Below are 230,686 nucleotides of genomic sequence, written 5' to 3'. Positions count from 1 at the left end.
AAACGCGCTCCGAGAGCCGCTCGGCGAGTTCGCCGGCGGCCTTCTTCGTGAAGGTGAGTCCGAGGACTTGACCGGGAGTGAGCTCCTCGTGATTCGCCAGTGCCCACAAGACCCTCATGGCCATCGTCTCGGTCTTGCCCGAGCCAGCGCCCGCGACGACGAGCAGCGGCCCGGGGGGCGCCTCGATGATCGCCTCCTGCTCCGCCGTGGGCACGACCTTCGGGTCCACGATCTCTTGGATCCGCTTGGCCGACAGCATGCTCTCCCCCATTTCAGTCCACCGTCTTCCTGCCCCGCTCGTCGGCGGGGCACACCTTCGTGAATGAGCAGTGCTGACAGGTCTTCCGATCCGGTTTCGCGACGAAGGAGCTGGAGCGAAGGGTCCCCGCCACGGTCTTGAGCGCGTCGAGCCAGTGCTCACGCGTCTCCTCGTCGAAGGCCTTCTGTCGGCGTTCAGCCGGCTTGTTGCCGTTGAGATACACGAGCCTCGCGCCGACGACGTCGAAGCCCAGCTCCGCGAGGGCCAGCTGGTAGAGGGCGAGCTGGGGATGGAGCTCCGCCTCGCTCACAGAGATCGCCGACCCCGACTTGAGGTCGACGATCCGCACGCCCTCGTCCACCTTCTCGATGCGGTCGATCCTGCCGCCGATCACCGCATCGCCGATCCGGACGTCGATCGGGGTCTCGGTGTCCACGTCGCCGGGAACGCCGACGAAATAGGACGCCAGGTTCTCAAGGCGCTGATGCGCTTTCTCGACGAAGGCCTGCCCCTCCCACGTCCCCGTGTCGATGTCGAGTTCGCGGAGCTCGGCCTGGAAGAGCTCTTCGAGCGCCTCCTCGTCTCCGTGGGGCGCCTTCTCGGCGATCGCGTGGATGAGCGTGCCGATCCTCTGGGCGTCGCCCGCGGGACCTTCAGCGCCGATGTCGGAGAAGAACCACTTGAGCGGGCACTTCATCGCCGATTCGAACTTCGACGGGCTCAATCGGACGACTCCCGAGGCGATCGGCTCGCTCGAGGAGAGGGGGCCCTCACCCGTCCAGGTGGCCGGGTCCGCCGAGACGACGCCCTCCCGCCACAGGAGCGCCAGGAGGAGCGCCGCCTCCTCGCATTCCGCCTCATCATCGCCGCGCGCTGCGCAACGGCGCAGATCCGCGACCTGGCCGAAGAGGCTCAGGGGCGCCGGGGCGGGAGAGAGGATCGGCGCGTCTTCGCCTTCGAGGCCCGCGCTCGCCGCAAGCTGCTCGAAGAAGACCGAGGGCGCGGCGTCCTCAGCGCTCACGGCCCCGATGTGGAGCACCCCCGTGCAGCGCGACACCGCGGCGGCGAGGAGGCGGCGCTCGTCGTTGAGCACCTCCTTGCGCGCGTTCTTCGGGTTGTCATCGAGGAAAGCCGACCCGTCCCAGGAATCCGCGATCCGCCCCGTTCCCAGCTCGGTGATGAGATCGCCTCGCAGGGTGCGGGTGCGCAGGCGCGTATTCGGCCAGACGCCGTCCTGGAGGCCGACGAGGGCGACGACCTTCCAGTGCCGGCCGATCGCCTGCGCGGGCGTGAGCACCGCGACTCCGGGCGGCCGCACGCCGACGAGGGCGATGGTGTCGATCGGCACCTGGCGGTCGAGGAGCCCGCGGGCGAACTCGGCCGCCGTTCCCGAGGGATTGCGCTGTTCCCACACATCAGCGACGCGCATGAGGGCCACGACCGCGTCGAGCTGGTCGTCGAACCACGCGGAGTCCTCATCCCCCTTCAACGCCCCTTCGCGCCAGGGTTCGGCGCGCTCGGCGAGCTCCCACATCCGCCACAGGGCCTCCTGGGGCCTCAGGGAGCCCGCCCCGCCCCGTTCCCTCCAGAGGCGGTGAGCCCGTTCGAGGGCCCCGGGCAGTGCTCCGCCCGCACGGCCCCGCCACAGCGACGGATCGTCGAGGAGGCGGCTCACGCCGATGAGGAAATCCGCCTGCTCCTCGTCGTCATCATCGCCAGCAGCGGGGGCCAGCGCGTTGAGGCCCGCCAAGAAGCGATGCAGCTCCAGGCCGTCGAGTTCGATGAGCGGCGAGGAGACGAGCAGACGCGCGCGCTGTTCCTCACGGAGGCGCTCCTCCCCGCCGATGAGTTCCAGCAGGGCGCGCGTGGTCGCGTGGGCGGCGAAGTCGAAAGCCCGCGCCCCGCCCTCGACCGGCACCCCGCCGCGGCGGAGATAGCGGGCGAACTCCTCGGCCTGGCCGGCCGAACGCACGATGACGGCCTGCTCGGTCCAGGGGATGGAATCGTGGAGGCGATGCTGCCTCAGCGCGTGGGCGATATGGGCGCCGAGCTGGGCGTTCGAGCCGCCGATATGGGCGTGGACGGCATCGGGGTCCGGCGCGCCGCACCCCCCGGCCGAACGCCTCGCGGGCGAACCCGTCTGCGAGATGCGCTCCACGATCCCGCTCACGCAGACGCGCAGACGCGGTCCCTGGCAGTGGACGTCCCCGAGGTCCATGGCCTCCGCGTCGATCGCCGCAGTCAAGCGGCCGTCCAGATGGGGCTCGCCCCCGCGATAGCCGGCGATCGCCACATCCGGGTCCGCGAAGGCGATGACGCGACTTCCGGCATTCACCAATGAGGTGAGCAATCGGATCGTCGAGGGCGTGCAATCCTGCAGATCGTCCACGACGACGAGATCGGGGGCCTCGAAGCCCCCGTCGACGCCGCGCTCAGGAGCATCGGCCTCCCAGGCATCGATGAGCTCAGCTGCGAGCGACTGGATCCTGGCCAGATCCACCCGCACGACGTCGCGGTGCTCGACCGAGAAGGACTCGCCCGAGAGGTAGGCCTCCAAGAGCGCGCCCGCCGCCACCCATTCCGGGCGGGCGAAGCGCTGCCCGGCGTCGGCGAGGGCCGCACCGTCGAAACCCACCTCACCGGCCCTGGCGAAAAGATCGCGCAACTCGTCCCGGAAGGCGGGGATCGCGCGCATCTCGGAGGGCAGTGAGTCCGGCCAGGGCGCCGGGACCCCCTCGAGGAGCTCGGCGATGAGCTCGTCCTGGAGGGCGCCCGTCACGAGTTCGACCGGGCCCAGCGGATCGTGTCGATTCAGGCGCCAGGCCGACACCACCGAGTACGCGAAGGAGGCGGGCGTCCTCACCGGGCGCACCGTTTGCGGTGCGAGGGCCTGGACGCGCGGAGTCAGGGCATCCGCCCTCACGCGGTCCGGGACGAGGAGAATCGCCCGTTCACCGCGCTCGGCCGCGTCCTCCATCACGGCGAGCGCACAGGTGGTGCGCCCCGAGCCCGGAGCACCCCTGACGACCAGGGACGCGACTCGGGCACGATCGCGCACCGCCTCCTGGGCGCGATCGAGACTCGGCACATCGGCCCACCCCGCGGGCCTGGGCCTCACCTGAACACGGATTTCGCTCATGACTCAATCCTCCCTCAGGCCGTGGGCGTTTGCGGCGCCTAGCATGAGGACCAGGACCAAACCCTCAGGAGGACACATGAACATCACGATCGGCATCCGCGGCTCCGCCCGCGAAATCTCCATCGACCTCGACACCGAGCGCGAAGAACTCGTGTCGCGCGTCAACGCGGCGGTCCAGTCCCTCTCCGTCCTCGACCTCACCGACGACAGGGGCCAGCGCTATCTCGTCCCCGCCCGCTCGATCGCCTACGTCCAGATCGGAGAGCAGATCGAGCGCCGCGTCGGATTCGCCATCGTCTGAGGGACCGCGCCCTCGCCCCGAAGGCGCCGGGCACGGCAGCGAAGCGGGGCGGGGCGGCGGGAGGCTCCGTCGCCCCGCCCCGTCCCGTCAGGCCTTGAGATTGATCTGAGCCATCCTCTCGCCGTGGCGCTTCGTCACGAAGGCCGCGATCGCGTCGGCGGTATCCGGGTCCTGAGCGAGGTCCGGGTGGGTGAACAGGGTCGCCCTCGCCAATCCGAGGACCTCACCGGCGACACGGCGCGCCCACAGCGACAGGCGGGCGGCGAGTTGCGGGTCAGCAGCGGTCACGGGCGCGAGATGCGTCCGCTCCCACTCGCCCTGCGCGAGGTCCCAGGGCGCGGCCTCGCCGTCGAAGAGCTCGTGGCGCTGGGACACCTCGAGAAGCAGATCCCCGATGATGCCGACGGTCACGTAGGTCTTCACCGTGCGCTCGAACCAGGTCGTGGGCCGCGTCCTCGCATCCAGATCGTCGTACAGACCGGAATACTGGCCCGCGGCGGCGAGGAGGTCGATGCCTCGATGAGCCGCCCACACCTCGAGCTGCTCGAAGATCTCGAAAGCGCGCGCCGACATCCGCGCGTGCTCGATGTGCGCCTCGATATCGGGCGCCTGATCGCCGTCCTTGGCGAGTCGCGTCATCACCGCGAGCGCGGAGTAGGCGAGCAGGCCGATGACTTCAACGTCCTCATGGGGAACGGGTGCGTACTCGGTGTCCATGCCCCCAGCGTAATCGCGCGGAGCGGCGTCCTCCGCGCCTTTCACGATCGGTCTTGCGGCTCGAGACCGTTCATGCACCGCCTCCTCGCCGAAATAGTGCGATCCTTGGAGGCGAGTCCACGGGAGGGGCACTGGAATGAAGCGGGACCTCGTCGAACAGGTCGTCGACGACATCACCAAGGCGATCATCGATGCCGAGTACCAGGAGGGCGAGGCGCTCCCCCCGGAGGGCGGCCTGGCCTCGCGCCTGAACGTCTCGAGGCTGACCGCCCGCGAGGCGGTGAGGATCCTCAAGGACCGCGGGATCCTCGAAGTCGTCCAGGGCCGGGGCACCTTCGTCGCACCCCGTGCGCAGTGGAACGACCTGTCGACCCTCGTCGCCTGCGCCCTGCACGACTCGTCTCCGAGGGACGTCGGCCTTCGTCTCACCGAGCTTCGCCGGATGATCGAGGTCGGCGCCGCCGGTCTGGCCGCGCGCAATCGCTCGGAGGCGGATCTCGCCGCCCTCGCGTCGCACATCGCGGCGATGGAGGCGGCCGATGAGGCCGATGACGTGTCCCGGCACATCGAGGAGGACCTGGCCTTCCACCGGCGGATCCTCCTCGCCTCCGCGAACCCCTTCATCCCCGTCGTCATGTCCCCTCTCGAGAAGGCCCTCCACGAATCGCGCGTCGTCACGGCCTCCCATCCCGAAGTGCGCAAGCGGGCGCAGAATCACCACCGCACGATCCTCGACGCGCTTCGGATCCGCGATGAAGAGGTCGCGAAGGACGCCATGCGGGCGCATATGACTCAGACGCGCCTGGATCTCGTGCAGAACACCGACTCCTAAGGTTCGCCGCTCCTGCGACGCCCTTGCCGATTCGGCGAGGGCGGAATACCCTGAGATCAAACATCAGAGGTCTGAGCAATGTTGCTCAGACGGGAGCCGGCATCACGAAGGAGTGAACATGCCCCTCATCCCCCGCACCGATCTGCTCGCAGGACTGCCCCCGGCGCCCTCCATCGCCGCCGCCGAGGTCGCCGCAGCCCAATCCGCCGCCTCGCACGCCCCCATTCACATCGTCCTCGACGACGACCCCACGGGCACCCAGTCGGTCGCCGGCCTCCCGGTGCTCACCTCCTGGCAGATCGACGACTTCACCTGGGCGCTGGGAACCGGCGCCCCGGCCGTCTACGTGATGACGAACTCGCGCTCCCTCAGCCCCGAAAACGCCGAAGGCATCACCCGCGAGGTCGTCGCCGCCGCCCTCGAATCAGCGCGGGGGCTCGGTGTCGAGATCGACTTCGTCTCACGCTCCGACTCGACCCTGCGCGGCCACTACCCCCTCGAAACGGACACGATCGCCGACGCCCTGACATCGGCGACCGGGCGCGGCGCCGACGGGATCGTCCTCGTCCCGGCCTTCCCCGAAGCCGGACGGATCACGATCCGCGGCGTCCACTACGCGGGCTCGGCCGACCACGGGTACCTCCCCGCGGCCGAGTCCGAATTCGCCGAGGACAACACCTTCGGCTACTCCCGCTCCTCACTCGCCGAATGGGTCGAAGAGAAAACCGGCGGCGCCAGACGCGCCGACGACGTCCTCCTCATCGACATCGAAACCCTGCGCACCGACCCCGACAGGACCGTCGACATCCTCCTCAGCGCGAAGAACTCGACGCCCATCGCCGTCGACGCCGTCGAGACCGCCGACATGCGCGCCCTCGCGCTCGCCCTGATCCGCGCCGAGGAGGCAGGATCGCGCTTCATCTACCGCGTCGGCCCGCCCTTCGTCCGCGAGCGCATCGGCCAAGAGCCCCACCCCCCTCTCACCCCCGCCGAGATCGAGCACTCCCGATCGGGCCGCGCCTGCACCGCCGGCGGCCTCGTCGTCGTCGGCTCCCACGTCGGCGTGACCGCCCGCCAGCTCGACCGCCTGACCCGCGGGAAGGACGTGCCCGTCCTCGTCCTCGACTCCGCCCGCATCCTCACCGGCGAGGACCCCGAGGGCTGCATCGCGGACCTCATCGACGAAGCCGTGGCCGCGCTTCAGACCGGGACCGCGATCCTGCGGACCTCCCGCGCGATGCTCTCCGGATTCGACCCCGACACGGCGCTCGCCCAAGCCCGCGCCGTCTCCGCCGCGATCGTCGCCGTCGTCCACGGCGTCATCGAACGGACGACCCCGAGATTCGTCGTCGCCAAGGGCGGCATCACATCCTCCGACGTCGCCTCGAAGGGACTGGAGATCCGCCGCGCCCGCGTCATCGGCCCCATGCTCCCCGGGATCGTCTCCCTCTGGTCCGCGATCGACGGTCCCGCGGCGGGGATCCCCTACATCGTCTTCGCCGGCAACGTCGGCACCGACGAATCCCTCGCAGAAGTCGTCACCAAGCTCGAACTGTAGGCGCCGCCGACGCGGACCCGCCCCATCCCATCCGACAGGAGAAGAACAATGCCGTTCAGAATCGCCGTCCTCGGCCTCGGCGCCATGGGCCTGCCCATGGCCGCCCACCTCGCGCAGACCTTCGAGGTCATCGGCTTCGACCCCTCCGAGGAGCGCCGCGCCCTGGCCGCCTCCCGAGGAATCGCCATCGCCGACAGCGCCCTCGCCGCCTCAGCCGAAGCCGACTTCCTCCTCGTCGCCGTCCGCAATGCGGCCCAACTCGAAGACCTCCTCTACGGCGAACAGGGCGTCATCCGGATCCTCCCCGAGGGCGCGGCCGTCATCCTCACCTCGACCGTCGGCACCGGGGCCGTTGAAGCCCTCGCCGCCCGGCTCGCGAAATCCGGCATCGGCCTCGTCGACGCCCCGATCTCAGGGGGTCCCCTCCGAGCCGGGAAGGGCGAACTCCTCGTCACCGCGGCGGCCGCCCCCTCGGTCTGGGAGCGCGCCGAACCGATCCTGCGCGCGATGGCCGGCACCCTCGTCCGCATCGGCGACGAACCGGGCAAGGGGCAGGCGATGAAGACCGTCAACCAACTGCTCTGCGGCGTCCACATCGCAGCAGCCGCAGAGGCCCTCGCCCTCGCCGGCAGACTCGGACTCGACCAGCGCACCGCACTCGACGCGCTCATGGCCGGGGCAGCCGAATCCTTCATGCTCGGCAACCGCGGCCCCAGGGCCATCGAAGCCGACGAGGGGCGCGATCCCGAAGTGCTCTCGCGCCTCGACATCTTCGTCAAAGACATGGGGATCGTGACGGAGGCCGCCAAACGCGCCGGCATCGCCATCCCCGTCGCCGCCGCCGCCGAGCAGCTGTTCATCCTCGGCAACGCGCAGGGCCGGGGCACCGATGACGATTCAACCGTGATCCGCGTCCTCAACCCCCGCTCCTGACAGACCGCAGCCACAACGACGTGACACCCACGAGGAGACGACAATGAGAATGTCAGACCTGATCGCCGACGAATCGGCGCTCGAACGAGTCTTCACAGGGGGCCGATGGCTCGAAGGCCCCTGCTGGATCCCGCGCTCCAACACCCTGCGCTTCTCCGACGTCATCGGCGACAAGGTCTGGGACTACTCCCCGGAGACCTCCGAAGCCGTCGTCCACCTGGACTCGCCCGATCACGTCAACGGACGCGCCGTCGATCTCGACGGCACCGTCATCCAATGCTCCCACGGCGGGCGCCGCCTCGAACGCGACACCGACGGCGAGATCTGCGTCATCGTCGACCGCTGGCAGGAGCACCGGTTCAACGCCCCGAATGACGTGGTCGTCTCCTCCGACGGCTCGATCTGGTTCACCGACCCCGCCTACGGGATCATCTACCCGGAGGAGGGCCACCCCGGAAGACGCGAATACGCCGACCACTGGGTCTTCCGCATCACCCCGGAAGGACGCCTCACGGTCGCGATCACCGATGTCGTCGAACCCAACGGACTCGCCTTCTCCCCCGACGAGTCCGTCCTCTACGTCGCCGACTCCGCCGCCCTCAACCGCGACGGCCTCATGGGGCGCCACCACATCCGCCGCTACCTCATCGACGATTGGCGGGCGAAGGCCGGCGAGGACTTCGCCGAAGTCTCCCCCGGAGTCCCCGACGGCATCAAAGTCGACGAGCTGGGCAACGTGTGGAGCTCCTGCCTCGACGGAATCATCATCTACTCGCCCGAGGGCGAGGAGATCGGCAGGATCCCCGTCCCCGAGAAGGTCGGGAACCTCTGCTTCGGCGGAAGCGACGGATCCGACCTCTACATCGCCGCCACTTCCTCCCTCTACATGATCCCGACCCTGACGCGCGACTGCCGCAGGGCCTCCGGACGGGCATGACCGACAGGAGATGCACACCATGACGACGCCTGCGCCCCACGACCGCTCCTCCCGCTCCTCGACCTCCGCTCGAGCCCTGTGGCTCTCGCTCATCCTCCTGACGATCCTCGCCCTGTGCGGCGGCCTCATCGCGAAATCCGCCGACTCCGGATTCGGCAGGGTCGAGGTCACACGAGTCGAGTTCATGACCGATTCGAATGAGCCGATGGTCGCGAAGATCTACCGCCCGACGTGGGTGACGGCCGAGAACCCCGCGCCCGGCCTTCTCGCGCTTCACGGCTATCAATCCGACAAGGAGGCCACCACGACATTCGGGACGATCGAACTCGCGCGCCGAGGCTTCGTCGTCCTCAGCATCGACCAGTTCGGCCACGGATACTCCACTCAGCACGGCGTCGATCCGCAGATCATGTCGGGCGCGGCGAACGGCCTGGCCTACCTCAAGTCCCTCGATATCGTCGACGCGACCCGACTCGGCGCATTCGGGCACTCCACCGTTTCGATCTACGCCCTCAAACTCGCCAAGGCCGACGAGTCCGTCGGAGCGATCGTCGCCCTGTCGGGCAACGGCGGGGATCCGGACATCCTCGACGTCCGCAACTACCTGCTCGTCCAGGGCGACAACGAGGAGATCGGCGGATACCGCGAAGCGACCTTCCCGGTCTCGTCGCTCAACACCCACCCCGCGCGGCTCGAGGCCTTCGGCCTCGCCCCCGGTGAGACGATCGAATGGAACCGCACCTACGGCGACTTCGCCGACGGCAGCGCCCGACGGGCCGAACTCGTTTCAGGCACCCACCTCGGCGTCATGACCTCCGGCGCCTCGAACACCGCCGTGGTCGACTGGTTCAACGCGGCGCTTCGGGGCGGGCAGGAGGATCCCCACTGGATCCCCGCCGACTCCCACGTCTACCAGTGGAAGGAGATCGGCGGCGCGATCGCCCTCTTCTCGCTCGTCGCCTCGCTCATCCCCCTGCTGGGCCTCCTCCTGAGGCTCCCGGCCTTCGGCTCCATGCACCGCTCCGAGGGCCCGTACGCGGGAAGCGGCCGGAAGGGACTCGCCGTGTCGGCCGTCGTGAGCATCATCACGACGATCCTCCTCTACCCCCTGTTCACCCTAAAGGGCGGCGGCGATGATCCGATCTCCGCGGCAGTCCCCTTCCTGCCGCTGCAGATGGGCAACGGGATCGCGACCTGGCTGCTCGTGACGACCCTCCTGACCCTCATCGCCTTCCTCGTGTGGAAGAAGGCCGGAGCCGGCAAGGAGCAGAGCTGGTCCGACCTCGGGGTGGTACCGGCGCAGGGCGCACGCCATGGGATCCTCCGCGCGCTCGCCCTGTCGGCGGCGCTCATCGCCTGGCCCGTCATCGTCGTGAGCCTCACGGCCTTCTTCCGGGGCCCGGAGTTCCGGGTCCTCTGGCCGATGCTCAAGACCCTGACTCCCGAACGCGCCCTCATCCTCCTCCCCTACTTCCTCGTGATCTGGGCGTTCTTCTTCGTGGTCAACGGTCTTGGCCTCAATACGATGTCGAGGATCCCGGCGCGGGACGGTCAACGGGATCTCGTCCTGTGGGCCAAGCGCTTCGGATACGCCTGGGTCTGCGCCGTCCTCGGCCTGTGCCTCCTGTGGCTCTTCCACTTCGTCCCCGGCTACATGGGCATCGGGCCCGGGATGGACGTCATCGGGCTCACGAAACTCGGGGGAAGGTGGATGATGATGCTCAACGTCATCATCCCGCAGTTCACGGTCCTCGTCGCCCTCAACGTCTGGATGCAGGTGCGCACGCGCTCCATCTGGGTGGCCTCCACCGTCGGAGCCGCGCTCTTCGCCTGGATGATGGTGGGCGGACAGGTCGGGGCCTTCTAAGGGCACCGGGGCGCCCGAAATGAGTGAGTGACGCCATACCCGCTCGGTCAGCCGTGCTCGCCCTCGTACAATGGGGACGACCACGGCTGACCGGTCGCTTCGAAGCTTTCTTCTGCGCCCGAGGCGCACCCCGGATATTGCGCGATCGGCTGCCACCCCCACCCCCGGACGATCCCGGGAGGAAAGGCAGATCGTGACGACCACGACGAACGAGGGTGCGAATGCGCCCGAAACACCCATGACCACGACCGACGCCCCCGTCGAATACTCCGCGGGCGTCGTCAGGCTCGGCAGCATCGTCCCCGTTGCCGCCGAGCCGGAAGCCACCCCCGACATCGTCGACACCGGCGATGAGGACCTCGAGCACAAGACCTTCGCCGACTTCGGCGTCACCGACCCGATCGTCGACGCCCTCGCCGACAAGGGGATCACGCACCCCTTCCCGATTCAGGCGCTCACCCTGCCGCCCGCCCTCGACCGCCATGACATCATCGGCCAGGCGAAGACCGGAACCGGCAAAACCCTCGGCTTCGGCATCCCCGTCCTCGAGGACGTCATCGCGCCCGACGAAGAGGGCTACGACGAGCTCCTCAACCCGAACAGGCCGCAGGCCCTCATCGTCCTGCCGACCCGCGAACTGTGCAAGCAGGTCGCCCAGGACCTGCGCGAAGCCGCGAAGTACCTGTCGACCCGCATCGTCGAGATCTACGGCGGCGTCGCATTCGAACCGCAGATCGAGGCCCTGGAGAAGGGCGCGGACATCGTCGTCGGCACTCCCGGCCGCCTCATCGACCTCCTCCGCAAGAGCGTCCTCCACCTCAACGGCGTCGAGACCGTCGTCCTCGACGAGGCCGACGAGATGCTCGACCTCGGCTTCCTCCCCGATGTGGAGACCCTCCTGTCGCGCGTTCCCGCGAACCGGCACACGATGCTGTTCTCCGCGACGATGCCCGGACCCGTCGTGGCGCTCGCCCGCAGATTCATGGAGCACCCGACCCACATCCGCGCCCAGGACCCCGAGGACCAGAACCAGACGGTGAACACCGTCAAGCAGGTGATCTACCGGGTTCATGCGATGAACAAGGTCGAGGTCGTCGCACGGATCCTCCAGTCGGAGGGGCGCGGGCGCTCGATCATCTTCTGCCGGACCAAGCGCACGGCGGCCCGCCTCGGCGAGGACCTCACCGATCGCGGCTTCGCGGTCGGCTCCCTGCACGGGGACCTCGGCCAGGGCGCCCGCGAGCAGGCCCTGCGCGCCTTCCGCAAGGGCAAGGTCGACGTCCTCGTCGCCACCGACGTCGCGGCCCGCGGCATCGACGTCGACGAGGTCACGCACGTCATCAACTACCAGTGCCCCGAGGACGAGAAGATCTACATCCACCGCATCGGCCGCACGGGCCGCGCGGGCAACTCCGGCACGGCCGTCACCTTTGTGGACTGGGACGACACCCCGCGCTGGTCGCTCATCTCCAAGGCCCTGGGGCTCGGCGTGCCCGAACCCCTCGAGACCTACCACACCTCGCCCCACCTCTACACCGACCTGGACATCCCCGCCGGGACGACGGGGCGCCTCCCGCGCGCCAAGCGCACCCTCGCCGGCCTGGACGCCGAGGTCCTGGAGGATCTCGGCGGCCCCCGTCCCCGCTCGGAGGGACGAGGGCGGGGCCGCGGTCTCGACAGGGGAGGCCGGGGACGCGCCCACTCGGGCGAGCGCAATCGCCGTTCCAAGGACGGGGATCGCGAGCCCCGGGCCGGCCAGCAGGGGCGCTCTGATCGCGGAACACGGGGTCGCGGTCGTGGCAATCACACCCAGCCCGCCGAGGGCGCGCCGAAGGCGGCGAAGGCCCCTCGTCAGCGGGTGCGCCGCCGCAAGGGCGGCGACAAGTCCGCGGAGTGATCGGAGTGATCACCGCCTCTTGAGGGAGGCTCACGGCGCTGCGCCGCCTCACGGGCGGACCCGTTTCCTCCTCCCTCCCGTGAACGCCCCGGCCCCGCCCTCGTCGATGAACGAGGACGGGGCCGGAGCGCGAGCGGTCCTAGCGCAAGGAGGTGCGCCGCTCGATCGAACGGATGCCGAAGAGGGCCAGAACGATCGTGAGGAGGAAGGTCATCGGGATCATCCCGAGGCCGATGTGCGGATTCTCCGCTCCGTTGTACAAGTCGGCGAGCATCGAGGACCAGCTGAAGCTCAGCGTTTCAAGATCGATCGACCCGGGCAGGAGCATTCCGAGGAAGCTGAGGGCTTGACCCACGAGGTAGAGGAGCACGAGGCCGATCGCCGGGACGGTGAAGCCCTGGCGGTTCCAGCGTCCTTCCGCCCCGATGCTCATGACTGCGGCTCCGCCGAAGACCCACTGCGCGAGCGAGAGGAGGAGGCCGGCGCCGAAGATGACGATGACGATCGTCGGAACCGTGCCCGCGATCTCGATGAGCGCGCGCAGGCTCTCGGCGAGGCCCATCCCCGCCTCACGGCTCATCAGGATGTGGGAGACGAGGAGGCCGAAGACGGCGAAGAGCTGGCCGATCAGCCCGAAGAGCATTGCGAAGAGGGTCTTCGCCCAGTACAGGTCCCGTCCGCGCGCGGGGATCGTGTGGGTGAAGTAGCCGCGGGAGCCGTACATGCTCGTCCAATAGGCCGAGGCCAGCTGGACGACGATGACGAAGGGGACCGCGATTGAGGCGATGACGAGCGTGGCCTTCAGGACTCCCGAGACGAGGGGGATCTTCAGGAGCACGCCCCCGGCGGAGACGGCGACGACGAGCAGACCGACGCCGAGGACTGCGGCGATCTTCTTCCCGTTCTCGCGGAATTCCTGGGCGAAGAGTGTGGCGAACATCAGCGGTATTCCTTCCTGAAGAGCTGGTCGAGGGACATGCCGTGCTCGTCGCGCAGGTCGTCGGCGTTTCCGGCGAGGAGCAAACGGCCCTCCTTGAGCATGATGACCTCGTCGAGGATCGGCTCGACGTCGGAGATGAGGTGGGTGGACAGGAGCATCGAGGAGTCCGGGTCGAAGTCGCGCAGGATCCCTTCGAGGATGATGTCGCGGGCCGCCGGGTCGACGCCGGAGATCGGCTCGTCGAGGACGTAGAGGCGCGCCTTGCGCGCCATGACGAGGGCGATCTGGAGCTTTTGGCCCATGCCGCGGGACATCTCCTTGAGAGTGCGGTCCTTGGGAAGGCCGAAGTAGTCGATCGTTCTGCGGGCCTTGTCGGCGTCGAAGTCGGCGAAGAAGCGCTCGTAGAGGGCGATTGCCTTCTCGATGGTGAGGGAGGTGTCGAGGAAGTCCGCGCAGGGGAGGAAGGCGATCTCCGCTTTGGTCTCCACTCCGGGGGCTCGGCCGTTGATCTCGACCCTGCCCTGCCATTCGGCCAGGACTCCGGCGAGGATCTTCATGAGCGTCGTCTTCCCACAGCCGTTCTCGCCGACGAGGCCGATGATGCGGCCCGGCGCGATGTCGAGGCTGAGTCCGTGCAGGGCCCGGGTCTTCCCGTAGGCCTTGATGAGCCCTTCGATTCTCACGAGCGGGGTCGGGGTCTGATTCATCGTGTCCGTCCTTCGATGGGAGTGTCGTTCCAGAGTGCGGTCAAGAGGGACTGGGCGTCGTCGAGTCCGAGTCCGAGGGCGCGCAGCTGCGCGAGGTGATGGAGGGTCGCTTCTCGGGCGAGCTGTGCGCGGGCCGCGCCGATGAGGCTGTCGTCGTCGGTGACGAAGCGGCCCTGGGCGCGTTCGGCGAGGGTGAGGCCTTCGCGGTCGAGCTCGCCGAGCGCCCTTTGCACCGTGTTGGGGTTGGCGCCTTCGGCGAGGGCGAGTTCGCGCACGCTCGGGATCTTCGAGGCCGGGGGCCATGCGCCCGAGGCGATGCGCGCGCGAAAGGCGGTGGCGAGTTGGAGCCAGATCGGCCGCGTGTCATCGAAATCCATCGGCGCTCCTTCCATGTGTCACTGTATTAACTCGCTAACACAGTGACACGCGGAAGGAGCTGTGTCAAGCCCTTCATACAGTTCGCCGCCTCAAGAGGCCTTCGGGCCCGATGGCGCCGCCGCATCCCCCCTCATCGAGGTCATCACTTTTCTTCGCCGAAGTCATCACCTTCTGACGGCGAAGTCATCACCTTCCCTCACCGAGGGGATGCGCCCTCCGATTCCACGACTCCTCCCGCACGCGGCCCGACCCGCCCTCGGCAACCTTGGCGAAAGCGCGCACCGCCCCGCGAGCCGAGCGCACCGGGCGGCGCAGACAAGAGGACCCCGGGTATGACGAACCGCCGGGAGCGGAGCTTCAAAAGCCCGCCCCCGGCGGCGCATTCAGATCTCCTCGACGAAGAAAAGTGATGACTTCGCCGTCAAAAGGTGATGACCTCGTTGGAGAAAGGTGATGACCTCGCCGAGAGGAGGAGGGGTCAGGCCTCGTCTGCCGGGTTGGCGATCGGCGTCGGCTCCAGCTTCCACACCTCGTCCGCGTAATCGCGGATCGTGCGGTCGGAGGAGAAGCGCCCCGACTGAGTGATGTTCACCCAGGTCCTGCGCGCCCAGGCGCGCGCGTCCGCATGATCGGCGGCCATACGGTCCTTCGCCTCGCGGTAAGCCGCGAAATCGCCGAGGACGTAGTAGACGTCGGCGGGCTCATACCCCGACTCGAGGAGCGACCAGCGCAGATCGTGGAACCAGCCCGACCCCCGGTCGTCGAGGGTGCCGTCGACGAGGGCGTCGAGGACCCGCTTGAGACCGGGGACGTTCTCGTAGTGCCAGCGCGGATCGTAGTTCTTGCGCAGCTCGGGCAGCTCATCCTCGGTGGCGCCGAAGATGTAGGCGTTCTCGGGGCCGACCGCGTCGAGGATCTCGACGTTCGCGCCGTCGAGGGTGCCGAGCGTGAGCGCGCCGTTCATCATGAACTTCATGTTCGAGGTTCCCGAGGCCTCCTTGCCGGCCGTCGAGATCTGCTCGGACACGTCGGCGGCCGGGATGATGTGCTCGGCCGGCGAGACGTTGTAGTTGTGGATGAAGACGACCTTGATGCGCCCGTCGATGTCCGCGTCGTTGTTCACGAGCTCGGCGATCGTGTTGATGAGCTTGATGACGCCCTTGGCGCGGATGTAGCCCGGGGCCGCCTTCGCGCCGAAGATGAAGACTCGCTTGGGGACGTCCAGGCCCGGGTTCTCCTTGAGGCGGAAGTACAGGTCGAGGACGTAGAAAGCGTTGAGGAGCTGGCGCTTGTACTCGTGGAGGCGCTTGATCTGGACGTCGAAGATCGCGTCCGGGTCGATGTCGATCCCCTCGCGCTCCTTCACCCAGGCGGCGAAGTCGACCTTGTTCTCGCGCTTGATCTCGGTGAGCGCGTCGAGGACCGCATCGGTCGCGGCATCCGTGAAATCGCCGAGGACGGCGAGGTCGGTGACCCATGCGTCCGAGCCGGTGACCTCGTCGAGCAGGGCCGCGAGCCGCGGGTTGCACTGCTTGAGCCATCGCCTCGGCGTCACGCCGTTCGTCTTGTTGTTGAAGCGCTCGGGCCAGATCGCGTGCCATTCCTTGAGGGTCTCGCGCTTGATGATCTCGGTGTGGAGGGCGGCGACGCCGTTGATCGAGTAGGAGGCGTAGCAGGCGATCCACGCCATGCGGACGGTGTTGCCCGACACGGGGGCCATGTAGTCGACGACTCCCTGGTCGATGCCGCGTTCGGCCATGTCGATGCGGAAGCGGCGGTCGATCTCGCGGACGATTTCGCAGATGCGCGGGAAGAGGCGATCGAAGATCGTCATCTCCCAGGTCTCGAGGGCCTCGGCGAGGACCGTGTGGTTCGTGTACGCGAAGGTCTTGGACACGACCTCCCAGGCGTCCTCCCAGCCGAGCCCGTGGACGTCCATGAGGAGGCGCATGAGCTCGGGGATCGCGAGCACCGGGTGGGTGTCGTTGAGCTGGATGGCGTTGTAGGCGGCGAAGCCGCGGAGGTCCTCGCCGTGGTGGGCGACGTAGTTGTCGACGATCGCTTGGAGGGAGGCCGAGCAGAAGAAGTACTGCTGGCGGACGCGCAGGACCTTGCCCTCGAAGGTCGTGTCGTTCGGGTAGAGGACGCGTGAGATGTCGTTCGTCCGCTCGCGGTCGACGATCGCGTCGGTGAAGCGCTGGGAGTTGAAGGCGTCGTAGTCGAACTCCTCGATGGGTTCGGCCTTCCACAGGCGCAGGGTGTTGACGTTGCGCGTGCCGTAGCCGGTGATCGGCATGTCGTAGGGGACGGCGCGCACGGTGAGGTCGGCGTAGGAGACGATCCGGGCCTCCTCCTCGCGGCGGATGACGAAGGGGTAGCCCTCCTCCATCCAGGGGTCGGGGTGCTCGGTTTGGAAGCCGTTGTTGAAGAGCTGCTTGAACAGGCCGTAGCGGTAGAGGATGCCGTAGCCGGCGACCGGCAGGTCGAGGGTCGCGCAGGAGTCGAGGAAGCATGCGGCCAGGCGCCCGAGGCCGCCGTTGCCCAGCGCCGCATCCGCTTCTTCTTCGAGGACGAGGGAGAGGTCCTGTCCGTATTCGGCGAGGGCGGAGCGGGCGTCGTCGACGAGGCCGAGGTTGGAGAGGTTGTTGAGGAGGGCGCGTCCCATGAGGAACTCGGCGGAGAAGTAGTGCTCCTGGCGGCCCTTCGCATAGGTCTCGGTCGTTTCGGACCAGCGGTCGGCGATCTGATCGACGACGGCAGCGGACAGGCCCTGCCACAGCTCCATGGTCGTCGACTTTGCGACGGGACGGCCGGAGACGGCGCGCACCTGGGTCGCGAAGGTCTCGGGGAGGTTCTGCGTCATGAGTACTCCAGTGTTGAACGTTGAAGCGGCGCGCCCGCTGAGAACGGACACTACGGGAAGGGCCGCCGACGCGTTCTGGGGCGACGCGCGTCGCCGCCTTGCGCCCGTCGGTGGACGTTCCCGTCGTGCTCACTCTACCGCGAAATCACGGAAACGTTTCCGCCCCGTTCTCATGCGGCTTTCCCAGGGCCTACAAAGGCCAGGAGCTCGCGATGAAATCGAAGATCCCTCCCATGACCAATTGGGTGGCGATCGCCGCCAGGAGCAGGCCCATGATCTTCGTGAGCAGCATGATGCCCCCGGGGCCCAAGAGCTTCGACAGCAGCATCGAGAAGCGCATCGTCGCCCACATGACGAGATGAGCGAGGACCACGGCGACGATCGCACCGACCCAGCCCCCGACCGAGGCCTTCGCCTGGGCGACCGAGACCATGACCGCGACGATCGCACCGGGCCCGGCGAGCAGCGGCGTCCCCAGGGGGACGAGGGCGACGTTCACCGACTCATCACCGGTGTCGGGCTCCTCGCTGTCGGAGCCCATGAGGAGTTCCATCGCGACGAGGAAGAGGAGGACGCCGCCGGACAGTTTGAGGGCCTCCATCGAGATCTGCAAGAGGTGGAGGATCGACTGGCCGAGCACCGCGAAGACCAGGATGACCGAGGAGGAGACGAGGGTCGCCTGGATCGCCGCCCGCTTCTGCCGGGCCGGCGTCATGCGGCCCGTCAGCGACAGGAACACGGGGATCGTTCCGAAGGGGTCGAGGATGACGATGAGCGTGGTGAAGGTCGTCGCGAAGAGCGCGACATCGAAGACGGCGCTCACGGACGGACCACCTCGATGCGGCCGCGCGCCTCGACCTCGTCGAAGACCTCCGGCGAGGTGAGGTTCTCGCCCAGTCGGTTCGGCTTGCCGGCCCCGTGATAGTCCGAGGAGCCGAAAAGAGCGAGTCCGAGCCCGCGTGCGAGGGCATCGACGGCCACCCGGTCTTCGGCGGCGTGATCGCGATGATCCCTTTCGATCCCGAAGAGCCCCGCCTCGGCCATCGCCGCGATCGTCTCCTCGGGCAGGAGGCGCTGCCTCGCCCTCGCCCTGGGATGGGCGAGAACCGGGACCCCGCCGGCCTCCAGGACGATCTCAACAGCCTCGACGGGATCGGGAGCCCAATGATGGACGTAGTAGGGCCCCGAGGGATGCAGGGCGCCGCGGAAGGCCGCCGAGCGATCCTCGAAGGCCCCCGCCTCGACGAGCGCGTCGGCGATGTGCGGCCGGCCGACGGGACCGTCCTCGGCCGCACGGCAACGGACGTCCTCCCAGGTGATCGGGAAGTCCTCCGCGAGGCGCTCGACCATCGCCTTGGCGCGCGTCCTGCGGCTCGTGCGCGACTTGTCCAGAGCGGCGACAAGGCGCGCAGAATCCGGGTCCGGCAGCAGTCCGAGCAGATGCACGGTGACGCCCTCGGCCGAGCAGCTCATCTCCACCCCGCGCACGAGGGCGACGCCCGTGTCCGCCACGGCCGCTTCCGCTTCGGCCCAGCCCTCGAAAGTGTCATGGTCGGTGAGGCCGAGGACGTCCAGGCCCGCGTCCGCGCCCGCGGCGAGGAGTTCAGCGGGGGCGTCGGTGCCGTCTGAGCATGACGAATGAGTGTGAAGGTCGATCCGGAGCATGCCTCGAGGGTATAGGCTGCCCCGATCGAGTGCCACAATGGGGCCATGACTGATTCGCCCAGCACCTCTCCCGAAGAATCCGCGCCCCAGTCGATGGCCGACAGGGGCGACACCCGTTCCAGGCGACCCGATTCGGACGCCTTCCGCGCCTTCATGGCCTCGGGCTGGGGCGAGCGCGTCACGGCGCCGGTCGAACGCTCCGGCGCCGCCGAGCATCTTCCCGCCCGTGCCGTCGCCGCGGGCGAGCCCTTCACGGGACAGCGCCTCGTCGTTCCGGCCGGCACTTTCAAGGTGCGCAACAACGACTGCGATTACCGCTTCCGCGCGCACTCGGCCTTCGCCCACCTCACGGGCCTGGGGGGCGAGCGCGAGCCCGACGCGGTGCTCGTCCTCGAACCCCGGGAGGCCGGCGGGCACGAGGCCGTCCTCTACTTCAAGCCGCGCGCCTCGCGCACCTCGAAGGAGTTCTACGCGGATTCGCGCTACGGCGAGTTCTGGGTGGGGGCGCGCCCCTCTCTGGAGGAGGTCAGCGCCCAGACGGGCCTGCGCTGCGCCCACATCGATACCCTGCGCGACGCGCTCGCCAAGGATGCGGGTCAGGTCGATCTGCGGATCGTGCGCGGAGTCGACTCGAATGTCGAGTCCATGGTCGAAGAGGTCCGCTCCCAGGCCGGCCTGCCCGTCGGCGAGGACGCCCGGCACGAGGATGAGAGATTCGAAGAGCGCCTCTCGGAGATCCGCCTGCGCAAGGATCCCTTCGAGCGCGCCGAGCTGCGCCGCGCCGTCGAGGCGACGAAGCTCGGATTCGACGACATCCTCAAGGCCCTGCCCCGGGCCGTCGGCCACCGCCGCGGGGAGCGCGTCATCGAGGGAGCGTTCGGCGCGGTCGCGCGCGAGGAGGGCAACGGCCTCGGCTACGACACGATCGCCGCTTCGGGCAATCACGCGAACACGCTCCACTGGATCGACAACGACGGCCCGGTGAACGAGGGCGACCTCGTCCTCGTCGATGCGGGCGTCGAAGTCGATTCCCTTTACACCGCCGATATCACGCGCACCCTCCCGGTCAACGGGACGTTCAGCGAGGTGCAGGCCCGCGTCTACCAGGCCGTTCTCGATGCCTGCGAGGCGGCGCTCGCCAGGGCCAACGAGCCGGGTTGCCGCTTCCAGGACGTCCATGACGCGGCCATGCGGGTCATCGCGGCCCGTTTGCGCGAATGGAGCCTGCTGCCGGTGACCGTCGAGGAGTCCCTGTCCCCCGCCGGTCAGCAGCACCGCCGTTGGATGCCTCACGGCACCTGCCACCACCTCGGCCTCGACGTGCACGACTGCGCCAAGGCCCGCCGCGAGATGTATCAGGAGGCCCTGCTCGAACCGGGGATGGCCTTCACGATCGAACCGGGATTGTACTTCCGCGCCGATGACGAGCTGATCCCCGCCGAATACCGCGGGATCGGCGTGCGCATCGAAGACGATGTCATCGTCAACGAGGACGGGAGCGTCACCAGGATCTCCGAGGACATCCCGCGCACCATCGCCGAGGTCGAGGCCTGGATCGCCGCGGCTCAGGGATGCTGAGCTCTCGTCTCATCGTCCTCATCGCGTCTTGAAGTAGGAGAAGAGGTGATCTTCGCGCGTCGCTGACCAGCCGATGGCGGCTCCCGCAAGGGATGCGACCGTTGCCGCCCAGATGATGCGGTTCGTCAGGATCAACGGCGCGGGATCATCGATCACGCCGAGCCCGGCCATGAGGATGATCGCCGCCGACTCGGACAGCAGCATCGCAGGGCCGAGCCACCACAGGGTTTCGACGAGCACGATCCCGGCCATGTCTCTTCTCGAGGCGCCCGCATGCAGGCCCGAGGCCAGTTGGAGGCGCCGCAGCCGTACGGAGGCGAAACCGAGCACCAGGCAGGCCGCAGCGACTCCGATCGGGGAGAATCGGGTGATTCTGGCGTCGAATTGATCTTTGCCCGCGAATCGCGCGCCGAGGACGGGGTTGAGCTGACCGAGTCTCGCAGTCGCTTCCTGCGAGTCCTTCGCAGGGACGAGGGCGGAGTAGACGAGACCGGTCACCAGATCGGATTGGGGCCAGGCATCGACCCAGCACTCGTCGTAGACGCTCCTCGTGTTCGAGGGCACGAGAATCATGTACCCGTATCCGGAGGCCCTCCCGTCGTCCGGATAGGGGTACACGCCGGAGACGACGAGTCCGCCCTGATCGCTCGCGATCGTGTCCCCGGGTACAGCCCCTGTCGCCTCGGCGACTTGGTCGGATATCACTGCTCCCGGCCGGAAACCGGAATCGGGGAGGAGGAGGGTGGGGAAGGAGGCGGTGACAGTCGCGACGGGGACCGGCGCCGAGGGCAGGACGGACAGGCGCAACCGTTCCTCTTCGATCGCGAGGGCGCCTGCGGCGCGGACGCCCTGGACCTCATTGAGTGCTTCGCACGCCGTCGGATCGATCTGTCCGGGTGCTTGGAGAGTGATGATGGATGCGCCTTTGGCGGTGTATTCGCGGGCCGCGAGGCTGACGGCGTGCGATTGGAGGATCTCGGCGCTCACTGCGGCCGTGACGAGGGCGAGGACTGCGATCCCCCAGACGAGCGCCCGGCTCGTCCCGCTGACCGTGTCCCGCCAGCTCTCGCTCAGGATGGACGTCCATCTCATCGGAGCCCCCATCGCCGACGGAGGCCCTGCGGCGTGCGGGGCTGAGAGGAATCGGAGGCGCTTTCGGCGCCCTCGTCGGCTGCCGGGCCTCCGTCGCCCGCTTGCGCGGCTTCCGGTCCTTCCTGGTGCGCGCGCAGGTCGATGACTCGGGTGCACATGTCCCGAGTCGCCTCGTCATGGGTGGCGATGACGACGATCGTTGAGGGGTCAGCTAGAGCGGCGATCGTCGTGTTGACGTCCTTGCGGGTGAGCAGGTCCAGTTGGGCGGTCGGTTCGTCGATGAGGAAGAGGGCGGGGCGGGAGGCCGCGGCTCGTGCGAGCATGAGACGCTGCGCTTCTCCCCCGGAGAGGCTGTGGAAGCCTTGATGGGCGAGCGGGTCCAATCCGAATCGTCGCAGCAGGTCGAATGCTTCTGCTTCGGCTTCGCAGCGGCGGGCGCCCGCAGCGAGAAGGGGGAAGGCGACGTGATCGAGGACGCTCCGACTGGGCGTCCCGTGGGGGTTTTGAAACACCCATGCGGTCCTCCCCTCCCCCTGGCGCGCGATCGTCCCTTCGGCGGGGGCCGTCCATCCGGCGATGAGACTGAGCAGCGTGCTCTTGCCGCTTCCCGAGGGGCCGACGAGGGCGTAGATCTGCCCGGGGACGAGGCGCGCGCTCAATCCTTTGAACAGCCAGGGGCCTCCGGCGAAACGATGTCCGACGGAATCGATGACTACCTGCATGATGCGGCGTTTCGGGGCGGGGCGGGCAGGGAGGCGGGTGCGGGCGCCCCGTCCGGGAACAGGATGTGGGTCTGCCCCAGTTCGGAGGAGAGGATCTTCACCGGTCTGGGGAGGCCGTTGTCGAGGACGCAGGCATCGGCCCCGTCGACCTCGTAGATCGCTGATGGGCTGACCGCGTGAACGAGGGTCGGCTCGGCGAGGCTGAGTGAGGCGTCGAGATTCGGAGCGGGCTCATCATTTTGCGCCGATAACCAGTGCTGGTACGAGGAGGTGGTTTGCAACTCGGCGAGGGCTTGCGGGTCTTCGAGGATCCCGGCTTCCTCGACGGGGAAGTCGCGTCCATCGACCGTCAGGAGTCGCTGTCCGGGCAGGAGATCGGCGGGCATGTCGACGACTCGCGCGCGCACGAGGGTGCGATCGAGTACGGCGATTTCATCGTGCTCTACGATGCCCTCCCCGGCGGATGCGGCGCAGGAGGAGGGAACGACGCTCGGCTCGGGGAGCCAGACGAAGGAGGCCCGGGGGATCAGCGCGTAGGAGGAGAACGCGGGGGTGCCGCTCAGGCCGACGAGGTCGGCGACGGAGCGCAGGGTTTGCGGACCGATACGCCCGTCGGCGTCAACGAGGTATCCGAGGCGTTGAAGCTCCGCCTGCAGGGCAGTGACGTCGTCGCCTTGATCGCCCGGACCCAGGTCGCGCCACAGGGGGATGGCGGTGGCCAGCGCGTAGAGCCTCTGGTCGCCGAGGGTCATCATATGGTCGCCGGAGGCGATCGCTTGGCCCGCCTGACACGCCGATTCGGTGATGAGGCCGTCGCTCGGAGATTTGAGGGATGCGCTCGGCCCGAGTTCGAGCGCCAGGCGAATGCTCCTTCTGTCGTCGATGGTGCGCTGGACGACGGGGGTGTCGACGACGGCAGGCGTTTCTTCGAGCCCCCGGGGGGAAACAGGTCGGAAGAGGAGCGCCCCGAGGGCGGCTCCCGCGCCGATGGCGACGACAAGGGCCGCGATTCCCAGAAGTGCTCGTGTCATTGTTTCTCCCTCCCGCATGCTGCGGGCCCGACGTCTGCGCGTCGGGCCCGCGGCATCATGCGCTTCACTGGAGGCTGAGGTGCCCGAGAGCGTCCTGCGAGCAGACATACGCGGCACGCGACTGCGACGCCGGATCACCGCTCATATACCACTCATTCATCTCCTCAACCGTGGCACCCGCCTCAAGAAGCCCCGCCCGCACCAGACAATCCCTCTCCGCACTCGGCCAATCGACATTCTCAGGATTCGCTTTCAAAGAGCGGTACCAGATCTCCGTGTCGATAAGCCCTGATTTCGTATCGCAGTCGACCTTAAGGCGAGATTCCTCCTCTTCACTGATGTCCGTCCGAGCATCGATACTGCCCGTCCCATCGGGATTCATGACGATTCCAGTGAAGCCGTTCTCCTCCAGGCATTGACGCGATCGATTTTGAGCTTCGAAATACTCCGAATCGGTAATCGTTCCGTCACGCACCGCTTCACGGAAATACTCCGACTCAGAATCCCGGTAGGCTTGAGCGAGCTCTGGGCCATAAGGGCCCGTAAACTGCGACACCACCTCTGACTGGCCAGACATCGCCGACTGACTGTACGAATCAAAGTATGTACAGGAAGACAAAAGGAGAGTCGCAGCACCTATGAAGGCGCACGAAAGAAGGCCCTCCCTCATCACAGCCTCTGATCATAGGAACTCTGCTGCCATCCGCTGAAACACTGCCAGAAACGCGATTTAGTTCCTCGGGGTTGCCAACCGGCACTTCGCCACGTGCCGTTGACCTTCTCCTTTTAATTGGACGCGCTGCATCCGTCGGCCAGGGAATAACCTCCCGAGTACAAGACCGAATGAACGCATGTGAATGCTTGGGCGCTCGTGTGAGGACTCGACGCCAGCGCCGGAACCGCAAGGAAACCGCCCGAAGCCAATGCCGCAGCGGCGAACACCCCGACAACCCTCTTCTTCATGTTCACTGTCATCGCTCCTTCGCGATAAGGGGGAAACCGGATCTCCCCCTTGAGATCCACGAGGTCCAGGCCCATGATCCAGGCTAGGCACTCCCCTTATTGCGGTCAAGGTCGCGAACGGGATCGCGGGCCAATCAAGGCGAAAGCGCCCCGAGGCGCTATGACACTGTTCCGGAACCGTCCGATTCCCGGGTTCGCTCCGACGCGTCGCTCAGCCGCACGCCGAATCGCGGCTGCTCATCGGGGCGCGAACCGTACTCGGTCGGCCCCTCCTCCTCGGGGCGCACCCGCGCGGGCCGGGGGCGCATCTGATTGCCGGGCGTCTTCTGCAGCATCTGGAAGGCCCGGTCGACGTCGGCCGAAGCCAGGACCGCGTAGCGGGAGGCGACCACCTGCGAGGAGGAGGTGAAGTCCCTGCGGCCCCCGGTCATCGCGTACAGCAGGCCCGACATCACGATCCCCGCGAGAGCACCGCCGGCCACTCCGAACATCACCCACAGGAGCGCCGATCGGCTCGGGGCGGCGAAAGACATCATGAGCCCCATGAAGGCGCCCCACAGGGCTCCCGAGGAGGCGCCGGAGAGGGCCGCCCGCCCCATCGTCAAACGGCCGGTCACGCGTTCCACGAGGTGGAGGTCCGTGCCGACGATCGTGATCGACTTGACGTCGAATTCCCGGTCGGCGAGGTAGTCGACGGCTCCCTGCGCCTCCACGTAGGTGCGGTACGAAGCGACCTCGGTGCCCGAGGGCATGACGGGCATCTGGAACTGCGGGGAGGCGGTGCGGGCAGCCATCATCTTCCTTCCATGGTCGAAACCCGAAGAGATCCTAGATGCCATCCTCCCACCCCGGGGCCTAGGCTGTCCTCGTGAGCAACGAACAGATGGGCGTCGGAACCGCAGGACGCCGCGTGTACATCGGTAGGCTCGCCGGGACCTCGGTCTTCGACCCCCTCGGCGATCAGGTCGGCCGCATCCATGACGTCGTTGTCACCTTCAGGGTCTCGGGGATCGCGAACGTCATCGGCTTCGTCGTCGAAGTCGGTCCGCGCAAGCGCGTCTTCCTGCCCCTGACCCGCATCACCTCGATCGAATCGGGGTCGGTCATCACGACCGGCCTGCTCAACATGCGGACCTTCACGCAGCGCCCCGTCGAGACCCTCGTCCTCGCCGAGCTCTTCGATCGCGTGGTCACCCTCAACGACGGCTCCGGAGAGGTCAGGATCCTCGACGTCGCCATGGAGCGGCGCCGACCGAAGGACTGGGTGATCTCCAAGCTCCACGTGCAGCGCCAGAGGACCACCTCGCTCGGCTTCATCCGGTCGGGCGAGACCCTCAACGTCTCCGTCTTCGAAGTGAGCGGCCTGCTCAAGACCGACTCCAACCAGGCCGCGACCTCGCTCCTCGCCCAGACCGAGGACATGCGCCCCGCCGACCTCGCGGACCTGCTCCACGACCTGCCGCGCGACCGCCGGATGGCGATCGCGCAGGAGCTCCCCGACGCCCGGCTGGCCGACGTCCTCGAAGAGCTGGGCGACGACGACCGGGTCGCCATCGTCTCCGCCCTGGAGGCCGGACGGGCCGCCGACGTCCTCGACGTCATGCAGCCCGATGACGCCGCCGACCTCGTCTCCGAGCTCCCCGAGGCGAAGGCGCAGGCGCTCCTGGCCCTCATGGAGCCCGAAGAGGCCGAGGACGTCCGCCGCCTCCTCACCTACGAGGAATCCACCGCCGGCTCCCTCATGACGACCGAGCCCGTGATCTTCGGCCCCGGTGCGACCGTCGCCCAGATGCTCGCATCCGTGCGCCGCGAGGACCTGCCGGTATCGCTGGCGACCGTCGCCTTCATCACCCGCCCCCCCGAGGAGACCCCCACCGGCCAGTACCTCGGGATGGTCCATCTTCAGCGGGCGCTGCGCGAACCCCCGCAGACCCTCCTCGGCACGATCCTCGACTCCGACATCGAAGCGGTGTCAGCCGAGGCCCACGTCGCCACCGTGACCCGCCTCCTCGCCACCTACAACCTCACCGTCCTTCCCGTCGTCGACGAGGACGGCCACCTGCTCGGCGCGGTCTCCGCCGACGACGTCCTCGACGAGCTCCTGCCCGAGGACTGGCGCGACTACGACGACGAGGTCGCCGACAGGATCATGGCGAGGAGCATCGATGGCTGATCGTCTCGACACGCCCCGCGAGCGCGGATTCTCGTGGTTCCGCCGTCGGACGCGCTCCTCCGACGGCTTCGGCCGCTTCGCCGAGGCGACCGCCCGTTTCATGGGCTCGCCGCGCTTCATCCTCTACATGACGATCTTCGTCGTCTCCTGGATCGCGGCGAACGTCGTCCTCCACCAGGTCGCCCGCGCATACGCCTGGGACGAGTACCCCTTCATCCTTCTCAACCTCGCCTTCTCGACGCAGGCCTCCTACTCGGCGCCCCTCATCCTCCTCGCGCAGAACCGTCAGGCCGACCGCGACCGCGTGCAGGCCGAGCAGGACCGCCAGCGCGCCGAGCGCAACCTGGCCGACACGGAGTTCCTCACGCGCGAGATCGCGAGCCTGCGCCTGTCCGTCCAGGAGATCGCCACCCGCGACTTCGTCCGCTCGGAATTGCGCGATCTCCTCGATGACCTGCGCGAGGACATCCGCGCGCAGGTCCGCGCCGAATTGGAGGAGGAGTACGCCCGGAAGGCCGACGCCGCCGCCGACCCGGATCGGACGCGGAACGGAGCCGAGGGCGACGGGGCGGGCGACGGCCCGTCCCTCCCCGCCGCACGGAGCTGAGGGCCCCGCCCTCGCGGCCTTAGCGGCCGGGCATCCGCCACCTGGCGAGCGGCGCGCCTTCACTTTCGTTCAGACGCCCCGCCGGATGCGAAGTCACGGGCGGCGCTGCGTAGAATCACAGCATGTCCGTCTCAATCGACCAGGTGATGACCGCCCTCGGCACCGTCATCGATCCCGAAATCCGCCGCCCGATCACCGACCTCGACATGGTCTCCCCCGACCTCGTCACCATCGACGGGGCGACCGTGAGCGTCCGCGTCCTCCTCACGACCGCCGGATGCCCGCTGCGCAACACGATCGCCGCCGACATCGAGAAGACCGTAGGCGCGCTCGACGGCGTCGAGGCCGTGACCGTCGAGACGGGCGTCATGGACGACGAGCAGAAGAAGGCGCTGCGCGAGAAGCTCAACGGGGGGCGCCCCGAGAAGGAGATCCCCTTCGCCCAGCCCGGCTCCCTCACCCGCGTCATCGCCGTCACCTCCGGCAAGGGCGGCGTCGGCAAGTCCTCGATGACGGCGAACCTCGCGGCCGCGATGGCCTCGTCCGGCCTCAAGGTCGGCGTCATGGACGCAGACATCTACGGCTTCTCCATCCCCCGGATGCTCGGCGTCGCCCACGACCCGCAGGTCATCGACGGCATGATCATCCCGCCGGTCGGAGCGGCCGGGGTGAAGGTCATGTCCATCGGCATGTTCGTGCCGGACGGCCAGCCCGTCATCTGGCGCGGACCCATGCTCCACAGGGCCCTCCAGCAGTTCCTCGCCGACGTGTTCTGGGGGGACCTCGACGTCCTCCTCATCGACATGCCGCCCGGGACCGGCGATGTGGCCATTTCGGTCGCGCAGCTCATCCCGAACTCGCAGATCCTCGTCGTCACCACCCCGCAGGTCGCCGCCGCGGAGGTCGCCGAGCGCGCGGGCTCCATCGCCGCGCAGACCCAGCAGCGCGTCATCGGCGTCGTCGAGAACATGTCCTTCCTGCCGCAGGCCGATGGCTCGCGCCTGGAGATCTTCGGGAACGGCGGCGGGACCTCGGTGTCCTCGCGCTTGACCGCGCAGCTCGGATACGAGGTTCCGCTCCTCGCGCAGGTTCCGCTCGACATCGCCCTTCGCGAGGGCGGGGACGCCGGTCGGCCCGTGGCGCTCGATGAGGGCCCCGCGAGCGAGGTCCTCACCTCGCTCGGCCGGACTCTCGGAGCCGGAGCGCGGGGCCTCGCGGGCCGCCCGCTCGGCGTCTCCCCCGTCACTCGCTGAGCCCCGCCCCCGCGCGACGCACGGGGGCGATACTCTGAAGGCCACTGAAAGACACCAGCATCGGAGAAGACATGGCTGACAAGGCCCAGGCCTGGGTATTCGTCGAGGATTACATCCCCGAGTCCGAGCCCGTCCGCGAGGCGCGCGCCGCCGCGGTCGAGCTCGGGGCCGACCCCGTCTCCCCCGGCACGGGCGCCGCCCTGCGGATGCTCGCCGCGGTCGCGGGGGCCAAGGCCGTCCTCGAAGTGGGGACGGGCGCGGGGGTTTCGGGCCTGTGGCTCCTCGACGGGATGCCCGCCGACGGGGTCCTCACCTCCATCGACTCCGAAGTCGAGTTCCACAAGCAGGCCCGCCGCGCCTTCACGAAGGCCCAGGTCTCGCCCCAGCGGACCCGCCTCATCGCTGGCCGCGCCCTGGACGTCCTGCCGCGCATGGCGGTGGGGGGCTACGACATGATGGTCCTGGACGCGGACGTTCAGGAGACCCCGGAGTACCTCGATCATGCGGTGCGCGTCCTGCGCCCGGGGGGCTTCATCGCCTTCGTCCACGCCCTCTGGGGCGATCAGGTCGCCGATCCGGCCCGACGTGATTCGGAGACGGTCGTCTGCCGCGAGGTCGTCCGCTTCCTGGCGGAGTCGCCCGATTTCACCCCGGCGCTGCTGCCGGTCGGCGACGGCCTCGCCGTCGCGGTCAAGCGCTGATCCCCCAAGCGGCCGAAGGCGCCCTCGACGAGCGCGGGGCGCCGTGGCTGTGCCCGCCACGGCGCCCCGCAAAGATAATCGGAAGAACCTCAGACCGCAGCGCTCAGCGCCGCCGCCAGTTCGCTTGCCTCATCGGGAGTGAGCTCGATGACGAGGCGGCCGCCCCCCTCGCTCGGGATGCGCATGACGATTCCGCGTCCCTCTTTCGTGGCCTCCAGCGGGCCGTCACCGGTCCTCGGCTTCATCGCTGCCATGTACCGCTCCTTGTCCCTTTTTCGTCTGCACGCGCGTGTCGCGCGGCAGTGACGCCCCCATTTTAGCCGGAATCGTGCCGAATCACACGACGGGCGCGGAGCTCAGCGGCCGAGGGCGAAGCGGACGGCCTCTTCGGGCTCGTCCACCAGGTGAATGAGATCGAGCTCGGCTTCATCGAGGGTGCCCTCGGCGACCATGGATCCGGCGACCCAATCGACCAGTCCGCGCCAGTAGTCGCTGCCGACGAGGACGATCGGGAAGGAGTGGATCTTCGATGTCTGGACGAGCGTGAGCGCTTCGAAGAGCTCGTCCATCGTGCCGAAGCCGCCGGGCATCGCGATGAATCCGGAGGAGTACTTGACGAACATGGTCTTACGGGCGAAGAAGTAGCGGAAGTTGATCCCGATGTTCACCCAGGGGTTCATCGACTGCTCGTGCGGGAGCTCGATGCCCAGCCCGATCGATTTGCCCCCTGCGTCCCAGGCCCCCTTGTTCGCCGCTTCCATCGCCCCGGGACCGCCACCGGTGATGACTGCGGCGCCCTCGTCGACGAGGAGCCTGCCGATTTCATAGGCGATCGTCCAGTACTTGGAGTCCTCACGGGTGCGCGCCGAGCCGAAGACGGATACGGCCGGGCCGACTTCGGACAGCGCGCCGAAGCCCTCGACGAATTCGGCCTGGATGCGCAGGACGCGCCAGGGGTCCTCGTGCAGCCAGTCGGCGGATTCCTGCGCTTCGAGGAGGCGCGTGTCCGAGGTCTCCTCGGGGATCGCGGTGCCGCGCAGGATCACGGGGCCGCGCTGGTAGGTCCTGCGGGTCGGCTGATCGGAGGTCATTCCTTCTCCTTGTCGTCGAGCCAGGCGAGGAGCGCGTCCAGGCACCTGGTCATGTCCGCCGCGGGTGCGGCTTCTTCGTCGGTATGGGCGAGCAGGGGGTCGCCGGGGCCGAAGTTCACCGCGGGGATCCCGAGATCGAAGAATCGTGCGACGTCCGTCCACCCCTGCTTGGCGACGACGCGCAGTTCCTCCCCGTGCGCCTCGGCGATGGCGCCGGCGTGGGCGATGAAGTCGCGGGCGATCGGCGAATCGGCTCCCGGCCGCGCGCCCGGGGAGCGGTCGTCGACTTCGATCCGCGCCCCTGTTCCCGCGAAGTACGAGGTGACGAGGGCGATCGCCTCGTCCGTGCTCTTGGAGGGGGCGAAGCGGTAGTTGATGACGAGCTCGACCTCGTCGGGCACGACGTTCTTCGCCTTCCCGCCCGAGACGGCGACGACGAGGAGGGACTCGCGGTAGTCGAGGCCGTCGACGTTGACTGTCGGGTTGCCGAAGGAGGCGATCCTCGAGATGACGGGCGCGGCCTTGTGGATGGCGTTGTCGCCGCGCCACGAGCGCGCGGAATGGGCCGCTTTCCCCGGGATCGTCGCGATGACCCGAACGCTTCCGTTGCAGCCGCCTTCGATGTGCGCCGAGGTCGGCTCTGCGAGGATCGCGAAGTCGGCGCCGAGGAGGCCCGGGTGATTGCGCATGAGACGGCCGAGGCCGTTGAGGCTCGCCTCGACTTCCTCATGGTCGTAGAACACCCAGGTGACATCGTGCTTGGGCGCCGTGAGGAGGAGGGCCGCGCGCAGGGCGACGGCGACGCCTCCGAGCATGTCGACCGCTCCCCTGCCGCGCACGGTGTCGATCCCGTTGACGAGGCTCCGCACGGCGGGGACGTTGCCGGCGATCGGGACGGTGTCGAGGTGACCGGCGATGAGCACGCGATGCGCTCGTGCGAGGCGGGTCCTCGCGACGATCGCATCCCCGTCGCGCAGGACTTCGAGGTGGGGGGCGCGTCGGAGGCGGGCCTCGACGGCATCGGCGATCGCCTTCTCATCTCCGGACACCGAGGGGATGTCGATGAGATCGCAGGCGAGGTCGACGACGTCGTCGGTTCGCAGTTCTCGGACCACGCGGCTCCTCTCGTTCCATCGCGCGGTTGGTCGGCGGACCGGGCGACGCCGCCAGAATACGCGTTCGGGGCCCTGCGCGCCGTTCTCACGCATCTTCCGGATCCGGCTTCCGGCTCGGAGCGCGCGCGGCGGCTATCCTTGTCCTCATGACTCTTCCTTCTCAGATTCGCGCAATGGTCGATGATTCCGTGCGGGCGCTGCGCCCCCTGCTCGACGGGATCGTCCCGGATGTCCTGCTCGTTCCCGGTTCGGGCTGGGGTTCGGCCGCGCATTCGATCGGCCGTGAAGTCCTTTCGGTTCCGGCGGCCTCGATTCCCGGTTTCGCGGACTCGCCGGTCGCCGGTCACACGGCCCGGATCCAGCTGCTCGCACTCGATCATGAGGACGGGCGCCCCTTCCACGCGCTGCTGCTGCCCCGGACGCACTTCTACGAGGAGCGCGGAGCCGATGCCGTCGCGCACGCGGTACGGGTCGCTGCGGCCCTCGGCATCGCGAGGGCCATCCTGACGAACGGATGCGGGTCGGCGAATCCGCGGATCGGGCCGGGTTCCGTGGCCCTCATCGCCGATCATGTCAATCTGACGGCCGCGACCCCCCTGCACGGGGCGAGCTTCGTCGATCTCTCCGACGCGTATTCGCCCCGTCTCAGGGGCCTCGTGAACTCGGTGGATCCGACGATCCTCGAGGCCGTGTATGCCCAGTTCCCCGGGCCCCAGTACGAGACGCCCGCGGAGGTGCGCATGGCGGTCGCGCTCGGTGCCGACCTCGTGGGCATGTCGACCGCCCTCGAGACGATCGCGGCGCGCGAGGCCGGGCTGGAGGTGCTGGGGCTGTCCCTCATCACGAACGCGGCGGCGGGTACGACGCCGGGCGAGTCCCTGTCGCACGAGGAGGTGCTCGAGCAGGGCGCATCCTCGAAGGAGCGTCTCGCCGAACTGCTCGCCCGCATCGTCCGGGTGTGGCCGAGGGACTGAGCCGGGGGCTAGTGCGCCGAGGGGACGAGGGCGAAGAGGACGCGCCTCCAATGGCCCAGGGCCGGTCTGGCCGAGTCCGCTCCGAGGAGGAACTCGTCGGGGCCGAGGGTGAACACGCGGCCCGAGGAGGGTTCGAAGACCGCGTAGCGCGCGGGCGCCCCCTCGTGGGCGAGGATGAGGACGACGTGGCGGGGGATGAGCGCGCTCAGGGCCGTCCGCGCCCCGCCCGTGTAGACGGGCACGTCCCATCCTGAGGCGAGGGCCGTGTCGATCCGGGCGCGCAGGCCCGGGCCGTTGAAGGCGATGCGGTGTCGACGGCCCGTGGCGTGGCGCGCGAGGCGCGCGAGCGCCCAGGGCGAGGTGCCCAGGGCCTGGGGCCAGGGGGTCCCAACCCTGGCCGCGAGGGCGTGGAGGTGCTTCTGCTCGGCCTCGACATCCGCGTCGGGGTCGAGGTAGTGAGGATCGGCTCCGGCGCGCGCCGCCAGGAGCGATAGGACCGCGATCCCGCAGGTCGTCGGGTCGACTTGCGCCGGGTAGGTGCGGGGAGCGGGCTCTTCGCTGGCGGGGAGCGGCGCTCGCGCGGGGTAGGGGCTGATCATCGGGCGCCCTCCTTCAACGGGTCCCCCGCCGGTGATACGCATGGGGCGGGCCGCTCACGCGGCCCGCCCGAAGACATGCGATCGGCAGGAGCGGGGTCACTCCGCCTCGACGGCGGGGGCCTCTTCGGCCTCTGCCTCGATCTCGGTGACGACGACGATGTCCCGCTCGGGGTCGAGCTCGGACTCGACGCCGGAGGGAAGGACGAGATCGGCGGCGCGGATGACGGTTCCCGCCTCGATGCCGGTCACGTCGACCTCGATCGACTCGGGGATGGCGGTCGCCGAGGCCTTGACGGTCACGGTGTGCTCTTCGACCGTGGCCTGGGTGCCGGGGACCGGCTCGCCGACGACGACGATCGCGACCTCGACGTCGACCTTCTCGCCCGCCTTGACGGCGAGGAAGTCGGCGTGGAGGAGGTTGCGGGACACGGGGTGGCGCTGGACGTCCTTGACGAGGACGAGCTGGCTCTTCCCGTCGATCTTGAGGTCGACGAGGGCGTTCTTGTTGCCGCGGACGATGAGGAAGAGGTCGTGCCCGGGGACGTCCACGTGGACCGGCTCGCCGCCGTGTCCGTAGACGACGGCGGGAACGAGGCCGGCGCGGCGGGCGCGGCGGGCAGCTCCCTTGCCGAACTCGGAACGGGTCTGCGCGTCAAGAATCGGGGTGTCGCTCATGAGATGCCTCCTGTTGTTCTGGTTCTTCCGCTTCGGCGCGATGAACCTCAAGGAGGTGGATTCCCCTTCGGCCCTGTCGATCACGGCGGATACAGATCCGCCCTCGCCGGAGCAACCCCTTGAGGGTACCCGACGAGGGCGGCCGAGTGCGAGTCAGTCGAAGAGGGATGTGACCGATCCGTCTTCGAAGACCTCCTTGATCGCGCGCGCGAGGAGCGGGGCGATCGAGAGGATCGTGAGATTCGGGAATCGCTTCTCCAGCGGGATCGGCAGCGTGTCGGTGACGACGACCTCATCGGCCCCGCATTCCGTCAGTCGGCGGACGGCCGGCTCGGAGAGGATGCCGTGGGTGGCGGCGATGATGACCTTCTGGGCTCCGGCGTCATTGAGGACCTTGACGGCCTCGGTGATGGTGCCCGCCGTGTCGATCATGTCGTCGACGAGGATGCACTGCTTGCCTGCGACATCGCCGACGACGCGGTTCGCCACCGCGACATTCGGCCGGGTCGTGTCGCGCGTCTTGTGGACGAAGGCCAGCGGGACCCCGCCGAGCTTGGAGGACCACTTCTCGGCGACGCGGATGCGGCCGGCGTCCGGGGAGACCATGACGGTGTTCGACAGGTCGAGGCGCGAGCGCACGTAGTCGACGAGGACCGGCATCGCGAAGAGGTGATCGACGGGGCCGTCGAAGAAGCCCTGCTCCTGCGAGGCGTGCAGGTCGACGCTCATGACGCGGTCGGCGCCGGCGGTCTTGTACAGGTCGGCGACCAGGCGGGCCGAGATCGGCTCGCGCCCCTGGTGCTTCTTGTCCTGACGCGCGTAGGGGTAGAAGGGCGAGACCGCGGTGATGCGCTTGGCGGAGGCGCGCTTCGCGGCGTCGATCATGATGAGCTGCTCCATGAGCCACTTGTTGATCGGCCCGGTGTGGGACTGGAGGACGAAGACGTCGGCGCCGCGGACGGACTCGTTGAAACGGACGTAGATCTCACCGCTCGCGAAGTCGTAGGCGGTCACCGGCGAGACCCCGCACCCGATCTCCTCACCGACTTGCTGGGCGAGCTCGACATGCGCCCTGCCTGAAACGAGGACGAGGCTCTTCTCCCCGCTGGTCACCAATCCGCTCATGCGGTGTTCCTCCCCTTGCCCTGAGAACCCGGCGGGTCAGTCCGATTCGGGCTGCCCGATGACGCTGAATGGTGCCACCATCGTATCGGCTGGAACGCTCGCCTCGACCACCCAGGCGCTTGCGACCCGGGCGCGATCGGCCACATGCGCCGAATCGAGCGTCGTTCCGGGACCGATCTCACACCCGTTCCCGACGGTCGTGGCGCCCCGCAGGACGCTTCCGGGCCAGATCGTCGTGTCGGCGCCGATCTCGACGTCGATGCCGATCCAGGTGGATGCCGGGTCGACGATGGACACCCCCCGGCGCATGTGGCGCTCGCAGATCCTCTTGTTGATCTCGGCTCCGAGTTCGGCGAGCTGAACGCGGTCGTTGCAGCCCTGCGCCTCCCAGGGATCGGCGAGGACGAGGGCGCCCGCCGTCCGACCGGCGGGTTCGGCGGCCGCGAGCACGTCGGTGAGGTAGACCTCACCCTGGGCGTTGTCCGTTCCGACCGACTTCAAGGTGTCGTGGAGGAAGGCCCCGTCGAAGGCGTAGACGCCCGCGTTGACCTCTGTGATGGCGCGCTCGGCCTCGTCGGCGTCCTTCTCCTCGACGATCCTGATGACGCGCCCGTCCTCGGCGCGCACGATGCGGCCGTAGCCGGTGGGGTCGGGCGCGATCGAGGTGAGGACCGTGACCGCGCGCCCCTCGGCCTCGTGGAGGTCGAGGAGGCGTTCGAGCGTGGCGGTCGAGAGCATGGGGACGTCGCCCGAGGTGACGAGGACGGGGCCGCTGATCGGGCCGTGCGCGGCGGCGAGGGCCTCGAGGGCGCACAGCACGGCCCTGCCGGTTCCGGGGATCTCATCCTGATCGGCGATGAAGGCGTCGGGCGCGACTTTCCGGATCTCCTCGACCACGAGTTCGCGTTCGTGGCGCACCACGGCGACGAGGGTCTTGGGACGGGTGCCCTGGGCGGCTCGCAGCGCGTGGCCGATCATGGACAGGCCCGCAACGGGGTGGACGACCTTGGGGACCGCCGAGAGCATTCGGGTGCCCTTGCCTGCTGCGAGGACGATGGCGGCTGCGGGGACGGTCATTGTTCGCCTTCCGTCGAGCGAGGAGGAAGGAGCGGGCGCTCCTGCTCCGCCCCCAGGACTCGAACCCGGACCAAAGGCACCAAAAACCCATGTGCTGCCGTTACACCAGGGCGGAATAGCGCTTCGATTCTGCCACAGTCAGCCCCCGTTCACCGAAAGCGCGACTTCGGGCGGCGCGAGGGCACGGCCTCGGCCGCGGGCGAGCCGCGCCGCCCCTCGCCGCGGATCGGCCCTGCGCTCGCGTGGGATAATCCGGAGCATGGGTCAGAAGCGCACACGGATGAGCGGTTTCGCGCGCCGGGAGCAGCTCGTCGAGGTCGGGCGCTCGCTTTTCGCGCTCAAGGGCTTCGACGCGACGAGCGTCGAGGAGATCGCCGCGAAGGCGAAGGTGTCCAAGCCCGTCGTCTACGAGCACTTCGGCGGCAAAGAGGGCCTGTACGCGGTGGTCGTGGACCGTGAAGTCCAGTCCCTCGTCACCTCCCTCCACTCCTCCCTGGAGTCGTCCGATCGCCCTCGGATCCTCTTGGAGAACGCCACGCTCGCCCTGCTCGAGTACATCGAATCGAATTCCGACGGCTTCCGCGTCCTCGTGCGCGATGCGCCGAAGGATCGGACGCAGGGCTCCTTCTCCTCGGTCCTCGGCGATGTCGCGTCGAGGGTCGAGCATCTCCTGGCCGAGCAGTTCGCCAAGGGCGACATCTCGCCCGCCCTCGCCCCGCTGTACGCGCAGATGCTCGTGGGCCTCATCGCCCAGGTCGGTCAATGGTGGCTCGATGAGCGCCGCATGAAGAAGGACGAAGTCGCCGCGCACGTGGTGAACCTCGTGTGGAACGGCGTGCGGCACATGCAGCCGAAGCCGACTCTGCTCGTGTGCCAGGAGCCCGGCGCGGCGAAGGAGTGACCGAAGTCTCGACATCGAGTATCTTGAATCGCGTGAGATTCGTGGATGAAGTCGCAGGCATCGTCGCCGCATGGTCGAAGGAGCGCCCGGACCTCGACTCCTCCCCCATGCTCGTCCTCTCGCGCGTCTCCCGCCTCGCCCGGCGCCTCGACCTCGAACGGCGCAAGGCCTTCGCCGATCACGGGCTCGAGCCCTGGGAGTTCGACGTCCTGTCCTCCCTGCGCAGGGCGGGCAGCGCTTCGGGCCTGACCCCCGGCGCCCTCATGGCCGAGCTCCTCGTCTCCTCCGGGACGATGACGAACCGGATCGACCGCCTCGAATCGAAGGGCCTCGTCTCGCGCTCGCCCTCGCCCCAGGACCGGCGGGTCGTTCTCGTCACCCTCACCGAGCCGGGCCGCACGCGCGTCGACGGCGCCCTCGCTTCACTCCTGGCCTGCGAGGAGGCGATCCTCGCCCCGCTCGACGAGGAGGCGCGCGACCGCCTCGCGGATCTCCTCACCCCGCTCCTCCTCCCCTTCGAGGCCCCGGTCTGCGAGAAGGGGCGCGGGAGGGCGGCGGAGTGAGCGGATCGGAGGCGCTCGAACGACTCGAGCGGATGGAGGAGCACTACCGCAGCGCCCTCGCGCGCGTCGAAGCCGCCGAGGCGGGGCTGAAGGCGATCGAGGACTTCTTCGAGGCGATGCGCCCCCTCATGGACGCCTACGGGACGACATGGCTCGCCGACCGCGAAGCCGTCGCCGAGGAGGACGCGCCGGCCCTCGCGGTCCTGGGCGAGGACGCCGTCTGGGACCTGCACACCGACCAGCACGGACTCGCCCAGGGGATGCTGCGCCTCGCCGCCGAGCATTTCTCGCCCCGCGGGGCCTGAGGCGCCGAGCGCCCCGCCGCGTCCGGACGGCGGCTCCTCGGCCCCCGCTCAGCGGGCGGCGTAGGACAGGCAGTCCGCGGTGGTGGCGCCCACGCGGATCGCCTCGGCGGTGCATTCGAGCGCGGAGTTGTGGACGCAGTCGGCCTTCTGGCAGGCGCCGACGAAGGGGGCCGCCGTCTCGAGGCCGCCCTTGACGTTGAGCGGGACGAAAGTCGTGCAGGTCTGGGCGAAACCGACGGTGATCGCGGCGGCGCCGCAGCTCTTGGTCTTGTTGTACGAGCAGCTCTCGACGGAGCAGTCCAGGACTCGGGGCATTTCAAGGGGCATCTCGATCTCTCCTCATGATCCGGGGCCTCGATCCCATTCCTTCGAGGCGGATGACCCCATTGGAGCGCGAAAAACGACAGGCGTCGAGAAAGGCTCTATTCACGCAGGTCAAGAGGCATTCAATACGAGTCTCGCCCAGACCGATTCCGCACCGGGCAAGGTGCGGAATACGCGTTTTTTCCAAGCACTTCCATCAACTAATTCATCGAGGACGCGGACTCGCCGACTGCGGGAACGCCTATTCGAGGAGCTCGGCGGCCTGAAGCCACGCGTCCTCGAGCTCGGCAATCTCGGACAGCACACGGGAATGCCGTGCCGACGCCTCCTGGAGCTCCGACACCGCGGAAGGATCCGATGCGACCTCGTGCCCGAGCGCTTCCAGGCGCGCCTCGAGACCCCCCGCTTCGCTCCGGAGCCTCTCCAGGCGCCGCTCGATCCGATCCGCCTCCTTCTTCGCGGCCCGCCGCGCGGCGGCGTCGCTCAGCGCCGGGGCCTGCGGCAGCGCTTCGGCGGGCGTCGGCTGCGGGGTCTGCGCGGCCCCGCCCTCGGACCGCAGGCGCAGGTACTGCTCGACCCCGCCGGGCAGGGCGCGGATCGTCCCGTCCCCCAGCAGCGCCACCTGGTGATCGGTCACGCGCTCGAGCAGGTAGCGGTCGTGCGAGACGACGACGAGGGTCCCGGGGAAGGAATCGAGCAGGTCCTCCATCGCGGCGAGGGTATCGGTGTCGAGGTCGTTCGTCGGCTCATCGAGGAGGAGGACGTTCGGGGAGGCCATGAGCAGGCGCATGAGCTGGAGGCGTCGGCGCTCGCCGCCCGAGATCTCCCTGATCCGCGTGTAGGCGCGCTGACGGGTGAACCCCATGCGCTCGGTCATCTGCGAAGCGGTGAGTTCCCTGCCCTCGACGATGCAGGTCTGCGCGACTGCGGCGACGGCCTCGACGACGCGCACGTCCGCGAGCGCGTCGAGTTCGTGCGTGTCCTGGGACAGGGTCGCGACCTCGACGGTCTTCCCCCGTTTGACGCGCCCGGAATCGGGGGCCAGATCGCCGCGGAGAAGATTGAGCAGGCTCGTCTTCCCGGCGCCGTTCACGCCGACGACGCCGACGCGTTCACCCGGGGCGAGCCGGAGGGTCACCGAGTCGAAGATCGTGTTGGTCGAGCCGTCCGGGCGCCCGAAGGCGAGGGTGACGTCTTCGAGATCGAGGACGTCCTTGCCCAGGCGCGCGCTCGCCGTCTTCATGAGCTCGACGGTGTCGCGCGGCGGCGGGACGTCCGCGATGAGGGCCTCGGCGGCCTCGATGTGGAACTTCGGCTTCGAGGTGCGGGCGGGCGCGCCCCGGCGCAGCCAGGCGAGCTCCTTCGTGAGGAGGTTCTTGCGCTTCACGGCCGCGACGTCAGCCTGGCGCAGGCGTTCGGCGCGGGCGAGCGTGTAGGCGGCGTAGGAGCCGTCGTAGACCTCGACGCGACCGGGGATCTGGGGCCGGTCGCCTCCGGGGTCGATGCCGGGGACGACCTCCCAGATGTGTTCGCACACCGCGTCGAGGAACCAGCGGTCGTGGGTGACCACGAGCAGCGCGCCCACGGCCCCGGGCCTGGCGAAGCGCGCATTGAGGTGCGCGGCGAGCCAGGCGACGCCCTCGACATCGAGGTGGTTCGTCGGCTCGTCGAGGCAGACGACCTCGCTGGGCGCGCACAGGACCCTCGCGAGAGCGACCCTCCGGCGCTGACCGCCGGACAGGTCCCCCACGCGGGAGGCGAGGTCGATGTCCGCCAGGAGTCCCGCGTGGATGTCGCGCACCCGGGGATCCGAAGCCCACTCGTACTCCGCCAGACCGGGGTGCACGGCCTCCACGACGGGGAGCTCCGGGTCGAAGGAGTCCTTCTGATCGAGGAGGACCACGCGCACGCCCTCGCGCTTGGTGAGCAGGCCCGACGCGGCTTCTTGAACGCCGGCGACGAGGCGCAGGAGGGTCGACTTGCCCGCACCGTTGGGCCCGAGGATCCCGACGCGCGAAGCGTCCTCGATGCCGAGCGTGACGTCTTCGAGGAGTCTGCGCGAACCCGCGAGGACGGCGAGGGACTGCGTGCCGAGAAGATGCGCCATTTAGCGGGATTCTCCTGATTCGAGCCGGGCACCCGGGACGGGTCCGAAAGTGGTGAAGGCTTCGGCGACCGAGTCGAGCCCCGCGAGGGCCGAGGCGATCGCGCGCGCCGATTCGGCATCGGCTGCGAGCGCCCCGATCGAGGGGCCCGAGCCGGAGAGCAGGACGGCGAGCGCGCCCGCCTCCTCGGCGGCCGCGATAGTCCGGCCGAGCTCGGGCCGGAGGCGCAGGGCCGTGTCCTGAAGATCGTTGGACAGGTGGGGGGCGAGTTCTGCGGCCCCGCCCGTGAAGGGCAGCGCGCGGATCCTCGAGGGGTCGGGCAGATCGCGCCACCGGCCCGCCGGGCCTCCTGCTCGATCGAGCGCGCGGAAGACCTCCGGAGTGGACAGGCCCTCATGCGCGAGTGCGATCGCCCAATGATGACGGGCCTCGACTCCGCCCCGGTCCAGGGACTCCATCTCATCGCCACGCCCGGTGCCGAGCGAGATCCCCCCGGCCAGGCACGCAGGGACATCGGCTCCGAGTGTCCGTCCGATGAGTTCGAGGCGCTTCGCATCGAGGCCGAGCCCCCACAGCGCATTGCAGGCGACGAGGGCGGCGGCGGCGTCCGCCGAGCCCCCGGCCATTCCCCCGGCCATGGGGACGCGCTTGTCGACCTCGATCTCGATGCCCGCGGCCGTCGCGGCCCAGGGGCCGGCGGCGGCGAGCTTCTGAAGGATCCGCGCCGCCCGGTAGGCCAGGTGCGTCGTCGGGTCGAGGTCGCGCATCGCCCGGGTCGTGAGCTCATCGACTGAGCCGTCGGGCCGGTGGGCCGTGGTGGTGACCCTGATCCCGGGGGCGCGGCTCGTGCGGACACGAACGGTTTCGCGCAGGTTCAGCGCTTCGAAGACGGTGACGAGCGGGTGATAGCCGTCCTCGGCGGGGGCTCCGGCGCGGAGTGCGAGATTGATCTTCCCGGGCGCGGAGGCGGTGGCCTCACGCATCGGCTTCCTCCAAACGCGCGCGCCTCGGGTCGATGCGGCGCGGCAGGAGCTCGGCGGCGCGGAGCTCGAGGACTGCGCGGCCGAGCGCGACGAATTCGTCGACGTCGAGGGTCTCCCCGCGCCGGCCCGGGTCGATGCCCGCCCGCTCGAGGAGGAGGCCCGCTCCCCCGGCCGAGCCCGCCCAGTTCTTCAGGGCGGCGCGCAGCGTCTTGCGGCGCTGGCCGAAGGCGACGTCGCAGACCTCGAAGGTCGCGCGCCGGAGCGGCTCATCGCCGCGGGGCTCGGCCGAGCGCGAGATGCGCACGAGGGCGGAGTCGACGTTCGGAACCGGCCAGAAGACGGTGCGCCCGATCGTTCCGGCCCGTTCGACCCTGCCGTACCACCCGGCCTTGACCGAGGGGACGCCGTAGGTGCGCGATCCCGGGGCCGCGGCGAGCCTGTCGGCGACTTCGGACTGGACCATGACGAGGAGATCGGTGAGCGAGGGGAAGGACTCGAGCATGGCGAGCAGGACCGGGACTGCGACGTTGTAGGGCAGGTTCGCGACGAGTTTCGTCGGCGCGGGCCAGTCGACCCCGAAGTCCTCCACCCCCCTGAGCGCCGTCGCGTCCATCGTCACCACGTGGAAGCGCTCGGCCGCTTCGGGCATGCGCGAGCGCACGGTCTCGGGCAGGGCCGCGGCCAGAGGGGGGTCGATTTCGACGGCGCGGACCCTAGCGCCGGCCTCCAGGATCGCAAGGGTGAGGGAGCCAAGTCCGGGCCCGACCTCGACGACCTCGTCGCCCGCCTCGACGCCGCCGGCCCTGACGATCCTGCGGACGGTTCCCGCGTCGTGGACGAAATTCTGACCGAGGACCTTCGTCGGCCGGATGCCGAGCGCGTCGGCGATCGCCTTGACCTCGATCGGGCCGAGGAGGCCCGAGTCCGAAGGCACGGCCCCTTCGGGCAGCTTCGGATCGAGACGGGAGGCGGGAGCGTTCTTCGAGGATCGGGTCACGAGTGAAGTCTAGTGGCTCGGGGCTCAGTACCAGCCGACGGCGTTCGAATGCCCCCAGGCCGAGCACGGCGTGCCGTAGCGGCCCGCGATGTAGCCCAGGCCCCAGGTGATCTGGGTGGCCGGGTTCGTCTGCCAGTCGGCGCCGGCGCTCGCCATCTTCGAACCGGGGAGGGCCTGCGGGATCCCGTACGCGCCCGAGGAGGCGTTCTGGGCGTACGGGTTCCAGCGGGATTCGCGGTTCCACAGGTTGACCAGGCATTGGAATTCGGCGTCCGACCATCCGCGGGCGGCGACCTGGACGTGCGCGATCTCCTGGGGGTCCTGGCCCGTGTAGGTCACGCTCATCCCCGCTTTGAGCGCTGCGCCCGCCGCTTTGATCTTGTCGGACTGCTCGCTCATCGCGTTGATGAGGGCTTCAACGTCCGCTCGCGAGGACAGGGAGCCGATCGGGGCCTTGTAGGCGGTGTAGGGGAAGCCGTTCTCGTCCGTTCCGGATTCGAGGCTCGCCTTCGGGTCGACTCCCGCGAGGAGGAGGGCCTCGGGCGTCGCCTTCTTCGTGCCCTTGGAGCGGATCTGGTCGAGGGGCTGGACGAGGGTCTCCTCGCCGGTGGTCGCCGATGAGGTGGCGACCCCGTCGACGGTCTCAGCCCACTGGGTGCGCGCGGCGAGCCCGTCGGAGCCGGGGCGGGTGATCTTCGATTCGCCTTCGAAGAGGTCGGGGCTCTCCTCCTCGATCTCGGTGAAGGGGATCGTGACCTCCCCGGATGACTCCCCGCGCACGACGCGGGAGACGCGCACCTCGAGCGATCCGCCCTCGCCCGCGGCGAGGGCGACGCGATCGATGGGATGGAGGGCCACTCCGGCCTTCTCGACGATCTCGTCGACGCTCTCCCCGCCCTCGGCCCGGGCCCGCCGCTCCAGGCCGTCCGCGAGGACGGTGACCTCGCGGGAGCGCGAGACGACGGGGAGGGCCTCGCCCCGGGCGCCGGAGCGATCGGCGGCGAGGGCGACGGAGTCGCCGAGAGCGGCGGTGTCGGCGAGGACCGCATCGGCGCTGGCAGAGGTCGACCAGACGGTCCTCTCTGCGCCGTCAACCTCCAGGGTGTAGGGGTGCGCGGTGCGCACGATGACGGTGCCCCCGTCGGGGACCCGCGAATCGAGGGCGGGCTGGACGAGGTCGTGCGCTCCGACTTCGACGCCGGTCGAGCTCAGGAGCGAGGCGACGGTGCCGCCCCACGCGGTGACCGGCATGGAGACGCCGTCGACTTCGAGGGTCGCCTCAGCGCGCGAGCTGGCGACCGCCCCCGCGGCGACGAGGACGACGGCCGCGGCGCTCGCGCACGCGCTCGTCAGAACGGCGCGGCGGCTCGGGGTGAAGGAGCGGTGCTCCTGGCGCCTCCGGCCGAGCGGATGCTCCGATCGGTGGTGATCCACTGCGGGTGCTCCTTCGGTTGGACGCGTCAACGGTACGCGATGAATGGACGCGGCGCCGAAACGTCAACGGGTCGATGTGAACAGGGGCGCTGAAGGCGGTGCGCCGGCCCGCGCATGAGGGCCGGCACACCGTTTCAGCTCATTCGGGGCGGCTCAGTACCAGCCCTTCGCGCTCCACGAGGCCAGAGCGCCGCACGGGGTTCCGTAGCGCCCTGAGATGTATCCCAGGCCCCAGGTGATCTGGGTGGCCGGGTTCGTCTGCCAGTCGGCGCCGACGCTCGCCATCTTCGAACCGGGGAGGGCCTGCGGGATCCCGTAGGCGCCCGAGGGGTTGGCGGCGCTGACGTTCCAGCCGGACTCGTGGTTCCACAGGGTGACGAGGCACTGGAATTCGGAGTCCGACCATCCGCGGGCGGTGATCATCTCCTGCGCGATGGCCTGCGCGGAGCCCGGCGAGTACGAGACGGCCGGGGCGCTCGGCGCCTCCTGCTCCTTCTTCTTGGTCCCGACGGCGACGATCTTCGCGACCGGTTCGGTCACCTTCTTCGCCATGGGCACGTTGAGCACGATCTTCCCGTCGATGCTGTGGCGGTAGTAGGTCGTCAGCGTCTGGCCGTCCTGCCCCTCCTGCAGCACCTTCGTCTCGCCCTCGTAGAGGGAATCGTCGCTGCGCTCTTCGGTGGTGAAGGGGGTCGGGGTGGCGACGTCGACGTCGCCGTGAAGGATGCGCGTCACCTTGACCGAGGTCCGCCCCGCTTCGAAGACGAAATCGACCGTATCGAGGTCCCCGAGGGACAGGCCCGCCTTCTCGAGGAGCACGTCGACGGTGTCGCCCGCCTTCGCGTCGACGGTGGTCGTCGCCCCGTCGGCGAGGATCGCGACGGGACCGTCGACGGAGATCACGGACATCTCACGGCGGAGCGTGGAGCGATCAGCGGCCATGACGGCCGAACCGGAGGCGGCGATCGAGTCGAGGACGCCGTCGATCGAATCAGCCGTCGACCACGCGGTCTTCGTCTGGCCGTCGAGGGTCACCTCGTAGGGGCTCGCCGATCTCACGACGATGGTCTGCCCGTCAGCCACGTGCGCGTCGGTCGCCGGCGCGACGAGGTCGTGCGCCCCCACCTCGACGCCCACGGAAGCGAGCGCCCCACCAACGGTCAGGAAGAATCCGTCGACGGGCCTGGACACGCCGTCGATCTCGAGAAGGACTTCGTGGTGGGCGGCGGCCACGGCGGTCCCGGCGGTCGCAGTCATCATGAGGGCGAGTGCCGAGGCTGTGGCGACGACGGTGCGTCGTGAGGGGTGAAGATTCACGCGACTCCAGACTTCGTAGGTTCCGCCTCGCATCCGCGGGGGCTCCCCTAGGGGGATCCCCGGATCCCGGCGGACTGACTCCCCTACCGTAATCAATCCGTGACCCTTCGTGCTCGATTTCGTGACGCCTATCACCGCGAATGCTAAGGCGCGCTCCGGCGATCGCGGTCCGCGCGCCCTCGTCACCAGTCGCCGTAGACGCGCCTGGAATTCTCCATGAGCTGGGCGCACGCCAGATCCTCGCGAAGATCCCAGAGCTCGGCGATCCGGCGGACGCTGTGGGCCATCGCATAGGAGGCGTTCGGGGATCCCCTGTGCGGAACGGGCGTGAGATAAGGGGCGTCCGTCTCCACGAGGACGAGTTCGCGGGGCATCTCGATGAGCGCCTCGCGCAGGTGGGCGTTCGCCGGATAGGTGATGGGGCCGGCGAAGGAGGCGTAGAAGCCGCGTTCGGCGAGTTCACGCGCGAACTGCGCGTCACCGGAGAAGCAGTGGAAGACGACGGGGACATCGATGCGGCCGGCGCGATCGAGGACCTCGAGGCAGTCGGCGTGCGCCTCGCGGTCGTGGATCTGCAGGGGCAGTCCCTTGCGCACCGCGAGGTCGATGTGAGCGGCGAAGGAGCGCTTCTGGGCCTCGCGGCCGGGTTCGGCCGTGCGGAAGTAGTCGAGCCCCGATTCGCCGACCGCGACGACCATCGGATTCTCCACCGCCTCCTCGAGGACGGCGAGCGCCTCATCGAGGGGGATGTGATGATCGCTGAGCCGGGGAGTCAGCCCGTCCGGGGAGGGGTCGACGCAGCCTTCGTGGAGGGCGGCCTCATTGGGGTGCAGGGCGAGGGCGACCCGCACGCCCTCGTACGCCGAGGCGACCCCGATCATGGGGGCGAATTCGGGGAGTTCGCAGGCGCTGGTCACCTGCCGGGAGACCCCCGCTGCGCGCGCCCTGGCGATCTGCTCGTCGAGGGGCATCGCGACGCCGTCCGCCCTCGGGATCTGGGCCGGGACGACCGGCAGGTGCGTGTGATTGTCCATGACCTCGCCGTCGAGGGGGCGGGGCGCTTCGGGCCAGGTCCGCGTCCTGCGCGCCATGTCACCGCCCCTTCCGGCCGACGCGGGGGATGGGCGCGCGCTCGGCCCGGAAGGCGTTCACCGGGTCCTCCTCCGCATATCCGAGCGCGAAGCCCGTGATGAGGCGGTAGTCCTCCGGCACGTCGAAGAAGCGGTCCCCGGGGCCCCGCCAGATGGCGAGCGTCCCGAGGGCGCAGGAGTCCACTCCCCTGGCCTTGGCCGCGAGGAAGATGTGCCCGAGGAGGATCCCCGCGTCCATCGCGGAGAAGGGCATGAGGCCCTCGTGGACGTAGAGGAGCCCGATGACGGGAGCGGAGAAGGCTTCGACGTTCCTGCGGCTCCACGCATCGCGCGCCGCCGCGTCGTCCCGCCCGATGCCGAGCTCGGCGTAGAGCGCCTTGCCGAGCCGCACCGAGCGCTCCCTGAGCTCGTCCGGGTAGCGTCGGCGCACCTCGAAGTCCCCGTCGGCGCGGGGGCCGGTCCCGGCCTCGGCGTCGAAGGCCTCGCAGTAGGCGGCGCGCAGCGCATCGGCGTCCTCGCCCGCCGCGAGTGCGAGCCGGTAGGGACGGGTGTTGGACCAGCTGGGCGAGGCGCTCGCGTCCTTCAGGATCGCGTCGAGCACCTGCGGGGCGACCGGGCGGTCCGAGAAGGCGCGCACCGAGTGCCGCTCGGCTGCGAGGCGGGAGAAGGAAGGTGCGGAATCCTCGTTCGTCATGCCTTCAGCCTACGTCGGGGCGCCGAGGGCGCGCCGCTCAGCGGTGGACGAGGGCGTTCGCGACGCGTTCGGCCTCCGCCTCTCCGCGCAGGAGGGCGACCAGGGCGATCCCGAGCTCGAGGGCGGTCCCCGCTCCGCGGCTCGTGAAGATCCGCCCGTCGAGGGCGACCGGCGTGAGAACCGTATGCGCACCGGCGTCTTCGAGGACGTTCATGAATCCGGGATTCGCCGTTGCGGTACGGCCCGCGAGGTGTCCGCGTTCGGCGAGGATCGAGGGCGCGGCGCAGATCGCGGCGATCGGCAGGCCGGCTCGGGCCCGACGGTCGATCTCGGCTCCGATGACGGGGTTCGCCGAGAGGTTCGTCGTTCCGGGCATTCCCCCGGGGAGGAAGAGGATCGCGTAGGAGGCGAGGTCGGCGTCGTCGAGGGCGAGGTCGGAGCCGATCCTCACCCCGTGCGAGGAGACGACGTCGGCGGTGCCCTCGACGGAGATGAGGTCTGCGCGAACGCCCGCGCGGAAGAGCGCGTCGACGACTGCGAGGGCTTCGACCTCCTCGAAGCCGGGGGCGAGGAGGACCCCCACGGAGGCATCGGTGGCGGGTTCGGCCGGAGCGGGCATGCGTCCTCCTTCTCGGATCGTCGGCGTCTTAGAGACTACTCGCTTCTCAGCGCTTCGACGGGGTCCTCCTTCGCGGCCTTGCGGGCCGGGAGGAGACCGGCGATGAGGGTGAGGACGACGGAGACGGCGATGAGGATCGCCCCGGCGCTCACGGGCAGCTGGGCGATGTCGGCGACCTCGAGCTTCGCTTCGACGACGACGTTCGCGATGAGGGTCAGGATGAGGGTGATGCCGACGCCGATGAGCCCTGCGAGGAGTCCGACGATGAAGGTCTCCGCGTTGAACACGCGCGAGACGTCCTTCTTCGAGGCCCCGATCGAACGGAGGATGCCGATCTCCTTCTTGCGTTCGAGGACGGAGATGAGGGTGATGATCGCGATCATGATCGAGGAGACGACGAGGGAGATCGACACGAAGGCGATGAGCATCCATTTGATGATGTCGATGATGCTGGTCACCGAGCTCATGAGGAGCCCGACCATGTCGGTGTATGCGATGACCCTCGCCTCGTCCCCGGCGGCCGTCGCGGCCTCGTTGTAGCCCTCGATGATCGCCTTGACGGCGTCCTTGTCCGCGAAGGTCGTGGGATAGATGTTGATCTGCGAGGGCGCGCCGGGATCGGCCCATCCGAGCTTCGCGAGGTTCGTGTCGTAGGTGGTCGGCGTCGTCGACATCATCGTCGACAGGAGGCGCTGGAGGTCCTCGGGATCCGTGTTCGTCCGGAAGGCATTCGCGAAAGCGGATTCGTCGATGGTGAAGGCGGAGGCGAGGGAGGAGGCGAAGCCCCCCATCGCCCGTTCCATCTGCAGTGCGATCGCGTTCTGGAGCTGAGTCATCATCTGCGACATCGCCTTCGCCATCGTCCGGGAGAGCGAATCTGAGATCATCTGCGAGATCTGAGAGGACAGGGCGGTGGAGAGCTGCGTCGCGAGGGAGCGCCCGATCGTCTCCGCGAGTTCCGCGGAGGCCCGGGAGGCGACTTCGCCCAGGGCCCGGTCCTCGCCGAGGGCGGCGGCCAGGTTCGCCGAGAGCACCTCGGTATTGACGACCTCACCGGATTCGAGGGCCTCCTTGAGGCGGGCGCTCACCTCGGGGCTCGTGATGTAGGCGGTCGCGAGCCCCATCGGGTCCGCATCGGGAGCCCCGTCGCCGTCCGTGTCGGAATGGGCGGCGTAGTAGTCGAGGAAGCCCTGGACGATTTCGGCGCTCGTGCCCGCGAGCGCTTGACCGGCAGTCGGCGAGATCGCGCCCTCGGCGAGCGCCTTCGAGACGATCGAAGCCCAGTCGATCTCGCCGAGTTCGGGGTAGCGGGCGGCGAGGGCGGCGAGATCCAGGTCGGCGGGTGCGATCGCCGACGGGTCGATCGCCGAGGAGAGGTCCATGTTCCCGAGGGAGGCCAGGTCGAGTCCTAAGATGGAGAAGCCGCCCGGATCGATGGCGTTGAGGTCGAGGCCGGACAGGTCGAGTCCGGACAGATCCATCTGGAGTGCGCTCGGGTCGACGCGGAAGGCCGCTTGCAGGGCGTTCGGGTCGATCGTGAAGAGGGAGGTCAGGTCGAAGCCGGACTTCGTCGTGTCATCGAGCTCGTCGAAGTGCTTCCCGGTGAAGACGTCGGTGAGGGGATCTGCGATCTGGGCTTTGACGATGTCCGCGGAGGCGGCGCTTCGCATGACCTCCTCGGTGAGCTCGGGGGTGTAGGCGAGCCCCTGTCCGATGATCGCCGTGTCCGATTCCTTCGCGGCGACGATGCCCGTGACGGTGAGCGTCTGCCCCTTCGCGATCTGTTCGGCCATGTAGGTCCGGTCTTCGGAGCGGTCCACCCACACCGCGTGCTCCGAGTCGTAGGTGTAGAGCGAGGGGGCCGGGACGAGGGAGAAGCGCGTGCCGAGGATCGACTCGTAGTCGTAGTTCGCGACCGCGTCATCCGTTCCGCCCTCGTTCCCCGAAGCTCCCTCCTCCGCGCGGCCGGGGCCGCCGGCTCCCGAGTAGTAGGACTCCATGAGGTCGTCGAGCTCGGCGTGCTCCTTGAAGCCGAGCGTGTACTCGAGGAGGTCGTTCATCGCCCGGTCCGAGTCGACGACGAGGACGAGGTCGTGCGCGTCCTTCGGCCAGGATCCGGCGAGCACCGTGTAGGCGTCCTCGTAGAGCTTCGCGTTCGCGGGGAGCTGGGTGAAGGCGTCCATCTGGATGTAGGAGGAGAAGGGGCTGACCTGGGAGGCCGTGGACAGGGTCGAGAAGGCCTGATCGGGGTTGAGGCGGACGATCCCCTTCGAGGTGTCCTCGCGGTACACGAGGGGCTTGGTCCCGTAGGCGTACTCGATCGCCGCGACGTGGTCGAAGATCCGTCCCCCGTCGGCGTCGAAGTAGGTCTTGAGGGAGGCGAGGTCGTTCTTCGATCGGGATTGGGCCATCGCGGCGAAGGCGGGGCGCGCCGCGATCTTCCCGGACTGGGCGCTCACCGCTCGGGCGTCCCGGGCGGCGCTTTCCATCATCGCGCTCATGTCGACGCCGGACTCGGTGATCGACAGGGGGTAGGAGGTGAGGGCGTCCTCCTCGGTCGCCGCGATGTAGGCGTTCACCCCGTTGGCGAGCGCGAGGATCGCGGCGATCCCGATGATGCCGATGGAGCCGGCGAAGGAGGTCATGAGGGTGCGCCCCTTCTTCGTGAGAAGGTTCTTCCCCGAGAGGGACAGGGCCGTCAGTGGCGACATGGAGGTCCGTTTCGCGGGCCTGCCCTCGCGACGGTCCTCCGCGCCCGGGATGAAGGGGCGGGAGTCCGAGAGGATCTTTCCGTCGGCGAGTTCGACGATGCGGGTCGCGTAGCGTTCGGCGAGTTCGGGATTGTGGGTGACCATGATGACGAGCCGGTCGCGCGCCACTTCGCGCAGGAGGTCCATGACCTGCACGGAGGTCTTCGAATCCAGGGCGCCCGTCGGTTCGTCGGCGAGGACGATCTCCGGGTCGTTGATGAGGGCGCGGGCGATCGCGACGCGCTGCATCTGCCCGCCGGACAGTTGCGAGGGGCGTTTGCCGACGTGCTCGGCCAGTCCGACCCGTTCGAGGGCGTCGAGGGCGCGGCGCTTGCGCTCCTTGGGGGAGACGCCGGACAGGGTGAGGGCGAGCTCGACGTTGCCGAGGACCGACTGGTGCGGAATGAGGTTGTAGGACTGGAAGACGAATCCGATCCGGTTGTTCCGGTAGGCGTCCCAGTCGCGATCGCGGTAGTCCTTGGTGGGGATCGAGTCGATGACGAGGTCGCCCGAGTCGAAGTGGTCGAGGCCGCCGATGATGTTGAGCATGGTCGTCTTGCCCGACCCGGACTGGCCGAGGATCGCGACGAATTCGTTGTCGCGGAAGGCGAGGTCCACGGAGTCGAGGGCGACCTGCGTGAGCGATGCGGTCGTGTACGACTTGGTGATCCCTCGCAGCTCCAGCATGGCTCCCACCCTATAAGCCCTGGGCGAAGTTCTCGCCCCTCCCCCTCCTCCCCCGAGATCATCACCTTTCTCCCCCGAGATCATCACCTTTCTCCCTCGAGATCATCACTTTTCCGCATCGAAAGCATTACCCCCGTGGGGATCCGCCGAGGACGCGGTGATCCGGGTGGCGGATGCGAGGCTGCGCTCGACCTCAGGCGGGCGCTTCCTCCCCGTCTTCGCATGAGCGGCCGCTCCGAGCCTCGTCCTTCCGGCGACGAAGCGATCGAGGGCGACGAGGAGTCCCGGCAGCACGAAGAGGATGAGGGCGGTCGCGGCGAGTGCGCCGATCGCGATGGTTCGGCAGATCTGACCGACCGTGGGGTTCTCGAAGAGGAAGCCGAGGATCCCGGTGACGAGGATCATGATGGAGCCGGATGTGGCGATCGTGTGGATCGAGCGCTTGAGCGCGCGGCCGATCGCCTCCACGGGTTCGAGCGAGCGCCTGGCCTCGCGGTACTGCGTGGTGAGGAGGATGCCGTAGTCGATGGTCGCGCCCATGAGGATGCACTGCACCATGAGCTGGGCGAGGTAGTAGTTGGCGTAGCCCTGCAGTCCGATCGTCGTGGTCGTGAGGAAGACTCCGCATTGGACGAGGAGGACGAGGAGTGCGGGGACGGACAGGGAGAAGAAGGTGAGGGCGACGACGAGGAAGATCGCCCCCACCGTGAGGAGGGAGATGAGCGTCATCTCCGTGTCGAAGGATTGACGCATCTCGTGGATGAGCACGGAGTCCCCGACGAGACGGCACCCTCCTTCGAGGCCTTCGCAGCTCGAGAAGAGTCCGGAGACGAAGCGCTCGGTCTGTTCGGATTCGACGGGGAGCGTCGTGGTGATGATGAGCCGCGAGTGCTTCGCGCCGACGAGTTGGATGAGCGCCTTGGAGATCTTCTCGCGCGCGTCTTCAACGGCGGCGCGCGATTCGGCGTCGATGAAGGGAGCGAAGCGCTGATCGGGGAGGATCCTCGAGGTGAGCGCATCGACGAGTTCGGCGATCGACAGGGTCCTTCCCGTGCCGTCCCAGGTCTTCGCGGCGTGGGCGAGATAGGCGAGTCCGATCGATGCGGCGTCGGCCTCGGAGCCGATGCGGTGGAAGAAGGAGGCGAGCTGCGCGGGTGTGAAGGCCGTCTGCTCGGCTCCCGCGTCGATGATCGCCCGCAGGCGCCTGAGGTCCGTCGCCTGTTCGGAGGTGAAACGGCCCGCGGATTCGGGCGAGGTGAGGACCGTGTCGACGAGGAATGCGATCGCCGCCTGCGGGCTCATCCGCCACGAGCTCGAATCGGAGTATTTCGCGGTGCGCAGGAGCGCGAGTTGGCGTGCGTGCAGGTCCGAGATGCCCGTGAGGGAGGCGAGGGCCGCGGGCGTGTAGGCGCGCCCGGCGACCGTGTCGTTGACGATCCTGTGGAGGCGTTCGAGTTCACCCCTCCGGCTCGCGCTCATCGGATCGTTGACGAGGATCCCGACGATTTCACGAGGGGAATGGGTGCGCTGCGCGGCGTCCTGCGTCGCCCCCACCGCGTGGGCGAGGGCGAGGATCTGCGGATCGATTCCGGCGGCCCTGGCGAAGTCCGCGAGCGGCATCGGGGTCGACTTCGCGGTGGAAGCGGCGATCGTGTGGAGCGCGCGGAGCCTGGCGCCGGTGGCCGAGTCGATACCCGCTGCCGCACTGGCCGCGGGATCCGTCAGAACGTGCTGGACCAGTGCGTCGAGGAAGGCGATCGCTTCGGCCGCAGGGGGCGCGTCCGGCCCGGATCCACTCATGGGGTGGAGCAGGGCGAGGACGGCTTCGACCTGCTCGATGGGCATTGAGAAGAGGGCTGCCAGGCCCTGGGCGTCCATCGGGGTGGTGAGCGTCTTCTGCTCGGTGAAGGGTGCGAGGGCGGCGAGGGCCGTCGCCTGTTCCGCCGTCATGCCGCCCTGGTCGGCAGGGATCGCGCTTGAGAGCGCGCGAAGGGCGCTGAGGTGGGCCGCGGGCAGGGCCGAGACCCCACTGTAGGAGCCGGATTCGGCTGCGAGGCGCGCGTACAGGAGCGCCATCTGCGCGGGATCGGTTCCCAGCAGGGCGGCCATCTGCTCCGAGCCGATCGGCGTCGTCATCGTGGCGGCGTCGGTGAAGGGGGCGAGGGAGTGGGCCTGGATCATCGCCGAGGGGGCGAGCAGCGAGGCGTAGCGCGGATCGTTGGCGAGATCGTCGAGGAGGAAGTCGACGAACTGGGCGAGGGTCATCGAGTCGGCCTGAATCGTCGGGTCGCCCACGGCGTGCTGGAGGAGGATCCCTCGCGCGTCCTCTTCGCTCATGCGCAGGACGGGGGCGAGTTCGGCGGCGTCCATCGGCGTGGTCATCGCTGTTCGGTCGAGGTAGGGCATGAGCTCGTTCAGCCGCTCGCCGAGGCCCGGGGCCATTCGCGCCGATGCCTGCCGATCGGAGTGGAGGAATGAGATGAACTCCCGGAGCGTCATCTTCTCGGTCGCTTCACCGCCGTGGGCGAGGAAGTAGATGAGGCGCAGGGCCTCTTCATCGAGGGCCATCCCTCCCCCGTCGAGTTCTTCGAGGGCGGCCGCCATGTCGGGCAGGGTGCGCTGCGCGCCGATCGTCGTCGAATGGGCGGACACGGAGCGGACGAAGGGCTCGCCCTCGATCCGTTTCGCGAGTCGGGCGATGGCGTCCTCGTCCGTGTTCGCGTAGACGAGGACGATCGGGTTCTCCGTCGGGAAGACCTCGGCGATGGGATCGTCCTTGCTCAGGGTGTAGGCGATGGGGGTGCCGGCGGCGCTCACCCACGATCCCGCGAAGATGAGGATGAAGAATGCGGTGATCGGCTTGCGGAAGCGGTATTCGAAGCGGGCCAGGGGCGACATGTCCGGCTTGAGGTAGGGCTTGCGCGTCGCCGCCAGGGCCTTGTCGGAGAGGAGGATGAGCGTCGGCAGGACCGTGAAGACGCTGAGCATCGATAAGAAGACGCCTTTGGCGAGGGCGATGCCGAGGTCGAGCCCGATCCCCAGGGACATGAAGCACAGCATGAGGAGGCCGACGACGGTCGTCATCGAGGAGGAGACGATCGAGGAGAAGGCTCCGCGCAGGGCCTTCACCATCGCTTCGGTCTTCGAGTCCTCGAGTGCGCGCTCGTGCCGGTAGCGGTTCATGAGGATGATCGAGTAGTCCATGGAGAGGACCAGTTGGAGGATCGCCCCGATCGTGAAGGTGATGTCGGCGACCGAGCCGCGGATGAGGTTGGTCCCCAGGTTGAGGACGACGGCCATCCCGATCGCCAGGAGGAAGAGGAAGGGCTCGATCCACGAGGCCGACATGATGAGGAGGATCAGCGTGAGGAGGCCGACGGCGACGCCGATGATCCAGAGGGGGAGCTCAGCGGCCTGCGAGGGGTTGTCCGAACGGATCACCGGTTGCTCGGCGCGGAAGCGCTCCTCCACGGCCCCTTGGATCGCGCGGTCCGTTTCGGAGCCGTAGGGCGCGGTCGAGCGGAGGATGAAGAGGCTGTGTTCGCCTTTGCGGAAGGCATCGGATTCGGGGTCGAAGGCGACTTCCTCCACTCCGGGGATGTCTTCCATTTCGGAGACGATGCGCTGTTCTTCGCCGGCCGACAGCCCTTCGAACATCACGCGCGTCGTCGAAAGCTGTTCGGATGCCGGGAATTCCTCGTCCATGAGGGCGAGGCCGTCGCGCATCCGGGAGTCGTTGGGCAAGAACTCCGCCATGTCGGTGATGACGCCGACGCGTGGAGCCAGGAGCCCGGCGACGAGCGTCGCGAGGACCATGAGCGCGAAGATCGCGTAGCGGGCCCTCACGAGGAATCGCGCGATCGCGGCCGCCATGTCGCCCTCCCCCGATTCCTCGTCGCCATTGATGAGTGCTCTCAGTTTATCCGGTACTCGCTCGCGCCGAGGCAGGGCGGCGAACTCGCCTCCGCGCCGCCGGAGGGCGTAGGCCCTCCCGACTCAGATGCAGGCCCTCTTGAGCGTAGCCCCTCCGACTCGGGCGTAGCCTTGGGGGGATCCGTCGCGACCCGGAGGAGGATGTCATGTGGGCGCTCGATGCGGCCCTGTCCGCCCTGTTCGCGGGGCTCACCTCGATCCTCGCCAAACTCGGCGTGAGGTCGACCGACTCCGATGTCGCGACCGCCCTGCGGACGGCGATCGTCCTCGTCCTCGCGTGGGTCGTCTCCGTCCTGTCCGGGACCGTTTCCGGGATCGGCGCGATCCCGGCCTCGGCGTGGGGCTTCCTCATCGCCTCGGGCGCGGCGACGGGCGCCTCGTGGATCTGCTACTTCCACGCCCTCGCGAAAGGACCTGTGTCGGCGGTGACGCCGATCGACAAGGCGAGCACGCCCCTGACGGTGATCCTCGCCTTCCTGCTCCTGGGCGAGTCCGCCTCGCCCCTCAAGGTCCTCGCGCTCGTCGCTTATTTCGCGGGTGCACTCCTCATGCTCCCCGCGGCGCAGCCCTCCGATCCGGGCGTGGCACCGCCCTCGGAGCCGCACGGCGGGCCCTTCAACTCCTGGCTCCTGTGGGCGATCGGCTCGGCGGTGTTCGCGGCCCTCACCTCGATCCTCGGAAAAGTTGGCGTCGAGGGCGTCCCCTCGGACCTCGCGACGGCGATCCGGACTTGCGTCGTCGTCGTGCTGGCCTTCGCTATCGTCATCGGCCGCGGCAAGTGGCGCTTCGTCCGCGCGATCGACCGCCGCGAGCTCGGCTTCCTCATCGCCTCGGGTCTGGCGACCGGCGCCTCGTGGCTCTTCTTCTACCGGGCGCTGCGGATCGGTCCGGCGCACGGCGTCGTCCCGATCGACAAGCTCTCCTTCCTCGTTTCGCTCGTCTTCGCGCGCGTCGTCCTCGGCGAGCGCCTTTCGTCGCGGGCGCGGGCGGGCCTGGTCCTCGCCGTCGCGTCGACCGTCGCCCTCGCGCTGTGAGGCCGGAGCCCGGGGGCGTCGAGTCGGCCGACGGGCTTCAGGGGCCGGTGACCTCGAGCGGGGATGCGGGTTTGTCCCCGATCGTCATCGTCTCGAATCGGGTCTGCATGAAGCGCTCGTCGTAGTGGGAGTCGATGAAGGCGTCGATCGCACTGGTCGATGCGGCCCCCGCTTCGCGAGCCTGCCACCGGTCGAGGACGAGGAGCGTCATGCAGGCGTCGACGATGATGAACAGGGCCGTGGCGACGGTGAGGGCGGCGCGCCATGTGAGGGGGATCCGTTCGACGAGCTCGAGGAGGTCCGGGAGGAGGAGGCGGATCCAGACGAGTCCGAGGAGCCCCCAGGCGAGGCAGTGGGCGAGGTCGGTGCGCCCGTCGATGTTGAGGAGCTCCTTCGAGTAGTCCCAGGCGATGATGCCGAAGGAGTACTCCATCCACCAGCTCACCGCGAATTCGAAGGCGCCGCCGATCAGCGCCGATACGAGGACGATGACGGTCTTGGGGGAGTTCCACCACCGGTTGAGGGCGATCGTCATGAGGAGCGCCCCGAATCCGTAGATCGGCGAGAACGGCCCCCACAGGAGTCCGGCCCGGCTCTCCAGCGCGCCGACCGTCAGGAGGCGCCACAGGACTTCGATGCCGAGTCCGACGATCGAGGCGACGAGGAAGACCCAGAAGAGGTTGAAGAAGTTGAGGGGGATGTAGCCCCTTCGCTTCGGGTTGCCTCCCCTTTCCCAGGGGCGCCTCAGGCGGTGCCCCCGCCGCAGCTCGTCGTCCGTCGCGGTCTCGAAGCCGATGATGAGGGCCGCTTGGAGGAGGTAGTAGAGCTGCCAGAGTTCGATGCCGTTGCGTCCGACGTCGATGAGGAGGGCGACGATGACGGCGAAGAGCGTCGCGCGGACGAGGAGTTTCACGGACCTCGTCGCGACGACGAAGTCGTAGACGATGATGGTGACGCATCCGACGGCGTCGAGGGCGAGGACGCCGATGTGGATCCAGGTCATGGGGTCGCGCACCGGGGTCTGGGCGGCTGCGATGCCGAGGGCGACGTAGACGACGAGGACGACCGAGACGAGGGCGACGAGGAGGAAGACGGTCCTCGCAGCGATGCGGCGGGCTCTGCTCCAGGAGCGGATGGCGGCGGTGCCCGGTTTCGTTCTCACGGTTCTACGGTAGCGGCCGCGCGCCGAAAAGGCTTGGGCCGTGCGGCGTTCGCGATGTAGACGCCGAGGAGGATGAGTCCCATGCCGAGGATCTGGAGGAGGGTGACGCGTTCGCCGAGGACGGCGACGCCGGCGAGGATCGCGACGACGGCGGAGACGCCGACGAAGGAGGAGGTCGCGTTGACGCCGAGCTTGGCGATCGCCGTGTTCGCCGCGAAGAAGGCGATCATCGAGCAGGCGATCCCCTGGTAGACGACGGCTGCGCCGAAGCCCGTGTCGGCGAAGGGCAGGGTGAGGATCTCGCTGAGAGTCCCCGTCCGAAGGTGCTTCACGACGAGGATCGTTCCGAAGGATGCGGCGCCGCCGGCGAGCATGACGAAGGTGATTTCAACGCCGGTGAACTCGCGGGCGCGCTCGACGTAGACCGAGTAGAGGGAGTAGGCGAGGACGGCGAGGACGAGGATCGCGTATCCGCTCGGCGAGAAGGTGAGCTGGAGGCCTGTCGCGAGGACGGCGGTGACGACTCCGATGAGGGTCGTGATGATCCCGACGACCTGGCGCTGGGAGGGGCGTTTGCCGAGGATGACGGAGGATGCGGCGATCGCGGTGACGGGGATGCAGGCGAGGAAGACCCCTGATTCGGAGGCGCTCGTCCGCGCGATCCCGAAGGTCTCGCCGATGAAGTAGAGGAAGGGGTTGAGCAGGCAGATGAGGAGGAGGGGTTTCGGGTCCTTGCCCCGGAAGCTGGTCCGCAGGAGGCCGAGGGCCCGCAGGAGGACGATCGAGGCGAATGCGAGGAGGAATCTCCAGCCGAGGAGGTCGATCTCGTCAGCCGACTTCATCGCGTTCTTCGTGAAGGTGTAGGACAGGCCGAAGAGGATTTCGCAGACGAGGGCGGCGGCGACTCCGATGAGGATCCGCTTCCTGTCGTCGTTCATCGCCCTTCCCCGTTTCCCGATCCGTTTTGGGCACGGCCTCGTCGATCGGCATCGTTGATCGTCACCGCCGCCCGTCGGCCCAGCCTATCCGGATCGCCCGCGCCCCGCCGAAAGCATCACTTTCAGCCGCCGAAAGCATCACCTTGCCCCGCCGAAAGCATCACCTTGCCCCGCCGAAAGCATCACCTTGCCCCGCCGAAAGCATTCCCTCAGCCGACGGGGAGCATGACCGCCCGGGGTACGAGGGCGGGGCCGTTCGTCGGAACGGAGTCGGGCACTCGCCGGCCAGGATCGTCAGTGCGCGCGCTCGTATGAAGGGACGCACGCCTCGACCGATGGGCGCACACTGAAACATCGCACAGAAATGGTCGCGCAAACAGCCGGGCGCGATTCGCTCGGCGACTTCGCCCCGCAGTTCGCCGCCCTCAACGACGACGTCCTCTTCGGGCAGGCCCCGCCGATCCGCCCCGAGGAGCTCGACCTCAAGACCCGCTCGATCGTCACCGTCACCGCCCTCGTCTCCAAGGGCGTCGTCAACGAGTCGCTCCGCTACCACCTCGTCACGGCGAAGGCGAATGGCGTTTCCCGCTCCGAGATCGCGAACATCCTCACCCGCCTCGCCTTCTACGCGGGGTAGCCGAACGCGTGGGGCGCCTTCCGCTTCGCGAAGGACGTCTAGGGGCCCGAGGACGAGGGCGGGCACGGGGCCCGCGCCGACTCCTGGTTCTCGCACCTGGCGATCGCCGTTCCCGGCGAGAACGCCTCGAACGAGTGGCTCGCCCCGGTCGGCGACGAGGAGTACGCGGCCCTCTGAGCCGCCGCGTCCCCTCGTCGGTCGCGCGTACGATCGTCGACTGCGGGGTTCCTCGCCCCTCGCACCGTCCCAGCCGGAAGATTCCACCCAGGCCCCGAGGAGAGACGTCGATGCATTACCTCATCCGCGAAAGACTCGAAGCGTGCGAGATCGATGAGATCCCCGGTTCCGGGTCGCCTTTTGTCGCCGTCCTCACCCCGCAGGAGTGGGCCGCCGGACAGGACGCCTACGACATGGGGATCGAGTTCGACCCGGACATCACGGCCGCCCTCGACACCCAGGCGAGCGCGAACTACGACGCGATCACGGGGACGATCTTCATCCCCGACCGGGCCGACCCCGACCTCCCGGAGACCCGTTTCGCCTTCGCGCTCGATGAGAAGGGCGTCGTCTTCATCGACGCCGATCGCAACGCCGCCGCCCTCGTCACGGCGATCGCCCAGACGAAGCGGTGGAGGAAGCCCGGGCTCGAGCGCTTCCTCGCCGACTTCCTCTCCCAGATCATCAAGGGCGATCCGCAGGTCCTGCGCGAATACGAGCGCGAGCTCGACGCGATGGAGGCTGCGATCATGGAGGACCGGGCCGGGGACGCGCCGCAGCGGATCAACCACATGCGATCCGAGCTGCGCGACCTCGACGATCACTACGACCACCTCATGGATCTCATCACCCTCTTCGAGGAGAACGAGAACGGCTTCTTCGCCGAGGAGGACATCCGCTACTTCCGGACCGTGTACTCGCGCCTGGACAAGCTCCGCGACCAGTCGTCGTCCCTGCGCGACCAGGCGCTCCAGATGCGCGACCTCTACAAGATGCACCTCGACATCGAGCAGAACCACATCATGACGGTCCTCACCGTCGTGACCGTGATCTTCGCGCCGCTCACGCTCATCGCGGGCTGGTACGGCATGAACTTCGCGGACATGCCCGAGCTCTCCTCGGCCTGGGGCTACCCCGCGGTCATCGCGTTGTCGGCGCTGGTCGCGGTCGGTTCGCTCTTCTACTTCAAGAAGCGGAAGTGGCTGTAGGCGCGACGCGCGCCGGAGCCGGAGCCCTCATCCCCTTCAATGACCCCTTACATCAGGAAGAGAGATTCACCCATGATCCTCAACGAGACATTCACCTTGAACAATGGCGTCGAGATCCCCAAGCTCGCCCTCGGCACGTGGCTCATTGACGACGCCTCGGTCGCAGGCGCGGTCCGCGCGGCGATCGGGATCGGCTACCGCCACATCGACACCGCGCAGGCCTACGGGAACGAGCGCGGCGTCGGCGAGGCGGTCCGCACGAGCGGCGTCGCACGCGAGGAGCTCTTCGTCGTCTCGAAGGTCGCCGCCGAGCACAAGACTTACGAGGAGGCCGCGGCCGGGATCGAGCGCACGCTGGCGACGACGGGCCTGGACTACCTCGACATGATGATCATCCACTCGCCCCAGCCGTGGGCGGAGGTCAATCAGTCGCAGGACCGCCACGTCGAGGGGAATATCGCGGCCTATCGCGCTCTCGAGGACGCGCTTGGGGCGGGCAGGCTCCGCGCGATCGGCGTGTCGAACTTCCTCGAGGGCGATCTGCGCTCGATCCTGGACGCCTGCGAGGTGAGGCCCGCGGTCAATCAGGTGCTGGCGCACGTGGGCAATGTCCCCTTCGATCTCGCACGTTTCTGCGCCGATGAGGGGATCCTCGTCGAGGCCTACTCCCCCATCGCGCACGGCGAGGCCGCCCGGATCGAGGGGATCGCGCAGATGGCCGCGAAGTACGGCGTGACGGTCGCCCAGCTGTGCATCCGCTACGTCCTCCAGCTCGGCATGGTCGCGCTCCCGAAGACGAGGAACCCGGATCGCATGCGCGAGAACGCGGCGCTCGACTTCGAGATCGCCGAGCAGGACATGGCGCTCCTCAACGCCGCGGGCGGGCTGCCCGACTACGGTGAGAGCTCCTTCTTCCCCGTGTACGGCGGCAAGCTCTGATCGGCGTCGAGAATCGGCGTCGCGCGATGGCGTGAATCGCGGATGGACGAGGGCGGGGCGGCGGACCGCGAGGCGCACGCCCAGAGCCCAAGGGCTCGGGGTCGGCCGCCCGCCCTCTGACGCGCCCCTCAGGCGGCGGGCGCTTGAGCGCGGCCGAAGGAGTGGTAGGTCCAGCCCGCTCCCCTGCGGCGGTGCATGAGGAACCCGGCGCCCGTCAGGGCGAGCGCAGTGCCCAGGCCCGTGTAGAAGAAGGAGACGAACCAGGCGGGGATGAGGCCGACGACGCGCAGCCCGATTCCTCCACCCATCATGACCACCATGATGAGGTACCCCTTCGCGTCGAGGAAGCGCAGCGGGCTGGCCGCCTCTCCCGCGAGAGCGCGGATCCGCGCGGCGTTCTTCTTGACGATGCGGCCGAACATCGCGTGGAAGGCCGTGAAGACCGCGAGCCCGCCGATCAGGAGGAGGGCGATGACGGGGAGCTGAGCGCCGCCGAGTTCGGCGGCCGCGCGAAGGCCGATGTTGACGACGTTGAGGCCTGCGATGATCCACACGATTCCGGCGACGACGAGCAGGTTCTCGCGCCGCACGGCGAGGATCGGCGCGCCTTCGCGGGTCCGACGGCCGGTCAGTTCGAGGACGAGGGCGAGAGCCGCGACGAGGCTTGCGGCGAGGAGCGTCACCCCTGCGTCGGACAGGCTCAGCCCCGGGATGCCGAGGAGCATCCCGATGAGGTACGGGATGAGCCAGAAGAGCCAGACGATGCGCGAGAGGGTGTGGAACTGGGCGAGACGGCGCTGATCCTTGCAGGCGAGGACGATGCTCGCCCACACCGCGTGGACCGCCATGAGGACGAGGGGGATCGCGCCGGTCGCCGCGTGGAGGCCGGAGCCGGCGCCGTCATCGGCTGAGGCGATTCGCCCCATGATCGAGGTGCCGATCGAGTCGAAGGCGAAGCCCGCCCAGAAGAAGCCGAGGTGGCGTCCGGTGAGGACTCCGGCGCGCTGTTCGCCGAAGACCCCGATCGTGTAGAGGAGGAGGGCTGTGGTGATGGCGGCGATGGCCGCCCCCAGCATGGGGGTCATGGGGTCGTTCCTTCAATGGTGAGAAGCACGGGCGGGGGATCATTCGCTCGGATGGGCGCTGTAGAGCGCGCGCTCCAGGAGGGCGAAGAGGGTGTCGAGGTCTTCCTTGTCGCGAAGCGCGGCGATGAGCCGGTCGGTGACGAAGGAGGCGAGGGCTTCGGGGTCGAGCGGACCGACGAGCACGCCGGGGGCGATCCGCGGGTCGGTGCGCAGGACCTGGACGAGTCCGTGGCGCATGTGCCCGAGTCGGGCGAGGGCGGCCTCTCGGCCGCGTTCGCGCTCGTCTCGCGGCAGTGTTTGGATCTCGGTGAGCCAGGTCGAGGCGTACTCCCCCATGAGTTCATCCATCGCCGTTTTGAAACGACGGATGAAGCGGACGAAGCCCTCGTCGGGTTCGGCGCGGCAGAAGTCCTCGACGATGCTCCGCGCGAAGAAGCGTTCGACGACGGCGAAGACGAGGTCGGCCTTCGTCGGGAAGTAGGTGTAGACCGAGCCGATGGAGATCGAGCATGCTGCGGCGAGCTTGCGGATGGACAGGGCGCTGAGCCCTTCTTCTTCCGCAATGGTGTAGGCGGCGTCGATGAGTCGGGGCTTATCGATGACCTGCTTCGGCATAGGGCCGCCTCCTGCGGAACAAATACTGAACACTGTTCAATGAACAGTGTTCAGTATTGTGCGCATCCCCTCCCTCGTCAAGCCGGACAGGCGCTCCCGCAGGCCGCTCCTCAGCCCTACCACTCCGCCCCTCAAGCAGAGCGGGCCCCTCACACTCCCCAAAAAGTGACCAACATGCGCTCGACGCATGCGCGCAGCCCCTCTTGGGCGCTTTTCGAGGAATGGCGGCGCAGGAGCCGCCCGCACCGGAGCCCGCACGCACCGAAAGCCTGCTCTCCCACTATCTTTGAAGGAGGGCGAGCACGGGGCTCGCAGCCAAAGGAGGGCCGATGATCCGCGCCGTCATCTTCGACTTCGACGGACTGCTGGTGGACTCGGAGACGCTTTTCCACCGCGTCTACGCCGAGATCCTCGCCGACTACGGGCACGCTTTCACCCGCGACGACTACTCGACCGGTTATGCGGGCAGGCCCGTTCCCGCGATCGCCCGGGCTTTCGTCGCCGATTTCGGGCTCCCAGTGTCCAGCGAGGAGGTCGCTCGGCGGATTCACGCCGACGAGGCCGTCCTCCGCGCCGAAGGCGTGCCCCTCAAGCCCGGCGCCCGCGAATTGCTGGAGCATCTCAAGACGCACGGCTATGGGATAGCAGTCGCCTCCTCGTCGCTAAGGTCCCGCGCGATGAGCATCCTCGAGCAGCACGGGCTCGCCGGCTTTTTCGCGGCGAGCGCCTTCGCCGAGGACATCTCCCGCGGCAAGCCCGACCCGGAGGTCTTCCTCCTCGCCGCGTCCCGCCTCGGCATCGATCCGAGCGAGTGCCTCGTGCTCGAGGATTCGACGATGGGGATCGAGGCGGCGGTCAAGGCGGGAATGCGGGTGATCTGCATTCCGGATATGCAGGCGCCGGACGAGGAGCACCGCGCGATGGCGACCGCCGTGGCCGACGGCCTCAATGACGTCATCGGATTCCTCTTTGGCCCCGAGGGCGCCGACAGGGCTTAGGCGAACCCCTCCCAAGAAAGGACGGGAGGCGCGCAGGCCTCAATGAGGGCCGCGATCTCCTCGATATAGCCTGCGCACCCGCAGCGAAACTCCTTGACCGGTGTGCATATTGCATATACACTCCATAATCAGATGCATCGGTCATCGGGTTCCTCGCGGCCGCGAGGAACCCTCAGGAGAACTATGGACATCATCATCTCGAACTCGTCGAACAAGCCTATCTACGAGCAGATCGCGAGCCGGATCCGCGATGCGATCCTCTCGGGCGAACTCGCGCCCGGACAGGCGCTCCCCTCGATCCGGGCGCTCGCGAACGACCTCAAGGTCAGCGTGATCACGACGAAACGAGCCTACGCCGACCTTGAAGCAGCGGGCTTCATCGACTCCGTCCAGGGCAAGGGCAGCTTCGTCACCGGCGGCAGCCTCGAACTGCAACGGGAGGAGGCCCTGCGCACCCTCGAATCAAGGCTCGCCGCGATCGTCGAGGACGGGGCCGCCCTCGGACTCGACGCCAAGGACCTCCACGAGATGATCGATCTCCTCGCCGCAGATGCACGATGAGCGCAGCGGCGAACCGAAAGGACCATCGATGAGCGACATTCTGAGGGTCACCGGCCTGAAGAAGACCTACCCCGGTTTCACCCTCGACGGCGTGAACCTGAACGTCGAAGCGGGCACGATCGCCGGATTCGTCGGGCGCAACGGCGCCGGGAAGACGACGACGATCAAAACGATCCTCGGTCTCACCTCCCCCGACGAGGGCGAGATCAGAGTCTTCGGCGAAGACCCCCGCTCAAGTGAGAATGTGCGGACTCGCCTCCTCGAAAGGATCGGAGTCGTCCTCGACACCTGCCCCTTCCCCGAGCAGCTCCGGGTACGCGCCCTCGGCCCGATCGGCCGGACGAACTACCCGCGATGGAACGACGCACTCTTCGCGCGCCACCTCGACGCCTTCAGCCTCGACCCGAAGAAGAGGATCAAGGACCTTTCGCGCGGCATGGGCATGAAGCTCCAGATCGCCTTCGCCCTGGCCCACGAACCCGACCTCCTCATCTGCGACGAGGCGACCGCCGGCCTCGACCCGATGGCCCGCGCTGAGACGATCGACATCCTCCTCGATTTCGTCGCCGAGGGCGAGCGCGCCATCCTGCTGTCCACGCACATCACGAGCGACCTCGACGCCTGCGCCGACACGGTCACCTGCATCGACGCGGGCCGCGCGGTCTTCTCTTTGACCAAGGAGGAGATCACGGGACTGGCCGGCGTCGCCATCTGCTCGAGCACCGACCTCGAGGCGCTTCGCGCCGAGTCCGCCCTCGACGATGCGGTGGCTATCGTCCCCGGCGCCTACAGCACCGAAGTCCTCGTCCGCGACCGTTTCGCATTCGCTGAGCGCTTCGGCCGGATCGCACTCGAGCCCGCAACGGTGGAGAAGTACATGCTCATGACTCTGGGAGGTCGGCGATGAAGAAAGTAATCATGACGGATCTCGCCATCACGAAGGTGCAGCTGTCGCTGACCGCCGCCGTGTGCCTCGTCCTCGGAATCTTCATGACGGCGGCGATGGATACGCCCCTCGTCATCGGCGCACCGCTGGCGATCTTCCTCCCCTACACGCTCTCATTGAGGCTCTGGGCGAATGACGACCAGAACGGGTGGGGCCTCTTCCACCTCGCAATGCCTCAAGCGCGCCGCTCACTCATCATCGGCCGCTACCTCGAAACCCTGAGCGCGATGTGCGTCTCCTTCCTGCTCGGCTCGCTCGTCTCGTGGACCTACGGCCTTGTCATCACGCCGACACTCCCGTCCGGCTCCGATCTCGACTCGGTTTTCACCATCGCCTCCCCCACCGCTCTGGGGATCTTCGTCTGCGCCGTATCGGCACTGATCGCGGGCATCTCCGTAGCACTATCCACGCCCTTGTTCGCCGCGATCGGCGCGAAGGGCGCCGCCGCCTTCGTCCCGATGCTCACGATGTTCGCACTCGCATTCCTCATCGGCGGAGGCTCCTCCTTCGCCGCGTCCTCCGGCTTCGGCGATCGCCTCAGGGCCGTGCTCCCCGCCGCGCTTGCGACACCGAGCGGACTGCTGCTGTTCCTCCTCGGGGCGTTCACCCTGTTGACGCTCGCCCTCCTCGCGCTCTCCTGCGCCATCGCCGTGAAGCTCTACGAGAGACGGGAGTTCTGACCCGGAGTCGTCCGGCGGGATGAGCGTCCGCGCAGAAGACAGCAATGCCTTCGGCCCGCCCGTCCCACCGGTGACGGGAAGGCGAGCCACGCATGAGGAAGCGCTGGCTGACTCAAACCGATACAGGCGCCTGCCGGCCGAAGACACGCATGTCTGCCGAAGCTCGGGGGTTTCGCACCGGCACCGCCACCGTCGGATGGCGGCAGGACCGACTCGCCGGGCTTCAGGGCTTGTCGCGGGCGGCGCCGCGCATGAACAGCGTCTCCTCGAGCGAGCACCATTTGTCCGCGAAACAGACCAGCCACGCCTCCCGGCACCGGGGGACGCGGGTCGGGGGGAGCGGCCACATGTGCGCGGCGATGATGTTGCGCTCCCTATCGGTGAGGAGGAAATCCTCCTCCGCGTTCTTCAACGCTCTCAGGGGATGCTTCGTCGCATGCCCCTTGATGTTGGGATCGTGCCAGTCGTAGAGATAGTAGTCGTGGAGAATGGCGCCCCGGATGAGCTCGTCTTCGCTGACCCGGATGCCCAGTTTTCGCGAACAGGCCAGAGCCCTGTCGGCGACCCTCAGGACGTGCTCAAGCGTGGAAACGCTTCCGTGCTGGATGTAACGCCCCATCTCGGCGACGCGCCCCGTCCTCGCAAGTTCATCGGCCGTTTCCCTGACTTGCAGCGCCAAACGGGTCTTCCCCGTCCCCATGAGAGCCCGTCCCGTCATTCTTCTCCTCGATCCTGAACGGCGCGACGGATGGTATCGACTTTCTCCCGTACGCCCTCCGAGCGGAATCTGCGCAGTTGCACCAGAATGCGCAACTGCCGTCCGCTCAATTGGGCGACGACGTAATCAAGTCCGCCCTGCCGTCCGATGATCTTCCTGACACCGCCGTTCAGGCGATCCGATACCGAGCGTACGGCGCCGACCGCCTGTTCGACGCGCATGCTCGCATATCCGTTCGCGGATTCATCGATTCCGACGATCTTCTCCTTGAGGTCGCTGAGAATGATGACCGTCGCCGTCGTATCGCACGCCACCAGGGCGACCGACACCAGCGCAATAACCTCGAATGCACCTGGGCTGATGCGCATCGCGGCCTCGTTGAGCAGCGGCGCGAGGACGGAGGCGATGAAGACCCCTGCGGCGCCGAACAGAAGCGATGCGGGCAGGCAGATACGACCGTTGAGGTTCGCGGGCAGGTCCGAGTAGTCCCACCACACGGCTCCGAACAGCCGCTCGAGGGCGACCGAGACGCCGTATTCGAGGACGGCGCTTCCTCCCATACTGACGAGGAAGACGGCCCAGGCGGGAAAATCCGCCATCAGTGCTCCGGGCCTGCCGAAGAGCAGGAGCCCGGCGACGACGCCGAAGCCGTATATCGGGCACAGGGGGCCGAAGAGGAATCCGCGCCGCTCCCATCGGCCGTTGCGCACGATGCTGTAGGCGGACTCGAAGAGCCATCCGGCGATCGAGGCGAGCATGAACCAGACGATGTATGCGCTCAGACTCATCGCGCCCCGCTCACTGCCATGGAACGAGTATCCTCCATCTTCGCAGTGAGGTCATCCTCAGTCGTCGGCCTACTCCCAGCCAATCGCGGCATCGCCCGTGCTGATGCGGTCAGCGAAACGGGAGAGCCGGAGATTCTTCGGCCTTCCCATCACCGAAAGCGTGCAGTCAGGCCCTGAAGATCCCATCCTTGCAAAACCCGAAGGTTCTCCATGCTCTCCCGCCCGACGACGGGCAAAGCGTCGAGCGGCGCTCATTCGAAGACGTAGATATCTATTCTCATCCGCACGTTGTCGGCTTCCAGGTCATGCCTTCGGCTTCTGCCCCGCCGCGGCGGCGGCCTTGACCGCCATCTCGAGCGCGGCGGCGCTCTTGTACTTCATGTTTGCGCCTCCTTCCCGAGAAGTCCGGAGTCCTCCATCAGGCCTTGGTGAATCCCGCGCCCCCGCCTTTCACCGTAACGACCTTCGAGCAGCCTCTGGAGTCTCCCGTAGTCGAAGTCGGGGAACTTCCTCGAAGCGTCGCCCAGGACATCCGCCACCAGCGAGAGCTCCTCATCGTCCACGACGAGGTCGAACACAGTGCGCTCGGGGCACGTCACAGGGAACCCCGATGCGAACCTCACCTCGTTGCGCGCCACCTCGCGCCTGGCAAAACTCGCCGACGGATTCCTCGTATTCATCCTCCCGGAGGCGTATATCCGATACGGCGAGAGGTGCAGGTCTCCGATCTCGAGGAGGGCGGAGGCAGTGGAGCCCCCAACGGCGATGCCGTCCCACTCCGGGACTCGCATCCTCTCGTGGGAGAACTTCGCCGGGGCGGTGAGCTTCCATATCGCCGCCAGTTCATCCGTGAAGGAGGAGCCGGACCCCACCATCCGGTAGGCGCCTCGCACGATGCGCTCGAGGCGGCCGGACTCGACCGCGTCGTGCAGGGCGTCGCGCGGGATGCCCATGCGCTTCGCCTGGGCCGTGGTGAAGACGCCTTCGGAATCGGAGAGCCGCGCGATGGCCCCTACGTGATTCGAAGCACCCATGTCGCAATTGCAGGCTTTTACCCCACAATTGCGACACCGCACCTCCAATTCAAGCGCTTTGTCTCCGCATGAGCGCACGAAGCACTACTCGACACCGCTTCCTGGCAGCAGCCGGATTCGACCTACTCCCACTCGTTGTTGGGCATCATATTTAACGGATTTTGCTTCATAAATTTGATACCTCATTTTTTTGATTATTTGATGTGTCCATATTATCCAGCCCTATACGATGGGCTGTTATCAAATTGTTATCGGTGGTGATAACGGGGGGTAGCAGGGTTGTTGTTTTCTCTGGTGGTTTACAACTACATTTTACCACGAAAGGCAGGGAAATGCAATAACCATCCTTGCTGTGGCGTATCAAGGAATCTTACTGAACATATGGCGCACCTTATCCAAACGGCTGTTTGGACGACGGGGCTGGATGATTGGCTCGCCGACAGTGGCCTGATACCCTTTCAGTTCCGTCAGGCACACACTCCGCCCGTTGGTGTAAAAGGCCAAATCAGTACGGTATGCCTGTATGCAACGGGCGGGAATCTCGCCAGTAAAGACAACTTCATCCTTTTTTATCTGGGCCGTTTCGATGGTGGCACAGTATTTCGGCGCATCATGATAAGCCCTGGAAAGGTATTCCTGGGGCGCATAGAGGGTGAAGGAGAGATAAGGTTCCAGCAACTGCGTCCCAGATTTCTTCAATGCCTGTTCCAATACAATCGGGGCCAATGAGCGGAAGTCCGCCGGCGTACTGACCGGGCTATAGTAAAGTCCGTATTCAAAGCAAATCTTACAGTCCGTTACGTTCCAGCCACACAAGCCTTGCCCCAAACCGTAACGGATACCATCCATGACAGCGTTTTGAAAACTCTGGTTCAGGTATCCCAGGGAAACCCGGCTCTCGTATTTTACACCGGAGCCAAGCGGGAGCGGTGTAACAGACAGTCCGATAGATGCCCAAAACGGGTTAGGCGGCACCTCGATATGGATGGTGTGACTGGCCACTTTGAGCGGCCGCTCTAAATAAATGACGGTGGGTTCCTTCACTGCTGTTTCAATCTTGTATTTTTCCGTCAGCAAAGCGGAAACAACCTCCAACTGCATCCGACCCAAAAAAGAAAGAATGATCTCATGGGTGGTGGAATCCACCTCGTAGTGCAAAAGCGGGTCAGTATCCGCAATTTGCGTAAGAGCGTCCAGCAACCGGTCTCTTTGCTCTGCCGTTTTTGGCGTAATCGTCGTCCGCAGCATAGGGAAGGGAACATCACTCCACATTTCACGAGGAAGTTGGGTTTTGTCCCCCAATATATCGTTTAATCTCAAGCTGTCGCTGGGAAGGATGACAATTTCGCCCTTATGGGCGGTATCTGTCCGAACAATCTCCCCTTTGGATGGAATACGCATCTCTGTGATTTTCAGCTTTTCTCTCCCGGCTAGGGCCACCGTATCCCGCAGACGCAGCGTTCCGCTGTATAGCCGCAGATAGACAAGCCTCTGGCCGCAATCTGTATACTCCACCTTAAAAACTCTACCGCACAGGGCGGCGCTCCCCTGTTCCTTGGTCGATTGGAACAGCCCTATCACCGCATCCATCAACTGTTGAATGCCAAGGCCGTTTTTGGCGCTACCATGATAGACCGGGAGCAGGGAGGCGTCTTGAACTCGCCGCTGTTCTTCTTGCGCAAGTTCTTTCTGACTGATTGATTCTCCTGCGATATACTTTGCCAATAACTCATCGTTATTTTCGATGACCGAATCCCACACCTCTGCACTAGTGTTTTCTGTCAGAGTTATTTTCGAGGACAGCGACACTGTCTGCTTGATGATAATATCAGCGGAGAGCTTATCCCGAACAGACTGATATACGCTCTCCAAATCAATGCCAACCTGGTCGATCTTGTTGATAAAGATAATGGTGGGGATGTTCAATTTCCGTAGGGCATGGAACAGAACACGGGTCTGGGCCTGCACGCCATCTTTAGCGGAGAGCACCAAGATGGCCCCGTCCAAAACAGCCAGAGAGCGGTATACCTCTGCCAAGAAATCCATGTGGCCGGGAGTATCCACAATATTGACTTTACAACTGTGCCACTGGAAAGAAGTGACTGCCGTTTGAATGGTAATTCCACGCTGCCGCTCCAAAAACATAGTGTCCGTTCTCGTTGTCCCTTTTTCGACGCTCCCCGGCTCTGAAATGGTTCCGCTGGCATACAGCAGGCTTTCTGTCAGTGTCGTCTTGCCCGCATCTACATGGGCAAGAATCCCGATATTGATAATGTTCATGTCTATCCTCCATACAAGGCCCAAAAGGGCGCAAAAATCCCCAGCGGCAAATACTTTTACCGCTGGGGATCATGACTTCGGATACATAGAAACGCATTCAGCTAACATGAGCCGTTATCCGTCACGATATTTGATAAAAAGGCAAAAGCATTCTTAAATTGGGTACAAAAACCAAGCCCCTGCAAGGGGCAATTATTTTTGTGCCCATTATCAAATTTTATTTAAGAATACCTTGCCGCATGTTGAATAGACTCCTCAAATCAGGATGACAGCAGTATAGCATAGCACACTCTAAAATGCAAGAAGTTTTTACCCGCTGTCCCAAATAAATCAGGAGGGCATTCACCGGGACACCCTCCGATTTGGGGCCTCATGCGCAAATAATTTCTGTGTCCACGATTTCCGCCGCACACGCCCGAATATTGTTAGTCCCTCTGCAACTCATACCACAGACCGTTGCCCTCGTCAAAGATGTACTTTTCCATGAAATTACCTCCATTTTTTGTGATTATCGTGCGCCTACCCTTATTTTTGACCTTGCACCCCATTTCTGCTCCTTTTCGACCTGTTCCTGCTGGTAAGCTGCCTCCAGTATCCTGTCCGCCTGTTCCGGGCCAATGGCCCGTCTGACCCGCTCATAGTCCCTGACTTGCCCTTTCAAGCCGTCCCTCTCGGCACAAACCTCATAAATCCTGGCTGACAGGGAGCCGTTCTTACTGACCTCACGATCATAGGCGCTCTGCAACCGCTCAAACTTGCTCTTGAGGTCGAAGTAGGCCCGGTAGACGGAGCGCAGCACCTTGACGATCTTCTCCCAAAGGGGCTTGGCCTTTTTCTCCCGGTAGGACTTGGCCGATTCCAGCGGCCCCGCCTCCGGCAGCGTCCGCTCCGGGTCGTCGGAGAAGTCCGCCGCCAGTTTCTCCATGCCCTTGAGCAAGGGCGCTACATCGTCCAGCTTAGCCCTGGCCTGGGCCGCTTTCTTCTCAGCTGATGCTGCCTCCTTATTCTTTTTGTCGGCCTCAACCTGGGCCAGCGCCGACACCTCTTGAAGCTGTGCAAGCCGTTCCTGCTCACGCTCCGTCTTGAACTGCGTAACAGTCAAATGTTCTTCGGAACTACCACGTTCCCCACGCTCTACATCGTCATAGCCAGCGGAGCGCATATGCTCAAAGAAATCATCTTGCAGGACACTGTACGACTTTCGTAGAACGGGTTTGCCCTTAGCTGTGCGTAACGGCTCCCCGGTAGTTTCGTCCAGAATGGGCTTGGACGCCCACTTCTTGCTCATGCTCACCTGCATGATCGTTTCCTTGACCTTGCCCACCAGGGACTTGTCCTTGCACCGCTTTGTCCAGCGTATCTCCTTCTCCACTACCGGGATATAAACCACATGGAGGTGGTAGTGGTACACGTCCTCCCCCAGCGCCTCGGACATGGCCCGGTTGCGCTCGTCAGCGTGCATGACCGCCGACAAAATATACTGCTCTCCGCCCACGATTTTGATTGCGGCTTTATAGGCTTCGGTGTAAAATTGTTTTGCGAAGTCATACCCGCCGTGATTGTAGAAGTAAGCGGAGTTTACATCAAAGACCAACTCACCGTATCGAAAGGCATCCTCCTTGATGCCACGGGTGGAGATCACGCCGTCGGCCTCCATTTGAGCAAACATCTCCCGATACCCGGCAGACGGGGTTTTGAAATGGACATTGAGCGGCGTCCGCTCCAGTACAATGTCCTGATTGACATAGGAATCCTTCTCACGCTCGTTGTGCTGCTGGGTGTTACCGATCTTGGTTTCGGTCAGCCTCATATTTCTTGCGTTGGTACGGTCAATACCGTCGCCTCTCGCCATAGGCAAAAATCCTCCTGTTTCAGATGTTGGGTTGTTGAAAGAGGACGGGGGTTCGGGGGAGGCACTTCCTGCAGGAAGTGTAATAACTCACTATGACACTTTCATCCCTTCGGTCTGCAAAGTGTCGTGGGCTCTCCGAGGGGGTGTGGGGGCTTTGCCCCCGGCAACTGCGGTTGCCTCCCCCAGCAGGGCCGCCCTTTGAAAAGGGCACCCTGCACCCCGCCTAAACTTTGCTGCTCCCCGTGACAGCCGTGACGACCGTGACGATGTTTCAGACACCGCCGCCACTCTCAAAAAAGCCGTCACAGCCGTCACGGTCGTCACGCCTGGGACGGTTCCAGCGTCAGGCTGATACTTCTCCCGGCGTGGCTCCTGCTGTTCTCATAGCGGATGTGGTAGTCTATCAGCAGCTTCCCGGCCCGGACGTTTAGCCGCATCGCCAGGGCGTTGGGCTTCATGTCGGTCTGGAGCGCCGCTACCAGCTCGGTGGCCGTACCACCCCAGGTCGGCTTCTCCGCCGTCACAAGGGCGGCTATGGCCTCCAGCACCGGGTCGGGCGGCTCTGTCCATGCCTCCGTTTCCGTACGCTCCAGCGTCCATATCAGCCGTTCCTTGTCCCTGGTAAGATAGAATCGCTGGTCTTGCTGGTCACGCCCGGCCACGTCCAGAACGGCGCTGCCGTCTGTCCGCTTCTCCTTTTGAAGAAGAAAGGCCCCGTCCGCCGCTCCCAGCAGACCGTTGGTGCCGGAGATCATATCGAATTTGTCATCTGCCTGTTGCTTTCGAGTGTGGTGTACCAGCAGGAGGCAGACGCCGCAATCATCGGCAAGGCGTTTCAGCTTACCCACCACCTCGTAATCGTTGGCGTAGCTGTACTTATCCCCACCAGCCTCCCGGATTTTCTGGAGGGTGTCAATGATAATCAGCTTGGTGTTCGGGTGTTCCCGGACGAACTTCTTTAGCTGTTCCTCCAGGCCAACGCCAAGCTGTTTGGCGTAGACCGCAAAGAGCAGATTGTCGGTGCCCTCTGTGCCGAACATTCGGTATAGCCGCCCCTGCAAGCGGCGGTGGTCGTCCTCCAACGCCAGATAGAGGACAGTCCCCTTGTGGACAGGGTAGCCCCACAGGGGGAGGCCCATGCTGACATGGTAGGCAAGCTGGGCCATCAGGAACGACTTGCCCACCTTGGGCGCTCCCGCAAAGAGGTACGTCCCAGGGTAGAGCAGACCGTCTATTACGGGCGGTCTGCTCTGGTAGATGTTCTGGTAAAGGTCGTTCATGGAAACTGTGTGGAGGTAGGCTGGGTCGTTCATGCGCCGCATATCCCGGAGCATTTCCTCTAAATCTTTCTCTTGGGGGTTGTTTTCAGCCGTTTCCTCTGCTATACTTTGGGTAGTTGTTTGAGAATTGGGCTGTTCCCCGTCTGCGCCAACAGACGGAACCGGGACAGTCCTTTTCGTTTCTCTGGAATCCATCAATCTATCAATCCTCCTTCATGCCGCCCAGCGTCACTGAGATAAGGTCAATGGTGGCGAGAAGTTCATCCCCCACGTCGCCCCCGGCCTCAATGCGCCGCAGTTCCCCCAGGACGGCGGCGAGTTGGTCACGCAGGGCCTTGTAGACCCTGGGATTGCCCTGCACCACCACGGCCCGGTCTAAGAGCCGCCGGGTGATGTAGTCCTGCTTCGTCAGGCCAGAGAGCCGCACAGCGGCGTCAATCTGCTTGTTTTCCTCCGGGGATACCCGGAAGGCCACGGTCTTGTTCCTCCAGCGGTTGTGAGTGTCCAAATTCTTAGCTGACATTACGCTCCCATCCTTTCAAAGTCCAATTTGTCTGCCATTTCCGTCTGCTTGGACGGAAACAGGTGGGCATAGCGATAGGTGATCTCGATACTCTCATGCCCCACACGGTCAGCAATCGCCACAGCGGAGAAGCCCATGTCAATCAGAAGTGAGATGTGCGAATGCCGGAGGTCGTGGATTCTGATACGCTTGACCCCTGCCGACTTCGCCCCTCTGTCCATCTCATGGTGGAGATAGCTTTTCGTGATGGTGAAAATGCGCTCCTTCTTCTTGATACCGTAGAGCATCCCCAGGTAATCCTTCATCTCGTCACAGAGGAAGTTGGGCATTTTAATGGTGCGGTTGCTTTTCTTCGTCTTTGGCGTGGTAATGACGTCCTTGCCGTGGAGCCGCTGATAGGACTTGCTGATTTTCACCGTCCCGGCCTCAAAGTCAAAGTCTGCCGGGGTCAGGGCCAGCAGTTCCCCCTCCCGAATACCACACCAGTAGAGCATTTCAAAGGCGTAGTAGGAAACGGGCTTGTCCATCATGGCATCTGCAAACTTCTGGTACTCCGCTTTCGTCCAGAACAGCATTTCCTTCCGTTCCTCTGACCCCATGTTCCCAGCCTTGGCGGCGGGATTGGAACGCAGCTCATAGAAGCGGACAGCGTGATTGAAGATGGCGCTAAGCTGGTTGTGCAGGGTTTTGAGGTAGGTAGCCGAGTAGGGCTTGCGCTTCTCGTCCCGGTAGGCCAGCAACTCGTTCTGCCATGCGATCACGTCCTTGGTGGTGATCTCGCTAATCTTCCGCTTGCCAAAGTAGGGCAGAATTTTCTTCTGGATGATGTTCTCCTTGGTCAGCCAGGTGTTCTCCTTGAGCCGGGGTTTCATATCCTTGATGTAAAGCTCGGTAAAGGCTTCAAAGGTCATATCCAGGTCGCCGGAGGTCTGCATCTGGAAACTGCGCTCCCACTCCTGGGCCTCCCGTTTGGTGGCAAAGCCACGCTTGCACTTCTGTTTGCGCTCCCCCGTCCAGTCCTGATACCGCACCATGACGTACCATGTTCCTCTTGCTTCGTCCTTAAAGACTGGCATTTAGTTCCCTTCCTTTCTGGCCCCGTAGAGCCGTTCGTTGAAATACTGGCGGTTGACCCGCCCTGCGATGGTGATGAAGCCCTTGTCCTTCAATTCTTCGTTGAGCTGCCGGATGAGTTTATAGGCGTAGGGCTTCGATACACCCAGCTCGTCCGCAACTTCTTCCGCCCGGATGAATCTGTTCTCCATATGGATTCCTCCTTTCTTTTGATTTAACGCTATTTGCTTAACGTAGTCCTACTATACTAACTCTATTCCGTTATGTCAAGACCTTCCAACGAGAAAATATAAACAAATTTATTTATTTTTCTCTTGACTGGTCTAAACATATCTGTTATACTTCAAGTGTCCCCATTACATAGATTGGAGTTGGCAGTTATGGCGATTGGTGAACGTATTCGTTTCTTCCGCAACATGAAGGGCATCACACAGAAGTATCTTGGCATGGTGGTGGGTTTCCCGGAACGCTCCGCCGATGTGCGTATGGCACAGTATGAAACCGGGAGCCGCACCCCCAAGGCCGACCTGACAAAGACCCTGGCTGACTTCTTTGATATTTCCCCTGATGCCCTGACCGTCCCTGACATAGATACCGACATCGGCCTGATGCACACCCTCTTTGCTTTGGAGGATATTCGGGGGCTGACTATTGGGGAGATTGACGGCGAGGTTTGTCTGCGTCTGGACAAATCCAAAGGCAAGACCTATGCCAATATGCTTGATATGCTGTCCGCCTGGGCGGAGCAGGCCAAGAAGCTGGAGGCCGGGGAGATCACCAGGGAGGACTATGACCGCTGGCGGTACAACTACCCCAAGTACGACACCACCCTGCGGTGGGCAAAAGTTCCCTCACAGGAATTGAGTGATTTCCTGGTGGATGCACTCAAAGATAGCCCCGATACTGATGAATAGACAGCAAAAGCCCTTACCGACGTTGCCATCGGTAAGGGCTTTCTAATATGGTTGTCCTCACTTATAAGCCGCAAAAGAACATTCTTTACCCGCAATCCACTGGGGATACAGAATGATACGGCCTATGGGGAGCGTTATCAAATCGTTATCAAAAGAGAGATATAAAACCGCAAAATCGTTGTGCCGCAACGGGTTCGGAGTTTCAAAAACTCACTCCCACTCGATCGTGGCCGGCGGCTTCGAGGTCACGTCGAGCACGACCCTGTTCACCTCGGGCACGGTGTTCGTGATCCGCGTCGAGATGCGGGCGAGCACGTCGTAGGGCAGGCGCGTCCAGTCGGCCGTCATCGCGTCCTCGGAGGACACCGGGCGCAGCACGACCGGATGCCCGTAGGTGCGGCCGTCGCCCTGAACGCCCACGGAACGCACGTCCGCGAGGAGCACCACCGGGCACTGCCAGATCTGCGCGTCCAATCCCGCGGCAGTGAGTTCTTCTCGGGCGATGAGGTCCGCGGCGCGCAGGATGTCGAGGCGCTCCTTCGTCACCTCGCCGATGATGCGGATGCCGAGGCCGGGACCCGGGAAGGGCTGACGGTTGACGAGGTAGTCGGGCAACCCGAGTTCACGGCCGACCGCGCGGACCTCGTCCTTGAAGAGGGCGCGCAGCGGCTCGACGAGCTCGAAGGTCATGTCCTCGGGAAGGCCGCCGACGTTGTGGTGGCTCTTGATGTTCGCCGCGCCCTCGCCGCCGCCGGACTCGACGACGTCCGGGTACAGGGTGCCCTGGACGAGGAACTTCACCTCGCCGCCGGCCGCCCCGACCTCCTCGACGACCTGCTTCTGGGCGGCCTCGAAGGAGCGGATGAACTCGCGGCCGATGATCTTGCGCTTCGTCTCGGGGTCGCTAACGCCCGCGAGCGCGCTGAGGAAGCGCTCGGACTCGTCGCAGGTGATGACGCGGATCCCCATGCCGCGCGCGTAGTCGCCCTCGACCTGCTCGCGCTCACCCGCGCGCAGGAGGCCGTGATCGATGAAGAAGCAGGTGAGCTGGTCGCCGACCGCCTTGTGGACGAGGGCGGCCGCGACGGAGGAGTCGACGCCGCCGGACAGGGCGCAGATGACCTGCGCATCGCCGACCTGGGCGCGGATCTTCGCGACCTGCTCGTCCACGATCGATCCGGCGTTCCAGGTCGGGGTGATCCCGGCGCCCTCGTAGAGGAAGTTCTTCAGGGCGTCCTGCCCGTAGGCGGAATGCCCGACCTCGGGGTGCCACTGCAGGCCGAAGAGGCGGCGCTCCCGGTTCTCGAAGGCGGCGACGGGGGTCTGAGAGGTCGAGGCGGTGACTTCGAATCCTGCGGGCGCGGTCTGGACGGCGTCGCCGTGGCTCATCCACACGACCTGCTCGACGGGCGTCCCCGCGAAGAGGCAGGACCCGGCGCCGATAGCGGCATCGGTGTGCCCGTACTCCCGGGTCCCGGTGCGCCCCACCGACCCGCCCAGGGCCTGGGCCATCGTCTGGAAGCCGTAGCAGATGCCCAGGACCGGGACCCCCGCGTCGAACACCGCCGGATCGATGGACGGCGCTCCGTCCTCGTACACGGAGGAGGGGCCGCCGGACAGGATGATCGCCGCCGGATCCTTCGCGAGCATGTCGGCGACGGGCATCGTGTGGGGCACGATCTCGGAATAGACGGACGCCTCGCGCACGCGACGCGCGATGAGCTGGGCGTACTGGGCGCCGAAGTCGACGACGAGGACGGGACGGAGATCAGTCGTATTCACGGCTCAATCGTACCCGCGCGCGGGGGTGCGAACCTACTGGACCCCGCTGAACCCTGCTGACCGCGTGCGCGCCCTCGCGATGAGGGACAATGGGCGCATGGCCCCGAAGGAACGCCCCTCACGCTCCGCGCCCGCATTCCTGCTCGAGCTCGGGATGCACGGCGCGAAGAAGCGCTTCCCCGACGGCCGTAAGCTCACGAAGCCCGAGCTCGCGTCCCTGCCGACGATCGCGGCGATCAACGAGGGCGTGCGCGCGGCGACGAAGAGGGCCGCCGACCTGGCGCATTCACCCGATGCAGCCTGGTTGCTCACGCAGTTCCTCAACCCGGTGCAGCTCGCGTCGAAGAAGCGCCTCGTCCTGCCCGAGAGCTCCCTCATGTTGAAGGCGATCGCCCATCTCGAAGCGCTTTACGACGCCGAGGACCCGACGATCCCCCAGTCGCGCACCCCCGATCGCCCCCTCGGGGATCTCGCCGCCGCCCTCGACGAATGGGAACGGGCCTTCGCGGCGCGGGCGGGCGACCCGAGGTGGAAGAGCGTCGAGGGCCGACCGGTGACCCGCGTCCAGCTGCGCGACTGGATGGCCGAGGTCGCCGCCCTCGCCCCCGGGATCATCCTCGAACTGCCGATCCCCGAGGAGTTCGCCCGGGCGCTCTCACTGGTCGAGCAGTGGGACGGGATCCTCGACCGCCGGGGGCACACGGGCGAGCGATTCTCCCTGAGGGAGGAGGTCGTGCGCCTGCACAATTGGCCGGGCGACCAGTGGACGAACGGCGACGACTACGCCTCGGCGCAGAAGCGCTTCCATCGCCGCCTGCGCAAGGCCCGCAAGGTCACGAAGGATCCCGTGCGCGATGCGATCATGCAGCGGGCCCTCTACCTGCGCGAGGGCCTCCTCCTCGGGCCGGTCGATCCCCTCCAATGGTTCCTCGCGGTCTGCCGTTTCCGCGCCGTGGCGCCCGAGGTGCTCGATGTCCGCCCCGAGCTCATGACCTGGCGGTTCGTGGACTGGATGCTCCGGCTCGCCGACCCGCCCGAGCGCCCGGACATCTCCGCGTCCAAGCGCCTCGCGAAGGCCGAAGATCCGCGCGAGATCCCCGAGGGGAGCCTCACCGCCGTATCGGGGCCCGATCTCATGATCGACCTCGATGAGGACGTGGTGACCGCCCTGCCCCCCGGCTGCCGCGTTCGCCGTCTCGTCGTCTCGGCGACCGGGGCGCTCGGCCCGGATTGGACGGTGTACTGGGTCGAGTCGGAGTGGGAGGATTCGCGGCCGATCCTCGACCTCGTCGAGTCCGCGAAGCTCCACCCGCGCGTCGTCTTCGTCTCCGACGGGCGGCCCGACGACCTCGCCGAACGGATCCGCCCCTTCCTCGATCGGGCCTACGAGATCCCCACGAATCCCCTCACGGCGCACAGCCACATCCCGGGCGTGCTCCCGGTCTTCCCCGAGCACCCCGACGCGGGGCTGTGACTCCCCCGTCGGCGCCCCGGGTCGCCCTCAGTCGCCGCCGCGCCACGCCTTCCACAGGCGCGCGTACTCGCCCCCGAGGGCGAGCAGCTCGTCGTGGGTCCCCAGTTCTGCGATCCGCCCATCGACCATGACGGCCACCCGATCCGCCTCGTGCGCCGTGTGGAGCCGGTGGGCGATGGCGACGACGGTCCTCCCCTGCAGGACCCGAGCCAGGGACTGCTCGACGCTGCGCGCCGATGAGGAGTCCAGCAGGGATGTCGCCTCGTCGAGGACCAGAGTCGAGGGGTTCATGAGGATGATTCGCGCCAGCGCGATCTGCTGGGCGCGGGCGGGCGGCAATTGGACGCCCCCTGCTCCGACGCGCATCTCGAGGCCGCCCTCGTTCGCCACCCAATCGGCGGCGCCGACCGCGCGCAGGGCCTCCCACAGGGCATCGTCATCCGCGTCGGCCGCCGCCAGGCGCAGGTTCTGCGCGATCGATCCGACGAAGACGTGATGCTCCTGGGTGACGAGGACGACCGTGCGGCGCAGCTCCTTCTCGGGAAGATCGACGAGGTCGACGCCGCCCGCCCGCACCGTGCCCGACGAGGGCGGGTGGATGCCCGCGATCATGCGTCCGAGAGTCGACTTGCCCGCACCCGACGGCCCCACGATCGCGAGGGTCTCGCCCTCGCGCAGAGTCAGCGACACGTCGTGGAGGACGGGCGCGCCCTCCCGGTAGGCGTAGCCCACCGAGTCGACGACGATGGCTCCGCCGCCCGTCGCCCCCTCCCTCGCCCTGCGATCCGCCTCGACGAGGTCGACGCCGAAGATTCGCTGCAGGGAGGTGTAGGCGAATTGGAGTTCATCGCTCCAGAAGGTCGCCTCCCACAAAGGGACGCGCAACTGGTAGCAGTACATGACCATCGTGGTGACGGCGCCAGCGCTCACCCAGCCCGCGGGGACGCCCACGGCGCCCAATGCGATGAGGAGGGCGATCGGGCTGAGGGTCACGATGACCATCCCGACGAACAGGAAGACCCGCATCCACGCGCCGTAGCGCTCCAGGCGCCACATCTGGGCGAGGAGGGAGTCGTACTTGGCCCACCGCGTCGGCCCCAGGCGCAGGGCGTCCACCGTTTCCGCCTGAGCGACCGTCTCCGAGGCGACGCCGGAGAACTCGGCGACGACGGCGGAGGACGCCTGATAGGAGGGGATGGTGCGCGGCACGTACCACTTCGCGACGAGCACGACGAGGGGGATCTCCGCGATGAGCACCCACACCAGGCGCGGCGAGACGATGGCGGCTGCGACGAGCGTGACGAGCACCGTCGTCACGAGGACGAGGATCGCGGACAGCCCCCTGCGGATCATCATCTGCACTCGGTCGATGTCGTGAGTCGTCCTCCCGATGAGGTCGCCGCTGCCCGCGGACTCGACCGTCGACAGGGGCAGGTGGACGACTGCGTCGACGAGGTCCTCCCGCAGGATCGCGAAGAGCCGCTCCCCCAGGGTGCGCGACTTGTAGTCGGAGAGCCACACGAGGATGAAGTTGAGCGCGACGAGGACGAGGGCTATGCCGATGCGCCCGAGCACCCACTGGCGCGTCGTCCCCGCGCCGATGGCGTCGACGATGTCCCCGACGATCCACGGCAGGCTAACGGCGCTGAGCGCGGCGAGCAGCTGCAGCCCGACGATCGCCGTCATCGGTGCGGCGTAGGAGCGGACGAGGGCGAGGAGGCGCTTCCCGGTGAGGGCGGGCGAGGCGAGGGGGAGTCTCATCGCTCCTCCTGTCTGCGCAGCAGCGCCAGCGCATGGGCGACGCCGGGGGCGCCGTCCTCCGCTACGACCCTGAGGTCGTCGGAGCTCCCCGAGGCGATGGCGCAGCCGTCGGAGTCGAGGATGATGATGCGGTCCGCATGCTCGAGGAGCAGGGGCGATTCCGTGATGAGGAGGGTCGTGCGCTTGTCGCGCGCCTCCGCCAGGCGCTCCCCGATGATGGCCTCGGTGTGGGAGTCGAGCGCCGAGGTGGGTTCGATGAGGAGGGCGATGTCGGGGTCGTGCACGAGCACTCGTGCGAGGGCGATGCGCTGACGCTGTCCGCCCGACACGTTGCGCCCCGATTCCGCGAGCAGCCCGTCCATCCCGCCGGGCAGGGAGGCGAGGACATCGGACGCCGCCGCAACCGTGAGCGCATCCAGAAGGGCGGGGTCGTCGTCTGAGGGGTCGTGGCTCACGGACAGGAGGACCTCTTCACCCGCGGGAGCGGATGCGATGACCTCCCGGTAGATGGTGTCCGACAGCGGGCGGCGGGCGGGCGGGGGCGCGTCGGCTCCGAGGAGGTTCTCGCGCAATGAGCCCGCGAACAGTTGCGGGGTCTCCTCGCTGAGCAGGATGCGTCTGCGCACCTCGTCCACGGGCAGGCTCGCAAGAGGGACGCGGAACCCGGGGCCGGACAGGATCGCGGAGGATTCGTCATCGCTGACGCGGGCGAGACGGCGCGCGACATCGCGGGCGATCTGCACGCTCGGGGCGAGCAGCGCGGTCGTGAGCCCCGGGCGCAGGACGACCCCGCTTCGGGGGTCCTCCAGCGCCGCACTCGCCCAGTCGATCGGATCGGAGTCGAGCCAGGGATGGTCTTCGCGCTGCGGTGAGGCGGAGGAACCGGCCTCGTCGCGGGTCATCGGGCGGATCGCGAGGATCGTCGAAGCGCGCTTCACCGCGACCCAGGCGCGCGTCAGGTGCTCCACCGAGTCGGAGAGGATCCACAGGGGATGGCGCAGGAAGGTCATGTACCCGTAGAAGGCGAGGAGCTGGCCGACGCTCATCGCTCCGTCGAAAACGAGCATCGCCCCCTGGGCGACGACGAGGACGGAGAACAGCATGGGCACTGCGGAGCGGGTCGCCGCCAAAAGGGCGGCAGTCGGGGCGACCTTGACCGCGGCGGCCCGCGCCCGTTGCGATTGGGCCCGGTAGGCGCTCGAATACGAGTCCTCCCCTCCGATCCCGCGCAGGATGCGCAGCCCCTGCACGGCGTCGGTGGAGATCGTCGTCAGCTCCCCCTGCTCGTCGCGCATCGCCGACTGGCGGGCTTCGAGGGGCCCTCCGAGCGCCATGAGCCCGATGACGAGGATCGGCATCCCGATGAGGACGATGAGCCCGAGCGAGAGAGATGTTCTCAGCATGAGGACCGCGACGAGGACGGTCGCCGCAGCCGAGGCCGCGAATTCGGGGATGAGGGACGTCGCCCTGCCCAATGCGGAGGCGTCGGAATCCGTCGCGGTGACGACGTCGCCCGCCGTCGAGTCGCGCTTGACGGCGCGCGGGTGCATGGATGCGTGGGAGACGATCGTCCTGGCCGAGCCGACGGACGACCCCATCCACGTGGTGATCTCCGTCATCTGCGTGAGGGCGTCCCCCGCTGCGACGAGGACGACGACGAGCAGGAACACTCCCCCGGCGATCGCCAGGTCGGCGGACACGCCCGTCGTCAGGGCGGTGTCGAGGGCGCGGCCCATCGCCCAGGGGACGAGGGCGGAGGCGACTGTGCCCAGGGTGGTCGCCGCGACCCCCAGCAGGAGGGCGGGTACGCGCCTGCGCAGGAGTTCGCGGGCGAATCGCGGAGCGACGCTGGGAAGCGGCCAGGCGGGCCCCCGCAGGGTCTTCCACGGGGCGATCCAATGCCGCGGGGCGGGACCGAGCGGGGGCAGCGCGATGCCCGCATCCGCGGCCGCGCGCGCGAGGGGGTCTCGCATGTGGGAACTGTCCTTTCTTCGCGAAGGGGGCGCCTTCACGAAGACCCATGATCGTTCATTCGCGCGCCGGCCGCGAGGGCGGATCAGTGCGCGAAGTGGCGGGTGCCCGTGAGGTACATCGTGATGCCCGCGGCCTTGGCCGCCTCGATCGATTCCTCGTCGCGGATCGAGCCGCCGGGCTGGACGACGGCCTTCACGCCGGCGTCGATGAGGACCTGGAGGCCGTCGGCGAAGGGGAAGAAGGCGTCGGATGCGGCGACTGCGCCGATCGAGCGCTGCTCCGGGGCGTCGGCGATGATGTCGTCTGCGCGGGCGCCACCGGCCGACTGGATGTCGGCTCCCGCGTCCTTCGCGGCGTCGCCGGTGGCACGGCCGCCGAGGGTGTTCGCCCTCTCCACGGCGAGCCTGCACGAATCGACCCGGTTGACCTGCCCCATTCCGACGCCGACCGAGGCCTCGTCCTTGACGAGGAGGATCGCGTTCGAGCGGACCGCTCGGACCGTCCTCCATGCGAACTCGAGGTCGGCGAGGGTCTTCGCATCGGCGGGCTCGCCGGCCACGAGGGCCCAGTTGGCCGGGTCGTCGCCGGGGGCGTCGACGTCGTCGCGCTCCTGAACGAGCAGGCCGCCCGAGATCTGCTTGAACTCGGCCTGGCCGCGCTCGGGCGGGAGCACTTCGAGGACCCTGAGGTTCTTCTTCGCCGCGAGGACCTCGAGGGCCCCGTCCTCGTAGGCGGGGGCGAGGACGACTTCGGTGAAGATCGGGACGATCTGTTCGGCGAGTTCGACCGTGACGGGCCGGTTGGTCGCGATGACGCCGCCGAAGGCGGAGACGGGATCGCAGGCGTGGGCCTTGCGGTGGGCCTCGGCGATGTCGTCGGCGACGGCGATGCCGCAGGGGTTCGCGTGCTTGATGATCGCGACGCAGGGGCGCTCGTGGTCGTAGGCTGCGCGGATCGCCGCATCCCCGTCGGTGTAGTTGTTGTAGCTCATCGCCTTGCCGTGGAGCTGGCGGGCGTTCGCGATGCCCGGCAGGGGCGCATCCTCATCGGCCTCGTCGCCCTCTTCGCAGAAGAGGAGCTCGGGGTCGAGGAGGCGGTAGACGGCCGCGTTCTGGTGCGGGTTCTCACCGTAGCGGAGGGCCCGGACGCGCTCGAAGGACTCGGCGACGACGACCGGGAAGGCCTCATCGCTCGCCTCTTCGGCCGTTTCCCCCCCGGTCCCGCTCGTGTCCTCGTCGCCGCCGAAGGCCGCGAGGAAGGCGGCGTCGGCCGCGTCGAGCCGTTCTTCGCAGGCGAGGTCGAGCTCGTCGGCGAGGTCCTCGCGCTCGAGTTCCCCGGCGAACCAGCCCGAGATCGCGAGATCGTAGAGGGCCGTGTGGACGAATGCCTCAGCGGCGAGCCCGCGGCGCTCCTCGAGGGTGAATCCCCGCCCGGACTCGGCTGCGGCGATGACATCCGCGTAGCGATCGGGCGAGGTGACGACTGCGACCGAGGGGTGGTTCTTCGCGGCGGCGCGCACCATCGAGGGGCCGCCGATGTCGATCTGCTCGACGCACTCGTCGAAGGAGGCTCCCGAGGCGACGGTCGCGGAGAAGGGGTAGAGGTTGCAGATCACCAGATCGAAGGCGGCCACGCCGAGCTCGACGAGCTGATCGCGGTGACCGGCCTTGCGCTGGTCGGCGAGGATGCCCGCGTGGATGCGCGGGTGGAGGGTCTTCACTCGCCCTTCGAGGCACTCGGGGAAGCCGGTGACGGCTTCAACGGGGGTGACCGGGATCCCGGCCTCGGCGATGCGCGAGGCGGTCGAACCGGTCGAGACGATCTCGATGCCCGCGGCCGCGAGGGCTTCGGCGAGGGGCATCAGGCCGGTCTTGTCGTAGACGGAGATCAGGGCGCGCTTGAGGGGGCGCCGATCGATGGATTCGAGATTGTCCAGGCGTACGGACATGTTTTCCTCCGATGTCGGTGTCTTCATGTCCCGGCGCCCAGGCGGGCGACGCCTCATGGGATCGTGCGGCCGCTCCCCGGTGGTGTCCCACCCTCGCCAGTCGCGGCCGCCTTGATCGTAGCGCTCTTTACGCCCAGGGCGGTAGGCGCTCCGCGATGCGCTCCGGTCAGCGCTGTCCGAATCGGACGCGGCGCCCCCGGATCGTCCAGCCTTCACGGATGAGGCAGCCGATTGATTCGACGAGCTGGACGCGTTCGGCGCTCTTGATGCGTTCGAGGAGGCTCTCCGGGGTGTCGTCGTCCTCCACCGGGACGGCGGTCTGGGCGATGATCGGGCCGGTATCGGTCCCCGCATCGACGAAGAAGAGGGTGGCGCCCGCGATCTTGACCCCGGATTCGAGGGCGTCGGCGGGGCCGCGGACTCCCGGGAATGCGGGGAGGAGCGAGTTGTGCGTGTTGAGGATCCGCCCCTCGTAGCGGGTGAGCACGGCGGGGCCGAGGAGCTTGAGGAAGCCGGCGCTCACAACGAGGTCCGGCTCGAATCCGTCCAGGGCCCCGACGAGCGCCAGGTCCCAGGCCCTCCGGTCCGGGTGGTCCTTGAGCTTCAGCACGCGCGTCGGGATTCGGTGGGCGTCGGCCCAATCGATCGCCGCGCATCGCCTGTCTGCGAGGACGCAGGCGATCCCGCCTCCCCATGCCGGTTCTTCGGCTGCGGCGACCAGGGCGCGCATGTTCGAGCCCTCGCCGGAGACGAGGACCGCGATGCCGGCATCGGGAATCGGCGCATGGACGCTCTCGGATTCATTCACCGTCATGTCGCATCCTCGTCTCAGCCTCGTCGTCTTCCTCGGGCGCGCCCGCAGTCGAAGCGCCCCGTCCTTCTGCGGCTTGGAGTGCGGGCGATTTCACGGCCGGGATCCGTCTCGTCGCCTCACCGAGGACCTCCTCGAGAGGCACGGGGATCGGCGGCACCGGGGCCTTCGCCCTGGGGGCCTGCGCTTCGGCGCCGGTCGCGTCGGCACGGACGCGGTCGGCCCCGGCTTGCTCGGCAGGGGCTCCGCCGCATGCCTCATGGTCGCCGTCGGCTGCGGGAAGGGGGTCAAGGGCCTGTGAGGAACGTGCTTCTTCGGCGAGATCGTCCTCCTTCTCGGTTTCGTCGGCATCTGCGCGATCGCCCTCGTCCCCACGCGCACCATCGTCGAGGGCGGAGGAGCGCGGCGTGACGGGGGCGAGATCGCGGGCCGTCTGTCCGGGTCCGAGCCGGGAGATCCGCCATTGGAGGCGCAGGAACTCGATGAAGCGCGGATGCACGCACACCTCTGCGAGGAGGAACACCGCGCCGATCTCGAAGAGGACGGCGAAGAAGAGGGGGAGGAGGTCCGGTCCGAGTCTGCTCATGCGCTCGATGCCCAGGTGCAGGACCGAGGTCGGGAGCCACACGACGAGGACCAGGGCGAACAGGGAGACGGCCACTCCCCCGGTGCGCACTTGGTCCGCGAGTCCCCGGCGTTTGCGGACCCGGCCGAGGACGGCGCCGCTCAGTGCGGCGACCAGGATCGGGATGAGGACCACGATCATCCCGGGAGTCGAAGTCGGAACGGCGCCGAGAACCGGGATCCCGGGAATCGGCTCCGAGGAGGTCGCTGCCGGCGAGTGGAGCGCATCGATTCCGATCCACACTCCCGGACCGGTAAGCCATGCCAGCGCCCAGGCGATCCATGTCGGGGCGTACAGCGCTTGAACGGCAACGATCAGGGCGTCCGCCGACCGAGAGCCCGTGAGGAGAAGGGCGTGGATCGCCTTCATCTCCTCGGCGTGCGCCATCAGCGTCCAGGTGAGGGCAGCGCCGGAGAGCAGGACGGTGACGAGGATGAGGATGAATCCTTGGCGAAGGCCCTCGTGCAGCCAGTCGCGCCCGCCCGCAAGGGTCTTCCACCCGCCCTTCGCATCCGCGTAGGCCCAGGCCGAGGCGATGAGGGGCACGCCGAGGGCGCCGGGATACGCCTGCCACCAGTGCGTGTACGAGCCTCCCCCGACGATGAGGAAGGCGACGGTCGAAAAAGCGGGTACCGCGAACCACAGCGCTGAGGCCGGGAAACCGCGCCCGGAGCGCAGGAGGAGGCGGAGGATGACGATGATGATGATGAGGAACAGGGTCGGCACGGCGCGGTAAGCGACCCCTGCGGCATTGAGCGGTGCGCCGAGGGAGAATCCCAAGAGGTCGGAGCCCAGGCGGAACGCCGACTCCCAGCTCGCTTTCCCCATCCAGGGATTCGATGCGACGGTCGCGTATGCGCCGACCGCCCCGCAGGCGAGCAGCGCCCAGGCGATGAACACCGCTTCCACGCCCGCAAGGACCGCGTGCGCCCAGCCGTCGGGCATGGTCAGGCGGATCGTTCGACGCGGAGCGACGTACGTGGTCGTCCTCGTGGAAGGGGCCGGGCCGGGCTGGGGACTGGGTGCAGGGCTCTCATTCATGTCGGTCCCATCCTCACGCACGAAGGGTCGGCGCCGCTCTCGCAGCGCCGACCGCCCGCGGATTGGGGCCGCGCCCGCGGGCACGGCCGAATGTGTTCAGGCGAGCCTCACCGGCTTGCCCGTCGTCGCAGACTCGGTCGCGGCTTCGGCGAGGCGGAGGGCCTCGACCGCGTCGGCGATGGTCGTCGGCGTCGGCGAAGCGGACTCGACGGCCTCGATGAACTCGGAGAGCTCGATGCGGTAGGCGTCGGCGTAGCGCTCGAGGAAGAAGTCGAGGTAGGGCTCCTGAGCGTCGGTGACCTCGCCATTGGAGAGGCGGACCGTCGTCGGGCGGACGTTCTCGGCGAAGAGGGCTCCTTCGCGGCCCGAGGCCTCGAGGCGCTGGTCGTATCCGGATGCGCAGTGGCGGTTGTTGATGATCGTCGCGACGGCACCGGAGGCGGCGCGCAGGGTGACGACCGCGGCGTCGAAGTCGCCGGTCTTCTCGATTTCCGGATCGAGATTCTGACCGGCGGCGAAGACCTCGACGATGTCGCCGAGGAAGAAGCGCGCGGTGTCGAAGTCGTGGATCGTCATGTCGCGGAAGATGCCTCCGGACACGGCGATGTACTCGACCGGCGGGGCGGCCGGATCGCGCGAGATGATCGTGAGCTGTTCGAGCTCGCCGATGCGCCCGTTGAGGACGGCTGTGCGGACGGCGGCGAAGTTCGGGTCGAAGCGACGGTTGAAGCCGAACATCACGGGGGTGGTGATGGCGTCGAGTTCGGCTTGGGCTGCGATGACGTCCTTCATGTCGAGGGCGATCGGCTTCTCGCAGAGGACGGCCTTCCCGGCCCGTGCGGCGGCGAGGAGGTGCGGGATGTGCAGGGGCGTCGGGGAGCCGATGACGACGGCGTCCACCTCGGGGTCGGTGAAGACGTCCTCGGCCTCCTTGCACGAGCGGGCGCCGTATTCCCCGGCGAGTTTCTCGGCGGCGTCGCCGAAGGGATCGCAGACGAGGGCGAGACGGGCCTTGGGGTGGGAGGCGATGGTCTTGGCGTGGACGTGACCGATGCGGCCGGCGCCGATGATCGCGATGTTGAGCATGTGTGAACTTCCTTGTTCGGGGCGTGGGAATTCAGGGACGGGGTGGAGGGGCGGGGGCTCGGGTCCCCGCCCCTGTGGGGGTCAGGGGGCGGGGGTGATGACGTCGCGGACGAGCGCGTCGAGATCCGCGTCGGATTGGAGGAAGCCGCGCAGGGTCCGCCTCGTTGCGCCGAAGGTTTCGAACTCGTCGATTGAGAGCCCGTCGGGTTCGTAGGCGCGGACGAACTCGGGAACGCGGAGGAGGGAGTCCATGATCGTCGGGTCGACCGGACGGTCGATCGTGTTCTCGACCTTGTAGTCCGAGTTGTTGATGCGCTCCTGCCACTTGAAGGGCGGGGAGACGACGAGGTCGCCGCCGATGAGCTCGGACCAGTGCATGACATTGCGGAAGGCTGCCGAGAGCACGCGCGCACGCAGGCCGCGGGCTTGGAATTCGTGGTAGGCGCGTTTGAGGGCGGCGACGCCCGACCATTCGAAGACGCCCGGGTCGATGAAGAGCTGATCGCGCTCGGCGACGATCTTCAGCCAGTCGTCGAGGCGTCCGCCCATGATCGTGACGACGGGGCCCATGGTGTCGACGGGCAGGCCGGCGGCCTCGCGGCGCTTGAGGCCGCGCTCGATGGCCTCTCCTGCTGCGATGGCCTGGGCGACGGTGAAGGAGACGGTGACGTTGATGGAGACGCCGCGGAAGGTCGCTTCTTCGATCGCTTCGATGCCGGTCTTCGTCGCCGGGATCTTCACGATGATGTTCTTCGCGAGTTGAGAGAACTCGACGGCCTGGGCGACGAGGGCCTCGGCGGAGCGGGCGAGGCGCGGGTCGGTTTGGACGGAGAGCCGGCCATTGCGCCCGTGGTGTTCGTCGAAGATGCCCTCGTAGAGCTTGGCTCCTTCGATGGAGAGTTCTCGCACGACCTGCCAGCCGATTTCGGATTCGGTGGCCTCGGGTCGTTCTTCGGCGATTTCGGCGATGCGCGGGAGCCAGCGGTCCTTCTTCTGGGTGATGCAGGTGTAGGCGATCGCGGGGTTGCAGGTTGCGCCGACTCCGCCGAAGGAGATCGACTGGCGGAGCTCATCGGGGTCTGCCGAGTCGTTCCACAGGACGGTGGGCGTGGTCCTCGAGGCCTCGAGAAGGGGCCCGGGAGTGTATTGAGTGGTCATTCGCATGCTCCTCGTTCCATTCGCCGGTCAGCTCCTTCGCTCAACCGGCCCGTGCTTCAATCTAAGGTGAAGCACTCCCTTCCTGTCAAGATTTTGTGCATACATTTTGAGAATCGATGCGAAGACTGCAATACGAGAAGACCTGCTCCGCAGCGGAGGGCCCGCCGAAGGCATCGAGCGGAGTTTCGGGAAAACGTGACAGAGGATGCCCCCGTTTGTCTCGACATGACGGCTCATAGCTTGCTATATTCGAGACGTCGGCCCAAGGAGGCCGCGCCGGTCACCTGACCGAACACGAAGCCGTGCGGAACCCCCCGAACGGTTCCGCACACGGAACCGAAAGGGGACACGCCAATGTCCGCACCCGCCATCTCTTCTCACAAGACCATCGAGGTCCCCGTCGCCAAGACGACCGACTTCCGCATGTTCATCGCGATCATGACCGTCCTCGCCCTCGTCATCGGCATCGTCGCAGCCACCGGAGCCATTACCGGCTCTCCGCTCCTCCTCATCAGCGCGGGCCTCGCCGGAACCATCGCCTCGCTCTTCGGTGTCTACACCGGCGTGACGATCGCGGCGAACAACTGACCGCACGCTCGGCGCCGAACACGCCGAGCCCCACCTGCGCTGCGCGGCCACCGACGCCCGCGCAGCTGCGCCTCTTCCGATCACCCCTCGCATCCGAGGCGATGGAGCCCTAGGATGAATTTGTGCTGACATTGTCGCCGATCTCATCCTGGATCCTACTCGCCGTCGCCGCCTTCGCGATCGGGATCTCCAAGACTGCCCTCCCGGGCGCCGCGACACTCGCCGTCGCGATCTTCGCCGCCTTCCTCCCCGCCCGCGATTCGACGGGGACGATGCTCGCCCTCCTCCTCGTCGGCGACATCCTCGCGATCCGCGCCTACTGGCGGGACGCGGACTGGACGGTCCTCAAGCGCCTCGTTCCCGGCGTCCTCATCGGGGTCAGCCTGGGCGCCCTCTTCCTCCGCTTCGCTTCGGATACGACGACGAAACGCTTCATCGGCGCGCTCCTCCTCATCCTCATCGCGACGACCCTCACCCTCATGCGCCTCCCGCATCCCCCGGCGATCCAGGGCCCGCTCGCTCGAGCGGTCTACGGCACCCTTGCAGGATTCACGACGATGGCGGCGAACGCGGGCGGCCCCGTCACCTCGATGTACTTCCTCGCCTCGCGCTTCACGGTCTCAACCTTCCTCGGGACGACGGCGTGGTTCTTCTTCATCGTCAATCTCATCAAGCTCCCGATCTCGATCGGGCTCGGGATCATCCGAAGCAACACCCTGCTCATCGACCTCATCCTCGCGCCGATCGTCATCGTTTCCTCCCTTGTCGGGCGCCGCCTCGCCCGACGCATGGACGAGAAGATCTTCGGGCCGATCGTCACCGTCCTCACGATCATCTCCTCTCTCCACCTCCTCGCCTGACCTCCGGCGCATAGCTTCCCCACCGGCGCCCCGTATCGCAGCCGAAGGCCCCGCGAAGAGAGGTGACGGGCCCTCAGCTCCGTTATCCTCGAATTCGCGGGCGCGCGTCCGCTTCGGCGGACATGTGAGGAGGGGCGATGAACCCGAACCCGCGCAGCTCCCGCAGGCCGCGGGCGACCCAGGAGGACGTCGCACGCGCCGCGGGCGTCTCCCGCGGCCTCGTCTCCCTCGCACTCAATGGCGGGGGGCGCATGTCGGAGACGACCCGTCGGCGCATCCTCGAGGAGGCCCGACGCCTCGACTACCGGACGAATACGGCCGCTGCCGAGCTCGCCTCGAGCCGCTCCCGACGCCTCGCCGTCGTCGTCCCCTACCTCGACAACCCCTTCTTCGACCTCGTCTTGCGCGCACTGAGACGCCAAGCCTCCCAGGAGGGCTACGTGCTCGTCGCGCTCGTCTCCGACCTCGCCGATCGGCTTGAGGCCTCGACGATCGACGACGTCCTCTCACTTCGACCCGAAGGCCTCATCCTTCCCGGCACCTCGATGAGCGAAGCCACCCTCGTCGATCTTGCCAGGCTCGTCCCGCTCGTCGTCATGGACCGCACCCTCGACTCCGGAGTCGTGTCCGTCGTCCGCCTCGACGAGGCCGACGCCGCACGACAGATCGTCGAACACCTCGCCGAGCAGGGACTGTCGAGCATCGCCTATTTCAGCCCGTCGACTGAGCGCTATGAGCCGCTCGCAGATGAACGTCGCGCGTCGCTCGAGCTCGCGGCAGCCCACGGAGGCATGGAGTTCGCAGCGCACGTCTGCGACGGGGATGCTCGCCACGCCCTCGAACGCGCCGCTCGCGATTTCGCCGCGCCTTTCGGAACGGTCGCCTACAACGACACCCTCGCCCTCGACGTGCATTCGGCGATCCTCGCCGAGGGCCTGAGGGCGGGCAGCGACCTCGCCCTCGTCTCCTACGACAATTCACCCCTCGCACAGCGGCGCGAATTCTCCTTTTCGAGCATCGACCAGTCGGTCGACCTCCTCGCCTCCGAATCGATCGCGGCCCTCCTCCGGCCCGAGGACGCCCCACCCGTGTCGGTGACGGTACCGGCAACCCTCGTCGTGCGCTCCTCGAGCCTCATGATCACCGCATCTGAGGAGTCGGAGCGCGGCGCGGGCGTTCCTCCAGCCCGAGTCCACCCCGTCGACTGATCTGCGACCTGGGAATTCGCGGACTCTTGACGAATCCCTTGCGGAAACCCGCACAGGCCTGATACTTTTGTACTTACAAGCTTGCTGACGCGCGTTATCAATGACGATTGCGCGCTCCGATCCCGACCGAAGGCGGCCGGTAAGGAGGAAAAAATGAGCACCAAGAAGACAATCGGAGTCGGTGTGATCTCCCTCGGCTGGATGGGCCGACTCCACGCCCGCTCCTACCGTTCCCTCTCCGAGCGCTTCCCCGAGCTCGGCGTCGAGGCCACACTCGTCGCCGCCGCTGACCCGGTCAAGGAGGCCCAGCGCGCCGCCGTCGAAGACCTCGGCTTCCAACGCGCCTACGCGGACTACCACGAGCTCCTCGCCGATCCCGAGGTCGAGGTCGTGTCGATCTGCTCGCCGAACTTCCTCCATGCGGAGATCGCCCTCGCCGCGATCGACACCGGCAAGCCCTTCTGGATCGAAAAGCCGATGGGCGTCAACGTCGAGCAGGCCCGCGCCGTCACCCTCGCCGCCGAGAAGGCCGGACTCGTTACCGCCGTCGGCTTCAACTACCGCCATACCCCCGCCATCGAATACATGCGCGAACTCGTCCGCACGGGACAGCTCGGCCGGATCACGAACATCCGCGCCTGGCTCATCGCCGACTACAACTCCTCGCCCCTCGGCCCCCTCACCTGGCGCGCCTCGCGCGAAAAGGCCGGTACCGGCGTCGTCCCCGACCTCATGAGCCACGGCGCCGACCTCGCGCAGTACATCATCGGCCGCATCGCCTCCGTCACCGCCGTCACCGACACCTTCATCACCGAACGCCCGATCCCGACGAAGATGGGCTTCGGCCACTCCGGCTTCGAGATCGGCGACGAGGTCGGCCCCGTCGAGAACGAGGACTACGTCTCGATGCTCGTCCGCTTCGACAACGGCGTCATCGGCACTCTCGAGTCCTCGCGCGTGAGCGTCGGCCCGCGCGCCGAATACGTCGTCGAGGTCTACGGCACGAAGGGCTCGGCGCGCTGGAACTTCGAGCGCCTCAACGAGCTCGAAGTCTGCATCGGCGTCGACGGCGGCCCCACCCACGGCTACACGCGCGCAATGGCGAACCCCGCCTGGGGCGAGTGGCACCGCTACCAGCCCGCCATCGGCACCTCCATGGGCTTCGATGACATGAAGTCCATCGAAGCCGCCCAGTTCATCCAGTCCGTCCTCACCGGCGAGCAGCTCGCGCCCTCGGCCGCGGACGCCTGGTGCGCCGCTGAAGTCGATGAGGCCGTCGTCGCCTCCGCCGCCGACGGTCAGTGGCACGACGTTCCCCGGGTCGAGGGCCGTACGACCTTCGACGCCTGAGTCCATTCGGGCCGCCGTCGACCGGAGCATTCCCCCGGCCGAGGACGCGCCCGCCCCACCACCACTGTCGATGCGACCAGCGTCGGTCGCGAGAATCAGAAAGGACCTCGAATGAGCTCCGGCCCTCAGCAGGTGCCCCTCAAGGGCATCACCCGCGCCCAGATGGCAGCTGCCGTCGACACGACCCCGCCCTCGGGCGCGCACCGTTCGATCTTCGCGATCGCCGCGGTCGCGACCCTCGGCTCGCTCCTCTTCGGCTACGACACGGGCGTCATCTCCGGCGCCCTCCCCTACATGTACATGCCCTTCGGGGCGCAGGGCCTCCAGCTCACGAGCCTCGAGGAAGGCGCCATCGGCGGCACCCTCCTCGTCGGCGCCGCCCTCGGAGCCCTCTTCGGCGGCCGTCTCTCCGACCGCTACGGACGCCGCCACAACATCACCCTCCTCGCGGTGATCTTCCTCATCGGCGCGCTCGGCACGGCTTTCGCCCCGAACGTGTGGGTCATGTACCCCTTCCGCCTCGTCCTCGGCTTCGCGGTCGGCGGCGCCTCCGCCACCGTCCCCGTCTATCTCGCCGAAACCGCCCCGAAGCGCATCCGCGGCTCCATCGTCGCGATCGACCAGCTCATGATCGTCACCGGCCAGCTCCTCGCCTTCACGATGAACGCGATCATCAACCAGGCTCAGGGCGGCCCGCAGATCACAATCGCCGAGGACCCGACCGGCACCTTCGCCCCGGGCACCTACTCCTACGACACGATCACGGCGCTTCAGACCTCCAAAGGCGGGTCGATGGACCCGACGCAGTTCCATGAGTTCCTCAACCAGCTCACCATCACGGTCGGCAACGGCGAGACCTGGCGGTACATGCTCGTCCTCTGCTCGATCCCTGCGATCGCCCTGTGGATCGGCATCCGCCTCATGCCCGAGTCCTCGCGCTGGTTCATCGCCAAGGAGCGCCTCTACGAAGCGATCGGCGCCCTCAAGCGCGTCCGCGATCCCGAGAAGGACGGCTCCATCGAGGACGAGCTCATGGAGATGGCGGACGCCCGCCAGCACGAACTCGAAGAGGAGTCCCAGAAGAAGGGCCTCAGCTACGTGTGGAACACCCCGTGGCTGCGCAAGCTCCTCTTCGTCGGCATCTTCCTCGCAATCGTCAACCAGACGACCGGCGTCAACACCGTCATGTACTACGCGCCGAAGGTCCTCGAGTACGCGGGCATGGGCACCTCCGCCTCGATCACCGCGCAGGTCGCGAACGGCGTCATGTCGGTCATCGGTTCCGCGATCGGCATCTGGCTCATTCTCCGCTTCCGTCGCCGTCAGATCCTCATCGCCGACGTCACCGGCGTCGGCGTCTGCCTCCTCGGCATCGCGGCAACCTTCCAGTTCGCCATCGCCCCCCACATGAATTCCGGAACGACCCCGCCCGCCTGGGCCGCGTTCCTCATCCTCGGCCTCATGGGCGTCTTCATGCTCATCGTCCAGTCCTCCAACGGCACCGTCGTCTGGACGATGATGGGCGAGATCTTCCCCTCGAACGTCCGCGGCGTCATGAACGGAACGGCGATCTTCTGCATGTGGATCACCAACGCGATCATCACCTGGACCTTCCCGACGATGATGGAGGGCCTCGGCGGCGGCCTCACCTACACGATCTACGGCGTCCTCAACCTCGTCATCGCCCTCATCCTCCTCAAGGTGATGCCCGAAACCTCCGGCCGCTCGCTCGAGGAGATCGAGCGCGACATGGAGGAGCGCTACTCCTGATCCTCCACGGGGGCGGGGCGCCCGCCTCGACGCCCCGCCCTCTCCCCCGACCCGAGGCCCCAGCCTCGTCCCTTCTCTCTCCCCCCCCGGCCGCGAGCGCGGCCTCCACCACAGATCGAAGGAGATCATCATGGCCTTCCGCCTCGACCCCGCAACCGCCATCACGGACCCGCATGGCATCAGCTGGGGCATGCACCCCATCTCGTGGCGCAACGACGACATCAAGGAGGTCGGCGCCTTCAACACCCTCGAGGATGAGCTCCTCGACCTCGCCGACCTCGGCTACGCCGGAACCGAGGTCGCCGGCTGGTACCCCTCGAAGGAGGAGACGAAGGAGCGCGCCGATGCCCGCGGCATCAAAATCGTCGCCCAGTGGTTCTCCTCCTTCATCGTCCGCGACGGCATCGAGGCCGTCATCCCCGAATTTACTGCGACCTGCGAATACCTTGAATACCTCGGCGCCACCCGCGTCGTCGTCTCCGAGCAGACCGGCTCAGTTCAGGGCATTCGCGACGTCTGTATCTTCACGAACAAGCCCGTCCTCACCGACGAGGAATGGCCCGTCCTTGCCGAGGGCCTCAACCGCCTCGGCGAGATCGCCAAGGAGCACGGTCTCGATCTCGTCTACCACCACCACCTCGGCACCGTCGTCCAGACGAAGGCCGAGACGATCACGCTCATGGAGCTCACCGATCCTGACAAGGTCTCCCTCCTCTTCGACACGGGCCATGCCTTCGTCGGCGACGGCGATGTCATGGGCCTCCTCGAAGCGACGATCGATCGCGTTGCGCACGTCCACTTCAAGGACGTCCGCCCCGAGAAGATGGAAGAGTCGAAGAAACTCGGGCGTTCCTTCCTCGATTCCTTCCTCAATGGCATGTTCACAGTTCCCGGCGACGGCATGATCGACTTCACGGAGCCCTACCGCTTCCTCATCGATCACGGCTACGACAAGTGGATCCTCGTCGAAGCCGAGCAGGATCCGGCGATCGCGAACCCGCACGCCTACGGGCTCAAGGCGCGCAACTACCTCGAGTCGACCCTCTTCACTCTCTGAGGCATCCTCCCAGGCGGCTGCCGGGCCTCGCGACGCCGACGCCGGAACGCGGGACACCCGGCTCTCCGTCCCCGAGCCCTGGTGAATGAACACTCCCCGGGAGCGGGACCGAATCCTCCGGTCCTGCCCCGGGGAGTTGATGCATCTCGGGAATGTCCGTAGGCGAGGCGGAGGGGGCTCACGCTCTCCCCATTGCCCCTCCCCTGACCGTCACGGCTCGTCCCCTCCTTCGCCGCTCCACCGCGGCTTCCCCGTGTCGACGCCCGATCGGGCGTCGACACGGCATGCGGCACATCGTCGGCCTTCACCTCTTCGACATCGGGCGCCGTCTGCCTCATCGTCACGAGCGCCGCTCCCCTCCTGTACGGCAGAACCCGCGGGACGCGCCGACTGCGCTCACGGACAGGTCCCACGCGCATTCGCTCCTTCATCCTGGCCTCCATCCCGGGCCCGCCCGAGCGGGCACGACGGGCGGCCCGCGGAGAATCCGCGAGCCGCCGCTCATGATCCCGTCGACGAGGCCCCGTCTCGTCTCGTCGGATCTTCTCGTCAGCGCCCCCATCCGGTGCGCCGACCGACTCCGAGAGGAGTCAGCTGTACTCCTTCTCGAAGCGGACCTCGAGCTCCTCGAGGGAGTCGTACTTCGTTTCGGGGACGAACTTGATGTAGAAGAGGAGCGAGGCGACGTTGATGAGGCAGAACACGAGGTACGTGCCCGCACCGCCGAGGTGCGCCATCATGATCGGGAAGACGATCGAGACGATGGCGTTCGCGATCCACAGGGCGCCGACCGCCATGCCGAGGGCGGTGCCACGGATCTTCATCGGGAAGATCTCCGAGACGAGGACCCACGTGACCGTGCCCGACTGCTTCGCGAAGACGAAGAGGCAGACGATGATGAGGACGAGGACCGGGGCGAAGGCGGGGGCGCCGACGATATCGCCCTCGGCGGTCTGGAAGGGCTCGATGAGGAAGAAGAAGACCGCGGCGAGGAGGCCGAGCGAGATGACGATCGCGCTCTCCTGGTAGATGCCGACGTGGCGCCTGGCGAAGCGGGTGACGAACCAGAGCCCGGCCGCCGAGCCGAGGAAGGAGATGCCGCCGGAGATGACGTTGAGGGAGATCGCGTCCGTCATCGGGAAGCCGGCTGCGGCGAGGACCTTCGGGGTGTAGTACATCGCGGTGTTAATGCCGGTGAGCTGATCGGCGAGGCCGAGGATGATGCCGATGACGAGGAGGTGCCTCGTCCACTTGGTCCCCCAGATCTGAGAGAGCGACCACTTCTCCTGGTTCGCCTCTTTGCGCTGGACCTCGAGCATCTCATCGACCTCATCGGCGATCGATCCGTCCTTCTCCTCATCGCGGACGCGCTTGAGGGAGCCGATGGCTTCCGGGATTCGCATATTCGCGACGTACCAGCGCGAGGACTCGGGCATGAGACGGATGCCGATCCACAGGAAGATCGCGGGGAGGGAGGCGAGGATCAGCATGTAGCGCCACGTCATGCCGTTTCCGCCGTCGACGGCGAGGGTGCCCGAGGCGACCTGGGCGGCGATGGCGTTCGTGTACTCGAGGGTTTCGCCGCCCGATTCGACGGAAGGGCCGCCGTGGTACTGGGCGAGTGCGGCGTTCATCGAGAAGGCGAGGAACTGGCCGAAGACGATCATCATCTGGTCGACGGCGACCAGGGTTCCCCGGATCCGCTTGGGCGCGGTTTCACCGAGGAAGACGGGCACCGTGGCGGAGGCGCCGCCGACGGCGAAGCCGAGGATGATGCGGAAGACGTAGAGGATCCAGATGTTGGGGCTGAGCGCGCACCCGACCGCGCCGATGAGGAAGACGATCGCAAGAAGGGTGATGTTGTGACGGCGTCCGTACTTGTCGGAGAGCTTGCCGCCGACCGAGGCGCCGATCGCGGCACCCAGGCAGAGGAGGCCGCCGATCCATCCTTCCTCGTTGGTCGTGAGGCTGAGGCCATCGGCCGCACCTGGCAGGTACATGTAGGGCAGGGCGCCCGAGATGACGCCGGTGTCGTATCCGAAGAGGAGCGAGCCAAGGGTGGCGACGACGGCGATGACCCCGAGGGAGCGCTTCGGCCCGGATGCTGGGGTCTGCGCGACGAGGGCGTCGAGCCGGTCGCGCGTGAGTTCTGACACGCCGACGGTGGGTGTGGACATGGGAGTCTCCTTGGAGGGGGCCTGCCTTCATCGGCAGGTCCGTGGGCATGGGCCGCAGGGTGAGAGGGCCGACTCCGGTGTCGGGCCCTGGTGGCGCCGCGCCCCGGCGGCTTCGGGGCGCGGCGACAGGTGGAATCAGGCGCCGAGTTCGGCGGTGAGCCGTTCGAGGGCGGCGGTGTTGTACTCATCGGCCCGCTCGTGCCATCCGAAGATGCAGACCGAGACGATGCCGTCGAATGCAAACTCGCGCAGGGTCGAGAAGACCTCGTCCCACGGGACCTCTCCCTGACCGATCGCGTTGTGCTGGTGAACCGTGACATCGGCGCCGGGCGGGTTGACGATGTAGCGGTTCCCGTCGTTGATCCGGTGGTTGAATCCGTCGGACACGTGGACTTCGCGGAGTTTGCCAGCTTCGGCAGCGGTACGGATCATGCGCCCCGCATCGCCGACGCCGTCGGAGAGGTGAAAAGTGTGCGGGCAGCAGTACTCGTATCCGATCCAGTCCTTGTCGAGGGACCGGACGAGTTCAAGGGCCCGATCATGGAGTTCGACGAAGTCGTAGGGATGGGCCTCCATGTTGAGGCGGATCCCGTATTTTTCGAAGTCGGGGATGAGCTCCTCCATCGATCGGTACCACTGCTGCTCGGAGCGGCTCGCGAAGTTGCGGTCGCCGGAGAACTCGGAGACGATGTCGCGGACTTCGAGGGCGTCGGCGAGTTCAAGGAGGCGGCGCCAGTTGCGTACTTGCGCTTGCCTTTCCGCTTCATCCGGTGATGACCAGTTGAAGACGGGGTTGAGGGTGCGGACTTTGACCCCGCTGTCCTTCTCCGCCTTCTTGAGATCTTCGATGAAGGAGCGGTCGGCTTTGGGGTAGTGGTGCCAGAGGTGGAACTCGTTGTTCGGCGAGAGTTCGACGTAGCGGAAGCCGAGTTCTCCGGCCTTTCGGAGCGTGTCCGCCGTGGACATGCTCATGTAGTACATGTTCGGATCGAGGGCGATGTCAACCATGATGATCCTCTCGGTGACGGGTGGGGCGCTTCGATGGGCGGAGCGGCGGGGCAATGCGGTCAAGACAACTTTGTCCCGACATTTGATGCGCGTTAAGCGTAGTGCCTTCCCACGGGGAGGGCAATGCCCGGGGACATATTTCGTCGACGACGCGGCACGAGGCGCTGGAAGACCCCAGTGCCGCCGGGTGCATGGGGAACGAGCCCCTCCCCCGGCGGCGCCAGGCCTCTCAGGCGTAGAAGGCAGGCTTGTCGATGAGCGAGACCGCGACCTCGCGCCCTCCGTTGTCAAGGGAGTCGAGTCCAGCATCGACGACCGCGGTCGCGGCGTAGCCATCCCACGAGCTCGATCCCGTGTGCTCATCGCGGGCGACCGCATTGATCCACGATTGGAACTCACGATTGAAGGCCGCCTGGAACCGGTCGATGTGCGACTGGCACATGGCGTTGCGATTGCCGAATCCGTCGCGGATGTGGACGGTCTCCTGATCGCCGAGGCGCACGGTCCCGGTCTCCATGACGAGCTCGCACTCGATCGAGTAGGCGAAGTGGAGGTTGACGTTGACCTCATCGTCGATGAGGACGCCAGATTCGGTCTTCGCGACGAGAACGAGCGGGTCCTGAAGGTGCGCGAAGCGATGGCTCGTCGCGCGCGGAGTGTCGACGCGGACGGACACAATCTCCTCGCCGAGCAGGTAGCGGCAGATGTCGATCTCATGGATCGCGGTGTCGTCGATCATGTTGCGAGTCGTGTAGTTCTCCGACACCGAGGGGTTGCGGTGGCGGCAGTGGACGAGCGTCGCGTAGCCGTGCTCACCGGCGTCGAGGATCTGCTTCATCTCATTGTAGCCGGTATCGAAGCGACGCATGAAACCGACGGTCACGAGCTTTTTGCCCGCCTCCTGCTCCGCCTCCATGATTCGCAGGCAATCCTCAACGGTCGTCGCGAGCGGCTTCTCGCAGAGGACGTACTTCCCGGCCTCGATGACCTTGATGACGTCCGGCGCGTGCACCTTTCCGAAGGTCGCGATGACGACGGCATCGACCTCGGGGTCGTTGATGAGCTCGTCGGAGGTGCCGTAGGCCTTCGCCCCGTAGGGCTCGGCGGCGGACTTGGCGGCCTCGAGGTTGATGTCGGCGACCGCAGTGATGACGGCGCCCGAAAGATCGTCGTGGATGCGCGTGAGGTGGGCGCGGCCCATGCCGCCGGCCCCGATGAGTCCGATACGAATGGTCATGATGTGTCCTCTTCTTCGAGTTCCCGCCCCCAGGCGGGTGCATGTGGTGGTGTGCGCCGTCGTCGGCGCGAAGGAGCCGATCAGGCGAGGCCGAGCCCGCACTCGGCGAGATAGGTACGCATGTTGATCGCGTTCTGCTTGGGGAAGGAGGGGTCGCAGGGGTAGCAGTCCTGCTCGCAGATCGCGTAGAGCGGCTTGTCGAGCGCGGCGAGCGCATCGACGAAGGCGTGCATCTCGGGGAGACCCTTGGGCGGGCAGACGGAGGCGCCCTTCGTCACGGCCTCGCCGAAGGGCCAGTCCTTCTCGTGCGCCTCGCGGGTGATGTCCTCGTCGAAGGCCTTGATGTGGACGTAGGCGATGCGGTCGGGGTACTTTTCGCAGAGCTCGATGGGATCGCCGCCGCCGTAGACGACGTGGCCGGAATCGAGGCAAAGGTTGACGTAGGTCGGGTCGGTCGCCTCGAAGATCCGGGCGATCTCCTCGGGCGTCTCGATGTGGGAGTCGCCGTGCGGGTGGAGGACCATCTTGAGCCCGTACTCGTCGAGGAGCATTTGACCGAGGGCGTTGGCGTGCTCGACGTAGAGCTTCCACGCGTCGTCGGAGAGAACGCGGTCGTCGGTCCATTCCCAGGTCTTGTCGTCGCGGTAGAGCGGGGGGAGGTGGACGAGGTACTCCGCGCCGACGGCGGCGTGGGTCTCAGCGATGGCCCGGAAGGTCTTCAGGGTCGTCTCCCAGGCCTCGGCCTTGTGGAGGATCCCCCAGCCGGTGCCGGCGACGACGCGCATGCCGAATTCATCGCACCACTTCTGGAGCTCTTTCGGGTCGGTCGGGAAGTATCCGAAGGGGCCGGTCTCGATCACCTCGAATCCGGCTTCGGCCATTTCTTCCCACGCCCGGCGCGGGTCCATCTGCTTGGGGTCGTCGGGGAACCAGACGCCCCATTGGTCCGGGCACACGCCGATCGTGAGCTTGGAGTACGTGGGGTCGAGAGTGTTGACGGCTTTGGACATCTTTGTCGCTCCTCGGTCAATCGAAGTTCCGAATCGATTCGGACATACGATGAGACTAGTCGTCCGAAACGATTCTGACAAGTCTTTGTGCGAACATTTGGGAACAATTTCCCCTCATTCTGGTTCCCGAGGATCCGACCCTCGAAACCCGGCGCGCGAGGGCGCGCCCGTCGGCCACAGCCCCCGCCCTCCCACAACGCGCGCCCGCACTGCTCCCAGCTACTCGATCGCCGTCGATCCCCTCACGACGAGGCGCGTGGGCACGGCCTCGAGAGAAGAGACGAGCAACGACCCCGCCTCCTCAGCAGAGCCTCGGGCCCCGCCCAGATCCGCACCCTTCCGGGACTCGGAGGCATCGGAGAGGACACCGGCGAGATGACGGATCGCCGTCTCAGCGATGCGATCAACGTCCTGGCGCACGGTCGTAAGGTCGACGGCGCTGAGACCGGTGATGGCAATGCCGTCGAATCCGGCTATCGCCACATCCTCGGGGACGCGGATCGCGCGCCTCCTCAGCTCGAGGAGGGCGCCGATCGCAGCATGGTCATTGAAGAAAAGGATCCCCTCGGGAAACTCCCCCTCCCCCGCAAGCTGCTCAATGGCGGCGATGCCAGCTTCCTCGCCACTACCACCCGGAAGGATACGGGCGCGAAGCCCGTGCCGGGCCATCGCCTCGACATAGGCATGGGCACGCAGATCCCGCGAGGGCGATTCCCCGCCATCGACATGGACGATGTGCCGCCTTCCCGTCGAGACGAGGTGGTCGACGAGGTCATGCATTGCCGCTTCATCGGTCGAACGGACAGCTCGAACCTCGGGCGAGGGACTCTCCCGGCACAGGTAGAGCAAGGGCAACCCGCCCACGACCGCGCGGAGCTCGCCGTAGGGGATGAGGGAGTCGACGACGATGATCGCCTCGCAGCGATCACGGACGAGGGCGCGAAGGCCTTCAACCTCGCCGTGGCGCGGGGTCGAGGCCGCGAGCGCGAGTCCAAGGCCGTGGAGTTCCGCGGCTCGATAGAGGGCGTCGATGAGCTCGGCCTGGAAGGCCTGTCCGAGGTAGTAGGAGACGCCGATCACCCCAGTCCGCGCCGCCCGAAGGAGACGCGCCCTCGGATCGGCCTCATAGCCGAGCTCCGCTGCGATCCGCACGATCTCCTCACGGGTCGCGGGGGCCACGCCCGGCGCATTGTTGAGGGCGGCCGACACGGTGGAGATCGAACGACCAGCGCTCCGGGCGACCGTTGCGATCGTCGTCTTCCGAGCAGAACGGGCCACGCCCCCTCCTTCCCACGAACGCCGAGGGCCAGTCGATTGTCCCACAGCCGCCACCTCGGCGGCATCCACCCGCTCCGAGCTGCCGCGATCTGCCACCTCCACGAAAGGTATTGACATTCGACCCCAGGTGGCGACATACTGACGCCACGCGATTAACGCGCGTTAATCGCTTGGTCGACGAAGACAACGAGGACGCAGCACATGAACGCTGAATCCCTTTCCGTTGCAGTCATCGGCGCCGGCATGGCCGGCACCACCCACGCGAACGCCTGGCGCCAAGTCGGCACCGTGTTCAACCTCGGCCTGCCGAAGGTCCGACTCGCCGCGATCGCCGACGCCTACGAGCCCTTCGCCCGCGACGCCGCCGAGCGGTACGGGTACGAGAAGGCCGTCACCGACTGGCGCGCCATCGCCGACGACCCCGACATCGACATCGTTTCGATCGTCGTCGGCAATGCCCTCCACCGCGAGATCGCTCAGGCCCTCATCGAGGCCGGCAAGCACGTCCTCTGCGAGAAGCCCCTCGCCGACACCCTTGAGTCGGCCCGGGCGATGGCCGAGGTCGAGGCCGCCCACCCCGAGCTCGTCACCTCTACGGGCTTTACCTACCGGCGTAATGCCGCGGTCGCCGAGATCGCAAGGCTCGTCGACACCGGCCACCTCGGCGAGGTCACCCACATCAACGCCCGCTACTGGTGCGACTACGGCTGCGACCCGAACACACCGATGGCGTGGCGCTACTCCGGGCCCATGGGATCGGGCGCCCTCGGCGACGTCGGCTCCCATCTCATCGACACGGCCGAAACCATCTGCGGGCGCCTCGTGACCGTCTCGGGCGGCGCGATGCTCACCGCCATCACGCAGTGCCCCGTCGCGAAGGGTCACGTCACCCGCGGCACCGCCCTTGACTTGGCGAAGGCTTCGATGGCGGAGGTGACGAACGATGACGTCGCCTCCTTCACCGGGGTCTTCGCCAATGGCGCGATCGACACCTTCTCCGCCTCGCGCATCGCCTGGGGAATGCCGAACGCGATGATGATCGACGTCCACGGCTCGAAGGGTCGCGCCGCCTGGGACCTCGCCCGCACCGTTGAGATCATCGTGGACGACGCCTCCGCCCCCAGGGGCCTGTCCGGTGCGCGTCAGGTCCTCGTCAATCCGACCTTCCCCTACTTCGAGCGCGGTTCGTCCATGGCCTTCGGCGGCGTCGGCCTCACGCAGATCGAGCAGTTCACCTACCAGGCCTACGCCTTCCTCCAAGAAGTCGCCGGCGTCCCCGAGGACGAGGCCCTCCCCCGCTGCGCGAGCTTCGCCGACGGCTACCGCGAGATCCTCATCGCCGCTGCCGTCGCAGAATCGGCCGCCACGGGCGGAGCCGCGGTCGACGTCTCCCGCTACAACGATTGATCCCCACACACCGTCAAGGAGCTCCTCATGTCCCTCACCTACGGCGCCTACACCGCCTGCCTTGCCGACCGGGATCTTCCCGATGCGCTCGACGTCCTCAAGGACGCCGACCTCTCGGGCGCTGAAGTGAACGTCGGCGGATTCATCCCCTCCCCCCATTGCCCGGTCGATTCCCTTCTCGCCTCGGCCACCGCCCGAGAGGACTACCTCGGGGTCTTCGAGGAGAAGGGGATGGCACTCACCGGCCTCAACACGTCGGGCAACCCGACCTCGCCCCTGCCCAAGGAGGGCATCAAGCACGCCCACGACCTCCGTCAGGCGATTCGCCTGGCCGGCCTCCTCGGCGTCACGGAGATCGTCGCCATGTCGGGCACTCCCGGCACCGATCCGAGCGCGAAGTACCCGACCTGGGTCGTCAATCCGTGGAACGGGATCGACATGGAGGTCCTCGACTACCAATGGGGTGTCGTCGCCCCCTTCTTCACGGAGATCGACGCCCTCGCACGTGACAATGGCGTGACGGTCTGCCTCGAACTCCACCCGCGCAACCTCGTCTTCACCGTCCCCTCCTTCGAGCGCCTCATCTCCAAGACCGGGGCGACGAACCTCCGCGTCAATATGGATCCCTCCCACCTCTTCTGGCAACAGATGGATCCGATCGCCGCCATGAAGCGCCTCGGCGGCCTCGTCGGGCACGTCCACGCAAAGGATACGAAGATCTTCCCGGGCGCCGCCTACCGAGGAGTGCTCGACACCGATTTCACACCCGTGCCCGCAGAGGCGGAGAACAAGACGCCGGTCGCCTACGACTACTGGTGCTCGTCGTGGCCCGAGGATCCCGCATGGCGCTTCGTCGCCCTCGGCCTCGGCCACGACGTCGACTACTGGACCGAGTTCCTCAGCGTCGCCCGCGAATGCAACCCGGACATGAACATCAACATCGAGCACGAGGACGCCGCCTACGGAAACGTCGAGGGCCTGACGATCGGGGCCTCAACCCTTCTCGCGGCCGCCGCCGCGCTCTCAGCCTGAGGCTCTCGCCTGAACGGGGCGGAGTTCGACGCCTTCGCGAGTGTCGAACCCCGCCCCGTTGTCAGCTCAGCGCCGTCGAGGACGCCCGCACGGCGAGGACGGGCGGCACGATGAGGTCGCGGCCCGGCATTGAGGGCCCTTCACCCTCCTCATCGCCGCCCGGCGTCCCGACTGCGCCCGCGGCGGCACCGGCTGCAGTGAGAGGCATCCGCCCCGTCCGCTCGCAGAGGAAGCGGATGGCGTCACGAGACATCCGTTCAGCGGGCTGCTCAACGGAGGTGAGGGAGAACTCGGGGAGGCGCGCGAGATAGGTGTCGTCGTAGGAGACGAGCGGCACCCGCATGCCGGAGGCGGCGATCGCAGCTGAGGCGTCGAGGGCGACGACGTCATTGTGCGCGACGACTCCGACGCGCCCCAGCGCCACTGCCGCACGGGCGATCTCATCCTCAAGGGGAACGGCGCCGAGGGGGTTCCTCGTGAGAATCTCGAAGGGGAGGCCCGAGGCTTCGGCCGCTTGAGCGAGGGCGCGCCCCCGTTCCTCCGCGTTCGGGTCGTCCTCGGGTCGCGGGGCGAGGTAGAGGAAGGCCTGGGCGCCCGCTTCGACAAGGTGGTCGACGACGGCACGCGCAGCGGCACGCTCGTCGAGGCGGACGGTGTCGACGAATCCGCCGGCACTTTGACCTCCGATGACGCAGACGGGGATCGTCTCGGCGAGGACGCGAATGCGCTCATCCGACATCGCGCTCGAGACGAGGACGACGCCCTCGACCCTCATGGAAACGAGGGTATCGATCGCCTCGGCCGCGTCCTCAGCCGCTCGTCCGACGACGATGAGGAGCCGGAATCCGGCTTCGCGGGCGGCTGCTCGCAGGGCGTCGGCGATGAAGTCGAAGAAGGGATTGCGCAGGTCCGGAAGGACCAGGCCGATGAGCCCCGTACGCCCCGAGGCGAGGGAGGAGGCAGTCCGATTCACCCTGTAGCCCAGGCGGTGCGCCGTTTCCTCGATGTGCTCGCGGGTCGCGTCCGCGACGAGGGGAGAACCCGCGAGCGCGAGTGAAACGAGCCCGCGACTCACACCCGCCTCTCGGGCGACGTCGGTCTGGGTGACCGCTCGGCGTGGTCGTGGCACGCGGATTCCCTCCTCGCTCATCGTCGCAGCGAAGCGTGAGCGGAGCCCGGGCCGCAGTCGCCGTCAGCATCGCCGTCTCGGGCTGGCGGCCCGACGGTGACGATCCTAGTGCGCATCGGCGTCCCCCTCGCACGCGTGCACGAGGACGGGAAAGGGCCCCGGGATCGTGGTGGTGATCCCGGGGCCCGCGCGCTCCGACGTCATCGGCGGAGCACGGCCGCTCCTCCGGTCACAGGCTCATGTCGACGACGGCACGCCCCTGGATCTGGCGGTTGCGGAGCATCTCGTAGCCGACGCCGGCTTCTTCGAGCGGGAAGCGGCGCGAGACGACGTCCGTGTAGTTGATGACGCCGCGAGCGGCGAGGTCGACGACGGCGGGGAGATCCTGTCGGGTACGGGCACCGTAGGATCCGAGGATCGACTGAGAGCGGCGCACCGTTCGGTTGATCTCGACCTCGGCGGTCTGGACGCCCGCGCCCAGACCGATCGGCACCATTCGCCCGCCGTCGGCGAGAACGTCGAGGGCGGTCTTCCAGGTCGCGGGAATGCCGAGCGCTTCGAAGGCGACGTCGACCCCCTTGCCCTTCGTGAGCTTGAGGACCTCTTCACGGGCGTTCTGAGTGACCGAGTTGATGACCGCGGTAGCGCCGTAGTCGAACATCGGAGCGAGCTTCTCGTCCGAAACGTCGATCGCGATGACCTGGGATGCGCCGAAGGCGGAGGCGATCTGGACGATGTTCGTTCCCACGCCTCCGGTCGCGACGACTGCGACCGTTTCGCCGAAGCGGAGGTCGGCACCGCGGCGGACCGCGCCGTAGCCCGTCATGGCTGCGCAGCCGAGGATGGCGGCGGGAACGAGGTCGATGGAATCATCGACGGGGGCGACGGCCGCGGAGGGGACGACCGCGTATTCGGCGAGGCCTCCCATCGAGTACATGTAAATCGGGTCGCCCTCGAGAGTCGCAAGGCGGGTCGTGCCATCGTAGAGGAGTCCCTTGAGGCGGTTGAGGTCGAAGAAGGGGCCGCAGAGCTCGTCATGGCCGGAGGCGCAGGCGTCGCACTGGCCGCAGGGCATGAGGAATCCGCCGGCGACGTTCTGGCCGACTGCGAGGCCGGTGTGTTCGTTGCCCGGGCCGAGCTCGACGATCGTGCCGGTGACCTCGTGGCCGAGGACGGCGGGCTTGGGGAAGGCGATCGCGCCGCCGATGACGTGCAGGTCGGAGTGACACAGGCCGCAGGCCGCGACCTTGATGAGAACCTCTCCCGCCTTCGGGCGCGGAGTACGGATAGTTTCGACCTGGAGCCCCTTCTCAGTGTCACGCAGGACCGCGGCGCGCATCGTCTCGGGAATCTGGACTGCTTCGTTGCTCGTCATCGTTCAATCTCTCTCGAGGTGGGAGGGTCGCCTCGGCGGCCCCTTCGCTCACGAGTATAGCGACTTCTCGAGTCTTTGTTAATACATTTAAGGCACAATCTTTCGCCACACAGAGTCGCCTTCTGCCACACGACCCCTGTGGTTGCGACAAATTCCGGGCCGCACATCTCGCAATCCACCTCCACGCCGCGCAGGCCTGAGAGCACCGGCAGCACAACTGCCCAATTGTCCATACATGCTGCAGGGGTGATGACGGAGGAATGGTCCCGTCAATAGGGATCCGCCTTCGAGAGACAGGGTGCCCTTCGTCATCCGCCCGAAGGCTCGAAGCCTCGCCTCGGCGCTCCCCCATCAGGGGGCGTCGAGGCGGGGCCGGAGGGGGTCTGAACAGGCTCAGAGGTAGTGGCGCTGCGGCTTCTTGTCCTCGAGGTACTGCTCATAGGCCCTCTGCGTCGACTCGAGGCGCGAGACTTGCGAGACCGCGACATCCCACCACGACGAGGCCGGCGGATTCGGACCCATGAGATCCGTTTCAATGTGGATCATCGCAGGCTCATCGGCGGCCTGCGCCTGCGCGTACGCGGCCTTGAACTCCTCGATCGTGTGGACGCGGTAGACGGTGAGACCCCAGGACTCGGCGTTCGCGGCGATATCGACGCCGCGAATCGTCTCCGTGTCCTCAAGATGCGAACCGCTGCCCCGCTGGCGGTACTTCGTGCCGAAGCGCTGGGAGCCGCGCGACTCGGAAAGGGAGCCGATCGAGGCGAAGCCGTGGTTCTGAAGGAGGACGTAGATGACCTTGACGTTCTCCTGGACGACCGTCGCGAGCTCCATCGGGAGCATTTGATACGTGCCGTCGCCGACGATCGAGACGACCTCGGACTCCGGGCGCGCGAGCTTGCAGCCCAGACCCGCGGGGATCTCGTAGCCCATGCAGGAGAAGGCGTACTCGACGTGGTACTGGATCGGCGTCTTCGCCTGCCAGAGGGCCTGAAGATCCCCCGGCATCGAGCCCGCCGCGTTGATGACGATGTCCTCATCGCCGAGGAGCTCATTGAGCGCGCCGAAGACCTCCGTCTGAGCGGGAAGGGGGCCGTGGCCGCGGTGGTAGCACTCCTCCGTGCGGGCGAACCAGGCGTCGCGCTCCTTCGCGATCTCCTCGGTGTATTCCTCGCTCACCCGGTAGCCCTCAAGGGCCTTCGTGAGAGCGACGAGTGCTTCGCGGGCATCAGCGACGACCATTTCGGCGCTCTGCTTCGCCGCGTCGAAGGGGAGGACGTTGATGTTGACGAAACGGACGTCCCTGTTCTTGAATTGCGTCTTCGAAGCGGTCGTGAAGTCGGAGTAGCGGGTGCCGATGCCGATGACGAGGTCGGCCGCATCGGCGATGTGGTTGCCCGAGTCCCCGCCCGTGGATCCGACGCCGCCGATTGCACAGGGGTGGTCGAAGTTGATCGCGCCCTTGCCCGCCTGGGTGTCGGCGACCGGGATGCCCGTCGCCGACGCGAAGGCGCGGAGTTCCTCGGAGGCCTCCGAATAGATCGCACCACCGCCCACGATGATCATTGGCCGCTTCGCCGCCTTGATGAGGGCGACGGCGCGCTCGAGGGCGGCCGGCTCGGGAAGCGGGCGGCGCACATGCCAGACGCGCTTGCGGAAGAACTCCACCGGCCAGTCGAAGGCTTCGACCTGGACGTCCTGGGGCATTGCGATGACGACCGCGCCGGTTTCGGCAGGGTCGGAAAGGACGCGCATTGCACTGAGGAGCGAAGGGATGAGCTGCTCGGGGCGGTTGATCCGGTCGAAGAAGCGCGAGACCGGTCGGAAGGCATCGTTCACCGTGAGGTCGAGCGTCGTCGGATCCTCGAGCTGCTGGAGCACCGGATCGGGGACACGGGTCGCGAACTGATCCGAGGGGAAGATGAGGACGGGGATGCGGTTCGTCGTCGCGAGGGCCGCGCCGGTCACCATATTGAGCGAGCCCGGGCCGATCGAGGCCGTCACCATGTACGTCGAGAGGCGATTCTTCACCTTCGCATAGGCGGCAGCGGCGTGGACCGCACCCTGCTCATTCCGGGGCATGATGTAGGGCATCGGGTTCTCGCCCTCGACGGGCTCGATTTCATTTTGCAGGAGGGCCTGGCCGATGCCGGCGACGTTGCCGTGGCCGAAGATGCCGAAGGCGCCCTCGATGAGACGCTGCTCGACGCCGTCTCGTTCGGAGTACTGATTGGACAGGAATCGAATCGTCGCCTGGGCGACGGTCAGGCGGATGGTGCCTGCGTAGGCTTCGTTGCTCACCTTGGCTCTTCTCTCGCGTTAAGGGGGAGGGTGGTGCGACTGCGGGGCGCGGCCACACCGTGGTCGACCGGCTCAGTGGGCCATGGGGAGGCGGGGGTCGGGTTCCTGCCCCTCCCAGGACTCGCGGATCCAGTGGTGCACGGGATCATCGGGCGCGAGCCAGACGGGGCGCTCCTCCGGTCCCGCCATGACGTTGAGGTAGTACATGTCGTAGCCGGGCGCCGCAACGCAGGGACCGTGGTACCCGTAGGGGACGAGGGCGACGTCGCCGTTGCGGATCTCGACGCAGATATCGATCGGCTTATCCGCGCTCGCCCCGTAGGTCCGGTGGAGACCGAAGCCGGGGTCGCCGACGGGCGAGGAGGCGATCTCGAAGTAGTAGATTTCCTCGAGCTCGCGCTCATCGGCCGAGTGAGACTCGTGCTTGTGCGCCGGATAGGACGACCAGTTGCCGCCGGGGGTGATGACTTCGGTGACGAGGAGGTGGGAGGTTTCCACGCCATTGTTGAGCGCGTAGTTCGTCACCTGGCGCGAGCAGTCGCCCGCACCCCGGATCCCCGTCGTCGCCATCTCGCGCGGCAGGTAGCGCACGGGGAGGTCGCTCGAGGCGACGGCTGCGGGGAGGGCGAAGCGCCCGCCCTTGTCCGAGGCGATGGTGAACGCGGTGGTGCGGGGCACATAGAGCGAGTCGGAGATTTCCGTGAAGACTCCCGTTCTTCCGGCGAGTTCGAAGGTCTCGTCCCCGAGGGCGACCGTCGCCGCGCCCTCGAGCGGGAGGACGAGGAGTTCGTATTCGGCCGACTCGAGCGTGATGGAGCCCCCCGGTGCGAGGGTGAGGATGCGGAGGCCGGAATAGGTCCAGCCGGCGTCCTCCGCGGAGATGTCGACGGAGAACTCGTCGTGGGCGGTCTGTCCGGAGCGCACGTGGATATCGAGGGTCATGAGAGCATCCCGAGGGTCGTGTCGACGGCGTCGGCGACGCTGCCGGTCGGCGGGTAGAGGAGAGAGCGGCCGATGACGAGCCCCTTGACATTCGGCAGCTCGAGGGCGCGCCGCCAGGAATCACGGGCGGCGTCGGCGTCCTTTGAGACGGCGCCCCCGAGGATGAGGGCGGGGAGGGTTGAGGCGGCCATGACGCGCTCCATGTCGGCGACGGCGGGGAGCTTGAGCCAGGTGTAGGCGCTCGTCTTGCCGAGGCCGGAGGCGATCGCCATCGACTCGATGACGGCGTCGGGGCTGAGATCGTTGACGATGAGTCCCTTGATCCACCGGGAGATGAAGGGCTCGACCATCGCCATGACCCGCTCGTCGGCAAGGCCGTTGACGGCCGTAGCGCAGGTCGAGATCGTGTCGACGGTCTTGGGGTCCTCGTAGTTGATGCGCAGGAGCATCTTGCCGCCGTCGAGCCCGGCGTCGACGACGCCGCGGACGTCGTAGCCGGTCATCCGGTCGTTCATCTCGAAGGTCGCGCCCTGGAGGCCGCCGCGGTTCATCGAGCCGTAGACGAGCTTCCCGTCGAGGGCGCCGAGAAGGGCGAGGTCTTCGATGAGGTCGGAGGTCCCGAGGAAGCCATGGACGCCGGGGCGCGAGAGCGCTTCGACGCATCGGGCGAGAAGATCCTCTCGGGAGGCCATCGCCATGGGATCGTCGCCCGCTCCCATCGCGCCGCGCGCAGGGTGGTCGCAGGCGATGATGAGGAGCTTGCCCTCCTTCGGCATCTCGCCCTTGGGACGCTCGGCGAGGGTCGTCGCAATGCGCCCGGGCTCGTAGGCGCGGATTTCGACGATTTCTTCAATGAGTGACATGTCAGAGGTCCTTCACGTTCGGCGCGACCTCGTCGCGGAAGGTGCGCATCGTTTCGAGGAGCTCGGGCTCGGTCGGCATCGCGGTCGAGCACTCGAGGCGGGTGGCGACGATACCGCCAGCCGTCGAGGCCGCGAAGATCGTCTTCTCGAGGGACCATCCGGAGAGGAGTCCGTGGCAGACGGCGCCGCCGAAGGCGTCGCCTGCGCCGAGCCCGTTGAGGGGATCGCCCGTCGGGGTGATCGGCATGACAAGACGCGTGTCGCGGGTCTTGACGAGGGTGCCCTGGAGGCCCTGCTTGACGATCGCGAGTTCGACGCCGGCCTCGAGGAGGGCGTCGGCAGCCCTGTCGGGCTCGGACTCGCCGACGGCGATGCGGCACTCCTCCCGGTTGCCGATGGCGACGTTCACCTTGGGGAGGATCGCAGAGATCCGCTCATGCGCTTCTTCCTCGCTCTTCCAGAAGTTCGCTCGGTAGTCGAGGTCGGCGATCGTGTATTGCCTGCGGTCGCGGACGTCGAGGGCGGCGTGGTGGGCTTCGCGAGAGGGCTCCTTGCTCAGGCCGGTTGCGGAGACCCAGAAGATGCGGGATTCGCGCACGGCGTCCATCGGGATGTCGTCGACGGTGAGTTCGAGGTCCGGGGCGGAGGGCTCGCGGTAGAAGTAGAGAGGGAAGTTGTTCGGCGGGAAGATCTCGCAGAAGGTGAGCGGGGTGAGGAATTCGGGCTTGGTGACGACGAAGTCGTCCCACACTCCCAGGCGGCGCATTTCGCGACGGACGAAGCGCCCGAAGGGGTCGTTCCCGACGCCGGTGATGACGGCGGAGCGGTGGTGGTATCGGGCGGCTGCGACGGCGACGTTCGTCGGGCTGCCTCCGAGGAATTTCCCGAAGGATTCGACGTCCTCCAGGCCGACTCCGATTTGGAGCGGGTAGATGTCGATTCCGCAGCGGCCGATGGTGAGGACATCGAGGGGCGGGGTGCTCGGATTCGCGGACATTGGTTTCCCTTCCACGTCGTCGGGGGTGGGTGGTGATTCAGGGTCCCGTGAGGTTCCCGATGTCACAATGATGCCCCCAACTCCGGTCCACGTCAAGAGTTTGTTCTTACAAATGAAGGAGTGTGTCTCGAGACTCGACGAGTCGCTCCCGCCTCGGCATCGAAGCTGCCAGGCGCGCGTCCAAGACCACGCCGAGCAGGGGATCCACTCGCCCCACGCTGAGGACCTCCTCGCCCATCGGCATCCGCGCGGGGCACCCGAGGATCTCACCCCTAAGGATTCCCCCGGAGAACGCTCTGGCGGGCCCCACGCCGTCGCGCAGGACCCGCCGGAAACGGAGGAGGGATCAGCCTTCGAGGAGCGAGCGTGCGAGGGCCGCGGTTTGCGAGGGCGTGCGCCCGACCTTGACGCCGACGGCCTCAAGCGCCTCCGCTTTCGCGGCGGCGGTGCCCGACGAGCCCGACACGATCGCCCCGGCGTGGCCCATCGTCTTGCCCTCCGGGGCGGTGAATCCGGCGATGTAGGCGACGACGGGCTTCGTCATATTCGCCGCGATCCACTCCGCCGCACGCTCTTCCGCATCGCCTCCGATCTCGCCGATCATCACGACGAGATCGGTGTCGGGATCGGCCTCGAAGGCGGCCAGGGCATCGATGTGGGTGGTCCCCACCACCGGGTCGCCGCCGATGCCGAGGCATGTCGTGAAGCCGATGTCGCGGAGCTCGTACATGAGCTGATACGTGAGAGTTCCGGACTTCGACACGAGGCCGATCCTTCCGGGGCCGGTGATGTCCGCCGGGGTGATGCCCGCGTTCGATTGCCCGGGGCTGATGATGCCGGGGCAGTTCGGGCCGATGAGGCGCGTCCCGGCCGCGAGCGCCCGGTCCACGATGACCGTTGAATCGGCGACCGGGATGCCCTCGGTGATGACGACGACCGTTTCGATGCCCGCGTCGATCGCTTCAAGGGCGGCACCCTTCGCGAAGGCGGGGGGCACGAAGATCACGGAGGTGTTCGCCCCGGTCGTCTCCCGGGCTTCGGCGACGGTGCCGAAGACGGGGATCTTGACGGGGCCGTCGACGATGCGCTCGGCCGCCGGACCGTATCCGCGAACCTCGAAAGCGACGCTCGACCCGGCCTTGCGGGGGTTGGTGCCGCCGACGATCGTCGTCCCGGCGTTGAGCATCCGCTGGGTGTGCTTGCGGCCCTCGGCGCCCGTCATGCCCTGGACGATGACGCGGGAGTCGGAGTTGAGGAAAATCGACATGGTGCCTGTCCTTCCGTGTCAGTCGGCCTGTGCTGCGGCGGCGAGTTCGGCCGCGCGGCGGGCCGCGTCGTCCATCGTCTCCACCATGTGAACGAGGGGGTGCGAGGCCTTGACGAGGATGTCGCGCCCCTCTTCGACCTTGTTGCCGTCGAGGCGCACGACGATCGGCTTCGTCGCGGTCTCGCCCAGCACCTCGAGCGCGCCGAGGACGCCTTCGGCCACCTCGTCGCAGGCCGTGATGCCGCCGAAGACATTGACGAAGACGGATCGGACCTGCTCGTCCCCGAGAATGATGTCGAGTCCCTTCGCCATGACTTCCGCGCTCGCGCCGCCGCCGATGTCGAGGAAGTTGGCGGGTTTCACTCCGAGGTCCTCGCCTGCCATGGCGACGACGTCGAGGGTCGACATGACGAGTCCGGCGCCGTTGCCGATGATTCCGACCTCGCCCTCGAGGCGGACGTAGTTGAGCCCGGCCTCCTTGGCGAGCGCCTCACGCGGATCCTGGGTAACGCGATCAACGAGGGCCTCGTGCTCCGGATGGCGGAAACGGGCGTTGTCGTCGAGGCTCACCTTGCCGTCGACCGCCCAGACGGTCCCATCGGTCGCAGTGACCAGGGGGTTGACCTCGACGAGGGTCGCGTCCTCGTCGCGGAAGGTCTCCCACAGGGCGATGAGGACGGGAGCGAGGGCGTCGAATCGTTCCGGGTCGAATCCCGCAGCGGCGAGAATCTCGCGGGCGACCTCGTCGTTGATGCCGCGCACCGGATCCAGGGGGACGCGGGCGAGGGCCTCGGGGCGTTCCTTCGCGAGCGTCTCGATGTCCATTCCGCCTTCTTTGGAGCACATCGCGAGGTAGCGGCGGTGTGAGCGGTCGAGGAGGATCGAGAAGTAGTACTCCTCGGCGATGTCGGCGCCCGAGGCGATGAGAAGCGTGCGGACGACGTGGCCCTTGATATCGAGGCCGAGGATCGCCTCGGCCTTCTCAGCGGCCTCATCGGGGGTGCGCGCGAGTTTGACGCCCCCCGCCTTGCCGCGCCCGCCCGTCTTCACCTGCGCCTTGACGACCAGCAGCTCGGCCCCTTCGCCGAGGAGGGTCGTCGCGGCGATGCGGGCTTCGTCAACCGTCACCGCGGTGATGCCGGGGAGGACGGGAACGCCGTGAGCGCGGAACACATCACGTGCCTGGTATTCGTACAGATCCACCTCGAGTTCCTTCCAGGGATTGACATGCGAACGCCGATCGGCTTGCTCGACGTCGAGATATCCACGGCAAGACTACATCCGCCTAGGCATTTCGTCCTAGAGATGATGGAGGAAGAAAAGCATGGAGAACGAGGAGGGCAGCGAGCGCCCCGCGATTCGCCCTCTTCCCTCAGATCTTCTCCATCGGAGCCATGCGCACGAGAAGGCGCTTCTCGGCGCGCCCGAATTGAACACGGGCGATCGTCTTCGGACCCGAGCCCTCGACTCCGAGGACGGTGCCCACGCCCAGGGTCTCGTGCTTGACGCGGTCTCCGACGGAAAGGTCCAGAGGCGGCCGATCGGCCGGAACGCGCGGGGTCTTCGCCCCCATCCGCACCGCTCCGGCTCGAATACCGCTCACCGGCTTCGCGCCGCCCGAGCGTCCGCTCCCGAAGACCGGAGCGTCTTCCTCGCCCCAGGGATCGCGGCCGCGCCCCCGATGCGAGGAGGACCACGAAGCCGCCCAGCCCGTCAGTGAACCCCGCGCCCGGTCCTGAGCGGTGACGGAACGACGGATTTCGAGGAGCTCGGGCGGAATGTCGTCCAAGAAACGCGAGGGCGGCATCTCCTGGGGCGCGCCCCAGGCCGAGCGCACGGCCGCCCGCGTGAGATAGAGCCTCTCGCGCGCCCTGGTGATCGCCACATAGGCGAGTCGGCGCTCCTCTTCGAGTTCACCGGGATCGGATAGGGAGCGCTGGTGGGGGAAGGTTCCGTCCTCCATCCCCGTGACGAAGACCGTCGGGAACTCCAATCCCTTCGCCGTGTGGACCGTCATGAGGGTGACTTGCCCGGAGCGCTGGTCTTCGGAGGGAACTTGATCGGAATCGGCGACGAGGGCGACGCGCTCGAGGAAGGCGGCGAGATCGCCTCCAGGATCGACCTGCGAGAAATCCTTCGCGACGGAGTGGAGCTCGGCGAGGTTCTCCACCCGCGAGGCGTCCTGCGGGTCCTCGGACTTGCGCAGCTCGGCCAGGTAGCCGGTACGATCGAGGATCTCCTCGAGGATGTCCGCTGGGGCTGCGGCGCCTAAGTCCCCTGCTCGCGCCACGTGGAGGAGCCCCCAGAAGTCGGCGATCGCCGACGCCGCCCGGGGAGCGAGCCCGAGCACGGGCCGAAGCGCAGCAGGCTCTCCCCCGCCGAGAGCATTACCTTCCCCCGTCGAAAGCATTACCCCTTCCCCGCCGGGCCCACGGGATCCGCCCGCCGAGGGCCGAGCCGCCCCGGGTACGGCCACCTCGGGCCATCCACCCGCTTCGGGCTCGGCCGCGGGTCGGTCATCCGCGGGCGAGGCGGGAACGGCGTCCTCCGGCGAGCCCCCGGACGGAGCCGCAGCCCCGCCCTCGTCCCCGGGCGCGGCATTCGAATCCGCTGCGCGCTCCTGCTTCGTGTCGGGCCATTCGATGCCCTCGCCCTCGCCGAGGGGACGGCCCTGGGCCTCCCACACGTCCGCGATGGCTTCTCCGAATGAGATCCCGTAGCGGTCGGCGTGCGCGACCAGGGCCTGTTCGGCCTTCGCCCCGATGCCGCGCCGGGGCACGTTGAGGATGCGGCGCAGCGCCACCGTGTCATCCGGGTTGGACACGGCCTGGAGGTAGGCCAGGGCGTCCTTGATCTCCTTGCGCTCGTAGAAGCGCGTGCCGCCGACGACCCGGTACGGGATGCCCTGGCGGACGAGGAGCTCTTCGATGGCACGGGACTGCGCGTTGGTCCGGTAGAAGACGGCGACATCGCCCCATTCGCCGCCGGCATCGTGGAGGCGGTCGATCTCGGCGACGACGAAGCGCGCCTCGTCGTGCTCGGAGTCGGCGGCGTCGAGAGTGATGAGCGCGCCGTCGCCCGAGTCGGTCCACAGGCGCTTCGGGCGGCGCCCCTCGTTCCTCGCGATGACCGCATTCGCCGCGGAGAGGATGTTCTGGGTCGAGCGGTAGTTCTGCTCGAGCAGGATCGTGCGCGCACCGGGGAAGTCGCGCTCGAACTCCTCGATGTTGCGGATCGTCGCGCCGCGGAAGGCGTAGATCGACTGGTCGGAATCGCCGACGACCGTGAGCTCGGCGGGTTCGATCCCGTCCTCGCCGTCCCCGACGAGGAGGCGGACGAGGACGTATTGGGCGTGGTTCGTGTCCTGGTACTCATCGACGAGGACGTGGCGGAAGCGCCGGTGGTAGTGCTCGGCGAGGAGTCGGTTGCCCGCGAGGAGCTCCACCGTGCGCATGATGAGGTCGTCGAAGTCGAGGGCATTCGACTCGCGCATCCGCTTCGCGTACTCGAGGTAGGTCTCGGCGACGACTTTCGAGATCGGGTCGTTCTGCGCGGTCTCGGCGTACTTCTTCGCCGAGATGAGCTCGTTCTTGAGGTCGGAGATGCGCGCGGCGACGAGCTTGGGGGTGAAGCGCTTGATATCGACGTTCGCGGCTTTGAGGATGATCTGGATGAGCCGCTGGGAGTCCTGAGCGTCGTAGATCGTGAAGGAGGAGCGCAGGCCCGCGGCCTCGTGCTCGGCGCGGAGGATCCGCACGCAGGCCGAGTGGAAGGTCGAGACCCACATCCGCGAGGCGGCGCGCCCGACGAGAGCTCCGACGCGCTCGCGCATCTCGGCGGCGGCCTTGTTCGTGAAGGTGATGGCGAGGATCTGACCGGCGCTCGCCCGTCCGGTCGCGAGCAGATGAGCGATCCGATGGGTCAGCACGCGCGTCTTGCCCGAACCCGCGCCCGCCATGATGAGGAGCGGGGCCCCCTCGTGGACGACGGCCTGGGACTGGCGTTCGTTGAGCCCGCGGACGAGCTCTTCCGGATCGAGCCCGTGGATCGCGCCCGCATTCGCGCCGCTTGCGGTCGGCGAGAAGCTCCCGTACTCGGACTCGTCCTCGATCGGCGGGATGCCCTCATAGGGGGATGGCGCCGACGCCCACGGGGCCCCATCGGTCGGGGGCTCGGGAGTCGCGGCCGTCGGATCCCAGACGGGGAGGTCCTCCGGGGCGGGGTCCCACAGGGGCGGGTCGATCGGTCCGAGGTCGGGGAGCGCGGTGAAGTCGGTCATGGCGTCACCACTCTAGTTGAGGCCGTGGGCATCTGGGGCCGCCGGACGCTGCTTCGGCGCCCCGCGGCGATGCCCCCATCGGCCCCGCGGCCGTGCTTTCGGCGAGAGCGGGCGGGGAGCCCCGCCCTCGCTACTTCTTGCGGTACAGGGACTTCGTCGCGTAGACCGGCTCGTTCGTGACCTGGATGCCGAGCGAACGGAAGATCCCCTCGTCGACGGGGCCGAGGATCGTCGAGGTGTGGACGTCGCATCCGCGCAGGTCGCCGAGGCGGTCGAGGGCGCGGCGCGCCCGTTCGTCGGTCGAGGCCGAGACCGCGAGCGCGATGAGCACCTCGTCGGTGTGCAGGCGCGGGTTGCGCGATCCAAGGTGGACGGTCTTGAGGGTCTGGATCGGTTCGATGGCTTCCGGTGAGAGGAGCTCGACCGCGTCATCGATCTCCGCGAGGGCCTTGAGGGCGTTGAGGAGCATCGCGGAAGAGCAGCCGAGCAGTTCAGAGGTCTTCCCGGTGACGATCCGGCCGTCGGCGAGTTCGATCGCGGCCGCCGGGGCCTTCGTCGCCTTCGCGATCCTCCGGACGGGCGCGACGACGGGCCGGTCGGTCTCGGCGATTCCGAGTTTCGCCATGAGCAGGGCGATCCGTTCGGACTGGATGGGCTCGGCCAGTTCCTTCTTCTCGGTGACGAGGGCCTTGAAGTACCTGCGGATCACTTCCTGCTTCGACGCCTCGGAGCAGGCCTCGTCGTCGCTGATCGACAGCCCCGCCATGTTCACGCCCATGTCGGTCGGCGACCGGTAGGGGGATTCGCCGAGGATCTCGGTGAAGAGGCGGCCCAGGACGGGGAAGATCTCGACATCGCGGTTGTAGTTCACCGTCTGGACCCCGTGGGCCGCGAGGTGGAAGGGATCGATCATGTTGACGTCGTCGAGGTCGGCGGTCGCCGCTTCGTATGCGATGTTCACCGGGTGGTCGAGGGGAAGATTCCAGATCGGGAAGGTCTCCCACTTGGCGTATCCGGACGAGAGCCCGCGCTTGTGATCGTGGTAGAGCTGGGACAGGCAGGTCGCCATCTTGCCCGAACCGGGGCCGGGCGCGGTGACGACGATGAGGTCGTGACTCGTCTCGATGTACTCGTTGCGGCCGTACCCCTGCTCGGAGACGATCCTGGCGACATCGTTCGGGTAGCCCGCGATCGGGAAGTGCCGGTAGACGGTGATGCCGAGCCGTTCGAACTTGCGCTTGACGGCCTTGGCCTCGCGGTTGTCGTCCGCCCATTGCGTGATCACGACGGAGCCGACGAAGAGCCCGTGCTCGCGGAACTCGTCGATGTGACGCAGGACCTCGTCCTCGTAGGTGGTCCCGAGGTCGGCGCGGACCTTGCGCCGCTGGAAGTCCTTGGCGTTGACGGCGACGATGATCTCGACGTCGTCGGCGAGCTCGGAGAGCATCGCGACCTTGTTGTCGGGCGTGAAGCCGGGGAGCACGCGGGAGGCGTGCATGTCGTCGATGAGCTTCCCGCCGAATTCGAGGTAGAGCTTCCCGCCGAACTGGGCCCTGCGTTCGGCGATGTGCTGCGACTGCAGTCGCACGTACTTCTCGCGGTCGAATCCGATGGTGCGCACCCTGTTCTCCGTCCCGGCGATCGTCCGACCGCCCGGGGAAATCCTAGGGCCAAAGGCCGCGCGGGGAGAATCCCCGGGCAGTCTCGGTCCTCACACGATGTGGCGCTGCATCGCCCAGCGGGTGAGCTCGTTGCGGTTCGACAGCTGGAGCTTGCGCAGCACTGCCGAGACGTGGGTCTCGACGGTCTTCACGGAGATGAAGAGCTCGTTGCCGACCTCCTTGTAGGTGTAGCCGCGGGCGATGAGGCGCATGACCTCCTGCTCCCTGGCGGACAGGAGGTCGAGTTCATCGTCGCCGATCGCGACCTGCCCGGTTCCGAAGGCGTCGAGGACGAATCCGGCGAGCCTGGGCGAGAAGGCCGCGTCTCCGGCCGCCACGCGACGGATCGCTTCGACGAGCTCGGGGGTCGTGATCGATTTCGTCACATAGCCGCGGGCGCCGGCACGAATGACCTGGACGACGTCCTCGGGTGAATCGGAGACGGACAGGGCGAGGAAGCGCAGGCCGTCGACGTCCTGGCAGGATGCCGCGACTTCCGCGCCTCCGCCGCCGTGCCCGCCGGGAAGGTGCACGTCGAGCAGCGCGACATCGGGCTTGAGTTCACGGCACGCCGCGATGGCGCCCTCGACGTCGGCCGCTTCGCCGAGGATTTCGAGATCCGCACCGGAATTCTCGAGTTCGGCGCGCACACCTGCGCGGACCATCGCGTGATCGTCGATGACGACGAGTCTGATCGGCATGTTGTCAACCCCTCTTCGGCTGGAATGGTGCTGTGCTGGGAATCCTGGGGAGGGCCAGGGCGACCTCGGTGCCCGTGGTGAGGCATCGGATGCGCGCGGTCCCGCCCGCTCGTTCCATGCGTCCGATGATCGAGTCTTTCACACCGTGCCGATCCGAGGGGATCGAAGCCGGGTCGAATCCGGATCCGGAGTCCTTGATGAAGGCTTCGACCGATTCGGGGCGGGTTTCGACGTAGACGGAGACGGGAGGGCGGCCGTGGCGGACGGCGTTCGCAGAGGCCTCGCCGAGGGCGGCGACCAGGGCGAGTTCGCCGGGCCCCGGGACGCAGTCCCCGACGGCGACGACCTCCACGGGCACGCCGTACTTCGATTCGAGGGCCCCGACGGTTTCACGGACCGCTTCGGCGAGGGAGTCCGCGGCCTGCGAGCGTCCCGTGTAGAGCCAGGATCGGAGTTCGCGCTCCTCGGACAGGGCGAGAGCGCGCACTCGGGCGGGGTCGTGCGCGGCCGAGCGGATGAGGGTCAGGGTTTGCAGGACGGAGTCGTGCAGGTGCGCGGCGATGTCGGCGCGCTCGGCGTCGCGCACCTGCTGGGCCTGGGTGTCGGACAGATCCGAGGAGGTGCGCAGCCACAGCGGGGCGAGGGCGAAGAGGACGCCTGCGACGACGACCGCTCCGATGAGGCCGCCGCGCAGGAGGATCAGCGGCGGGTCGCCGCGGCCCACGAGGACGATCGTGCCGATCGACACCATGATGATGCCGATCGCCACGATGACGAGGAAGCGGCCGGAGCGCCAGTTGTCGAGGTTCGCGCCCTGGCTCCACGCGAGGCCGATCCCGATGATGACCGTCGAGGCGGAGACGATGTCCCTGAGGTCGACGACGCCGAAGGCGGAAAGGCCCATGGCGATGAGGCCCCCGACGATGATGATGAAGCCCGCGAGGAGCAGCTGGTTCCGGGCGGTGATTCTCGACCGGTCCTGCCCCGGTACCGTTAGCGGGGCCGTCGCCCTCGAGTCGCTGACGCCGCTCGGACCGAATCGGCCCGTGTCCTTCGGCGTCATCATCCACAGCCACAGGTAGAGCAGGAGCCCCGTGCCGCCGAAGAGTGTGAGCGCGGCGAAGGCCCAGCGGACCACGTGCACGGGTACGCGCGCATGCACGGCCAAGCCCGATGCGACTCCCGCCATCCAGGGGGTCGGCATGTCGACCGAGTCGGGCGTCGCGCGCCTCAGCGCCGGGCGCGAAGCATTCGGGGTGGGGGGATTCCAGTCCCGTCCTGCACCAGTCGGCGAGGGCGGGGCCCAGAACCGGTTCTCAGGATCAGAGGGGACTGCCACGCCCCTATCATCACACCCTCGAAGCGCCCCGCGGTCCACGATCTTGATCTTTCAGGGAGGTATCAGGGCTGTTCCCCATTTCGCCGAGGCGCATTTCACGGAAGAGTAGTGGCATGGACGAGACATATCCTTCCGGTCACTACGCGTCGTCGCACCCGGGTGACGGGCCTTCCGGGCCATCCCACTCGGGCTTCTTCCACTCCCTGCGCCGCTCGGGCTGGTACCGCGCCGAGACCCGAACGGTCGGAGGAGTCTGCTCGGGCATCGCCGCGAAGACCGGGTGGGATCTCGCCCTGGTGCGCGGTCTGAGCGTCATCGCCTGCATCTTCGCTCCGCCCCTGCTCGCGGTCTACGGCTTCGCCTGGGCCCTGTTGCCGGAGCAGCGCGATGGCCGCATTCACGCCGAGGAGCTCGTCGCGGGACGACTCGATGCGGCCCAGCTCGGCGCGGGTCTCCTGATGTTCGTGGGCCTGACTTCATTCGTGCCGGTCTCGCTCAACTTCTCGGCGGGCTCTCCTCTCGCGTTCCTCGCTTCGCTCGGAACCTTCGGGGTCCTCACGCTCATCGTCATCGTCGTCATCGCGGTCCTGGTGGGTTCTTCGATCCGAACGCCCTCCGCCCGGCCCTTCGTCGGAGCCGCGCCGCAGCGCCCGGTGCCCCAGGCAGGCGCAGCCGGAGCGGGCTTCGCGCCTCCCGCACAGCCCGCGGGCGGGCCTTCCGCCCCGTTCAGCATGCCGGTCCCGCCCTCGGCGCCCTCGTCCGCGCCCCTGAGCACTGACTGGCGCAGCATGGGAGGACCGCAGGCCGGCCCGACCCAGCCGCCCGTTCAGGCTGCGCGCGTCCCCTATCCGCCGACGGGCCCGGCTGCGCATTCGACGCCCCGCACGGCTCCTTCGCCGATGCCGCCGATGCCCGCGCAGGGAAGGGTTCCTTACACGCCTTCGGCCGTCTGGACGCCGCCTCTGCCCGTGCCCGTCAATCATGTTTCGCGCCGTTCCAACCTCCTCGTCACCGGTCTCATCGTCATCATCATGGCGGGCACCTTCCTCGCGATGTACCTCATCGGCCGGGGGTTCTTCTTCACCGATTACATGCCCACCGATGTGGTGAAGGCGGGCCTCATCGGCGCGGGAGTCTGCCTTCTCACCGTCGGCCTCGCCCTCGTCATCGCCTCGGTCCGCGGCAAGGGCGCGGGCTGGTTCATCGCCTTGTCCCTCATCGGCTGCTTCCTGGCGCTGCCGACCGCTCTGGTCGGCCTGTCCGCCACCTACGATTCGAGCTCTTCCGATCACTTCTTCGTCGATGAGCCCCCCCACGACTACGACTGGACGAGCGACTCCGTCTCCGGCTCGATCCTCGGTCAGGCCCATCTCGACCTCAGCACCGCCCCCTCGGACGCGGTCAAGGACATCTACGTCGACGCTTCGGTGTACGACCTGTCGATCTCGGCCCGGGCGGATCAGCCCCTGAGGATCGTCTGCACGCGGGAGATCGACGACGTCGTCGCCGCGTACTGGAGCGGACCGGCAACGCAGGACGAGAACGCCCCCTCGCCGTCGGATTGGATCGCCCGGCTCCGCAGCTGCAGCGACGTGACCGCGAGCGCGGCGCCGAGCGTGTCGACCCAGTCGCCCACATGGAGCTCCGAGCGCGGGATCACGATTCACGTGGACACCTGGCTCACGAGCTTCGTCTACTCCGAGGACGCCCCGGCCCTCGAGTCCGATGCCGCCGTCGATTCGCACGAGGACGCGGCGCCCGATTCGAAGCAGTCGGCTGAATCCGCCCAATCCGCCGCCCCCGCGCACGCCCTCCAGCCCCTGAGCGATCCGGCTCACGATGAGAACAGGAGCCTGTGATGACCACCGATCCTCATACCGAAGACACTCGGATCCTTCCGAATCAGGCCGATGAAACGGCTCCGCTGCCGGCCCTGGCCGCCGACCGGCCGGGCGATCCCGAGCCGGGCGAGGCCGCGGCCGTCGATCCCGCCGCGCAGACCGAGGCCCTCCCCGCCGAGCAGACCGAGGCCCTCCCCGCCGAGCAGACCGAGGCCCTCCCCGCCGAGCCGGGCGAGCCGATCCTGTCCGAGCATGCCGAGGCCGCTCCGGGCGACCAGACCGAGGAGGCCACGTTTCCCCTTGACACGACTGCGTCCCTCGCCTCGGAGGCGGGGCCCGAGGCGCTTACGGCCGATCAGCCCGCTGCTCCTGTAGCGCCGAAGGTCTGGACCGCTGCGGACGCCCCCGCGCAGGGCTCCTCGGGTCGCCCGACGCACGTCCGCGTCGGCCAGCTCATCTGGGGATGCATCGTCGCCCTCCTGGGCGTCTTCTTCATCGCCCTCCCCTTCATCTCCAACGTCGATCTCCCCGCACTCTTCATCGGCCTCGTCGGCCTGCTGGGCCTGTCCTTGATCGTCGCGGCCCTCGTGGTGGGTAAGGACCCCGCACCGAACCGCGGCTCGCGCTAGTCAGGAACTCTCACCCGGGAGGACAAGGGAGGGTCCGAACCGTGACGGTTCGGACCCTCCCTTCATGACACGCATTCAGGCGCGCCGGTGCGAAAACCCCGTTCTCAGGCTCCGGTCACGTCGTCGGGAATCGAATCCGCGTAGCGCGCGAGCTCTTCTTCCACGATCGCATCGTCGAGCTTGGTGAACACCGGGGTCGGCTTGGCGATCGGAGTGCCGACGGTGATCTCGTGGCGGCCCCATGCGGGCGCGCTCGTATAGTCGCCGGTGATGATCGGGTAGCCGGACCGGCCGTCGAAGGCTTCGGGCAGGACCTCGGGATCGAGCTCTTCGACTTCCTCGATGCGCGGCATCGGCGCGATCCGGCCGGTACCGCCCATGACGCGGTCGACGTCGTTGGCCGCGTGCGGGAGGAAGGGGGAGAGCATGAGATTGAGGTCTGCGACCGCCTGGGCGAGCGTGTGGAGCACGGTCGCGAGGCGCTCTTGCTGCTCGGGGGCCTTGAGTTTGAAGGGCTCGGTGTCGGCGACGTACTTGTTCGCCTCGCCGACCAGTCGCATCGCTTCGGCGAGGGCGGCCTTCTGCCGATGGTGGCGGATGAGGCCGCCGACGGTGTCGAAGCCCGCATTGATCGCGTCGAGGAGCTCGCGGTCGATCTCTTCGAGTCCGCCCGGAGCGGGGATCTCGCCGAATTTCTTCGCGATCATCGAGGCCGTCCGATTGACGAGGTTGCCCCATCCGGCGACGAGCTCGCCGTTCGTGCGGCGGACGAATTCGGCCCAGGTGAAGTCGGAGTCGGAGGTCTCCGGGCCGGCCGCGGAGATGAAGTAGCGCAGCGCATCCGCCTGGTAGCGCTCGAGGAAGTCGCGGACGTAGATGACGATCCCGTGCGAGGAGGAGAACTTCTTGCCCTCCATCGTGAGGAACTCGCTGGAGACGACTTCGGTCGGGAGATTGAGGACGCCGAGCTCGCCGGGCGTTCCGCCGCGCGCGCCCCCGCCGTTGTAGCCGATCATCTCGGCCGGCCAGATCTGCGAGTGGAAGACGATGTTGTCCTTGCCCATGAAGTAGTAGGACAGGGACTCCGGGTCGTTCCACCACTGGCGCCATGCCTCGGGGTTGCCCGTGCGGCGCGCCCACTCGATCGACGCCGAGAGGTAGCCGATGACCGCGTCGAACCATACGTAGAGGCGCTTGCCCGGCTGGTCCTCCCAGCCGGGGACCGGGATGCCCCAGTCGATGTCGCGGGTCATCGCGCGCGGGCGGATGTCCCCGAGGAAGTTCTTCGAGAACTTGATGACGTTGGGGCGCCAGGTGCCTGACTGCTCACGGTCGTCGAGCCAGGCGGACAGGGCCTGAGCGAGCGCGGGGAGGTCGAGGAAGTAGTGGGTCGACTCGACGAACTCGGGGGTCTCGCCGTTGATCCGCGAACGCGGATCGATGAGGTCGGTCGGGTCGAGCTGGTTGCCGCAGGCATCGCACTGGTCGCCGCGGGCCCCCGGAGTCGAGCAGATCGGGCAGGTGCCCTCGATATAGCGGTCGGGCAGCGTGCGCCCCGTCGAGGGGGAGATCGCAGCCCGGGTGACCTGCTCGATCATGTAGCCGTTGTCCCGCACGGTCCGGAACATCTCCTGGACGATGCGGTAGTGGTTGCCCGCCGTCGTCCTCGTGAAGAGGTCGTAGGACAGGCCGAGCGCCACGAGGTCCTCGACGATGAGCCGGTTGTTCCGGTCGGCGAGCTCGCGCGCGCTGATGCCCTCGGAATCGGCTGCGACGAGGATCGGAGTCCCGTGCTCATCGGTGCCCGACACCATGAGGACGTCGTGGCCGGCCATGCGCATGTAGCGCGAGAAGACATCCGAGGGGACCCCGAATCCGGCGACGTGCCCGATGTGGCGAGGGCCGTTCGCGTAGGGCCATGCGACGGCGGAGAGAATGCGACTCATAGCCTCCAAGACTAGTCGCAGGGCCCGCTTCCGTCGAAAACGATGCCCTCGTCTCCCCCTGTTTCTTCCGCCTCGTCGCCCGCCCCGCGCGCCCCGCCCGCGGAAAAGGCGACCCCTGCCCTCCCCCGCCAAGAGTTCGCCCTTCCCGCATCGCGGGGATGCGCGCCCCGCCCTCGCGCCCGGCTCCGAGCGGGCGGCGAAGCGGTAGCGTAAAGGCGAAGGCAAGAGGCGAGGATGAAGGAGGAGCCCCATGTCCCGCGCACTGCTCGTCGTCGACGTGCAACCCACTTTCTGCGAGGGCGGCGCCCTGCCCGTCGAGGGCGGCAACGCCTGCGCTCAACGGATCGCCGATTTCATCGCCGAGCGTCATGGCGACTACGCCTTGATCGCCACGACGCAGGACTGGCACATCGCGCCGGGCGAGCACTTCTCGTCGGAGCCCGACTTCATCGACACTTGGCCCCCGCACGGCCTCGCCGGCACGGCGGAGGCCGAGCTCCACCCCGCGTTGGCGGGCATCGGCGCCGACGCCTCCTTCAAGAAGGGCCAGTACGCGGCCGCCTACTCGGGATTCGAGGGGCGCACCGAGGACGGTCGCACGCTGGCGTCGATTCTGGAGTCTGCGGGCATCGACGAGGTCGACGTCGTGGGTCTCGCGCAGTCCCACTGCGTATGCGAAACCGCCCTCGATGCGGCATCGCTCGGATACGCGGTCCGCGTGCTGTCCGACCTCACCGAGCCCGTGTCGCCGGAAACCGGAGCGGCCGCCTCCGAGCGCCTTGCCGCCGCGGGAGTGGACGAGGTCCCCTCCCGATGAACCGCGCCCCTTCGCCGAGGCTCACGCAGATGAGGAAGAAGACCCCTGCGACTGCGGCGATCGTCCCCCCGACTGACAGATCCGCCGCGACGGCGATCCCCAGTCCCGTCAGGCCGATGACGGCGCCGGCCAGGGGCGCTGCGATCGTATAGGCCCGCAGCGAGGGGGCGATCCCTTTGAGGCCCGCCGCCGGAGCCGCGATGAGCGCGATGGAGAGCACGGTCCCGACTGCGGGGATCACGACGACCACGGCGAGGATGATCGCGGCGTGCATGAGCCCGTCGAGCCGGCGCCGCATGCGCGCCGGGGTTGAGGAGGCGTCGAAGCAGTGCGAGAGCAGCAGGCCGCCTCGCCCCCGCATGAGCAGGAGCAGGGCGGTCAATGCGGCTCCCGCCGTTGCGACGTCGACTTCGGAGACGGTGAGAACGCTCCCGGTGAGGAAGCTGGCGACTTGCAGGGGGAGGGGTTGGAACCAGGTGGCGAGGAAGTATCCGAGGGCGAAGCCCAGGGTGAGGACGATGCCCGCGGCCGCCTGCGAGGAGATTCCGGGAAGGCGGACCAGCAGCCCCATGAGGCCCGCGAGGGGCAGGCACATGAGGAGGGCCCCCGCGAAGAGGGCCGCCGACAGTCCTGAGTGCCCCGCTCCGAATCCGGCGGCGATCACGACTCCGAGCACCGCTCCGGGGAAGACTCCGTGAGTCACGGATTCGGCGAAGAAGACGCGCCTGTTGAGGACGGCGAGCACGCCGGCGAGGCCTGAGAGGGCGCCGACGAGGAGGACTTCCAGTATCGGGAGGAGGAGGATGTGCCAGAGATTCATGCCGCATCGACCGTCCTGGGGGCCGAGGGCGCTCCGGGTGCGATCAGCGGGAAGCGCGCGAAGATCCTCGACAGGGCGAGGCACAGGGCGAATACGGCGAGGAGGGAGAGGGAGACCGCCGCCTGCGGGGAGACCGGCCGCGCAGCGGGGGCGTTCATCCATTCGATGCCGATCCATCCTCCGGCGAGGGCGACGAGTGTCGAGATCACCACCATCGCCCGGTTCGTCGTTCCGAGGAGGCGCGCGGCGGCGCCCGGGACGACGAGGTAGCCGATGACGAGGAGGACTCCGACGGCGGTGGAGGCGGACACGACGACGGCGCCCACGGCGGCATTGATGACGATGTCGACGAGGAGCGTATTGATCCCGGCGGCTCCGGCCCCGTGCCTGTCGTGGGCGACGAAGAGCTGTTCCTTCCAGGTCGCGGCCATGAGGATGAGGGCGAGGAGGCAGACGAGGAGGGCTTGAAGGAGACGGGAATCGGTGACCTCCAGGAGGCGCCCGAACATCAGCGCCTCGAGCTGTCCGGACATGTCCCCCTTCTTCAGGGAGATGATGATGCCGATCGAGAAGAACCCGGTGAGGATGACCGCAGCCCCGCCTTCGGCGAGGGATGGACGGCGGGAGGCCCAGGTCAGTGCGAGGGCCACGACGACCGCCGTGAGGGCGGCTCCGGGGATGATCCTGTCGCTCCCGCCCCAGATGGCGCCGGCGACGATCCCGGGGAAGACGGAATGGACCATCGCCTCTGCGTTGAATTCCAGTCTCCTCAGATTCACGATCGTCGCAACGGGGCCGATGACGAGGGCGAGGACGATGAGGAGGAGGAACGGGCGGAAGAGATAGGGGGCGCTCGTGGGCGTCGCGAGGCCGGGGACCTGCGAGAGGAGCAGTCTCAAGCCCTCGATGGTGTCGCTGAAGTACTGCGTCATCACGTGAGTCTCACTTCGATCGCCGCCTCGGCATCGGCTTCGATGAGGACGTCGGAGCCGATGCCGTAGGCCTGCGCGAGGTGTTCGGGCGTCAGCACTTCCTGGAGGGGGCCGAAAGCGATTTGGCGGCCCGCGAGGAGCAGGGCCCGCTCACAGGTGAGTCTGGCGAGGGAGAGGTCGTGCGTCGAGACGACGACGCCCACGCCCTCGGCCTTGACCGAGCGGATGATGCCGATGAGGGCGTCCCTGTTCGGCTGATCGAGGCCGTTGAAGGGTTCGTCGAGGAGGATGAGGCGCGGACGGGCGACGAGGGCCCGGGCCAGGAGGATCCTCTGGCGCTGGCCGCCCGAGAGGCGGCCGAATCGCATGCCCGCCCGCTCGCCCATCCCCACGCGCTCGAGGGCCGCCCGCACGCGGAGGCGATGCTCGCGCGCCGGGCGGCGGAACCATCCGAGTTCGCCGTAGAGGCCCATCGTGACGACTTCCTCGGCGGTGACCGGGAATTCGAGGTCGAGATCCGCCGATTGGGGCACGTGCCCGATCGCCCCGGCCATCACCTCGACGCTGCCGGCCAGGATTTCAGCCTCTGAGAGGATCGAGCGGAGGAAGGTGGTTTTGCCGGAGCCGTTCGGGCCGATGAGGGCGAGGGCCTCGCCCTCGTGAAGGATCCCTGAAAGGCCGGTGACGACGGGTCTTCGCGCATAGCCCAGATCTGCTGCGTCGAATCGGAGAACCGGTGGCATGGCGGTCGGCATTTCCCTTCGCTCGCCTCCTTTCAGCCGACGGAGACGGGGAGCGGGGCGAGCTGGCCGCCCCATGCGGTGACCAGGGTCGTGACGTTGTGAATGATGGATCCGACGTAGGTCGCGCCCTCGGATCCTTCGGGGCCGAGAGAATCGCCGTAGAGCGCGTCATCACCGATCACGGCGGTGACGCCCGCGGCCTTGGCGATGGCCTCGATGGACTTGGAGTTGTTGGAGTTCTCCGCGAAAAGGGCGGTCGCCCCGGATTCCTTGACCTTCTGGGCGGCTTCGGCGATGTGGGCGGCGGTCGCGTCCTGCTGTTCGCTGAAGTCCGAGAGCGCGGCGCCGATGAAGTCGAGGCCGTAGCTCGCCGAGAAGTACCCGAAGGCGTCGTGCGAGGTGAAGAGGACGCGGTGCTCGGGAGGGATGGAGGCGATCGATTGGGTCACCCACTGGTCGAGCTCTTCCAGGCGCTTGAGGTAGTCCTCGACCCTGTCCTTGAAGAGTCCGGCGTTGTCCGGGGATGCCTTGGCGAGGGCGTCCCCGATGTTCGCGACCTGGATCGCGGCGTTCTTGGGGCTGGTCCACACGTGGGGGTCGAATCGGAATTCCGCTTCGCTTTCGCCCTCCTCCGGCGGGAAGGGCCAGGGGGCCACCTCGACCTTGCGGGTCCCGCGGTCCACCGAGTAGCGCAGGTCCTTCTCCTTGGTGAGCTGGGCGTTCAGGTCGTCGACATCCGCGGCCGAGAGGACGCCGGTGGTGACGGCCATGCTTCCCGTGAAGCCGGAGGCCTCGACTGCGTCATCGAGGAAGTGCTCGAGGTCGATGCCGTTGACGAACATGATGTCCGCCTCGGCGAGCGCTTTCGTCTGAGCCGGGGTCATTTCATGCTCGTGCGCGCTCGCGTTGGGGGCGAGCAGGCAGGTGAGTCGAAGCGTCGTGGCCGCCTTCCCCTCTTCGGCTCCGGAGCGGCTCTGGGTTCCGTCAGCGGCGGTTTTGACGAGGGCGAGGCTCGCTTCCTCTGAGGAGTCGGTGGCGATCTGGGTGATGTAATCGCAGATCTGAGTGGTCGTCGCGACGACTGAGACGGTGGGGGCTTGCGAGTCCGCCGCCCCGCCGAGCGCCGGGGAGCCCGCAGCGCACGCCCCGAGAAGGGGAGTCAGGCCGAGGACGAGCGCGCCGATCACGGGGAGGCGCCGCGGTAGTGCGGGGGTTGCGGAGATCTGCATGGATGCACCCTTCTCTTGATTCAAATCCGACAATAGTTCGGCTAAGCGAAATCTTGACGAGAATGATTTTCACAGAGTTTTCGGCATACCGAAATCTTTTGAGACGAAACTCTCAGCCGAATCCGAATCGCTAACGGGGCGCAGCCCCTCCTGCAGCCCGGAAACGCAGACGCCTCAGGGCGGCGCGAAGGGCGCCTCCCCCGTCAACCCGCATTCACGCATTCCGCGAGGCGCCCCAGGCCCTACGTGCGCGTTCTCAGCCCTCCCGCGCCGCATCCCTGCGCCGCAGAGCCGCCTTGTAGAGGTCGTTCTTCCTCAAACCAGTCGCTTCGGCGACTTCCGCGGCGGCCTCCTTGAGGCGCATCCCCTCCTCGGCGAGCGCCAGCACCGCCATGACATGATCCTCGGCATTGCCTCCGCCCCGATATCCGGCGACGACGATCGTGATCTCACCGAGCACCTCGCCCGCCGTCACAGCGATGAGCGCATTGAGATCGCCGCGCAGCACCTCTTCGTGGGACTTCGTCAATTCACGGCAGACAACCGCTTCACGCGAGCCCCCGAAGGCCTCCGCCATCCTCACGAGGGTCTCATTGAGGCGCTTGGGGGACTCGAAGAAGATGAGGGTCCTCGGGTCGTCTGACAGGCTCCGCAAAGAACTGCGCGCCTCTCCTTCCTTCCGGGGCAGGAACCCCTCGAAGGCGAAACGATCCGAGGGGAGACCCGATACCGCCAGAGCAGTGACCGGCGCCGAGGGGCCCGGAAGGGCTGAGACGCGCACACCCCTTTCAACCGCCGCGCGCACGACACGGAATCCGGGATCCGAAACAGTCGGCATTCCCGCATCCGATACGAGGAGCACCCGCGCCCCGTCCTCCGCGAGGGAGACGACCCTGTTCGCGCGTTCGGCTTCATTGTGGTCGTGCAGACTCATCAGCTTGCCGTTGATGCGCACATCGAGCCGCGATGCCAGGGCCAGCAGCCGCCGCGTGTCCTCAGCGGCGATCACTTCGGCTTCGCCGAGAGCGCGGATGAAGCGCGCGGAGGCGTCGCCCGCATCACCGATCGGCGTTGCCGCCAGAAGGATCGAACCGGGCCGCTGAACTGGGGAGTCGTCGTTCACCACGCGTTCATCGTCTCACCACTGGGCCCTTTCGGAAAGCTCGAGGGCGCGGGCGAGGGTGCGGGCGCGTTCAGCGCAGAGGCGCCAGAACCGCGGAGCGCTCGACGATCGCCTTGATGAGGGCTTCGAGTTCGCCGTCCTGATGGGCGGCGGGAGCGAACCCCTCGCCGTTGAAGTCGCTGATCAATGAGACCGTCACCTGCTGCCGCACCGTGCCGGCGTCGAAGTTCGCGAGGATCTGACGCAGGTGCTCGACCGGGCGGACACCGCCGGTGTAGGAGTATCCAACGAAGCCGATGCCCTTATGCGCCAGCGTCGCGGGCACCAAGAAGTCCAAGGCGTTCTTCAAGGCCCCCGGAATCGAATGGTTGTACTCGGGGGTTACGATGATGAGGGCGTCGAACTCGCAGAGCCTGGCATTGAACGCCGCCCCCTTCGGATCCCGAGGCAGGGCGCTCGCCGGCGGAAGCGCTTCGGCGAAAAGGGGAAGATCGAAGGACGCGAGATCGATGAGCTCCGCCTCGACACCGTCGATCAGTCGCGCCTTCTCGACGACCCAACGCGCAATCGGCCCTCCCGCAGCATTGGGGCGAACGGAGCCGAGGAGGACAGCAAGACGAGTCATGAATGGAAGCACCTTTCTGTTTGAATACTCAAACAGGATAAAACCCGATGCGCAGGGGCGCACGCGCACGCATTCAAACGGGGCGCCTGCGAAGGAGCAGGAAGGGCCTCGGGCCTGTAACAGCAGCGGGGCCGCCCTGAAGGGCGGCCCCGCTGGAAGCTCAATCGATCATTCGCCGATCTTGTCGTCGACGGCGTCGCGCGCGGCGTCGATCTGCTCATCGAACTTGCCGCCCGTCACCTTCTTCGCTGCATCCTCAACCTTGTCGAGAACCGAATCGCTCTTCGCCTCATCGGAGATGACGTCCTTGACGGCATCGGTCACTTTGCCCTTGAGATCATCGAAATTCATCAGTGCGCCTTTCGTTCGTTCCATTCAGAGTAAGCATAGGCCAGAGGGCGCACTTTGTCGCTCGTCGCACGATCGGCAACGCGATCGTTGTGTTGTTGGTTGTGGTGGGGGTGGCCGATCAGGGGTGATTCGCTGCTTCTGGAATTCTTTGGGGGGGTTGAGCGCCTGAGAGGCGGGCTGGTGTTTGGGGTTGTCGGTATCTTTGAGGCTTGTTGCTTTCAGGGGAGGTGAGGTGCTGGTGTTGCCGGCGCTTGCAGCAGTCCCTCGCTCGTGTTGGCTCGCGCTCGTGTGCGTGTGTTCGCGCTCGCCCGTGTGCGTGTGTTCGCGCTCGCCCGTGTGCGTGTTTCGTGGTCCACGTTCGCCGCGCATGTGCGTGTTTCTATGCGTTCGCCCGCTTGTGTTCGCCCGTATGCGTGTTGGCGTGCCGTCGCGCTCGTGTGCGTGTGCGTGTTGGCGTGCCGTCGCGCTCGTGTTCGTGTGCGTGTGTGTTCGCTCGTGTTCGCGTGTGTGTGAAATGGGGAGGGGGGGAGGCGTGCACCGGGTGTTGGTGCTCGCCTCCCCCCACTCTTGTTGGGTGTGGTTGCGGCGGTGTCCTACTCTCCCACACCCTCCCAGGTGCAGTACCATCGGCGCTGTGGGGCTTAGCTTCCAGGTTCGGAATGGGTTCTGGGCGTTTCCCCCACGCTATGACCACCGCAAAGTCTTCAAAACCTCTCCCCTACCCCCCGGTCTTGTTGGGGGGTTGTGGGTTGAGTGTGATTCGTATAGTGGTTGCAAGCAGTGTCTTTCTTGCCCCGCCCCCCCTTTTGTTTTGGTTAGGGGGTTGGGTTGTGTTTAGTGTCGGCCCATTAGTACCAGTCGGCTCACGAGCACATTACTGTGCTTCCACCTCTGGCCTATCAACCCAGTCGTCTACTGGGGGCCTTCACACCCCCAATGGGGGTGACGGAAACCTCATCTTGGAGCAGGCTTCCCGCTTAGATGCTTTCAGCGGTTATCCCTTCCGAACGTAGCCAACCAGCCATGCACCTGGCGGTACAACTGGCACACCAGAGGTTCGTCCATCCCGGTCCTCTCGTACTAGGGACGGCCCTCCACAAGTTTCCTACGCGCACAGAGGATAGGGACCGAACTGTCTCACGACGTTCTGAACCCAGCTCGCGTACCGCTTTAATGGGCGAACAGCCCAACCCTTGGGACCAACTCCAGCCCCAGGATGCGACGAGCCGACATCGAGGTGCCAAACCATGCCGTCGATATGGACTCTTGGGCAAGATCAGCCTGTTATCCCCGGGGTACCTTTTATCCGTTGAGCGACCACGCACCCACGTGCCATGGCCGGATCACTAGTTCCTGCTTTCGCACCTGCTCGACCCGTCGGTCTCACAGTCAAGCTCCCTTGTACACTTGCACTCGCCACCTGATTACCAACCAGGCTGAGGGAACCTTTGAGCGCCTCCGTTACATTTTAGGAGGCAACCGCCCCAGTTAAACTACCCACCAGGCACTGTCCCCAACCCGGATCACGGGCCAAGGTTAGATGACCGCTTAAACCAGAATGGTATTTCAACGACGACTCCACAACCGCTGGCGCGGCCGCTTCACAGTCTCCCACCTATCCTACACAAGCCTAAGCGAACACCAATACCAAGCTATAGTAAAGGTCCCGGGGTCTTTCCGTCCTTCTGCGCGAAACGAGCATCTTTACTCGTACTGCAATTTCACCGAGTTCACGGTCGAGACAGCGGAGAAGTCGTTACGCCATTCGTGCAGGTCGGAACTTACCCGACAAGGAATTTCGCTACCTTAGGATGGTTATAGTTACCACCGCCGTTTACTGGGGCTTAAATTCAAACCTTCACCACCGAAGTGGTTGAGTCTTCCTCTTAACCTTCCAGCACCGGGCAGGCGTCAGTGCGTATACATCGTCTTACGACTTCGCACGCACCTGTGTTTTTGATAAACAGTCGCTTCTCCCTCTTCTCTGCGACCCCACACCGCCACCACCACGCAAGACAGTGGGACAGCACAAGGTCCTCCTTATCCCGAAGTTACGGAGGAATTTTGCCGAGTTCCTTAACCATGATTCACTCGAACGCCTCGGTATACTCTACCTGACCACCTGAGTCGGTTTAGGGTACGGGCGCGTTGCACCCTCACGTCGAGGCTTTTCTTGACAGCCTAGGATCACCACCAGACACCCCACAAGGGGCACCCCCATCAGTCCTCACCCACAACGCCCTCCGGATTTACCTGGAAGACGGGCCACAACCTTAGACACACACAACCATCGGTGCGCGGCAGCTACCTTCCTGCGTCACCCCTGTTAACACGCTTACCTACACACCACCAGGATCCCACGACACCACCCGAACACGCACCCGAAGGCACGCACCCAGACAGCATGATGGTTAGCACAATGGCTTCAGCATTGGGCGGTTACAACGCGGTACCAGAATATCAACTGGTTGTCCATCGACTACGCCTGTCGGCCTCGCCTTAGGACCCGACTAACCCAGGGCGGATAAACCTAGCCCTGGAACCCTTAGTCAATCGGCGGGGAGGATTCCCACCTCCCATTCGTTACTCATGCCTGCATTCTCACTCCCACACGCTCCACCCACCATCACCAGCAGGCTTCACCGCACGCAGGACGCTCCCCTACCCACCCACACACCCGCAAGAAGCTAAACTCCTCAAGGCTATAACGTGTGAGTGCCACAGCTTCGGCGGTACGCTTAAGCCCCGCTACATTGTCGGCGCGAAACCACTTGACCAGTGAGCTATTACGCACTCTTTCAAGGATGGCTGCTTCTAAGCCAACCTCCTGGTTGTCACCGCGATCTCACATCCTTTCCCACTTAGCGCACACTTAGGGGCCTTAGCTGATGATCTGGGCTGTTTCCCTCTCGACGACGAAGCTTATCCCCCGCCGTCTCACTGCCATGCTCAACCTAACGGCATTCGGAGTTTGGCTGACGTCAGTAACCCAAAGGGCCCATCAGCCATCCAGTAGCTCTACCTCCGCCAGGCAACACACAACGCTGCACCTAAATGCATTTCGGGGAGAACCAGCTATCACGGAGTTTGATTGGCCTTTCACCCCTACCCACAGTTCATCCCCCAGGTTTTCAACCCTGGTGGGTTCGGTCCTCCACAAAGTCTTACCCCTGCTTCAACCTGACCATGGGTAGATCACCCCGCTTCGGGTCCAGAACACGCGACACACGCCATAATTTCAGACTCGCTTTCGCTACGCATACCCCACACGGGTTAAGCACGCCACGTATCACTGACTCGCAGGCTCATTCTTCAAAAGGCACGCCATCACCCCACAAGGCTCTGACGGCTTACAGGCACACGGTTTCAGGTACTATTTCACTCCCCTCCCGGGGTACTTTTCACCATTCCCTCACGGTACTATCCACTATCGGTCATCAAGGAGTATTCAGGCTTACCAGGTGGTCCTGGCAGATTCACACGAGATTCCACGAGCCCCGCACTACTCGGGCACCCACCCCACCAGCATATGTCACAGTCCGCCTACACGACTCTCACGCACTACGGTCCACCATCCCAAATGGTTCGACTCCCACAACACACACCAGCCCACCCCCGGCAGAGAATGGACGAATGAGCCCCACAACACCGCACACGCAACCCCCGCCGAGTATCACACGCACACGGTTTAGCCATCCTCCGCTTTCGCTCGCCACTACTCACGGAATATCTCTTCCTACGGGTACTGAGATGTTTCACTTCCCCGCGTTCCCCCCACCACCCTATACACGTTCAGATGATGGTAACCAGGCACAACCCCAGCTAGGTTCCCCCATTCGGACACCCTCGGATCACAGTTCGCTCGCCAACTCCCCGAGGCATATCGCAGGCCGCAACGTCCTTCATCAGCTCTTGATGCCAAGGCATCCACCGAATGCCCCACACAACTAAACAAAACCACAGAACAAAAAAGATGCTCACAACCACTATACAAATCACAAACAACCCACCACACCAACCACCACACACAACCACACGCGCGCAGGCAGCCAGCAAGCCACACAACCCCACAACACAGCAGGGCCACCGGCCAACAGGTATTGACCGTGAACCCGACAGCGTGTCCATCATCTACACCCAACCCCACAACGCACCCACACCCACCACACACAACGCATGATGACCAAGCATGAGCACAAGAAACCACCACACCACACCACCCACAAGCAGCACAGCACAGCAATCCCCAACAGGGCTCCCTAGAAAGGAGGTGATCCAGCCGCACCTTCCGGTACGGCTACCTTGTTACGACTTCGTCCCAATCGCCAATCCCACCTTCGACCACTCCCCCCGGAAAACCGGTTAGGCCATGAGCTTCGGGTGTTACCAACTTTCGTGACGTGACGGGCGGTGTGTACAAGGCCCGAGAACGTATTCACCGCAGCGTTGCTGATCTGCGATTACTAGCGACTCCACCTTCACGAAGTCGAGTTGCAGACTTCGATCCGAACTGAGACCAGCTTTAAGGGATTCGCTCCGCCTCACAGCATCGCAACCCTCTGTACCAGCCATTGTAGCATGCGTGAAGCCCAAGACATAAGGGGCATGATGATTTGACGTCATCCCCACCTTCCTCCGAGTTAACCCCGGCAGTCCCCCACGAGTCCCCACCACAACGTGCTGGCAACATAGGGCAAGGGTTGCGCTCGTTGCGGGACTTAACCCAACATCTCACGACACGAGCTGACGACAACCATGCACCACCTGCACACCCCCAACCAAATGCACCCCCATCTCTGGAGGCTCTGGGTGCATGTCAAGCCTTGGTAAGGTTCTTCGCGTTGCATCGAATTAATCCGCATGCTCCGCCGCTTGTGCGGGCCCCCGTCAATTCCTTTGAGTTTTAGCCTTGCGGCCGTACTCCCCAGGCGGGGCACTTAAAGCGTTAGCTACGGCGCAGAAACCACGGGTGGCCCCCACACCTAGTGCCCAACGTTTACAGCATGGACTACCAGGGTATCTAATCCTGTTCGCTCCCCACGCTTTCGCTCCTCAGCGTCAGTAACGGCCCAGAGACCCGCCTTCGCCACCGGTGTTCCTCCTGATATCTGCGCATTCCACCGCTACACCAGGAATTCCAGTCTCCCCTACCGCACTCAAGCCAGCCCGTACCCACCGCACGCCCCCAGTTAAGCCAGAGGATTTCACGGCAGACGCAACCAACCGCCTACAAGCCCTTTACGCCCAATAATTCCGGACAACGCTCGCGCCCTACGTATTACCGCGGCTGCTGGCACGTAGTTAGCCGGCGCTTCTTTACCCACTACCCTCACCACAACCCAAAGCTGCGGCTTGACCATGAGCGAAAGAGGTTCACAACCCGAAGGCCTCCATCCCTCACGCGGCGTCGCTGCATCAGACTTCCGTCCATTGTGCAAAATTCCCCACTGCTGCCTCCCGTAGGAGTCTGGGCCGTATCTCAGTCCCAATGTGACCGGTCACCCTCTCAGGCCGGTTACCCGTCAAAGCCTTGGTAAGCCATCACCCCACCAACAAGCTGATAGGCCGCGAGCCCATCCCCCACCAGAAAAAACCTTTCCACACACCACCATGCGACAATGTGTGAATATCCAGTATTAGCAGCCGTTTCCGACCGTTATCCCAAAGAAGAGGGCAGGTTACTCACGTGTTACTCACCCGTTCGCCACTCACCAACCCCAAGGAAAACCCCAAGGCCGTGCGTTCGACTTGCATGTGTTAAGCACGCCGCCAGCGTTCGTCCTGAGCCAGGATCAAACTCTCCGAACAAAACAAAGTCCAGAAAAACCCACCACACAACCACCACCACAACAAACAACAACAACAGCAGCAGCAGCCACACGGCAAGCAATCCCAACCAAAAAACAACTCAAAAACAAAAAACAGGCATAAACAACAAACACACTATCGAGTTCACAAACAACACCCACACACCCCCAAGGCAACCCCAAGCACACACCCAGAACCACCCAAAGGAAGAGGCCACCACCACAACCACAAAGCCGCAGCGACAAGAGAAAACACTACCCACCCCCACACAAACCGTCAAACCCACACACCGTGACCCCACACACATAAGGACCCGCGTCCCCTCGAGAAGCCCATCGGACGCGGATCTCGCCCACGCGGATCCCTCGGCGCGGCAGGGCGCGTGCGCATCCCGGAGCCGCAGCCCACCCAGAACCCCGGTTCCGATGAAGGCAGCGGGCTGAGGAGAGGCCTTGCCGCGATCGCTCCGGGCGGCCGTCTCGACCTCGACCCGCTAATGCATGAGCGCGCGACCCCGACGGGACGAAGACCCCTCGAGCCGCGAGCCTTCGGGGCGATCACCGCGAGCTCCCGCGCTCCGCAGCGGATGGAGCCATATGAACGCACGGGCTCCGGTGAGGGCGAAGGCCGTTCCCCGAGGCGCCGAGACGGATCCGGGAACTACGAGCGCACGTTCCAAGCGCCCTGGGAACGCCGGGTCGGGATCAGGAGCGATCAGTCGCCCCAGGGGATCAAGGACCTCAAGGCTGAGGATCGCGATCTTCGCCGGCGAAGGAGCGCCCCTGCGCGCAACGCCCGTGTCATCCGGGCACGGGCGGGCCGCCATTCGAAGACGCCGCAGAGTTCGTCAGCGGGCCTCCGACAGGCCTCGGACGTAGCGGTCCATGACCTATTGGAATCCGCCGGCACTCAGACCACCTCGCCTGTTCTCCGGACGCCCAGATCTGCGGCGGCACGGCCGAGAAGGGGCCCGGCGAGTGCTGGAGACCCGCCTGAAAAAGGGTCCGGATGGGAGCCGCGGAGCTTCGAGACGACGAGACCCGAAAGATGCGCGGCATGACGAATCGCCTCGGAGCCGCCGTAGAGCAGCGGACCAGTCATCTCGTCCGGTTCGCAGCGGGACGACTGTTGAAAGCCGCGAGCAGGTGGCCGCCATCGTGCCGGGTCGCCGAGGGCGTGCGCCGAATTGATCGAGCCCGCACCCTTCGGCGGACGCGGCCCGGGCGCGCGCCGTCGCGCGTGTGTTCGCGCTTCTGTGCGCTTGCGCCCGTGTGCGTGTTTCGTGGTCCACGTTCGCCGCGCATGTGCGTGTTTCTATGCGTTCGCCCGCTTGTGTTCGCCCGTATGCGTGTTGGCGTGCCGTCGCGCTCGTGTGCGTGTGCGTGTTGGCGTGCCGTCGCGCTCGTGTTCGTGTGCGTGTGTGTTCGCTCGTGTTCGCGTGTGTGTGAAATGGGGAGGGGGGGAGGCGTGCACCGGGTGTTGGTGCTCGCCTCCCCCCACTCTTGTTGGGTGTGGTTGCGGCGGTGTCCTACTCTCCCACACCCTCCCAGGTGCAGTACCATCGGCGCTGTGGGGCTTAGCTTCCAGGTTCGGAATGGGTTCTGGGCGTTTCCCCCACGCTATGACCACCGCAAAGTCTTCAAAACCTCTCCCCTACCCCCCGGTCTTGTTGGGGGGTTGTGGGTTGAGTGTGATTCGTATAGTGGTTGCAAGCAGTGTCTTTCTTGCCCCGCCCCCCCTTTTGTTTTGGTTAGGGGGTTGGGTTGTGTTTAGTGTCGGCCCATTAGTACCAGTCGGCTCACGAGCACATTACTGTGCTTCCACCTCTGGCCTATCAACCCAGTCGTCTACTGGGGGCCTTCACACCCCCAATGGGGGTGACGGAAACCTCATCTTGGAGCAGGCTTCCCGCTTAGATGCTTTCAGCGGTTATCCCTTCCGAACGTAGCCAACCAGCCATGCACCTGGCGGTACAACTGGCACACCAGAGGTTCGTCCATCCCGGTCCTCTCGTACTAGGGACGGCCCTCCACAAGTTTCCTACGCGCACAGAGGATAGGGACCGAACTGTCTCACGACGTTCTGAACCCAGCTCGCGTACCGCTTTAATGGGCGAACAGCCCAACCCTTGGGACCAACTCCAGCCCCAGGATGCGACGAGCCGACATCGAGGTGCCAAACCATGCCGTCGATATGGACTCTTGGGCAAGATCAGCCTGTTATCCCCGGGGTACCTTTTATCCGTTGAGCGACCACGCACCCACGTGCCATGGCCGGATCACTAGTTCCTGCTTTCGCACCTGCTCGACCCGTCGGTCTCACAGTCAAGCTCCCTTGTACACTTGCACTCGCCACCTGATTACCAACCAGGCTGAGGGAACCTTTGAGCGCCTCCGTTACATTTTAGGAGGCAACCGCCCCAGTTAAACTACCCACCAGGCACTGTCCCCAACCCGGATCACGGGCCAAGGTTAGATGACCGCTTAAACCAGAATGGTATTTCAACGACGACTCCACAACCGCTGGCGCGGCCGCTTCACAGTCTCCCACCTATCCTACACAAGCCTAAGCGAACACCAATACCAAGCTATAGTAAAGGTCCCGGGGTCTTTCCGTCCTTCTGCGCGAAACGAGCATCTTTACTCGTACTGCAATTTCACCGAGTTCACGGTCGAGACAGCGGAGAAGTCGTTACGCCATTCGTGCAGGTCGGAACTTACCCGACAAGGAATTTCGCTACCTTAGGATGGTTATAGTTACCACCGCCGTTTACTGGGGCTTAAATTCAAACCTTCACCACCGAAGTGGTTGAGTCTTCCTCTTAACCTTCCAGCACCGGGCAGGCGTCAGTGCGTATACATCGTCTTACGACTTCGCACGCACCTGTGTTTTTGATAAACAGTCGCTTCTCCCTCTTCTCTGCGACCCCACACCGCCACCACCACGCAAGACAGTGGGACAGCACAAGGTCCTCCTTATCCCGAAGTTACGGAGGAATTTTGCCGAGTTCCTTAACCATGATTCACTCGAACGCCTCGGTATACTCTACCTGACCACCTGAGTCGGTTTAGGGTACGGGCGCGTTGCACCCTCACGTCGAGGCTTTTCTTGACAGCCTAGGATCACCACCAGACACCCCACAAGGGGCACCCCCATCAGTCCTCACCCACAACGCCCTCCGGATTTACCTGGAAGACGGGCCACAACCTTAGACACACACAACCATCGGTGCGCGGCAGCTACCTTCCTGCGTCACCCCTGTTAACACGCTTACCTACACACCACCAGGATCCCACGACACCACCCGAACACGCACCCGAAGGCACGCACCCAGACAGCATGATGGTTAGCACAATGGCTTCAGCATTGGGCGGTTACAACGCGGTACCAGAATATCAACTGGTTGTCCATCGACTACGCCTGTCGGCCTCGCCTTAGGACCCGACTAACCCAGGGCGGATAAACCTAGCCCTGGAACCCTTAGTCAATCGGCGGGGAGGATTCCCACCTCCCATTCGTTACTCATGCCTGCATTCTCACTCCCACACGCTCCACCCACCATCACCAGCAGGCTTCACCGCACGCAGGACGCTCCCCTACCCACCCACACACCCGCAAGAAGCTAAACTCCTCAAGGCTATAACGTGTGAGTGCCACAGCTTCGGCGGTACGCTTAAGCCCCGCTACATTGTCGGCGCGAAACCACTTGACCAGTGAGCTATTACGCACTCTTTCAAGGATGGCTGCTTCTAAGCCAACCTCCTGGTTGTCACCGCGATCTCACATCCTTTCCCACTTAGCGCACACTTAGGGGCCTTAGCTGATGATCTGGGCTGTTTCCCTCTCGACGACGAAGCTTATCCCCCGCCGTCTCACTGCCATGCTCAACCTAACGGCATTCGGAGTTTGGCTGACGTCAGTAACCCAAAGGGCCCATCAGCCATCCAGTAGCTCTACCTCCGCCAGGCAACACACAACGCTGCACCTAAATGCATTTCGGGGAGAACCAGCTATCACGGAGTTTGATTGGCCTTTCACCCCTACCCACAGTTCATCCCCCAGGTTTTCAACCCTGGTGGGTTCGGTCCTCCACAAAGTCTTACCCCTGCTTCAACCTGACCATGGGTAGATCACCCCGCTTCGGGTCCAGAACACGCGACACACGCCATAATTTCAGACTCGCTTTCGCTACGCATACCCCACACGGGTTAAGCACGCCACGTATCACTGACTCGCAGGCTCATTCTTCAAAAGGCACGCCATCACCCCACAAGGCTCTGACGGCTTACAGGCACACGGTTTCAGGTACTATTTCACTCCCCTCCCGGGGTACTTTTCACCATTCCCTCACGGTACTATCCACTATCGGTCATCAAGGAGTATTCAGGCTTACCAGGTGGTCCTGGCAGATTCACACGAGATTCCACGAGCCCCGCACTACTCGGGCACCCACCCCACCAGCATATGTCACAGTCCGCCTACACGACTCTCACGCACTACGGTCCACCATCCCAAATGGTTCGACTCCCACAACACACACCAGCCCACCCCCGGCAGAGAATGGACGAATGAGCCCCACAACACCGCACACGCAACCCCCGCCGAGTATCACACGCACACGGTTTAGCCATCCTCCGCTTTCGCTCGCCACTACTCACGGAATATCTCTTCCTACGGGTACTGAGATGTTTCACTTCCCCGCGTTCCCCCCACCACCCTATACACGTTCAGATGATGGTAACCAGGCACAACCCCAGCTAGGTTCCCCCATTCGGACACCCTCGGATCACAGTTCGCTCGCCAACTCCCCGAGGCATATCGCAGGCCGCAACGTCCTTCATCAGCTCTTGATGCCAAGGCATCCACCGAATGCCCCACACAACTAAACAAAACCACAGAACAAAAAAGATGCTCACAACCACTATACAAATCACAAACAACCCACCACACCAACCACCACACACAACCACACGCGCGCAGGCAGCCAGCAAGCCACACAACCCCACAACACAGCAGGGCCACCGGCCAACAGGTATTGACCGTGAACCCGACAGCGTGTCCATCATCTACACCCAACCCCACAACGCACCCACACCCACCACACACAACGCATGATGACCAAGCATGAGCACAAGAAACCACCACACCACACCACCCACAAGCAGCACAGCACAGCAATCCCCAACAGGGCTCCCTAGAAAGGAGGTGATCCAGCCGCACCTTCCGGTACGGCTACCTTGTTACGACTTCGTCCCAATCGCCAATCCCACCTTCGACCACTCCCCCCGGAAAACCGGTTAGGCCATGAGCTTCGGGTGTTACCAACTTTCGTGACGTGACGGGCGGTGTGTACAAGGCCCGAGAACGTATTCACCGCAGCGTTGCTGATCTGCGATTACTAGCGACTCCACCTTCACGAAGTCGAGTTGCAGACTTCGATCCGAACTGAGACCAGCTTTAAGGGATTCGCTCCGCCTCACAGCATCGCAACCCTCTGTACCAGCCATTGTAGCATGCGTGAAGCCCAAGACATAAGGGGCATGATGATTTGACGTCATCCCCACCTTCCTCCGAGTTAACCCCGGCAGTCCCCCACGAGTCCCCACCACAACGTGCTGGCAACATAGGGCAAGGGTTGCGCTCGTTGCGGGACTTAACCCAACATCTCACGACACGAGCTGACGACAACCATGCACCACCTGCACACCCCCAACCAAATGCACCCCCATCTCTGGAGGCTCTGGGTGCATGTCAAGCCTTGGTAAGGTTCTTCGCGTTGCATCGAATTAATCCGCATGCTCCGCCGCTTGTGCGGGCCCCCGTCAATTCCTTTGAGTTTTAGCCTTGCGGCCGTACTCCCCAGGCGGGGCACTTAAAGCGTTAGCTACGGCGCAGAAACCACGGGTGGCCCCCACACCTAGTGCCCAACGTTTACAGCATGGACTACCAGGGTATCTAATCCTGTTCGCTCCCCACGCTTTCGCTCCTCAGCGTCAGTAACGGCCCAGAGACCCGCCTTCGCCACCGGTGTTCCTCCTGATATCTGCGCATTCCACCGCTACACCAGGAATTCCAGTCTCCCCTACCGCACTCAAGCCAGCCCGTACCCACCGCACGCCCCCAGTTAAGCCAGAGGATTTCACGGCAGACGCAACCAACCGCCTACAAGCCCTTTACGCCCAATAATTCCGGACAACGCTCGCGCCCTACGTATTACCGCGGCTGCTGGCACGTAGTTAGCCGGCGCTTCTTTACCCACTACCCTCACCACAACCCAAAGCTGCGGCTTGACCATGAGCGAAAGAGGTTCACAACCCGAAGGCCTCCATCCCTCACGCGGCGTCGCTGCATCAGACTTCCGTCCATTGTGCAAAATTCCCCACTGCTGCCTCCCGTAGGAGTCTGGGCCGTATCTCAGTCCCAATGTGACCGGTCACCCTCTCAGGCCGGTTACCCGTCAAAGCCTTGGTAAGCCATCACCCCACCAACAAGCTGATAGGCCGCGAGCCCATCCCCCACCAGAAAAAACCTTTCCACACACCACCATGCGACAATGTGTGAATATCCAGTATTAGCAGCCGTTTCCGACCGTTATCCCAAAGAAGAGGGCAGGTTACTCACGTGTTACTCACCCGTTCGCCACTCACCAACCCCAAGGAAAACCCCAAGGCCGTGCGTTCGACTTGCATGTGTTAAGCACGCCGCCAGCGTTCGTCCTGAGCCAGGATCAAACTCTCCGAACAAAACAAAGTCCAGAAAAACCCACCACACAACCACCACCACAACAAACAACAACAACAGCAGCAGCAGCCACACGGCAAGCAATCCCAACCAAAAAACAACTCAAAAACAAAAAACAGGCATAAACAACAAACACACTATCGAGTTCACAAACAACACCCACACACCCCCAAGGCAACCCCAAGCACACACCCAGAACCACCCAAAGGAAGAGGCCACCACCACAACCACAAAGCCGCAGCGACAAGAGAAAACACTACCCACCCCCACACAAACCGTCAAATCGCCCCCGCCTCCCCTCCCGAGCGCGCGACGACGAGGTTTTCCTTGGAATTACGCGGAACACCGACGCAGCTCAGGCCTTATTCGAGGCGCTTGTGATCTATTCGTGTTTCGCAGTGCACAGAATCAGCCGCTCCCGGTGGAGCGGTGCACGGCTTTGAGGGACGACGCCCGCCTTCAGGCAGTGGCGCAGCACCCGAGGGGATGGGGCCTGCTGCGATGAAGAATGCGCACGACGGAGACGAGCGCGTCCCTGAGCGCCGTGGTGACCGTGCGGGCATCTCGCTGCGATGAAGAAGCGCGCGACGGGGACGAGCACACTGGGGGTCAGCGCCGGCCCCTCGGCTTGCCTGAACGCGCAGCCAGACGGGGACGAGCGCACTGGGGGTCATCACTCACGGCAGCTGGGGCATCACTCACGGCATGGCGCCGGGCCTTCAGAATGCGGGCCCCATCACCCCGAAGCGCAAGGAGCCTAGCCGAACCGCAAGGAGCGCCAACCGAAGCCCGAGGAGCGTCAACCGAAGCCCGAGGAGCGTCAACCGAAGCCCGAGGAGCGTCAACCGAAGCGGGGGGGGCGCGGCGTTCACACGCCGCGCCCCCCGCGAGAGCCCCCTACTTCCTCCCTCCGGTCAGCCAGGAGAAGAATCCGGACCCCGCTGATGCAGCGCTCTTCTCCTCCTCCGTGTGCCCCGGACACCATTGCCCGGCGGGCACGCCGGCCTTGACCGAGTCGATGTGCTGGCCGCATCCGGCCCAGGTGGTCTTTCCGCAGACCTTGCAGCTCACTGGTCGGCACATTGCATTTCCTCCTTGTTCTTCCGGTCCGCCCCTGCGGATCGGAATCGATGACCTTCGATTTACGGGTTTCACATGCGAAGCGATCGGACCGCGCCTCATCCGCGCTCGTCCGAGGCCGATTCCCGTTCAGAGCCCTTGTCCGCTCAAGGCCTGAACCCCGGGCGGAACGGAGCGTCCGAGAACGCGGAAGGGAGCGGACGGGAGAGGTGAGGGGACGGTACGGGAAGACGGGGGCGGCGGGAGCCGTCAGTACTCGAGCGTTCCGGGGTGGCGCTTCGCCCAGGCTTTGAGCGTGTTCATCCCGCCCGAGAGCGAGGTCGAGACGAACCCGGCCTCGGCGAGCACCCGGTGCGCGAGGTAGGAGCGCACTCCGGCGGCGCAGTGGACCAGGACGGGCCTTCCGCCTGCGGCTTCTCGCACTTCGTCCAGGCGGTCGCGCAGTTCGGTGTGGGCGATTCCGAGGGCCCCCGGAACCCGAGGTCCGCGCTCGATCTCATCGGGTCGGCGGACGTCGAGGACGAGATGAGTCCGCCGCATCTCCTCGAGCTGCCACGGGTAGCAGAGCTCGAGCAGACCGGAGTTCAGATTCTCCGCGACCATGCCGACCATGTTGACGGGATCCTTCGGCGCTCCGAAGGGAGGCGAATAGGCGAGGTCGATGTCGACGAGGTCCTCCGCCTTGAGGCCGGCTCGGATCGCGGTGGCGAGGACGTCGATCCGACGGTCGACGCCGTCCCTGCCCACACCCTGCGCGCCGAGGATCGCCCCGTCTTCACCGACGTGGACGATGAGTGCCATCATCTGCGCACCCGGGAAGTAGGCGACGTGCTGATTGTGGTGGGCGTGGATCGTCCGGAAGGGCACCCCCGCTTGCGAGAGTTCACGGGAATTCGCCCCCGTCATGGCGACTTGGAGGCGTCCGACCCGGACGATCGCGGTGCCGAGAGGCGCGGCGATCGCCTTGGTCCCCGCATCACGGGGAGACGCTGCGCCCTCGGCGCCGATGACCGAGACGATGTCGTCGGCGATCCGCCTGCCCGCACGGCTGGCGGGCCCTGCGAGAGGGATCGGACGCAGGGCCCCGGTCGTCGCGCTGCGGGAGAGGACCGCATCGCCGGCGGCCCAGATCCTCGGATCGCAGGTGCGCCCGTGCTCGTCGACGACGATCGCCCCTCGCTGGAGTTCGAGTCCGGCCGCTTCAGCCAGTTCGGAGCGGGGGCGGGTGCCGACTGCGACGAGGACGAGATCGGCTTCGAGGGGCTCGAGTCCCTCGATGAGGACGCGCGCGCCCTGCCCGACTTCTTCGATTCCGGTGACTCGGGCGGATTCGATCACTCTGAGCCCGAGCCCTTCGAGTTCGTCGAGGACGAGGGCGGAGAGCTCTTCTTCGACGGGGGGAAGGACGTGGTCCGTCCCCTCGACGAGGGCGACCTCCATTCCGGCGAGCGCGAGGGCTTCAGCCGCTTCGAGTCCGATGAAGCCCGCGCCGATGACGACGGCCCGCCCGCCGTTCTTCGCGATTCCCGCCACTTCGACGGCATCGGGGATCGACCGCAGCGTCCGCACCTGAGGAAGGCCGATTCCGGGAATGGGCAGCTCGACGCCCCGCGCGCCGGGCGCGAGGAGGAGGGCGTCGTATGAGAGCTCCTCCTCCCCCGCCGAGGATCGGACTCGCACGGTCCTGCGCTCCCGGTCGATGGACAGCGCCTCATGGCCGACCCGGATATCGAGGTTGAGGGAAGCCCCGATCGAGGCGGGGGTCTGGACCCGGAGCGAGCGCTCTTGCTCGATCTCCCCGGAGACGAAGTAGGGGAGGCCGCAGGAGGCGATGGAGATGTCGTCGCCCTTCTCCAGGACGATGATGCGCGCCTTCTCATCGAGGCGGCGCAGCCTGGCGGCGCAACTCATCCCCGCTGCGACGCCGCCGATGACGACGATGGTGTTCATGAGTCCTTCGACTCCTTCAAGTCGGTGACAATCTTGAGAAGACCATACCCCCGGGGGTATTCTTCCAGCAAGGGCTCGCGCAGAGGATCCCACGCACCGCCACCAGGAGACGACCACACCGCGAAGGAGCATCAGCAGTGAACACCGAGTCCCCCCTCCCCCAGGACGACGAGGCCGAACGCGAAGCCGCGAGGCGCAAAGTCCTCAACCGGCTCAAGCGCGCACGCGGCCAACTCGACGCGGTCATCCGCGCCATCGAAGAGGAGAAGGAGTGCCGCGACATCGTCACCCAGCTCGCGGCCGTCAACTCCGCCCTCCAACGCGCGGGCTTCTCCATCATCTCCGGCGCCATGCGCGACTGCCTCAACGACGACGGCACCCGCGAGAAGGTGGGCGAGCTCGAAAGGCTCTTCCTCTCACTCGCCTGACCCCGGTCCCGGATGGCATCGCCCTCGTCAATGAAGAAATGACCAAAGGCAAGAGCGCCTATGGTCATCGAAATGGAAAAACGTGACCCACCCTTGACCATTCCGGTACAGTAAGCGGGTCATCGTCGCCACACTTCCGGCGACCCCCATCTTCAGTCAAGAGATCGATCATGTCTTCTGAACCGAAAACGTTGAGCGACATCATCAACGGCTACCTCACGCTCGTCTCCGACGCGCTCTACACCTACATCCTCGTGATCCTGCTCATCGGCGCAGGACTCTACTTCTTCATCCGTTCACGCGCCCTGCCGCTGCGGATGTTTAGCGAAGCCGTCCGCGTCGTCACCGAACCGCCCCACGAGAAGGACGAGGTCTCCTCCTTCCGCGCCCTCATGGTCTCGACCGCCTCGCGCGTCGGCATCGGCAACATCGCGGGCGTCGGAACCGCCATCGCACTGGGCGGCGCAGGAGCGGTCTTCTGGATGTGGGTCATCGCCACCCTCGGCGGCGCCTCCGCCTTCGTCGAATCGACCCTCGCCCAGATCTACAAGAAGCGCGGGCACGGCAAGGACGACCACTCCATCGGCGGCCCGGCCTACTACATCCAGATCGCCCTCAAACAGCGCTGGCTCGCAGTCGTATTCGCCATCGCCCTCATCCTCACCTACATGGGCGGCTTCAACATGCTCGCCTCCTTCAACGTCGTCGACGCCTTCACCCAGTACTCCTGGTTCCACGCCTCGTGGACCCCCTACGCCCTCGGCGCTGTTCTCGCCATCGCGATGGCGATCTCCATCTTCGGCGGAACGCGCCGCCTCACCAACGTCGCGGGCGTCCTCGTTCCGATCATGGCCGTCATCTACCTGATCGCGGGCATCATCGTCATCATCTTCAACTACCAGAACATCCCGGCGATGTTCAGCCAGATCTTCAAGTCCGCCTTCGACTTCCAGGCGATCTTCGGCGGCTTCGCGGGCTCTGCGATGATGCACGGCATCAAGCGCGGCCTCTACTCCAACGAAGCCGGTGTCGGTTCCGCGCCGAACGCCGCAGCCACCGCCTCCGTCTCGCACCCGGTCAAGCAGGGCCTCGTCCAGATGCTCTCCGTGTTCATCGACACGATGGTCATCTGCACGATCACCGCCTTCGTCATCCTCTCCTCCGGCGTCCAGGGCAGTGAGGAGCTCAAGGGCGCTCCCCTCGTCGCGCAGTCGATGGCGACGGCCCTCGGCGGATTCGCCGTGCCCTTCACCTCCTTCGCCCTGCTCCTCTTCGGATTCACGACGATCATCGGCAACTTCTACTACGCGGAGGTCAACCTCCGATTCCTCGCCGGCGACCGCCAGATCCCGATCTGGGCGCTCCAGATCTTCCGAACCGTCGCCTCGCTCCTCGTCTTCGCGGGCGCCCTCCTCGAGTTCGCCCTCGCCTGGAACATCGGCGACATCCTCATGGGCCTCATGGCGTTCATCAACCTGCCCGTCATCCTCATCCTCGGCAAGAAGGCCTTCGACGCCGCCAACGACTACGCCAAGCAGCGTCGCGAAGGCAAGGACCCGGTCTTCCACTCGGCGGACATCGGCATCGCCGAGAAGCTCGACTACTGGCAGTGAGCCCCCACTGCGGGCGATGACAAGGGCATTCGCCCTGAAGCCCTCAACGGCCCCCTCCTCGTCGATGACGAGGACGGGGCCGTTTCACGAGGAGCAATACGATCGCCCTCGTCGAAGACGATCGCGACGAAACACCCTCCTCGAGTAGCATCGAAACCCGCCCTCACGCCGCCCACCCGGAGACAAACGCCCGTGCCGCACACGTCCCCCTCCTCGAAACCGCGTCGATACCTCGGCCGGCTGCCGCTCCTCTTCGGCGGTCTCAGCCTCGATCTGTGGCTCTACCTGCGCTACATCGCGCTCTCCAAATCGATCGCGCTGCTCATCCTCCTCCCCGCGTACCGGATCGCCCTCACCTTCCTGCTCGCGAGGAGCGGACGGGCCGCATTCACCTCCGGGGATGCGCGCGGCTTCCTGCTGAGCGCCCAGGGCTTCGCGGCGATCCTCCTGTCCCTCCTCCTGGCGGCCCTCCTCCTCGTTCTCGACGTCGTCGCCTACGTCGTCGCCGCTCAGGCCCGCCTCGAAGGAAGACCCGTTCCGAACGCGCGGACCCTCCTGCTCGCGGCCCTCAGGGCCTTCCCCCGCCTCCTCCACCCGAGCGCCCTGCTCCTCATCCCCTACATCCTCGTCATCGCGCCGCTCGTGCGGATCGGACCGCGAATCGAAGCACTCGACTGGCTCGAAGTCCCCGCCTTCGTCACCGAGGCGATCGCCGGCAACCGCCTCCATTCCGCCCTCTACGGAGCCGCCCTCATCACGATCGGCCTTCTCGCCTTCCTCCTCATCGCGACGATCCCCGCGATGCTCATGAAGAACCTCACCCCCGGCCGCGCGATGCTCGCCTCGATCCGCTTCGTCAGCGCCGACTGGAAAGGACTCCTCCTCGACGCCCTCCTCCTCGGCGCCCCCTTCCTTCTCGGCTCCCTGCTCCTCATCGGCCTGGCAACGGGAGGGACGAGCATGCTCGCCTCCCTCTTCCCCGCTTCCGCCTCCTTCGAGCGCTTCTCCCTGCTCTTCCTCGGCGGCCTCTTCACGGGCCTGCCGCTCCTCCTGCTCCTCATCGCAGTCCCCCTGCAGCTCCGCGTGGTCGTCCGGCGCTTCGCCCGCCGCGAAGCCCCTGAGCTCGCCCCTCGCGCCACGACGACGCCGCATCCGGACGGGGGCCGCGCTCTGAGGCGCCTCCTCGCACTCGGCTTCTCCGCCCTCGTCCTCCTCATCGCCTCCTGCGCGCTCCTCGCATCCGGGGCGCTCAGCGCCGAGGCGAAGGGCGCGAGCGGCAGCGAGGAGATGCAGATCGTCGCACACCGCGCGGGCGGCGACCTCGACGCGGAGAACTCTCTCGCCGGCCTCGAAGGAGCGATTCGCGAAGGCGTGGCCTGGGCGGAGATCGACGTCCAGCGCACCCGCGACGGCCACTACGTCATCAACCATGACAACACCTTCTCGCGCGTCGCGGGACGCCCCTCTTCGGCGCAGGAGATAAGCCTGGAGGAGATCCGGTCGCTCTCGATCGCCAACGCCTTCACCCCCGGCTCCCCCTCGCGCCCCGTCGCCTCCCTGGAGGAGATGCTCGACGCCGCGAAGGACCGCATCGGGCTGTTCATCGAGCTCAAGGGCTCCACCGCGGATCGCCGCATGGCCGAGGACGTCGCCGAGATGATCCGGGTTCGCGGGATGAAGGATCAGGTCGTCCTCCTCTCGCTCGACCTCGACCTCATCCGCGTCATCGAGGCGGCCCTGCCCGAACTCGCGACCGGCTACCTCTACTTCTTCTCCTTCGGCGACCCCGCGGGCATCCCCTCCGACCACCTCGTGATGGAAGAAGGGGTCTTCTCCGAATCCCTCGTCGACTCGGCGCACGCCGCCGGCAAGAAGGTCTTCGTCTGGACCGTCAACTCCGAGGACTCGATGCGCCGCTTCGCCGCCTCATCCGCCGACGGGGTCATCACCGACCACCCGGTCCAGATGTCGAGGGTCCTCGCCGAACGGGCCCTCTCCTCCGAACTCGAACTCCTCGCCGAAGCCTTCTTCTTGAGATAGCGCGCTTTCCCGCCCGCCCGGCGAAGCCCTCGGCCCCGCCCTCGCTCGACGAGGACGGGGCCGCAAGCGCCCGAAGGCTCAGACTGAAGGCTCAGACGATGACGCTCACTTCGCCGTCGCGAGCAGCGCCTCCTCGCTCGCCTTGGTCCACAAGCCGTTCTCCAGCTTCGCCGCGACCTCGGGGAACTTCTCGGCGAGCTCGGACACCGGCGTCAGACCGAGATCGTGGAGCTTCGGGAAGACCATGATCTTGCCGCCCGAGGTCCGATCCATCACCGCGTTGATCGCATCGCCGAACCCGGCCATGCCGGTGACCGCCCACAGCGAGATCGTCGTGTCGATGATCCCCGCCTCGATCTTGCGCAGGACCGTGCGCATATCGGACACATCCGAGCCGGAGGTGCCGAGCATGAAGATCCTGCGTTCGATGATGCCCTGGAGGTCGAAATCGCCGAAGGTCCCCGCCGGGATGCCGGCGAAGGCGTTGAGGATCGCGCCCTCGGCGCACATGTCGACCGCCTGGGACACGAGCGGCGGCACGGGCACCAGGCAGGTGACGTAGGTGTAGCCGTACTCGAGGGGGCTCGTCGAGGTGTTGAGGATCTCCAGCGGAACGCCGTTCTTCTCAGCGGTCGGGCCGACGACCTTCTTGAGGTTCTCGAGGCGCTCATCCGACAGGTCCGTGCCGACCACGCTGAGCCCGGGCACGCCCGAGGTGACGGCGCGCATCGTGTGCATGACGCCCATCGGGCCCGCGGCGCCGATGAAGGCGCACTTGTCGTTCTCGCGCAGATCGCCGTTGGCGGGGATCCACGCGTAGCCCTCCGCCGGGTCCGACCCGGTCGTGCCGCAGAAGCGGATGAAGTCGTAGTGGACGCGGCCGATGTCCAAGGACACCTTCCGGGAGATCGTCCCACCGTTCAGGACGACGCACATCACCGAGCGGGTCCCGAGCAGCAGCGACGCCTTCTCGATGACCTCGGGATCGGCGGTGAAGGCGACGATGTCGTCGAAGGTCCGGCCCTCGAGGGCGTCGAGCGCCGCCACGGAGGCCTCGACGCGCTCCACCGAGGCGGGGGCGCGCTCGGCCGTCAGCGAATCGACGGAGCCCTCGCCCACGACCAGGAGCGCGCCCCCGTCGGCGATGTGATCGCGTTCGGCCCACGCGTAGGAGCCCTCGACCGTCGCCCAGGGCTCGATGAGGCCGACGGCCGCCGCCGAGGGGCCATCGCTGACGTGGATGAGGAACTCCTCGCCCTCGGGCGATACGACGCAGCGCTCGTCGACGACGACGAACTCCTCGAGGGCGCCGTCGAAGTTGTACCCGAAGGCCCCGTTCGACTTCGCGGTCCGCAGGTGCTTCCAGTCCGCCTGGACGAGGACGCGGTCGCCGACCTTGAAGTGCGTGACCTTCTCACCGACCTCGACGACGCGGGCGACCGGCTCGTGCCCGGGGGTCGTCGGCTGGGTTCCGGGGCGATAGCCGGGGATCTCAGCGAGGGCCTCGAGATCGATGCCCGCGATCACCTCCGACTTGCGCGGGTGCGAATCGAACTGGTGGAGGAGCTTCGTATCGGAGAAGCAGATGCCGCAGGCCTCGACCTCGAGCATCATCTGATGCGGGCCGACCGGATCGATCGGCTTGCGATCGTTGACGATGAACTCGTCCTTGCCGACGATCTGGATTGCGTACTGCGATTCGGGATAGGTGGGCATGTCGCGTCCTTCGCTTGGAGGTGGGGGCGGTATCGCCTGTGGGGTGCGCGCCGCCCGATGGCCGGTCGGCGCTCGAGCGTCAGTTGAGCATGACCTGGCCGCCGGTCACCGGCAGGGCCTGGCCGGTCTCATAGGCCTGTTCGACGAGGTAGAAGATCGCGCGGAGCACGTCGAGTCCGTTCGCACCGCGGCGCATCGGGACCTTCGAGACATAGGCCTCCTTCACCTCTTCGACGGTCGTCGCGCCGGGGACCTTGCCCGACTCGAGGTACTGGACGAAGAGGCCCTTGACCGGGTCGGACCACAGCGGCCCGTCGTAGAAGTTGCCCGGGCAGATCGCGTTCACCTTCACGCCGTGCTCGACGAGCTCGAGGGCGAAGGACTGGACGAGGCCGATGCCCCCGAACTTCGAGCCCGCGTAGGCGGCGTTCTTGTTCGAGCCGACGAGTCCGGACTTCGAGTTGATCTGGATGATGTCGGTGAGCCATCCGCCCGAAGTCTCGTACTGACGGGCCAGGAGGCCGCCGAGGTGTTTCGTCACGAGGAAGAAGGCGACGTAGTTGATGTCGGTCGACAGGCGGAAGGCGGCGGTGTCCTGCTCGAGGACGGAGCCGGCGCGGACGATGCCCGCGTTCGAGACGACGAGGTCGAGACCGCCCGTCACGCGCTCGATCTCTTCGACCATCGCCGAAACCGAGTCCTCGTCGGCCACGTTGACGGCGATCGGGTGGGCGAGTTCACCGAGTTCGGCGGCCTTCGCGCTCGCGCCCTCGGCGTTGAGGTCGGCGATGTAGACGAAGCAGCCCTGGTCGACCAGGCCCTTGGCGATCTCTGCGCCGAAGCCCTGCGCCCCGCCGGTGACGAGGGCGACACGGCCGGTGATGGCCCGGTCGGAAACGGCCTGGCCGGTGACCTCATAGGTCTCGCCTCCGACGGAGACGACGACGGGCAGATCGGTCCCGGCCAGGGAGGCGGGGTCGATGGCGCGCGGATCGTCGCCGAGGTCGAGGGCCGCGGGAGCCTGCGTGGCGCGGACGATCACCGGGCGGGCAAGCGCACCCAGGAAGAGTCCCCTGACGAGGGGCGCATGAGTCATGATGTGTCCTTCCGTGGCGGGCCGACAGCGATGATCGGCCGGAGTACTGTGCGTGACCGCTCAGGCCCTGGGGGCCGTTGCGGCGAGTTCTGCGGGGTCGGCGCCATCGGCGATCGCGCGGCCCAGGGGGGCGTAGTCCGCGATGCGCTCGGCCAGGCGTTCGGGGCTCATGCGCCCCGAGCCGAGCAGATGGAGCCCGGGGTCGATGGAGCTCAGGGCCTCGTGGGCGACCATCGCCCACGTCGCCTCGTTGAGGTCGGCGAACTCGGGGGCGCGCAGTTCAGGGCAGTTGAACTGCTGGCGGGGCTGGTTGATGTCGACGCCGGAGATCTCGAGCATGCCGTGCTTGAGCGCGAGCTCGTGGATGCGCGCGAGCTGGGCGGCAGTGTTGCGCGGCGGCATGTAGGTGACGGCGCGCAGACCGAGCTCCTCCAGCTTCTCGAAGAGCTCGTCGAGGAACTCGTCCTCGAACTTCTCGGCCTTCTTGTCGCCCGTGGGCGAGGCCGACACGTCGCCGAGGTAGGCGTAAGTGGCGATCGCGCCGATCGAATCGGCGAAGGCGACGACCTCGGCGGCCGTCGGGAGCTCGTCGCCGGGCTGGATGTAGATCCGATCGAGGTATTCGGCCTTGAGCAGGCCGAGGAGGTCGAACATGAGATGCGGGTTGTCGGCGTCGCCGAGGGCGCCGACCAGGGTGGGGGGAATCGAAACCCCCATCTTCTCCAGGCCCCCGATCAGGGAGGGGCCGCGGCCGAAGCCCTTGATGAGCGAGGTCGCCATCGCGGCGAGCAGATGGCGCTCGGTGATGCCGCCCCCGTTGTCGTACTGGGAGATGCCGACCATGTCGGCCTGCGGGTCGAAGGGATCGAGGCCGAGCCCTTCGAGGATCCCGTTCGCGGCGGCGGCCATCTTCAGGGTCCGTTCGAGGCGTGCGGCGCGCTTCGGCGCGAGCCACTCGGCGACCTTCTCGCGCGCGGGGGCGGGAACGCCCTGCACGGTCATGTAGGCGACGCCCTCGGAGTCCGGATTGTTGAGCTTGCGGGTCGCGAAGGGGCCGTCCGGGTCGAAGAAGGCCCGGATCTCGAAGCCGGTGACCGACCCCATGCCGAGGGCGCGGCAGGCGGCGGTCATCTCGGCCGCGGCTCCGATGGAATCGTGGTCCACCGAGCCGACGACGCGCAGCCCTGCGCGACGGGCGCGCAGCGCGGCCTCCGTCGGCGTGTAGGGGCTGAAGGAGTAGCACGTGTGAATGTGGTTGTTCGATTCGGCGACCCAATCGGGGAAGGCCTCGCCTCGGATCGCGGCCTTCAGGGCTTCGAGGCGCTCTGCCTGGGTCAGGCGCGCGTCATTGGTGGCGTCCATCGGTTCCTCGTGAGCGTGGGGGTTGACGTGTGCGCGGAGCGAGCCCGGTCCTGGGCGACGAGGGCGGGTCCGCGCGGGGAAGTGGGACGAGGGCGGGGCCCGGCGGGCAGGTCGAGCCCGCCCGCCGGGAGGCCTCACAGACCGAGGCGGTTACGACGGGCGATCTCGCCCTCGGTCTGGTTGGTGGAGGGCACGTGCCCCGGGAGCGGGACGATGCGCTCGTGGATCGCATCGATGATCCACTCGGGCTGGGGGAAGAAGTAGGACTCCAACTCGGGGCCCGGGGTGATGCCGTTGCGCGAGCCGACGATCGCGATCGGCGCGTCGAGGGCGTCGAAGGCGAGGGTCTGGACGTTGCCGGCGACCGTGTGGAGGAAGTTGCCGCGCTCGACCGCATCCGAGGTCAGGAGCAGTCGGCCGGTCTTCTTCACCGAGGCGATGAGCTTGTCGTAGTTGAGCGGGGCGACGAAGCGCAGGTCGATGACCTCGGCGCTCATGCCGTACTTCTCCTGGAGGATGTCGGCGGCCTCGAGGGCCCGGTAGATCGTGGCGCCGTAGCCCGCGATCGTGATGTCGGTGCCTTCGCGGCGGATCGCCGGCTCGCCCTCGGGGGTCTCGTAGTAGCCCTCGGGAACGCCGCCGGGCTCGAACTCCTCGCCCTTGTCGTAGAGGAGCTGGGACTCGAAGAAGACGACCGGGTCGGTGCCGCGCAGGGCGAGGTTGAGCATGCCCTTCGCATCGGTCGGCGTGGTCGGGAAGTAGACCTTGAGGCCGGGGATGTGGGCGGTGAGGGCCGACCAGTCCTGGGAGTGCTGGGCGCCGTACTTGTTGCCGACGGAGACGCGCAGGACGAGCGGCATCTTGAGCAGGCCGGCGGACATCGACTGCCACTTGGCCATCTGGTTGAAGACCTCGTCGCCGCTTCGGCCGAGGAAGTCGCAGTACATGAGCTCGACGACCGCGCGGCCGCCGGCCATCGCGTAGCCCACGCCGGCGCCGACGATCGAGGCCTCGGCGATCGGCGAGTTGAAGAGGCGGCGGTACGGCAGGGCCTCGGTGAGGCCGCGGTAGACGGCGAATGCGCCGCCCCAGTCGCGGTTCTCCTCGCCCCAGGCCGCCATCGTCGGGTCCTCCTTGAAGCGGTGGAGCATCGCTTCGAAAAGGCCGTCGCGGAACTGGTACATCCTCATCTTCGAGACCGGCTTGCCGTTCTCATCGAAGGCGGTGCGGACCTTCTTCTCGAGGGCCTTGACGCGCGGGTTGTCGGCGAGGTCGATCTCGGCCTCGCCCTCGGCCATCTTCTCCGTGGGGGTGTTGGAGAACATCACGGTGTCGATGTAGCCGTCGGCGACTCGCGGGCAGTTCTCCTCATCGATCGCCAGCTTGAGGACCTTGACGAGCTTCTCGGTGAGGGCCGCGCTGTAGTCGTCGATGTCGGACTGCGTGGTCAGGCCGTTGGAGATGAGGAGCTCGGAGTACTCCTTGATGCAGTCGACGTTCTCCCAGAGCTCGACCTCTTCCTTCGTGCGGTACGAGGACGCGTCCGAGGGCGAGTGGCCCGAGAAGCGGTAGGTGATGGTGTCCATGAGGACGGGGCCGCGGCCCTCCTCGAGGATCTTCTTCTTGCGGGAGACCGCATCGGCGACGGCGAGGGGGTTGATGCCGTCGACGCGCTCGGCGTGCATGGCCTCGGGGTTGAGGGCCGCGCCGACGCGGGCGAGGATGTCGTAGCCCATGGTCTCGCCGAAGGTCTGGCCGCCCATGCCGTAGAAGTTGTTGAAGAAGTTGAACAGGATCGGCGGGTTGCCGCCGTCCTCCTCGCGCCACAGCGTGCGGAACTGGTCCATGGCGGCGAAGTTCATGGCCTCCCAGACCGGGCCGCAGGCGAGCGCGGCGTCGCCGACGTTGGAGACGACGATGCCGGGCTTGCGGTTGATCCGCTTGAAGAGGGCCGCGCCGTTGGCGACCGGGGCGGAGCCGCCGACGATCGCATTGTTCGGGTAGGACCCGAAGGGCAGGAAGAAGGTGTGCATCGAACCGCCGAGGCCGCGGTTGAAGCCCGCCTTGCGGGCGAAGATCTCGGCGAGGGCGCCGAAGAGGATGAAGTTCTCGGTGAGCTCGGCGGTGTCCGCGTAGTCGATCTTCTCGGCGAAGGAGAGGGTCTCGCCGCCGAGGAAGTCCTTCATGATCGCCTCGAGCCGGTCGGCCGGCATCTGGCGCATCGCGGAGTAGCACTTGGCGAGGATCTCGCCGTGCGAGCGGTGCGATCCGAAGACCTGGTCATCGGGGGTGAGGACGGCCGCCTGGCCGACGTAGGCGGATTCCTGACCGATGCCGAGGTGGGCCGGGCCCTTGTGGTTGTAGGCGATGCCCTGCCATTCGCCGGTCTTCTTGATCGAGTCGAGCATCGATTCGAAGGTCCGGACGACGATCATATCGTGGAGCATGTTGACCATGCCGTCACGGCCGTAGCGCCCGAGCTCGGTGTCGAGGTCGAAGGCGTACTGGTTGACGGGGACCTCGGGGAACTCGACGCGGCCGGCCGCACGCACCTTGGCGGGATCGACGATGAGTGACTTCGTCATGTTGGCTTGCTTCTTTCTCGGTGGGGTTTCAGAGCTTGACGGCCCAGGCCGCTTCGCGGATGACTTCGGAAACTGTGGGGTGGGGGAAGACGACCTGCCGGAGGTCCTCGACGGTGAGTTCCATCTCGAGGACGGCCTGCGCGCCCCAGATCATCTCGGCGGCGTAGGCGCCGAGGACGTGGATGCCGAGGATCTGGTGGGTCGCCGGATCGACGAGGATCTTCGCCTCGCCGGGGGCCTTGAAGCCGTTCTCCGCGATGAAGCGGCCGGACATCTGCGCCGGGACCTTGCCGACGAGGACTTCCCGGCCCTCCTTCTTCGCCGCCGACTCGGTGAGGCCGACGCCCGCCGCTTCGGGGTTGGAGTAGACGGCCCACGGCACGGTGCTCCAGCGCATGACCTCGCCACGCTTGGCGGCTTCGGGGTCGCAGATGTTGGCGGCGGCGATCTCGCCCATGCGGTAGGCGGCGTGGGCCAGGAGCGAGCGGCCGGTGACGTCGCCGATCGCCCAGACGTTGGGCAGGTTCGTGCGCATGCAGTCGTCCACGACGATGCCGCGGTTGATCTCGAGTCCGGCTTCTTCGGCTCCCCAGCCTAAGGTCGCCGAGCGCCGGCCGACGGCCATGAGGACCACGTCGGCCTCGATGGACTTCTTCTCCTCGCCCTTGGAGTAGTGGACCGTGGCGCCGTCGAGGGATTCGACGCGGCAGCCGAGCTCGAAGGTGATGTCCTTCATCGCCTTGCGCATCTTCGCGGCCATGTCGTCATCCATGAAGGGGAGGATCTCGGGGGTCATCTCGATGACCGTGACTTCGGAGCCGAGAGTCGCGTACAGGGAGGCGAACTCGACGCCGATGACGCCGCCGCCGATGACGGCGAGGCGCCCCGGCACCTCGGGCAGGGACAGGATGCCGGTCGAGTCGACGACCGCGGGGTTGTCCTTGGCTCCCGGGATCGGCGGGACCGCGGGGACCGAGCCGGTCGCGATGATGACGTGCTCGGCGGTGTACTGAACGCCCTCGGCGCTCACGCGCCCCGGGCCGTCGAAGTGCCCGCGGGCGTTGACGACGGTGACCCCGGCGCGCTTCTCAGTGGCCGCGACGCCGGAGACGAGGCCCTTGACGACCTGGTCCTTCCAGGCCTGCAGGCGCGCCCAGTCGAGGGTGACGCCGGTGACGTCGACCCCGAATTGGCCGGCCTCCTTGGCGTGGAGATAGTTCTTCGCCCCGGCGAGCAGGGTCTTCGTCGGGATGCAGCCGACGTTGAGGCAGGTGCCGCCGAGGTACTGCTCCTCGATGAGGAGGACCTTCTTGCCGGCGTGGCCGAGGCGCTCCGCGGCGAGGTATCCGCCGGGGCCCGCGCCGAGGATGATGACGTCGAAATGGGTTTCAGTCATTGTTTTCTCCTTCGAGGGGCTCTCAGGCGAGGACCGTGATGTCGATGTTCTCGATCGCGGCGACGAGGTCCTTGAGGAATCGGGCGCCGTCGGCGCCGTCGATGACCTGGTGGTCGATCGTGAGGGACAGCCCGATACGCTGCTCGGCTCCGATGGTGCCGTCGGCGTTCACGACGGGGCGCGGCGTGATCGCCGCGACCCCGAGGATCGCGGTCTGGGGCAGGTTGATGACGGGCGTGAAGGATTCGATGCCGAAAGCGCCGATGTTCGACACGGTGAAGGTTCCGCCGCTGAGGTGGTCGGGCGACAGGGCGCCCTCGTTCGCCGCGGCGCCGAGGCGCTTGGCCTCCGCGGAGAACTGCTTGAGGGTGAGCGACTGGGCCGAGCGGATCACCGGGACGAGGAGGCCGCGGGGGGTATCGGCGGCGAAGCCGAGGTGGACCTGCTCAAAGGTCGTCAGGACGCCGTCCTCGAGGTGGGAGTTGAACACGGGGTACTTCGGGAGGACCTTGACGACCGCGTAGCAGACCAGGTCGTTGAGGGTGATCCGGCTCAGGCCGAGGGACTCGTCCGAGTTCTTGAACTTCTTGCGCATCGCGAGCAGGCCGTCGGCCTTCGCGGAGGTGTTGAGGGTGAGCTGAGCGCTCTGAGCGAGCGAGGCCATCATCCGCTGGGCGACGACCTTGCGGACGCCCTTGAGCTTCTCGGAAGTGGAGGCGCCCGGGAAGTCGGCCGCGGGGATCGCGAGCGCGGGGGCCGCGACGGCCGCGGGGGCTTCGGCCGCGGGACGGGCGAGGTCGGAGGTGGTGACGCGCCCGCCGAGGCCGGTGCCGGTCTCGGCCGTTCCGCCGATGTGCTGGGCGGCGGAGGTGTAGGCCGGGCCCGCGGCGATCGCGGCCTGAACATCGCGTTCGATGACGCGGCCGTGCGGTCCGGAGCCCTCGGCGATGGCGGAGACGTCGATGCCCTTGGCGCCCGCGAGCGCCCGGGCGCGCGGCGAGACCGCGCCGGTCGCGGCGGCGGTCGCGAAGGAGGGGGCGGGGGCTTCCTCGAGGCTCGGAGCGGCTTCCGCTTCGGCCTGGGCGGGCGCTTCGGCCCCGCCCTCGGAACCGGGGACGAGGGCGGAGACGTCCTCGCCGGGGGCGCCGACGATGATGAGCGGGTCCTTGACCGGGACCTCGTCGCCCTCTTCCCACAGGAGCTTGAGGACGGTGCCCGCTTCGGTGCTGGGGACCTCCATGGTGGACTTGTCAGTCTCGATCGAGCACAGCGTCTGGTCAACGGCGACCTCGTCGCCCTCCTTGATCAGCCACTCGACGATAATGCAGGACTCCACAGAGTTGCCCAGCTGAGGCATCACCACGATGGCGGCCATGTGTTTCCTCCTAGACGAGGCGCACGCGCGTGCGCTCGGTCAATTCCTTGATGGATTCTTCGGGGAGGCCGCCATCGGTGATGATCCCGGTGACATCCTCGATCCCCATGAAGCTGACGAAGCCGGCCCGCCCGTACTTGGACGAGTCGGCGAGGCACCACGTCTCTTCGGCGCGGGCCCGCATGAGCGTGCCCACATGCCCTCCTTCGGCGAGCTGCGTGGTCAGGCCCCGATCGACGCCGAAGCCGTCGGTGCCGAGGAAGACGAGGCGCGCGTTGAAGGCGTTGAGAGCCCGTTCGGTGACGGGGCCGATGAGGGATTCGGTCTCCGCGTGGAAGCGGCCGCCCGTGAGCGTCACGTCGATGTTCGGATTGGGACGGGCGTTGGCGAAGACGAGGAGCGAGTTCGTGACGATCTGGATGCCGCGCCGGGCGGTGAGGTACTTGACGACGAGCGAGCAGGTGGTGCCCGCTTCGATCATGATCCGGTCGTCATCGCGGACCATTTCGGCCGCGGCGCGGGCGATCCGCTCCTTCTCGGCGATGCGGTCGTTCTGGCGCAGGCGGATGTTGCGGTAGGCGGTGGGCCGTGCGCCGCCGTGCGTGCGGACGAGGTAGCCCTCGTCTTCGAGCTCCTTGAGCGTGGTGCGGATCGTCACGGGGGAGACGTCGAGGGCCTCAGCGAGGGTCGAAACCGATACTTCGCCGTCCCTGGCGAGAGTATCGAGGATGAAGCTGGTCCTCTCGGCTCGGCCCACCTGCGATCACCTCTCCGCGATTTTCGAATCTTTGTCGATTCACTTTCTCTTCGAGTGAGCTTAGGGAGAAAAACGAAAAATCTCAAGAGGAGCATCTGTCCATGCGCACATGTTCGAAGGCCGAATCGGGCGGTGATGCAGACTCTCCGATGAACATAAGGCGACAACTCGGACACCGGACGCCTTTTCGAGCCGAATCCGGCTACGAAAGTCGACCAATGTCCGAGTTGTTGCAGCTGCTGCTCAGGCGTCTGTCCGATTCATCGGCAGCCGCCCCTCGCGTGTCACTCCCCCGGCTGACGGACGCCCACGGTGAGGAGCAGATTCCCGTAGAGGCGCTGCTCACCGGTCGCGATGATGATGCCGACATCCTCCGAACGCGCCGCATCGTAGAAGTCGAAACGCGACAGCTCCGCGAACTCGGTATCGGGCAGCAGCGCCTTGAACTCGTCGTGGATCGGGATCTCCACCTGCTCGGCGTCGGGCGCGGGGACCATGATCTCCGCCTTCTCGATCGGGCAGACCTGCTTGAGGACCTCCGTGATCTGGATGACGTCGAGCATGCCCGGCGCGAAGTTCAAGGAGACGAGCTCGCACCTCGGATTCACACCGGTCGTGTGCGGGTAGTTCGCATCGGCGAGGAGGATCTTGGATCCGTGTCCGGCCGCGGCGAGAGCCCGCAGGAGTTGGGGGTGCGTAAGAGCGCCGTAGATCATGTGCACTGTCCTTTCACAAAGTAGAGCTCGCGCGGATGACGAGTTCCGGGTCGATGGTGACGTCCTCGGTCGAGCCGCCCTCGATCATGGATCGGGCGATCCTCACCGCGGTCCGGCCGAGACGGTCGAAGGGCTGGCGGATCGTCGTCAGCGGGGGCGAATAGCAGTCCGCGCCGTCGATGTCGTCGAAGCCGACGACTTTGACATCCCCGGGCACTCCGGCCCCGCGTTCGTGGATGAGGCGCATGGCGCCGAGGGCGAGCTGGTCGTTCGCGGTCTGGACCGCCTCGGGAAGGCGCCGAACCGAGCCCATGACGTCGTATCCGTCCTGGGAGTTCCACGACTGCGATTCGATCACGCGCCCCTGGACGCCGTACTCGTCGCACGCTTGGAGGAACCCCTGCTTGCGCATCGCGGCATCGGACCATCCCGAGGGCCCCGCGACGTGGATGATGTCGCTCACGCCCTGCATGAGCAGGTGCTGCGTCGCCAGGCGCGCGCCCTTCACATTGTCGATCGCGGCGGTCGAGATCCCGTCGAGCCCCTTCTCGCTCGTGAGGACGAGCACGGTGGGGACGCGTTTGCCGATGTCAACGGCGAGTTCGACGGTCGGATCCTGGCCGGCCAGGATGACGACCGCATCGACGTCGAAAGGCGCGACATCGGATCCGAGGCTCCCGTCCGCGCGGTAGGCGTTGGAGAGTGAGACGTGATAGCCCGCCTCGGAACCGGCGTTGAGCACCGAGAGCAGGACCCGCCCGTGGCCGTGGAACATCGGCGCCGCGAGGAGGACGTGCAGGACGCCGGTCCGCTTGGCCGCGAGCGCCCGCGCAGCGTAGTTCGGACGGTACCCGACCTCGTTGAGGAGGGTCGTGATCCGTTTGCGCGTCGCGTCCGCCACCTCCGGATCCCCGCGGACGACGCGCGAGACGGTATTCGTCGAGACTCCGGCGAGCTCGGCGACGTCCGCGAGGGAGACCTTCTTAGTCGCGAGCCGGCGTGTGGACATGGGTCTTCGCGGATGCGGCGATGATCGACGGACGGTCGGCGGGGTTGAGATGGCCGAGGATCTCGAGCTGCGCGAGGAGCGATCCCAGGGTCGAGGCCTCGATCGGGCCGGCGACCACGCGCACCTTGGCGAGCCGGGCCGTCAGATCGCACAGGAGGCGGTTGCGCGAGCCTCCGCCGACGATGTTGAGCTGGTCGGGCCGCGTCCCGGAGATCCGGGCCAGGTCGTCGACGGCTCGGGCGTAGCGCCTGGCGAAGGACTCGATGATGAGGCGCACGTACTCCGGCATCGAACTCGGATGCGGAGCGCCCTGCTCATCGAGCGCCGCATCGATCTTCTGCTGCATCTCCCCGGGCTCGGCGAAGCGCGGATCATCAGGATCGAAGAAGTGGGTGCAGGGCGCGCAAGCGCGCGCCTGGGCGACGAGCTCATCGGTGTCGGTGGGCGTGCCCTCGCGCTCCCACTGGCGCTGGATCTCCTGGAGGATCCACATGCCCGTGATGTTGAACAGCGGACGGACTCCCCCATCGGTCCGCCCCTCATTCGTCAAGCCGATCTCATACGCGGCATCCGACATGATCGGGGCGGCCTCGATCGCGCCGAGGACCGACCAGCTCCCGGCCGAGAGGAAGTAGGCGCGCACGCCCTCGTCGATGGGCAGGCCGTGGACCGCGCAGGCCGAATCGTGGGCGCCCCCGCGAACGACCGTGAGGCGCTCGAGGCCGGGAACGGTGCAGGGGCCGACGACCGTGAGGTCCTCATCGAGCTCCCCGACCCACGAGCGCTCGATGCCGAGCCGGGTGAACATCTCGTCGTTGAATCGCCGGGCCCCCGGCTCGCACAGGCCGGAAGTGGAGGCGATGGTGCGCGACCAGCCCTTGACTCCGCTGAGGCGGAAGGCGAAATAGTCGGGCAGGAAGAGGATCCGCCTGGTGCGCGCCGCCAGCTCGGGGTCCTCGAGGCGGAAGGCCACCAGCTGGTTCGCCGTGTTGATCGTCGCGGGCTGATTGCCCGACATGTCGAAGAAGACCCGGTCGTCGACGAGCTCGCGGAAGCGCTCGAGGGTGCGGGTCGTGCGTTCATCCCGGTACGCGCGCGCCTCGCCGACGCGCTCGTCATCCTCATCGAGAGGGACGAAGTCCACGCCCCAGGTGTCGACGGAGACGGACACGGAATCGGGGAAGAGTTCGACGGCCTTGCGCAGGCCGATGATCGTCTCCTCCAGCATCGTGTCGACGTCCCAGATCAGGGAGCCGTTCTTGCGGATCGCCTGGTGCTTGAAGCGATGGATATCGGTGACCTCGATCCGATCGTCGACGATCGTGCCTGCGAGCACGCGTCCGGAAGCGGAACCGAGGTCGACGGCGAGTGCGGTGGTCATCTATCTTCCTTCCGGATTCGGGGCGACATCAGTGTCGAGGGCGCGGCTCTTCCTTGAAACGCGCCAGAAGATTCGGGCGCCGACTCGTGTGAGAGCCGTCGGGGCGGCGGGCGGGAGGATCGGTCGAGGAGCTGATCGGGATCGAGGGCGCTGAACAGCCCCTGGGCGGGCCTGGGCGGGCCTGGACGGGCCCAGGGTGGGCCCAGGGTGGGCGGGCCGAGCGGCCCGCCCACCTCGGGTGTCAGCGGTACAGCGGTCCGAACTTCTCGCAGGCGCGGTAGTCCGCGGCTTCGAGGGATTCGGTGCCGAAGAGCGACCAGGCCTTGGGGCGGAAGATCTGCTCTTCGGGGACGTTGTGCATGTTCACCGGGATGCGGAGCATCGAGGCCAGGGTGATGAGCTTGGCGCCGATGTGCCCGTAGGTGATCGCACCGTGGTTGGCGCCCCAGTTGTTCATCACGTCGTAGACGGACTTGAAGGCGCCTTCGCCCGTGAGGTTCGGGACGAACCAGGTGGTCGGCCACGCACGGTCGGTGCGCTCCTCGATGAGGGTCGCGACCTCGTCGGGCAGCTCGACCGTCCAGCCTTCAGCGATCTGGATGACCGGCTGGCCGGCGACGAGGTTGACGCGGCACATCGTCACGGGCATCTCGCCCGCCGTGCGGAAGTGGGTCGAGAAGCCGCCGCCGCGGAAGTAGCCGGTGGCCGCCGGGTGGAAGGTGGTCGCTGCGAGAGCGGCCTTCTCGTCCTCCTCGGTGATCTCCCACCAGGGCTTGATGACGTTCTCGCCGTCGCGCAGGGACAGGCCCGCGCCGTCGAGGGTGGTGGAACCGGAGTTGCGCAGGTCGAGGAGGCCGACCGCCGCACGGCCTTCGGGCTTCCAGCCGGTCACGCGCTCGATCGACTCGGGGCTCCAGTAGGTGCGCACGTCGGAGAAGATCTGCGGCGTGTTCGTGAGGAGGTAGTTGAACAGCATCGAGGTGCCGTTCAGCGAGTCGTTCTCGGTGGCGAGGACGTTGGGCTGGCGCGGGCCGTTCCAGTCGAAGTTGGTGTTGAGCAGCGTCTCCATGACGTCGCCGTTGGGGAAGTGGTCGGTCCATTGGCGCTGTCCCTGGAAGCCCGCCGCGATCGCGCCGTGACCGCCGGCCTCTTCTTCGAAGCCCATCTCCGCGAGCTTCGGGTTGCCGTTCATGAGGTCGCGGCCGATGAGGGTCATCTTCGTGGTGAACTTCCACCACTCCTCGTACTTCTCGGGGAACTGCTCCTCGGGGATGTTGAAGTCCTCGCCCTGGGTGAGGTTCTCACGGATCCAGGCGTAGGCCTTCTCGTACTCCTCGTGGTCGTAGATGCCCTCGTCGATGCGACGGGTGAACTCGGACATGTCGATGTACTCGTTGCGCATGCCGAGGTAGGCGCCGAAGAAGTCGGGGTTGACAACCGAGCCCGCGATGCCCATGGACACCGAGCCCATGGAGAGGTAGGACTTGCCCTTCATCTGGGCGACGGCGAGGCCCGCGGTCGCGTAGTCGAGCAGGCGCTGGCGCACGTCCTCGGGGATCGAATCGTCGTCGCTGTCCTGGACGTCCTTGCCGTAGATGCCGAAGGCGGGGATGCCGATCTGGGCGTGGCCGGCCAGGGCGGCGGCGAGGTAGACCGCGCCCGGGCGCTCGGTGCCGTTGAAGCCCCAGATCGCGTGCGGCATGGTCGCGTCCATGTCGGTCGTTTCGGTGCCGTAGCACCAGCAGGGGGTGACGGTGAGGGTGAGGCCGACGTTGTTCTTCTTGAACTTCTCGGCGCAGGCCTGGGCCTCGTTCACGCGGCCGATGGTCGTGTCGGCGATGACGCACTCGACGGGGGCGCCGTCGGGGTAGCGGAGGTTCTCCGAGAAGAGCTTGGCGACCCGCTCAGCCATGCCCATCGTCTGCTCTTCGAGGCTCTCACGGACGCCGCGGCGACGACCGTCGATGGTCGGGCGGATTCCGATACGGGGGTGATCAGTCATTATTCCCAAATCCTTCAGTTTCGATGTGTCGTCCGTGTTCGCCCAGTCGGGGACTGGATGAGCGTCTGTTGTGGCCGAGGGCGCAGGCGGGGCGGGCCCGGTCGTGGACCCGCCCCTGGCCGTCATGCGTCACTCGTAGAGGTTAGGGGCGATGGTCGGGTCTTCGATGTTGGACTTGTCGTACCAGTAGAAGCCGGAGTCGATCGTCTTCGGGAGGGCGATGCCGTTGATGGCCTGGATCGCGGCGGTCACGGTCTTGTAGCCCATGAGCTTCGGGGCCTGGGTGACGGCGCCGGCCTGCGAGCCGTCCTTGATCGCGGCGATCTGGGTCTTGCCGGAGTCGAAGCCGACGACCGTGAGGGTCTTGCCGGACTCATTGGCGCCCTGGATGGCGCCGGTCGCGGCGGCCTCGTTCGAGCCGTACATGCCGACGATGTCGGAGTTCGCCTGGATGATGGCCTTCGAGGTGTCGGCGGCCTTGCCGACCTCACCGGCGATCTGCTCGTCGAGGAGCTTGAGGCCCTCGGGGGCGTTCTTCGAGAAGTAGTCCTTGAAGCCCTGGCAGCGCTGCTTGCCGGTCTGCGAGGTGGCGTCGTGGCAGATGAGGCCGACGGAGCCGGTCTTGTCCTTGAGCAGCTCGATCATGTGCTTGGCGGCTTCTTCGGCGGCGGCGTAGTTGTCGGTCGACACCGTGGTGAGCGGGAGGTCGGAGTCGACGCCGGAGTCGAAGGCGACGAGCGGGATCTCCGCGGCCTTGATCTGGTCGAGGATCGAGGAGGCGGCGCCCGTGTCGAGGGCGGCGAGGCCGATGGCGGCGGGCTTGGTGTCGAGGGCGGCGGTGAGCTGGTCGAGCTGCTGGGTCACCTTGGTCTCGTCATCGGGACCGACGAATTCGACCTTGTAGTTGAACTCCTCGCCCGCCTGCTCGGCGCCTTCCTTGACGGCCTGCCAGAAGCGGTGCTGGAAGCCCTTGGAGACGAGGTAGATGGTCTTGGTGCCATCACCCTTGGGAACGTCGGTCGACTCTTCGGCCGCTTCCTCGGTGGTTGCGGTGGTGCCCGAGGCCGCTTCTTCAGCGGGCTTGCTCGTGTCGGTGGAGGTCGAGCACGCGGCGAGGCCGAGTGCCATGGTGCCGGCGGCGGCGACGGCGACGATACGTCCGATGGGGCGCATGTGTTTTCCTTTCATGGGTTCGGGTCGACGGACGTCTTCCCGATTCTTCGTGTGGACGGCGATGTCCGTTGGGGGAAAGATCTCTGGGATCAGGCGGCGTTCTCGCGAGCGCGGCGAACGTTGTCGATGAAGACTGCGAGGAGGACGACGATACCGGTGACGACGAGCTGCCATTCGGAGGCGACGCCCATCATCGTCAGGCCCTTCTTGAGGGTCTCCATGATGAGCGCGCCGACGAGGGCGCCGGGGATGGAGGCGCGGCCGCCGGAGAGCGAGGTGCCGCCGATGACGGTCGCCGCGATGACGTTGAGTTCGAAGCCGACGCCTTCGGCGGGCTGGACGAAGCCGAAGCGGGCCGAGTAGAGGATCGCGCCGAGGGCCATGAAGACGCCGGCGGTGACGTAGATGACGACCTTCCACAGGCGGACGTTGACGCCGGAGAGGCGGGTCGCCTCCTCGTTCGAGCCGATCGCGAGGGCGTAGCGGCCGAGGAGGGTCTTGTTCATGAGGAAGGCGGCCAGGACCGTGAGGAGGATGAAGATCAGCGCGGCGTTGGAGATGCCGGGGATGAGGTTGCCCGTCGACAGGGCGATGTAGTCCGTGTTCGCGATGGAGATCGTGGACTTGCCGGAGATGATGAGCGCGAGGCCGCGGGCCACCATCATCATCGCGAGTGTCGCGATGAAGGGGGGAAGGCCGAGGACCGACACGTTGACGCCGTTGATGAGTCCGACGAAGGCTCCGAAGAGGAGGACGAGGATCAGGCCGAGGCCGAGCGGCAGGTTGAGGAAGTCGCCGGAGAGGAAGACGCCCGCCATGACTGCGACGAGGGTCATGCCCGTGCCGACGGAGAGGTCGATGCCGGAGGTCGCGATGACGAAAGTCGCGCCGAGGGCCATGACGCCCGTGTATGCGGCCTGGAGGAGGATGTCGGTGAAGATCTTGGGTTGCGCGAAGTTCGGGGCGGCGAACATGAAGTACGCGTAGATGATGACCAGGGCGATGATCACCATGACGAGCTGCATGTTGGACTTGATGAAGGCGGCCACCGGGCTGGTGGGCTTGGCCGCCTTGGTGGCGTCAGTGCTCACGCGACTACTCCATTCGCTTGTTCCTGACCGACGGTGGCCAGTTCCATGATGTTTTCCTGGGTGGCTTCCTCATTGTCGAGGGTGCCGATGATGCGGCCGTGGGCCATGACTGCGATGCGGTTCGCGAGCCGGAGGACCTCGGGAAGTTCCGACGAGATCACGATGATGGCCTTGCCCTGCTTGGCGAGTTCTTCGAGGAGCGTGTAGATCTCGTCCTTCGCTCCGACGTCGATGCCTCGGGTCGGCTCATCGAAGATGAGGATGTCGGAGTCCTTCGCGAGCCACTTCGCGATGACGACCTTCTGCTGGTTGCCGCCGGAGAGGGAGCGGACATCCACGTTGACGCTGGGCGTGCGCGTGCGCAGCTTCTCGACGTATTCCTTCGCGACGGCCTCGATCTTCTTCGCGTTGATGACGCTCGCGGTCGTGAATTGCTCCATCGCGGCCAGGCCGGTGTTGAAGGCGATCGTCTTGTCGAGGAGCAGGCCGTACTGCTTGCGGTCCTCGGACAGGTAGCCGATGCCGTTCTTCACGCCGTCCGCAGCGGTGCGGATCCGCACCTTCTTGCCGTGGATGTAGACATCCCCGCTCGTGTGGGGGTCGGCGCCAGACAGGGCACGGGCGACCTCGGTGCGACCGGCGCCGACGAGGCCCGCGAATCCGAAGATCTCACCCTTCTTCACTTCGAAGGACACGTCGTGCACGGCCTTCTTCGTCGAGAGGTGCTCGACCTTGAGGACGACCTCCTCCGAGAGGGGCTTCGTGGTCGGACGGGCGTCGGCGGGCACCTCGCGGCCGACCATGAGGCGGATGACCTCGGACAGCGGCGTCGTCGCGGTTTCGACCGTGCCGACGTACTGGCCGTCGCGCAGCACCGAGATGCGATCCGTCAGCTCCTTGAGCTCGGGCATGCGGTGCGTGATGAAAATGAGGCCGGTCTCCGGGGTGATGAAGTTGTGGACCAGGGTGAAGAGGGACTCCGTTTCGGTCGTCGTGAGCGGAGCCGTGGGCTCGTCCATCACGAGGATCTTCGTCGACTCGTAGGACAGGGCCCTGGCAATCTCGAGCATCTGCAGGCGCGCGACGGTGAGGTCGCGGCACACGTCGGTCGGATTGAGGTCCATGTTGAGGCGCTCGAAGAGCGCGGCGGCGTTCTTGATGAGCTTGCGATCGTTGATGTAGCTGCCCCTGTGGGAGCCGCCGCGACCGATGTACAGGTTCTGCGCGACCGTCAGGTCGGGGATGATGTTGAGCTCCTGGTGGATGATGCTCAGGCCGAGGTCCCGGGCGTGGTTCGGCCCCTTGAGGTCGACCTTTTCGCCTTGGAGCCAGATCTCGCCGCCCGGATCCGCCTTGTGGATACCGGTGAGAACCTTCATGAGCGTCGATTTACCGGCGCCGTTCTCTCCGCAGAGCCCCAGGATCTCTCCAGCGCGAAGGTCGAGGTCCACGTCGGACAGCGCCTTCACGCCGGGGAAGGTCTTGGAGATGCCCTTCAACTCAAGCAAGTTCGTCACGTCTCACCCCTTGGGTACCGAAACACGCCAGCGTGCCCGGAGTTTGTTACCTCCGACTCGTTAGCGTTAACGAAATCGGATGGAGATATCGCCCTCATTGGCGCAGGACCAGCGTACGACATCTGAAGCCGTGCGCCAAACCGAAGACGGCTCCTCGTTATCCAATCGTTACCGTTAACGACATGCGCTCCGGAAGGAGCCCGGACGCAGCTCAGGAGGAGGTTTCGAGCGAGGCGTCGACGCGGTCGAGAGCAGCCGCAATCTCGGCCTCCGCCCAGCTCGCGCGGGGCAGATCGACCCGCGGCGCACCCCCGGGCGATCCGAAGAGCGGCACGCCCTCCAGGGCCCACATCGGGCGCGCCCGCAGGGCGAGGGGCCCGGGCAGCTCCCCCTTCGCGTTGACGACGCGCCACCACGGGGCGCCGCTCCCCCACTCGGCCAGAATCCGCGCGACGACGCGCGGCCCCGCGCCGACGGCCGAGGCGAGCGCGCCGACGGCCGAGGCCAGCGCGCCGTAGGTCGTCGCGCGCCCCGCGGGCACGGCTTCGACGAGGCGCATCACCCGTTCGACGAGGAGGTCGTTCATGATCGCCATGATCGCAGACCCGGCGCAGCGGACGAGGGGTTAAGGGTCAAAAAGTGTGTCCGGAATCGCGGATTTTCACGGATTGACCTGTAGGTTTCCGGAAAGTATATGCTCCGGAAGCATATATCTAGCCCCCGACGGGAAATCCTCGGTGTGGCAGCCGTGATGTGCTATGCGCGGCGTGGTGTGGTGTCGCAATGTCGAAGAACCAACCACGCTGCCACTGCGGCGGTGAAATGAAACGCAACGGCACCACCAGCAAAGGCACCACCAGATGGCGCTGCAAACAATGCGGCGCCTCCAGCGTCAAACGTCGAAACGACATCACCAACGCGGCAGTGTTCACCCAGTTCATCGAGCATTGCACCACCGCAATATCACTCGACGACCTAGCCAAACGAAACGGTGTTAGCCGCGCCACCATGAAGCGGCGCTTCAAGTGGTGCTGGCTCGTTGATGTGCCTGACCCCACCGCCGGCCACCACAAGCGGATCTACGACCAGGTATTTCTCGATGGCACCTACACCGCCGGTGGCTGCCTGATCGTCGCGGCGACCATCGACCACGTGATCGCCTGGCACTGGTGCAAACACGAAACCACCCGCGACTACCAACTGCTGCTTGAACGCATCGAAGCCCCACTCATCGCCGTCATCGACGGCGGCCAAGGCGCATACAGCGCAATCAAAAAGTGCTGGCCGACTACGAAAATTCAACGCTGCCTCGTCCACGCCCAACGCGTGGTCCGCCGCTACACCACCACCAACCCACGCACCGATGCCGGGCGCACCATCTACCGACTTGCGCTGAAACTGACCCGGATCACCACACTGGATGAAGCCGCCGCGTGGGGTGTGCAACTGCACGAGTTTTCAACGATCTACCGGGAATGGATGAACGAGAAAACCATGATCAAAGACCCCAAAACAGGTGCATGGACCCGCGTGTGGACCCACCACAACGTGCGCAAGGCCTACAACAGCCTCAACCATCTTTGGCGGTCCGAGATGCTGTTTGTCTACCTCAACCCGCCAGCAGGAGTCCTTGCGCCCGAGCGGATCAAATCCACCACCAACAGCTTAGAAGGCGGCATCAACGCCCAGCTCAAACTGCTCGCCAGAACCCACCGCGGCAGATCAGGCGAACGACAACGCCGCATGCTGGATTGGTGGCTCTACTTAAAAACGGAACTGCCTGACGATCCAGTACGAATCGCCAGGCAGTCCGACTGGGGCCAGGGCCAACTCGCCAAAGTATCCACCCTGACCCAAACCGAGAACCAAGCCGACCACGAAACAGGACGCCCAGCCCTCTACGACAACGCTATCGACACCGACTACACCCACTCAATCGGCATTCAAAAAGGCCAAATCTAACCCCCGCGACACGCCGAGCCAGACACACATTTTGACCCTTAACCCACGCTATCGACACCGACTACACCCACTCAATCGGCATTCAAAAAGGCCAAATCTAACCCCCGCGACACGCCGAGCCAGACACACATTTTGACCCTTAACCCGGCACGAGGGCGGAGCCGGCGCCTGAAACGAGATCGGCCCGGATCCGATGGATCCGGGCCGATTATGGCTCCCGCGACTGGATTCGAACCAGTAACCGTCCGATTAACAGTCGGATGCTCTGCCGTTGAGCTACGCGGGATCGCGACCTGATAAGTATGAACGAGCAGCCATGTTGAACGCAAATCACCGGGGCGTGGTGAAGACCTCACATCGCCCGAGGAGGAGGCGGAGCCATTTCCATCAATGGCACCGACGGTTCCAAGGCGCCTTGCAGGCCCTCCGTCGGACGCTGCGGCTCGTGAGGAAGGTGTTGCGGGAGCTCATGATGATCTTCCTCATCGTTTACACCCTCTCAAGGCTCATCGCACGCATCTTCGACTGAGTGAGGCTCCGCGCACCGGAGGATGCGCCTCGCCCCCGGAAGGATTCTTCCTTCCGGGGGCGAGTGGACGAATCATCGTCGAAGGGACTCCCCTCGTTCCGCCCGCACAGCGGTCAGGAGCGAGGAGCCGAAATCACTTGAGGGTGACGGTGCCGCCGGCCTCTTCGATCTCGGCCTTGGCCTTCTCGGCGTCCTCCTTCTTGGCGTTCTCGAAGATGGTCGAGGGCGCGCCGTCGACGAGATCCTTGGCCTCCTTGAGGCCAAGGCCCGTGAGGTTCTTGACGGCCTTGACGACGGCGATCTTCTTGTCGCCGGCGGACTCGAGGACGACCTCGAACTCGTCCTTCTCCTCAGCGGCCTCGGCCTCAGCCGGAGCAGCGGCAACGGCCACGGCGGCCGGAGCGGCGGCGGTGACGTCGAAGGTCTCCTCGAAGAGCTTGACGAAGTCCGAGAGCTCGATGAGGGTCATTTCCTTGAACGCAGCGATGAGCTCGTCGTTGGAGAGCTTAGCCATGAGTGGCATCCTTCCTGATTGGCCTGCTTTGCGAGCAGATTATTGATGAGTTCCGCACCGGACGGCCGGACGGCCGCAAGCGCGGGGCCTGTCGCGTCAGGCCGCTTCGCCCTGCTTTTCGCGCAGGGCATCGATGGTGCGGACCGCCTTGGAGGGCAGAGCGTTGAATGCGTACGCCGCCTGCGACACCTTCGCCTTGAGGGCGCCGGCGACCTTGGCCAGCAGCACCTCGCGGGACTCCAGATCCGCAAGCTTCTTGACGGCCTCAGCGGACAGCGGAGCGCCGTCCATCGCACCCGACTTGAGCACGAGCTGAGGGTTCTCCTTGGCGAAATCACGCAGCGTCTTGGCGGCCTCGACGGGCTCGCCGGAGACGAAGGCGATGGCGGTCGGGCCCTTGAGGTCCTCGGCGAGGAAGTCGAGACCGACCTCCTGAGCCGCCAGCCGTGCCAGCGTGTTCTTCACCACGGCGTAGTTCGCGTTCTCGCCCAGCCCGCGACGCAGCTGCTTGAGCTGGCCGACGGTCAGGCCGCGATATTCGGTGAGCAGAACGGCGTCGGACTCGCGGAAACGCTCCACGAGTTCGGCGACGGCGGCCACCTTGTCAGACCTCGCCATGGTCCTCCTTCCAGATAGTTGGCCATCGAACAATGAAAAAGCCCGGCACGCAGGATCGTGCCGGGCGCGAACGTCCGTACGTCACAGAAGTGACTCACTCACCTGCGTCGGCTGCTCTCGCACTTCTGCCCGGTCACCCGGGCGTCCGACGGTCTTCGGCTCTGCCAGAGTATCAGCAACGAGGGCGGGCCCGCGAGCCCGCCTGGTGTGGGGTGAGGCACCCCAGATACTGAAGGGCCCTGCGAACGGGTGTTCCGTTCGCAGGGCCCTCTCGAGCGAGCAGCCTCAGGTGGCGCTCATCCGAGCTTCAGTGTCGCTCCAGCTCAGTCCTCGCGACGACGGCGCTTCGCGAACATCGCTGCCGCGCCGATTCCGAGGAGGCCGAGGGCAGCCGGACCGATGAGCATGGTGTCGGCGCCCGTGATGGCGAGCTTGCCCGGGACCGAGCCCGCTGCCGCTCCGCCGCTCTGAGTTGTGGCGGCCTTGGGCGCGGTGTTCGGGTCGGTGACCTCGTCGGTGGCGTTCGGGTCGGCAATGGTCTTGCCGGAGTCGTCGACGATCGTGTTGAGCTCGTCACCGTCGGTGATGCCATCACCATCGGTATCCGGGTTCTTCGGATCGGTCGGATCACCCTTACCGTCACCGTCGTTGTCGAAGGGGTTGTGCGCGCCGGTGGTCTCATCACCGTCGTTCACCCCATCACCATCGGTATCCGGGTTCTTCGGATCGGTGCCGAGGTCGCCCTCTTCCTTGTCGGTCAGGCCATCACCGTCGGTATCCGGCTTGGTCGGATCGGTGCCGAGGTCGCCCTCTTCCTTATCCGTCAGACCATCACCATCGGTGTCGGCCGTGTTCGGATCAGTCACCGGATCGGTGGCGTTCGGGTCGGCAATGGTCTTGCCGGAGTCGTCGACGATCGTGTTGAGCTCGTCACCGTCGGTGATGCCATCACCATCGGTATCCGGGTTCTTCGGATCGGTCGGATCACCCTTACCGTCACCGTCGTTGTCGAAGGGGTTGTGCGCGCCGGTGGTCTCATCACCGTCGTTCACCCCATCACCATCGGTGTCGGGGTTGAGCGGATCGGTGCCGAGCTCCTTCTCCTCAGCATCGGTGAGGCCATCACCATCGGTGTCGGTGGTCGACTCCGTGACGGTGATCGTGAAGGTCTCCGTGTCGGTCGAGCCGTCCGGGTAGGTGTGGGCGACCGTCACGGTGATGACGTCACCAGGCTGCGCAGTGTCCGGGATCGCCACCGACACCGAACCATCGGGGTTGACGGTCGCCGTCGCACCATTGTCGGCCGTCGCCGTGGTCGCCGTGCCAGCAGGCAGCGGGTCACCCGTGTTCGGAGTCGTCACCGTCGACCCGGCCGTGCCGGTGCCGTTGTCGTAGACCGGCGTCACCGAATCGGTAATGGGTTCCTTCACCGTAATGGTGAAGGTCTCCGTCGCCGTCGTGCCATCGGGAAGCGTGACGGTCACGGTCACAGAGTAGCTGCCCGGCGTGGTGGACGTGCCGGAAATGGTGCCCGTCGTCGGATCGAAGGTCACCCCATCGGGAAGGCCCGTCACAGTCGTGTTGCCCGCCGTGAGGGTGATCGGGTGGCCGGCCTCATCGGTCGCGGTCACCGGGATGTCGGCGATCGGATCGCCAGCGGTGACCACCTGGTCGTTGATCTGGCCGATGTGGACCGCCGCGGGGGCCTCGACGGTGATCGTGAAGGTCTCCGTGTCGGTCGAGCCGTCCGGGTAGGTGTGGGCGACCGTCACGGTGATGACGTCACCAGGCTGCGCAGTGTCCGGGATCGCCACCGACACCGAACCATCGGGGTTGACGGTCGCCGTCGCACCATTGTCGGCCGTCGCCGTGGTCGCCGTGCCAGCAGGCAGCGGGTCACCCGTGTTCGGAGTCGTCACCGTCGACCCGGCCGTGCCGGTGCCGTTGTCGTAGACCGGCGTCACCGAATCGGTAATGGGTTCCTTCACCGTAATGGTGAAGGTCTCCGTCGCCGTCGTGCCATCGGGAAGCGTGACGGTCACGGTCACAGAGTAGCTGCCCGGCGTGGTGGGCGTGCCGGAAATGGTGCCCCTCGTCGGATCGAAGGTCACCCCATCGGGAAGGCCCGTCACAGTCGTGTTGTCCGCCGTGAGGGTGATCGGGTGGCCGGCCTGATCGGTCGCGGTCACCGGGACGTCGGCGATCGGATCGCCGGCGGTGACCACCTGGTCGTTGATCTGGCCGATGTGGACCGCCGCGGGGGCCTCGACGGTGATCGAGACGTTGACGGTGTCGGTCGAGTCGTCCGGGTAGGTGACGAGGACGGGGACGGTGTAAGTTCCCGCGGGCGTCGTGGTCCCGACGGTGATCGCGCCCGTTGTCGGGTCGATCGTCATGCCGGTGGGCAGGGTCTGCCCCTTAGGCGAGCCGAAGGTCGTTCCGGTGGGCGGCGTGAGCTTCTCGACCATGTCGCTCGTGCGCGGATCGTCGAAGGTCGGGGCCACAACGGTGCCGCCGGTGCCCTGAACGAAGGTGCCCGAGGTGTAGATCGGATCGAAGAGGGTGGTCTGATCCTGCGGAATCGCCGTGAAGGAGTCCTCCGCGATCGGGTAGTCCGTTCGCACGCCCGTCGCCGGGTCGATCGTGTAGAGCTTGGCGACGTAGGTGGTTGTCGTCTTCAGATCCGCCGGGACGGTGAAATCGCAGGAAACGAGTTTACCGTTCGTCGAGGGGATCTCGACGGGGCATTCCTTGAGAACCGAGCCATCGGGGGCGTACCACACGATCTGGTACTTGTTGTCGCCGAGGTCGGAGCCCGGAAGGCCCGTCGTCGTCGTGTTCACCGTGTCACCCGGCATCGCGTACTTCGTGTAGGAATCGTAGGGCGTGACGTCGAAAGTGAACTCGTCGAGGTAGAGCGCGAAGTTAGCGTTCTGGATGTTCTGCAAACTCACTGTGTCATTGGTCGCCAGGGAGGTCCACGTCGTTCCCGGGCTGAGCGCGTAGGCGGCGCTGCCGGTCGACTTGAAGGCGTTGCCGAAGTAAGGCGAGGTCTGCGCGAATCCGTCGACACCCTCAAGGTAGACGTAGGTCCAGTTGAGGTTGATGTGCTTCGGGTAGTTGTCCATCCCACGGCCGGTCGCATCCTTGTACCACGTGCCGTCGGTCGGGGAGGAGGCGATCTTGTGGAAATACTGGCTCTTCGCAGGCTCGCGCGCAAGATCGGTATAAACGAGGACGCGGTCGTCGTAGCCGGCATTGTCCCAAGCCCGCCCGTAGGTGCCGTTGAATTGCAGACGGTAGGCGCCGTTGGCATCCGTCGTCGTCTGGACGGTCTCAGCGATCCACAGGGCGGTCCGCTCGGCGGCGATCTGCTCCTTGATCCACGCCTGGAGCTTGGCCTCATCATCGTTCGTCCAGCCGATACCCCGGATGTCTTTGCCCATGTAGGCCTTGCCATCGGTGTAGATCCGCTGCAGGGCGTAGTCGGAGAGGTAGGAACCGACGACGGTGATATTCGTCGCGGCAGGATCAACGCTTCCGTTGTCCGCCGCATACAGCTGCATCGTGGCGGCACCATCATTGAAGACGTTGTTCCAGAAGACCGAGCCCGAGATGTAGCCCTGCTCGGCCGAGTAGTTGACGGAGGGATCCTGGGTGGTCGGGGTCGCGCTCATCGTCGCTGTGTCCGTGAGCGGCGCGTAGATGAAGTTGATGTTTTCCATCCGGTTCGGACCGACCGCCTGGCTCGCGCCGGCGGTAAGGTCATTGATGTTCCCATCGGGGCCAAGCTGGCTGCCCTGCCAGGAGTACCACAGGTACATCCCGTCCGGAGTCTCGGCCCAAATGCGGAACTTCTCGCCCTCAGGAAGGAGGGGATCGGCATCGAAGGAGGCCGTGGTCCCGTCCGCCTTGACAAAGTTCTTCATGACGATGTGGTAGGTGCCGTCGGCCCCGGAAAGACCGGTGTAGATCGGCGAGGCCGAGCCGTCCTTCTCGTACCACTGGGCGTAGACGCGCACGCCCTCAAGCGGCGTGGCAACGCTCGGGTTGTTCGTCTGAAGGAAGTTGCCAGCCCATTGCTTGACGACCCTTCCGTTGATGGAGTTCTGCGCATCGGTCTGGGTCGTGCCTGTGTCAATGACGTTGACGCCGTCAATGGTGAGCGCCTGCGCTGCGGGGACGGTGTTCGGGGAGAGAAGGCCGTACCCAAGAGTGAGGACGACTACGGCGGACACACCGGCGCCGAGAGCCTTCGCCTTCGATATGAATCGTGATGAGCGCACGCACCCACCATCCTTTCGATGAAACGAAATCTACGAGCTGCCCGAATCTAACGGGCACGGTTACGACCCTACAATTTCTGAAAAACTCCCGCAAGCACCGAGAGCTATCCCACTGATTATTTGGACGCCCGCGACAAGGGACCTTCATCCCTCAAGGGACTCTCTCGATCCGATTAACCCGTCGAAAACCGAGAAAAAGTGCGCACCGGGGACCATTGTCCCCGGTGCGCACCACGGAGTACTCAGGCAGCATCCTCAGACGCGAGGTTCTTCGTCTTGGTGACGTCGAGCGGAATACCCGGACCCATCGTCGTGGACACGGTGCCCTTCGAGATGTAGCGGCCCTTGGCGGACGCCGGCTTGAGACGGAGGACCTCATCGAGGACCGCCGCGTAGTTCTCAGCCAGCTGAACGGCCGAGAAGGAGGACTTGCCGACGATGAAGGCGAGATTCGCGTGCTTGTCGACGCGGAACTCGATACGACCGCCCTTGATCTCCTTGATCGCCTTCGCGACATCCATGGTGACCGTGCCGGTCTTCGGGTTCGGCATGAGACCGCGGGGGCCGAGGACGCGGCCGAGTCGGCCGACCTTGCCCATGAGATCCGGCGTCGCCACCGCAACATCGAAGTCGGTGTAGCCCTTCGCGACCTTCTCGATGAGCTCGTCGCCGCCGACCTCGTCGGCTCCGGCGTCGATCGCCTCCTGCGCGCGCTCGCCAACGGCGAAGACCAAGACCCGGGAGGTCTTGCCGGTGCCGTGCGGCAGGGAGACGGTGCCGCGCACCATCTGATCGGCCTTACGAGGATCGACACCGAGTCGGAGGACGACCTCGACGGTCGAATCGAACTTGGTGACGGTGGTCTCCTTGGCCAGCTTCATGGCCTCGAGAGGGGTGTAGAGAACGTCCGCGTGCACCTTCTCGGCCGCGGCACGGTAGCTCTTGGAGCGCTTCGTCATGCTGCTTCTTCTCCTTGCAGTCGTGGGTTCCGGGCAGCGCCTGCCCTACCACAGGGGTTTTCGGGGGTCAGTCGGTGACCGTGATGCCCATGGAGCGGGCGGTGCCGGCGATGATCTTGGCGGCGGCCTCGACATCGTTCGCGTTGAGGTCCACCATCTTCGCCTGGCCGATCTCGCGGGCCTGATCCATCGTGATGGAGCCGACCTTCGCGGTGTTCGGGGTGCCGGAGCCCTTCTGGACGCCGGCGGCCTTCTTGATCATCTCCGAGGCCGGAGGGGTCTTGAGGACGAAAGTGAAGGAACGATCCTCGTAGACGGTGATCTCGACGGGGACGATCGAGCCGCGCTGCGACTCGGTCGCGGCGTTGTACGCCTTGGTGAACTCGACGATGTTCACGCCGTGCTGGCCCAGCGCGGGGCCGACCGGCGGAGCGGGAGTAGCGGCGCCGGCTGCGATCTGAAGCTTGATCAGGCCGGTGACCTTCTTCTTCGGTGCCATGTTTCGGGTCTTTCTTGTCACGTGCCCGGGGCGGCGGCTGCCGTCCCGGCGGCGCACGGTCTCACTGGCCCGAGGGCGCAGTGAACCCAGTACGCACGAATGTTGATCCTATCGCCCACCCGGACTCCTACCCAAGTCCGGGTGCGCGACCTCACTCCTCGCGCTTGGCGACCTGATCGAAGGAGAGCTCGAGAGGAGTCTCCCGCTCGAAGATCGTGACGAGGACCTTGAGCTTCTCGGTCTCGGGCGAGATCTCCGAGATCGTCGCCTCCATGGCCTCGAAGGGGCCATCGGTGACGGTGACGATCTCGCCGACCTCGAAGGCGAGGCGGATCTGCTCCTTGACGACCTGGACGGGCTGGGCCGCGGGCCCCGCCTCTTCGAGGACGTTGAACTTCAGGAGGTCGACGACCTCATCGATGCTCAGGGGGACGGGGTTGCGCTGATCGCCGACGAAGCCCGTCACCGCAGGCGTGTCCTTGACGACGCGGTACGAGTCGTCATCGAAGTCCATGCAGACGACGACGTAGCCGGGAATGCGCACGTGGCGGACGCGCTTCTTCGCAGAGCCCTTGAACTCGGTGATGTACTCGTCCGGGACCTCGACGCGGAAGATCTTGTCCTCCATGTTCTGGCTGGCGATGCGCTGCTCGAGGTTCGCCTTCACCTTGCGCTCGTGCCCCGAGTAGGTGTGCAGCACGTACCAGTCGCCCGGGATCGCCATGATCTCGAAGCGGAAGCGCTCGAGCGGATCGGCCTGTGCGGGATCCGACTCGACGGGCGCTTCGGACTCGACCGCTGCGGCGGCCGCCTCAACCACTGCTTCCGACTGCTCAACGGCCGCCTCTTCGAGTCCTTCTCGAGCGGCTGCGGCCTCATCGTCGAATTCGACGTTCGCCATGTCCTCGTTCACGCATTCCTCCTGGCGCCGGCGCACCGGCGTGCTCGGGGCCGACGCGGTAGAAGAAACCCGCCTGCAGTCTCTGCGGGCGGGTCCGTTCGGCGTCAGCCGAAGATCAATGCATTCAGTTTACCGAATCCGAGGTCGAGAAGCCCCGTGAAAGCCATGATTGCCGCCACAAAAACGACGACGACGACGAAGTAGGTCCACGTCTCCTCGCCGGTCGGATACACGACCTTCTTCATCTCGGCGATGACCTGGGTGATGAAGATCCAGATCCGCTTGAAGACGTTCGCCTTCTTCTCATCCGGCGCGGCTTCGCCACGAGCGCGCGTCGCACCCGTCTTCGTGCGATCCTTCGGCGCCATGGCGCCGTCGGCGATCGAGTCGGCCATGATGCCCCCTTCGCTTCGACTCTGGCAGGGCAGGCGGGACTCGAACCCACAACCGCCGGTTTTGGAGACCGGTGCGCTACCAATTGCGCCACTGCCCTACTCGCGAACCTCTCGATCCGCTCGGCCAACGATACCGATGAGGCCCGCCCAGTGTCCAATCCGCACTCCCGAGGGACGAGCCGCTCGCATTCCGGCTCCCCCTTCTCGAGCGCGCACGGACGTGCGACCATAGGCCCATGAGCACAACTCCTCATTCGCGCGTGTCCGCCAGATTCGCAGCCATCACCCCCTCCGCCACGCTCGCCGTCGACGCGAAGGCGAAGGCCCTCAAGGCCCAGGGGCGCCCCGTCATCGGTTTCGGAGCGGGCGAACCCGACTTCCCGACAGCCGACTACATCGTCGAAGCGGCCGTCGCCGCCGCCCGCGAGCCCGCCATGCACCGCTACACGCCCGCATCCGGCCTTCCCGCGCTGCGCCGGGCGATCGCGGACAAGACACTGCGCGATTCGGGCTACGAGATCGACACCGCCCAGGTCCTCGTGACCAACGGCGGCAAGCAGGCCGTCTTCCAGGCCTTCGCCTCGGTCCTCGACCCCGGCGACGAGGCCCTGCTCCCCACCCCCTACTGGACGACCTACCCCGAGGTCATCAAGCTCGCCGGCGGCGTCCCCGTCACCGTTTTCGCGGGCGCCGACCAGGACTACAAGGTCACCGTCGAACAGCTCGAGGCCGCGCGCACCGAGCGCACGAAGGTCCTCCTCCACTGCTCGCCCTCGAACCCGACCGGCGCGGTCTACACGCCCGAGGAGACGATCGCGATCGGGCAGTGGGCCCTCGAGCACGGCATCTGGGTCATCACCGACGAGATCTACGAGCACCTCCTCTACGAGGACGCCGCCCCCGCCCACATCGTGCGCCTCGTCCCCGAACTCGCCGACCGGACGATCGTCCTCAACGGCGTCGCGAAGACCTACGCGATGACCGGCTGGCGCGTCGGCTGGATGGTCGGCCCCCTCGACGTCATCAAAGCGGCGACCTCCTTCCAATCCCACCTCACCTCGAACGTCTCGAACGTCGCGCAGCGCGCCGCCCTCGAGGCCGTCTCCGGCGACCTGACCGTCGTCTCCGAGATGCGCGGGGCCTTCGACCGGCGCCGCCGCACGATCGTCGACATGCTCTCTTCGATCGAAGGCTTCGAGGTGCCCGTGCCCAAGGGCGCGTTCTACGCCTATCCGAGCGTCGAAGGCGTCCTCGGCAAGCAGATCCGCGGGCGCGTGCCCACCACCTCCGCCGAGCTCGCCGACCTCATCCTCGACGAGGTCGAGGTCGCGGTGGTCCCGGGCGAGGCCTTCGGCCCCTCGGGCTTCCTCCGCCTCTCCTACGCCCTGTCCGACGCCGACCTCATCGAAGGCGTCGGACGCATTCAAGAACTGCTCGCCGAAGCGAAGTGAACTCGAAACGGCGCGACTCCGATCCCCTCACTGGTGTCGGGTCGCGCCTCGGCGCGTCCGGCCCAGGACATGGAGGAGAACGTAATGACTGAGCACCCCGCCCCGCTTCCCTCGCGCGCAGCGCTGCACGCAGCCAGACCGACGGGACGGATGAGCGGAGTGAAGAAGGCGCTTCTGATTCTCCTCGTACTCCTCCTCGTCCTGGTCGCGGGGGGCGCAGCGGCCTTCTTCGGACTCCGCCACTCGATCAACTCCCAGATCAAGCATGTGGACGTTTCCGTCTCGAAACCCTCAGCATCCCGGGCGACTCAATCCGGGCCCCAATCGAATGCTTCGGGCCCCGGGACCACCTTCCTCATCCTGGGATCGGATTCCCGCCAGTCCGGCGGCGACCCCACGAATTGGCAGGCCGGGGCTCAACGCTCCGACGTCTTGATCGTCGCTCAGATCGAGGCCGATGGGAACGGCATCAACCTCATGTCGATCCCGCGCGATTCCTGGGTCGACATCCCCGGATACGGGACGGCGAAGATCAACGCCGCCTTCTCCTACGGGGGCGCCGATCTCACGATCGCGACCGTCGAGAATCTGCTCGGGATCCACATCGACCACTTCATGATCACGGACTTCACCAGCTTCTCCGAGCTCACCGATGCTCTCGGGGGCGTCGAGCTCGACACTCCCGAGGGCCCCCGGACGATGACGGGAACCGAAGCGCTCGCATTCGTCCGCGAACGCTACTCCCTGCCCCGCGGCGACTTCGATCGCATGCAGCGCCAGCAGGCGTGGATGCGCGCGATCCTGAAGAAGGCCTTCTCGCAATCGGTCCTCACCAGCCCCGCGAAGCTCTCCCAACTCGTGTCGATTCTGACGACCTACTCCGCACTCGATCAGAACCTCAACTTCGATTCCCTGCTCGCGATCGCCTCGGGCCTGACCGGACTGCGCTCATCAGGAGTCATGTTCTTCACGATCCCCTACCTCGGGACCGCCACCTCCCAGGACGGCCAGTCGATCGTCGAGCTCGATACCGCCGCGCTGCCCGAACTCGCCCGGGCCTGGCAGTCGGGGGCGGTCGGCGAATACGTCGCGAATCATCCGAATCTCGACTCGCTGAGCTGACGGCGGGCGCCCGGAATCGGAACGGCTGCGGCCCGCCCTCCCCCGGCGGATGCCCGTCCGTTCCGCCGATTGACGCCCACCCGCCCCGCCGGCTGAGGCGCCCGCAGCCCCTCAGCTCGCGCTTCTGGCCGGAAAAGGGGGTGAAAGCGGGCGCGAGCTGCCACAATTGACGCATGGACATGCAGTACCGCCGCGCTGAAACCGATTCACCCGAGGGCACCGTCCTCCTCGCGCACGGCTACGCCGAGCACTCGGGCCGTTTCCGCCCCCTCCAAGACGCCCTCGTCACGGCCGGATACGACATCGCCTTCTACGACCACTACGGGCACGGGACTGCGCCCGGCCCGCGCTCGCGCGTCGACGTCGGGCGCCTCATCAACGATCACCTCGACGCGCGCCGCATCGTCCTCGCCCACTCGCGCACCGAGGACCTCTTCCTCTTCGGGCATTCGATGGGAGGGCTCATCACCGCGGCCTCATCCCTCCTCGACCCCCGCCGCCTCAGAGGCGTCGTCCTCACCGGCCCCGCATTCCGGCCCCTCCCGCCCGTTCCCGTCAAAGCCGCCGAAGCACTCCTCAGCGTCGCCCGCGTGGCCCCCGGCCTCGCCGCGAAACCCGCGCGCAAGCCCGACGCCCCCTCGGACCTCTCCCGGGACCCCCGGGTTCAAGAGGCCTTCGACGCCGATCCCCTCACCTACACGGGCCCGGTGCCGATCCTCACGGGTGCGACGATGGTCGTCCAGGGCGGGCGCGTCCTCGACAACGCCGGCCGCGCGAAGACGCCGATGCTCATCCTTCACGGTTCGGCCGACACCCTCGCCTCCCTCGGCGGATCGCGCGCCTTCGTCCAATCGGCCAGGGCCGCCCGCCCCGATGCCGACATCCACCTGCGGATCATCGACGGCGCCTACCACGAAGTCCTCAATGAGCCCGAAGGGCCGGGCCTCATCCGCGACATCGTCATGTGGCTGGACGAGCACTGATGCCCGCCGCTTCCGCCTCCCGCACCCGAATGGGACGAGCGGAGGCCGACGCCGCACCGAATCTCACCATCGCCCCTGCAACGCCCGAAGGGCGCCGCGACCTCGTCTCCCTTCCGAAGGCGCACCTCCACCTGCACTTCACGGGGGCGATGAGGCCCCAGACCCTCATCGATCTCGCGCGCGAGCAATCGGTGCGCCTCCCCCCGCACCTCCTCGACATCGATCCGCTCACCGTTCCCGCCGATTCACGCGGCTGGTTCCGCTTCCAGCGCTCCTACGATTCCGCGCGCCAACTCGTGCGCTCCGAATCGGCGATGCGCCGGATCGTGCGCGAAGCGGCCGAAGACGACGCCGCCGAGGGCTCGGTGCGCCTCGAGATGCAGGTCGATCCGACCTCCTACGCCCCCTGGGTGGGGGGCATCACCCCCGCCCTCGAAATCGTCTGCGACGAGGCCAAGTCCGCGACTCGCGACACCGGCGTCGAAGTCGCCATCATCGTCGCCGCCTCACGGATCCGCCATCCCCTCGACGCACGGACCCTGGCGCGCCTCGCCGCGCGCTACGCGGGCGACGGAGCGGGCGAAGTGGTCGGCTTCGGCCTGTCCAACGACGAGCGGATGGGGACGACCTCCGCATTCTCCGCCGCATTCAGGATCGCGGCCAGGGCGGGCCTGGCCTCCCTTCCCCACGGGGGCGAGCTCCTCGGCCCCGATTCCGTGCGCGAAGTGATCACGGCCCTCAAGCCCGCGCGCCTCGGGCACGGCGTGCGCACGGTCGAAGACCCGGAACTGCTCGACCGGCTCATCGAGGCCCGCATCGCCTTCGAAGTGTGCCCCACCTCGAATGTGCACCTCGGCGTCTACCACGACTTCTCAGCGGTTCCCCTGCCGGAGTTTATCTCCCGAGGAGCGACCGTCGCCCTCGGCGCCGACGACCCCCTCCTCTTCCGCTCCCGACTCCTCGACCAGTACGCGAGGGCGCGCGAGGTCTTCGACTTCTCAGACGCCACGCTCGCGAACCTGGCGAAGCAGTCGATCGACGCCTCCCTCGCCTCGGAGAGCTCCAAACGGAAATGGCACGGGCGGATCGAGGCCTGGGCGTCGTCCCGCCCCTGACCCGCACTACCAGGTGACGCCCACGCCGACGGGCTCGGGCACGAGGCGCACCCCGAAACGCTCCTCGACCCCCGCACGGACCGCGAGCGCGAGCTCGACCACCTCGGCGGCGCTCGCATCTCCCCTGTTCGTCAATGCGAGCACGTGCTTCGAGGAAAGAGCCGCCCCGCCCGCACGGGCGCCCGGCACGGCGAAGCCCTTCGCGAAGCCCGCGTGATCGATGAGCCAAGCCGCGGAGGTCTTCACCCGCCCGTCCCCTAAGGGGAAACGGGGCGCGCCCTCGGGAAGCCCCTTAGCGGCCCCGGCAGAAAGGATCGGGTTCGTGAAGAAGGAACCGGCGCTCCAGGTGTCGTGATCCGCCGGATCGACGACCATGCCCTTCGAACGCCGCAAGTCGAGGACCCCGGATCGCACGCGCCGCGCTTCAGCGCGCTCGCCGACCTCAACGCCCAGGCGATTCGCGAGCTCGCGGTACAGCACCGGCGCCGACATCGCAGAGGCCTCCAGCGCGAAGCGCGCCTCCAGCACCACCCAGCGCCCCGTCGGCCCCCACACCCGCCCGGCGGAACCCTCCTCGCGAAGCGAGCGCTTGATGAGCGAATCCCTGTACGACAGGGCGAGATCCGCGGCCGGCAGTTCCACGACAGCGCCTTCGGCCCGATCCCAGGCCCGGACGGATACCAGGCGATCCGAGACCTCATGCCCGTAAGCGCCGACGTTCTGGACCGGCGCCGCACCGACCGTGCCCGGGATCCCCGACAGGGCCTCCAGACCGGACAAGCCGCGCTCGAGGCTCCACACGACGAAGTCATCCCACACGGCGCCGGCGCTCGCCGAGACTTCGACCCGGATCGGCCCGCCCTCGGCCTGCCCCGCCGCCGCGCCCTCGGAGCGCACCGCGATCGCCGAACGCCGATCACGCACGACGACACCGGGGAAGCCGGCATCGCAGGCCAGCACATTCGAGCCCCCGCCGAGCACGAGCAAGGGCTCACCCCGCTCGTCCGCGCGCCGGATCGCCTCGACGAACCCCGCCTCATCCGCCGCCTCGACGAGCGCGCCGATCGGCCCGCCCACGCGGAAGGTCGTGAGTTCAGCGAGCGTCCTGGCGGGCATGTGCGACTCCTCAAGTTTGCGGTCCCCAGCGATTCTAGGTGGTGGCGGCGCACAGGTTCACGACATCCGGGTGATGGGCGCCTCCCCGTTGAGGACGCCCGGCCCGCCGCGCCCACCCAGCCCGCCGCGCAGGCCGGATCTTGACACTTCCGCCGATCTGACAAATGAGACCCCTCCCGGCCGCTCATACGCTGAATGACGAGCGAGGAGCGAGGGCGCTCCTCAGTGAACATGGAAGGGAGGAGTCGTGTTCCTCTTCGAGCCGATTCCCTTGACATCGTGGCTGGCGTGGTTCGGCGTCCTCGCCGCACTCATCCTCCTCAACGAGGCGAGCCGCCGCTCCCGCATCGCCGGCTGGGCCTTCTTCGTGGTCCTGCCGATCGTCCTCACGATCTTCGTGTGGCCGACGACCGCGGGACCCGGCTCCTCGACGGGCACCTGGTTCCACTGGGTGAAGGTCTACTCCGCACTCGCGGGCTGCCTCGGCTTCATGGCGATCCGCTACCGGCCCGCCCTCGCCGCCAAGAAGGCCGTCCTGATCTTCCCGCCCGCGATCCTGGCGATCAACATCCTCGAAGCGTGCATCCGCGACTTCCAGGTCGGCGCGATGAACGCGAACGGCCCGGTCGACGGCGTCTTCATGGTGTCGGGCGCCTGGAACTACATGAACGGCGTCGCCGGCCTGCTCAACCTCCTCACCATCTGCGGATGGTTCGGCATCTTCATCTCGAAGGACCGCTCCAAAGACATGGTGTGGCCGGACATGCTCTGGTTCTGGATCATCGCCTACGACCTGTGGAACTTCGCCTACGTCTACAACTGCGTCGGCGACCACTCCTTCTACGCGGGCGCCGCCCTGCTCATCTCGTGCACGATCCCCGCCTTCTTCATCAAGAAGGGCGTGTGGCTCCAGCACCGCGCCCACACCCTCGCCTTCTGGATGATGTTCACCATGGCCGTCCCCTCCTTCGTGACCGATTCGTCCTTCGCCGTCGAATCCAGCCACGACCCGGTCGCGCTCTTCACGGTGTCGGCGATCGCGCTCGCCGCGAACATCGCGGTCGCCGTCTACCAGGTGCTCACGATCGTGAAGAAGCGCCTCAACCCGCTGCGCGACGAGCTCTACACGGAGCTCGAGCCCTACAGGACGGTCGTCGCTGCCAATCGCTGAACGCCCGCCGGCCCCGTCCTCGTTCATCGACGAGGGCGGGGCTTAGCGCTCTTCGGACGGGGCCGAGTAGACTCGTCTCGGCATCACGCGGCGCCGTCGACGAATGCGCCACGGCCTCGGCTTTCGAAGAAGGAGCACAGGGATGAGCACGAAGGGGACGGTCCTCGTGACCGGAGGCGCGGGCTATATCGGTTCGCACACGATCGTCGAACTGGACGCCGCCGGATTCGAGGTCGTCGTCGTTGACGACCTGAGCAACTCCAGCCGCGCGGCCCTGTCCCGGGTCGGTGAGCTCATCGGCGCCCCCGTCACCTTCTACGAGGCCGACACGCGCGACCGCGCCGCCCTCGAGAAGATCTTCACCGCCCACCCGATCGACTCCGTCATCCACTTCGCGGGCCTCAAGGCCGTCGGCGAGTCGGTGGACAAGCCCATCGAGTACTACGACAACAACATCGCCGGGACACTCACCCTGCTCGAAGCGATGCGCGACCACGGCTGCTTCTCGATCATCTTCTCCTCCAGCGCGACCGTGTACGGCGATCCCGAGCAGATCCCCATCACCGAGGACTGCCCGAAGGGGACGCCGACCAACCCCTACGGCTGGACGAAATGGATGATCGAGCAGATCATCATCGATGCCGCGAAGGCCGATGAGCGCTGGAACGCCGTCCTGCTCCGCTACTTCAATCCGATCGGCGCGCACGTTTCAGGCCGTATCGGCGAAGACCCCAACGGCATCCCCAACAACCTCGTCCCCTACATCGCGCAGGTGGCGGTCGGCAGGCGCGAACGCGTCTGCATCTTCGGCGACGACTACCCCACCCCGGACGGCACCGGCGTGCGGGACTACATCCACGTCGTCGACCTCGCCCTCGGCCACGTCAAGGCCCTGGAGTGGATGGGCGGGCGGACGGGCTGCGAGATCTTCAACCTGGGGACCGGACGCGGCTACTCCGTCCTCGACGTCCTGCGCGCCTTCGAACGAGCCTGCGGGCACGAGATCCCCCACGTCATCGAGTCCCGCCGCCCCGGCGACATCGCGACCTGCTACTCCGACCCCGCGAAGGCCGAATCCGTCCTCGGCTGGAAGGCGCAGTTCGACATCGACCGCATGTGCGCCGATTCCTGGCGCTGGCAGTCCCAGAACCCGCAGGGCTACGGGAGCGGCGAGTGACGCTCGAGCCGCCCGGCTCGCAGGAGGCGATCGATCGCAAGAGCGGCGTTAGGACGCGCGAGGCGCTCGCCGCCGCCCTCAAGGCGGAGCTCGCCCGCACGCCCCTCGACAAGGTGTCCGTGCGCAGGCTCACGGAGGCCACCGGCATCACCCGCCAGGCCTTCTACTACCACTTCTCGGGGGTCGCCGACCTCGCCGTGTGGATGTTCAAGGCCGAGATCTCCGACCGGGTCATGGCCCACGCCACCTACGAGGAGTGGTCAGACGGGTTCCTCGAGCTGCTGCTGTGGCTCGAACGGCACAAGGAGCAGACCTACCTCTCCCTGGCGGCCCTGAGCCACGAGGAGCTCGAGCGCTTCCTCCACCGCCAGTTCCGGGCGATGACGGTCGCGATCCTCGCCGAGTTCGAGGCGGCCGCCGAGCTCGCGCCGGCCGAACGCGCATTCATCATCGACCACTTCTCGCTGCTGCCCCTCGGCCACCTGCTGCACTGGCTCGCCACCGACATGGACGCCGACCCGTACGTCCTCGTCGAGAGGATCGAGAGGATCTCCCACGGGTCCCTGGCCCGGTCGATCGGGGAATTCTCCCGCTAAAGGGCGCCGCCCGGACCGGATGCCGGCGAATGCGGTCGCCCACCGCCCCCGCGGCTCGGCGGTGAGCCGCGGGGGCGGCGGGCGACGCGGAAGCGGCGGACCGGACGAGGGGCCCGTCAGGCCCTCAGGCGTTCTCCTTCGCCCAGACCTCCTTGTAGAAGTCCTTGAGCTCGAGCTCGCCCGCAGCATCCTCGTCGAGGATCACCAGGACGTCGTCGTGGTACTGCAGCGCGGTCGCGGGCCAGCGCTGGGAGACCGCGCCCTCGATCATCTCCTTGACCGCCCGGGCCTTGCCCGCTCCGGTCGCGATGAAGACCTGGGCGCGGGCCTCCATGATCGTCCCGATGCCCTGGGTCACGCAGTGCGTCGGCACCATGTCGATATCGCCGTCGAAGAAGCGCGCGTTGTCGCGGCGGGTCTGCTCGGTGAGGACGCCGACGTGCGTGCGCGAGGACAGGGAGCCGCCCGGCTCGTTGAAGCCGATGTGCCCGTCGGAGCCGATGCCGAGGACCTGGATGTCGATCCCGCCCGCGTCCTTGATCGCCTGGTCGTAGGCGGCGGCCCCGGCATCGAGGTCATCGGCCCAGCCGTCCGGGCCGTGCGCCGCGCCCTCGGGCATGTCGACACGGCCGACGAGGTGGCGGCGGATGAAGTTCGCGTAGCCTTCGACATGATCCTTCGGGAGGCCGACGTACTCATCGAGGTTGAAGGAGCGGACCTTCGCGAAGGAGATCCGTCCCGCCTCGTAACGACGGACGAGTTCGTCGTACAGCCCGATCGGGGACGACCCGGTGGCGAGCCCGAGGACGAAGTCGGGCTTGGACCGGTACACCTCTTCGATCCGGTCCGCCGCGAGGCGCGCGATCTCCTCGGGAGTACTGACGATGGCGATTCGCATGGCGAGTCCTTTCTTGATTCATATGCGGAAGTCTGATGCGACGCGGTGGCCCGACTCTCAGGCTAGGGGCCCGGGGGCGTCTTCGAGGCAGAACCCGAAGAATGACCGCATTTCGTCTTTCACCCTCTCCCAGATGCGGGTGCCCGGAGCGGAGAGCCAGCCGTGCGTCGTACCCGGGAAGGAATGGACTTCGACTTTGACACCCGCGCGGGCGAGGTCGAAGGCCCACTCCAGCGCCTCATCCCTCAGAGGGTCCGCTGCGTTGACGAAGATCTGGAGGGGCGGGAATCCGGCGGGCAGCTCGCGCACGGGAGGATGGACCTCCCAGGGCTTGGCGTCCTGGCCGAGATAGGCCCGCCAGGAATCGACGGCGAGCTGACGCGTCCACCCGGGCCCCTCGCGGTTCTCCCAGGACGAGCGCGAGTCGAACGCCGGGTCCAAACAGGGCTCCAGCAGGATCGCCCCGCGAATCCGCTCGAGCTCGGCCGAGCCGAGGCGGCGCAGCACCTGGTTCGCCATTCCCGATCCCGCCGAATCCCCGTACAGGACGATCGGCGCATCCGGGTAGCGCTCGAATACGGCGCGGAGCGAGGCGAGCGCGTCCTCGAGCCCCGCCGGGTGGGGGTGCTCGGGAGCGAGGGCGTAGTCCGGGACGACGGTCGTCACCGCGAGATCCGAATCCGCGAAGAGCGAGGGCGTGAAGGAGCGGAGGATGTCCGCGCAGCGCCGGTCCTCGAAACGCGCGCTCCCCATGACGTACCCTCCGCCGTGGATGAGGAAGAGGACCAGCCCGGTCCGCTTCCCCGCCGGGGTCATGATCCGGTTCTCGACGCCCGCGAGCTCCTCGATGACGAGCTCGCAATCGGCCGGAGGCTCCATCGGGGGATTCATGCGCTCGCCGCGTTCGCGGGCGGTCACGAGGTCCATGCGCGGGGCCTGGGGGTTCGCCGCGAGCAGTTCGGCGATCTCCGGGAGGACCCAGGGGCGCGCGATCTCGGGTTCGGCGGCGGAATCGAGGAGTTCGCGCAGGGTCGCGGGGAGGGCGTCCTCGGCGATGAAGACCGCGGGCGCGCGCACTGCGAGGGCGCCGTCCCCGTCCTCGGCGAGGGCGGGGCCCGGTGCCGGGCGGAGGGAGGCGCGGGCCTCCTCGTCGGTGAGGAACAGGGCCCGGCAGGACGAGGGCAGCGTGCGGGCGACCGCCGCTGCGAGGCGGGAGCCGACCGCCCCCGCTCCGACGAGGACCGCGACGCCCATGGGGATGCCGTGGAGCTGCTCGACCGCGAAGGCGACGGCCGCGTCGCAGGCCGCGTCGGAGGCGGCCCCCTCAGGAGGAGCGGGGATGTCCGCGACGACGAGGCGGCGGGAATCGGCGAGCCCCTCGAGCGCATCGGCGAGGGCGAAGGCCCGGCCCGGGTCCGCGAAGGCGATGATCGCCCCCTTCTCGGGCCGGCCTGTGATGATCGCTCGGCTCCTCATCGCGCCCCTTCCTCCTTCCGGCACGGGCGTCGGGCTCGCGGGGAGCGCGGATGCCGTGCTCCCCGCGGGCCATGCGGGATTCAGCGGTTCTCGATCGCCTTCGTGAACCAGGTGGTGATGCGGGTCGGGTGGGTGATCGCCGTCCCGACGATCACGGCGAAGGCCCCCGCGTCGAGCGCGGCCGCGGCATCGGCCGGCGTGTGAACGCGGCCCTCGCAGATCACCGGCCGGTCCGGGAAGGCCGCCACGACCTCGGCCAGCAGCTCGAGATCCGGGCCCTCCGTTAGCGGGCGATCGCCCGTGTACCCGGCGAGCGTCGTCGACAGGATGTCGGCGCCGGCATCGTAGGCGTTCTTCGCGTCCTCGTAGGAGCCGCAGTCCGCCATGACGAGAGCCCCCTCGGCGTGCATGGCGGCAGTCGTCTCGGCGAAGCTCAGGCCGTCGAGGCGCGGGCGCGAGGTCGCGTCGATCGCGACGACGTCCGCTCCGGCCATCCGGCACGCCTTCGCGTGACGGAGCGAAGGCGTGATGTACACGCCCTCGTGCCCCTCCTTCCACAGGCCGATGACCGGGACCTCGACGCGGCCCTTGATGGCCGCGATGTCCGAGAGGCCCTGGCAGCGGATCGCGGCGGCCCCGCCGATCTCGGCGGCCCTGGCGATCTGCGCCATCGTTTCGGGGTTGCGCATCGGCTCGCCCGGGTAGGCCTGGACGGAGACGATGAGCTTCCCGCGCAGTCCTTCGATGATCGGATGCATGTCGGTGTTCCTTCTTTCAGATGGGTCGCGATGACGGCGGCTCGGGCGCGCCGCTAGTTCTGAGGCGCGGGGCCACGACGATTGAGGAAGTGGAGGACCGCCCCGAGGAGCGGGGCGTCACCGCCCAGTGTCCCGGGCACGATGCCGATATCGGCGACCGCGTTCATCGCCTGCTCGGCGTAGCCCTTCTTGACGGCCTCCCACCAGAGCGGGCCCGAACGCGTCATCGATCCCGACAGGACGATAAGGGAGGGATCCAGGCAGTTCGCGAGGGAGCCGAGGCACTCGCCGATCGCCCACCCGGATTCGGTGAAGCAGGCGCTCGCGAGCCCGTGCCCCGAATCGGCGAGCGCCTGAAGCTCCCGGCCGTTCGCCGCTGCGGGATCGCCCGGGCCGCGCCGGGACTCGTACCAGGCGGTGATGCCCGAACCGGAGCAGAAGGCCTCGATATGGCCCTCGCGCCCGCAGGAGCAGGGCATCCCCGCTCCGAGGGGGTGATGGACGTGGCCGAAGTGACCCGCGAGGAAGTGATCGCCGAGGGCGGGCTCGCCTCCGACGACGAGCGCCCCGCCGATCCCCGTGCCGACCGCGAGCACCAGCACCGTCTCCCGGCCGCATCCCGCGCCGAGAAGCGCCTCGCCGAGCCCGTGGGCGTGGACGTCGTTGAGGATCTCGACGGCGCCCGCGCCGCTCGCCTCACGCAGGATGCGCGCGAGCTCGGTGCCGCCCCAGCCCGGCATCGTGTTCGTCGCCGACACGATCCGCCCCGCCTCGGGATCGACGACCCCGGCGCTGGCGACGGCGATCCCCTCGATATCGGGGCGGGCGCCGAGGACGCGGGCCGCCTCGGCTCCGATGCGTCGGGCGACCGCGGCCCCGCCCTCGTGCGCGAGGGTCGCGATCTCCCCGCGCTCCTCGACGGCCAGGTCCTGCGCGCGGACGACCGCCCAAGCGACCTTCGTGCCGCCGATGTCGAGGGCGAGGAGGGCGCTCACGAGTCCAGACCGGCCTCGCGCAGGACCTTCTCGACCCACGCGTAGTTCTCACCCGCGAGCGCCTTGACCGGACGCGGCATCTCGTTGGACTCGAAGACGCCGAGCGCCTTGAGGGCCGCCTTGAAGGCGCCGACGCCCGCGCCGAAGCCCTGGACGCCCTTGACCTGGACGATGCGCATGAGGTCCGCGAGACGGTCCTGTTCGGCGCGCACAGCGGCCCAATCGCCCGCCCGGTAGGCGTTCCACTGGCGGACGTAAGCCGCCGGGTCGATGTTGCCCAGGCCGGGGACGCAGCCGTCGGCCCCCGACATGTAGGCGCCGTCGACGACGACCTCATGGCCGGTGAGCAGGCTGAGCGGGTGGCCGATCCTCTCGTTGGCCAGGGCGAGCCAGCGGAAGGCGACGTCGTCGCCGGAGGAGTCCTTGACGCCCTGGAGGACGCCCTCGGCGCCGAGCTCGAGGAGCAGGGGGTTCGAGAGCTTCCAATGGACGCACACCGGGATGTCGTAGGCGAAGAGGGGCAGGCCCGTCTCCTGGCGCAGGATCCGGAAGTGCTCGGCCACCTCGGCCTCGCCCTGCAGGGCGTAGAAGGGCGCGGTCGCCACGATCGCATTCGCGCCGAGGGCCTCGGCGCGGCGCATGTGCGCCAGAACGCGTTCCGTTTCCGTGTCGATGACGCCGGCCAGGACCGGGATCCTGCCGTCGACGATGCGCAGGGCCTCCTCGAGGACCTGATCGCGGCGCGCGTCGCCCGAGAAGGCGACCTCGCCGCTCGAACCGTTGACGAAGAGGCCGTGGATGCCCGCCTCGAGCATCCGGTCGATGTGGCGTTCGAGCGAGGGGATGTCGAGAGCGCCGTCCTTCAGGGGGACGACGAGCGGGGGGACGACTCCCGTGATGGGGGGGTTCATGCGATTCCTTCGATCGTGGGGTGGAGGAGCGAGGGAGCGGCTCCCAGGAGGGTGCGGGTGTAGGGGTCGCGCGGATTCGCGAGGAGCTCGGCGGCGGGGCCCTCCTCGACGACGACGCCGGCGTTCATGACTGCGATCCGGTCCGAGATGTAGCGGACCGTCTGGATGTCATGGGAGATGAAGACCATCGCGAGGTCGAGCTCGCGCTTGAGGTCCATGAGGAGGTTGAGCACCTGGGCGCGGACCGACACGTCGAGCGCGGAGGTCGGCTCGTCGGCGATGATCGCGTCCGGGCCGACCGCGAGCGCCCGGGCGATCGCGACCCTCTGGCGCTGGCCGCCCGAGAGCTGACCGGGCAGGGTGTCGAGCGCCGAGACGGGCAGGCCCACCATCGAGATGAGCTCGTGGACCCGCTTCATCCGTTCTGCCTCGGTGCCGATCCCGTGGACGCGCATCGGGTCGGCGAGCTGGTCGCGGACGACCATGCGGGGGTTGAGGGCCGTCGCCGGGTCCTGGAAGACGACCGAGACGACCCGGCCGATGCGCCTGCGCGACTCGGCGGTCCGCTTCGTCACCTCCTCGCCCTTGAAGAAGACCTTGCCGGAGGTCGGGGCGACGAGGCCGCACATGACGTTCGCGGTCGTCGACTTGCCGCAGCCGGACTCGCCGACGATCCCGAGCGTCTGGCCCTTCTCGACGCGCATGGTCACGCCGCGCACGGCCTTGACCTGGTTCGGGCGGAACAGGGAGCCCGTCCTGGAGGCGAAGGTGACGTGGACGTCCTGGAGTTCGATGATCGGGGTGGTCTCGCTCATCATTCAGCCTCCTTCGCGCCGACGAGGGCGCCCGGCTCGGGCGGCAGGGCCGCGTAGACGTGATCGGGTCCGACCTCGGTGAGAACCGGGCGGATGTCGAGGCCGTAGTCCGGGTGCGAGCTCCGCGGGGCGAAGCGGTCGCCCTTGGGGAAGTCCCTCGGCGAGGGGACCGCGCCGGGCACCTGGTGGAGCCTGCCCTTGCCCGCCTCGATCGAGAGGACCGCGCCGAGGAGGCCGCGCGTGTACTCGTGCGTCGGATTCATGAGGAGCTCGGAGGTCGGCCCCTGCTCGACGACCTGGCCCGCGTACATCACCGTGATCGAGTGGGCGACCTCGGCGACGAGGGCGATGTCGTGGGAGACGAAGATCATCGCGAAGCCGAGCTTCTCGCGCAGGTCGTTGAGGAGGGCGATCACCTGCTTCTGGACGGTCACGTCGAGGGCCGTGGTCGGCTCGTCGGCGATGATGAGCTTCGGGTCGCGGGTGAGGGCCATGGCGATGAGGACGCGCTGGCGCTGGCCGCCCGAGAGCTCGTGCGGGTAGGACTCGAGGGTCCGCTTCGGGTCGAGGCCGACGAGCTCGAGGAGCTCTTCGGCGCTCCGGGTGCCGCCGCGGCTGGTCAGCTGCTTCATCTGCGCCTTGATGAGCATGGCCGGGTTGAGCGAGGAGAGGGCGTCCTGGTAGATCATCGCCATCTCGTTGCCGAGGAGCCCCTGGCGCTCCTCCGGCTTCATCTCCAGGAGGTTCCTCCCCTGGTAGAGGATCTCCCCCGCGAGCTTCGCCTTGGGGCTGATGAGCCCCATGATCGACAGGGCGGTGATCGACTTGCCGCACCCGGACTCGCCGACGAGGCCCATCGTCTCGCCGGGCTTGACGGCGAAGGAGACGCGGTCGACGACGTCGACCTCCCCGTGGTTGGGGAAGCGGATGCTCAGGTTCTTCACCTCGAGGAGCGGGGCGGCCCCGGATGCCGGGGCGAAACGGTCGTCGCGCTTCTCCTCGACGCTCTCGAGGGCGTCGAGGCTGGCCTGGAGGGACTCGGCCTGCTCGGCGTGCGCGCGGCGCGGATCGAGGAGGAGGCGGTCGGCCTCGCGCTCGGAATCGGAGGAGACCTGGGCGACGGCAGGGCCCTTCGGGGCGGCGACCATGGCGTCGGTGATGCCCTCGGAGAGGATGTTGAGGCAGAGGACGGTCGCGGTGATGAACATGCCCGGGAAGAAGGCGGTCCACCACTTGCCGAGCATGACCGACAGGTTCGAGGAGGCTTCGGACAGGACGTTGCCCCAGGTCGGGACCATCGTCGCGGGCAGTCCCGAGCCGATGAAGGTCAGGGACGCCTCGAGGATGATCGCGTCGGCGACGAGGACCGTCGCGAAGACGAGGACGGGGGCCGCGGTGTTGCGCATGACGTGCTTGACGAGGATCCAGGGCGCCCTCGCGCCCGAGACGACGACCGCGCGGACGTAGTCCTCGCCGTAGGCCGCCATGACGTTCGCCCTCACGATCCTCGCGAGCTGGGGGATGTAGACGAAGGCGATGGAGGCGATGATGACGGCGACGAGGCCGATGGTGTTGCCCGAGGACTGCAGCGCGCGGCCGAAGACGAGGACCGTGACGGCGGCCATCGCGATGCCGGGGACGGCCATGATGACGTCGAGGATGCGCATGATGAGTTCGGCGAGCGATTTGCGGACGACCGCGGCGATCGAGCCGATGATCGCGCCGAAGAGGAGGGCGATGAGCATCGAGAACAGGCCGATGAGCATCGAGTAGCGCCCGCCGTACAGGACGCGCGCGAGGATGTCGCGGCCGATGTGATCGGTGCCGAAGAGGTGGGCGGCGCTCGGGGCCTCCCACTTCGTGAAGATCTCCTCGGGGGAGTACGGGGAGATGACGGGCGCGAGGAAGGACACGAGGATGACGAGGGCGAGGACGAGGATCGAGATCTTCGATCCGAGCGACATCGCCGAGATCCGCGTGAAGCGCGAGCCCGGGCGCGTGACCTTGTCGAGTTTGAGCTTCTGATTCATCATCACACCGATCGGATTCGCGGGTTAATGAGCAGGTAGAGCATGTCGACGATGATGTTGACGACGATGAACGCGATCGCGACGACGAGCGCCCCGCCCTGGACGAGGGTCACCCAGTTCTGCTGGATGCCCTTGAGGAGGACCGCCTTGCCCATGCCGTCGATCGAGAAGATGATCTCGATGACGACCGCGCCGCCCATGAGGTAGCCGATCCTCAGGCCGAGGACGGTCACGGGGGTGATGAGCGCGTTGCGCAGGACGTTGCGGGCGACGACGATCCACTTCGGGATGCCCGCGCCGAGGGCCGTGCGGACGTAGTCGCGGTCCAGCTCCTCGACCATCGAGGTGCGCACGACCCGGGTCATCTGGCCGACGACGGGGACGGCGAGGGCGATGGAGGGCAGCAGCATGCGCAGGAACCAGCCGAGGGGGTCGTCGCTGAAGTGCGGGAGCGCGCCTGAGACGGGGAGCTTCTGGACGAAGGCCATGACGAGGAGGGCTGCGAGCCAGAAGGAGGGGGTTCCGATCGAGATGACGGAGAAGACGCGGATCAGCTGGTCGGGCCAGGAGTCCCGGTGGAGGGCCGCGAGCACGCCGAGCGGGAAGGAGATGAGGATCGCGAAGAGCAGACCGAGGAAGGTGAGCTGCATGGTGATCGGGAGCGCGGTGCCGATGAGGTCGGAGACCCTGTTGCCGGTGCCGACCCCGTAGGTGCCGAGGTCCCCGTGGAGCATCCCGAGGAGGTAGTTGCCGTACTGGACGAGCAGCGGGTCCTTGAGCCCGTGCTCGATGCGGTAGGCCTCGAGGGCTTCGGGGCTCGCCGTTTCACCGAGTGCCGAGTAGGCCGGATCGATCGGCGAGAGCGACATGATGAAGAAGACGAGGGCGGAGACGCCGATGATCATGATCGGCAGGGCGAGCAGGCGCCGCCCGATGAGTCTCAATAGATTGTTCACTGCTTCACTCCTGGAGACGGCACGGCTTCACTCCTCATTCGTTCGTCCCGCAGCATGAAGGAGGGGCGGCGGCGCGCACCGCCCCTCCTTCATGCGTTCCGGTTGTCGTTCCGGCCGGGCCCGGTCCTCATCGCGGCCCGGATCGTTTCGGCGATCGGGGGCCGAGGACGCCCCTGGCCGGTTTCAGCTCATTTGACCTTGACGTCGATGAGCTGGATGCCCGTCGCCGCGATCGACTTGAAGCCGTCGAGCTTCTCGCCGTTGTACGCGGTGAGCATGTTCTTGTGGAAGAGCGGGTAGAGGACCGCCTGCTCGGCGAGGAGGTCCTGGGCCTCGCCCCACTTCTGCTTCGCGGCGTCGCCGTCGAGCTGGAGCGCCTCGTTGAAGAGGGCCTGGAAGGCCTGGAAGGTGTCCGGATCGGACTTCTGCCAGAAGGTGCGCTTCTGGGTCCAGACGTTGTCGCCGTTCCACCACGAGAGGATGATGCCCGGATCGGCGCCGAAGACCGAGGGGTCGCCGGGGGCGAGGACGATGTCGTAGGTCGGCTCGTCGACGTCGGTGACGTTCGAGTAGAGGTCGGCCGAGGCCATCGGCGAGTGGTTGACGGTCAGGCCGAGGGCCTCGAGGTCGGACTTGATCTGCGGGACGAGGTTGGTGACCCACGGGTGGTCGGTCGTCACGAGGTTGATCGTGAGGCCGGAGACGCCCGCCTCGGCGAGGAGCGCCTTCGCGCCCTCGAGATCGTAGGAGAGCTGGGTCGCGGTCTTCTTGTAGGCCGGGTTGGACTCGGGGAGGAAGGAGGTCGCCTCGACGGCCTCGCCCTCCATGCCGACCTCGATGAGCTTCTTCTTGTCGATCGCCTTGTGGATCGCCTGGCGGACCTTCGCGTCGTTGAAGGGGGCCTTCATCGTGTTGAACATGAGGAAGGGGTTGCCGTAGCCGGGCACGGAGTCGACCGTCCAGCCGGCGGCCTTGAGCTGCTCGGTCGCAGAGGCGGGAACCGCCTCCATGACATCGGTCGTGCCGTCGAGGGCCGCGGCGAGGCGCGCGGAGTCGTCCTTGAGGACGTGCCAGCGAAGGGTCTTGACGGTGGCCGGGTGAGCGCCGTTGTAGAACTCGTTGGGCACCGCGGTGATCTCGGTCGGCGTGATCGTCTCGTACTTGTAGGGGCCGGTGCCGATCGGGTGCGCCTTGAGCTCGTCGTCGTTCATGGCGGTCGGAACGACCTTCATGTCCGCGAAGCGGGCGGCGACGTTGGCGAAGGGGTAGTTGAGCTCGACGGTGATCGTCTTGTCGTCCTTGGCGGTCACGGACTTCACGAAGTCGAAGAACTGGCCGTAGATCGAGCCCTCGGCGGTCGTGCGGCCGTAGGAGCTCAGGACGTCCTCGGTGGTGACCTCCTTGCCGTCGGAGAACTTCGCGCCGTCGCGGAGGGTGATCTCGTAGACGGTGTCGGAGACCGCCACCGGGTCGCCGCTCGCGAGGGCGGGGAAGGCCTCATAGGTGGACATGTCGAGCTGGTAGAGGCCTTCGAGGACCTGGAGGTTCGATCCGACGGCGAGCGCCGAGGAGGTGATCGAGCTGTAGTCGGTGGTCTCGTAGGCGACGCCGGCGTTGATCTCGCCGCCGAGTCCGGTCGCGGCGGTGTCGCCGCTGGCCGCGGCATCCGTCGTGGATCCGCCGCCGCAGGCGGCGAGGGTCAGTGCGGCCGTCGCCATGAGGGCGACGCCCCCGGCCCAGCGCTTTCCAATCCGCATGGGTTCTCTCCTCATCATCGAGTGTCGAACGGTCACGAGGGGATGTCTCGCTTCCGATAGGATCACCATATGTTGTCTGACAACTTCGCGCAAGCGGTTTTCCGCACGAAAGGGGTCCGCGCAATGCATCAATTTGATAACGGCGGCGCCCGCCCACGGGATCATGCGGCTGATACCCTCTCAAAGGTGCCGAACTCGACGCCCGAAGGCCCTTCAGCGAACCGCTCCGCAATGACGATGGACGCGATCAAGCGCTACATCCTCGCCCACGAGCTTCAAACCGGGGACCCCCTGCCCACCGAGGCCGAACTGTGCGCGGACCTCGGCGTCTCGCGCTCCTCCGTGCGCGAGGCCATGCGCAAACTCGACGCGCTCGACATCGTCCACTCCCGGCGGGGATCGGGGAGCTACGTCGGCGCGATGTCCCTCGACCCGCTCGTCGAGACCCTCATCCTCCGCTCCGCCCTCGACGCCGGCGACGGCTACAAGTCCCTCGCCGAAGTCGTCGACATCCGCAAGGCGCTCGACCTCGGCATCGGCGTCGACCTCGTCGCGGCCATGAGGGGCACGCGCAACCCGGAGCTCCGACGCTGCGTCGCCGACATGCGCGAGCACGCGGAGAAGGGCGAGAGCTACTACGAACAGGACATCGACTTCCACCTCGGGCTCTTGCACTACCTCGACAACAGGATCCTGAGCCAGCTCACCTCGGCCATGTGGCTCATCCACCGGACCGTCGGCCCCACCCTGCGCCGAGCCGGGCGCGAAGCCTCCCTGCTCACGGCCGCGGCCCACGACGCGATTCTCGACGCCTGCGAGAAGGGCGACCTCGACGACTACTACGCCGCCGTCGAACTCCACTACACCCCCCTGCGCGACCTCCTCGACCAGCCCGAATCGGACGAGTGATCGCGCGCGCCGAGGGCCCCGCGATCGACGGCGCCCCGATGACGCCGGCGCGGAGCCGTCGAGGGACGCCGACGCCGCGAGCAGCAAGAAACCCCCGGAGGACTCCTCCGGGGGTTGACAGCTCGAGCCGTCCAGCGGACCTCGCGTCAGCGGGTCTCGCGGTGCTGGGTCGACTTGCGGCAGCGAGGGCAGTACTTCGCGAGCTCAAGACGATCCGGCGTGTTGCGACGGTTCTTCTTCGTGATGTAGTTGCGCTCCTTGCACTCCGAGCAGGCCAGAGTGATCTTGGGGCGAACATCCTGAGACTTGCTTGCCACGGTGTGTCCTCTTTTGCTGAATAGTGGTGTCGTCGCGCGACCTTGATCGGTAGCGGGGGCGGGGCTCGAACCCGCGACCTCACGATTATGAGTCGTGCGCTCTGACCAGCTGAGCTACCCCGCCGCGGCGCGACCTGCGGCCGCGACCAGAGCCCCGAAAGGGAATCGAACCCTTGACCTTCTCCTTACCATGGAGACGCTCTGCCGACTGAGCTATCGGGGCAACGCGGAAGAGCCTAATCGAGTTCGGACCGCTTTCGCAATCCGCGCGACTGAGAAGGTCCTCACACGCAGATCCCGGTTGAACCGGGACTGTGGCGGGGGAGGGATTCGAACCCCCGAAGCATTCCGCGGCTGATTTACAGTCAGCTCCCTTTGGCCACTCGGGTACCCCGCCTTGCTCCGCTTTCGCGGTGCCGTGGAAGAATAACAGGAAAAGAACTCCGATTGCCAATCGGGCATCGGATTCGGCCGATAACGACGTGAACAGGCCGCTCACGTCGGCTACCCGAAAGGAAGATCGTGGCTGACTCCTCATTCGACATCGTTTCGAAACTCGACCGCCAGGAGGTCGACAACGCGGTGAACCAGACCGCGAAAGAGATCGCGACCCGCTACGACTTCCGCGGCGTCGACGCCTCGATCCGTTTGAGCGGCGACACGATCGAGATGGAGGCGAACTCGTCCGAACGCGTCATGGCGATCCTCGACGTCCTCCAGACCAAGCTCATCCGCCGCGGCCTCTCGCTCAAGTGCCTCGACTACAAGGACCGCGAGCCCAAGGCCTCGGGCAAGATCTACAGGCTCGTCACGCCCCTGAAGGAGGGCATCGCGCAGGACACGGCGAAGAAGATCGCCAAGCTCATCCGCGACGAGGGCCCCAAGGGCGTCAAGGCCCAGATCCAGGGCGACGAGCTCCGCGTCTCCTCGAAATCGCGAGACGACCTCCAGGCGGTGATCGCACTGCTCAAGGGCCCCGAGGGCGACAAGCTCGACACCGCCCTCCAGTTCGTCAACTACCGCTGAGATTCTTCACACACGCCTTCGCCCCGGCCGGAGCGATCCGACCGGGGTGAAGGGGGCGCGATCAGTAGCCCGCCATCTTCTCCAAACGGGCGATGCGCTCATCCATCGGAGGATGGGTCGAGAAGAGTCTGCGAAGGCCCGCTCCCCTGAAGGGGTTGGCGATCATCATGGCGGCGACGTTCTGGTTCGCGGGCGTGGGCTGAAGCGGTGCGCGATCGGTCACAGTTTCGAGCTTCCTCAGCGCGGAGGCCAGGGCCAGCGGGTCCTGCGTGAGCGTCGCGCCGTCCTCGTCCGCATCGAACTCGCGCGTCCGCGACAGGGAGAACTGGATGAGCGTCGCCGCGAGAGGGGCGAGCAGCGCGATCGCGATCCCGGCGAGCACGCCCACTCCCCCACCCTCGTCATCCCGGTTGCGCCCGCCCCCGAAGAACATGAGGAACTGCGCGATCGACGTGACCAGGCCGCCGAGGGCCGCCGCCACCGAGGAGGTGAGGATGTCGCGGTTGTAGACGTGCATGAGCTCATGGCCGAGCACGCCGCGCAGCTCCCTCTCGCCGAGGATCTCGAGGATGCCCTCGGTGCAGCAGACCGCCGCATGCTCCGGGTCGCGGCCTGTCGCGAAGGCATTCGGCGTCCGGGTGGGCGCGATCCAGATCGAGGGCATGGGCTGGCCCGCACGATCGGAGAGCTCGCGCACGATCCGGTGGAGGTCCGGCCGCTGCGCCTCGGACACCTCATAGGCGTTCATGGCGCGCAGCGACATGGACGCGGAGTTCCAGTAGGCGTAGGCGGTCTGGAACAGGCCGAGGGCCGCGAACACCCAGAGCCAGATCGACCGGCCCGTGCTGTTCGCGATGATCCAGCCGACGGCGGCCAGGAGCGCCCACAATCCGCCGAGGAGTACGGCGGTCTTCAAACCGTTGCGATAGCCCCGATGAGTCATGACTCGAGGATATGGGCACCGGCTGAACAGTGCCTGGGAAAGGGTGGGCGCTCCTGCCCGCTCAGCTCTTCGAAGGCCGGCGGAGGAGCAGGAGGGCAGCCCCCGCCGCGAGCGCGCCGCCCGCGCCGAACATGACCCCGAGGTGCGCACCGGTCGTCGCGAGCTTCACACGAGCGCCGGAAGACGCCTTCCCGCCCGTCCCGCTCCCGGTCGCCGCGTTCTTCGGTGCGGCATCGGCTTTCGGAGCGGCATCGCTCTTCGCAGCGGTGTCGGTCTTCGGCGCCTCTGCGGAGGGACGAGGGGGATCGAGGGGCTCGGCGGGGACGAGGGGCACGAGGGCCTGCGCCTTCTTCACGAGGACGCGGCATTCGAGCTCGTCACGGGTCCCGTCCCGATAGTCGACCCTCACGGGGATCTTCACCTCCGAAGCGGGGAAGTCCTCGGGGATCGCCCAGGTGAGCAGACCGTTCGCCGGATCGATGCGCGCACCGGAGGGCGCCTCGCCCGGCAAGGAGAAGACGCTCTTGTCCGGCAGGGACGCCCCTTCGCCGAAGTCCACGGGCGCGCTGACGGCCTCATCCCCCGCGTAGCCGGTCCGAGGGGCGCAGGAGGGGGCTGCGAGGTCGGAGAGACCTTTGACGCGGATGGTGACTAAGCGCGAAGAGGCATTGCCCACGGAATCGACGGCCCGGATCGTCGCGGTGAATTCGCCGACCCGGTCGATCCGGCCTTCGAGGCTCCCCGGACCGCTCCCCGTCATGAATCCGCGAAGGCTCACGCCTTCGGCCGAACCCGGGTCGAGGCTGACGACCGGGACGCTCCAGTTGTCGCTCACCTTGACCGGCGCACTGAAGGCCTCGCCCTTCATCGCATCGACGGCCTCAGCGACCTCGATGAGGGGAGCCCGGGTGTCCCTCGAGGTCACGCGCGCCTTCAGGGCGCGGGAGGCCCCGCCGGCGTCGGTGACGGTGAAGGCGACCTCGACGCTTCCGGGCGAGGGCGCCGTTCCCGTGGCCGTCCCGTCCGGCGAGATCACGAGGTCGCCGATGCCGCCGTTGTCAGTGATGGTCACCGCATAGGGCTCGCTTCCGCCCGTCGCGCTGAAGATCTTCGTACCGGCCGGGAAGGGGCTGTCCTGGTCGAGGAGGAGGTCCAGGGCGCTCGCCTCCAGGGCCTTGCCGACACTGACCGTAATCCTCTTGGTAGCCGTCCCGAATCCGTCATAGAACTTCAGCTCGAGGGTGAAGGGCCCCTCCCCCGCCTTCAGCTCGCGGGTCGTGGCCAAGCGCCAGGTCCCGGCGTTCTTGTCGACCTGCTTGAGGGTGAAGCCCTCGGGCAGCCCCGAGGCGAAACCCCAGGTCTGGTAACTGCCGACCGAGGACGGGTCCGCCGATTCGACGGCGAAGACGTAGTCGAGAGCTTTTCCGGCTTCAACGCGCTGATCGCTCGCGCGGATCGTCAGGTCCTTCACGGCCGGCGCCGCGACGAGGACCCCGTGCGGGGCCGAGGGGAGGGGGGCTGCCGCCGAGGGCATCGCGGGCGCAAGAGCGGCGAGGATCGATGCTCCCAGCAGGGCACCGACCGCGGAACGGGACAGGGTCATGGGATTCTTCGCTTCCTCAAGAGTCGAAGGGTGCGGATGAGCACCCCGGAACACCTTAGACATTAGGGTTGTCTAATGTAAATAAGTGCTACCTCATATGCGAGTGCGCTCTTGAGGACGTCCCCTCCCCATACGCGTACGCGAACGCGGGCCCGCCCGAAGACGAAAGCCCGCGTTCGCATGAGCTCAGGCGCGACGGCCGGGCCCCGTGTAATCCTCGAAGCGCTCCGGGGCCGCCGGAACGCCCATCTCCCCCATGTCGCCGATGAGATCCGCCCGATCGACCGGCATCGCCCGGGAGATGTCGGTCATCGCCCGGCGGGAGACGACCTTCACGCGCTCTCGGACGCCGCGCCCCTCGGGCAGCGGGCCGTAGGCCGCGCCGAGCTCCTTCTCGTAGGCGTCGAGCAGCTCCCACCCCTCCCAGGTGGTGTACTCGACCCCGCGCTCCTCCAGGAGCGCGATCATCGCCTCATGGCCCACGGCCTGGGTCTTGGCATGCAGGCGCCCGGCGTTCGCGTCCTCGACGAGGTGCGCGATCGTCTGCTGGGCATCCGACTTCGTCGAGCCGATGAGCCCGACGGGACCCCGCTTGATCCACCCCGTGGCGTAAATCCCCGTGAGGGCCTCCTCCACGCCCGCGCCGGCCTGCGGGACGACCCGCCCCTCGACATTGGGCACGACGCGGCGCTCGCCGTCGAAGGGAAGGCCCGGGATCGGAGACGAGGCGTAGCCCACCGCCCGGTAGACGGCCTCGACGGGCCACGTCGTGATGACTCCGGTGCCGCGCACCGACCCATCGCCGACGAGCTCCGTGCGCTCCGTGCGGACCGCCTTCACATGGCCGTCCTCATCGGCGACCACCTCGACCGGCGCCTGGAAGAGGTGGATGTGGATCCGGCGCGACGCCGTGCGCTCCTCGGGATCGATCGAAGCGTACTGCGTGAGGGTCTTGACCACCTGCCGCTGCTGATTCGACTCGCGCAAGGCCCGCTCCGAGCCCTCGTCGAAATCGAAGTCCTCCTCGTCGACGATGACATCCACGTCGGGGACCTTGCCCAGCTCGCGCAGCTCCAACGGGGTGAACTTCACCTGCGCGGGGCCGCGCCTGCCGAAGACGTGCACGTCCGTGATCGGATTGGCCTCAAGGCCGCGGGCGACGTTCTCGGGGATCTCGGTGACCAGCATGTCCTCGGCGTGCTTCGCGAGAACGCGCGCCACGTCGAGCGCCACATTGCCCACGCCGAACACGGCCACGCTCGACGCGGTCAACGGCCACGAACGCGGATAATCAGGATTTCCGTCGTACCAGGAGACGAAGTCCGCCGCCCCGAAGGACTCGGGAAGGTCGATGCCGGGGATGTCGAGCGGGGCGTCCCGGTCGGCGCCCGTCGCGATGATGACCGCGTCGTAATGATCCTTGAGATCATCGATCGAGACGTCCCGACCGACCTCCACGTTTCCGAGCAGGCGGATGTCCCCGCGCTGGAGGATCTTGTACAGGGCGACGATGATCTGCTTGATCCGCGGATGATCGGGAGCGACGCCGTAGCGCACCAGTCCATAGGGGGCGGGGAGGCGCTCGAACAGGTCGATGCTCACCTCGAGCCCGGACTTCGACAGGATGTCGGACGCATAGATCCCGGCAGGACCCGCACCGATGACGGCGACGTTCAAGACGGACAAGTGGGCTCCTCTCGAATCCGGGCGAATCCCGGCGGCACTCTTCGTGCGGGACCGATCCGCGCACGCCCCAATCCTAACGAGGCTGCGCGCAAGGTCATCTTTTCGAGACGCGGCTCACCGCCGCCCGCCCCGATCGCGACGATCACCGGGGCCGGGAAGCGGCCGCTTCAGGCGAGGCGATCCACCATGAGGTGGGCGAAGGCGACGAGGGCCGTCTTCGCCTCGCCCTCGGGAAGCGGATCGAGCAATCCGATGGCCCGCTCCGCACGCTCCCTGGCGAGCTGCCGGGTCTCCTCGAGGACGTCGTGGGCCCGCAGCGCCGACACGACGCGATCGAGCGCCTCGTCGGAGGACAGATCCGCGTCCAGAGCCGCGAGGATGCGCGCCCCGTCCTCGTCGATGCGCCCCTCCGCCTCACGGCGGCGCAGAAGGAGGACCGGGAGGGTGTCGACCCCCTCGCGCAGATCGGTCCCGGGGGTCTTCCCGGAGGTCTCACCCGTCGACGCCAGATCGAGGACGTCATCGGCGATCTGGAAGGCGACGCCGATCTCCTCGCCGAAAGCCGAAACGATCCGCGCCGTCTCCTCGCCCGCCCCCGACAGCCACGCGCCGAAGTGGGCGGCAGAGGCGACCAGCGACCCGGTCTTGTCGGCGAGCACCCGGATGTAGAAGGCGACCCGGTCCTCGCCCTCAAGCGGGCCGAAGGTCTCGTTGAGCTGCCCGATGCACAGGCGTTCGAAGGTCTTCGCATGATGCGCGACCAGCTCGGGCCCCAGAGCCGCGATCAGGACAGATGCGCGGGCGAAAAGGACGTCGCCGGCCAGGATCGCGCGATTGTTGCCCCACAGGTGCTGCGCCGAGGGAACGCCGCGCCGCGTCGGCGCGGAATCCATCACGTCATCGTGGTACAGGGAGGCCAGATGCGTGAGCTCGACTGCGGTCGCGCCCGTGATGACCCGCTCCGACAGGGCGAGCCCGGGATCGCCGAGCTGGGCGCAGACGAGCGTCAGGACGGGGCGCAGTCGCTTGCCGCCCGCGCGGGCGAGGTGACTCGTGAGCTCATCGACGAGGTCCCGCGAACCCGACACGGCCTCGCGGAGACGACGCTCGACGACCTCGAGCCCCGGAGTGATGCGGGACTCGAGGTCGGGAGCGGAAAGATCAGGCGCTGAAACGGTCACGGCAGCAGTATGACGACCTGGGAGAGGATCGACAAAACCGGACCGGGGAAGACGCCCAGGATGATCGTGCCCGCGGCGCACGCCAGAACGGCGAGCCCGGCGAAGCCCTCGGACTTCACCACGACCGTGTTCTCAGCCGGATCCGTGAAGAACATGAGCCGGACGAGACGGAAGTAGTAGAAGGCCGTGACGGCCGAGCAGGCGAGGGCCAGGGCCACGAGCCAGCTCATGCCGCCGGCGAAGCCGTCCGCGAAGACGACGAACTTGCCCACGAAGCCCGCGGTGAGCGGAATGCCCGCGAAGGACAGGAGGAAGACGAGCATCGCCGCGGCGAGCACCGGGCTCCTCCTGCCCAGACCGGCCCAGCGCTCCAGGGCCGTCGCCTCGGCGCCCGGCGCGCCGTCCGCGAAGGCCGCGCGCACGAGGGAGACAACGCCGAAGGCGCCGACCGTGGCCAGGCCGTAGGACAGGACGTAGAAGAGAACGTGACCCGTCGACCCCTTCACCAGGGAGAAGACCCCGATGAGGATGAAGCCCGCGTGGGCGATCGACGAGAAGGCGAGCATCCGCTTGACGTCGGACTGGACGATACCGGTGAAGGTGCCGACCAGCATCGTCAGGACCGCGACGGCGACGAGCACGGGCAGGAGATCCCACTGGAGGATCGCCGCGACCGACTCGTAGAAACGGAGCATCGCGGCGAAGGCCGCGACCTTCACGCCCGCCGCCATGAAGCCCGTCACGGGGGTCGGGGCGCCCGTGTACACATCCGGGGTCCAGGCGTGGAAGGGGGCGGCGCCGATCTTGAAGAGGAGGCCGATCATCACCATGACGACGCCCGCCAGGGCGATCCAGTCCATTCCGGACTTGTTCGGCAGGATCGACGCCGCATCGGAGATCGTCAGCGACCCGCAGGCCCCGTAGAGGAAGGCCGATCCCATGAGGAGGAAGGCGGAGGCGAAGGCCCCGAGGATGAAGTACTTGAGCGCCGCCTCCTGGCTGAGCTGACGCCTGCGGCGCGCGGTCGCGGCGAGGATGTACAGCGGGAGCGACATGACCTCCAGGGCGACGAAGAGCGTCACGTAGGAGTCCGCCGCCGGGAAGAGCATCATGCCCACGACGCTGAAAAGGGTGAGCGGGAACATCTCGGAGCGCTGGTAGCCCTTCGCATCGGAGAGCTCCTCATCGGCCGAACCCGGGCGATCCGAGGGCTGTCCGGCGAAGGCGCCGTCCCCGGCCTCGGTACGATCGGCCATGACGAGCAGGGCGACGAAGGCGATGAGCACCAGGATGAACTGCGCGGCCAGGGTGAGGGGGTCCTCGATGTACTCGCCGAGACTCGAGGGGCTCCCCTGGACGGCGAGCCAGCGGGTCGCGAGAACCGCGCCGGCGACGAGGGTCGTGAGGAGGCAGACGGCGATGACGAGGGTGCGCCTCGTCCTCACCGGCGCGAACGCCTCGATGAGGACCCCCGCGACGGCTCCGCCGAGCACGACGATGACCGGGATGAGCGGGGCCCACGCGATCTGCGGTGCGGTGAACGATGCGGCGAGGAGATTCACTTGGTGCTCCCTTCGAGGAGGGTCTGCGCCTGGGCGGGAGCGGAGGCGCCGAGGGCGAAGTCAGCGGAGATCGGGGTCAGCGCATTGACCAGGGGCGCCGACCAGATGCCGAGGACGACCATGGCGACGACGAGCGGAGCCATGACGAAGCGCTCGCGCGCACCGATGTCGGCGAGCCCCTCCTTGCCCTTCGCCGGCCCGCCGGTGAAGACGCGCTTGTAGGGCCGCATGACGTACACGGCGGCGATCACCACGCCGAGCAGCGCGAGGGCGCCGAGCAGGACGCTCTGCCTCCACGTGCCCATGAGGACGAGGTACTCGGGGACGAAGCCCGACAGGCCCGGCAGCGCGATCGAGGCCAGGCCCGCCGTGAGCCACAGTCCCGCGAGGTACGGGGTCACCCGCTGCATACCCGAGTACTCGCGCATGTCCTGCGTGCCGCCGCGCTGGGCGAGCCAGCCCGACAGGAGGAACATCGCGGCGATCGAGACGCCGTGGGCCACCATGTAGAACATCGCGCCCACGAGGGCGATGTCGGAACCGATGAAGATGCCGAGGACCATGAAGCCGAAGTGCGACACCGAGGTGTAGGACACGAGGCGCATGATGTCGTCCTGGCCGTTCGCGGCGAGACCGCCCCAGAGGATCGACAAGACCGCGAGGGAGCACATCACCGTCGCCGCCTGGGCGGCCGCGTCCGGGAAGAGGCGCAGGCACAGCGTGATCATCCCGAAGGTGCCGATCTTGTCGAGCACGCCCACGAGGAGCACCGAGGTGCCCGGCCGCGCGTTCGCCGCCGTATCGGGTAGCCACGTGTGAACGGGGACCATCGGGGCCTTGATCGCGAAGGCGACCATGAAGGTCGCGAACACGCCCATCTGGACCGCTCCGGAAAGGGCCGGCGCGGTCGCCGCCAGGGAATCGAGGCGGAAGAAGAGGGCGGAGCGCTCAGGAGCGAGGGCCCACAGCGCGACGATGCCGCCGAGCATGACGAGCCCGCCGGCGAGCGAGAAGAGGAGGAACTTCATCGCCGCGGCGCGCCTCGCGCCCTCCTCACCGACGCCGTAGCGGCCAATCATGAGGAAGAGCGGGATGAGCATCGCTTCGAAGGCGATGTAGAAGACGACGAGGTCGTAGGCCGCGAAGATGAGGACCATGAAGGCCTCGAGGAAGAGGACCAGGCCCGCGTAGGAAGCGGCGTCGCAGTCCTTCTCATCATCGTTCCATCCCGCGATGAGGACGATCGGGACAAGCGCCAGGGCCAGGAGGATCATCACCAGGCCGAGGGCGTTGACGCCCAAGGACCAGGAGACTCCCATCTGGGGGATCCACGAGAGCGACTCCACCAGCTGATAGGCGGACGGATCCGACCAGTCGAAGGCGAGCGCCGCCGCGGCCGCGCCGCCGAGTTCCAGCAGGGAGACGGCGAGGGCGAAGCCCTTGCCCGAGGACTTCCGCAGTCCGGGGATCGCCCACAGGAGGAGCGCTCCGAGGGCCGGGAGAACCACGAGGAGGGTCAGCCAGGGGAAGGCGGGTTCAACGAGTGTGTTGTGCATGTTCGAACTACCTCACAGCCTGAAGCCGAGCACGATGGCGAGGGCGCAGAGGGCGCCCCCGAGGATGTAGGCCGCGTAGGTCCTCACGTAGCCGGTCTGGGTCGCGCCGATGAGCTTGCCCAGCGCCGACGAGCCCTTCGCGACGCCGGAGACGATCCCGTCGACGGCCTTCGCATCGCCCAGAGCCGCTCCCTTCGCGAGGGCGGCCGCAGGCGCGATGAAGAGCGTCCCGTTGACTTCGTCCTGGTAGAGATCCTTGCGAGCGGCCTCGGTGAGGGCGCTGCCCGCGGGCACCGCCTTCGGCACCTCGACCGCGCCGTAGCGCCGCCAGGCGATCCACGCGCCGAGGAGGACGAGGACGAGGGTCGCGACCTGGATGACGACGACCGGAAGAACAGGTTCGGCGTGCTCGACGCCGCCGATGGCCGGCGCGAGCCAGTGCGTGAAGAAGTCGCCGATCGACATGAGTCCGCCGATGAGGATCGCGCCGAGGGCGAGGACGATCATCGGAACGGTCATGAGCGGTCCGGACTCGTGCGGGTGCACGGGCGCGCCCTCGGCCTGCGTGGTCCACCTGGCGGTTCCGTGGAAGGTCATGAAGAACAGGCGCGACATGTAGAAGGCGGTCAGCCCCGCGCCGAAGAGGGCGACGAGCCCGAGGACCCAGCCCATCCACGGGGCTTCAGCGCCGCCGAAGGTGTGCGCGGCGAAGGCCGCTTCGATGATCTTGTCCTTCGACCAGAACCCGGAGAAGGGCGGGACGCCGAGGATCGCGAGCCAGCCCATCATGAAGGTCGCCCAGGTGATCTTCATGGCGGTCCGCAGCGCGCCGAAGCGGCGCATGTTGACCTGGTCGGCCATGCCGTGCATGACCGAGCCCGCGCCGAGGAACATGAGGGCCTTGAAGAAGCCGTGGGTGAACAGGTGGAAGATCGCGAAGGCCCAGCCGATCGGGCCGAGGCCCGCGCCGAGCATCATGTAGCCAATCTGCGACATCGTCGAGGCCGCGAGGACCTTCTTCATGTCGTCCTTCGCGGAACCGACGATCGCCCCGAAGAGGAGTGTGATCGCGCCGATGATCGCGACGGCGGTCGCTGCGGCCGGAGCCGCCACGTACACGGCTCCGGAGCGGACGACGAGGTAGACGCCCGCGGTGACCATCGTCGCCGCGTGGATGAGCGCCGACACCGGGGTCGGGCCCGCCATCGCGTCGCCGAGCCAGGCCTGCAGCGGGAACTGGGCCGACTTGCCGCAGGCGGCCACGAGGAGGAAGAGGCCGATCGCGGTCGCCTGGGCGGTCGGGATCGCGCCGACCTGGGCGCTGACATCGGCGAAGCGCACCGAGTTGAAGTTCGCGACCATCGCCATCATCGCGGCCAGCATGCCCATGTCGCCGACGCGGTTCATGATGAAGGCCTTGTTCGCCGCGGAGGCGTTGGCGGGCACGTGGTTCCAGAAACCGATGAGTAGGTAAGAGGCCAGGCCCACGCCCTCCCAGCCGACGAAGAGCACCGCGTAGGAGTCCGCAAGGACGAGGGTGAGCATCGCGGCGATGAAGAGGTTGAGGTAGGCGAAGAAGCGCCTGCGGTCGGCGTCGTGCTCCATGTAGGCGATGGCGTACACGTGGATGAGCGAACCGACGAAGGTTACGAGGACCACGAAGGTCATCGACAGCGGATCGACGAGCGTTCCGAAGTCGATCTTGAAATCGCCCGCGGGGATCCAGGAGAACAGGGTCGAGGTCATCCGGCGGGAGGATTCATCGGCCCCGAGCATCTGGGCGACGATGACGGCGCCCACGATGAAGGAGAACCAGGAGGCGCAGGTGGCCAGGAGATGACCCCAACGATCCGACCTGCGTCCCGCCAGGATGAGTACGGCGAAGGACGCGAGCGGCACGGCGATCATGAGCCATGCCCACGATGCGGCGCCCGTCGCGGCAACGGGCTCGACGGCGGCGGAGCCTTCGGCTCCGAGCAGCGCGAGGGATGCGAACATTCTTCTTCCTCCCTCAGTGCTTGAGCAGGTTGACGTCGTCAACGCTCGTGGTCGAGCGCGACTTGAAGATGGACACGATGATCGCCAGGCCGACGACGACCTCAGCGGCGGCGACGATCATGACGAAGAAGGCCATGATCTCGCCGTTCACATCGCCGAGGAGCCTCGCGAAGGTCACGAACACGAGGTTCGCGGAATTGAGCATGAGCTCGACGCCCATGAGCGAGATGATCGCCGAGCGGCGCACGAGGACGGTGACTGCGCCGATCGCGAAGAGCACCCCCGCGAGGACGATGTACCAGGACAGACTCACTTCTCCTCCTCCTGGACGGTCGCAAGGCCCTCGGCCTCGTCGACGGCGGGCGCGAGCGGCTGATCGAGGCCGGTCGGAGCGGCCGGACCGGGCATGCCCCAGGATCCCGAACGCGGGACGGCCGCGGAGGCCTCGGGGGCGAAGGGCGAATCGATGACATCGCCGTTGCGCGCGAGCATGAGGGACTGGGCGACCTCGTGATCGATCTGATCCAGGGAGCGCTCGAGGCCGCGCACGCGGATCACGCGGGGCACGGACTCGGGGACCGGGGCGAGGGTCTCGCCCGAGATCGCGGGGACGTCCGCCGCGTTCGAGTGCGCGTACACGCCCGGAGCGGGGAGCTGGCCGATGCGGCGCCCCGACTCGGCGAAGGCGCGCATCTTGGCCTTGGCGGTCTCCTCCTGGGTGATCTTCGGGCCGAGGCGGTCCGTGTGGGTCAGCAGCATCGCGCCGATCGCCGCCGTGATGAGGAGGGCGCCGGAGATCTCCATCGTCAGCCAGTGCTCGGAGAAGAGCGTCTCGGCGAGGGAGGTGATCGGCTCATCGGAGTAGGGATCGGCCTCGGCGCCCGTCATGAGTCCGGCGACCGTCGTGCGGCCGATGACGGCGACCAGGACGACGACCAGGCCGAGGCCCCCGAGGACGGCCGCGACGATCGTGCCGCGCGACTGCGTCGCGTAGTCGTCGGTCGCGCCGATGCCGATCATCATGATGACGAAGAGGAAGAGCATCATGATCGCGCCGGTGTAGACGACGATCTGGACGATGCCGAGGAAGGGCGCGGACTGCGCGATGTAGAGCACCGCGAGTCCCAGCATGACGCCGACCATGCAGATCGCCGAGTACGCGGCCTTCTTGAAGAAGAGGACTCCGAGCGCGCAGGCGATCATGAAGATCGCCGTGCACGTGAAGAGCACCGCTTCGCCCGTCGAGGCCATCGCTGGCCAGTTGCTCGACAGATTCATCGACGCACCTCCTTGGCGGCGGATTCGGCGGAGGCGAGGCTCGCGTCCTCAGGCCTGCGCTCCTTCACCCACGCGATCTGCTCGCGGGTCGGAGCGGTGACCTCACCGCGGTAGTAGTCGCCGTCGGACAGGCCCTCGACCATCGGGTGGGGCGGGGCGAGCATGCCTTCGGCCAGCGGGGCGAGAAGATCCTGCTTCTCGTAGATGTCGGAGGCGCGGTCGTACACGGCGAGCTCGAAGTCGTTGCTCATCGTCAGGGCCCGGGTCGGGCACGCCTCGATGCACATTCCGCAGAAGATGCAGCGCAGGTAGTTGATCTGGTAGACGTTCCCGAAGCGCTCGCCCGGCGAGTACTGGGCCTCGGGGGTGTTCGACGCGGCCTCGACGAGGATCGCATCGGCCGGGCAGGCCCACGCGCACAGCTCGCAGCCGATGCACTTCTCCAGGCCGTCCGCGTAGCGGTTGAGACGGTGACGGCCGTGGAACCTCGGCTGGACGCGGGCGGGTTCGCGCGGGTACTGCTCGGTGACCGTCGGCCTGAAGAAGGACGAGATCGTGACGCCGTAACCGGCGACGGGCGCGAAGAACTCCGCGATCGGCCCCTTCGGATCGTGTTCGAAACGCATCGGAGCGTCCTTGTCGGGGGACTTCTTACTCATCGCTTCCCTCCTTCGAGGCGGTCGCTTCGATCGGCGCCCGGGGCGCCCGGGGCGAGGTGACGGGCTGCTGGCCCGGCAGAGGCGGAACGGGGAATCCGTCGGCGAAGCCGGTGTACTCCTCATCGGCGGGGTTCGTCGCGGGCTCCGGCTCGCCCTTGTCGGTCACCCACATGACGAGCATCGCGAGGGCGAAGACGACGACGATCGCCAGGCCGAGGACCGGCAGGGAGACCTCGACCCACGCCGTAATGCCGCGGATGATCGCGACGGCCACGATCCAGACCAGGGCGATCGGCATGAGCCACTTCCATCCGAGCGTCATGAACTGGTCGTAGCGGAAGCGCAGGAGCGTGGCGCGGGTCCAGATGAGGAGGAACATGAAGAACCACATCTTGAGGAAGAACCACAGCATGCCCCACCAGCCGTCGTTGAGGAAGGCGACGTGGGAGAAGGGCCACGGAGCGTGCCATCCGCCGAGGAACATCGTCGTCGCGACCGCCGAGACGTTGAGCATGTTGACGTACTCGGACAGGTAGTACCAGCCGAACTTCATCGAGGAGTACTCGGTCATGTGACCGGCGACGAGTTCGCCCTCGGCCTCGGGCAGGTCGAAGGGGAGGCGGTTGACCTCGCCCGTCGCGCTGATGCAGTACACGATGAACGCGGGGATGAGCGGGACGACCCACCAGACCCGGCCCTGAGCGGCGACGATCTGCGAGGTCGACATGGTCCCCGACATGAGGAAGACCGAGACGAGCGCCATGCCCATCGCGAGCTCGTAGGAGATCACCTGGGCGGAGGAGCGCACCGCGCCGTAGAGCGGGAGCGTCGAGCGGGTCGACCATCCGCCGAGGACCACGCCGTACAGGCCGAGCGAGGTGATCGCGAGGATGTAGAGCGTCGCGACCGGCATGTCCGCCAGCTGGAGCGGGCTCGAGTGCCCGAAGAGGTTGACGTTCGGGCCCATCGGGATGACCGCGAACACGCTGAAGGCCGAGAAGGCCGCGATCGCGGGGGCAAGGAAGTAGAGGAACTTATCGGAGCGCCTCGTCCACATGTCCTCCTTGAAGAGGAGCTTGCCCGCGTCGGCGATCGCCTGGAGCAGTCCCAGGGGGCCGGCGACGTTCGGGCCGGGACGGGTCTGCATGCGGCCGAGGCCTCGACGCTCGACCCACAGGGCGAGGAGCACGTTGAGGATGAGGAAGACGATGATGAAGACCGCTTTGATGAGCGTCAGCCACCACGTCTCCTCGGAGAAGTCGGAAGCGGTGTAATCGGGCACCGCGGCGAGCAGAAGATTCACCGGGCCACCTCCCCAGTGGCGCTGAGAGCCACGACGGTACCGGCGGTGCCGAGTGACTGATGGACGAGGGAACCGCTCGAGCACTCGGGCACCCACACGACACGGTCGGGCAGGTCCGCGATCTGCGCGGGCAGTGCGACTGTTCCGCGCTCGGTGGCGAGGACCAGTTCGGCGCCGGAGGCGAGGCCGAGCGCCTCGAGGGTCGCGGCCGACACGAGGGCGACGGGCCTGCGCGCCGCACCGGAGAGCCAGGGGGCGCCGTCCTGCAGGCGTCCCGCGTCGAGCATCGGCTTGTGCGTCGCGAGGATCGCCTGGCCCTCGCCGACCGCGGTCGGCGAGGGGGCGGTGCCCGCGGCGAAGACCTCACGCGCGCCGTCCCAGCTGATGAGCGGGTTCACCTCGTCATACAGATCCGTCAAGGTCGTGACGCCCAAGTCGACGCCGAATTCCTCGGCGAGCTTGGCGAACACGTCGCGATCGGTGAGCGAGCGCGCCGACACCGCCTGGCCGAAGGGGCGCAGACGGCCCTCCCAGTCGATGAAGGTGCCGTTCTTCTCCAGCGGCGGCGCGACGGGAAGGACCACGTCGGCGAGCTCGGTGACCTCGGAGGAGCGGACCTCGAGGGAGACGAGGAAGGGGACGGCTTCCAGCGCGCGCAGGGCGCCGGCCGGATCCTCGAAGTCTCGGACGTCGACGCCGCCCACGACCAGGGCGCCGACGCTTCCGTCGAGGGCGCCCGCGAGCTGGAGCGCCGCATCGCGTCCACGAGCCGAGGGCAGGCCCTCCCATCCGAGGGAGGCCCGGGCGGACTCGTCGCCGAGAGGACGGCCGAAGGGGAGGAGGCCGGGCAGCAGGCCCGCCTCGAGGGCGCCGCGATCGCCGGAGCGGCGCGGGACCCACTGGAGCCTCGCGCCCGTGCGCTCGGCGAGATCGACGACGGCGCTGAGGAGGCCCGGAGCGGCCATGGCCCGCTCGCCGACGAGGATGATCCCGCCCTCGAGCGATGCGGCGAGCACGGCGTTCGCGCCCCCGGCGTCGATCGAGGCGACGACCTCGGCCTCGGTGCCCGGAGCGGCCCGCAGGAGCTCCGCCGAAAGCTTCGCGGAACCCCTGGAGGTGAAGGGGGCGATCGTCGACACCTTGACGGTCCCGGCGCGCACGCCCTTGCGCAGGCGCAGGAAGAGCGCACCGACCTCGTCCTCGGGCTCGAGCGCCACGAGGAGGACGCGGCCGGCCTTCTCGACATCGGAGTAGGTGACGCCCAGACCGGAGCCCGCGACACGGGAGGCGAGGAAGGAGCGCTCCTCCTCCGAACCAGGACGCGAGCGGAAGTCGATGGAATCCGAACCCACGACCGTGCGGGCGAACTTGCCCCACGCCCAGGCGTCCTCGAAGGACAGGCGGCCGCCGGGGAGGAAGCCGACCTCGCCCGAGGCCTCCTGGAGACCGGCGCGGACGCGGTCGAGGGCGTCCGACCAGGAGGTCGGGACGAGTTCCCCGTCGACGCGGACCAGCGGGGTCTTCAGACGGGACTCCTTGTCCCACTCGAAGGCGAAGCGGTCCTTGTCGGTGATCCACTCCTCGTTCACCTCGGGGTCGTTGCCCGCCATCCGGCGCACGACCTCGCCGCGGCGGATGTCGACGCGGATCGCAGAACCCGAAGCGTCGTGCTCGGTGACCGAGGCGGTCGATACGAGGTCGAAGGGGCGTGCGCGGAAGCGGTACGAGGATGCGGTGAGCGCGCCCACCGGGCAGATCTGGACGATGTTGCCCGAGAAGTACGAGGCGAAGGCGCGTCCCGACTGATCGCGATCGACGGGCCCGAGTTCGCCCTCGTTCACCGAGCCGATGATCCCGGCCTCGCCGTAGGGGCCGCAGATGCCCGCCGTGCCGAGCTCCTTCGCCTTCGGATCGTGGTAATCGAGGGTCGAGGTGTCGAAGCCGCCGATCTGCTCCGCCATGAAGTAGTGATCGTCCGTCGGCGCGGTGCCGCCGCCGCGGCCCTGAAGATCGATGAAGACGTCACCGGAGATCTCCTTGCCGAAGCGCACGCAGCGCTGGCACAGGATGCAGCGGTCGCGGTCGAGGAGGATGTGGCTGGTGAGGCGCAGGGGCTTGCGGTAGCTGCGCTTCGCATCGGCGAAGCGCGAGGTCGCGCGCCCCTCGGTCATCGCCTGGTTCTGCAGGGGGCACTCGCCGCCCTTGTCGCAGATCGGGCAGTCGAGCGGATGGTTGATGAGGAGGAACTCCATGACGCCCTTCTGGGCGCGCTCGGCCACCTCGGAGGTGAACTGCGTCTTGACCACCATGCCGGGCGCGACCGTCTGCGCGCAGGCCGGCTGCGGCTTGGGCATGAAGCGGAGCTCACCGGTGTTGCGGTCGGGCATGCCGACCTCGACGAGGCACTGGCGGCACGCGGCCACCGGCTTGAGCAACGGATGATCGCAGAACCGCGGGATGCGGATCCCGACCTTCTCTGCGGCTCTGATGACGAGCGTGCCCGCGGGGACGCTCACCTGGACGTCGTCGATGGTGACGTCGATCAACTGGGGAGCGTCGCTCATCGGACACCTCCTCGCGCGTAGACGGCGGATGCCTCATAGGGGAAGAGCTCCCGGGCGGGCGTGGTCAGGCCCGCCTCGAACTCCTCGCGGAAGCGCTTGATACCGGACATGATCGGCGTCGCCGCCGCATCACCCAGGGGGCAGAAGCTGCGGCCCGCGATGTTGTGCGCGATCTCGTCGAGGAGATCGACGTCGCCGGGAAGGCCCTGGCCCTTCTCGAGGCGGAACATGATCTGCTTGATCCAGTAGGTGCCCTCGCGGCACGGGGTGCACTTGCCGCAGGACTCGTGCTGGTAGAACTCGGCCCATCGGGCGATGACGCGGACCACCGAGGTGGTCTCGTCGAAGACCTGCAGGGCGCGGGTCGCGAGCATCGAGCCCACGGCCCCCACCGACTCGTAATCGAGCGGCGTATCCAGCTCGGCCTCGGTGAACAGCGGAGTCGAGGACCCGCCCGGAGTCCAGAACTTGAGGGTGTGGCCCTCGCGGATCCCGCCCGCCATCTCGATGAGCTCGCGCATCGTGATGCCGAAGGGGGCTTCGAACTGGCCCGGGTTCTTCACATGACCCGAGATCGAGAAGAGGCCGTGGCCCTTCGACTTCTCGGTGCCCATCGACGCGTACCACTGCGCGGACTTGCGGAAGATGCCCGTCACCTGGCAGACCGACTCGACGTTGTTCACAACCGTCGGACGCGCGTACAGGCCCGCGACCGCGGGGAAGGGCGGTTTGATGCGCGGATGGCCGCGGCGGCCCTCGAGGGAGTCGAGCAGGGCCGACTCCTCGCCGCAGATGTAGGCGCCGGCGCCCGCGTGCGCGGTGATCTTCAGGTCTGCGAGGATGCCCGCCTCGCTCGCCTCCTTGATCGCCGCGAGGAGGCGGCGGTACACGTGCACGACCTCGCCGCGCAGGTAGATGAAGGCGTGCTTGCAGTTGATCGCGCGGCTCGTGATCGCCACGCCCTCGACGAGGATGTGCGGATTCGCCATGATCGTCGGGATGTCCTTGCAGGTGCCCGGCTCGGACTCGTCGGCGTTCACGACGAGATAGCGGGGCAGCCCGTCGTCGGGCGGGAGGAAGGACCACTTCAGGCCGGTCGGGAAGCCCGCGCCGCCTCGGCCGCGCAGACCCGAGTCCTTCACCTCGGCGACGATGTCGGCCGCCTCCATCGTGTTCGCCCGCTTGAGGCCCTCGTAGCCCCCGCGATTGAGATAGGACTCGAGGGTCCAGGAGCGCTCCTCGTCCCAGCCCTTCGAGACGATCGGGGTGAGAACCCCCGGTGCAGCGAATGACGTCATGCCTGCTCGCCCCCCTCGGTGATGTCGCCCTGGTCGCTCGGCGAATCGACGGCGACCGGCTCGGTCCAGCCCTTGGCGGCGGCGAGCCTCAATCCCAGGAGGCTCGGCTCGCCCGCGGAGGGGCCCTCGTTCTCATGGCCGTCGAGGAAGCCCGCCAGCGTGCGCTCGACCTCCTTGAAGGTCGGTGCGACCTCGGCGCCGCGCGTCGGGCGCACCGGACGGCCCGCCTCGATGTCCTCCACGAGGGCGAGCGCGGACTGGGGGCTCTGATTGTCGAAGAACTCCCAGTTCACCATCACGACCGGCGCGTAGTCGCAGGCCGCGTTGCACTCGATGCGTTCGAGGGTGATCCTGCCGGACTCGCTCGTCTCATCCGAGCCGACGCCCAGGCGTTCGGAGACGGCGTCCCAGATGTCGTCACCGCCCATGACCGCGCACAGGGCGTTCGTGCACACGCCCACGAGGTAGTCCCCGTTGGGATGGCGCTTGTACTGGGTGTAGAAGGTCGCCACGGCGCTCACCTCGGCGCGCGAGACCCCGAGGATCTCGGCGATGAGGGCGATGCCGTCCGGGCTCACGTAACCGTCGACCGACTGGACGAGGTGGAGCATCGGCAGCATCGCCGAGCGGGCGTGACCGCTCGGGTAGCGCGAGATGATCTCAGCGGAATCCGCCCGCAGGCGGGCTTCAATTTCGGGGGCAAAGCTCATCGGTCGACGCCTCCCAGGACCGGATCGATGGCGGCCAAGGAGACGACGACGTCGGCCAGCTGGCCGCCCTCGGTCATCATGGCCAGGGACTGGAGATTCGCGAAGGAGGGATCCCTGAAGTGCGCCCTGAAGGGGCGGGTCCCCCCGTCGGAGACGAGGTGCACGCCGAGGATGCCCTTCGCGTGCTCGACGGTCTGGTAGACCTGCCCGGCCGGGACGGTGAAACCCTCGGTGACGAGCTTGAAGTGGTGGATGAGCGACTCCATCGAGGTGCCCATGATCTCGCGGATGTGCTCGAAGGAGTTGCCCTGGCCGTCGGCGGCCACCGACAGCTGCGCGGGCCAGGCGATGTGCGGGTCGGCGACCATGACGGGCGCGCCCTCGGTGGCGTCGAGGCGATCGAGCACCTGGTAGATGATCCGCAGGGACTGGTAGCACTCGTCGAAGCGGACCATCGTGCGGTTGAACACGTCGGACTTGTCGCGCACGGGGACGTCGAACTCGAACTGCTCGTAGCCGCAGTACGGCTGCGACTTGCGCAAGTCGAGGGGAAGGCCCGCGGCGCGCACGCCCGGTCCGGTGGTGCCGAGCGCCATGAGGGCCGACAGCGGCATGACCGCCACGTCGCACAGGCGCTTCTTGAAGATCGGGTTCTCCTTCGTGATGTCCTCGAGCTCGCCGATGTCGCGGCGCGCCTTGGGGAGGAGCTCACGGATGTAGTCGACCGTGCCCTCGCCGATGTCCTGGGCGACGCCGCCCGGTCGGATGTAGGCGTGGTTCATGCGCAGGCCCGTGATCCGCTCGAAGATCCTCAGGATCTCCTCGCGTCCGCGGAAGGCGATCGTCATGAGCGTCGTCGCGCCCATCTCATTGCCGGTCGAGCCGATCGCGACGAGGTGGGAGGCGATGCGGTTGAGCTCCATCATGAGCACGCGGATGAGGCAGGCGCGCTCGGGGACCTCGTCGGTGATGCCGAGGAGCTTCTCGACGGCGAGGCAGTAGGCGACCTCCTGGAAGAAGGGGGCGACGTAGTCCATGCGGGTGCACAGCGTCGTTCCCTGCGTCCAGGTGCGGTACTCCATCGTCTTCTCGATACCGGTGTGGAGGTAGCCGGTGTCGACGCGGGTCTCGCGGACCGTCTCCCCGTCAAGTTCGAGGATGAGGCGCAGGACGCCGTGGGTCGAGGGGTGGACGGGGCCCATGTTGACGACGATGCGCTCCGAGGAGATCTTCTCGATCTCGTTGAGGACGTCGGCCCAGTCGCCGCCCTGGGTCATGACCTCGGGGATCTCGTCGGCGTCGATGGGGGCGCCGGTCGCGGCGTGGAAGTTCGGGGTGCTCATCAGTTGTACGACCTCCGCGTGTCGGCGGGCGGAACGGTGGCGCCCTTGTATTCGACGGGAACGCCGCCGAGCGGGTAGTCCTTGCGCTGGGGGTGGCCCACCCAGTCGTCGGGCATGGCAGTCCTGGTCAGCGAGGGGTGCCCGTCGAAGACGATGCCGATCAGGTCCCAGGTCTCGCGCTCCTGCCAGTCGTTGGCGGGGTAGACGGGGACGATCGTGGGGATGTGCGGATCCGCGTCCGGACAGGTGACCTCGAGCCTGATCATGCGGTTGTGGGTGATGGACAGGAGCGGGTAGATCGCGTGGAGCTCGCGCCCCGCATCACCGGGGTAGTGGGCGCCGTTCGTGCCCAGGCACATCTCGAAGCGGAGGTCGGCGTCGTCGCGCAGGTGCTTGGCGACGCGGGCGATGTGGTCGCGGACGATGAAGATCGTGAGTTCGCCGCGGTCGACGACGACCTTCTCGATGACGTCGGAGGCCTCGAGACCATCGGCGGCGATGAGCTCTTCGAGGACGTCGACGACGGTGTCGAACCAGCCGCCGTAGGGGCGCTGCGATTCGCCGGGGAGGAAGCTCTCGGTGACGAGTCCGCCGAAGCCGGAGGTGTCGGGGAACATGCCCTCACGGCGGGTCATGGGTTCGGGGGCGCCGAAGGCCCTATTCACGGCGGCCGCCTCGGCTCCGCCGGTCGTTTCGAGCGCGTCGCTCATGCGAGGAGTCCCTTCATCCGGTGGGTCGGGGTCGCCGCGAGGGCCGCCTGCTCGGCCTTGCGCGCGATCTCACGACGGTTGACTCCGAGGGGCTCCTTGCCGATCTGCTCACGGAGGGTGAGGATCGCGTGGATGAGCGCCTCGGGACGGGGCGGGCATCCGGGGAGGTACACGTCGACGGGGACGATGTGATCGCATCCCTGGACAACCGCGTAGTTGTTGAACATACCGCCCGAGGAGGCGCAGGCGCCCATCGAGATGACCCACTTCGGTTCCGGCATCGAGTCGTAGACGCGACGGATGACCGGGGCCATCTTGTGGGAGACGCGGCCGGACACGATCATCAGGTCGGAGTGGCGGGGCGAAGCGCGGAAGACCTCGAGCCCGAAGCGCGACATGTCGAAGCGCGGGGTGCCGGCGGCCATCATCTCGATCGCGCAGCAGGCCAGGCCCATGGTAACGGGCCACTGGCTGTACTTGCGCGCGAGGCCGAGGACCTTCTCGACGCTCGTCAGGGCGATGCCCGCGGGCAGGCTCTCTTCAAGACCCATTGGTGTTCCTCCCAGTCCCTCAGTAATCCAGTCCGCCGCGACGCCACTCGTAGACGTAGGGCACGGTGATGAGCGCGATGAAGGTGAGCATGGCGATCAGCCCGAAGAGGCCGAGGTGGTCGAAGCTCACGGCCCACGGGTACATGAAGACGACCTCGATGTCGAAGATGATGAAGGTCATCGCGACGAGGTAGTAGCGCACGGGGAAGCGCCCTTCGTGCAGGTGCGCGGAGGTCGGTTCGATCCCGCACTCGTAGTTGTCCGCCTTCACCTTCGACTTCTTCGTCGGCCCGAGGATGGCGGAGGCCACGAGGCCGCCGAAGGCGAGCACGAGGGCGGCCGCGGCCATGATGAGCAGCGGGAAGTAGGGATTCGTCATCGTTCCTCCATGGATCGATCGATTCGCCGTCCGTTCATGCCGACGGCACCAGACGGGTGAGCGCGGTGATGATGCGGTCGTCGAGGTCTCCCCCGGCGCGTTCGTACCCGTCCGACAAGAGCTTGTGGACGAATGTCATGAGGCGCGGGATCGGCAGGCCCTTCGTCGTGCACAGGCGCATGATCCGCGGGTTCTCGATGAGGGACACGAAGACGCGGCCGAGCTGGTAGTAGCCGCCGTACTCGGCTTCGAGCATCTCGGGGTATTCGCTCATTGCGCGGTCGACGCCCGCCCGGTCCGCGCGGCTGAGGGCCTGTGCGATGCATTGGGCGGCGAAGCGCCCCGCTTTGAGGGCGGGCGCGATGCCCTCGCCGTTGAAGGGGGACACCATGCCGCCGGCGTCGCCGATGAGGACGAGCCCGCAGGTGTAGTGCGGGGAGCGGTTGAAGCTCATCGGCAGCGCGGCCGAGCGGAGCGGGCCGATCTGGTTCGCCTCGGTGAATCCCCATTCCTCGGGGACGTTGCGCATCCAGGTCTCGAAGACCTTCTTGTAGGGGAGGTTCGTGGCGTTCGCCGTGGAGGCGACCGATCCGAGACCAACATTGACGACGCCGTCGCCCATCGGGAAGATCCAGCCGTATCCGGGCAGGAGATCGGATTCGCCGGGCCGCCCGCTCCACAGTTCGAGGTGGGACTCCATGAAGTCCTCATCCCCGCGTGGCGAGCGGAAGTAGGCGCGCGCGGCGACGCCCATCGGCCGGTCCGGCTTCTTCTCGATGCCCAGCGAGGTCGCCAGGCGCGCGGCGACGCCCCCGCAGTCGGCGACGAGGTCCGCGCGGACCTCGACGATGCGGGCCCTCGCGCCCTTGCCGATCTTCGCGGTCACGCCGATGACGCGGCCGGTCGGGTCCTGAAGGGCGCCGGTGACGGTGGCGCCTTCGATGAGGCGGGCGCCGGCGTCGACGGCGCGGGTGATGAGTTCATGGTCGAGGGTGATGCGCGCGCGGGTCATCCCGTAGCCGGGCAGGGACTTCTGGTCCGGCCAATCGAGTTCGACCGTGTGCCCGCCGCCGATGACGCGCAGGCCGCGGTTGCGGTTCCAGCCATCGGTGTTCACGCCCATGAGGACGAGTTCGTGCACGGCTGCGGGCGTGAGCCCGTCGCCGCAGATCTTGTCGCGCGGGAATTCGCCTTTTTCCAGGACGAGGACGTCGATTCCGAGGGAGGCGAGGTGGTAGGCGGTGGAGGCCCCCGCCGGGCCCGCGCCGACGACGATGACGGCGGCGCGGATGTCGCCGGTCAGCTCATCAGCCACGAAGCGTCCTCCCGTGATGAGCGCAGCACGCGTCTGCGCAAGTGTGCATTCCGGAGCGGTGTGCACTGCACCGCGATCCGAATCGATAGCGTAACGCGTCGCATCGCCCGGGGGTCGCCAGACGGGTATTCACGCGGCTTCTTCCGCCTGAGCCCCCCATCCTCCTCCGCGATTTAGAAAAGGAGACAGGTTCTTTATTCGGGGTCGAGGCCGCCGCCTCACGCGGGGAGCGGCTTCACGGCGCGATGCAGGGCGGCGATGCCGCCGGTCAGATCCCGGTATTCGACCTTCGACCATCCGTTCGCCGCGATCATCCGGCCGACCGCCTCCTGATCGGGCCACTCCCTGATCGATTCGACGAGGTAGTCGTACGCCGCGCCGTTCGAGGACATCAGCGTGGCGAGCAGCGGCATCACGGTCGACTGGTACAGCTCGTACACCCTGCGGAAGGCCGGATTCGGCGGCGTCGAGAACTCGCAGACCACGAGCCTGCCCCGGGGGCGTACGACCCTCGCCATTTCACGCAGGGCCTTCTCGGGATCCGGGATGTTGCGCAGGCCCCACGAGATCGTCACCGCGTCGAAGGAGGCCTCCTCGAATTGCAGGTCGAGCGCGTCGCCCAGCACGAACTCGATATCGGGGTGGCGCTCGCGCCCGACGGCGATCATGCCCTCCGAAAGATCGCAGGCCACAACCTCGGCGCCGGCCCGGGCCAGCACGGCCGAAGAAGCACCCGTGCCCGCGGCGAGGTCGAGGATCCGCTCGCCGGGACGCGGATCGACGGCCTTGCGCAGCGCCGCCATCCACACATGATCCATCCCGCCCGTCATGACGGCGTCCATGAGGTCGTAGCGCTTGGCCACGCGGTCGAACATCGCCGCGACATCGGTCGTCGACTTGCTGAGATCGGCGCGCACCGCGCCGGCTGCTCCGTGCATCATGCCCCCATCCTCCCACGCTCCCGCGCACGGGGCCTCACCGGCCGCCCGCCCCACCGCGATCCCCCTCCGCCGTCGCCGCCTCCCCTTCCGGCGGCTCCCCCGCCCGGGGCGGGGAGCGATGGCGCGGGTAGACTGTCCGCCATGCAGATCGACGCCTCCGCGAACGCGCAGCTCCGCGCGCGCATCACCTCTCTCGAGGACACGCGGTGGGAATCGACGCCCCTCCTCGACCTCCTGCCGGCCGATGCCCCGCCGCTCACCTGGCTGGGGTTCCGGCGCTCGATGGTTGGCTGGGGCGCCTCCGCTGCCTGGACCGGCGCCGGGGAGGGCGCCATCGCCGATGCGGGACGCTGGTGGGAGGCGATCCGCAAGCGGGCGCGGATCGATCGGCCGCCCTCGGCGCCGAACCGGCTGACCGCCTTCGGTTCCTTCGGGTTCTCGGCGGACGCGTCCTCGACGCTCATCGTCCCCGAGATCCTCGTCATCGACGAGGGCGGTTCGCGCTGGGCCGTCTCGACGGGGATCGACCGGGCTCCGGATCCGCTGGAGCTCCTCGACCGCGGCCGGCGCGGACGCCCTCTCCCCTCCCGGAATGTGCGCACGGAGATCGGGCGGATGACCCAGGCCGAATGGACCGAGTCGGTGGCAGAGCTCGTCGACCGCCTCGTCGCGGGCGAGGCCTCCAAAGCCGTGATGACGCGCGACATGCTCCTTCGCGCCGATGCGGCGATCGACCCGAGGTTCCTCCTCGCGCGCCTCGACGAGCTCTACCCGTCGACCTGGCGCTTCGCGGTCGACGGACTCATCGGAGCCTCGCCGGAGATGCTCGCCTCTGCCGCCGGAGGGCGCCTCCGTTCGCGCGTCCTGGCCGGAACCGCCCCCGCGGGGCGCGGAGCGGAGCTTTTGAAGTCCTCGAAGAACCTGCGCGAGCACGAGATCGCCGTCGAATCCGTGACGAATGCCCTCGCCCCCCTCGTCGAGTCGCTCCGCGAGCCGGGCGATCCCTTCATCCTCGATCTGCCCAATGTCGCGCACCTGGCGACTGACGTCGACGCGGCTCTCGGAGGCCTCACGCTGCTCGATGCCGTCGCGGCGCTGCATCCGACCGCAGCCGTCTGCGGAACCCCGCGCGAAGCAGCGCTCGCCCTCCTCGAAGAGCTCGAGAGGACCGAGCGCGGCCGCTACTCGGGGCCGGTCGGTTGGGTCGACGCCGAGGGCGAGGGCGAATTCTGCATCGCGCTGCGCTGCGGTCGTCTCGAAGACGAGGGCCGTGCGCTCCGGGTGTTCGCCGGTGCCGGGATCATGCCGGATTCGGACCCCTCGGACGAGCTGGTCGAGACCCGCCGGAAGATGAGGCCGCTCCTCGACGCGCTCGGGGTGGATCCGCTTTCCTGAGCCGCCCGGCGCTCGTGCCGACAGCGATGCCGGGACGACGCCGCGGCGCCGTCCCCGAAGAGCGCGCTCCCCCATCGATGCGCATGACGGCGGGGGGACTCGGAGCGCGGGCTCCGAGTCCCCCCCCCGCCATTTGCGGCCCGTCCCGTTGCCGGTCCCGGGACCGGCAACGGCTGTGGGCCCGTCCGCACGCGGACGGGCCCACAGCCGCTCAAGCCCGGCGCTCAGCCCTGCTGGGAGGTGAGGGTCGCCGACACCTCGTACTTCTGGCCGTTGCGCACGTAGGCGACCGTGACTTCGTCCCCGCCCTTGTAGCGCCTGACGTAACCGGTGAGCTGCTTCGAGGAGGAGACGGTCTCACCGTCGACGGCGACGACGACGTCATCGACCTTCAGGCCGGCCTTGTCCGCCCCGCCTCCGGCGGTCACGTCGACGATCTTCGCGCCCGCGACCGCTGCGCCGTCGAGCTCGGCCGTCGCCGACTGGACCGTCACGCCGAGCACGGCGTGATCGGCCGAGCCGGTGGCGATCAGCTGGTCGGCGACCGAGGAGACCAGATCGACGGGGATCGCGAAGCCGAGGCCGATCGAACCGGCCTGTCCCGAGGACCCCGAGTTCGAAGCGATCGAGGAGTTGATGCCGATGACCCTGCCGCTCGAGTCGAAGAGCGGGCCGCCGGAGTTGCCCGGGTTGATCGACGCGTCCACCTGGATCGCATTCGTGATGACCGAATCCGAGGAGCTCGTCGAACGGTTCTGGAGCTGGGGCAGCTGACCGAAAGGATCATTCGGGTCGCTCGGCGTCGATCCCGAGTCGGTGTTGGACACCTCGACGGGCCTGTTGAGAGCCGAGATCACACCGGTCGTCACCGTATTCGACAGGCCGAGCGGCGCTCCGACCGCCATGACCTCCTGGCCGACGGCGAGGTCGGATGAGGAACCGAATGTCGCGACCGTGAGATCCGCCGGGGGGTTGGTCAATCGGATGACGGCGAGGTCCGTCGTCTGATCGGTGCCGACGATCTCCGCCTCGTAGAGGCGAGAATCCGCGAGGGTCACGGTGATCTTCCCCTGACCGTCGAGGGCGGGCGAGATGACGTGGTAGTTCGTCACGATGTCGCCGTTGGCGTTGTAGACGACGCCGGAGCCGACTCCGGAGCTCGAGGAGGACTGGACGCCGATCGTGACGACGGCCGGCGAGACCGTGGAGGCGACGGCCTGCCAATCGGGGCTGTCCCCGCTGGAGGTCACCGGAGTAACCGTCGTCGCCCCTTGGGAGGTCGACGGCACCGGCACGGAGCGCGCGGTGGAGCGGGTCTGCATGAGTGCCCAGGAGGCGGAGAGGGT

186 protein-coding genes, 6 tRNA genes, 6 rRNA genes and 1 riboswitch (2 of these 199 only partly in view) are annotated in these 230,686 nt (G+C 66.9%); of the genes, 51 read left to right on the top strand and 147 right to left on the bottom strand.

What is annotated here, in order from left to right:
- Together HD592_RS03910 and HD592_RS03905 are read right to left on the bottom strand one after the other, a co-directional pair.
- Positions 1 to 271, bottom strand: partial view of an ATP-dependent helicase gene (locus tag HD592_RS03910; protein WP_184452043.1) — the 5' portion only. Its footprint begins 3,083 nt before the window's first position; 271 of the gene's 3,354 nt are visible here — the first part of the coding sequence; it begins with the start codon at positions 269 to 271; the stop codon falls past the left edge of the window.
- A 1-nt stretch (position 272) separates the two neighbouring features.
- The gene (locus HD592_RS03905; RefSeq protein WP_184452042.1) at positions 273 to 3,398 is read right to left on the bottom strand and encodes a PD-(D/E)XK nuclease family protein; all 3,126 of its coding nucleotides are present in this window, start codon (positions 3,396 to 3,398) and stop codon (positions 273 to 275) included.
- 76 nt (positions 3,399 to 3,474) lie between these two features.
- Here HD592_RS03905 and HD592_RS03900 point away from each other — a divergent pair, with 76 nt between their 5' ends.
- Positions 3,475 to 3,699: a DUF3107 domain-containing protein gene (locus HD592_RS03900; RefSeq protein WP_184452040.1), complete on the top strand. Its 225-nt coding sequence runs from the start codon at positions 3,475 to 3,477 to the stop codon at positions 3,697 to 3,699.
- An 87-nt stretch (positions 3,700 to 3,786) separates the two neighbouring features.
- On the opposite strand, the gene HD592_RS03895 is transcribed toward HD592_RS03900, so the two are convergent.
- Positions 3,787 to 4,416: a ferritin-like fold-containing protein gene (locus HD592_RS03895; RefSeq protein WP_184452038.1), complete on the bottom strand. Its 630-nt coding sequence runs from the start codon at positions 4,414 to 4,416 to the stop codon at positions 3,787 to 3,789.
- Positions 4,417 to 4,552: 136 nt separating this feature from the next.
- Here HD592_RS03895 and HD592_RS03890 point away from each other — a divergent pair, with 136 nt between their 5' ends.
- From HD592_RS03890 to HD592_RS03865, 6 genes are all read left to right on the top strand, one after another.
- Positions 4,553 to 5,248, top strand: coding sequence for a FadR/GntR family transcriptional regulator (locus tag HD592_RS03890; RefSeq protein WP_184452036.1), 696 nt, complete (start codon positions 4,553 to 4,555; stop codon positions 5,246 to 5,248).
- A 118-nt stretch (positions 5,249 to 5,366) separates the two neighbouring features.
- The gene (locus HD592_RS03885) at positions 5,367 to 6,806 is read left to right on the top strand and encodes a four-carbon acid sugar kinase family protein (protein WP_184452034.1); all 1,440 of its coding nucleotides are present in this window, start codon (positions 5,367 to 5,369) and stop codon (positions 6,804 to 6,806) included.
- Positions 6,807 to 6,854: 48 nt separating this feature from the next.
- Complete coding sequence (locus HD592_RS03880) at positions 6,855 to 7,739, top strand: NAD(P)-dependent oxidoreductase (protein ID WP_184452032.1); 885 nt, start codon at positions 6,855 to 6,857, stop codon at positions 7,737 to 7,739.
- A gap of 43 nt (positions 7,740 to 7,782) precedes the next feature.
- Complete coding sequence (locus HD592_RS03875) at positions 7,783 to 8,676, top strand: SMP-30/gluconolactonase/LRE family protein (RefSeq protein WP_184452030.1); 894 nt, start codon at positions 7,783 to 7,785, stop codon at positions 8,674 to 8,676.
- A gap of 19 nt (positions 8,677 to 8,695) precedes the next feature.
- Positions 8,696 to 10,543, top strand: coding sequence for an alpha/beta hydrolase (locus HD592_RS03870; protein WP_184452028.1), 1,848 nt, complete (start codon positions 8,696 to 8,698; stop codon positions 10,541 to 10,543).
- Positions 10,544 to 10,781: 238 nt separating this feature from the next.
- The gene (locus tag HD592_RS03865; protein ID WP_184454408.1) at positions 10,782 to 12,440 is read left to right on the top strand and encodes a DEAD/DEAH box helicase; all 1,659 of its coding nucleotides are present in this window, start codon (positions 10,782 to 10,784) and stop codon (positions 12,438 to 12,440) included.
- A 139-nt stretch (positions 12,441 to 12,579) separates the two neighbouring features.
- Here HD592_RS03865 and HD592_RS03860 read toward each other — a convergent pair whose 3' ends face one another.
- From HD592_RS03860 to HD592_RS03835, 6 genes are all read right to left on the bottom strand, one after another.
- Positions 12,580 to 13,380: a beta-carotene 15,15'-monooxygenase gene (locus tag HD592_RS03860; protein WP_184452026.1), complete on the bottom strand. Its 801-nt coding sequence runs from the start codon at positions 13,378 to 13,380 to the stop codon at positions 12,580 to 12,582.
- Positions 13,380 to 14,087, bottom strand: a complete 708-nt coding sequence (locus tag HD592_RS03855) for an ABC transporter ATP-binding protein (RefSeq protein WP_184452024.1) — start codon at positions 14,085 to 14,087, stop codon at positions 13,380 to 13,382. Before HD592_RS03855 ends, HD592_RS03860 begins: the two co-directional genes overlap by 1 nt.
- Positions 14,084 to 14,464 carry a GntR family transcriptional regulator gene (locus HD592_RS03850; protein WP_184452022.1) on the bottom strand — a complete coding sequence of 127 codons (381 nt, stop codon included), beginning with the start codon at positions 14,462 to 14,464 and terminating at the stop codon, positions 14,084 to 14,086. Before HD592_RS03850 ends, HD592_RS03855 begins: the two co-directional genes overlap by 4 nt.
- A gap of 479 nt (positions 14,465 to 14,943) precedes the next feature.
- A complete protein-coding gene (locus HD592_RS03845) occupies positions 14,944 to 17,328 on the bottom strand; it encodes a glycogen/starch/alpha-glucan phosphorylase (protein WP_184452020.1) in 2,385 nt (794 codons plus the stop codon).
- A gap of 190 nt (positions 17,329 to 17,518) precedes the next feature.
- Entirely contained in the window at positions 17,519 to 18,151 is a 633-nt protein-coding gene (locus HD592_RS03840; RefSeq protein ID WP_184452018.1) for a MarC family protein, read from the bottom strand.
- Positions 18,148 to 18,993: a PHP domain-containing protein gene (locus HD592_RS03835; RefSeq protein WP_184452016.1), complete on the bottom strand. Its 846-nt coding sequence runs from the start codon at positions 18,991 to 18,993 to the stop codon at positions 18,148 to 18,150. Before HD592_RS03835 ends, HD592_RS03840 begins: the two co-directional genes overlap by 4 nt.
- A 45-nt stretch (positions 18,994 to 19,038) precedes the next feature.
- Here HD592_RS03835 and HD592_RS03830 point away from each other — a divergent pair, with 45 nt between their 5' ends.
- Positions 19,039 to 20,571, top strand: a complete 1,533-nt coding sequence (locus tag HD592_RS03830; protein ID WP_184452014.1) for an aminopeptidase P family protein — start codon at positions 19,039 to 19,041, stop codon at positions 20,569 to 20,571.
- Positions 20,572 to 20,589: 18 nt separating this feature from the next.
- Here the strand turns inward: HD592_RS03830 and HD592_RS03825 are convergent, their stop codons facing one another.
- The 5 genes from HD592_RS03825 to HD592_RS03805 form a co-directional block, all read right to left on the bottom strand.
- The gene (locus HD592_RS03825) at positions 20,590 to 21,663 is read right to left on the bottom strand and encodes a hypothetical protein (protein ID WP_184452012.1); all 1,074 of its coding nucleotides are present in this window, start codon (positions 21,661 to 21,663) and stop codon (positions 20,590 to 20,592) included.
- Entirely contained in the window at positions 21,660 to 22,385 is a 726-nt protein-coding gene (locus tag HD592_RS03820) for an ATP-binding cassette domain-containing protein (RefSeq protein ID WP_184452010.1), read from the bottom strand. Before HD592_RS03820 ends, HD592_RS03825 begins: the two co-directional genes overlap by 4 nt.
- Positions 22,376 to 23,416: a peptidoglycan-binding domain-containing protein gene (locus tag HD592_RS03815; protein ID WP_184452009.1), complete on the bottom strand. Its 1,041-nt coding sequence runs from the start codon at positions 23,414 to 23,416 to the stop codon at positions 22,376 to 22,378. Before HD592_RS03815 ends, HD592_RS03820 begins: the two co-directional genes overlap by 10 nt.
- Before the next feature lie 64 nt (positions 23,417 to 23,480).
- A complete protein-coding gene (locus tag HD592_RS03810; protein ID WP_184452008.1) occupies positions 23,481 to 23,993 on the bottom strand; it encodes a hypothetical protein in 513 nt (170 codons plus the stop codon).
- Between the two features lie 544 nt (positions 23,994 to 24,537).
- Positions 24,538 to 25,176 carry a general stress protein gene (locus HD592_RS03805; RefSeq protein WP_246429976.1) on the bottom strand — a complete coding sequence of 213 codons (639 nt, stop codon included), beginning with the start codon at positions 25,174 to 25,176 and terminating at the stop codon, positions 24,538 to 24,540.
- 86 nt (positions 25,177 to 25,262) lie between these two features.
- On the opposite strand from HD592_RS03805, the gene HD592_RS03800 reads away from it, so the two are divergent.
- The 4 genes from HD592_RS03800 to HD592_RS03785 all read left to right on the top strand — a co-directional run bounded on the left by HD592_RS03800 (position 25,263) and on the right by HD592_RS03785 (position 29,113).
- Positions 25,263 to 26,552 carry a magnesium transporter MgtE N-terminal domain-containing protein gene (locus tag HD592_RS03800; RefSeq protein ID WP_154478413.1) on the top strand — a complete coding sequence of 430 codons (1,290 nt, stop codon included), beginning with the start codon at positions 25,263 to 25,265 and terminating at the stop codon, positions 26,550 to 26,552.
- A complete protein-coding gene (locus HD592_RS03795; protein ID WP_184452006.1) occupies positions 26,545 to 27,159 on the top strand; it encodes a DUF1003 domain-containing protein in 615 nt (204 codons plus the stop codon). Before HD592_RS03800 ends, HD592_RS03795 begins: the two co-directional genes overlap by 8 nt.
- A 122-nt stretch (positions 27,160 to 27,281) precedes the next feature.
- Positions 27,282 to 28,412 (top strand): Mrp/NBP35 family ATP-binding protein, encoded by a 1,131-nt coding sequence (locus HD592_RS03790; RefSeq protein WP_184452004.1) that lies wholly within the window; start codon positions 27,282 to 27,284, stop codon positions 28,410 to 28,412.
- A gap of 71 nt (positions 28,413 to 28,483) precedes the next feature.
- Positions 28,484 to 29,113, top strand: coding sequence for an O-methyltransferase (locus tag HD592_RS03785; RefSeq protein WP_184452002.1), 630 nt, complete (start codon positions 28,484 to 28,486; stop codon positions 29,111 to 29,113).
- Positions 29,114 to 29,202: 89 nt separating this feature from the next.
- On the opposite strand, the gene HD592_RS03780 is transcribed toward HD592_RS03785, so the two are convergent.
- From HD592_RS03780 to dapE, 3 genes are all read right to left on the bottom strand, one after another.
- The gene (locus tag HD592_RS03780; protein WP_154478062.1) at positions 29,203 to 29,367 is read right to left on the bottom strand and encodes a DUF3117 domain-containing protein; all 165 of its coding nucleotides are present in this window, start codon (positions 29,365 to 29,367) and stop codon (positions 29,203 to 29,205) included.
- Between the two features lie 102 nt (positions 29,368 to 29,469).
- Positions 29,470 to 30,204 carry an LOG family protein gene (locus tag HD592_RS03775; RefSeq protein ID WP_184452000.1) on the bottom strand — a complete coding sequence of 245 codons (735 nt, stop codon included), beginning with the start codon at positions 30,202 to 30,204 and terminating at the stop codon, positions 29,470 to 29,472.
- Positions 30,201 to 31,319, bottom strand: a complete 1,119-nt coding sequence (gene dapE, locus HD592_RS03770; protein ID WP_343058725.1) for a succinyl-diaminopimelate desuccinylase — start codon at positions 31,317 to 31,319, stop codon at positions 30,201 to 30,203. Before dapE ends, HD592_RS03775 begins: the two co-directional genes overlap by 4 nt.
- 146 nt (positions 31,320 to 31,465) lie before the next feature.
- Between dapE and HD592_RS03765 the strand changes: the two genes are divergently transcribed.
- Complete coding sequence (locus HD592_RS03765; protein WP_184451996.1) at positions 31,466 to 32,293, top strand: purine-nucleoside phosphorylase; 828 nt, start codon at positions 31,466 to 31,468, stop codon at positions 32,291 to 32,293.
- A gap of 8 nt (positions 32,294 to 32,301) precedes the next feature.
- On the opposite strand, the gene HD592_RS03760 is transcribed toward HD592_RS03765, so the two are convergent.
- From HD592_RS03760 to HD592_RS03740, 5 genes are all read right to left on the bottom strand, one after another.
- Positions 32,302 to 32,892, bottom strand: a complete 591-nt coding sequence (locus HD592_RS03760; protein WP_184451995.1) for a hypothetical protein — start codon at positions 32,890 to 32,892, stop codon at positions 32,302 to 32,304.
- Positions 32,893 to 32,988: 96 nt separating this feature from the next.
- Positions 32,989 to 33,567, bottom strand: coding sequence for a 50S ribosomal protein L25/general stress protein Ctc (locus HD592_RS03755; protein ID WP_184451993.1), 579 nt, complete (start codon positions 33,565 to 33,567; stop codon positions 32,989 to 32,991).
- A gap of 153 nt (positions 33,568 to 33,720) precedes the next feature.
- Entirely contained in the window at positions 33,721 to 34,692 is a 972-nt protein-coding gene (locus HD592_RS03750; RefSeq protein WP_184451990.1) for a ribose-phosphate diphosphokinase, read from the bottom strand.
- Between the two features lie 36 nt (positions 34,693 to 34,728).
- Positions 34,729 to 35,769 (bottom strand): bifunctional UDP-N-acetylglucosamine diphosphorylase/glucosamine-1-phosphate N-acetyltransferase GlmU, encoded by a 1,041-nt coding sequence (locus tag HD592_RS03745; protein ID WP_184451988.1) that lies wholly within the window; start codon positions 35,767 to 35,769, stop codon positions 34,729 to 34,731.
- A 44-nt stretch (positions 35,770 to 35,813) separates the two neighbouring features.
- Positions 35,814 to 35,884: transfer RNA gene (locus tag HD592_RS03740), tRNA-Gln, on the bottom strand.
- 144 nt (positions 35,885 to 36,028) lie between these two features.
- Between HD592_RS03740 and HD592_RS03735 the strand changes: the two genes are divergently transcribed.
- The 3 genes from HD592_RS03735 to HD592_RS03725 are packed head-to-tail and all read left to right on the top strand — an operon-like array spanning position 36,029 to position 37,538.
- Positions 36,029 to 36,670, top strand: a complete 642-nt coding sequence (locus HD592_RS03735; protein WP_184451986.1) for a TetR/AcrR family transcriptional regulator — start codon at positions 36,029 to 36,031, stop codon at positions 36,668 to 36,670.
- A gap of 32 nt (positions 36,671 to 36,702) precedes the next feature.
- On the top strand, positions 36,703 to 37,233 hold the full coding sequence (locus tag HD592_RS03730; protein ID WP_303773667.1) for a MarR family winged helix-turn-helix transcriptional regulator: 531 nt from the start codon (positions 36,703 to 36,705) through the stop codon (positions 37,231 to 37,233).
- Positions 37,230 to 37,538, top strand: coding sequence for a DUF4298 domain-containing protein (locus HD592_RS03725; protein WP_184451984.1), 309 nt, complete (start codon positions 37,230 to 37,232; stop codon positions 37,536 to 37,538). Before HD592_RS03730 ends, HD592_RS03725 begins: the two co-directional genes overlap by 4 nt.
- Positions 37,539 to 37,586: 48 nt before the next feature.
- Here the strand turns inward: HD592_RS03725 and HD592_RS03720 are convergent, their stop codons facing one another.
- The 11 genes from HD592_RS03720 to HD592_RS03670 form a co-directional block, all read right to left on the bottom strand.
- A complete protein-coding gene (locus HD592_RS03720) occupies positions 37,587 to 37,865 on the bottom strand; it encodes a DUF1540 domain-containing protein (protein ID WP_154478042.1) in 279 nt (92 codons plus the stop codon).
- A gap of 238 nt (positions 37,866 to 38,103) precedes the next feature.
- Positions 38,104 to 39,969: an ABC-F family ATP-binding cassette domain-containing protein gene (locus tag HD592_RS03715; protein WP_184451982.1), complete on the bottom strand. Its 1,866-nt coding sequence runs from the start codon at positions 39,967 to 39,969 to the stop codon at positions 38,104 to 38,106.
- A complete protein-coding gene (locus HD592_RS03710) occupies positions 39,970 to 40,950 on the bottom strand; it encodes a 4-(cytidine 5'-diphospho)-2-C-methyl-D-erythritol kinase (protein WP_184451980.1) in 981 nt (326 codons plus the stop codon).
- A complete protein-coding gene (gene rsmA, locus HD592_RS03705) occupies positions 40,943 to 41,947 on the bottom strand; it encodes a 16S rRNA (adenine(1518)-N(6)/adenine(1519)-N(6))-dimethyltransferase RsmA (RefSeq protein WP_343058724.1) in 1,005 nt (334 codons plus the stop codon). Before rsmA ends, HD592_RS03710 begins: the two co-directional genes overlap by 8 nt.
- Before the next feature lie 24 nt (positions 41,948 to 41,971).
- Positions 41,972 to 43,381 (bottom strand): aggregation-promoting factor C-terminal-like domain-containing protein, encoded by a 1,410-nt coding sequence (locus tag HD592_RS03700; RefSeq protein ID WP_343058723.1) that lies wholly within the window; start codon positions 43,379 to 43,381, stop codon positions 41,972 to 41,974.
- 153 nt (positions 43,382 to 43,534) lie between these two features.
- Positions 43,535 to 44,698, bottom strand: coding sequence for an aggregation-promoting factor C-terminal-like domain-containing protein (locus HD592_RS03695; protein ID WP_184451977.1), 1,164 nt, complete (start codon positions 44,696 to 44,698; stop codon positions 43,535 to 43,537).
- A gap of 182 nt (positions 44,699 to 44,880) precedes the next feature.
- Positions 44,881 to 45,789 (bottom strand): TatD family hydrolase, encoded by a 909-nt coding sequence (locus HD592_RS03690; RefSeq protein WP_184451975.1) that lies wholly within the window; start codon positions 45,787 to 45,789, stop codon positions 44,881 to 44,883.
- A gap of 1 nt (position 45,790) precedes the next feature.
- Positions 45,791 to 46,483, bottom strand: a complete 693-nt coding sequence (locus HD592_RS03685) for a nitroreductase family protein (protein ID WP_184451973.1) — start codon at positions 46,481 to 46,483, stop codon at positions 45,791 to 45,793.
- A 37-nt stretch (positions 46,484 to 46,520) separates the two neighbouring features.
- Positions 46,521 to 47,102, bottom strand: coding sequence for a DJ-1 family glyoxalase III (locus HD592_RS03680; protein ID WP_184451971.1), 582 nt, complete (start codon positions 47,100 to 47,102; stop codon positions 46,521 to 46,523).
- A gap of 35 nt (positions 47,103 to 47,137) precedes the next feature.
- The gene (locus tag HD592_RS03675; protein WP_184451969.1) at positions 47,138 to 50,539 is read right to left on the bottom strand and encodes an ABC transporter ATP-binding protein/permease; all 3,402 of its coding nucleotides are present in this window, start codon (positions 50,537 to 50,539) and stop codon (positions 47,138 to 47,140) included.
- 105 nt (positions 50,540 to 50,644) lie between these two features.
- Positions 50,645 to 54,412, bottom strand: a complete 3,768-nt coding sequence (locus HD592_RS03670) for an MMPL family transporter (protein ID WP_184451967.1) — start codon at positions 54,410 to 54,412, stop codon at positions 50,645 to 50,647.
- A 206-nt stretch (positions 54,413 to 54,618) separates the two neighbouring features.
- Between HD592_RS03670 and HD592_RS03665 the strand changes: the two genes are divergently transcribed.
- Complete coding sequence (locus tag HD592_RS03665; RefSeq protein ID WP_184451965.1) at positions 54,619 to 55,506, top strand: EamA family transporter; 888 nt, start codon at positions 54,619 to 54,621, stop codon at positions 55,504 to 55,506.
- A 37-nt stretch (positions 55,507 to 55,543) separates the two neighbouring features.
- On the opposite strand, the gene HD592_RS03660 is transcribed toward HD592_RS03665, so the two are convergent.
- Both HD592_RS03660 and HD592_RS03655 read right to left on the bottom strand, forming a co-directional pair.
- Complete coding sequence (locus HD592_RS03660; RefSeq protein ID WP_184451963.1) at positions 55,544 to 56,668, bottom strand: putative ABC transporter permease; 1,125 nt, start codon at positions 56,666 to 56,668, stop codon at positions 55,544 to 55,546.
- Positions 56,665 to 57,606, bottom strand: a complete 942-nt coding sequence (locus HD592_RS03655; RefSeq protein WP_184451961.1) for a DMT family transporter — start codon at positions 57,604 to 57,606, stop codon at positions 56,665 to 56,667. Before HD592_RS03655 ends, HD592_RS03660 begins: the two co-directional genes overlap by 4 nt.
- A 364-nt stretch (positions 57,607 to 57,970) precedes the next feature.
- Between HD592_RS03655 and HD592_RS12575 the strand changes: the two genes are divergently transcribed.
- From HD592_RS12575 to HD592_RS03640, 3 genes are all read left to right on the top strand, one after another.
- Positions 57,971 to 58,243, top strand: a complete 273-nt coding sequence (locus tag HD592_RS12575) for a carboxymuconolactone decarboxylase family protein (RefSeq protein WP_281398991.1) — start codon at positions 57,971 to 57,973, stop codon at positions 58,241 to 58,243.
- 287 nt (positions 58,244 to 58,530) lie between these two features.
- Positions 58,531 to 59,448, top strand: coding sequence for a magnesium transporter CorA family protein (locus tag HD592_RS03645; protein ID WP_184451960.1), 918 nt, complete (start codon positions 58,531 to 58,533; stop codon positions 59,446 to 59,448).
- A 72-nt stretch (positions 59,449 to 59,520) separates the two neighbouring features.
- Positions 59,521 to 60,387, top strand: coding sequence for an aldo/keto reductase (locus HD592_RS03640; RefSeq protein WP_184451958.1), 867 nt, complete (start codon positions 59,521 to 59,523; stop codon positions 60,385 to 60,387).
- Positions 60,388 to 60,515: 128 nt separating this feature from the next.
- Here the strand turns inward: HD592_RS03640 and HD592_RS11880 are convergent, their stop codons facing one another.
- Together HD592_RS11880 and HD592_RS03625 are read right to left on the bottom strand one after the other, a co-directional pair.
- On the bottom strand, positions 60,516 to 61,472 hold the full coding sequence (locus tag HD592_RS11880; protein ID WP_221437807.1) for an HsmA family protein: 957 nt from the start codon (positions 61,470 to 61,472) through the stop codon (positions 60,516 to 60,518).
- 39 nt (positions 61,473 to 61,511) lie between these two features.
- Positions 61,512 to 62,087 (bottom strand): TetR/AcrR family transcriptional regulator, encoded by a 576-nt coding sequence (locus HD592_RS03625; RefSeq protein ID WP_184451955.1) that lies wholly within the window; start codon positions 62,085 to 62,087, stop codon positions 61,512 to 61,514.
- Positions 62,088 to 62,416: 329 nt separating this feature from the next.
- Between HD592_RS03625 and HD592_RS03620 the strand changes: the two genes are divergently transcribed.
- The 4 genes from HD592_RS03620 (at position 62,417) to HD592_RS03605 (ending at position 65,272) form a co-directional block, all read left to right on the top strand.
- On the top strand, positions 62,417 to 63,085 hold the full coding sequence (locus tag HD592_RS03620) for an HAD family hydrolase (protein WP_184451954.1): 669 nt from the start codon (positions 62,417 to 62,419) through the stop codon (positions 63,083 to 63,085).
- A gap of 183 nt (positions 63,086 to 63,268) precedes the next feature.
- Positions 63,269 to 63,646, top strand: coding sequence for a GntR family transcriptional regulator (locus HD592_RS03615; RefSeq protein WP_184451952.1), 378 nt, complete (start codon positions 63,269 to 63,271; stop codon positions 63,644 to 63,646).
- Between the two features lie 28 nt (positions 63,647 to 63,674).
- Complete coding sequence (locus HD592_RS03610; protein WP_184451950.1) at positions 63,675 to 64,553, top strand: ABC transporter ATP-binding protein; 879 nt, start codon at positions 63,675 to 63,677, stop codon at positions 64,551 to 64,553.
- Entirely contained in the window at positions 64,550 to 65,272 is a 723-nt protein-coding gene (locus HD592_RS03605) for an ABC-2 transporter permease (RefSeq protein WP_184451948.1), read from the top strand. Before HD592_RS03610 ends, HD592_RS03605 begins: the two co-directional genes overlap by 4 nt.
- A 223-nt stretch (positions 65,273 to 65,495) precedes the next feature.
- On the opposite strand, the gene HD592_RS03600 is transcribed toward HD592_RS03605, so the two are convergent.
- The 9 genes from HD592_RS03600 to HD592_RS03560 all read right to left on the bottom strand — a co-directional run bounded on the left by HD592_RS03600 (position 65,496) and on the right by HD592_RS03560 (position 75,012).
- A complete protein-coding gene (locus HD592_RS03600; protein ID WP_221437806.1) occupies positions 65,496 to 65,990 on the bottom strand; it encodes an HD domain-containing protein in 495 nt (164 codons plus the stop codon).
- Entirely contained in the window at positions 65,987 to 66,778 is a 792-nt protein-coding gene (locus HD592_RS03595) for a putative ABC transporter permease (RefSeq protein WP_184451947.1), read from the bottom strand. The genes HD592_RS03600 and HD592_RS03595 overlap by 4 nt, the downstream gene beginning before the upstream one ends.
- A 377-nt stretch (positions 66,779 to 67,155) precedes the next feature.
- Complete coding sequence (locus tag HD592_RS03590; RefSeq protein WP_184451945.1) at positions 67,156 to 67,812, bottom strand: type IV toxin-antitoxin system AbiEi family antitoxin domain-containing protein; 657 nt, start codon at positions 67,810 to 67,812, stop codon at positions 67,156 to 67,158.
- Between the two features lie 360 nt (positions 67,813 to 68,172).
- On the bottom strand, positions 68,173 to 70,092 hold the full coding sequence (locus HD592_RS03585; protein WP_011526261.1) for a tetracycline resistance ribosomal protection protein Tet(W): 1,920 nt from the start codon (positions 70,090 to 70,092) through the stop codon (positions 68,173 to 68,175).
- Between the two features lie 508 nt (positions 70,093 to 70,600).
- A complete protein-coding gene (locus HD592_RS03580) occupies positions 70,601 to 71,944 on the bottom strand; it encodes a plasmid recombination protein (protein WP_036376036.1) in 1,344 nt (447 codons plus the stop codon).
- Positions 71,945 to 72,264: 320 nt separating this feature from the next.
- The gene (locus tag HD592_RS03575) at positions 72,265 to 73,419 is read right to left on the bottom strand and encodes a helicase RepA family protein (protein ID WP_031583915.1); all 1,155 of its coding nucleotides are present in this window, start codon (positions 73,417 to 73,419) and stop codon (positions 72,265 to 72,267) included.
- 7 nt (positions 73,420 to 73,426) lie between these two features.
- Positions 73,427 to 73,747, bottom strand: coding sequence for a plasmid mobilization protein (locus HD592_RS03570; RefSeq protein WP_019541684.1), 321 nt, complete (start codon positions 73,745 to 73,747; stop codon positions 73,427 to 73,429).
- On the bottom strand, positions 73,747 to 74,823 hold the full coding sequence (locus HD592_RS03565) for a site-specific integrase (RefSeq protein WP_184451943.1): 1,077 nt from the start codon (positions 74,821 to 74,823) through the stop codon (positions 73,747 to 73,749). Before HD592_RS03565 ends, HD592_RS03570 begins: the two co-directional genes overlap by 1 nt.
- Positions 74,824 to 75,012 carry a helix-turn-helix transcriptional regulator gene (locus tag HD592_RS03560; protein ID WP_016412724.1) on the bottom strand — a complete coding sequence of 63 codons (189 nt, stop codon included), beginning with the start codon at positions 75,010 to 75,012 and terminating at the stop codon, positions 74,824 to 74,826.
- Positions 75,013 to 75,201: 189 nt separating this feature from the next.
- On the opposite strand from HD592_RS03560, the gene HD592_RS03555 reads away from it, so the two are divergent.
- Positions 75,202 to 75,735, top strand: coding sequence for a helix-turn-helix domain-containing protein (locus HD592_RS03555; RefSeq protein ID WP_019541686.1), 534 nt, complete (start codon positions 75,202 to 75,204; stop codon positions 75,733 to 75,735).
- A gap of 210 nt (positions 75,736 to 75,945) precedes the next feature.
- Here the strand turns inward: HD592_RS03555 and guaA are convergent, their stop codons facing one another.
- Complete coding sequence (guaA, locus tag HD592_RS03550; RefSeq protein ID WP_184451941.1) at positions 75,946 to 77,517, bottom strand: glutamine-hydrolyzing GMP synthase; 1,572 nt, start codon at positions 77,515 to 77,517, stop codon at positions 75,946 to 75,948.
- Positions 77,518 to 77,614: 97 nt separating this feature from the next.
- Here guaA and HD592_RS03545 point away from each other — a divergent pair, with 97 nt between their 5' ends.
- The gene (locus tag HD592_RS03545; protein ID WP_184451939.1) at positions 77,615 to 78,991 is read left to right on the top strand and encodes a hypothetical protein; all 1,377 of its coding nucleotides are present in this window, start codon (positions 77,615 to 77,617) and stop codon (positions 78,989 to 78,991) included.
- Between the two features lie 27 nt (positions 78,992 to 79,018).
- Here the strand turns inward: HD592_RS03545 and HD592_RS03540 are convergent, their stop codons facing one another.
- From HD592_RS03540 to HD592_RS03510, 7 genes are all read right to left on the bottom strand, one after another.
- On the bottom strand, positions 79,019 to 80,752 hold the full coding sequence (locus tag HD592_RS03540) for an ABC transporter ATP-binding protein (RefSeq protein WP_184451938.1): 1,734 nt from the start codon (positions 80,750 to 80,752) through the stop codon (positions 79,019 to 79,021).
- A complete protein-coding gene (locus HD592_RS03535) occupies positions 80,749 to 82,725 on the bottom strand; it encodes an ABC transporter transmembrane domain-containing protein (protein ID WP_184451936.1) in 1,977 nt (658 codons plus the stop codon). The genes HD592_RS03540 and HD592_RS03535 overlap by 4 nt, the downstream gene beginning before the upstream one ends.
- Positions 82,726 to 82,808: 83 nt before the next feature.
- Positions 82,809 to 84,674: a bifunctional phosphoribosylaminoimidazolecarboxamide formyltransferase/IMP cyclohydrolase gene (purH, locus tag HD592_RS03530; protein ID WP_184451934.1), complete on the bottom strand. Its 1,866-nt coding sequence runs from the start codon at positions 84,672 to 84,674 to the stop codon at positions 82,809 to 82,811.
- Between the two features lie 28 nt (positions 84,675 to 84,702).
- A riboswitch (ZMP/ZTP riboswitch) is annotated at positions 84,703 to 84,788 on the bottom strand.
- Between the two features lie 52 nt (positions 84,789 to 84,840).
- Positions 84,841 to 85,488 (bottom strand): phosphoribosylglycinamide formyltransferase, encoded by a 648-nt coding sequence (gene purN, locus HD592_RS03525; protein WP_184451933.1) that lies wholly within the window; start codon positions 85,486 to 85,488, stop codon positions 84,841 to 84,843.
- Complete coding sequence (locus HD592_RS03520; protein WP_184451931.1) at positions 85,475 to 87,151, bottom strand: cell division protein PerM; 1,677 nt, start codon at positions 87,149 to 87,151, stop codon at positions 85,475 to 85,477. Before HD592_RS03520 ends, purN begins: the two co-directional genes overlap by 14 nt.
- Before the next feature lie 96 nt (positions 87,152 to 87,247).
- On the bottom strand, positions 87,248 to 88,237 hold the full coding sequence (gene iolG / locus HD592_RS03515) for an inositol 2-dehydrogenase (RefSeq protein WP_184451929.1): 990 nt from the start codon (positions 88,235 to 88,237) through the stop codon (positions 87,248 to 87,250).
- Between the two features lie 81 nt (positions 88,238 to 88,318).
- The gene (locus HD592_RS03510) at positions 88,319 to 89,395 is read right to left on the bottom strand and encodes a transaldolase family protein (RefSeq protein WP_184451928.1); all 1,077 of its coding nucleotides are present in this window, start codon (positions 89,393 to 89,395) and stop codon (positions 88,319 to 88,321) included.
- 354 nt (positions 89,396 to 89,749) lie between these two features.
- Here HD592_RS03510 and HD592_RS03505 point away from each other — a divergent pair, with 354 nt between their 5' ends.
- From HD592_RS03505 to iolE, 6 genes are all read left to right on the top strand, one after another.
- Complete coding sequence (locus HD592_RS03505; RefSeq protein WP_184451926.1) at positions 89,750 to 89,983, top strand: mandelate racemase; 234 nt, start codon at positions 89,750 to 89,752, stop codon at positions 89,981 to 89,983.
- Between the two features lie 122 nt (positions 89,984 to 90,105).
- Complete coding sequence (locus HD592_RS03500) at positions 90,106 to 90,843, top strand: TSUP family transporter (RefSeq protein WP_184451924.1); 738 nt, start codon at positions 90,106 to 90,108, stop codon at positions 90,841 to 90,843.
- 137 nt (positions 90,844 to 90,980) lie between these two features.
- Positions 90,981 to 92,051 (top strand): LacI family DNA-binding transcriptional regulator, encoded by a 1,071-nt coding sequence (locus HD592_RS03495; protein ID WP_184451923.1) that lies wholly within the window; start codon positions 90,981 to 90,983, stop codon positions 92,049 to 92,051.
- A 153-nt stretch (positions 92,052 to 92,204) separates the two neighbouring features.
- A complete protein-coding gene (locus HD592_RS03490) occupies positions 92,205 to 93,401 on the top strand; it encodes a Gfo/Idh/MocA family protein (RefSeq protein WP_184451921.1) in 1,197 nt (398 codons plus the stop codon).
- 111 nt (positions 93,402 to 93,512) lie between these two features.
- Positions 93,513 to 95,171: an MFS transporter gene (locus HD592_RS03485; RefSeq protein WP_184451919.1), complete on the top strand. Its 1,659-nt coding sequence runs from the start codon at positions 93,513 to 93,515 to the stop codon at positions 95,169 to 95,171.
- Between the two features lie 130 nt (positions 95,172 to 95,301).
- Entirely contained in the window at positions 95,302 to 96,228 is a 927-nt protein-coding gene (gene iolE / locus HD592_RS03480) for a myo-inosose-2 dehydratase (RefSeq protein WP_184451917.1), read from the top strand.
- Between the two features lie 590 nt (positions 96,229 to 96,818).
- On the opposite strand, the gene HD592_RS03475 is transcribed toward iolE, so the two are convergent.
- The 5 genes from HD592_RS03475 to HD592_RS03455 form a co-directional block, all read right to left on the bottom strand.
- Positions 96,819 to 98,405, bottom strand: a complete 1,587-nt coding sequence (locus tag HD592_RS03475) for an MFS transporter (protein ID WP_184451915.1) — start codon at positions 98,403 to 98,405, stop codon at positions 96,819 to 96,821.
- Positions 98,406 to 98,540: 135 nt separating this feature from the next.
- Entirely contained in the window at positions 98,541 to 99,413 is an 873-nt protein-coding gene (locus HD592_RS03470) for a sugar phosphate isomerase/epimerase family protein (protein ID WP_184451913.1), read from the bottom strand.
- 229 nt (positions 99,414 to 99,642) lie between these two features.
- Positions 99,643 to 100,650, bottom strand: coding sequence for a Gfo/Idh/MocA family protein (locus HD592_RS03465; protein ID WP_184451911.1), 1,008 nt, complete (start codon positions 100,648 to 100,650; stop codon positions 99,643 to 99,645).
- 80 nt (positions 100,651 to 100,730) lie between these two features.
- Entirely contained in the window at positions 100,731 to 101,660 is a 930-nt protein-coding gene (locus HD592_RS03460) for a sugar phosphate isomerase/epimerase family protein (RefSeq protein ID WP_184451909.1), read from the bottom strand.
- A gap of 219 nt (positions 101,661 to 101,879) precedes the next feature.
- Positions 101,880 to 102,938 (bottom strand): substrate-binding domain-containing protein, encoded by a 1,059-nt coding sequence (locus tag HD592_RS03455; protein WP_184451907.1) that lies wholly within the window; start codon positions 102,936 to 102,938, stop codon positions 101,880 to 101,882.
- A gap of 201 nt (positions 102,939 to 103,139) precedes the next feature.
- Here HD592_RS03455 and HD592_RS03450 point away from each other — a divergent pair, with 201 nt between their 5' ends.
- Entirely contained in the window at positions 103,140 to 104,345 is a 1,206-nt protein-coding gene (locus HD592_RS03450; protein ID WP_184451905.1) for a Gfo/Idh/MocA family protein, read from the top strand.
- Positions 104,346 to 104,372: 27 nt separating this feature from the next.
- Complete coding sequence (locus HD592_RS03445) at positions 104,373 to 105,377, top strand: sugar phosphate isomerase/epimerase family protein (RefSeq protein WP_184451903.1); 1,005 nt, start codon at positions 104,373 to 104,375, stop codon at positions 105,375 to 105,377.
- 61 nt (positions 105,378 to 105,438) lie between these two features.
- On the opposite strand, the gene HD592_RS03440 is transcribed toward HD592_RS03445, so the two are convergent.
- The 12 genes from HD592_RS03440 to HD592_RS03385 form a co-directional block, all read right to left on the bottom strand.
- A complete protein-coding gene (locus HD592_RS03440; RefSeq protein WP_184451901.1) occupies positions 105,439 to 106,506 on the bottom strand; it encodes a substrate-binding domain-containing protein in 1,068 nt (355 codons plus the stop codon).
- A 229-nt stretch (positions 106,507 to 106,735) separates the two neighbouring features.
- The gene (locus HD592_RS03435; protein ID WP_184451899.1) at positions 106,736 to 107,881 is read right to left on the bottom strand and encodes a zinc-binding dehydrogenase; all 1,146 of its coding nucleotides are present in this window, start codon (positions 107,879 to 107,881) and stop codon (positions 106,736 to 106,738) included.
- A gap of 393 nt (positions 107,882 to 108,274) precedes the next feature.
- On the bottom strand, positions 108,275 to 110,182 hold the full coding sequence (gene iolD / locus HD592_RS03430) for a 3D-(3,5/4)-trihydroxycyclohexane-1,2-dione acylhydrolase (decyclizing) (protein WP_184451897.1): 1,908 nt from the start codon (positions 110,180 to 110,182) through the stop codon (positions 108,275 to 108,277).
- A gap of 72 nt (positions 110,183 to 110,254) precedes the next feature.
- A complete protein-coding gene (gene iolB / locus HD592_RS03425; protein ID WP_184451895.1) occupies positions 110,255 to 111,124 on the bottom strand; it encodes a 5-deoxy-glucuronate isomerase in 870 nt (289 codons plus the stop codon).
- Positions 111,121 to 111,987: a Cgl0159 family (beta/alpha)8-fold protein gene (locus tag HD592_RS03420; protein WP_184451893.1), complete on the bottom strand. Its 867-nt coding sequence runs from the start codon at positions 111,985 to 111,987 to the stop codon at positions 111,121 to 111,123. Before HD592_RS03420 ends, iolB begins: the two co-directional genes overlap by 4 nt.
- 1 nt (position 111,988) lies before the next feature.
- Positions 111,989 to 112,984, bottom strand: a complete 996-nt coding sequence (gene iolC, locus HD592_RS03415; protein WP_184451891.1) for a 5-dehydro-2-deoxygluconokinase — start codon at positions 112,982 to 112,984, stop codon at positions 111,989 to 111,991.
- Positions 112,985 to 113,330: 346 nt separating this feature from the next.
- Entirely contained in the window at positions 113,331 to 114,251 is a 921-nt protein-coding gene (gene sucD / locus HD592_RS03410; protein ID WP_184451889.1) for a succinate--CoA ligase subunit alpha, read from the bottom strand.
- Positions 114,252 to 114,269: 18 nt separating this feature from the next.
- Positions 114,270 to 115,454: an ADP-forming succinate--CoA ligase subunit beta gene (gene sucC / locus HD592_RS03405; protein WP_184451887.1), complete on the bottom strand. Its 1,185-nt coding sequence runs from the start codon at positions 115,452 to 115,454 to the stop codon at positions 114,270 to 114,272.
- 169 nt (positions 115,455 to 115,623) lie between these two features.
- Positions 115,624 to 118,530: a UvrD-helicase domain-containing protein gene (locus tag HD592_RS03400; RefSeq protein ID WP_184451885.1), complete on the bottom strand. Its 2,907-nt coding sequence runs from the start codon at positions 118,528 to 118,530 to the stop codon at positions 115,624 to 115,626.
- A gap of 130 nt (positions 118,531 to 118,660) precedes the next feature.
- Complete coding sequence (locus tag HD592_RS03395; RefSeq protein WP_184451883.1) at positions 118,661 to 120,151, bottom strand: DUF1846 domain-containing protein; 1,491 nt, start codon at positions 120,149 to 120,151, stop codon at positions 118,661 to 118,663.
- Between the two features lie 90 nt (positions 120,152 to 120,241).
- Entirely contained in the window at positions 120,242 to 120,892 is a 651-nt protein-coding gene (locus tag HD592_RS03390; protein WP_154477964.1) for a LuxR C-terminal-related transcriptional regulator, read from the bottom strand.
- Between the two features lie 4 nt (positions 120,893 to 120,896).
- Positions 120,897 to 122,096, bottom strand: coding sequence for a sensor histidine kinase (locus HD592_RS03385; RefSeq protein ID WP_184454397.1), 1,200 nt, complete (start codon positions 122,094 to 122,096; stop codon positions 120,897 to 120,899).
- 248 nt (positions 122,097 to 122,344) lie between these two features.
- Between HD592_RS03385 and HD592_RS03380 the strand changes: the two genes are divergently transcribed.
- A complete protein-coding gene (locus tag HD592_RS03380; RefSeq protein WP_184451881.1) occupies positions 122,345 to 124,090 on the top strand; it encodes a PspC domain-containing protein in 1,746 nt (581 codons plus the stop codon).
- Positions 124,090 to 124,701, top strand: a complete 612-nt coding sequence (locus tag HD592_RS03375; RefSeq protein ID WP_184451879.1) for a hypothetical protein — start codon at positions 124,090 to 124,092, stop codon at positions 124,699 to 124,701. Before HD592_RS03380 ends, HD592_RS03375 begins: the two co-directional genes overlap by 1 nt.
- 104 nt (positions 124,702 to 124,805) lie before the next feature.
- On the opposite strand, the gene metG is transcribed toward HD592_RS03375, so the two are convergent.
- Positions 124,806 to 126,647, bottom strand: coding sequence for a methionine--tRNA ligase (metG, locus tag HD592_RS03370; RefSeq protein WP_184451877.1), 1,842 nt, complete (start codon positions 126,645 to 126,647; stop codon positions 124,806 to 124,808).
- A gap of 250 nt (positions 126,648 to 126,897) precedes the next feature.
- Between metG and HD592_RS03365 the strand changes: the two genes are divergently transcribed.
- Positions 126,898 to 127,464, top strand: a complete 567-nt coding sequence (locus HD592_RS03365; RefSeq protein WP_184451876.1) for an isochorismatase family protein — start codon at positions 126,898 to 126,900, stop codon at positions 127,462 to 127,464.
- On the opposite strand, the gene HD592_RS03360 is transcribed toward HD592_RS03365, so the two are convergent.
- The 16 genes from HD592_RS03360 to HD592_RS03285 all read right to left on the bottom strand — a co-directional run bounded on the left by HD592_RS03360 (position 127,379) and on the right by HD592_RS03285 (position 148,866).
- Positions 127,379 to 128,284: a metal ABC transporter permease gene (locus tag HD592_RS03360; protein ID WP_184451875.1), complete on the bottom strand. Its 906-nt coding sequence runs from the start codon at positions 128,282 to 128,284 to the stop codon at positions 127,379 to 127,381. The genes HD592_RS03365 and HD592_RS03360 overlap by 86 nt on opposite strands.
- Positions 128,281 to 129,216, bottom strand: a complete 936-nt coding sequence (locus HD592_RS03355) for a metal ABC transporter permease (RefSeq protein ID WP_184451873.1) — start codon at positions 129,214 to 129,216, stop codon at positions 128,281 to 128,283. Before HD592_RS03355 ends, HD592_RS03360 begins: the two co-directional genes overlap by 4 nt.
- The gene (locus HD592_RS03350; RefSeq protein WP_246429974.1) at positions 129,216 to 129,971 is read right to left on the bottom strand and encodes a metal ABC transporter ATP-binding protein; all 756 of its coding nucleotides are present in this window, start codon (positions 129,969 to 129,971) and stop codon (positions 129,216 to 129,218) included. Before HD592_RS03350 ends, HD592_RS03355 begins: the two co-directional genes overlap by 1 nt.
- Positions 129,972 to 129,991: 20 nt before the next feature.
- Complete coding sequence (locus HD592_RS03345; protein ID WP_184451871.1) at positions 129,992 to 131,188, bottom strand: metal ABC transporter substrate-binding protein; 1,197 nt, start codon at positions 131,186 to 131,188, stop codon at positions 129,992 to 129,994.
- A gap of 256 nt (positions 131,189 to 131,444) precedes the next feature.
- A complete protein-coding gene (gene rsmI, locus HD592_RS03340) occupies positions 131,445 to 132,314 on the bottom strand; it encodes a 16S rRNA (cytidine(1402)-2'-O)-methyltransferase (protein ID WP_184451869.1) in 870 nt (289 codons plus the stop codon).
- A gap of 67 nt (positions 132,315 to 132,381) precedes the next feature.
- Positions 132,382 to 132,936 (bottom strand): NADPH-dependent FMN reductase, encoded by a 555-nt coding sequence (locus HD592_RS03335; RefSeq protein WP_184451867.1) that lies wholly within the window; start codon positions 132,934 to 132,936, stop codon positions 132,382 to 132,384.
- A 168-nt stretch (positions 132,937 to 133,104) separates the two neighbouring features.
- On the bottom strand, positions 133,105 to 133,287 hold the full coding sequence (locus HD592_RS03330) for an antitoxin (RefSeq protein WP_184451865.1): 183 nt from the start codon (positions 133,285 to 133,287) through the stop codon (positions 133,105 to 133,107).
- A gap of 580 nt (positions 133,288 to 133,867) precedes the next feature.
- Positions 133,868 to 133,985, bottom strand: a 5S ribosomal RNA gene (rrf, locus tag HD592_RS03325).
- A gap of 131 nt (positions 133,986 to 134,116) precedes the next feature.
- Positions 134,117 to 137,241: ribosomal RNA gene (locus HD592_RS03320) — 23S ribosomal RNA — on the bottom strand.
- 309 nt (positions 137,242 to 137,550) lie between these two features.
- Positions 137,551 to 139,095 (bottom strand): 16S ribosomal RNA (locus HD592_RS03315).
- A gap of 909 nt (positions 139,096 to 140,004) precedes the next feature.
- The gene (locus tag HD592_RS03310; RefSeq protein WP_184451863.1) at positions 140,005 to 140,196 is read right to left on the bottom strand and encodes a hypothetical protein; all 192 of its coding nucleotides are present in this window, start codon (positions 140,194 to 140,196) and stop codon (positions 140,005 to 140,007) included.
- Positions 140,197 to 140,610: 414 nt separating this feature from the next.
- Positions 140,611 to 140,728, bottom strand: a 5S ribosomal RNA gene (rrf, locus tag HD592_RS03305).
- Between the two features lie 131 nt (positions 140,729 to 140,859).
- Positions 140,860 to 143,984: ribosomal RNA gene (locus tag HD592_RS03300) — 23S ribosomal RNA — on the bottom strand.
- A 309-nt stretch (positions 143,985 to 144,293) separates the two neighbouring features.
- A 16S ribosomal RNA gene (locus HD592_RS03295) occupies positions 144,294 to 145,838 on the bottom strand.
- The 16S, 23S and 5S rRNA genes sit together here, the layout of an rRNA operon.
- An 895-nt stretch (positions 145,839 to 146,733) precedes the next feature.
- On the bottom strand, positions 146,734 to 146,919 hold the full coding sequence (locus HD592_RS03290; protein WP_154475115.1) for a hypothetical protein: 186 nt from the start codon (positions 146,917 to 146,919) through the stop codon (positions 146,734 to 146,736).
- 246 nt (positions 146,920 to 147,165) lie between these two features.
- The gene (locus HD592_RS03285; RefSeq protein WP_184451861.1) at positions 147,166 to 148,866 is read right to left on the bottom strand and encodes an FAD-dependent oxidoreductase; all 1,701 of its coding nucleotides are present in this window, start codon (positions 148,864 to 148,866) and stop codon (positions 147,166 to 147,168) included.
- A 137-nt stretch (positions 148,867 to 149,003) separates the two neighbouring features.
- Here HD592_RS03285 and HD592_RS03280 point away from each other — a divergent pair, with 137 nt between their 5' ends.
- The 3 genes from HD592_RS03280 (at position 149,004) to HD592_RS03270 (ending at position 152,947) form a co-directional block, all read left to right on the top strand.
- Complete coding sequence (locus HD592_RS03280) at positions 149,004 to 149,294, top strand: metal-sensitive transcriptional regulator (protein WP_184451859.1); 291 nt, start codon at positions 149,004 to 149,006, stop codon at positions 149,292 to 149,294.
- A gap of 170 nt (positions 149,295 to 149,464) precedes the next feature.
- Positions 149,465 to 150,907, top strand: coding sequence for an alanine/glycine:cation symporter family protein (locus HD592_RS03275; RefSeq protein ID WP_184451857.1), 1,443 nt, complete (start codon positions 149,465 to 149,467; stop codon positions 150,905 to 150,907).
- Between the two features lie 192 nt (positions 150,908 to 151,099).
- Positions 151,100 to 152,947 carry a glycerophosphodiester phosphodiesterase family protein gene (locus tag HD592_RS03270; RefSeq protein WP_184451855.1) on the top strand — a complete coding sequence of 616 codons (1,848 nt, stop codon included), beginning with the start codon at positions 151,100 to 151,102 and terminating at the stop codon, positions 152,945 to 152,947.
- A gap of 105 nt (positions 152,948 to 153,052) precedes the next feature.
- Here HD592_RS03270 and HD592_RS03265 read toward each other — a convergent pair whose 3' ends face one another.
- The 15 genes from HD592_RS03265 to HD592_RS03195 all read right to left on the bottom strand — a co-directional run bounded on the left by HD592_RS03265 (position 153,053) and on the right by HD592_RS03195 (position 172,709).
- On the bottom strand, positions 153,053 to 154,663 hold the full coding sequence (locus HD592_RS03265) for an alcohol dehydrogenase catalytic domain-containing protein (RefSeq protein ID WP_184451853.1): 1,611 nt from the start codon (positions 154,661 to 154,663) through the stop codon (positions 153,053 to 153,055).
- Positions 154,664 to 154,742: 79 nt separating this feature from the next.
- Positions 154,743 to 155,759 (bottom strand): SDR family NAD(P)-dependent oxidoreductase, encoded by a 1,017-nt coding sequence (locus tag HD592_RS03260; RefSeq protein ID WP_154475133.1) that lies wholly within the window; start codon positions 155,757 to 155,759, stop codon positions 154,743 to 154,745.
- Positions 155,760 to 155,819: 60 nt separating this feature from the next.
- Positions 155,820 to 157,121, bottom strand: a complete 1,302-nt coding sequence (locus HD592_RS03255; protein WP_184451851.1) for a PHP domain-containing protein — start codon at positions 157,119 to 157,121, stop codon at positions 155,820 to 155,822.
- Between the two features lie 134 nt (positions 157,122 to 157,255).
- Positions 157,256 to 159,706: an alpha-ketoacid dehydrogenase subunit alpha/beta gene (locus tag HD592_RS03250; protein WP_154475135.1), complete on the bottom strand. Its 2,451-nt coding sequence runs from the start codon at positions 159,704 to 159,706 to the stop codon at positions 157,256 to 157,258.
- 28 nt (positions 159,707 to 159,734) lie between these two features.
- On the bottom strand, positions 159,735 to 161,102 hold the full coding sequence (lpdA, locus tag HD592_RS03245; RefSeq protein WP_154475136.1) for a dihydrolipoyl dehydrogenase: 1,368 nt from the start codon (positions 161,100 to 161,102) through the stop codon (positions 159,735 to 159,737).
- A gap of 22 nt (positions 161,103 to 161,124) precedes the next feature.
- Positions 161,125 to 162,477 carry a dihydrolipoamide acetyltransferase family protein gene (locus tag HD592_RS03240; protein ID WP_184451849.1) on the bottom strand — a complete coding sequence of 451 codons (1,353 nt, stop codon included), beginning with the start codon at positions 162,475 to 162,477 and terminating at the stop codon, positions 161,125 to 161,127.
- Positions 162,478 to 162,487: 10 nt separating this feature from the next.
- On the bottom strand, positions 162,488 to 163,234 hold the full coding sequence (locus tag HD592_RS03235; RefSeq protein WP_184451847.1) for a DeoR/GlpR family DNA-binding transcription regulator: 747 nt from the start codon (positions 163,232 to 163,234) through the stop codon (positions 162,488 to 162,490).
- Between the two features lie 284 nt (positions 163,235 to 163,518).
- Positions 163,519 to 163,950 carry an RbsD/FucU family protein gene (locus HD592_RS03230; RefSeq protein WP_154475138.1) on the bottom strand — a complete coding sequence of 144 codons (432 nt, stop codon included), beginning with the start codon at positions 163,948 to 163,950 and terminating at the stop codon, positions 163,519 to 163,521.
- Positions 163,951 to 163,963: 13 nt separating this feature from the next.
- Positions 163,964 to 164,959, bottom strand: coding sequence for a LacI family DNA-binding transcriptional regulator (locus HD592_RS03225; RefSeq protein WP_184451844.1), 996 nt, complete (start codon positions 164,957 to 164,959; stop codon positions 163,964 to 163,966).
- The gene (locus tag HD592_RS03220; RefSeq protein WP_184451842.1) at positions 164,934 to 166,340 is read right to left on the bottom strand and encodes a rhamnulokinase; all 1,407 of its coding nucleotides are present in this window, start codon (positions 166,338 to 166,340) and stop codon (positions 164,934 to 164,936) included. The genes HD592_RS03225 and HD592_RS03220 overlap by 26 nt, the downstream gene beginning before the upstream one ends.
- Positions 166,341 to 166,581: 241 nt before the next feature.
- Positions 166,582 to 168,342, bottom strand: coding sequence for an L-fucose isomerase (locus HD592_RS03215; RefSeq protein ID WP_154475140.1), 1,761 nt, complete (start codon positions 168,340 to 168,342; stop codon positions 166,582 to 166,584).
- A 129-nt stretch (positions 168,343 to 168,471) separates the two neighbouring features.
- Positions 168,472 to 169,515, bottom strand: a complete 1,044-nt coding sequence (locus tag HD592_RS03210) for an ABC transporter substrate-binding protein (protein WP_184451840.1) — start codon at positions 169,513 to 169,515, stop codon at positions 168,472 to 168,474.
- A gap of 89 nt (positions 169,516 to 169,604) precedes the next feature.
- Positions 169,605 to 170,606: an ABC transporter permease gene (locus HD592_RS03205; RefSeq protein ID WP_184451838.1), complete on the bottom strand. Its 1,002-nt coding sequence runs from the start codon at positions 170,604 to 170,606 to the stop codon at positions 169,605 to 169,607.
- Entirely contained in the window at positions 170,603 to 172,123 is a 1,521-nt protein-coding gene (locus HD592_RS03200) for a sugar ABC transporter ATP-binding protein (protein ID WP_184451836.1), read from the bottom strand. The genes HD592_RS03205 and HD592_RS03200 overlap by 4 nt, the downstream gene beginning before the upstream one ends.
- Positions 172,124 to 172,334: 211 nt before the next feature.
- Positions 172,335 to 172,709, bottom strand: a complete 375-nt coding sequence (locus HD592_RS03195; protein ID WP_184451834.1) for an MGMT family protein — start codon at positions 172,707 to 172,709, stop codon at positions 172,335 to 172,337.
- Between the two features lie 197 nt (positions 172,710 to 172,906).
- Between HD592_RS03195 and HD592_RS03190 the strand changes: the two genes are divergently transcribed.
- Positions 172,907 to 174,085 (top strand): IS256-like element IS1249 family transposase, encoded by a 1,179-nt coding sequence (locus HD592_RS03190; RefSeq protein WP_005323424.1) that lies wholly within the window; start codon positions 172,907 to 172,909, stop codon positions 174,083 to 174,085.
- A 211-nt stretch (positions 174,086 to 174,296) separates the two neighbouring features.
- On the opposite strand, the gene HD592_RS03185 is transcribed toward HD592_RS03190, so the two are convergent.
- The 9 genes from HD592_RS03185 to HD592_RS03145 form a co-directional block, all read right to left on the bottom strand.
- Positions 174,297 to 174,371, bottom strand: a tRNA-Asn gene (locus tag HD592_RS03185).
- 376 nt (positions 174,372 to 174,747) lie between these two features.
- Positions 174,748 to 175,128, bottom strand: coding sequence for a 50S ribosomal protein L7/L12 (gene rplL / locus HD592_RS03180; RefSeq protein ID WP_154475143.1), 381 nt, complete (start codon positions 175,126 to 175,128; stop codon positions 174,748 to 174,750).
- Positions 175,129 to 175,224: 96 nt separating this feature from the next.
- Positions 175,225 to 175,746, bottom strand: a complete 522-nt coding sequence (gene rplJ / locus HD592_RS03175; protein ID WP_184451832.1) for a 50S ribosomal protein L10 — start codon at positions 175,744 to 175,746, stop codon at positions 175,225 to 175,227.
- Between the two features lie 323 nt (positions 175,747 to 176,069).
- Positions 176,070 to 180,032, bottom strand: a complete 3,963-nt coding sequence (locus HD592_RS12460; RefSeq protein ID WP_184451830.1) for a Rib/alpha-like domain-containing protein — start codon at positions 180,030 to 180,032, stop codon at positions 176,070 to 176,072.
- Between the two features lie 242 nt (positions 180,033 to 180,274).
- Positions 180,275 to 180,991 carry a 50S ribosomal protein L1 gene (gene rplA / locus HD592_RS03165; RefSeq protein WP_154475152.1) on the bottom strand — a complete coding sequence of 239 codons (717 nt, stop codon included), beginning with the start codon at positions 180,989 to 180,991 and terminating at the stop codon, positions 180,275 to 180,277.
- A gap of 67 nt (positions 180,992 to 181,058) precedes the next feature.
- Positions 181,059 to 181,490: a 50S ribosomal protein L11 gene (gene rplK / locus HD592_RS03160; protein WP_184451828.1), complete on the bottom strand. Its 432-nt coding sequence runs from the start codon at positions 181,488 to 181,490 to the stop codon at positions 181,059 to 181,061.
- A 151-nt stretch (positions 181,491 to 181,641) separates the two neighbouring features.
- Positions 181,642 to 182,391, bottom strand: a complete 750-nt coding sequence (gene nusG / locus HD592_RS03155) for a transcription termination/antitermination protein NusG (RefSeq protein WP_184454394.1) — start codon at positions 182,389 to 182,391, stop codon at positions 181,642 to 181,644.
- A 104-nt stretch (positions 182,392 to 182,495) separates the two neighbouring features.
- The gene (secE, locus tag HD592_RS03150) at positions 182,496 to 182,786 is read right to left on the bottom strand and encodes a preprotein translocase subunit SecE (RefSeq protein ID WP_184451826.1); all 291 of its coding nucleotides are present in this window, start codon (positions 182,784 to 182,786) and stop codon (positions 182,496 to 182,498) included.
- Between the two features lie 22 nt (positions 182,787 to 182,808).
- Positions 182,809 to 182,884, bottom strand: a tRNA-Trp gene (locus tag HD592_RS03145).
- 138 nt (positions 182,885 to 183,022) lie between these two features.
- Between HD592_RS03145 and HD592_RS03140 the strand changes: the two genes are divergently transcribed.
- From HD592_RS03140 to HD592_RS03125, 4 genes are all read left to right on the top strand, one after another.
- Positions 183,023 to 184,237: a pyridoxal phosphate-dependent aminotransferase gene (locus HD592_RS03140; protein ID WP_184451824.1), complete on the top strand. Its 1,215-nt coding sequence runs from the start codon at positions 183,023 to 183,025 to the stop codon at positions 184,235 to 184,237.
- Positions 184,238 to 184,321: 84 nt separating this feature from the next.
- The gene (locus tag HD592_RS03135; protein ID WP_184451823.1) at positions 184,322 to 185,359 is read left to right on the top strand and encodes an LCP family protein; all 1,038 of its coding nucleotides are present in this window, start codon (positions 184,322 to 184,324) and stop codon (positions 185,357 to 185,359) included.
- A gap of 173 nt (positions 185,360 to 185,532) precedes the next feature.
- Positions 185,533 to 186,342 carry an alpha/beta hydrolase gene (locus tag HD592_RS03130; RefSeq protein WP_184451822.1) on the top strand — a complete coding sequence of 270 codons (810 nt, stop codon included), beginning with the start codon at positions 185,533 to 185,535 and terminating at the stop codon, positions 186,340 to 186,342.
- A complete protein-coding gene (locus tag HD592_RS03125; protein ID WP_407822369.1) occupies positions 186,342 to 187,457 on the top strand; it encodes an adenosine deaminase in 1,116 nt (371 codons plus the stop codon). Before HD592_RS03130 ends, HD592_RS03125 begins: the two co-directional genes overlap by 1 nt.
- A 6-nt stretch (positions 187,458 to 187,463) precedes the next feature.
- Here the strand turns inward: HD592_RS03125 and HD592_RS03120 are convergent, their stop codons facing one another.
- The gene (locus tag HD592_RS03120) at positions 187,464 to 188,573 is read right to left on the bottom strand and encodes a UDP-N-acetylmuramate dehydrogenase (RefSeq protein WP_184451821.1); all 1,110 of its coding nucleotides are present in this window, start codon (positions 188,571 to 188,573) and stop codon (positions 187,464 to 187,466) included.
- A gap of 247 nt (positions 188,574 to 188,820) precedes the next feature.
- Here HD592_RS03120 and HD592_RS03115 point away from each other — a divergent pair, with 247 nt between their 5' ends.
- The 3 genes from HD592_RS03115 to HD592_RS03105 all read left to right on the top strand — a co-directional run bounded on the left by HD592_RS03115 (position 188,821) and on the right by HD592_RS03105 (position 191,517).
- On the top strand, positions 188,821 to 189,744 hold the full coding sequence (locus tag HD592_RS03115) for a DUF5692 family protein (RefSeq protein WP_184451820.1): 924 nt from the start codon (positions 188,821 to 188,823) through the stop codon (positions 189,742 to 189,744).
- Positions 189,745 to 189,886: 142 nt separating this feature from the next.
- The gene (galE, locus tag HD592_RS03110) at positions 189,887 to 190,921 is read left to right on the top strand and encodes a UDP-glucose 4-epimerase GalE (RefSeq protein WP_184451819.1); all 1,035 of its coding nucleotides are present in this window, start codon (positions 189,887 to 189,889) and stop codon (positions 190,919 to 190,921) included.
- A complete protein-coding gene (locus HD592_RS03105; protein WP_320657561.1) occupies positions 190,918 to 191,517 on the top strand; it encodes a TetR/AcrR family transcriptional regulator in 600 nt (199 codons plus the stop codon). Before galE ends, HD592_RS03105 begins: the two co-directional genes overlap by 4 nt.
- A gap of 124 nt (positions 191,518 to 191,641) precedes the next feature.
- Here HD592_RS03105 and nagB read toward each other — a convergent pair whose 3' ends face one another.
- The 9 genes from nagB to HD592_RS03060 form a co-directional block, all read right to left on the bottom strand.
- Entirely contained in the window at positions 191,642 to 192,415 is a 774-nt protein-coding gene (gene nagB / locus HD592_RS03100) for a glucosamine-6-phosphate deaminase (protein WP_184451818.1), read from the bottom strand.
- Positions 192,416 to 192,472: 57 nt separating this feature from the next.
- A complete protein-coding gene (locus tag HD592_RS03095; RefSeq protein WP_184451817.1) occupies positions 192,473 to 193,891 on the bottom strand; it encodes an alpha/beta hydrolase in 1,419 nt (472 codons plus the stop codon).
- Between the two features lie 80 nt (positions 193,892 to 193,971).
- Entirely contained in the window at positions 193,972 to 194,649 is a 678-nt protein-coding gene (locus tag HD592_RS03090; RefSeq protein WP_184451816.1) for an N-acetylmannosamine-6-phosphate 2-epimerase, read from the bottom strand.
- A gap of 53 nt (positions 194,650 to 194,702) precedes the next feature.
- On the bottom strand, positions 194,703 to 195,644 hold the full coding sequence (locus tag HD592_RS03085; protein WP_184451814.1) for an ROK family protein: 942 nt from the start codon (positions 195,642 to 195,644) through the stop codon (positions 194,703 to 194,705).
- On the bottom strand, positions 195,641 to 196,555 hold the full coding sequence (locus HD592_RS03080; protein WP_184451812.1) for a dihydrodipicolinate synthase family protein: 915 nt from the start codon (positions 196,553 to 196,555) through the stop codon (positions 195,641 to 195,643). Before HD592_RS03080 ends, HD592_RS03085 begins: the two co-directional genes overlap by 4 nt.
- A complete protein-coding gene (locus HD592_RS03075) occupies positions 196,552 to 197,370 on the bottom strand; it encodes an ABC transporter ATP-binding protein (RefSeq protein WP_184454387.1) in 819 nt (272 codons plus the stop codon). The genes HD592_RS03080 and HD592_RS03075 overlap by 4 nt, the downstream gene beginning before the upstream one ends.
- Positions 197,370 to 199,400 carry a dipeptide/oligopeptide/nickel ABC transporter permease/ATP-binding protein gene (locus HD592_RS03070; RefSeq protein ID WP_184454385.1) on the bottom strand — a complete coding sequence of 677 codons (2,031 nt, stop codon included), beginning with the start codon at positions 199,398 to 199,400 and terminating at the stop codon, positions 197,370 to 197,372. Before HD592_RS03070 ends, HD592_RS03075 begins: the two co-directional genes overlap by 1 nt.
- Positions 199,401 to 199,402: 2 nt before the next feature.
- Entirely contained in the window at positions 199,403 to 200,356 is a 954-nt protein-coding gene (locus HD592_RS03065) for an ABC transporter permease (protein WP_184451810.1), read from the bottom strand.
- A 188-nt stretch (positions 200,357 to 200,544) separates the two neighbouring features.
- Positions 200,545 to 202,113: an ABC transporter substrate-binding protein gene (locus HD592_RS03060; RefSeq protein ID WP_184451808.1), complete on the bottom strand. Its 1,569-nt coding sequence runs from the start codon at positions 202,111 to 202,113 to the stop codon at positions 200,545 to 200,547.
- A 186-nt stretch (positions 202,114 to 202,299) separates the two neighbouring features.
- Here HD592_RS03060 and HD592_RS03055 point away from each other — a divergent pair, with 186 nt between their 5' ends.
- Positions 202,300 to 203,022: a FadR/GntR family transcriptional regulator gene (locus HD592_RS03055; protein WP_320657564.1), complete on the top strand. Its 723-nt coding sequence runs from the start codon at positions 202,300 to 202,302 to the stop codon at positions 203,020 to 203,022.
- A gap of 146 nt (positions 203,023 to 203,168) precedes the next feature.
- On the opposite strand, the gene rpmG is transcribed toward HD592_RS03055, so the two are convergent.
- The 4 genes from rpmG to HD592_RS03035 form a co-directional block, all read right to left on the bottom strand.
- Positions 203,169 to 203,339, bottom strand: coding sequence for a 50S ribosomal protein L33 (gene rpmG / locus HD592_RS03050; protein ID WP_184451806.1), 171 nt, complete (start codon positions 203,337 to 203,339; stop codon positions 203,169 to 203,171).
- A 50-nt stretch (positions 203,340 to 203,389) separates the two neighbouring features.
- Positions 203,390 to 203,463 (bottom strand) — tRNA-Met (locus HD592_RS03045).
- A 26-nt stretch (positions 203,464 to 203,489) separates the two neighbouring features.
- Positions 203,490 to 203,562 (bottom strand) — tRNA-Thr (locus tag HD592_RS03040).
- A 92-nt stretch (positions 203,563 to 203,654) separates the two neighbouring features.
- A tRNA-Tyr gene (locus HD592_RS03035) sits at positions 203,655 to 203,736 on the bottom strand.
- 125 nt (positions 203,737 to 203,861) lie between these two features.
- Here HD592_RS03035 and HD592_RS03030 point away from each other — a divergent pair.
- The gene (locus HD592_RS03030; RefSeq protein WP_184451804.1) at positions 203,862 to 204,365 is read left to right on the top strand and encodes a YajQ family cyclic di-GMP-binding protein; all 504 of its coding nucleotides are present in this window, start codon (positions 203,862 to 203,864) and stop codon (positions 204,363 to 204,365) included.
- Positions 204,366 to 204,426: 61 nt separating this feature from the next.
- On the opposite strand, the gene htpX is transcribed toward HD592_RS03030, so the two are convergent.
- The 20 genes from htpX to HD592_RS02930 all read right to left on the bottom strand — a co-directional run bounded on the left by htpX (position 204,427) and on the right by HD592_RS02930 (position 227,945).
- The gene (gene htpX, locus HD592_RS03025) at positions 204,427 to 205,308 is read right to left on the bottom strand and encodes a zinc metalloprotease HtpX (protein ID WP_184451802.1); all 882 of its coding nucleotides are present in this window, start codon (positions 205,306 to 205,308) and stop codon (positions 204,427 to 204,429) included.
- A 61-nt stretch (positions 205,309 to 205,369) separates the two neighbouring features.
- Entirely contained in the window at positions 205,370 to 206,911 is a 1,542-nt protein-coding gene (locus HD592_RS03020) for a Rib/alpha-like domain-containing protein (protein ID WP_184451800.1), read from the bottom strand.
- 186 nt (positions 206,912 to 207,097) lie between these two features.
- On the bottom strand, positions 207,098 to 208,597 hold the full coding sequence (locus HD592_RS03015; protein ID WP_184451798.1) for an FAD-dependent oxidoreductase: 1,500 nt from the start codon (positions 208,595 to 208,597) through the stop codon (positions 207,098 to 207,100).
- A gap of 167 nt (positions 208,598 to 208,764) precedes the next feature.
- Positions 208,765 to 209,778 (bottom strand): polyprenyl synthetase family protein, encoded by a 1,014-nt coding sequence (locus HD592_RS03010; protein WP_184451796.1) that lies wholly within the window; start codon positions 209,776 to 209,778, stop codon positions 208,765 to 208,767.
- Positions 209,775 to 211,340 carry an NADH-quinone oxidoreductase subunit NuoN gene (gene nuoN / locus HD592_RS03005; protein WP_184451794.1) on the bottom strand — a complete coding sequence of 522 codons (1,566 nt, stop codon included), beginning with the start codon at positions 211,338 to 211,340 and terminating at the stop codon, positions 209,775 to 209,777. The genes HD592_RS03010 and nuoN overlap by 4 nt, the downstream gene beginning before the upstream one ends.
- Positions 211,337 to 212,896, bottom strand: a complete 1,560-nt coding sequence (locus tag HD592_RS03000) for a complex I subunit 4 family protein (protein WP_184451792.1) — start codon at positions 212,894 to 212,896, stop codon at positions 211,337 to 211,339. Before HD592_RS03000 ends, nuoN begins: the two co-directional genes overlap by 4 nt.
- A 12-nt stretch (positions 212,897 to 212,908) precedes the next feature.
- Positions 212,909 to 214,894, bottom strand: coding sequence for an NADH-quinone oxidoreductase subunit L (nuoL, locus tag HD592_RS02995; protein ID WP_184451790.1), 1,986 nt, complete (start codon positions 214,892 to 214,894; stop codon positions 212,909 to 212,911).
- A 13-nt stretch (positions 214,895 to 214,907) separates the two neighbouring features.
- On the bottom strand, positions 214,908 to 215,207 hold the full coding sequence (nuoK, locus tag HD592_RS02990) for an NADH-quinone oxidoreductase subunit NuoK (RefSeq protein ID WP_184451788.1): 300 nt from the start codon (positions 215,205 to 215,207) through the stop codon (positions 214,908 to 214,910).
- Positions 215,204 to 216,172: an NADH-quinone oxidoreductase subunit J gene (locus HD592_RS02985; protein ID WP_184451786.1), complete on the bottom strand. Its 969-nt coding sequence runs from the start codon at positions 216,170 to 216,172 to the stop codon at positions 215,204 to 215,206. Before HD592_RS02985 ends, nuoK begins: the two co-directional genes overlap by 4 nt.
- Positions 216,169 to 216,831 carry an NADH-quinone oxidoreductase subunit NuoI gene (gene nuoI, locus HD592_RS02980; RefSeq protein WP_184451784.1) on the bottom strand — a complete coding sequence of 221 codons (663 nt, stop codon included), beginning with the start codon at positions 216,829 to 216,831 and terminating at the stop codon, positions 216,169 to 216,171. Before nuoI ends, HD592_RS02985 begins: the two co-directional genes overlap by 4 nt.
- Complete coding sequence (gene nuoH, locus HD592_RS02975; protein WP_184451782.1) at positions 216,824 to 218,134, bottom strand: NADH-quinone oxidoreductase subunit NuoH; 1,311 nt, start codon at positions 218,132 to 218,134, stop codon at positions 216,824 to 216,826. Before nuoH ends, nuoI begins: the two co-directional genes overlap by 8 nt.
- Positions 218,131 to 220,698 (bottom strand): NADH-quinone oxidoreductase subunit G, encoded by a 2,568-nt coding sequence (locus HD592_RS02970; protein WP_184451780.1) that lies wholly within the window; start codon positions 220,696 to 220,698, stop codon positions 218,131 to 218,133. Before HD592_RS02970 ends, nuoH begins: the two co-directional genes overlap by 4 nt.
- The gene (gene nuoF / locus HD592_RS02965) at positions 220,695 to 221,996 is read right to left on the bottom strand and encodes an NADH-quinone oxidoreductase subunit NuoF (RefSeq protein ID WP_184451778.1); all 1,302 of its coding nucleotides are present in this window, start codon (positions 221,994 to 221,996) and stop codon (positions 220,695 to 220,697) included. The genes HD592_RS02970 and nuoF overlap by 4 nt, the downstream gene beginning before the upstream one ends.
- On the bottom strand, positions 221,993 to 222,706 hold the full coding sequence (gene nuoE / locus HD592_RS02960; RefSeq protein ID WP_184451776.1) for an NADH-quinone oxidoreductase subunit NuoE: 714 nt from the start codon (positions 222,704 to 222,706) through the stop codon (positions 221,993 to 221,995). The genes nuoF and nuoE overlap by 4 nt, the downstream gene beginning before the upstream one ends.
- Positions 222,703 to 224,049 (bottom strand): NADH-quinone oxidoreductase subunit D, encoded by a 1,347-nt coding sequence (locus HD592_RS02955; protein ID WP_184451774.1) that lies wholly within the window; start codon positions 224,047 to 224,049, stop codon positions 222,703 to 222,705. Before HD592_RS02955 ends, nuoE begins: the two co-directional genes overlap by 4 nt.
- On the bottom strand, positions 224,049 to 224,759 hold the full coding sequence (locus HD592_RS02950; RefSeq protein ID WP_184451772.1) for an NADH-quinone oxidoreductase subunit C: 711 nt from the start codon (positions 224,757 to 224,759) through the stop codon (positions 224,049 to 224,051). The genes HD592_RS02955 and HD592_RS02950 overlap by 1 nt, the downstream gene beginning before the upstream one ends.
- Positions 224,756 to 225,310, bottom strand: a complete 555-nt coding sequence (locus tag HD592_RS02945) for an NADH-quinone oxidoreductase subunit B (RefSeq protein WP_154475178.1) — start codon at positions 225,308 to 225,310, stop codon at positions 224,756 to 224,758. Before HD592_RS02945 ends, HD592_RS02950 begins: the two co-directional genes overlap by 4 nt.
- 19 nt (positions 225,311 to 225,329) lie before the next feature.
- Positions 225,330 to 225,689 (bottom strand): NADH-quinone oxidoreductase subunit A, encoded by a 360-nt coding sequence (locus tag HD592_RS02940; protein ID WP_154475179.1) that lies wholly within the window; start codon positions 225,687 to 225,689, stop codon positions 225,330 to 225,332.
- 34 nt (positions 225,690 to 225,723) lie between these two features.
- The gene (locus tag HD592_RS02935) at positions 225,724 to 227,004 is read right to left on the bottom strand and encodes a geranylgeranyl reductase family protein (RefSeq protein WP_343058719.1); all 1,281 of its coding nucleotides are present in this window, start codon (positions 227,002 to 227,004) and stop codon (positions 225,724 to 225,726) included.
- A 218-nt stretch (positions 227,005 to 227,222) separates the two neighbouring features.
- On the bottom strand, positions 227,223 to 227,945 hold the full coding sequence (locus HD592_RS02930; protein WP_184451770.1) for a class I SAM-dependent methyltransferase: 723 nt from the start codon (positions 227,943 to 227,945) through the stop codon (positions 227,223 to 227,225).
- Between the two features lie 141 nt (positions 227,946 to 228,086).
- On the opposite strand from HD592_RS02930, the gene HD592_RS02925 reads away from it, so the two are divergent.
- Positions 228,087 to 229,340 (top strand): isochorismate synthase, encoded by a 1,254-nt coding sequence (locus HD592_RS02925; RefSeq protein WP_184451769.1) that lies wholly within the window; start codon positions 228,087 to 228,089, stop codon positions 229,338 to 229,340.
- A gap of 224 nt (positions 229,341 to 229,564) precedes the next feature.
- Here the strand turns inward: HD592_RS02925 and HD592_RS02920 are convergent, their stop codons facing one another.
- A protein-coding gene (locus HD592_RS02920) for a S1C family serine protease (protein ID WP_246429973.1) crosses the window boundary here: on the bottom strand, positions 229,565 to 230,686 show its 3' portion. 537 nt of this gene lie beyond the right edge of the window; 1,122 of the gene's 1,659 nt are visible here — the last part of the coding sequence; its start codon lies off the right edge, out of view; it ends in the stop codon at positions 229,565 to 229,567.

The sequence above is a fragment of the Schaalia hyovaginalis genome, from assembly GCF_014208035.1.
Classification (GTDB): domain Bacteria; phylum Actinomycetota; class Actinomycetes; order Actinomycetales; family Actinomycetaceae; genus Pauljensenia; species Pauljensenia hyovaginalis.
This window is presented reverse-complemented; position numbering and strand designations above follow the sequence as displayed.

What these genes read in the sequence shown, in the direction of transcription:
- HD592_RS03905 (WP_184452042.1), bottom strand. Translation starts at nt 3,398, where the DNA reads ATGAGCGAAATCCGTGTTCAGGTGAGGCCCAGGCCCGCGGGGTGGGCC.
- HD592_RS03900 (WP_184452040.1), top strand. Translation starts at nt 3,475, where the DNA reads ATGAACATCACGATCGGCATCCGCGGCTCCGCCCGCGAAATCTCCATC.
- HD592_RS03895 (WP_184452038.1), bottom strand. Translation starts at nt 4,416, where the DNA reads ATGGACACCGAGTACGCACCCGTTCCCCATGAGGACGTTGAAGTCATC.
- HD592_RS03890 (WP_184452036.1), top strand. Translation starts at nt 4,553, where the DNA reads ATGAAGCGGGACCTCGTCGAACAGGTCGTCGACGACATCACCAAGGCG.
- HD592_RS03885 (WP_184452034.1), top strand. Translation starts at nt 5,367, where the DNA reads ATGCCCCTCATCCCCCGCACCGATCTGCTCGCAGGACTGCCCCCGGCG.
- HD592_RS03880 (WP_184452032.1), top strand. Translation starts at nt 6,855, where the DNA reads ATGCCGTTCAGAATCGCCGTCCTCGGCCTCGGCGCCATGGGCCTGCCC.
- HD592_RS03875 (WP_184452030.1), top strand. Translation starts at nt 7,783, where the DNA reads ATGAGAATGTCAGACCTGATCGCCGACGAATCGGCGCTCGAACGAGTC.
- HD592_RS03870 (WP_184452028.1), top strand. Translation starts at nt 8,696, where the DNA reads ATGACGACGCCTGCGCCCCACGACCGCTCCTCCCGCTCCTCGACCTCC.
- HD592_RS03865 (WP_184454408.1), top strand. Translation starts at nt 10,782, where the DNA reads ATGACCACGACCGACGCCCCCGTCGAATACTCCGCGGGCGTCGTCAGG.
- HD592_RS03860 (WP_184452026.1), bottom strand. Translation starts at nt 13,380, where the DNA reads ATGTTCGCCACACTCTTCGCCCAGGAATTCCGCGAGAACGGGAAGAAG.
- HD592_RS03855 (WP_184452024.1), bottom strand. Translation starts at nt 14,087, where the DNA reads ATGAATCAGACCCCGACCCCGCTCGTGAGAATCGAAGGGCTCATCAAG.
- HD592_RS03850 (WP_184452022.1), bottom strand. Translation starts at nt 14,464, where the DNA reads ATGGATTTCGATGACACGCGGCCGATCTGGCTCCAACTCGCCACCGCC.
- HD592_RS03845 (WP_184452020.1), bottom strand. Translation starts at nt 17,328, where the DNA reads ATGACGCAGAACCTCCCCGAGACCTTCGCGACCCAGGTGCGCGCCGTC.
- HD592_RS03835 (WP_184452016.1), bottom strand. Translation starts at nt 18,993, where the DNA reads ATGCTCCGGATCGACCTTCACACTCATTCGTCATGCTCAGACGGCACC.
- HD592_RS03830 (WP_184452014.1), top strand. Translation starts at nt 19,039, where the DNA reads ATGACTGATTCGCCCAGCACCTCTCCCGAAGAATCCGCGCCCCAGTCG.
- HD592_RS03825 (WP_184452012.1), bottom strand. Translation starts at nt 21,663, where the DNA reads ATGAGATGGACGTCCATCCTGAGCGAGAGCTGGCGGGACACGGTCAGC.
- HD592_RS03820 (WP_184452010.1), bottom strand. Translation starts at nt 22,385, where the DNA reads ATGCAGGTAGTCATCGATTCCGTCGGACATCGTTTCGCCGGAGGCCCC.
- HD592_RS03815 (WP_184452009.1), bottom strand. Translation starts at nt 23,416, where the DNA reads ATGACACGAGCACTTCTGGGAATCGCGGCCCTTGTCGTCGCCATCGGC.
- HD592_RS03810 (WP_184452008.1), bottom strand. Translation starts at nt 23,993, where the DNA reads ATGTCTGGCCAGTCAGAGGTGGTGTCGCAGTTTACGGGCCCTTATGGC.
- HD592_RS03805 (WP_246429976.1), bottom strand. Translation starts at nt 25,176, where the DNA reads ATGATGGCTGCCCGCACCGCCTCCCCGCAGTTCCAGATGCCCGTCATG.
- HD592_RS03800 (WP_154478413.1), top strand. Translation starts at nt 25,263, where the DNA reads ATGGGCGTCGGAACCGCAGGACGCCGCGTGTACATCGGTAGGCTCGCC.
- HD592_RS03795 (WP_184452006.1), top strand. Translation starts at nt 26,545, where the DNA reads ATGGCTGATCGTCTCGACACGCCCCGCGAGCGCGGATTCTCGTGGTTC.
- HD592_RS03790 (WP_184452004.1), top strand. Translation starts at nt 27,282, where the DNA reads ATGTCCGTCTCAATCGACCAGGTGATGACCGCCCTCGGCACCGTCATC.
- HD592_RS03785 (WP_184452002.1), top strand. Translation starts at nt 28,484, where the DNA reads ATGGCTGACAAGGCCCAGGCCTGGGTATTCGTCGAGGATTACATCCCC.
- HD592_RS03780 (WP_154478062.1), bottom strand. Translation starts at nt 29,367, where the DNA reads ATGGCAGCGATGAAGCCGAGGACCGGTGACGGCCCGCTGGAGGCCACG.
- HD592_RS03775 (WP_184452000.1), bottom strand. Translation starts at nt 30,204, where the DNA reads ATGACCTCCGATCAGCCGACCCGCAGGACCTACCAGCGCGGCCCCGTG.
- HD592_RS03765 (WP_184451996.1), top strand. Translation starts at nt 31,466, where the DNA reads ATGACTCTTCCTTCTCAGATTCGCGCAATGGTCGATGATTCCGTGCGG.
- HD592_RS03760 (WP_184451995.1), bottom strand. Translation starts at nt 32,892, where the DNA reads ATGATCAGCCCCTACCCCGCGCGAGCGCCGCTCCCCGCCAGCGAAGAG.
- HD592_RS03755 (WP_184451993.1), bottom strand. Translation starts at nt 33,567, where the DNA reads ATGAGCGACACCCCGATTCTTGACGCGCAGACCCGTTCCGAGTTCGGC.
- HD592_RS03750 (WP_184451990.1), bottom strand. Translation starts at nt 34,692, where the DNA reads ATGAGCGGATTGGTGACCAGCGGGGAGAAGAGCCTCGTCCTCGTTTCA.
- HD592_RS03745 (WP_184451988.1), bottom strand. Translation starts at nt 35,769, where the DNA reads ATGACCGTCCCCGCAGCCGCCATCGTCCTCGCAGCAGGCAAGGGCACC.
- HD592_RS03735 (WP_184451986.1), top strand. Translation starts at nt 36,029, where the DNA reads ATGGGTCAGAAGCGCACACGGATGAGCGGTTTCGCGCGCCGGGAGCAG.
- HD592_RS03720 (WP_154478042.1), bottom strand. Translation starts at nt 37,865, where the DNA reads ATGCCCCTTGAAATGCCCCGAGTCCTGGACTGCTCCGTCGAGAGCTGC.
- HD592_RS03715 (WP_184451982.1), bottom strand. Translation starts at nt 39,969, where the DNA reads ATGGCGCATCTTCTCGGCACGCAGTCCCTCGCCGTCCTCGCGGGTTCG.
- HD592_RS03710 (WP_184451980.1), bottom strand. Translation starts at nt 40,950, where the DNA reads ATGCGTGAGGCCACCGCCTCCGCGCCCGGGAAGATCAATCTCGCACTC.
- HD592_RS03690 (WP_184451975.1), bottom strand. Translation starts at nt 45,789, where the DNA reads ATGGCGCGCAGGACGCGGACCTGGCCCGAAGCGCCCCGCCCCCTCGAC.
- HD592_RS03685 (WP_184451973.1), bottom strand. Translation starts at nt 46,483, where the DNA reads ATGACGAACGAGGATTCCGCACCTTCCTTCTCCCGCCTCGCAGCCGAG.
- HD592_RS03680 (WP_184451971.1), bottom strand. Translation starts at nt 47,102, where the DNA reads ATGCCCGCTCCGGCCGAACCCGCCACCGATGCCTCCGTGGGGGTCCTC.
- HD592_RS03675 (WP_184451969.1), bottom strand. Translation starts at nt 50,539, where the DNA reads ATGCTGGAGCTGCGAGGGATCACCAAGTCGTACACGACCGCATCGCTC.
- HD592_RS03670 (WP_184451967.1), bottom strand. Translation starts at nt 54,412, where the DNA reads ATGGCGGCCGCGATCGCGCGATTCCTCGTGAGGGCCCGCTACGCGATC.
- HD592_RS03665 (WP_184451965.1), top strand. Translation starts at nt 54,619, where the DNA reads ATGTGGGCGCTCGATGCGGCCCTGTCCGCCCTGTTCGCGGGGCTCACC.
- HD592_RS03655 (WP_184451961.1), bottom strand. Translation starts at nt 57,606, where the DNA reads ATGAACGACGACAGGAAGCGGATCCTCATCGGAGTCGCCGCCGCCCTC.
- HD592_RS12575 (WP_281398991.1), top strand. Translation starts at nt 57,971, where the DNA reads ATGGTCGCGCAAACAGCCGGGCGCGATTCGCTCGGCGACTTCGCCCCG.
- HD592_RS03645 (WP_184451960.1), top strand. Translation starts at nt 58,531, where the DNA reads ATGCATTACCTCATCCGCGAAAGACTCGAAGCGTGCGAGATCGATGAG.
- HD592_RS03640 (WP_184451958.1), top strand. Translation starts at nt 59,521, where the DNA reads ATGATCCTCAACGAGACATTCACCTTGAACAATGGCGTCGAGATCCCC.
- HD592_RS11880 (WP_221437807.1), bottom strand. Translation starts at nt 61,472, where the DNA reads ATGACCCCCATGCTGGGGGCGGCCATCGCCGCCATCACCACAGCCCTC.
- HD592_RS03625 (WP_184451955.1), bottom strand. Translation starts at nt 62,087, where the DNA reads ATGCCGAAGCAGGTCATCGATAAGCCCCGACTCATCGACGCCGCCTAC.
- HD592_RS03620 (WP_184451954.1), top strand. Translation starts at nt 62,417, where the DNA reads ATGATCCGCGCCGTCATCTTCGACTTCGACGGACTGCTGGTGGACTCG.
- HD592_RS03615 (WP_184451952.1), top strand. Translation starts at nt 63,269, where the DNA reads ATGGACATCATCATCTCGAACTCGTCGAACAAGCCTATCTACGAGCAG.
- HD592_RS03610 (WP_184451950.1), top strand. Translation starts at nt 63,675, where the DNA reads ATGAGCGACATTCTGAGGGTCACCGGCCTGAAGAAGACCTACCCCGGT.
- HD592_RS03605 (WP_184451948.1), top strand. Translation starts at nt 64,550, where the DNA reads ATGAAGAAAGTAATCATGACGGATCTCGCCATCACGAAGGTGCAGCTG.
- HD592_RS03600 (WP_221437806.1), bottom strand. Translation starts at nt 65,990, where the DNA reads ATGACGGGACGGGCTCTCATGGGGACGGGGAAGACCCGTTTGGCGCTG.
- HD592_RS03595 (WP_184451947.1), bottom strand. Translation starts at nt 66,778, where the DNA reads ATGAGTCTGAGCGCATACATCGTCTGGTTCATGCTCGCCTCGATCGCC.
- HD592_RS03590 (WP_184451945.1), bottom strand. Translation starts at nt 67,812, where the DNA reads ATGGGTGCTTCGAATCACGTAGGGGCCATCGCGCGGCTCTCCGATTCC.
- HD592_RS03585 (WP_011526261.1), bottom strand. Translation starts at nt 70,092, where the DNA reads ATGAACATTATCAATATCGGGATTCTTGCCCATGTAGATGCGGGCAAG.
- HD592_RS03580 (WP_036376036.1), bottom strand. Translation starts at nt 71,944, where the DNA reads ATGGCGAGAGGCGACGGTATTGACCGTACCAACGCAAGAAATATGAGG.
- HD592_RS03575 (WP_031583915.1), bottom strand. Translation starts at nt 73,419, where the DNA reads ATGGATTCCAGAGAAACGAAAAGGACTGTCCCGGTTCCGTCTGTTGGC.
- HD592_RS03570 (WP_019541684.1), bottom strand. Translation starts at nt 73,747, where the DNA reads ATGTCAGCTAAGAATTTGGACACTCACAACCGCTGGAGGAACAAGACC.
- HD592_RS03565 (WP_184451943.1), bottom strand. Translation starts at nt 74,823, where the DNA reads ATGCCAGTCTTTAAGGACGAAGCAAGAGGAACATGGTACGTCATGGTG.
- HD592_RS03560 (WP_016412724.1), bottom strand. Translation starts at nt 75,012, where the DNA reads ATGGAGAACAGATTCATCCGGGCGGAAGAAGTTGCGGACGAGCTGGGT.
- HD592_RS03555 (WP_019541686.1), top strand. Translation starts at nt 75,202, where the DNA reads ATGGCGATTGGTGAACGTATTCGTTTCTTCCGCAACATGAAGGGCATC.
- HD592_RS03545 (WP_184451939.1), top strand. Translation starts at nt 77,615, where the DNA reads ATGGCCCCGAAGGAACGCCCCTCACGCTCCGCGCCCGCATTCCTGCTC.
- HD592_RS03540 (WP_184451938.1), bottom strand. Translation starts at nt 80,752, where the DNA reads ATGAGACTCCCCCTCGCCTCGCCCGCCCTCACCGGGAAGCGCCTCCTC.
- HD592_RS03535 (WP_184451936.1), bottom strand. Translation starts at nt 82,725, where the DNA reads ATGCGAGACCCCCTCGCGCGCGCGGCCGCGGATGCGGGCATCGCGCTG.
- purH (WP_184451934.1), bottom strand. Translation starts at nt 84,674, where the DNA reads ATGTCCGTACGCCTGGACAATCTCGAATCCATCGATCGGCGCCCCCTC.
- purN (WP_184451933.1), bottom strand. Translation starts at nt 85,488, where the DNA reads ATGACGGTGAATGAATCCGAGAGCGTCCATGCGCCGATTCCCGATGCC.
- HD592_RS03520 (WP_184451931.1), bottom strand. Translation starts at nt 87,151, where the DNA reads ATGAATGAGAGCCCTGCACCCAGTCCCCAGCCCGGCCCGGCCCCTTCC.
- iolG (WP_184451929.1), bottom strand. Translation starts at nt 88,237, where the DNA reads ATGCTCAACATCGCGATCATCGGCGCCGGCCGCATCGGTCACGTCCAC.
- HD592_RS03510 (WP_184451928.1), bottom strand. Translation starts at nt 89,395, where the DNA reads ATGACCACTCAATACACTCCCGGGCCCCTTCTCGAGGCCTCGAGGACC.
- HD592_RS03505 (WP_184451926.1), top strand. Translation starts at nt 89,750, where the DNA reads ATGTCCGCACCCGCCATCTCTTCTCACAAGACCATCGAGGTCCCCGTC.
- HD592_RS03495 (WP_184451923.1), top strand. Translation starts at nt 90,981, where the DNA reads ATGAACCCGAACCCGCGCAGCTCCCGCAGGCCGCGGGCGACCCAGGAG.
- HD592_RS03490 (WP_184451921.1), top strand. Translation starts at nt 92,205, where the DNA reads ATGAGCACCAAGAAGACAATCGGAGTCGGTGTGATCTCCCTCGGCTGG.
- HD592_RS03485 (WP_184451919.1), top strand. Translation starts at nt 93,513, where the DNA reads ATGAGCTCCGGCCCTCAGCAGGTGCCCCTCAAGGGCATCACCCGCGCC.
- iolE (WP_184451917.1), top strand. Translation starts at nt 95,302, where the DNA reads ATGGCCTTCCGCCTCGACCCCGCAACCGCCATCACGGACCCGCATGGC.
- HD592_RS03475 (WP_184451915.1), bottom strand. Translation starts at nt 98,405, where the DNA reads ATGTCCACACCCACCGTCGGCGTGTCAGAACTCACGCGCGACCGGCTC.
- HD592_RS03470 (WP_184451913.1), bottom strand. Translation starts at nt 99,413, where the DNA reads ATGGTTGACATCGCCCTCGATCCGAACATGTACTACATGAGCATGTCC.
- HD592_RS03465 (WP_184451911.1), bottom strand. Translation starts at nt 100,650, where the DNA reads ATGACCATTCGTATCGGACTCATCGGGGCCGGCGGCATGGGCCGCGCC.
- HD592_RS03460 (WP_184451909.1), bottom strand. Translation starts at nt 101,660, where the DNA reads ATGTCCAAAGCCGTCAACACTCTCGACCCCACGTACTCCAAGCTCACG.
- HD592_RS03450 (WP_184451905.1), top strand. Translation starts at nt 103,140, where the DNA reads ATGAACGCTGAATCCCTTTCCGTTGCAGTCATCGGCGCCGGCATGGCC.
- HD592_RS03445 (WP_184451903.1), top strand. Translation starts at nt 104,373, where the DNA reads ATGTCCCTCACCTACGGCGCCTACACCGCCTGCCTTGCCGACCGGGAT.
- HD592_RS03435 (WP_184451899.1), bottom strand. Translation starts at nt 107,881, where the DNA reads ATGACGAGCAACGAAGCAGTCCAGATTCCCGAGACGATGCGCGCCGCG.
- iolB (WP_184451895.1), bottom strand. Translation starts at nt 111,124, where the DNA reads ATGACCCTCGATATCCACGTGCGCTCCGGACAGACCGCCCACGACGAG.
- HD592_RS03420 (WP_184451893.1), bottom strand. Translation starts at nt 111,987, where the DNA reads ATGTCACTCATTGAAGAAATCGTCGAAATCCGCGCCTACGAGCCCGGG.
- iolC (WP_184451891.1), bottom strand. Translation starts at nt 112,984, where the DNA reads ATGTCCGCGAATCCGAGCACCCCGCCCCTCGATGTCCTCACCATCGGC.
- sucD (WP_184451889.1), bottom strand. Translation starts at nt 114,251, where the DNA reads ATGTCGATTTTCCTCAACTCCGACTCCCGCGTCATCGTCCAGGGCATG.
- HD592_RS03400 (WP_184451885.1), bottom strand. Translation starts at nt 118,530, where the DNA reads ATGACCGACTTCACCGCGCTCCCCGACCTCGGACCGATCGACCCGCCC.
- HD592_RS03390 (WP_154477964.1), bottom strand. Translation starts at nt 120,892, where the DNA reads ATGCCGATCAGACTCGTCGTCATCGACGATCACGCGATGGTCCGCGCA.
- HD592_RS03385 (WP_184454397.1), bottom strand. Translation starts at nt 122,096, where the DNA reads ATGCCGACCCCCTGGATGGCGGGAGTCGCATCGGGCTTGGCCGTGCAT.
- HD592_RS03380 (WP_184451881.1), top strand. Translation starts at nt 122,345, where the DNA reads ATGGACGAGACATATCCTTCCGGTCACTACGCGTCGTCGCACCCGGGT.
- HD592_RS03375 (WP_184451879.1), top strand. Translation starts at nt 124,090, where the DNA reads ATGACCACCGATCCTCATACCGAAGACACTCGGATCCTTCCGAATCAG.
- metG (WP_184451877.1), bottom strand. Translation starts at nt 126,647, where the DNA reads ATGAGTCGCATTCTCTCCGCCGTCGCATGGCCCTACGCGAACGGCCCT.
- HD592_RS03365 (WP_184451876.1), top strand. Translation starts at nt 126,898, where the DNA reads ATGTCCCGCGCACTGCTCGTCGTCGACGTGCAACCCACTTTCTGCGAG.
- HD592_RS03360 (WP_184451875.1), bottom strand. Translation starts at nt 128,284, where the DNA reads ATGAATCTCTGGCACATCCTCCTCCTCCCGATACTGGAAGTCCTCCTC.
- HD592_RS03355 (WP_184451873.1), bottom strand. Translation starts at nt 129,216, where the DNA reads ATGACGCAGTACTTCAGCGACACCATCGAGGGCTTGAGACTGCTCCTC.
- HD592_RS03350 (WP_246429974.1), bottom strand. Translation starts at nt 129,971, where the DNA reads ATGCCGACCGCCATGCCACCGGTTCTCCGATTCGACGCAGCAGATCTG.
- HD592_RS03345 (WP_184451871.1), bottom strand. Translation starts at nt 131,188, where the DNA reads ATGCAGATCTCCGCAACCCCCGCACTACCGCGGCGCCTCCCCGTGATC.
- HD592_RS03335 (WP_184451867.1), bottom strand. Translation starts at nt 132,936, where the DNA reads ATGACTCGTCTTGCTGTCCTCCTCGGCTCCGTTCGCCCCAATGCTGCG.
- HD592_RS03330 (WP_184451865.1), bottom strand. Translation starts at nt 133,287, where the DNA reads ATGAATTTCGATGATCTCAAGGGCAAAGTGACCGATGCCGTCAAGGAC.
- HD592_RS03310 (WP_184451863.1), bottom strand. Translation starts at nt 140,196, where the DNA reads ATGACTGGTCCGCTGCTCTACGGCGGCTCCGAGGCGATTCGTCATGCC.
- HD592_RS03290 (WP_154475115.1), bottom strand. Translation starts at nt 146,919, where the DNA reads ATGTGCCGACCAGTGAGCTGCAAGGTCTGCGGAAAGACCACCTGGGCC.
- HD592_RS03285 (WP_184451861.1), bottom strand. Translation starts at nt 148,866, where the DNA reads ATGAACACCATCGTCGTCATCGGCGGCGTCGCAGCGGGGATGAGTTGC.
- HD592_RS03275 (WP_184451857.1), top strand. Translation starts at nt 149,465, where the DNA reads ATGTCTTCTGAACCGAAAACGTTGAGCGACATCATCAACGGCTACCTC.
- HD592_RS03265 (WP_184451853.1), bottom strand. Translation starts at nt 154,663, where the DNA reads ATGCCCACCTATCCCGAATCGCAGTACGCAATCCAGATCGTCGGCAAG.
- HD592_RS03260 (WP_154475133.1), bottom strand. Translation starts at nt 155,759, where the DNA reads ATGACTCATGCGCCCCTCGTCAGGGGACTCTTCCTGGGTGCGCTTGCC.
- HD592_RS03255 (WP_184451851.1), bottom strand. Translation starts at nt 157,121, where the DNA reads ATGGACGCCACCAATGACGCGCGCCTGACCCAGGCAGAGCGCCTCGAA.
- HD592_RS03250 (WP_154475135.1), bottom strand. Translation starts at nt 159,706, where the DNA reads ATGACGAAGTCACTCATCGTCGATCCCGCCAAGGTGCGTGCGGCCGGC.
- lpdA (WP_154475136.1), bottom strand. Translation starts at nt 161,102, where the DNA reads ATGACTGAAACCCATTTCGACGTCATCATCCTCGGCGCGGGCCCCGGC.
- HD592_RS03240 (WP_184451849.1), bottom strand. Translation starts at nt 162,477, where the DNA reads ATGGCCGCCATCGTGGTGATGCCTCAGCTGGGCAACTCTGTGGAGTCC.
- HD592_RS03230 (WP_154475138.1), bottom strand. Translation starts at nt 163,950, where the DNA reads ATGATCTACGGCGCTCTTACGCACCCCCAACTCCTGCGGGCTCTCGCC.
- HD592_RS03225 (WP_184451844.1), bottom strand. Translation starts at nt 164,959, where the DNA reads ATGTCCACACGCCGGCTCGCGACTAAGAAGGTCTCCCTCGCGGACGTC.
- HD592_RS03220 (WP_184451842.1), bottom strand. Translation starts at nt 166,340, where the DNA reads ATGACCACCGCACTCGCCGTCGACCTCGGTTCCGCTTCCGGACGCGTG.
- HD592_RS03215 (WP_154475140.1), bottom strand. Translation starts at nt 168,342, where the DNA reads ATGACTGATCACCCCCGTATCGGAATCCGCCCGACCATCGACGGTCGT.
- HD592_RS03210 (WP_184451840.1), bottom strand. Translation starts at nt 169,515, where the DNA reads ATGCGCCCCATCGGACGTATCGTCGCCGTCGCCGCCGCCGGCACCATG.
- HD592_RS03195 (WP_184451834.1), bottom strand. Translation starts at nt 172,709, where the DNA reads ATGAACGACCTCCTCGTCGAACGGGTGATGCGCCTCGTCGAAGCCGTG.
- HD592_RS03190 (WP_005323424.1), top strand. Translation starts at nt 172,907, where the DNA reads ATGTCGAAGAACCAACCACGCTGCCACTGCGGCGGTGAAATGAAACGC.
- rplL (WP_154475143.1), bottom strand. Translation starts at nt 175,128, where the DNA reads ATGGCTAAGCTCTCCAACGACGAGCTCATCGCTGCGTTCAAGGAAATG.
- rplJ (WP_184451832.1), bottom strand. Translation starts at nt 175,746, where the DNA reads ATGGCGAGGTCTGACAAGGTGGCCGCCGTCGCCGAACTCGTGGAGCGT.
- rplA (WP_154475152.1), bottom strand. Translation starts at nt 180,991, where the DNA reads ATGACGAAGCGCTCCAAGAGCTACCGTGCCGCGGCCGAGAAGGTGCAC.
- rplK (WP_184451828.1), bottom strand. Translation starts at nt 181,490, where the DNA reads ATGGCACCGAAGAAGAAGGTCACCGGCCTGATCAAGCTTCAGATCGCA.
- nusG (WP_184454394.1), bottom strand. Translation starts at nt 182,391, where the DNA reads ATGGCGAACGTCGAATTCGACGATGAGGCCGCAGCCGCTCGAGAAGGA.
- secE (WP_184451826.1), bottom strand. Translation starts at nt 182,786, where the DNA reads ATGGCCGACTCGATCGCCGACGGCGCCATGGCGCCGAAGGATCGCACG.
- HD592_RS03140 (WP_184451824.1), top strand. Translation starts at nt 183,023, where the DNA reads ATGAGCACAACTCCTCATTCGCGCGTGTCCGCCAGATTCGCAGCCATC.
- HD592_RS03135 (WP_184451823.1), top strand. Translation starts at nt 184,322, where the DNA reads ATGACTGAGCACCCCGCCCCGCTTCCCTCGCGCGCAGCGCTGCACGCA.
- HD592_RS03130 (WP_184451822.1), top strand. Translation starts at nt 185,533, where the DNA reads ATGGACATGCAGTACCGCCGCGCTGAAACCGATTCACCCGAGGGCACC.
- HD592_RS03125 (WP_407822369.1), top strand. Translation starts at nt 186,342, where the DNA reads ATGCCCGCCGCTTCCGCCTCCCGCACCCGAATGGGACGAGCGGAGGCC.
- HD592_RS03120 (WP_184451821.1), bottom strand. Translation starts at nt 188,573, where the DNA reads ATGCCCGCCAGGACGCTCGCTGAACTCACGACCTTCCGCGTGGGCGGG.
- galE (WP_184451819.1), top strand. Translation starts at nt 189,887, where the DNA reads ATGAGCACGAAGGGGACGGTCCTCGTGACCGGAGGCGCGGGCTATATC.
- nagB (WP_184451818.1), bottom strand. Translation starts at nt 192,415, where the DNA reads ATGCGAATCGCCATCGTCAGTACTCCCGAGGAGATCGCGCGCCTCGCG.
- HD592_RS03095 (WP_184451817.1), bottom strand. Translation starts at nt 193,891, where the DNA reads ATGAGGAGCCGAGCGATCATCACAGGCCGGCCCGAGAAGGGGGCGATC.
- HD592_RS03090 (WP_184451816.1), bottom strand. Translation starts at nt 194,649, where the DNA reads ATGCATCCGATCATCGAAGGACTGCGCGGGAAGCTCATCGTCTCCGTC.
- HD592_RS03080 (WP_184451812.1), bottom strand. Translation starts at nt 196,555, where the DNA reads ATGAACCCCCCCATCACGGGAGTCGTCCCCCCGCTCGTCGTCCCCCTG.
- HD592_RS03075 (WP_184454387.1), bottom strand. Translation starts at nt 197,370, where the DNA reads ATGAGCGAGACCACCCCGATCATCGAACTCCAGGACGTCCACGTCACC.
- HD592_RS03070 (WP_184454385.1), bottom strand. Translation starts at nt 199,400, where the DNA reads ATGAATCAGAAGCTCAAACTCGACAAGGTCACGCGCCCGGGCTCGCGC.
- HD592_RS03060 (WP_184451808.1), bottom strand. Translation starts at nt 202,113, where the DNA reads ATGCGGATTGGAAAGCGCTGGGCCGGGGGCGTCGCCCTCATGGCGACG.
- htpX (WP_184451802.1), bottom strand. Translation starts at nt 205,308, where the DNA reads ATGACTCATCGGGGCTATCGCAACGGTTTGAAGACCGCCGTACTCCTC.
- HD592_RS03020 (WP_184451800.1), bottom strand. Translation starts at nt 206,911, where the DNA reads ATGACCCTGTCCCGTTCCGCGGTCGGTGCCCTGCTGGGAGCATCGATC.
- HD592_RS03000 (WP_184451792.1), bottom strand. Translation starts at nt 212,896, where the DNA reads ATGCACAACACACTCGTTGAACCCGCCTTCCCCTGGCTGACCCTCCTC.
- nuoL (WP_184451790.1), bottom strand. Translation starts at nt 214,894, where the DNA reads ATGTTCGCATCCCTCGCGCTGCTCGGAGCCGAAGGCTCCGCCGCCGTC.
- HD592_RS02985 (WP_184451786.1), bottom strand. Translation starts at nt 216,172, where the DNA reads ATGAATCTGTCGAGCAACTGGCCAGCGATGGCCTCGACGGGCGAAGCG.
- nuoI (WP_184451784.1), bottom strand. Translation starts at nt 216,831, where the DNA reads ATGAGTAAGAAGTCCCCCGACAAGGACGCTCCGATGCGTTTCGAACAC.
- HD592_RS02970 (WP_184451780.1), bottom strand. Translation starts at nt 220,698, where the DNA reads ATGAGCGACGCTCCCCAGTTGATCGACGTCACCATCGACGACGTCCAG.
- nuoF (WP_184451778.1), bottom strand. Translation starts at nt 221,996, where the DNA reads ATGACGTCATTCGCTGCACCGGGGGTTCTCACCCCGATCGTCTCGAAG.
- nuoE (WP_184451776.1), bottom strand. Translation starts at nt 222,706, where the DNA reads ATGAGCTTTGCCCCCGAAATTGAAGCCCGCCTGCGGGCGGATTCCGCT.
- HD592_RS02955 (WP_184451774.1), bottom strand. Translation starts at nt 224,049, where the DNA reads ATGAGCACCCCGAACTTCCACGCCGCGACCGGCGCCCCCATCGACGCC.
- HD592_RS02950 (WP_184451772.1), bottom strand. Translation starts at nt 224,759, where the DNA reads ATGAGCGACGCGCTCGAAACGACCGGCGGAGCCGAGGCGGCCGCCGTG.
- HD592_RS02945 (WP_154475178.1), bottom strand. Translation starts at nt 225,310, where the DNA reads ATGGGTCTTGAAGAGAGCCTGCCCGCGGGCATCGCCCTGACGAGCGTC.
- HD592_RS02940 (WP_154475179.1), bottom strand. Translation starts at nt 225,689, where the DNA reads ATGACGAATCCCTACTTCCCGCTGCTCATCATGGCCGCGGCCGCCCTC.
- HD592_RS02930 (WP_184451770.1), bottom strand. Translation starts at nt 227,945, where the DNA reads ATGATGCACGGAGCAGCCGGCGCGGTGCGCGCCGATCTCAGCAAGTCG.
- HD592_RS02925 (WP_184451769.1), top strand. Translation starts at nt 228,087, where the DNA reads ATGCAGATCGACGCCTCCGCGAACGCGCAGCTCCGCGCGCGCATCACC.